Raw genomic sequence first — 230,686 nt, forward strand, 5'->3', positions numbered from 1 at the left:
GATGCGTATGGTTGACGCGTTGCAGTTCCATGAGGAACATGGTGAAGTGTGCCCGGCCCAATGGGAAAAAGGCCAGGAAGGGATGGGCGCGTCACCGGAAGGCGTGGCGAAGTATCTGTCGGAAAATGCCAGCCGTTTGTAATAGTCTGTTGATTTTGCCCGCTTAAAGCGCGCGCGATAAATACCGTCGGATAACCGGCGGTTTTTTTATGCCTGAATACAATTGATGTATCGGCACGCTCTGCTTTGGGTTCGGTGTTGGCGGGCATACCGCGCCATGGGGCGCTCGGTCGGGCGGGAACACCACGCCCGATTCGACCCCATTGGCACGGTCTCCCTTAACACGTCTGCTTTGAGCGCGGTGTTGGCGGGCATACCGCGCCATGGGGCGCTCGGTCGGGCGGGAACACCACGCCCGATTCGACCCCATTGGCACGGTCTCCCTTGAACACGTCTGCGTTGAGCTCGGTGTTGGCGGGCATACCATGCCATGGGGTGCTCGGTCGGGCGGGAATACCACGCCCGATTCGACCCCATTGGCACGGTCTCCCTTAACACGTCTGCTTTGAGCGCGGTGTTGGCGGGCATACCGTGCCATGGGGCGCTCGGTCGGGCGGGAACACCACGCCCGATTCGACCCCATTGGCACGGTCTCCCTTGAACACGTCTGCGTTGAGCTCGGTGTTGGCGGGCATACCATGCCATGGGGCGCTCGGTCGGGCGGGAATACCACGCCCGATTCGACCCCATTGGCACGGTCTCCCTTGAACACGTCTGCGTTGAGCGCGGTGTTGGCGGGCATACCATGCCATGGGGCGCTCGGTCGGGCGGGAATACCACGCCCGATTCGACCCCATTGGCACGGTCTCCCTTAACACGTCTGCTTTGAGCGCGGTGTTGGCGGGCATACCGTGCCATGGGGCGCTCGGTCGGGCGGGAACACCACGCCCGATTCGACCCCATTGGCACGCTCTCCCTTGAACACGACTGCTTTAAGCTCGGTGTTGGCGGGCATACCGTGCCATGGGGCGCTCGGTCGGGCGGGAACACCACGCCCGATTCGACCCCATCGGCACGGTCTCCCTTGAACACGCCTGCTTTAAGCTCGGTGTTGGCGGGCATACCGTGCCATGGGGCGCTCGTTCGGGCGGGCATACCGTGCCATGGGGCGCTCGGTCGGGCGGGAAAACCACGCCCGATTCGACCCCATTGGCACAGTCTCCCTTGAACACGTCTGCTTTAAGCTCGGTGTGGGCGGGCATACCATGCCATGGGGCGCTCGGTCGGGCGGGAATACCACGCCCGATTCGACCCCATTGGCACGGTCTCCCTTAACACGTCTGCGTTGAGATCGGTGTGGGCGGGCCTAGCGGGCGGTTGCCAGGCGGCGGTTTTTATGGCGTTGCATCAGGGCGTAGCTGGCAAGAAGCAGCACAATCCAAATCCCGCCGACATATAACGAAATACGCGTCACCGGGAAATAGCCGATCAAGCCGATGATAAACAGCAGGAACAATACACCCGCCGCCGAGGTCAGCGCGCCGCCCGGCAGGGGGAATGCCAGCGCCTTGGCCTGCTGTGCGCCGAGTCTGCGCCGAAAGCCGATTTGCGAGCACAGGATCATGATCCACACCCAGACGGTGGCAAAGGTGGCCAGCGACGCGATCACCAGGAAAATATTTTCCGGCATGATGTAATTCAGGTAAACCGCCAGCAGCAGCGCGAACATCATCACCAGCACCGTGACCCAGGGGATGCCGTTACGCGATACGCGGGCGAACATCTTGGGCGCGTGTCCCTGGCCGGCCATGCCGTGCAGCATGCGCCCGACGCCGAATACGTCGCTGTTAATGGCCGACAGCGAGGCGGTCAGCACCACAAAATTCAGAATGCCGGCGGCGGTATGGATCCCCAGCTTCTGGAAAGTGAGCACAAAGGGGCTGCCTTCGGTGCCCACCTGATCCCAGGGATAGATGGACATGATGACGAACAGCGTGCCGACATAAAAGACCAGGATGCGCCAGGGCACGGAGTTGATTGCCTTCGGGATCGATTTTTCCGGTTCATTGGCTTCGCCCGCCGTGATGCCGATAATTTCAATGCCGCCATAAGCGAACATCACCATTTGCAGCGACAGGATCATGCCCATTATCCCATGGCTGAAAAAACCGCCGTTGGACCAGAGATTGTGGATACCGGTGGGCTGTCCGCCGTTGCCCAGCCCCCAGATAATGATGGCGAACCCGGCCACGATCATCAGGATGATGGTGGCCACCTTGAAGAACGAGAACCAGAATTCCATTTCGCCGAAGGCCTTGACATTGAGCAGGTTGATGGCGCCGATTATCAGTACCACGCTCAGCACCCAGACCCAGTGCGGCACCGACGGAAACCAGACGCCCATATAGATGCCGAAGGCGGTGACGTCGGCGATGGCGACGATGAGGATTTCAAAGCAGTAGGTCCAGCCGGTAATATAGCCGGCAAGCCCGCCAAGGTTATCCTGGGCGTAACGGGAGAAGGACCCGGCATGGGGACTGTGTACCGACATTTCGCCAAGTGCGCGCATGATGATATACGCCACCACGCCGCCAATCATATACGCCAGCAGCACGCTGGGGCCGGCCATTTTAATGGCGTCGGCGGAGCCGTAAAACAGCCCGGTGCCGATGGCGGAACCTAAGGCCATAAATCGGATATGGCGGGTGGTAAGACCCCGTTTTAATGCGGAGGGTTGTTGTTGCATGACCCATTTACCCTGTTTTTTCAGTCAAAAATAGCCGCGGGACGACCCGCGGTGAATAATGCGCGCAAAGGTTATAACCGGATGGTGGCCTTATGATGCGCGGCGTATTTATCATAGAACGCGACCAGGATACCGATGGTAAGCGTGGGCGGCAGCCAGGCCAGGCCTTGGGCCGACAGCGGCAGGTGCTGTATCCACGCGGGCAGCCAGACCTGGAATGACGAGAGCTTGACGGCATCGACGCAGCCGAAGACCAGGCTTATCAGCATCGCCGGCGCGATAATCCGGGTGCTGCTGCGCCACCAGCGCAGCGTGAAGCTGAGCAGGATAAGCACGATGCACGGCGGATAAATCGCGGTCAGCACCGGAATGGAGAATTGGATCAGATGGCTCAGCCCGAGGTTGGACACCAGCATGGAAAACAGACCGAGTATAAACACCAGCGTGCGGTAGGAGAGCGGCAGATGTTCGCTGAAAAACTCGGCGCAGGCGCAGGTCAGCCCCACCGCCGTCACCATGCAGGCGACGAAAATCAGGATGGCGAGAAAGCCGCTGCCCGCATTGCCAAAGGTATACTGGACGTAGGCGTGCAGGATTTCGGCGCCGTTTTGCGCCGACGGCAGCAGCACGCTGCTGCCCGAACCCAGTTTAAACAGCGTGATATAGACCGCCGTCAGCCCGACGCCGGCTATCAGCCCGGCCAGTATGGTGTAGCGGGTCAGCAGCGCGGCGTCGTTCACGCCGCGCGAGCGGGCCGCATTGACAATCACGATGCCGAATACCATGGCGCCCAGGGTATCCATGGTCAGGTAGCCGTTGACAAAACCGTTGGAGAACGGCATATGGGCATAAGCGTCGGTCGCCGGGATGGGATTGCCCGCCGGCCACAGCAGCGCGGCGATGCCCAGGACCGCCAGGGCAATCATTTTCAGCGGCGCCAGGATGTGCCCGACCGTATCCAATAAGCGGCCGGGATAGAGCGAGATGGCGATGACCAGCGCAAAATAGACCAGGCTGTAAAGAAACAGCGGCAGATCCCCCTGGCCGGTAAACGGCGCCAGCCCCACGGCGAAGGATACCGTCGCGGTGCGCGGCGTGGCGAACAGCGGCCCCACCGCCAGATAACATACCACGGCCAGCAGCAGTCCCGCTTTTCTGCCGATGGGGGAACTGAGGGCGTCAATGCCGCCCCCCACCCGGGCCAGGGCAATCACCGTCAGTACCGGCAGCCCAACCGCGCTAATCAGGAACCCCGCCGCCGCCCACCAGACATAAGGGCCTGACTGCAATCCCACCATCGGCGGAAAAATGATATTGCCCGCGCCGACAAACAAGGCGAAGGTCATAAAACCCAGGGCGAGGATATCTCTGATGCTTAAACGCTGGCTCATGGAATAATGTAATGCCTGTCTGGATGCGAAAAATAAGTAAAACCTATGACGACTCATGCCGGTTATGACATCACCAACAGCAACGGGATATCTCGCGGGCCATGGCGTAATGGCCTGTTTGCCGGGACCGGAGCGCTAAAAGGGTGCAAAACGGCGTGAAACATGCAATAACCGGCGCAATTTAAACGTTTAAAGCGCGGTAAGGCAATAGTTGAAGATAAAAGCAGAATGATAAGCCAAAAAAATACCCTAAAAGCAGTGAATACTTTCATAGCCTGGGTAATTTCTGCTACAAGATAGTTGAAGGGACGCGCTTTTAACTATAACAGAACGGCATGGATACCGGTGGCACCCCCGGGCCGCCCCTTAACCCGCGGCGACCATGCCCGCCCGCGGTATTTTGCCGCGGGCGGGATAGCCGGGCGCTGGCGTTACCAGGCGCGGCCCGCAACATCCAGCACTAGCCGCAGTTTGTCCCATTGCTGGGCTTCGGTCAGGCTATTGCCTTCTTCCGTCGAGGCGAAGCCGCACTGCGGGCTCAGGCACAGCTGGTCCAGGCTGATATAACGGGTGGCCTCGCGCAAGCGCGCCAGCACCGCCTCAGGATCTTCCAATTCACCGGTTTTGGAGGTGATAAGGCCCAGCACCGCCTGCTGGCGGCCGGGCTTGATAAACCGCAGCGGTTCAAAACCGCCGGCGCGCTCGGTGTCATATTCCAGGAAAAAGGCGTCGACCTTGACCTCGCCGAACAGGATAGGCGCCACCGGCTCATAACCGCCCTCGGAAATCCAGGTGGAGCGGAAATTGCCGCGGCAAACATGCAGGCTAACCACCAGATCGTCCGGTTTGCCCGCCAGCGCTTGATTGAGCACATCCGCATAGATGCGCGCCAATTGCCGCGGATCCTCGCCGCGCTCGCGGATCTGGCGCTGCTGGTCCGTCGAACACAGATAAGCCCACACGGTATCGTCAAGCTGCAGGTAACGGCAGCCGGCATCGTAAAAGGCGCGGATAGCGTCATGCCAGGCCTGGGCCAGATCGGCGAAATACGCCGCCAGATCAGGATAGACGCCGGCGTCGATGGCGCCGCGCCCGCCGCGAAAATGCATCACGCTCGGGCTGGGTATGGTCATTTTAGCCACCGCGTCTCCGGCCACGCTGCGCAGATAGCGGAAATCCGCCAGCATCGGATGCTGGCGGAACGCCACCTTGCCGGTGACCTTAATGCTGCGCGCCTTGGTCTGCACCCCGGAAAACTGGATACCCTGGTCGACATCGTAGCCTTCCACCCCGTCCAGCCCCTCAAAAAAATCGAAATGCCACCAGGCGCGGCGAAACTCGCCGTCGGTGACCACCTGCAGCCCCAGACCGCGCTGCAGTTCCACCACCCGGCGGATCTCGGTATCCTCGACGGCACGCAGCTGCGCGGGAGTAATGGCCCCTTGCTGCAACTGCCTGCGGGCCTGTTTAATCGCCTCGGGGCGTAATAAACTGCCCACCACATCAGCGCGAAAGGGAGGCGTATTTCTTTGCATGTTTGAGCTCCGGCGTTATTTTGCCGGCCTGGACAAGGCCCGCAAGATAATAAGATTTAATGAATAGTTCAGGATGTAAACTTTCCCGGTGGGCAATAGTTTCCGTCGGTGACATATAGACATCCGGACGTCTATAATGCCCGCATCCATACTAGCACGCGGCGGCGCATCGCCATGGCGAAGAAAATTCACCCGTGTTGAACATTATTCATGATCACCCGCGGGCGACGGCCCACCCTGCCGACACACCTCATTGCAGCCCGATATCCCGGCGCGCCTGTAGCCTTATGGGTTCAGGCAAGGGCTGGTAGCCGCCCTGGCGGGCGAGGTTTTGGCCCTGGGGCGACAAAATACGGTCCATAAAGGCGGCGGTGACCGGCGCCAATGGGGTATCAGGGGGCTTATTCAGATAAATATAGAGATAGCGCACCAGCGGATAGTCGCCGTTAAGCAAGGCCGACTCGTCCGGCGTCACCTGGCGGCCGGCCTCGTCGGTTAACGGCAGGATCCGCACGCCGGCGGTATGAAACCCCATGCCGGCGTAACCAATGGCGTTGCGCGACGCGCTTACCGCCTGCGCCACCGAAGCCGACCCGGGCAGTTCATTGACTGATGCCAGCAGGTCACCGCCGCACAGCACGCGCTGGCGGAAAAAACCATAGGTACCGGAGGCGGAATTGCGGCCATAGCGCAGCAGGGCCATATCGGCCCACCGCCCGGTTAGGCCGAGTTCCCCCCAGCGGGTGACGGCAGGGGCGTCGCCGCAGCTGCGGGTGATGGAAAAAATGGCGTCCAACTGGCGCAGGCGCAACCTGGGCAGGGGGTTATCCTGGTTGACTATAATCACCAGCGCATCCAAGGCCACCGGCACCGCCAGGGGCGGGTAGCCGTAATGGCGCTGGAACGCGGCGATTTCAGTCGCGTTCATCATGCGGCTCATCGGCCCGATTTGCGCCGTGCCCGCGGCCAGCGCCGTCGCCGCCGTCGCCGATCCGCCCGCCTGGATCTGCACGCCGACATCCGGATAGTCATGTCTGAAATCCGCCGCCCACAGGGCCATCATATTCGCCAGCGTATCGGAACCGCTGCTGGTGAGGCTACCCGACAGCACCGACAGCGGCCGCGCCGCCGCCGGCAGGGTCAACAGCAGGCAGAGCAGCCAGCCCAGGGTTTTTACAGCTTTTATCATCGGGATTTGACACGTGAAGGAGAAGTGGGGTTATTTTCGGCCAGGACGGGGAGGACAATCAACCGGTTGGGCAAGGTAAAAAAGAAGCGGGTACCCGCGCCCGGCTCGCTGATAACATCAAGATGGGCGTCATGATTGCCGAGCGCGTGCTTAACGATGGCAAGCCCAAGGCCGCTGCCGCCGGTCTGGCGCGAACGGGCTTTGTCAACCCGGTAAAAACGCTCGGTCAGGCGCGGTAAATGCTCCGGGGCGATGCCCGGCCCGTTATCGCTGACCTGAAACTGCGCGCCCTCAGCGGTACGCTGCCAGCACACCTCGATGCGGGTGCCCGGCGGCGTATGGATGACCGCATTGTATATCAGGTTCGACATCGCGCTGCGCAGCTGATCCTCATTGCCGCGCACCAGCAACTGTTCATTAACCCGGAACACGATCTCATGCCGTTCCTGGCTGAGCGCCCCGGCGCTTTGCTGCAGGCGCTTGAGAATGGCCGGAATATCGACGCGTTCATTGACCTCGCCCTGCGGCGCGGCCTCGATACGGGATAACACCAGCAACTGCTTGACCAGGCGCTCCATGCGCTGCGTCTGATCCTGCATGGTGTGGATGGCCTTGGCGCGCATGGCTTCATCCATATCCTGGTCGTTCATCATTTCCAGATATCCCTGCAACACCGTCAGCGGCGTACGCAGTTCATGGCTGGCATTGGCGAAAAAGTTGCGCCTGGCGCCTTCCAGCTGGCGCATCTGGGTCACGTCGCGGGCCACCATTAACAGCTGGTCGTCGGTATAGGGCATCACGCGGAATTCAACGTAACGTTGCTTATTGAGCAGCAGGGTCAAGGGGCGCTCGAACGACTGGCCCTGGATATAGCTGTTGAATTCAGGATAGCGCAGCAGGTTAAGGATATGCTGGCCGTTGTCTTCCGGCCAGCGAAACCCGAGCAGCTGCTGCGCCAGGCCGTTGCACCAGAAAATATGGCCGTCGTCGGTCAACATCACCAGCGCATCAGGCAAGGTTTCCGCGCCGCTGCGAAAGCGTTTGAACAATGTCGCCAGTTCACGCCGCCGCCGCCGGTGGCGCAACTGCATCTGATGCAGGCCATAGAACAGCGGTTCCCAGCTTCCCCGCCCTTCCGGCGGCGTATGCCGGAGATCGACCCATAACCAGCGGGACAGCCGCAGTTGGTAATAATAGTTGCGCACCAGCGCGGCCAGCAGCGCCGCCACCAACAGCCAGGCCAGGTGGCCGACAAAAAGCGACAACAGCAGGGCCGGCAGGCAAAACAGCCCCAGTTCCAGCAAAATCTTACGCCAGGATAAACGTTCCAGCACCGGCAGAGCTCCCCTTATACCGCGCTAATAGCGCGCGGAAAAACGATAGCCGGTGCCGCGGACCGTCTGCACCATCCGATCGTGACCGCCGGTTTCCAGCGCTTTGCGCAGGCGGCGAATATGCACATCAACCGTCCGGTCCTCAACATACACATTAGTGCCCCAGACATGATTTAACAACTGTTCCCGGCTATATACCCGCTCGGGATGGGTCATGAAAAAGTGCAGCAGTTTAAATTCGGTCGGTCCCATCTCCAGGGCCAGTTCGTTGGAGGTTACCCGGTGCGACGACGGATCCAGGCTTAAGCCCTGCAGCTCAATCTTATCTTCCACCGCCATCGGCGAAATACGGCGCATCACCGCCTTGATCCTGGCCAGCAGCTCCTTGGGCGAGAACGGTTTGGTGATATAATCATCGGCGCCCACTTCCAGCCCCCGCACCCGGTCTTCCTCCTCGCCGCGCGCGGTCAGCATCATGACCGGAATATCGCGGGTCAATACCTCGCGTTTCATATGTTTGATAAATTGAATTCCCGAACCGCCTGGCAACATCCAGTCGAGCAATACCAGATCCGGATAAGGCTCCGCCATACGGCTGACCGCCGTGCCGTAGTCTTCGGCTTCGATGGGCTGGAAGCCATTCTGTTCAAGTACGAAGCACACCATTTCACGAATCGGCGCTTCGTCTTCCACGACTAATATGCGTTTTGCCATTTTTTCCTGCCATTAATCTCTGCGGTTAACGTGCCCGGGCATTATGCGTCACTTTTATGACAGATTTATTAAAATCAGCCCATCGTGCCAGAAGCATAGCGGATGGCGGTTTTTTTTCGTCCCGGGTTGCCAAATTAACAGCTTTACGTCGGCATCGCCCGGGGTAAGGTTTATACTCTCGCCCTGACTTTTACACTCTGGCTGGAGCGTCATGCGGATCATTCACACTTCTGACTGGCATCTGGGTCAGTCGTTTTTCACCAAAAACCGCGCCCGGGAGCACCGCGCCTTCCTGCAATGGCTGGTGGCGCAGGTGGCAGAACGGGATATCGACGCGGTGATCGTGGCCGGCGATATCTTTGATACCGGCACCCCGCCCAGCTATGCCCGCGAACTGTTCAATCGTTTCGTGGTGGCGTTGCAGCCGACCGGTTGCCAGCTGATCATACTGGCGGGCAATCATGACGCGGTGGCGACACTGAACGAATCCCGGGCGCTGCTGGCCTGCATGCATACCCGGGTTATCGCCGGCGGCGGGTTCGGCGCCCGGGACGATGACGACAACGCCGACGGCGACCGCGAAGACAGCGGCGGGCAACCGGTTTTTGTACTGAACGATCGTAGTGGAAAGCCGGGGGCGATACTGTGCGCCATCCCCTTTTTACGCCCGCGGGATGTGCTGACCAGCCGCGCCGGAGAATCGGGGGATGATAAACAGCGGGCGCTGATGGACGCCATCGCCGCATATTACCAGGCGCTATATGACCGGGCGCTGGCCCTGCGCGCCAAGTTGCCCGGCCGGCTGCCGATTATCGCCACCGGACACCTGACCACGGTGGGCGCCGCCACCACCGATTCGGTACGCGATATTTATATCGGCAGCCTGGACGCGTTTCCCGCCCAGCTGTTTCCTCCGGCGGATTATATCGCCCTCGGCCATATCCACCGCCCGCAGTGCGTGGGCGGACAGCAGCATATCCGCTATTGCGGTTCGCCCATCGCCTTGAGTTTTGATGAGACCGGGCAGCCCAAGCAGATCAATATAGTCAGTTTCGACGCCGGGGGCGTGGCGGACATTTCCCCGGTTTTGATCCCGGAAACCCAGGCCCTGCGCCTGATAAAAGGCGACCTGGCGGACATCGAGGCGCAGTTGCGCTCGTTTAGCGATTACCCGGGGTCCACGCCCGTCTGGCTGGATATCGAGGTGGTGACAGACGCCTGGCTGAATGATATCCAGCAGCGTATCCAGCAGTTGGCGGCCGATTTGCCGGTGGAAATCGTGCTGTTGCGCCGTAACCGCGAGCAGCGGCTGTCGGCACTGGCGCGCCGGCAACGGGAAACGCTGGTCGAACTGAGCGCCGGGGACGTGTTTGAGCGGCGCCTGGCGCTGATCCCCTCCCCCGCGCCGGAGAACCTGGACGCCATACGCTTGCTCTATCGCCAGGTAACGGCGGACGTACAGCAAGGCGCCGCGGCGGAAAACCCGCTAGCGCCGGATGCCGCAACCAAAGGAGACGCCCGGTGAAAATCCTGACGCTGCGGCTGAAAAACATCAATGCGCTCAGGGGCGAGTGGAAAATTGATTTTACCGCCGACCCCTTCGACCGCGCCAGCCTGTTTGCCATTACCGGTCCCACCGGCGCCGGCAAGACCACTATTCTTGACGCCATCTGCCTGGCGCTGTATCACCGCACGCCCCGCCTGGACGCGTTGCCCGGCCAGGAATTGATGACCCGGCTGACCGCCGAATCGCTGGCGGAAGTCGAGTTTTCGGTCAAGGGCGTGGGCTATCGCGCCTTCTGGAGCCAGCGCCGGGCGAAAAACAGCCCGCAGGGCAAACTGCAAAACGCCAGGGTCGAACTGGCGCGTTTGGCCGACGGCGCCATCCTGGCGGATAAAATCAGCGATAAGCTGCGCCTGACCACCGAACTGACCGGCCTGGATTTCGCGCGTTTTACCAAATCGGTGCTGCTGGCGCAGGGGGATTTCGCCGCATTTTTAAACGCCGATGCGAAAAATCGCGCCGAACTGCTGGAGGAACTGACCGGCACCGATATCTACGGCCGCATTTCCGCTGAAATTTTCGAACGCCATAAAACGGTGCGCGGGGAACTGGAGGCACTGCGTACGCGCGCCGCCGCCATCGAACTATTGAGCGAACCCCAACTGCGGGAACTTGACGCCGAGCTGGATAGCCTGCGCCTGGAGCAGGCCCGGCTGAACGCCGAACAATCGCAGTCGCAACGGCATCACGCCTGGCTGGAGCGGCAGCGCCAGTTGACCGGCGCCCTGGCGCAGGCACAGGCCCAGCGCCAGGCCGCGCAGGCGGCGGCGCAGGAAGCACAGGCGCCGCTGGCGCGACTGGCGCGCGGCGAACCGGCGGAATCCCTGCGCCCCCTGCTCGACGATCGGCAACGCAGCGCCGTGGACCTGGAACGGGCTGAGCAGGAGCTCGCCCGCGCGTGCGCGCTGGAGCTGCAAAGTCAGCAGGCGCTACAACCGCTGCGGGAACAGGCGGATACCGCCCGGCGGCGCTGGGAGCAGCACGCCCGGCATCAGTTGGCGCAACAGCAGTTGATAAACGACCATCTCGTGCCGCTGGACCAGAAAATCGCCGGGCTGGAACAACAGGCCGCGCAACAGGAGGAACAGCGGTTAGCCCAAACGGAACAGCAGCGGAAACGACAGGCGCTGCAGGCGCTGAAACAACAACAACATCATGAGGCCGGGCAACAGGCGCAGCTTGTCGCCCGCTATCTGCTTGAGCATGCCGCCTGCCGGCAATGGGGCGGGCAGCTCCCCCTCTGGCGCGAGCTGTTTGCCCGCCGCCGGCGCGAACAGCGCGACATCGACGAACTGGCCCGGCAAGGCGCGCAAATCACGCAGGAACTTGAACAACTCGATATTGCGCGCCAGAAGGAACTCAGCGCGTCGCAGGCCTGCCGGCAACGGGTAATGACCTTCACGGCGCAGTTGGCGGAACGTCAGGGCCTGCACGATGAGCAGGAATCCCGGTTCCCGTTGGCCGCGCTGCGCGCCGACTGGCAGCACAGCCAGCAGCAGCGCGGCCGGCGCGCCCTGATGTCGTCCCTGCTGCCGCAAATGGAGCGTGTAAGCCGCGATCTGGCGGCCAACCGCACGCGGGAAGATCAACTGCGGCGCGACTGCGACGATATTACCGCCGCGCTGGCGGCGCTGCGGCGCGCCGAGGCGGATAAGTCCGCCCTGCTGGACGAAATGACCGCGCGCCATCGCCTGGAAATGCATATCGTCTCGCTCGGGGAACTGCGCGGAGCGTTGCGACCGGGGGATCCCTGCCCCCTATGCGGCGCCACCGAGCATCCCGGCATCGCCCTATACCAGGACCTGCAGCCGCAACACACCGATCGGCGGCGGCAGGAACTGCTGCCGGAGGTGGAGCGGCTCAAGGCCGAAGTGGTGGCGGCGTTTACCCGTCTCGAGATGCTGCAGCAGGAGCAGCGCCAGGCGACGGCGCAACAGGTACGCCTGCAAGAGGAACTGGCGTTGCTGGACGACGCCTGGCGACAGGCCGCCGCCGGGCTGGATCTGGCGCCCGGCGAACACGCCGCCGCCTGGCTGGCTGAGCAGGACGCGCATGAGCAGGCATTGGCCCGGCAGTTGGAGGCGCGTGAACAGGACAACCAGGGGCTGCAGGCGGCCCGCGACGCCCTTGCCCAGGCCGACGGCGAATGGCAACGGCTCGACGCCCGTCTGGCGCTGAATGCCCAGCAGAAGGATGCGGTGACCCAACGTCTGCGGCAAACGCAGCAGCGCCGTCAGGAACAACAGCAACGGATGGACGAACTGGCGGCGCAAAGCAGCGAGGCTCTCGCCCAACTGGGACTGACCCTGCCGGCGGATTCCGCGGTTGACGCCTGGCTGGCCGAACGCCAGGAGGAGTGGCGGCAGTGGCAGTACCAGCAAGAGCGCGAACAGACGCTGAAAAACGACCTTATCGCGCTGGAAGGCGAACTGCGCGGCCACCGGGAAGCCCAGGCCGAACTGGCGCAACAGTTGGCCGACCTCGCGCAGCGGCAGCAGACAACCGGCAACGCGCTGCGCCTGGCGCGTGAAGAACGCCGCAAACTGGCCGGCGATGACAGCGTGGCGCAGCTCAACGCCCAACTGAGCACACGGGCCGGGGAAGTGGAGCGGGACCGGCGGCAGTCCGAACTCAGTGTACAGCAGGCGCAGGAAAAGCTGCATCTGCTGGCCGGTGAAATCCGCTCGCAGCGGCGGCGGCTTGAGGAACTGACTCAACAAGCGCAGCAGGCGGCGACGGCGCTGCGGCAGGCGCTGGCAAACAGCCCGTACGCCGGGCTGGCCGAGCTGCAGGCGGCCCTGTTGCCCGGGCAGGAGCGGGACCGGCTGCGTGAGCTGCGCGAGAAAATAAAGGAAGAGCGGCAGCGCGCGGAGGTGATGTGGCAGCAGGCGGAGCTGGCGCTGCGGCAACACCATGACGATCGTCCCGCCACCCTAGACGAGGCTGCCGACTCTGCCGCCGTGGAGCGAACGTTGGCCGATATTAAGGCATTATTATGGGAGCTGGCGCGGCGGCAAGGCCAGCTACAGCAGCAACTGGCAAGCCACCGCCAGCGCCAGCGCGATCAGCAGAGCCTGTTGGCGGAAATCAGCGCGGGCGAAGGCCGCTACGCCGACTGGAGCTATCTCAACGAGCTGATTGGCTCCAAAGAGGGCGACAAGTTCCGTAAGTTCGCCCAGGGTCTGACGCTTGAGCACCTGATTTATCTGGCGAACCAGCAGTTGTCCCGCCTGCACGGCCGCTATCAGCTGCAGCGCAAAACCGAGGCGGAGCTGGAGCTTGAAGTGGTGGATACCTGGCAGGCGGATGCCGTGCGCGACACCCGCACCCTTTCCGGGGGCGAAAGCTTTCTGGTGAGCCTGGCGCTGGCGCTGGCCCTGTCGGACCTGGTCAGCCACAAAACCCAGATTGATTCGCTGTTTCTCGACGAGGGCTTCGGCACGCTGGACGCCCAAACGCTGGATATTGCCCTGGATGCGCTCGATTCGCTTAACGCCACCGGCAAGATGATAGGCGTCATCAGCCATGTGGACGCCATGAAGGAACGCATCCCGGTGCAAATCAAAGTGAAAAAGATCAACGGCCTGGGCATCAGCAGGCTGGAGGCGCGTTATGCGGTGCGCCCGGAATAACGCGGCGCCGGCGGAATTCATCGAACAAGGCGTAGAACATCGCTTCGGTGTCGACAAAATCATGAAAACCGGAGCGGCGCGCCTTACTGCCGTCGGCAAACATATCGTAATCCCAGGAGAACACGAAATCGGCGAACGGCCAGCCCGACACCGCCTGATAATCCGGTGCGGATAAACGGTGCCGGCGGGTTAATTCCCGCCAGAGTTCCGTTTTATCCGCCATGACTTCCTTTAGCGGCATGGGCAATGGCGGCGCCAGATCCAATTCAAAATAGCCGGCAATTTTCGGCCACAGCTCACTCCAGCGGAACAGATCGCCGTTATTGATGTTAAACGCCTGGTTGCCCGCCCGGGGCTCGGTGGCGGCCCAGAGCGTGGCCCTCGCCAGCAGCCCCGCATCGGTCATTTCCATCAGCGCGTGGTAAGCGCCCGGTTTGCCGGGAAAACGCAGCGGCAACCCCAGCGCCTTGCAGATGGAGGCATAGACGGCAATGCTCATGGCCAGGTTCATCGGATTGCCCAGGGAAAAACCGCCCACCACCCCCGGCCGGATGGCGGACCAGGTCCAGCGTTTATTGCGCTGGCGTTGCTCCAGCCAGGTTTGTTGCGCCACGTTGAATTCCGGCGGCATATGTCCCGCATCGGTTTCCCGCGCCGGTGTCTTAAACGGCCCCAGGTGCGCGCCATAGACTTTATAGCCCTGCATCAGGCTGACATGCTCCAGTTTCCCGGCAACCGGCTCGATTGCCTCAACGACGTTTTTCAGCATCATCATATTGGGAACAACCAGTCCCGCCCAGTCGGACGCATCCTGGTAGGCGGCGTAGAAAATATGGGTAATGCCGGTCAGCGGGCGCAGCGCCCGGCCTGTCGCCTGCGCGTCCAGCAAATCCACCGCCAGGTAGCTGACGCCGGGCCGGTCGCGGCCGCCGCGGCGCGACAGGCCGATAACCTGCCACCGCCGGGATTCCAGTTCCGCGACGAGCCGGCCGCCGATAACGCCGTTGGCGCCCACCACCAGGGCAATCCGATTATTTTGCATGTGTTTTCTCCGCTGAAAAAAGACGATGCGTCACTATAATTGATAAGCAAAAAAGTGATAATAGGACCATAACCACTATCAGTTATAAGTAAAACTAATAAACGGAACACCATGGATAAACTCACCGCGATGCATACCTTCGCGCGCGTGGCCGAGCTGGGCAGCCTGTCCGCGGCAGCGCGCGATCTGGGCCTCACGCAGCCCGCCGTAAGCCAGCAGGTGGCCGCCCTGGAAAAACTGCTGGGCACATTATTGCTCTATCGCACTACCCGCTCCGTCACCCTGACGGAAAGCGGCAGCCGTTATTATCTGCAGGCCAGGCAGATCCTGGCGGCGGTAAATGAAACGGAAGAGACGCTGCGGGGGCTGAACCAGAGGCTGGAGGGTCATTTGCGCATCCATGCGCCGACGGGCCTCGGCCAGCAGTATATCGCCCGGCTGGCGCTTGATTTTCAGCAGCGCCATCCGGATATCGTTATCGAACTGCTGCTGGACGATCGGGTGGCGGATGTGATCAGCGAGGGAATTGATGTCGCGCTACGTCTCGGGGAACTGCGCACCGCCGGCACGGTGGCGCGCAGGCTCGGCACCCTGCAGCGTGTCCTGGCCGCGGCGCCCGGCTATCTTGCCAGGCAGGGCGCGCCGCAAACCCTGGCGGAATTAGCCGATCGTCCTTACATTCGCTACAGCGGCCGTGGCGACGGCGCCGGACTCACCCTGCTGGGCCCCAGGGGCGCGGAGATGTTGACCGTCCGGCCGGTGTTCCTGGCCAATAATACCTTTACGCTTATCCAGGCCATAGAAGCGGGACTCGGGATAGGCGGCGTCCAGTTACCGCTGATCCGCCGGCAGTTAACCGCCAAAACCCTCGTACGCGTATTGCCCGACTATTATTTTCCGCCGATGGCGGTACATGCGGTGTATCCCGCCGCGCGCTTTATTCCCGGCAAGGTACGGGCCTGGGTGGAGTATCTTGCCGCCGCCCTGGCGGACATTCTGTAGACGCCGCGGCCAGGTTGATTTTTGCCGATTTTAGCGCCGGGATGCGCTATCATGCGCGCTGCGTTTGATTAACCCGCACGCTTACCGACGTGCCGGATCAGGGATCTCACTTTATGTTTTGGTTTAAAAATATCATGATTTACCGCCTGAACCGCGATATTACGCTGTCGGCGCAAGAGATGGAAAAACAGTTGGCGGCCTCATCATTTACCCCCTGCGGCAGCCAGGATATGGCCAAGTCGGGTTGGGTATCTCCGCTGGGCGACAAAAGCGACGCGTTAACCCATGCCGTTAATGACCAGATATTGATTTGCGTGCGCAAAGAAGAAAAAATCCTGCCGTCTTCCGTGGTCAAGCAAGAGCTGAACGGCAAGATCGATAAGCTGGAAACCGAGCAAAGCCGTAAGCTGCGCAAAACGGAAAAAGACGCGCTGAAGGATGAGGTGTTATTCAGCCTGATGCCGCGCGCGTTCAGCCGCTTCAGCCAGACGTTCATCTGGCTGGACACCGTCAAAGGCCTGGTGATTGTCGACGCCGCCAGCGCCAAGAAAGCCGAGGATGCCCTGGCGCTGTTGCGTAAATCCCTCGGCTCGCTGCCGGTGGTGCCCCTGACACTGGAAAACCCCATTGAGCTGACCCTGACGCAGTGGGTGCGCGGCGGTGAACCGCCGGCCGGATTCCTGGTGCAGGACGAGGCCGAACTCAAGGCGCTGCTGGAGGACGGTGGCATCATTCGCTGTAAAAAGCAGGATTTGGCCAGCGACGAAATTGCCGCCCATATCGAGGCCGGCAAGGTGGTGACCAAACTGGCGCTGGACTGGCGGGAACGGGTGCAGTTTATCCTGGCCGACGACGCCACAATCAAGCGCCTTAAGTTTTCCGATACCTTACGCGAACAGAACGACGATATCGATCGCGAGGATTTTGCCCAGCGTTTTGACGCGGATTTTATCCTGATGACCGGCGAACTGGCGACGCTTATTGAAGAATTGACCGTTGCCCTGGGCGGCGAAGCCCAGCGCTGAAAAAGGTTGCTGGCGGGAGTGACGAGGCCAGGATCAGACGGGTAACAACACCGTGAAGCCGTGCCGTTTTTAGCGGGGCCGCGCCCGGACGCGCAGCGATGGCGCCCATCCGTGCGCGCCATTGTGCGGTCCAACACCTGTGGCCTTGGACCAGGACCACTACGCTACCGGCGGATGAGTCCATGACGCGTTATGCTTTCCGTTCTCCCTGCCCGGCGACTTATGCGCCGGTTTGCCGGCATTGCGGGGCAAACCATAGCCTGCCCGCGGTTTTGCCCCATTATTTGCTCATATATTTACATAAATACGCGCTGGCTTCCGCCACCTGGACAATAAATTCACTTTGCGCCGGAACAAAGAATTTTTCGCCGGGCATAAAGACCTGCCAATCGTGGGAGCCCGGTAACAATGCCCGCAACGCGCCGTTAATGACGGTCATTTCCTCGGGCTGTGCCGTGGTGAATGTGTATTCGCCGGTTTCCATCACCCCCACGCTGGCGCGGCCGATGCTGGCGGAATCAAAACCAATGGACTTTACCTTCCCGGCAAAATACTCATTTACATTCAGCATAGATCCATTCCTTTCGATAATATTTTCAGTACTTCATAGTAAAAGCACGATCGTTGATTTGTCACGCCTTATTACCGGGAAATGCCGGCCGGCGTGCAAAAAAATACCCGCGGATGAGCGCGGCGGATTCACCGGCGAGAAAAAAGAAAATAACCGTCTTAGGGGAAGATAATTAGCCGGACCGGGAAGCAGTGTTCCGATCCGGCTGGCAGGGAATTCAGGTCTTGTCTTCGCCCTGGTAGCGCTCTTTCGCGTCCAGCGCCTCGTGTTCGGAATCATGCTCGCTGATAAGCGTGTCGGGCTTGGGATGATCGGCCCGCAGCTCAAACACCGTCTTGGTTTTACCCGGCGGCCCCTTCTCTTTTTTAACGATATGGGCTTCGCGGGGATAAGGGGGTTTACTCGCCATAATCACTTCCTTATTTTATGATTTGGTCGGGTAAGTATAGGTCAATCCCCGGGGTTGCGCATGGCGCCGCGTTATCCGGCGGCGCAGGGGTGGAGCTGCTGCAATATCGCCGACACCACGGCTTCCGGGGAAGAGGACGCATCCAGCACATGGTGGGCCGCATCCTGGTATAACGCTTCCCGGGCCAGCAGGATTTCAGCGATCTCCTCGGCAATCGGCCGCCCGGTCAGGCTTGGCCGCTGGTCTTCCTCGGGAAACGCCTCCAGGCGCCGCGCCAGGACCTCAGGCCGGGCATGGAGGTAAATGACCGTGCCGTTCGCCCGCATAAACCGGCGATTGGCCTCCGCCAGCACAATGCCGCCGCCGGTGGCGATCACTTTGCGCCCGCCGGCAATCGCGCGCAGGATAGCGCTTTCCCTTGCCCTGAATCCCGCCCAGCCCTCGCTTTTGACGATCTGCGCCACGCTGCGGCCGGTGGTGCTCAGCAACAGCTGGTCGGTATCCATAAACTCAAATCCCAACACCCCGGCCAGCGCGAGGCCAACCGTGGTTTTACCGCATCCCCTAGCGCCAACCAAATAAATGGGCTGTGTCATTAACCGCATATCCTTTTATCCAACGACTTTTTCAGTCCAGCTGCGCATCATAGCATTGACTTCGCACGCGCACTAACCGGCGAACGGCCTTTGGGCGAAAAGTCGCGGGCCGGGCATGCGACGCCCCACGGCCGCCGCATGCCAGCTTATTACATACCATATTAATTACAGGATTGTCCCTTACGTCGGCCGGAACCGGCAAAAAAAGACCGGCGATCGCGCCCGCGCAACGGACAGTTTTTCAGGAAGGCCCTCCCAGACGGGCACGCCCGGGCCGGCGGCCTCGGTTAGCTTTCCGGCTCCACCACTTCCGCCACGATGCGTTTCGCCTGCTGCAGCGTCAGTTTCTCCCTCATTTTGATAAGCAAGGTACCCGTGGTGCGCATACGACCGGTGCCGACCACCGCCACCAGTTCATCGTGGAGGGCATACAGCGCCACAAAATCATCGTTATCGGGCGAGCCGGTCATATCGATGGTATCCCATTTCCCGGCATGGCCAAGATACTCATAGCGCACGCCATAATGCTGGGTCCAGAAAAACGGTACGGAATCATAGATCTCATCCTGACCCGCCATCACGCTTGCGGCCACGCGGCCATGCTGCTGGGCCACACGCCAATGTTCAATGCGCGTGGGTTTGCCGTTAAGCGGAAACGTGGCGATATCGCCGATGGCAAAAATATCCTGGCCCGCCGACATGGAGGCGTCCACATTAAGGCTACCGTCTTTATTCAGTGGCAGATCGTCAATAAACCCGGTCGCCGGCGCCACACCGGTGGCCAGTAGCACCAAATCGGCCTCGATGCGCGTACCGTCTTTCAACACTACCGCCTCCACCTGACGCTCGCCGGTAAACTCCGCGGGCAGGCCTTCGACAAATTTCACGCCTTTCTGCTCGTGACGCCGCCGGAAGAAACTCGCCAGCTCTTTGCCGAACTGTTTCTCGAACGGCAGCGGATGCTCGGCTATCACCGTCACATCCACATCCTGCTTACGGAACGCCGCGGCGACTTCCATGCCGATAAAGCTGTTGCCGATAATCACCAGGCGTTTTTCCTTCTCGACGGTGTCTACCAGCACGGCGGCCTGCTCCCAGCTTCGCAGGACCTGGATGCCGAACAGCGCCTTGCCGGGCAAATCGGGGCGCTGCGGGATGCCGCCGGTGGCCAGCAACAGCTGGCGATAAGGAATCATCGTGCCGTCTTCCAGCCGCAGCTGATGCTTGGCGGCGCTCAGTTTTTCGACGTTGCCGTTAATACGCTCGATTTTTTGCTGTTGATAAAAATCATCGTCCAGGAGCGACGGCACCTCGTCGATATCCATATCTCCCTGCGGAACAAATTTGGACAAGGTGGTGCGATCGTAAGGCGCTTGTTTTTCACGTTCGATAACCACCAGGCGACCGTGATAACCCTTTTCGCGCAGCGCCTTAATGGCGGCGCTACCGCCGGCGCCGACGCCCAGGACCACCAGCGCATCCTGGGTCGTCACCTTATCCAGCGGCCCCGCGCCCGGTTCCGCCTGCGGGTCGACCCAGAGCTTGCCCTGTTCAATCTTGACCGGATAACGCTTTAAATCGCGCAGGGAGGGAGGTTCGCACAGCGCGCCTTCCTCAATGGTGAATACCGACTTATGCCAGGGGCATATAATCTTGCCTTCGCAAAGCGCGCCTTTTTCCAGCGGAGCGCCGGAATGGGGACAGGTGGCTTCGAGGGCGAAAACCCGATCTCCTTTTTTTATCAACAGAATATCGGTATCGCCCAGGCTGATTTTTTTGGGTGCCAATTCCGGCAATGCGGTTAACGACATCACTTCTTGATAGGCCACGATAGGCTCCTTCTTGTTAAAGACCATACAGTCTGGAGTGCTATGATTAAGCCTAGCAGCTAAACGCCGGCTGTGAAGTCCGGCGAAGGGAGATGATGAAGCGGGTAAGCGCAGCGCCGCCGGCTAGTCGCTATTGAAGAGATCGCGCAGCCAGGCAATGATTTTTTTCAGCGCCCGGCCCAGGGCGCCGATATCACCGCCACCGTTTTGCCGCGCCATGCCGCCCAAGATGCCTCCACCGGCGGCGGGTTCTTTCATCATGGTTAATCCTTCCTTTGCCTATAAAGGGAATGGGAATTATCCTGTAACCTTTATTTCCAGCAAGGCGGTTGAGGATAATCATTCTTATTATTTGTTCACGCGCCGGTAATAATGAAAAAGGATTAAAACGTAATTTGATTTAGAATACTTTCAAAAAAAGCCGACAGACCGTGCCAGGCGGACTGTCGGCTTACAGATAATAGATAATTATTCCGGATATAGTTATTTACCCGTTACTTCATTCAGCCGTAAGCGTATTTTTTCACCGGGCTGATGCAAGGTTAAGGAGATGATAAGCGAAATAACCAGCAGCACCAGGATCAGTTGGAAGGTGACGATAAATCCCCCGAACAGCGAGGCCACGATTGAGCCGATAATACTGCCGATGCCGAAGCCCAGGTAAATCAAGCCATAGTTTTTGGTCAGATTGTTCAGGCCGAAGAAATCACTGACCAGCGACGGGTATACCGTAATGGTGCCGCCGAAGCTGAAGGCCACGCAGGCAATCGCCATAAAAAACAAGACCGGGCTGAGATGCACAAACAATAACAGCGCCATGCCGAGCAGTGAAATTCCCTGCGCCAGCGAGACGACCCGCATACGCGACATCCGGTCCGACAGCACGCCGAGCACCAGGCGTCCGCCCAGGTTGGCCGCTGCGATAATCGTCACGGCATTGGCCGCAACCGCCGGGGTTAAATGCACCAGATTCTCGCCAATATCTTTCGCCACGCCGATCACATACAGCCCGCTCATGCAGGCGGTTAAAAACATCAGGGCCAATAACCAGTATTGCGGGATGCGTACGCACTGCGCCAGGGAAAAATCGCGTGTTGCCCGGGTCTTGTTCACGCTTTGTTGCGGCGCATCCTTCATTAATAAGGCACCGGCGATGACCAGCAACATGGCAATCAGTCCCCAAAGCATAAAGGTGGTTTCCAGGCTGTATTGGGCCAGCAGGCGGCTGTTGATATATTTAAAGCCCAGGCTGCCCAAACCATAAGCGCCGATGGCGCAGGCGGAAATCACCCCTTTGCGCTCCGGAAACCATTTTACGCAATTGGACAACGTCATCAGATAACCGATGCCGTCGGCAAACCCCACCAGCAGACCGGCGGAAAGCCACAACATCGTCAGGTTGCCGGCATACGCGGTCAGGCAAAACCCCGCGCCCAGCAAAACACCAGCGCCCAGCGTAACGTTACGCACGCCAAAGCGGTCCTGAAACCTGCCGGCCACCGACGACGCCAGCGCCAGCGCCAGGCTGAGCAGTCCGAAAGCAAACGCCACCTGGCTGACAGGCTGATGCAGCTTATCGGCCAACGGACCGTTGAACAGGCTCCAGGTATAAACCGACCCCAGGGCGAACTGGGTCATAATGGTCCCGAACAATGTAAGCCACCGCAGGTGGGTCGCATATTGCGTATTCATATTCTGCCTCGCATTAACAATTCTTTTAGAATCGATGCCCGTAAAACGGGTTAACTGGCTTTACTATAAAGGCGCGGTTAACGAGACGGTCTAAATGCAGCATGAGATACCGTTAATAAGGAATGAAATGCACGCCTTGGGGTATGAACGGCATAATTACATGTTACGGCGGTGGCAAGCAGGGCAATATTGCTGTTTATCGGTTGCGAAAAATAGGCAATTATTAAACGCCATGGCCAATAACGATCCTTTAATTAACACATTTTACTCTATGGTAAATTTAACCCTGGAACGGCAACCAAAAAAAATAATAATATTATTCGCCGGCGCGCGCCGGCGGTATGGCGGGCGGCTATTCCTCCCCTGATTCGCTCTCCGGCGTTTGGTAATGATAATAGTTGACGCCAATACGGATAATATCGCGCCCCTGCGATTTGCGGTGCCGGTTACTGTCGCGCAGCGAATAAATGCACCCGCAGTACTCCTGCTGGTAAAACTGCTCGCGCTTGCTGATATCGATCATGCGCGCCGCCCCGCCCTGCTTGCGCCAGTTGTAATCCCAATAGCGCATGCCGGGGTAGTGGCTGGCGGCGCGCTGGCCGCAGTTATTGATCTGCTGCATATTCTTCCAGCGGGAAATGCCCAGCGAACTGGAGATGACGCTAAAACCCTGTTCATAGGCATACAGCGCGGTGCGTTCAAAACGCATATCAAAACACATGGTGCAGCGGATCCCGCGCTCCGGTTCCCGCTCCATACCCTTCGCCCGGGCGAACCAGTTGTCGGTATCATAATCGGCATCGATGAAGGGCACCTGGTGCTGGTCGGCAAAGCGGATATTTTCTTCCTTGCGGATCAGGTATTCACGCTGGGGATGGATATTGGGATTGTAAAAAAAGAGGGTGTAGTCGATACCGGAAGCGCTAAGCGCTTCCATCACTTCCCCCGAGCAGGGCGCGCAGCAGGAATGCAGCAGCAGTTTGTCGGCGCCCTGCGGCAGTTTCAGTAGCGGTCGGATGAAGTCGGCCATGGGCGCTTTCTCTAAGGTCAGATAAAGAGTCTGGCTGGCCAATATAGCACATATCCCGGGCGGGTTGGCGGCGCGGGGTTTAACAAGGAGTATCAAATAGTTATTAACCGCCGGTCTGTCGACCACAAAAAAACCGCGGCCGGCCCGGCACACTTTCCCGGCATCCCCCCGCCCGGTGTGTGGACTGGTAACACATTTCTAAAAACCTTTACGCATGGCGCCTTTATGATTCGCCAATATGAGACTAGATTTAAAGAAAGCGCAGCCCGTTGCGCATGTGAACAAGGTTATAGGGTCATTACCATGCAATCAGAAGAGCAACGTATTATCGAGGGTCTTTTTCAGCGTCTGAAACAGGCGGAGCAGAAAGCCGGCCCCCGCGACGCCGAAGCGGATCGGCAAATCCAGGAATTTATCCGCCAGCAGCCCGCAGCCCCTTATTATATGGCGCAGTCGATATTGATCCAGGAAGCCGCGCTTAAGCGCCTGCACCAGCAGGTACAGCAGCTGGAATCTGAGCTTACCGCCTTGAAAAACGCGCCGCAGCCAAGCCAGGGAGGATTTCTCAGCAACCTGTTTGGCGGCGGGGCGGCCCGGAACGCCCGTGCGCAGCAGCCCGCCCCCGCCTGGAATAACCAGCAGCAGCCACCGGCTCCCGGCTATGGCGGCCAGGCCGCGCCGCCGCCCGGATACAACGGTTATGCTCAGGGATATAACCAGCCGCAGGCGGCGCCGCGCGGAGGGGGCTTTCTGGCCGGCGCGCTGCAAACCGCCGCCGGGGTCGCCGGCGGTGTGGTGCTGGGCAACATGCTTACCGGCATGTTCCATAACAGCCAGCCGCAGGAGATAGTCAATGTTATCGATCAGCCCCTGGATGCCGCCACCGATCCCCTGACCAACCAGGATTTCTCCAGCGACAATCTCGATACCTTCAATGATGTCTCTGGCAACCCTTTCCCTGGCGCCAGCGGCACTGATGATACGTTCGCCAATAATGATTATGGCAACGATACCAATGCCGATAACGGTTTCGGCGCGGACAACGGCTTCGGTACAGATGACGGTTTTGGCACGGATGACAGCTTCGGCGTGGACGATGGCTTCAGCGACGACGATGATTTTGTCTGATCGCCGCCGACCGCGGGGAAGAGGCCGGCTGTAGCCTGGCCGATAAGCAGGGTGGCAGGGTCGCCGCGTTACGTTCCCTGCCCGGCATACCCGCGTTCAGGGTATGCGCATCGTTGTCAGCAGTCTGGGCCCACGCTTAGCGTGGGCTTCTTTATTGACAACGCGCAATCAAGACCGACATGGCATAGTACCGCGCTGGTAATCAACACTCACGCCGGTTATTTATGTTCATGCCACGGCAAATTATTCCGCCATATAAATTCTTGGAAAAAAAACCTCCAGCGCCTACACTAATTTTATCTATTTATATTTAACCCCTGAAAAATAATTCTAATTATTGAAACCATACTCTTTGGCTATTCTATTTCTTTCGGCCTGTCTCGTGTCAGTAATTTTACTTTATCGCAGGGATAGCAATCATAAGTGGATTTTATTTATTTAAATATATAATGCCGGATATTTACGCGCGCATTAGATGTTATTTGGTCGAGCGCACCGGCAGCCGGACGGGTCGTGAATTAAGCCAGAACACAGGGTCAAATATTTTCGCCTGGCGCACGAACCCTCTTTACCCTATCTCTGAAAGGACCGGTAATGATGCGCAAAACAACTGTAGCGATGCGATTTACCCGTGATGCTTTAGCTTTATTTATTACTATAACAAGACAATTTGAATTAAAAATAATAAATAAATTTAATATAATAATGATGGCCGCTATATGGTTTTTTTTTACCGCTCCGGGCAACACCTGGGCGGCGTGTACCCCCCCGCCGACGAATGGCAAAACCACCACCTGTACCAACTTGTCGGTACAAACCGACACCGTCGGCAACGGCCCGGGGATGAATGATGTGAATCTTCTGGTGCTGCCTGCCGCCAGGATTGAAACCGGTACAGTCACCGCCATCACGTTTGACACGGGCGCCACGATTGCCATTCAGGCACGCGCGACGGTGCAAAACGACACGGATGGCCTATCCGGCGCCGGTGCGTGGGGGCTGGGTCACAATACCATTGAGTTTAACAATAATAACAACTTAAACGTAGAAACCGGCGCCCAGGTCTTGGGCCTCGGGACGTCACCCACAAATGACGCAATTACTGTCATGGGCAGCGGAAATAGCATTACAAACCGCGGTTTAATTCAAGGCGCGGGCAGGTCGGCAATCTGGTTTGCATCCGCCGATCCCGACATCGGCAGCAATGTTATTGACAACTACGGTACCCTCAGAGCCATGGACCCGGCAAATACGGTTATCGGCAGCTCCGGCACCGCGGTGTCCTTGACCAACCATACCGGCGGGGTAATTATCGGCAATATCGCCTTCGGTCCCGGTAATGACCGTTTAACCCTTGAAGGAGGATCGACGCTTACAGGTAATATCAGCGGCGGCGAAGGCGCCAATGCCCTGGTGCTCAATAGCGTGGCCGGATCGCCGCCCGCCGCGGATCTGCTGTCGGGCGATATCACCGATTTTCAAACCCTGACCAAAAATGGCGATGGGGAGTGGCGGTTAACGGGCAATATTAAAAACACCGGGTCTGCGGCGCCGTTAATAGTCAATGTTAATAACGGCATATTGACTCTCACCGGCGAAAACACCTACACCGGCGATACCGTTATTCACGGCGCAACGTTAGTCGCCGGAGGCGCTAATGCCTTCAGCAGCCGGTCGGCCTATACCGTCGCCCCGGCCGGGACGATGAATTTACAGGGTTTTAATCAAACTATCGCCAGCATGAACAATGCGGGTACCATTAACCTTAACGGTGATGGCGGAACTGTACTTAACGTGACGGGTGATTATGTCGGCAATAACGGTCGTCTTAATTTTAATGCCCGGTTATCTGATGATGCGACAAAGACTGAAAGACTGATTATCGGCGGTAATACGTCCGGCACGACCCTGGTCAGCGTCAATAATGCCGGCGGCGGCGGCGGCGCCACCGTGGACGGTATTGAACTGATCTCGGTCAACGGCGTCTCGGACGGTGAATTCTTGCAATCAGGCCGTATTGTGGCGGGCGCCTATGATTACACCCTGACGCGCGGCGCCGGAACTGATGCCGCGAACTGGTATTTGCATAGCTCGGTCGAGGAACCGAATCCGGGGCCAGGCCCATCGCCAGAACCCGTCCCCACCCCAGAACCGGGACGGGTTGAACGTCCGGAGGCAGGGAGCTATACCGCCAATCTGGCCGCCGCCAATACCCTATTCGCCACCCGTTTGGATAATCGTCAGGGCATGGCTCACTATACCGACGCGCTGACGGGCGAGGACAAGTCCACCAGTCTGTGGCTAATCAATGAAGGCGGTCATAACCGTTCCCGTGATGACGGCGGCCAGCTCAGGACCCAGAGCAATCGTTATGTACTGCAACTGGGCGGCGATATCGGCCAGTGGAGCAGCAGCAGCCTCGATAGTATTCGATTAGGTGTTATGGCCGGCTACGGCAATGCTAAAAGTAATACCGGGTCACGCGTATCCGGCTACAGTGCAAACAGTGCTGTCGACGGGTATAGCCTGGGTATCTACGCGACCTGGTATGCCAATGCGATGGACAAAACGGGTTTATATATCGACGGCTGGACACAATATGGCTGGTTTAACAATAGGGTGTCGGGCCAGGATTTAAACGAGGAAGAGTATAAGTCCAAAGGAGCCAGCGCCTCGCTTGAAAGCGGTTATGCCGTTAAGTTCGGCGAAAACGCCGCTAAAAACACCACCTATTATGTCCAGCCCCAGGTCCAGGCCATCTGGATGGGCGTCAAAGCCGATGACCATACCGAAGCCAACGGCACCAGGGTATCGGGAGAAGGTGACGGCAATATCCAGACCCGTTTGGGCGTTAAAGCCTATATGCACACTTACAGTGAGCGGGACAACGACAAGGATCGGGCCTTTCAGCCCTATGTCGAGGCTAACTGGATCCACAATTCGGATGATTTTGGCGTCAGCATGGATGGGATAACGGTCAGCCAAGACGGCGCGGCCAATATCGCAGAACTTAAGCTCGGGGTTGAAGGACAAATTAACCGCAATGTTAATCTTTGGGGCAATGTCGCACAACAGGTTGGCAATAAAGGCTACAGCGACACCACCGGCATAGTGGGCGTGAAATACCGGTTCTGACACGAAACCCGGCTCAAGATAAGCACGGTATGCCCGCCAACCCCGATCTCAACGCAGTCGTGTCAAAGGGAGACCGTGCCAATGGGGTTGAATCGGGCGTGGTTTTCCCGCCCGACCGAGGCCCCATGGCGCGGTAGGCCCGCTAACACAAATCCTGCAACGAGCGTGTCAAAGGGAGAGCGTGCCGATGGGGTTGAATCGGGCGTGGTTTTCCCGCCCGACCGAGGCCCCATGGCGCGGTAGGCCCGCTAACACAAATCCTGCAACGAGCGTGTCAAGGGAGAGCGTGCCAATGGGGCCGAATTGGGCGTGGTGTTCCCGCCCGACCGAGGCCCCATGGCGCGGTAGGCCCGCTAACACAAATCCTGCAACGAGCGTGTCAAAGGGAGAGCGTGCCAATGGGGCCGAATCGGGCGTGCTTTTCCCGCCCGACCAAGGCCCCATGGCGCGGTAGGCCCGCTAACACAAATCCTGCAACGAGCGTGTCAAAGGGAGAGCGTGCCAATGGGGTTGAATCGGGCGTGGTGTTCCCGCCCGACCGAGGCCCCATGGCGCGGTAGGCCCGCTAACACAAATCCTGCAACGAGCGTGTCAAAGGGAGAGCGTGCCAATGGGGCCGAATCGGGCGTGCTTTTCCCGCCCGACCGGGCGCCCCATGGCACGGTATGCCCGCCAACATCGATCTCAACGCAGGCGTGTTAAAGGGAGAGCGTGCCAATGGGGCCGAATCGGGCGTGCTTTTCCCGCCCGACCGAGGCCCCATGGCACGGTATGCCCGCCAACCCCGATCTCAACGCAGTCGTGTCAAAGGGAGACCGTGCCAATGGGGCCGAATCGGGCGTGCTTTTCCCGCCCGACCGAGGCCCCATGGCGCGGTAGGCCCGCTAACACAAATCCTGCAACGAGCGTGTCAAAGGGAGAGCGTGCCAATGGGGCCGAATCGGGCGCGGTTTTCCCGCCCGACCGAGGCCCCATGGCGCGGTAGGCCCGCTAACACAAATCCTGCAACGAGCGTGTCAAAGGGAGAGCGTGCCGATGGGGTTGAATCGGGCGTGGTTTTCCCGCCCGACCGAGGCCCCATGGCACGATAAGCCCGCCATCACCGGGCATATATAGCGTTACTTACCGCGGGTTTTGATCACTGCCTCGGCCACCGCTTTCGGCGCTTCCGAATAGTGCTTAAACTCCATGGTATAAGTGGCGCGCCCCTGCGACATAGACCGCAGCGTGGTGGAATAACCGAACATTTCCGCCAACGGCACTTCGGCACGAATAAGCTTGCTGCCGAGAATATCTTCCATCCCCTGCACCATACCGCGCCGTGACGACAAATCACCCATCACGTTGCCCATGAAATCTTCCGGCGTTTCCACTTCCACCGCCATCATTGGCTCCAGCAGAATTGGCTGCGCCTGGCGCATCCCATCCTTAAACGCCATCGACGCCGCCATACGAAACGCATTTTCGTTGGAATCGACCTCATGATAGGAACCGAAAAACAGCGTAGCTTTCACATCCACCACCGGATAACCGCCCAAAACGCCGGAGGTCAAGGTATCCTGAATACCCTTATCGATAGAGGAAATATACTCGCGCGGCACCACCCCACCCTTGATGGCATCGACGAATTCATACCCTTTCCCCGCCGGCTGCGGTTCGATTTTCAACACCACATGCCCATACTGCCCACGGCCGCCGGTCTGCTTAACGTACTTGCCTTCCACTTCTTCCACGGTCTTTTTGATGGTTTCACGATAGGCCACCTGCGGTTTACCCACCGTCACCGCCACGCCGAACTCACGCCGCATACGCTCCATCAGGATTTCCAGATGCAGCTCGCCCATGCCGGAGATAATGGTCTGGCCGGACTCCTCGTCGGTCTTGACGCGAAACGACGGGTCTTCCTGCATCAAACGCCCCAGGGCAATACCCATTTTTTCCTGATCGACCTTGGTTTTAGGCTCGATGGCCTGTGAAATGACCGGATCGGGGAAAACCATACGTTCAAGGATAATCGGATGATCAGGATCGCACAGGGTATCGCCGGTGGTCACATCCTTCATGCCCACGGTGGCGGCGATATCGCCGGCATGCACTTCCTTAATGTCTTTACGTTCATTGGCATGCATTTGCAGCAGCCGGCCCAAACGCTCTTTCTTTACCTTGACCGGATTGTAAACCGAGTCGCCGGTGGCAATCACGCCGGAATAAACCCGGAAAAAAATCAGCTGGCCGACAAAGGGGTCGGTCATGATCTTAAACGCCAGCGCGGAGAACGGTTCGGTATCGCTGGAATGACGTTCCGCCTCCTTATCGTCCTCGTCATGCCCGCTTATTGCCGGCACATCAATGGGCGACGGCAGATAATCAACCACCGCATCCAGCAGCGCCTGAACGCCTTTATTTTTGAACGCACTGCCGCACAGCATCGGCACAATTTCATTGGCGATGGTCCGTTTACGAATGGCGCCCTTGATTTCGTCTTCGGTAAGCGTTTCGCCATTGAGGTATTTATTCAGCAGTTCCTCGCTGGCTTCCGCCGCCGCTTCCATCATATGGTTGCGCCATTCCTGGGCCGGGGCCAGCAGATCTTCAGGAATATCCTGATAGGTAAACTTAACCCCCTGGGTAGTATCGTCCCAGACAATGATTTTCATTTTGACCAGATCGACCACGCCCTGGAAACCCTCTTCCGCGCCCACGGGAATCTGGATCGGCACCGCCACGCCTTTCAGGCGTTTGGCAATCTGGGTCTGGACCCGGAAGAAATCCGCTCCGGTGCGATCCATTTTGTTGACGAACGCGATGCGCGGCACTTTATATTTATTGGCCTGGCGCCACACGGTTTCCGATTGCGGCTGCACCCCGCCCACCGAGTCGTAGACCATCACGGCGCCGTCGAGCACCCGCATCGAACGTTCCACTTCGATGGTAAAATCCACATGCCCGGGAGTATCGATGATATTAATGTGATGTTCCGGATAATTACCGGCCATCCCTTTCCAGAAGGTTGTCGTGGCAGCTGAGGTAATGGTAATGCCGCGCTCCTGTTCCTGCTCCATCCAATCCATCGTCGCGGCGCCATCATGCACTTCACCGATTTTATGGCTGACGCCCGTGTAAAACAAAATACGCTCGGTGGTGGTGGTCTTGCCGGCATCTATATGCGCACTGATGCCGATGTTGCGATATCGCTCTATGGGAGTTTTACGGACCATACAATTACCTTAAATGCCCTACAGGACAAAACCTGCTGTTTAACCGTCCCCGCCGGCCTATGGCGACGGGGCATATGTAATAAAAAGTCTTATTAACGCAATCCCAGGCTTTCCGGCAATAGGGTTAAAAAATGCCGGCGCGCTTTGCCAGAATGCTCCTTTTGCGCCCTGTCTTCAATGTCAGCCACGGCTTTATTGCCATTACCGTCGCCGCCCGCTCTGCGCGCAGGCTGCCGGACGGCCGTTAATCAAAATGCCGCGTCTAGCGGCAGACGCCAAAACCGCGCATGCCGAAATGGAAATGATTGGCGTGGGCGGCGTTGTAATCGGGACCGAGCGAATTGCCGAAAAAAGCGCAGCTTTGCATAAACACGTCACGTAAATAATCACCGGCCGGATCCTGGCGCCGCCACTGTTGCGACACCGTAATGCGCCGTCCGTCGGCGAGGATAAAGCCCGACACATCCAGCGCCTGCGCGCCGGCATGTTCGCTAAGCCGCCCCTCGCTGCGGTGATAGATGTTACGACACGCATAGCTGCCAAGATGATCAATCCGAGCTAAAGGAGACGCAAGACCTGCCGCCGCCAGGGGCGCCGCCGCCTGGCCGACAAACATGGCGCTGCTCAGCGCCAGCGGACAGCTGGCGAGAAAACTGGAGCTAAGCCCGACCGGGCCGAACCCGCGCACCCTCACGGGCGACAATAGCGGGCAAGGTCCGGTGGTATCGGCGACCTTGCTGAAAGAAAGGCGTCCGGCGGCGCTTGCCCTTTCAAGCGCCGCCAGGCAGGCCGGAGGATCGGCAGCCAGCCGTTTAAGTTTGTAGCGGGTGATAAACGTCGGCGGATCGCTGACCGACAAAGGCAAAAAAGGGTCATAGCCGGGCGGCAGCAGGGGCCGGATACGGGGGGCTAATGCCGTTAACAACACCACCAGAACCAACAGGCAGGTCAGCAGTCGCACCTTTACTTCACCCCTATAGCGTTAAAACCGGCCCATCGCCGACGTTGTTAATCAGTATAGACGTAGAAGTAATTAAGTTATTGCCACATGATTCAATTAGTAATTTTGAAAGTGGTTGTACTGATGTTTATTTGTACTGGCTATGATTAAAATGAAGGCGATACCCAGCTTTACGCCATCGAACTCATCCATCAACTAAGCTGTTTGATTTGCTGTGAAGTCTTTGCCCGCCCCTCTGTGCGGGCTTTTTTTACGCCCGCCGGCGGCCAGGCCCGCTCTTCATGTCCGTCATTACCGCCTGTATTGAACAGTTGCTGAGCAATCACCCGCCGGGATGCGAAAATTGTCGCTATGCGTATTTACGGATCCGGTATTTAGGTCCATACTTGCGTCGGTTTCATGTAGCAATGAGCTAGACTTTACGCCTCGAACTTCGGTTCGGGGCATCCTACCCGCTTCATCCTCCTGTTTTTCCCAACCCTTTTCCCGGCTTACTCCTCGCCACAGCATATTTTATCCAATGGTAAATCAACGCGCTGCAGACCATCCCGGCATCATTGCGGTGGATATCCCGCTCCGGCAATAAAAACGTCCTTTACAGGTTCCGGCATCCCGGAAAGCCTGGTGTCGCCCAACGATGACGGATGTACTTCGACCTCGGCCGGCCTGAAGGCGTACTCGCCCAGCCATTCAGCATAACCCTGCACGACAAAGCCGCCGTTGCGCCGTTGATAGGCGGCCCGATCGGCCAGATAGACCCGGCGCAGCGCATACCAGGGCACGGCGGGTAAATCATGATGGACTAAATGATAGTTCAGGTTAAGAAATAGCAACCGCCAGGGCCACGCCGCCTCGTTGATAACAGAGCGGGCCTGGGGATCGCGGGCGGCGCGATGCTCCATAAACGAGCGGATTTTGGTGATGGCCAGGGCCGGATAGCTTATGGCCAGCAGAAAATACCCTACCGGCAAACCCGATGACGCCACCCAGTGCAGCAGGGCCAGCAGCAGCAGGCCATGCATAAGCCACATCCCGACAGCGCGGCGATTGCCGCCGGCCACGGCCGCCACCATGCCGCGCAGCGCGCGGTAGATATCCAGCGCCGGCCCGATAAGCACACGTCCGGCCAAGGTGTTACGTACCCGGACCAGACGCCGCCGGAGCGCGGAAAATCCCTGCCAGCTCTCGCCGCTGAAATAATAGCCCTCGGGATCCTCCACCGGATCGGTCAAATGATCGTCGCGGTGATGGCGCAAATGTGAATCGCGGTACAGGCCATAGGGATACCATACCGCCAGCGGCAGCAGGCCAAACAGTTGGTTCAGCCACGGCAGGCGCGTAGGATGACCGTGAATCAGCTCATGTTGCAGCGACAGATACCAGGTAGTGAACCAGATAAGCAGCGGCGTGCCGACCCACGGCCCCAGCGCCGTCCAGTAATGCACCGTGCCGAACCACCCGGCATAAATAAGCGCGATCAGGCCCCAGGTCGGCAGTTCCCAGCGCCACAATCGGGTGGACGCCAGTTGCCTGATGCGATCGCGCTGGCCGTCATGCAAATAGTGCGCGGTTTTTCTTCCTGGCTCTGACATGGCGTCTACCCCGATGGTTTTTTTGTCAGTATTCATCACCCCGGCGGCGCAACCAACGAATTAAAACGGCAATAGAATGGCGGGAAATGAGATAAGGGGCCTCAGCAAGCACCACGACGAAAGATCAGGTTATAGTTGTACCGCCGGCGCTGGAGGCAGTAAAAAAATACCATCCTGATTTTATAAAAAATATAATAATCATCTATAATTCATTACGTAGGATGATCGTCCGCGCAATATTCTTGTCATTACCGGCGTTTACGAAGTTATTTCCCTCTGTTAATATCCCATGCAGGACCTGACAACAGGCATGGCAAAATACAATAACGGTTATTTTTAAACTACAATCATATTATTTTATTGATAGTGGTTCGCTTAAACGCCATCGGAGCATAATGGGTAACATTATTTCGCAAACGAGTATTGCCTGCACGTTTTCTTATGCCGCCAACCTGTGCGGCAGGGAAACACAGCCACGGCAGAATAACTATCGGAACGCGTTGGTCCTGGCAAGACCCGCTCCTGTTCCCCTTTTTACCCGCCACGTCACTATGGCCGGCGATGCATCGCGCGCTGATAGCGGCGCCGCACCAGTCGCCGCCGTTGATACACCGGGTGACCGCGGAACAAACGCGCCGCAAGGCGATGTCCGCGCCCTCCTTGCCGCCAAGGGAATGGGAACAGACAGTTTCGAGCAGGAATATTCGCAGCGCAGTCTAGCCCTTTTTTTTGCCCTGGCGGGAAAGTCGGCGCACAAGGTTAAAAACAAATACCATAACCGAAGGGATAAAAATTATTTATATTTTATTAAAAGTTATGCTGAATTACATTACCTGGTGCAAGATTACATTAAGAACAACCCTGAAAAAACCATAATAACCGCGCCTATTTATTTTAGTATCATGAAAGAAATGGGTGTTATCTTAGCAACGGACATCTATGATCAACGTTCGCATTTTAACACCGGGAAAACCGGCCGCCTGCAGGATAAACTGGAGAGCATCTCCGAACGTCTGCGGGAATGTCTAGACAAAATGTTTGCCAACGTATTTAGTCCAGGCAACCATCTGCTAAAATATCTCGTCGTGCCTTTTATGAGTAAATATCTGGCCCTGGCCCATAGCCTGTCGGAAGAGACATTTATTACGGATCTCCCAGCTGAAACAGCGCTTGGGCAATACTTGCATGAAAGATTGCTACAGGCACGCAATGAGCACATGTCAACGCCAAGAGAAACTAATAATATCAGTGCCATAATACAAATGGGAGAAGACATTAACCTTATTAGCCGCTCAGTAAAATTATTTCTTGCCTGAAGTTTTATATCTCGCCGTATTGATAAGCAAAAACCTCATGGCTCATGAGGGTCGGCGGGCTTTCGACCCGGCATTATCGAACCATTCCTGCCATACCCGGGCAACAGAAGGTTAAACATCAGGCAAGGTCTGCCGATAACCTTAGCGGGACTTAAGTATGTCATGGGAAATCATGAAGAATGAACAGGACTGAGCGCGATAATTTGCACTACTTATGCAAAGAAGATCCTGAATTTGCCATTTTTTATCGGGAATTTCGGACAAATCATGCTCGTCCGTTATCCGAACACCGTATCGCGCTGTGCGGTTTACGCGGTACGGGCAAACGCGTCCTGGAGAAGGTATTGCCTGCCGCCATCAGCGGTAATGCGCGCACGGCCCTGAGCGACCGCCATTCGCCAGAAAAAAGCGGCGTTGATCACCCCTCCCGCCGCTGTCTCTTTATCGACGATATCAACGACTCCCCCGCCGGCGCGCTGGCCGGCGCTATCGGCGCGGACTGGATCCTGTATGTCCACGGCGCGGGCCAGCCGGGGCTGGCTCAGCCGGAAATCCGTTTTCTGGCCGCCTTGCAGCACCGTTTTCCCGATCTCGGGCGACGGCTGATAATGATACTGCATGACGAGGAGGGGAAACCGCGCGAGACAACCCGTTGCGCATTGGAAAACAGCCTGGCGCCGCTGCTGCCCCATCCTCCCCGCCTTATTACGCTGTCCCTGGAGGATCATCTTATGGACGGCGACAGAAACAACGCGCTGCGCGGGGAAGTACGACGGCAGTTGGATGATTTGATCGCGTGCTATCCCGGGGGGCTCGCCGCCGCCCGCGCCCGCGCCGCCGCCGCCCTGCTGGATTCACTGGATTATTTTGTCGGCCGGGCGATAACAAGGCGCGAACAAAGGTTAACCGGCATTAATGATGACCTGGACCAGGCATGCGCGCTTTGGCGGCAGGACCTGCTTATCGTCGATGACCTGCTGCATCAGCGGATAACCCAGAACCAACCACTGTGACTCATTTCAGAGGAAGTTGATATGCGATGGTCAGATATTTCTTTTGTCAGTGCCGCCCTGGGCGTTTTCGCGGATATCGGCGCCGGGCGGCTAAGCGGCCTGCCGCCGGCCGCGGGAGTTCGGGCGAAGGACCGTCGTTTCAGGCCGGCGCAGGCGCCGGCCCGTGAAGGCACTTGCCGGGAAAATGAGATTGTCGCGGATGCGAAAATCCAGCTGTTGGGCTTCTACCGCCGTCATCCACGGATGATTGTGCATAATGAATCAGCTTATATTCCGCTGACTTATGTCGCGCTTAGCCATTTTGTCAGGCAGAACAAAAACCAGCCCCTGCCTGAGCTGCTGGCGGCGTTGGCCAGGCTGATTCCCGGTACCGACATAAGCCCGGTCCGGCGCGGGCAGACGGCGCGGGCAAACGCGCTGCGGCGAGAGATTAGCGCGCTGAATGATTTCAGGGCGCGGCTGGCGGCGGCGCGCGCGGGTCAAGACGCTGGCCATATACCTTAAATTAGCCGTTGTCAATACTTTATGTTGGCATGGGGAATTAACGCAACGGCAGAATGAGGCGAATTCCGCCGTCATCCAGCATAATAAAGGATGCTAATGTAAAAGAGATGAGATTAAGGATAATGAGTGGAACGTTTAAGTGATTTGCGACTTTTTATCGAAGCGGCGATGTTGGGCAGTTTTTCGGCGGCGGGACGTAAGCTCGGTTGTTCTCCGGCGGCGGCGAGCGCCTGCATCGTGCGTCTGGAGACCGGTCTCAAGGTGCGCCTGTTTGAACGGACCACCCGCCAGCTCAGGCTGACCGACGAGGGCAAGCTGTTCCTAAGCTATAGCCAGCGCGCCGTGGAACAGCTTAATGACGTCACCGAGCTGTTGCGTTCGGGCAAGGATGACATCAAAGGCGCGATACGCATTACCGCCCCCTCCGACGTTGGCCGCAATCGTCTGATCGGCTTATTGGAGCGCTTTCGCCAAGACTTTCCCGCCATTCACTTTATTCTCTCTCTGGCCGACGCCACGACCGCCCCGATCGGCGACGACATTGACATCGCCATCCGCTATGGACAGCACGACGACGCCGGCATGACGGCCTATAAACTGGCCGACAGTCATCGGGTGGTATGCGTTGCTCCGGCGCTGCTGGCGCAATTGGATCCACCGCTGGCGCCCCCCCATTTGCAGGCATTGCCGTCCATTGCCCTGATTAATACCTTGGGCAATCAGGAGCAATGGGTTTATCGCGATGAAGCAAAAATGCCGCGGCAGCTGACCATGACCCCCGCCTACACCACCAATGACGACGACATCAGCCGCAAATGGGCCGTCATGGGATACGGATTCGCTTATAAGTCGATCCTGGATATCAGTGAAGACCTGGCCGCGGGCCGGCTGGTGACGGTATTGGATCAGTATTTTATCGAACCGGCGCCCCTTTTCGCCTTGTATAACCGGAATAAATTCCAGCCGCCCCGCATCAAACGGCTACTGCACTTCCTGGCTGAAAACCTGGCATAACCGCAGGCCGACGGCAGTTTGCCTGCCCGATATCGCCGGCGCCGCGTGAGGACCGCGTCACAAAGACGCACGGGTTCGCCTTGCCCCGCTTAACGCCGCAACCATCATGACCTATCATTCATTCAGACGCACGCCTTCAGCATCATCAGAAGCGAACTTATTGTCGCGTCTTACGGCCGGCGGAGATAAGCTGGTGAACAGGTTGTCCCGCTCTATGTCCTCGCATTTTTTTCTGGAGATTATTATGCATATTGATTTATCGGGAAAACGCGCCATCGTCACCGCCTCCACCGGCGGCATCGGTTTTGCCATCGCCACTGGGCTGGCGCGCGCCGGCGCGTCAGTGGTGATTAACGGCCGCAGCCAGACCACGGTAGACAAGGCGCTGGGCCAGTTGCGACACACGGTGCCGCAGGCGGCGGTTGAAGGCGTGGCGGCTGATTTGTCCGATGCGGCGGGCGTGGCTACGCTTACCGGCGCCGTACCCGCCGCCGATATTATCGTCAATAACGCCGGCATTTACGGCCCTAAGCCTTTTTTCGACGTGGATGACGATGAGTGGGAGCGTTATTTCCAGACCAACGTTATGTCCGGCATACGACTGGCGCGTTTTTACCTGCAAGGCATGCTGGAACGCGACTGGGGGCGCATCGTGTTTATTTCATCGGAGTCGGCGCTTAATATCCCGCCGGAAATGATCCATTACGGGGTGACCAAAACGGCGCAGCTGGCCGTCGCGGGCGGGCTGGCCAAACTCGCCGCCGGCACCGGGGTCACGGTAAACTCGGTACTGCCCGGCCCAACGCTGTCCGAAGGCGTGCGCGAGATGCTGAAGGATTCCGCCCGGGATGCGGGCGTGAGTATTGAACAGGCGGGAACCGATTTTGTGCGCACCCACCGGTCAACCTCTATTATCCAACGGCTGGCGACCCCCGAGGAAGTGGCCAACCTGGTGGTATATACCTGCTCCCGGCAAGCATCGGCCACCACCGGCGCGGCGCTGCGGGTGGACGGCGGGGTTATCAACAGTATCGTCTAGCGGCGACCTGAACTCCGGCCCTGCCGCACCTCTGGGATGCGCGCGCGATATCAGGCATAATCACTTCACTAACTTGTTAAAAAGATGTGAAGGTATTGCTATGCACGATGAGTTAAGCGCAGAAATAAAGCAAAAAATCCTGCAATCCACCACCACCGTCGCCAAGGTGGTGTTTCCCACCACCATAAACCATCATTCGACCCTGTTCGGCGGCACCGCCCTGGCATGGATGGATGAGGTTTCCTTTATCACCGCCACCCGCTTCTGCCGCAAACGGCTGGTAACGGTATCCACGGAAAAAATCACCTTCAGCCGGCCCATTCCTTCCGGCACCATTATCGAGCTGGTGGGCAGGGTTAGCCGGGTGGGCAGGACCAGCATCACCGTGGATGTCGCCATTTTCCTTGAAGATATGTACGCGGCGGGCCGGGAGGAAGTGGTGCGGGGGCAGTTTAATTTTGTCGCGGTGGATGAAAATGACAAAGCGACCCCGCTGTTATAATCCCCGCCCCGGATTGGCGCGATGTGTTAAAACACGTCGCCGGCATTGTAAAAAAATGCTCTTTTTTATGTGATGCGCATCACAAATATTTGCATTTATGTGACGGAGGTCATATTATTACCTCATCAAACGCAAACACGTTACAGGCGAACAAACCTGGTGAGGGAAAGCATATGAAATTCCGTAAATTCCTGAAAAAAATTCTGCTGTCATACGTTAATACCGTGAAAGACGTACCGCCCGGTGCCATGTATTAATTTCCATGACGTCAAAAAAGCTGCCGCGGCAGCTTTTTTTTTTGGCAAAAAAACGCTGATGAAATCAGGCCTGGAGAAATTCAAGCAGCGCGGCGTTCACCTTATCGGCATCCACGGTACACATACCGTGGGACGCGCCGGCCAATACTTTTAACGTGGCGTCGGGAATGATCTTGGCTGATTTACGGCCCGAAACCTCTAGCGGCACGATTTGATCGTCATCGCCCTGCAGCACCAGGGTCGGCACGTCGAATTTTTTCAGATCCTCGGTGAAATCCGTCTGCGAGAACTGCTTGATGCAGGCATATTGCCCGGCGATGCCCCCCGCCATCCCCTGCAGCCAGAAAGCATCTATCACCCCCTGGGAGAGTTTGGCGCCGTCGCGGTTATAACCATAAAACGAGACCGCGAGATCTTGATAAAATTGCGATCGATCCGCCGACACGCCGGCCCGGATACCGTCGAAAACCGTTATCGGCACGCCCTCGGGATTCGCCGCCGTTTGCAGCATCAGCGGCGGCACTGCGCTTATCAGCACCGCTTTGGCCACGCGTCCGGTACCATGGCGACCGATATAGCGCGCCACTTCCCCGCCGCCGGTGGAATGGCCGATAAGGATGGCGTCCTGCAGATCCAGGCTGGCGATAAGGGCCGCGAGATCATCGGCATAGGTATCCATATCATTCCCGTCCCACGTCTGGGCCGACCGGCCATGGCTGCGCCGGTCATGGGCGATAACCCGATAGCCCTTGTCGGCAAGGAACATCATCTGGCTGTCCCAGGCATCGGCGGTCAGCGGCCAGCCGTGGGAAAAAACCACCGGCTGGCCGGTGCCCCAGTCCTTATAGAATATCTGCGTCCCGTCATCGGTTGTGATAGTGCTCATGTTGTCTGATCCTTTTTTCGGGTGAGTGGGGATAAGAGCCGCCGACGCTATCGTCGGCATTGCATACGGGGCATGAGAACGCCTGGCGGGCGCCATCAATTTCCGGGTCAACCTATCAAGATTAGGAACGAAAAGAGTAAGCCGCCATCCGCCGCCAAAAGATAATGGCGGCTTGATGCCGGCAAAAAGAATATGCAGGCCTAAGTCACGGGAAAATCAATGTGATTCCGCGCTGTCCCAATACTGGTATTGCGTGGCCGTGCTGCGGTGTCGTCTGATAATCGACTGCGGTAAAATTTCCGTGTCGCTGCCATAACTCAGGATGCAGTTGCCCACGTCGTCGTTGCGCTGGCACTGCTCCACTTTGGTGAGCTGGCTTACCGGCGTCCGTGACACCGAGAAAGAACCCGCCTCCCTGCCGTCGGCATCATACTGATAACGGGTTTGACCATGGTTCGAACGCATCGAGATGAAATAACCTTTTTTATCATAGGCGTAAATATATTCATCGTTGCTGAACGCGTCGGTGCCCCGCGCCGTGCTTTTGACCAGACGCAAATTATTATCGTAGTCATAGGTCCCGGTGGTAAATCCGGGCCGCTCGTTAAGGGTAAAGGCATCGGTCGAGGAGGTGATCACGCCGTTTTTACCGGTAAAAAAACGGCTTTTGCCCTGCTTATGGTTAACCAGCGTTGGCTTGCCGTCTCGATCGATAATGATGGCGATATCGTACTCGCTCTCCCAGCCATCAGCGGATTTTACCGTGTGATTGGACATGCGCAGGGTCATGCGGCCCTCCGTTTTGTGGTAATCGTACGCTTCCTCGATAAGGGCGCCGCAGGTGTCGAAACTGATGCTTGAACGGGCCTGTTCATCCAGATCTTTTCCCACCATCCCCGCCACCACCAGCCGGATGTCGCCTTTGGCGGTGCCGCTCAGCATGATGAGGTTATTACTGTCATTGATATTTTTTTTTGCCGCGGGGCATTCTTTTTCAGCCGCGGCCGCATTGACGGCCAGGCCGGCCAGCAGGAACAACACCGGCAATCGGTAAATTGGATTAATCATATGTTTTCCCAGGCATACCTGCGATTCGGTTACCATCAAAAATCAGGTAATTACAGCGGCGAACAGGATTTAGCGCACCGTAAAAGTATACCCCGCCAGGCAGGCCGGCGCCATGATTACGCCCGAACACGGCGGGTCAATGCCGCCCCGATCGACGCGGCGCCGTTTTTACCGCGAAAAACCGTCAAAGCAACTTGCATTCGCTCCGGAAAAAACTGTATATTTACCCAGTATAAATAAAAGGATAGATCATGCACGTTGAACTGATTTACGACAAAAGAAATTTTACCGCCTTGCCCGACGCCGGCGGTCTTATCCTGGCCGAGTTGACCAAACGCGTACAGCAGGTTTTCCCTGACGCCGAGGTCAACATCAAGCCGATGCAGCGCAACGGCCTGGATACGGATGCCAGCAAAAGCGATAAAGCCATCCTGGCCCGCATCGTTGAGGAAATGTTCGATGACTCGGCGGAATGGCTTACCCTCGCAGAATAACAGGAAGTCAACCGCATGCCCCGGCGCCCGCCGGGGCTACGTTATCATGTCCCCTCTCCGATGAAATCCCATAGGTCCAGCCCGGACAATGCGGGTAGTCCCGCGCCCTCCCCCGGTTAATCAAGCCTGGGTGCCGGCATCGCCCGGCGCCTCGGCGTTACGACGGCGGAATAAGGGTATTGCCTTTCTGCGCGGCCCGCTCAATGGCTTTGGTCTGCCGCCGCTGGAAATACAGATTGGTGAAATAAGTGGCTATGCCAATCACCACCCCGAGGATGATGGCGATTTTGTCCCAGTCCAGATGGCATAGCCAGGTACCGATGTTGCCGATAGCGATAAGAAAACCGGACATAGAATAGGCTCCTGCGGTAGTCAATTTCCCGGGCATACGCTGTTCTCCACCTGTCGCGCAGAGCTTGCCCCCCGTTAAGGGACAATCCCCGGCGGACGTTCATTGCTCAATGATCCTTGCCTCGCTGATGCCGCCGTAATCGCCGCAAAAACAGTTGCCGTTCGTAATGCATTTTTCCCTACGGGCGATAAATCCTTCGCGCAGGCGTTCATGCGTATCCGGCGTAATATCGATTACCGCCAGCCACTGGCGCGCGGCGCGCCGCCATAACCGGCGGCTCTCCAGCCGCTTGGCCAGGGTGATTGCTGTTATTAGTTCCGTCATCGTGGGTACCTCCTTCTCCAGCACCGCGCCGGGCGAGGGTTGCCGGGGTGCTTTTTTATGTCCGGAGGCCGCACCCCCGACATCATGCGTAGGATATGTTGTCTTTTTGCTTCATAAAGACCTTGATATCAGATATACTGACCTTTAAATAGTAGGATATCTGACATAAAAAAGTCAATAAAACTTACATCAGATAATGGTAGGATAACCGACATGGAAATGAGCAATCGCATTCGTGCCAGGCGCAAAGAGTTAAACATCACCCAGCAGGTCCTGGCCAACCTGGTGGGGGTCAGCCGCGTCACGGTGACGGGATGGGAGTCGGGAGATTACCAGCCCGGCGGCGCCAATCTCCAGGCGCTGGCCGCAGCCTTGCAGTGTCGCCCCGCCTGGCTTGTGGACGGTAAAGGGGAAGCCGGCGCCGGGCATCCGCCCCTGCCGCCAACCGCGCGTTTCGGCATTAAGGAAATCCCGTTGTTATCCTGGGTGCAGGCCGGTATTTGGACCGAATCGGAAAAACCCGTCACCCTCGATGATGCCAGGGATTGGATTTATACCACGGCCTCGGTGTCGGAGTTCGCTTTTGCCCTTAAGGTCAGGGGGGATTCCATGACCAATCCCCATGGCGCGCCCAGTATCCCCGACGGTTCGGTGGTCGTGGTCGATCCCGATTTTGGCGGCAGTGATGAAGCCAACGGTAAGATCGTGGTCGCCCAACTGGAAGGCAGCAACGAAGCCACCCTGAAAAAATTCACCACCGACGGCCCGTTTAAATATCTGGTACCGCTCAATCCCAACTATAAAATGCTCGAAGTAAACGGCAACTGCCGGATCATCGGCGTCGTCAAACAAATCATTATGGATTTGTAAGCCTTGCCGTATCACCGGCAGGTCGGTTTTCAAACCTGAACGGCTTTATCTGCCGGCGTCAGTTTTGCGACATCGCGCCGGCCTTCTTCCCTTTTGTTACATCGCGCTTTGGCCGCCATCCACCACCAGCGCCTGTCCCGTCACATAGGAGGCGCGATCCGATAGCAGGAACAACGCGACCTGCGCCATTTCTTCCGGTTCCGCCATGCGTCCCAGCGGGATGCCCACGGCATAGGGATGCGAGGCGTTGCCTTGTTCATCGGTGGTAATACGGCCCTGCGTCATCGGCGTGCGGGTGATGGACGGATTAATGGAATTCACCCGGATACCGGCCGGCCCAAACTCCACGGCCGCCGCGCGGGCGAGCGAGACTATGCCGCCTTTGCTGGCGCTGTAAACCGTCGTCCCGGGCTGGGCGATGTTCGCCAGTACCGAACCGTTAAAGACAATCGCGCCGCCGCCTCCCTGACGCTTCATCTGAGCGACTTCCGCCTGCAGGCAAAAGAACGCCGCTTTCAGGTTGGTGTCAAGAACGCGATCCCACAGCGCTTCGTCGAGAGAGTCTATCGGACCGCCGCCGGACACGCCGGCATTATTGAACGCGCAGTCCAGCCTGCCGTAATGCGCCGCCGCCTGCTCAATGACCGCGGCGATAGTCTCTGTGCGCGTCAGGTCCGCCGCAATAAATAATGCGCTGCCGCCCGCCTTGACAATCTCGGCCACCACGGCGCGCCCGGCGTCTTCCTGCCGCCCGGTTAACACCACCCGCGCGCCTTCGCGGGCGAACAGGATAGCGCTGGCCCTGCCGATGCCCGACGTGCCGCCGGTAACCAATGCCACCTTACCTTGCAGTAAACCCATGGTTGTTCCCCTGTCTCTGTTGTTATGATTTAGCGGAGCGGATAATGCGTTGCCACGTTATTTAGATGATGACTGACATCTAATTCCGATTATATGTTGATCGACATCTATTATGTCAACGACGGCCGGCGTTATTTTTGCGTGGTGAACAAAGAGGGGGAATGACGACAAATTAAGGACGCAAGGCATTGGCTACATCCGGGCGGATGCAGCATCCTGAGACAAGGCCACCGCCGGGCTAACCGAACAGGCGACGCTGATACGCGATCAGCTTATGGCCAGACGTGAATCCAGCAGATGCCCGCGGCCAGGATAAAAAAAGCCATAAAGCACAGCGTTGTTACCTGGGAGTAAGTTAATTCGCATTTATTTTCGGTCATATTTTTCCTCGCTAATAAAACATGCCCATACCATCGCCTTGACCACCGCCTTTCCACGGCCCTAAAAACCGGGACATGCGCACGACGGCCGCTGCACGACGTGTTATTGCCGCCGTTCGCATCCTATAAAGCTATACCAGCGTGCTAACATAATATCAATATCCTATTGGCAAAGCGTTGGATGAATACACGCCCCGACGCCGTGCCGGGGCTTATCCACCCTGATGAATCTCTTTGCCTGGCGCGCGGCGTGGTTCATTGCTCGTTGGCGCAAGCCCGCCACATGGCATCGAATCCTGCCGCCTTGTAGGCCGCGATTTCATCCGTTCCGCGCGCTGCAAATTCCATCGTGGTTTGCGCCAGCGCCATAAATATCGCCTCGGCAAAAGCCGACTGCCCTGTTATAAAAACATGATTGAAAAAACAGGCATCGGACAGCGCCTTTAAATCCGGAAACAGTTCGGCCACGCTGGCGAGAGTGGCGGGACTTATCTTTTCAGAAACGGCCAGCTGGCGCATCGCCTTATTAGCGGCTGGGTTAACCAAGCCCCACTCGATATAACTGTTCCATACAGCGCGCGCGCGCTCCTTAATCGGCCCGGCGCGGTTATAATCCAGCATCATCGCTCCGCACAGGTTTTGCTTGAGGTGCAGGTAGAGCGCATTCAGCAAGTCGTCTTTGGTGGCGAAATACCGGAACAGCGTGCCTTCGGCGACACCCGCCCTTACGGCTATGCGCGCGGTGGACGCGCCCAACCCAAACTCCGCGACCGTCACCGTCGCGGCCTCGAGCAGGGCAAGCCTTTTCTCTTCACTTTTCGGGCGAGCCACGCGGCACCCTCCTTTTTCGTCATCAAAAGATAGACCCCTGCCGCCTTATCGTCCGGCAATCAACGGTTTTTGCCGCAACGGGCAAGATCATATTGACGGTAAATCCGTTCCCCCTATAATGAGTATGTAATCACTCATATTCAAGCCATTTTACCATGCCCGCCCGTAGCGCCAAGGCATACTCCGCCAATAGAACGTTAGCCCAACGGTCGTGATCACCATGTTATCAGACAGATCCAGCGGTTTTTCCTCTTTTTTTTCTCTGCCGGCATTCGGTAAATTGCCCGCGGGAAAGCGTTTGGAGCGTATCAGCGCCTCCGTTAACTTCACCGGCGGCGAGTTTCGTAACCCACTGCCCACGCCCCAGCTGACAGAAGGCGCCGGATATGTGGCGCTGTTATGGGAATTTATTTTCGGTAGCCGTCAACGGGTGAAACCCGCGGGTGCCCTGCCGATGGTGAAAACAGACCTGAAAGCGCTTGATGCCGGCCAGGATACAGTGCTATGGCTGGGGCATTCGTCTTATTTTATGCAGCTTGGCGGCCACAGGATCCTGATAGACCCGGTATTCAGCGCCTACGCCGCGCCCTTTTCTGTTTTTAACCGGGCTTTTAAGGGCGACTATCCGTATTCCGCCGCGGATATGCCCGAGATCGATTACCTGATTATTTCCCACGATCATTGGGATCATCTGGATTATCCCACCCTGACCGCCCTGAGGACAAAAATAAAAACCATCCTTTGCCCGCTGGGCGTCGGCGCGCATTTGGAATATTGGGGATTCTCACCGGAGATTATCCATGAATCGGATTGGGACCAGGAATGGGTTTTTGCCGCCGATTTTACCGTCCATGTCCTGCCGGCCCGTCATTTTTCCGGCCGTGGCCTGGCCCGCAACAAAACGTTGTGGGCCAGCTTTATGCTGGAAACACCGGCCCGCAAGGTTTTTTACAGCGGCGACAGCGGCTACGGGCCGCATTTTGCCGCTATAGGCGACCGCTTTGGCGCGGTCGACCTGGCCATTATGGAGAATGGGCAATACGACAAGAGCTGGAAGTACATTCATATGATGCCTGAGCAAGTTGCCCTGGCGGCGACGGACGTGCGCGCCGGCGCGCTGTTGGCCGGCCACTCCGGGCGGTTTTGCATGTCCAACCATGCCTGGGACGATCCGTACATCCGCCTGTCCGCCGCCAGCCGGGATAAAACCTACAGACTCTTGACGCCGGCGATTGGCGAAGCCGTGTTGCTGGACCGCCCGGGGCAGGCATTCACCCGGTGGTGGGAAAAGACTGACGGTTAAGCGGGCTGCTTAAGCGCGGCGTTATGGAAGCCAATATAGCGGGCATAACGCGCGGGTTTGAGTTGGGTCAGGTCAACCAGCACCAGTCCGTCTATACAGTTGTTGAACGCGGGGTCGCTGCCGAAGTCGATAAATTGCACGCCGCCGGTGGCGCACAGTTCAGAATACTGCTTGTACAGCGGCGGGATACTGCAGCCAAAATGACTTAACAACTGCTTCAGCTTTTGCAAATCCGCCTGATAATCATCCCCGGTAAATTGCGCCAGCACCTCGGGCAGCGACGCCGGATAGGGCCGCCGCGATGTCGCCAGCGGCAGCGCCGGGGCAAAATAGAGTCGGTAAAACGCGACCAGTATATCCCGCGCCGCCAGCGGCAGGCCGCCGGAAATCGACACCGGGCCGAACAGATAGCGGTATTGCGGATAGGTAGCCAGATACGCGCCAATCCCCAGCCACAGGTAATCCAGGCCGCGCTTGCCCCAATACCGGGGCTGGATAAAACTCCGCCCCAGCTCGATACCCTGATCGAGAATGGGATCCATTTCATGGCCATAATGGAACAGGCTCTGGCTGTAGAGACCCGCAATGCCTTTTTGCTTAATGTGCCCGGCGGTGGGAATAAAGCGGTAGGCGCCGATGATCTCCAGCTCCTGCGGATCCCAGAGCACCAGGTGATAATAATCGTCGTCATAGCTATCGAGATCGCGGCGGCGGCCGCTGCCTTCCCCGACGGCGCGAAAGGCGATTTCCCGCAGACGGCCCAATTCGCGCAATATCGGCACGTACTCTTCGCCGGTGCGCCGGTATAAATAGATGATTTTGCCATCAGGCGTCCGGCCCAGCGTTTCGCTGGCGGACAGCGCGCGCTTCAGGACGGCGCGATCTTCGGCGCGGGCAATGGCCGACTCGGTGGCGAACAAACCGTCTTTACCCAGCCCGATGCGGTAAACATGACGGCGAAAGCGTCCGGCCAGGACATTGACGTCGGTATGGCCATCATGCCAGTTGGCGTAGGGTATGCGCGCGCCGATATGTAATTTAAGGCGGTTGCCGCGCTGGCGGAACATCTCCCGCACCAATAACAGCGAGGACAGCGGGCGGTAAAGCAGCGAACACAGATAAAACCACGCGCTGTTGCCGCCGCCGATATGCACCGGCACGACGGGCGCACGGCTTTTGGCGGCCAGACGGATAAAACCGGTGCGCCAGCGGCCGTCACGTACGCCTTTGCTGCCAAGACGCGAGACTTCTCCCGCCGGGAACACGATCAGCACGCCCTGGTTATCGAGGTGTTCCTGCATCAGCGCCACCTGCGTACGGCGCGTCCGGTTGCCCATATTATCCACCGGGATCATCAGGCTGCTTAACGATTCCACGCGCGACAGCAGCCGGTTCGCCACCACCTTGACATCGCTGCGCACCGACGCGACCGCGCACAGCAACACCAGCCCGTCGATGGTGCCGATCGGATGGTTGGCCACCACCACGACCGGACCGTAGCTGGGGATTTGCTCAAGATCGCGCTCGGTCAGTTCGCACTGGATATTTAAAAATTCAAGGATCTGCTCCACCATGTCCAGTCCCTTCAGATGCCGGTAATTATCGGCTAACTGATGAAACTCTTTTTCGCGAAATAGCCATTTCAGCAGCCTGAGTTGCCAGGGCGCGGTTTTATGCCGTGGGTTCAGATCCTGAAGCACCGTTTCCATGCTAAACATAGGAACACCTCCAAATGCGTTCCTCCGACCATAAACAGCATCGATGACAACGACATGGCGGGCAGATGACAGATTGGGTAATCCCTCATCTGCGGCTCAGGACCGCTGCTTCGCGAACGACACAGCCGCTCGCGGCCATGTCATGCTTAACAGGCAGCCAGGTGTCCGTTGCCGTAGTCGGTAAACTGCTGCGGCGGACTTTGCCAGCCGAGCGGCTTGATGGGGTCCGGGCGGGCCATATCGGTCAGCAGACTGTGGAAATCCCGTTTTTGCCTGACGTCCGGCATGGGCACCGCGCTCAGCAGCCGGCGGGTGTAGGGATGACGCGGATGATGCAATACCTGATCCCGTGGGCCAATCTCGACAATCCGGCCGGCGAACAGGACCGCGACCCGATGGCAAATGCGCTCCACCACCGCCATGTCATGGGAAATAAACACGTAGCTGAGCCGGTACTCCCCGCGCAACGCCTCCAGCAACGCCAGCACCTGCGCCTGCACCGACACGTCCAGCGCCGATACCGATTCATCGGCGATGATAAGCCGGGGGTTCAGCGCCAGCGCCCGGGCAATGCAAATACGCTGCCGCTGGCCGCCGGAGAACTGGTGCGGATAGCGATCCATGACACCGGCCGGCAACCCGACCTGTTCCAGCAGCTGGCCCACGCGCGCGCGTCTTTCCTCCCCGCGCATGCGCTGATGGATAAGCATCGGCTCCCCCACCAGTTCAAAAACCGATTGGCGTGGATTAAGCGCGGCGTACGGGTCCTGGAACACCATCTGGATCTCCTGGCGCACAGCGTTGAGCGCGTCCCCTCGCAGGCCGTTAAGTTCCTGCCCGGCCAGCCGCGCGCTGCCCTCGAACGGCACCATATTCATCAGCGCCTTGCCGAGGCTGGACTTACCGCAACCGCTTTCGCCCACAATGCCTAAGGTCTCTCCCGGCCAGAGATCAAACGTGACGTTATCCACCGCAAAGACCTGGCGGCGCGGGCTAAAGCCCTCCCGGCGCACCGGGAAACGTACCGTCAGGCGGTTTACCGACAGCAGCGGCTCGGCATGTTCCACCGGGGCAATCGGCGGCGCGCTGCCCAGCACCGGCACCGCCGCCAGCAGCTTGCGGGTATAGGCCGCCCGCGGCGCGTGGAACAGCTGCGCCGCCGGGGCGCGTTCCTCAATGCGTCCCTGGTTCATGACCACCACGTCATCCGCCATTTCCGCCACCACCCCCATATCATGGGTGATCATCAATACGCTGGTATTGAACTCCCGCTGCAGCTCGCGCATTAACTGCAGGATTTGCGCCTGGATGGTGACATCCAGCGCGGTGGTCGGCTCATCGGCAATCAGCACCCGGGGTTTGCACAGCATCGCCATGGCAATCATCACCCGCTGGCGCATCCCGCCGGACAGTTCGTGCGGGTACTGTTTAAGACGCTTTTCCACCTGGGTGAATTTTACCGCGTCCAGCATCTCCACGACCCGCATACGCCGGGCACGGCGATCGAAGGGTTCATGGCGTTGCAGCGTTTCCTCCAGTTGTTGCCCGACGGTCATCAGCGGGTTAAGGGAGGTCATCGGCTCCTGGAAAATCATGCCGATCTGCTTGCCGCGCAGCGGCTGCATCTCAGGATCCGACAGGCTCAGCAGATCGCGGCCGTCAAATACAATGGCCCCGCCGGGCACGCTCGCCTCATTGGGCAGCAGCCCCATAATGGCCAGGGACGCCAGGGATTTGCCGCTGCCCGATTCCCCGGCGATGCACAACGTTTTGCCCGGCAATAATGCAAAGCTGACATCATCCACCACCCGGCGGGAGCCGAATTCAATTGACAGACGCTCCACTGAAATCAGGGCTGGCTGCATCGCAAGTACCTCACTGTAAAACCAGTTTCGGAAAGTAGAACGACACCACCCAGTTCGGCATGTCGACAATTTCACTGATGCGGAGATCGCCGCAGACCGAGCACAGCATATAGGCATCCTCCGGGCTCATATGCTGCTCCCGGCACAGGGCGTCGATACAGTAGCGCAGCGCGTCACGGGCGGCGGTCATCAGATCCGGACCTACGCCGGTAAATACCTCGTATCCCGCCTTGTCGAGATGATCGGTCACCGGCCCTGGAGTGGAAAAACGCGGCGTGGCCAACGGCATGTTTTTTACCACCTCCAGTTTCACCACCGCGTCCATGGCGCTTTCAATCGCCGTGCCGCACACCTCGCCGTCGCCCTGCGCGGCATGGGTATCGCCGATCGAAAACAGCGCGCCCTCCACTTCCACCGGCAGGTAAAGGGTACAACCCGCGTTGAGATCGCGAATATCCAGGTTGCCGCCCACCCGCCTGGGCGGCACGATGGAATGCAGGCCCGCCTCGGCCGGCGCCACGCCGATGGTGCCGGCAAAAGGCTTCAGTGGCACCCGTCCATGGCGGCCAAACGCGCAGGGCGCCAGCGTGGTTTTATCGTAATGCCATAAGGCCAGCGCCGGCGTGGTGAACTGATCCGCCAGCAGCCCGAAGCCGGGGATATTGGCCGTCCAGCCGAAACCGGAGGGGCGGAAGGCGTCGATAGTCACTTTCAGCACATCACCAGGCAAGGCGCCTTCCACGTATACAGGACCGTTAACCGGATTGATTTTGTCAAACGGCATGGCGCCGACATCGGCGGCGGTGGATTGCGGCGTGAAAAAACCGTTGGACGAGTCAAGACAGTGAAACTCAAGCGTGGTGCCGGACGCGACGCGGGCCTCGGGGACAAGGCTGTTATCCCAGCCGAAATGGTGCTGCGCGTGATGAATGGTTTTAACCAGGCAGTTTTGACACATGCCATCTCTCCTTCAATAGCGGCGAACCGGTGCCGGCCGGCCCGCCAGGCGGATTATTTTTTCCAGATATAGTCATAGTTGACCGGAACATGCACCGGGTCGACGTACAGCGCGTCCTCCCCGCCCATATTGGCGGAACGTACCGTGAAACGTTTTTCGTTAAAAATGGGCACCCAGGGCGCATCATCCATGGCGCTGATGAAAATTTTGCGCCAGGCGGCGATACGCGCGTCCTGCTGATCGGGTTTGGCCATGCTGTCGGCTTTTTCGGCTTCGGCGTCCAGGGTTTTATTACAGTAGCGCGCCCAGTTCCAGCCGCCATCCACCGCGCCGCCGCAGCCGAGGATCGGTCCCCAGAAGTTGGATGGATCCGGGAAGTCGGCAATCCACGCCATGCCGCCGGACCAGACCATCGGCGCCTGATCGGCTGAACCGCCTGCGGCAATGACGTTGGCCTGGGCCAGAGATTTAATGCTGGCGCGAATACCCACCTTGGCCAGATCCTGCTGGATAGACTGGGCGATGCGCGGCTGCGGATCGGTATTCATCACATACAGTTCGGTGCTGAAACCATTGGCAAACCCTGCCTCGCCAAGCAGCTGTTTGGCCTTCGCCACGTCATAACCCAGCCCTTTATAGGCGGTGTCATAGCCGGGCATCGCCGGGGGTAGCGGCTGGTTGGCCGCAACGGCGCGGCCGTTGATAATGCGCACGATACGATCTTTGTTGATGGCCATATTGACCGCCTGACGCACCTTCAGGTTATCGAACGGCTTTAGGGTGGTTTTCATGGTCAGGTAACCGGTCTGGAGCTGATCGCCGGTCACCAGCAGCCCCTTATATTTGGGGTCTTGCTTAAATTGCAGGAACCGGGCCGGCGGCACGCCGTCACCGGCGATATCCACTTCCCCGCGCTCAAGGCGCAGCAGGGCCACCGAGGGATCCTGCCCCACTTCAAAGGTGATGGTATCAAGGTGCGGCAGACCACTGCGGAAGTAGTTGGGATTCTTCTTGAACACCAATTCCTGGCCAAGCTTCCATGTGCTCAACTCAAAAGCCCCGGTGCCAACCGGATGTTTGCCGAAATCCGCGCCCCATTGTTCCACCGCTTCATGGGGAACGACAGAAGCGAAATTCAGCGCCATCACATGCAGGAAGGTGGCATTCGGCGCCTTGAGGGTGATCTTGACGGTATAATCGTCCGGCGTTTCAATACCGGCAAGGTGTTCCGCTTTACCGGACGCCATATCATCGTAGCCGGCAATGGAGCTGAAGAACCCGGCCCCCGGGCTTTGGGTTTTCGGATTAACGGTGCGCTCCAGCGAGTATTTCACGTCGGCAGCCTTCATCTCGCGGCCGTTATGGAACTTCACGCCTTTGCGCAGCGTAAACGTATAGACCAGCCCGTCATCAGAGACGGTGTAATTTTCCGCCAGGTCGTTGACCAGGTCGGTGGTGCCCGGTTTATAATCCATCAGGCCGTCAAACAGGCTTTTGATCATCGACCAGTTCTGCCAGTCATAACCAATCGCCGGATCAAGCGTCGCCACGTCATTCTGATACGTGACCACCGCATTGCCGCCCTGCCTCGCCTCCTCCGCATGGGCCGCCCCGGCGAAACATGCCGCCACCGCCATCATCACTAAGCGCTTTTTCATGGTCTTCCCCTCGAGTTCTTGATATCAATGCGCGGATCCACCCATGGCAGCAGCAGATCCGCAATAAGGTTGCCGCCGACAATCGCCACCGCAGATACCGTGGTAACGCCGACAATTACCGGAATATCGACCTGCTGGATCGCCTGCCAGGCCAATTGCCCGATCCCCGGCCAGCCAAACACCGACTCCACCACCACCAGCCCGCCCAGGAAGATGCCGATATCAATGCCAATCATCGGGATCAGCGGCAATACGGCGTTGGGCAGCACATGACGGAACAGCACCCGCGCCCGGCTTAATCCTTTGGCCCGGGCGGTACGGACAAAATCCTCATGGAGGACGTCAATCATCATTGAGCGCAGCATGCGCGAATACCAGCCGCTGCCCAGCACGCCAAGCGTCAGCGCCGGTAGCGCCAGGTGACTAAAACCGCCGTAGCCACCCATCGGAAACCAGTCAAGCACCGCCGAAAACAGATACAGAAACAGCATCGCGGCGATAAATTGCGGTGCGGAAACGCCAATAAACGAGAAGGCCATCAGCAGTTTGTCGAGCAGGGTATTGCGTTTGACCGCCGCCAGGGTACCGAGGGTAATGCCAAGTAAAAGTTCGCACAGGATCCCCGCCGCCATCAGTTCCAGGGACGGGCCGATGCGCGCAGAAATCAGCGCGCTAACCTCGCTGCGCTGGATAAATGAACGGCCGAGATCGCCATGCAGCAACCGCAGCAGATAGTGGGTATATTGCTGCCAGAACGGCAGGTCCAGCTCCAGTTGATGGCGGATGCTGGCGATCACTTCCGGGGTGGCGCTGCGCCCGGCAATCTGGCGCACCGGGTCCGCGGGCAGTAAAAACAGCAGCATATAGCTGATAAAGGTCACACCTAATAAAATCAGGGCGGCGTGCAGCAAACGACGGCTTATAAACGGCATCACAGACCTCGTTTCAGGGTGGGATCCAGCGCATCGCGCAGGGCGTCGCCGACGATATTAAACGCCAGCGACAGCAATACGATTGCCGCGCCAGGCAGGAATACCAGCCAGGGCGCCGACGTAAAATAGGTCTGGCTTTCAAAAATGATATTGCCCCAGCTCGCCATCGGCGGTTGTACCCCGACCCCCAGGAAGGAGAGCGTGGCTTCCAGCAATACGGTGGTGGAGATACCGAGGGTGGCCCAGACCAGAATGGTGGGCACCAGGTGGGGAATCAGATGCACGATGAGGATTCGCCACGGTCCGGCGCCTATGGTGCGCTCCACGGCGACAAAATCACGCGCGCTGAGTGCGACGGTTTCGGCATAGATCACCCGCGCAATCTGGACCCAGTTCACCATGGCGATGACCAACGCGACGATCCACACGCTGGGCTGGAAAATCGCGGCGAGGGCGATAGCCAGCAGCAGCGCCGGAAACGCCATCATCAAATCGGTGATACGCATCAGCAGATTGCCGATGCGCCCCTGGATATAGCCGGCGCATAGACCGACCACCACGCCAATCAGCACCGCCATGCCATTGGCGACCACGCCCACCAGCAGGGAGGTACGCGCCCCCCAGATAAGCCTTGAGAGCAGATCTCGGCCCAGCAAATCAGTACCGAGCCAGAAGCCGCGATCCGGCGGCAGCGGCGCGCCGTCCAGGCTCAGGCCCTCGGCAAACTGCTCATCCGGGTCAAACGGGGCCAGCCAGGGGGCGAACAGCGCCGCCAGTATCACCAGCACAATAAACAGCACGGACAGCAACAGCATCGGACGGCGGTATAAACGCAATAACATGGTTAACCTTCTCCCAACCGTTGTTGTTGCCGGAAAGCGAGGTATTTTTCCGCCGCCTCTTCCATACGCAGGTTGTGGCGCATGGCTTCGCCGCGCAGCCCGGCCCATGCCTGCTGTTCATCGCAGTTACCGTCCACCATTAGCGCCGCGACGGCCCGGCTCACCACGGGCATGGCGCTGACGCGCAGGCGTAGCTGCATCAGTTGTTCCTCCTGCGTCGTAAGCTGGTGGCGCAGGCCGATAGCCATCATCAGGGTGGTATAGATGGCGCGTTGATTAATCGGTTTCGGCAGCAGCGCGGTCGCGCCGAGCAACAGCGCCCGTTGGATTTGCGATAAAGCCTCATGGGACGTCAGCACCACGATGGGCACCGCGCGCTGTCGCAGCATCTCCAGGGTCCTGGGACTGGCGAAATATTCCAGCTCCACCAGCGCGGCGCAAACAGGGCCAGGCGGCAGCGGGCCGTCGGCGCAAAGCGTAACCCAGCGCCCGCCCATGCGCGGCAGGCATTTTTCCAACGTCGCCAGCGTGCGGGGGTCGCAATCCACTAATAACAGCGGCCGCGTGTCAAAATCCGGAGGGGAGAGTGTCTTCATTTTACGATCCTCAATACGGGCCGCGTCGATGCCGGGGCAAAAGCCTGGAGATCCGTCGCCGTTAAATACGGGTCGGGCGCGACCGGGTGCGACTCGCTGTACAGCAGGTGAAACGCGCCGTGGCGCAGTTCCGCGATATGGCAGGGCAAAAACGTGTGGTTATTGCGTGACGAGACAGACAGGGCGCCGAGGGCAGTTTGTTGCCCGTTAAGATACAGCGCTCGGCGGATGGCGTCCGGATCGCTGTCCATGGACTGTTGCAGGGCGTTGGCGAACAGTTTTACCGCCAGCCAGGCCCCGGTGTAATAGTGGGAAAAACGGGTCCAGCCATGCAGCAATTGTTGCCGATGACAGAAGGCGGTATTGGTGGCGGCAAAAAACGGACCGCAGGAGAGCAGCCGCAGCGCGCGTATTTCCCCCAACTGGCTGGTTTCCGCTTCGGTCAGGTTGCAGCTTAATACCGGCAACATCCGGCCGGCCTGGGCGCAGAGCCGATCCAGCCGGCGTAAAAAGGCATAAGAAGACTCGCCAACCAGGTTATTGAGTACAAAATCCGGCGCGGCCCGCAGGGTCTGCTCCGCCAGTTCCTCCACCGCGGTATGACCGAGATGCAGGTATTTCTCCGCCAGCACCTCGCCGCCGGCAATCTCGATCGCTTCCCGGGCGATGCGGTTGCTTTCCCAGCCCCAGACATAGTTTGATCCCGTCAGCCAGGCGCGTTTGCCGAATTCCCCCAGCGCCAGGCGCAATAGCGGCAATAATGTCTGGTTGGGACAGCCGCCCAGATAGATAACCTGCTCGCTGCTCTCATATCCTTCATACGGACAGCCGTACCACAGCAGGGCATTATGTTGCTCCAGATCGGGAATGATTTCTTTACGGCTGGCGGACGTGATAGTGCCGAAGATATGCCGCGCGCCGGCGCTTATCAGCCGTTCGACCCCCGCGCTATAGGCGCTAAGATTACCCGCCGGGTTGATATGGGTGGCGTTCAGGATATACGGGAAACAGGGATCGGCATTGGTTTCCGCCAATGCGTGACGCATCCCGGCCAGCGCGCTTTCCGCCATATGGCGGTAGGTGCCTTCGGTGGAAAGTAAGATACCGACCTCAATCACTGCGCGCATCTGCTGCCTTCCTCGCAAAAAAAAAGCCTGACCACCCGCAAAGGGGATCAGGCTTCATTACCTGTAAAGGTTAAATTTTCACAAGACTTATGGGACCGTGCCCCGGCTTGACACGAAGGAATATGAAAGAAACGTGCCAATTTGCAATAAATAGCAATAACAAGGCGTTAATCAAATGTACCGGCGGACGATGCCCCATAACGGGGCAGTGATACACCATAATAGAACATTCAGCGCCGGCCGCGTGAGGCGCAATACCCCCTCTTATCGCCAAGGTTATCGGATACCGAAGGCCTTAGGTTTGGGCGTTTGCCCGAAGCTGTCTTTTTCCAGCGTGAACATAATCAATCACTCCGTCGTAAACAGTCATTGCCACTCTCACGATCACCCTAATCTGTTTATTGCCGGCACCAGCGTGATGCCCTCCACCTCCTGCATGAACCCCACGCTTACCGGCGCGGCATTAAGCCTGCGTTTGGCGGATCATCTGCTGAAGGTGGTAAAGGTATAAGTTAAGCGTTAAATTCTGCCGCGGCTTGCTTCCCGGCGAGCCGCGGTGTTATTTTTTAGCGTAAACCCGCCCGAAGGACCTTCACGGATGAGTACTTACCATTTAGTCGATCCCGAACTGCAGCCATTATTATCACAACTGGAACATCCCACGCTTGATGCCCAGGTCCTGCCGGCGATGCGCGCCCAACGGCAGGCGGCCGCGCTGAACAACGCCGCGCGCGACGATGGGCTGGCGCTGTCCATGACCGAACATTCAATCCCCGGGCAGGACGGCGCGCCGCCGGTGCGGGTGATGGTTATCGCTCCGCTCGCGGTGAAAAAAGGCCGGATGGGCATCCTGCATATCCACGGCGGCGGATTTCTGATGGGTAGCCCGGAACAATCGCTGCCGCTTACCCGCCTCACCGCAAGCCGGCAGGATTGCGTCGTTGTCTCGGTTGATTACCGGCTGTCGCCCGAGACGCGCTTCCCCGGTCCGCTGGAAGATTGTTTTACCGCGCTGGCCTGGATGGCGCAATACGCTGGTGAATTGGGCGTTGATCCCCGGCACATCGGCGTGATGGGCGACAGCGCCGGCGCGGGACTGGCCGCCGGGCTGGCGCTGCTCGCCAGGGACCGTGGCGCACCGGCGCTGGCTTTTCAGAACCTGATGTACCCGATGCTTGATGATCGCACGGTGGTGGAGACCGATCCTAATCCGATAACCGGCGAATTTATCTGGACGCGGGAAAGCAACCGTTTCGGCTGGCAGTCGTATTTGGGCGCCGAGCCGGGCGGCGAGGATATTTGCATGTATGCGGCGGCGGCGAGAGCGAATTACCTGGGCGGTTTGCCGCCAGCCTGGATTGGGGTGGGCACGCTGGATTTGTTTCTCGACGAAAATCTGGAGTATGCCCGCAGGTTAATCCGCGCGGGCGTGCCGGTAGCGTTGAACGTTTACCCCGGCGGGTTCCATGGTTTTAACGGCGATCCCAACGCGGATATCGCCCGCCGCGCCCGCAAAGACCGGCAGCTTTCTTTAAGCCGCTTTAACCCGGCACAACCGGGGGCCTAATGATACAGGCAATCCCAAACGCATGCCCATGCGACCGCTCTTGCCCTGGAGCCCCTTTTTTGACCAGAGGGAATGGCCCGGCATCGCTTATCTGAATCCGGCCCCCGGCTGACTCAAATCGTATCTTGATTACGACTGGCCCTCCGGCCGGTCCGGCATGCCCTCATGTGCGCCAAATTCCTGCTCTGGCGGTGACACCCAGCGGTCTTTGCGCGTCAATTCATATTGCTGGTTTTTTGGGTAATGGATCCTGTTATCGGGTTTGGACGCCTCGCCGACCACCAATAGCCGGACTTCTCGTTCGCTGTTATTGATAAAGGTATGGCAGATGCCTGTGCCGGCTGGGAATCCCACCGCTTCACCCGGCGAGAGCTGATGCATAACGCCGTTTATCCAGACATGCGGATGCCCTTCCAGCACATAGATAAACTCCTCCTCCGCGCTTTCAGCATGGGGATAGGTGGTCCGGCGCCCCGGCGGCAGCCGTTCATGATGAATACCAATCCGGCTAAGGCCAAGCCTTCGGCCCAACGGCGCGCCGATCGACATGCGCTCGCCGCTATCTTCATAGGCCGCCACGTCGTCACCCTCCAGCTCACGCCAATGCCTGATAAATTCCGGACGCATATTGTGATCCTCCCTTACGCTGATTGTATCGTTAGAAGCCATTATTCAAAAAAATAGCTCAGAATAGGTTTACTTGGGCGGCATATTTACAAAACGTCTCAGTTACGGATATTATATATCCGTAACTGTCGTTGTGTTGTAACGGATAAAATCATGATCCTCAAGAGTCAGGTCGAGTGGGCCCTCCATTGCTGCGCCCTGCTCGCCGGTATGCCGGCGGAACGCTATTTGTCCACGAAAACCCTGGCGGAATTTCACGGCCTGCCGAAGGAATATCTGTCGAAAGCGCTGCAAAGTCTCTCCCAAGCCGGCCTGGTCGCGACCACGCTCGGCCCGGGCGGCGGCTACCGGCTGGCCAGGGCGCCGGCTGAGATCACCTTCCTGGATATCGTCGAAGCCGTCGAGGGTAAACGCCAGACGTTTATTTGCAATGAAATACGGGGCAACAACCCCTGCCGGGCAAAGGGAACCTGCGACAGCAAACCCTGTCCGATAGCGCGCATCATGTGGGATGCCGATGCGGCCTGGCGCCATTCCCTCGCGGGCGTAAGCCTGGCTTCCCTCGCGTTAACCCTGGCCGAGGATGTCCCGGACGACCTGCTCAAACGCACCATGGACTGGCTGCTGGAACACTCCGGCTGACACCGCGTACGCCATATCCCGCGCCGCTGTCCTTTCACCCTGCTACCGGGACATCGCCGGATCGGCCCCTACCGCCGTCATCAGGAAATCCAGCACCGCCTTGACGCGCAGCGGGATATTGCGGCGCGAGAGATAGACCACATGCATAGGCAACCGGGACGGCGGAAAGCCTGGCATCACGGCGATAAGCCGGCCCGTCGCGATATCGGGGCCGGCAACGAGATGGGACAGGATCGCCAGCCCCGCACCCGAGAGCGCCGCGCGGTACACCGCAAGCGCATTATTGGAAATCAGCCTTGGCGCCACCCGCACGGCCGTCTCCGCCGAACCGTCGGAGAAAGACCAGGTCATGCCCTCCCCGCCGCGGTTGTAGTAAAGACACTCATGGTGTTGTAACTCCGCCGGCGCGCTTGGCGCGGCGCTCCGGGACAGATAGGATGGCGCCGCCACAAGAAACGCCGTAGTCCACCCGATATGCCGGCAGATCAGCCCATTCGCCAACACCGGCCCCAGCCGGACCTCGAGATCAATCCCCTCTTCCAGCAGGTCAGACGGGTTTTCCCGCAGCACCAGTTCAACGGACAAACCAGGATAGGCCGCCAGAAACGGCGCCAGCAGCCCGCCCAGATACATCCCCAGCGGCCCCGGCACGCTCAGGCGCACCTTGCCCGAGGCGGCGGCGCAGCCCAGGCCGGCCGCGTCGCCCAGTTCGTCGACGGCCGCCAGTACCCTTAGCGCAAAAGGAATAGCCCGTTCCCCCTCGGCCGTCAGCGCCAGACCGCTCGTGGTCCGGTGCAGCAGCCGGATCGTTAAATGGCTTTCAAGCGCCGAAACCTGCCGGGAAACGGCTGGCTGTGTGACGCCCAGATCGGCGGCGGCGGCGGAAAACGAGCCGGTTTCGGCGACGCGCAGAAAGCTGCGCAAGGCGGATACTATGTCCATAAGGTCGCTCCATACTTTTGGTTATAGCCCCTATGCCGCCGTCTCGCTGCGGCGCAGCTTTACAGGCGCTTAATTAAGGATATTATATATCCATAAGGATAACAAATATCCTTAATCACCCGGAGAAATGACAAATGACCCAACGCCTCAATTATGCCCAGTTGTCCCCCGAGCAGTATCAGCAACTGATCGCGTTCTCGGCCGCCGTGCGAAACGGCGTTATCGAGGAGGGAATTATCGATTTGATCGAGGTGCGCGCCTCCCAGCTTAACGGCTGCGGCTTCTGCCTCGATATGCATATCAAACAGGCGACCATCCGCGGAGAGTCCGCGCTGCGCCTGCATCACGTGGCAATCTGGCGCGAATCCCCCCTATTCCAACCGCGCGAGCGCGCGGCGTTGGCGTGGGCCGAATCCCTCACCAAACTGTCGGGCGATGTGCCGGATGAGCTCTATGAACACGTGCGCGGCCAATTTTCCGAAAAGGAAATTTCCGATCTGACTTTCGCCGTCATGGCGATTAACGCCTGGAATCGCGCCGGCGTGGCTTTCCGGGCCGTACCGGGTTCGGCCGACAAGGTATTCGGTCTCGACAAGGCGGGTTTGCGTTAAGGCGGCCGATTCGCGGCTTTCGTCCTATCACGACAAAGCGCCCCGTGGCCGGGGCGCGAGGTAGGCAATGATGAAAATCGTTATCAATGGCGGTACCGGCCAGATCGGCGCTCCCTGCGTCACCCTTTCCCGGGCACAATAAAAACGGTTTGCCCTCGTCCCAATGACACGCCAGTATTGCGCCCGGGTTATTCCAAACTCAGTCGCTCCTTGCGCCAATGCTATTATGTGACGCATCTCCTGATCTTGCCGTTTAAACGGTAATCGGAAAAAAATTTTCCCTTTTTTAGGCTTTTTTATGAGCTTTGCGTGATAAACACCGTTCCTCATTTCATATTATGGGTTCCGGGGTAAGACTTGATGAACAAAAGCGAAAGACAAAAAGCGATTCGAGTTAAGCTGGTGAGGGATAAAAATGTCTATGTCGCAGAGCTGGCGAAAGAGTTAAGCGTCACTACGCGCACCATTCGCAATGATCTGAAAGAATTGAGTTCACATGCCAACTGCATGCTATTTCACGGCGGCGCTAAGTTAGCTGAGGTCGCTGATGAATCACTCTTTGAGAAATCCGTCATCAATACCATTCTCAAAGGCCTGGGTGACAGCAGCATGGATTCTTATACGGAATCCGATCAACAAGAAAAGCTTCTCGACGACGGCATCTATATTCTCGGCTCGTTCAATGTCGATATAGTATCGGAAACAATGATGTTGCCGCAAATAGGTCAAACCATCCGGTCATCTTCCACTCATTTTTATGCCGGCGGCAAAGGAACCAATCAGGCGGTGGCGGCAGCGAAAATAAATAATAACGTTCATCTGGCAATAAAATTGGGAATGGATGAATTTTCAGAGAAAGCGAGAAAATACATTACCAATACTGAAATTTCCTCGTTCACTATTTTTGAAAATGAAATAGCTGCCACGGGGATCGCCATTGTCTGGGTTTCCAATACCACTGGCGATAACATGATCAGCATCGACCTTGGCGCCAACGAAACCTTTACACAAGAAGATATTTTATTCGATTTAAATATCATCCAGAGCTGTAAAGTATTTTTAACCCAGCTGGAGAATAATTTCCCCATCACCCGTTTTGCCATTATGCAAGCTAAATCATTTCAGTGCGTAATAGTAGTGAACCCTGCGCCCTATGTCTCGGAAGTGAAGGAGATATTGCATTTAATTGATATTATCACGCCGAATAAAATCGAGGCGGAAGCGCTGTCCGGCATCGCAATCACCGATATTCATTCAGCAAAAACCGCGGCGAAAAGCATCCATAACCAAGGGGCTAAATGTGTCATTATCACGCTCGGCGAGCGGGGTTGTTTATTATTTGACGGCGATATTTTTACCTATGTTCCCGCCTATAAATCAGCGGTAATGGATACCAGCGGCGCGGGAGATGCTTTTACCGGCGCATTGGCCGGATGCATAGCCAATGGTAAAAAATTAACCGATGCCGTGCGATATGCCTGCGCGTTCGCCTCCCTGAAAGTCGAGCGTAAAGGGGCATCAAATATGCCGAACAGCTCGCTGGTTTATCATCGAATGCAACAATAGATTCTTATTGGCTGTTTCACCGATAAAGGAGGTCTTTTCATTTATACCCACGTTTTGCGTACCGTTGCCGGCGGAACGGGGTATACGCACAACAGGGCTGTGGCAACCGCAACGCTGTTGTCTTTATAGTGTCTCTCTAGAAAGGATAATTTCATGAAAAATGTACCATTTTTTAAAGTCATAGGTGCCGTTGCGGTACTGGCGCTTTCCGCCGCCGCTGCGTTGCCGGTTTCCGCCGCTGACACGCAGCATCACAAACCCAAGATCGCGCTGGTCATGAAATCACTGGCAAATGAATTTTTCCTGACGATGGAAACGGGTGCGAAAGATTACCAGAAACAACATGCCGATAAATTCGATCTTATTTCCAACGGCATTAAAAATGAAACCGACACAGCTAATCAGATTCAAATTGTGGAACAGATGATTGTGTCAAAGGCGGACGCCATTATTATTGCCCCGTCGGACTCCAAAGCCCTGGTACCCGTGGTTAAAAAAGCGATTGATGCCGGCATTATTGTTATCAATATCGATAATCAGTTTGATGCCGCCGTTCTGAAGGACAAAGGCTTAAATGTGCCCTTTGTCGGCCCGGATAACCGTAAAGGCGCTAAAAGCATCGGGGATTATTTAGCAAAACATCTTAAGGCCGGCGATCAGGTGGGCATTATTGAAGGCATCCCTACCTCGACCAATTCCCAGCAGCGCACGCAGGGCTACCAGGATGCCATGGCGCAGGCAGGCATAAAAGTCGTGTCGGTACAGTCCGGACAGTGGGAGATTAATAATGCCAATGCCATTGCCGCGGCGATGTTAAGCGAATACCCCAATATCAAGGCGTTATTGGCGGATAACGACAATATGGCGCTGGGCGCGGTTTCCGCGGTTCGCGCCGCCGGGAAAAAGGGCCAGGTCCAGGTGGTGGGCTATGACAATATCGCGGCGATCAAACCGATGCTGGCCGATGGGCGGGTATTGGCGACCGCCGATCAGTTTGCCTCTCAGCAGGCGGTTTTTGGTATCAATGCCGCGTTAACCGCCCTGGAAAACGGGAAAAAGCAAAGCGAACTGGCCAGCAGCGTAGAAACGCCGGTCAAACTGATCGTCAAGCAATAAACACCCGGGCCGCTGAGCGGTGCTGATGCCTGGGACCGGAATATCCCTGTGGTTTAACGTTGCCGCTCACGCCGCGGCAGCGTTAAACGCCAAGGGTTAGCGCCAAACAAAGCGCACCTGTTCCCGGTATTTTGACCCGCCCGTTAACGCAGTTATGCTGCCATCACCGGATAACCCTGAATATGACAGACCGGCATGAAATTCTAGCAATAAAGGGTATCGGCAAAACCTATAGCGAGCCGGTGCTGACGGATGTGAACCTGAAATTATACCCGGGAAAAGTCCTGGCGCTGACGGGTGAAAACGGCGCGGGTAAAAGCACGTTATCCAAAATAATCGGCGGCCTGGTCATACCCACCACGGGCACTATGCTGTACCAGGGCCAGCCTTATACGCCGGCGAGCAGAAAAGACGCGGAAAAAAGAGGTATCCGCATGGTGATGCAAGAGCTCAACCTGCTGCCAACCCTTTCGGTGGCGGAAAACTTATTTATCGATCAATTACCTCACCGCGCGGGCTGGATCAATCGCAAACGCCTGCGCGACATGGCCCGGCCGGTAATGGCGCTGGTGGGCCTGCAAATGATTGACCCGGATACGCTGGTCGGTGAACTTGGCCTGGGCCATCAGCAAATGATTGAGATTGCCCGTAACTTAATCGGTGAAAGCCGCATCCTTATTTTAGACGAACCGACAGCGATGCTGACCAGTCGCGAAGTCGAATTATTGTTCAGCCAAATTAAGCGCTTTAAGCAGCGCGGCGTCTCGCTTATCTATATTTCCCATCGTCTGGATGAACTGGCGATGATTGCCGACGATGTTACCGTCTTACGGGATGGCCATGTCGTGTGCACAGACGATATCAGACGCTACAGCAGCGACCAACTGGTGTCGTTAATGGTGGGTCGCGATCTGGAAAGTACCCTGGATATCAGCGCGCGCCGGCAGGGCGCGCCCATTTTAAAAGTAGAGCACTTCAGGCGGGGTCATATTATCCAGGACGTTTCATTGACCCTGCATCGTGGCGAAGTCCTGGGGATCGGTGGATTGGTTGGCGCGGGACGGACCGAATTATTGCGCGCCATATTTGGTGCGGACCCGGTGGAGCACGGGCAATTATCCGTGGGCGATCCGCTGCTGCCGGTCACCCTTCGCTCCCCCGCCGACGCGATCCGCCACCGGATTGCGCTGGTTACCGAAGATCGCAAAGGCGAGGGGTTGCTATTGCCGCAGTCTATCGCCGCCAATATCTCCCTGGGAAACCGCGATAAAATAAGCCGCTTCTCCGTGGTCAACGCGCGCCATGAACAGCGTTTGGCGCAAAAACACATCGACAGCCTGGGCATTCGCGCCACGGGCAGCGGCCAGCCGGTCGAAAGCTTGTCCGGAGGCAACCAGCAGAAGGTGCTGATCAGCCGCTGGCTGGAGCGCAACTGCGACGTCATTTTATTTGACGAACCAACGCGCGGGATAGACGTGGGGGCCAAACGGGATATCTATTTACTCATGAATGAGCTAACCCAGGACGGCAAAGGCCTGATCGTCGTGTCCAGCGACCTGCGCGAATTAATGCTGATTTGCGACCGTATCGCCGTCCTTTCCGCCGGGAAATTAGCAGGCCTGTTTACACGCGGCGCCTGGACGCAGGACGGTATTCTGGCCGCGGCATTTTCCGGCTATCAACAAACAGAAAAGGTTGCCGCCACCCAGGCCGGCCCAGGGAAACCACTCGATGCGTAAAACACCATTATCTCGTCACACCGGGCCGCACAATAGGGAATCATTACAGGCGGAAAAAAGGTTATCGCCTTCTTCCTGGCGGGGCCTGAGCAGTTATCTGGGACTGATCGGCGCGCTGCTGGCGATGATCGTGCTTTTTTCCTTTCTCAGCGATCATTTTTTAAGCATGAATACCTTCAGCACCATTGCCAATCAGATTCCGGATTTAATGGTGATGTCGGTAGGGATGACCTTTGTGTTGATCATCGCGGGCATCGATCTTTCCGTGGGCTCGCTGCTGGCATTAGCCGCCGCCGTTGTCAGCGTCACCTACCTCAATCTGCACTGGAATCCCTGGCTTGCCGCACTGTCGGGCGTGGCGCTGGCGACGCTCGTGGGCTCGCTTACCGGATTTATCACGGTCTTCTGGCGTATCCCTTCGTTTATCGTGTCGTTGGGCATGCTGGAAATGGCGCGGGGAGCGGCCTATCAATTAACCGATTCCCGGACGGCCTATATCGGTTCAATTTTTGATTATCTGGCCGATCCGATTGTCCTTGGGATCTCGCCATCGTTTGTGATCGCCGCCCTGGTGATTTTATTAGGGCACCTGGCATTAACCCGTACCATTTTCGGCCGCCATCTTATTGGCATCGGCACCAATGAGGAAGCGGTACGCCTGGCGGGAATCAATCCCGGTCCCTATAAAATCGCGGTATTTGCCCTGATGGGGGGATTATCCGGCCTGGCGTCGCTGTTCCAGGTCGCCCGTCTCGAAGCGGCGGACCCCAACGGCGGCGTGGGTATGGAACTGCAGGTGATAGCCGCCGTCGTCATCGGCGGCACCAGCCTGATGGGCGGACGCGGTTCCGTCATTTGCACCTTCCTGGGCGCTTTGATTATTTCAGTGCTGGCGGCGGGACTGGCGCAAATAGGCGCAAGCGAACCGACGAAACGGGTCATTACCGGCGCGGTCATCATTGTGGCCGTGGTGCTGGACACCTACCGCAGCCAGCGGCAAAAAAAATAACGCCCCGACCCGGTGCCGCGCACAGCGCATCCGAGGGCATAGACATCGGCTCTGTTGAGCTATGCCCTGATGAAAACAGCGGCCCCCCCCTCTTTAACCTAGCGCCAGGAGCCGGCGACAGGTGATTTTAACGCGGCGTCAGTTGGCTGATAAACAACCCCGCCGCGCTGACCGCATCAATGGCTATCTTGCCTAAATGACGGCGGATGCTGTCGGCCAGGGCGATGGTGGAAAACCCCGTACAGGAAAAAGCAATGACTTCCGCGCCCTGGCGATAAAGCGTATCGGCGCAAGCCAGCGCGCTTTCCCGCCCCTGCGCGCTGAGAAGATCCGTCGTGTTGAAAACCCCTTCCGGCCGCGCATAAACCACCGCTTCGCCAAGCAGTTGTTTAAACGGCGCCGGCGCGCCGGCCCCTATCCCCATCACCGCCACAGGACGTTTAAGCATGGCGGCCACGCTTGCGGACGCGCTGCCGGCGCCGATGACGGGAATGGTCACCGCCCGGCGCAGTTCCGCCAGTCCCGGATCGGCCGCACAGCTCAGGAATAAGGCATTACAGCCTTCCGCCTGCAGCGCCTGTCCCAGCGCGATAATTTTCGGTATTGCCAGGGACTGGCTGGCATCGTCATAAATACCTTGGCGTTGGTCGGGGATGCAACGACTCAGGGAGATCGTCCCATACTGCTGTTGGATCAGACGGCCATGCTCTTCCACAAAGGCCCGATCGTCATGGGTTAAGACTCTGATAATGCCCAGCATAAAAAACTCCTGTTAAACATCACAATAGCCCGCGGCCAGAACGTCAGCATACGGGGTAGCGCCCGTAAACGATAACGCCGGCCGGCAGTGATCTGTTTAACCTTAGCATCATCCGTTCCTAGGATCCCGCTCCCTGCCGATAGGCACGGCTTTTCACTTTTTCAGCCGCTGTTTTCCCGGCGATGAAAGCATGGTCGGAATTATAATACTCCCATTCACTGTAGCGCCCTGACAGCACGATATCGTGAAGCAATAGCCACTGACGCACCGTGGCAATATTCTGTTCACGGGCATGATCGTAAATCACGTAGGCATAAGGAATGTCAATTTGGTTAGCCGTGATAACAGTATCCTCCGCGCTAAACATCCCCACGGCAATACACTCGGCGATGCACCTGTCGATAAGCTGTTTTCCTTCTGCGGGGAGCGGTTTAAGCGGTGAATAGCTTATTTCGCAGGTCAATCCGCACCCGCCGGGAGGGTTGCATAAGGGGCTGGCGTTGCCCTGGACGAAAATCCGATGAAAAACGGTATTGCCGGCAAAATAAATCCAATGTTTATCGGTCAAATTGGCGCGACCGATACCCAGGTTAACGCAGCGGACCGACACATGGCGTAACCCGGCCGCCGCAGCCCTGACGTCTACAGGAACCTCGTCTCCGATGATGCGTATCAATTCCGGCAGCGGCATGGTGCTGATCAACTGCTCATAACTGTATTGCCTGCCGTCGGCCAGGACGGCGATATGCTGGTGCGCCAGGATTTGCTTCACCTCGGCGCCGGTTTCAACCGTACCGCCGATATGCGGCAGGAAACCCGACATCAACGCCTGAAAGCCGCCACGCAGCGGATACCCGAAGCGGGCATTAGGTCCCATGGGCTTGGCTGTCCACCCCAGGGCGCCTTCAATGATTTGCGCCAGGTCAGGCAGCGGCACACGCCCGCCCAGCCAGGAGGTTTCCATATCCGCGAGCGGAACCGTCCATAATTTCTTATTGTAAGGAATGGCGAAATGCCTGGCGATGCCCGCACCCCAGGTCCGGTAGATAAACTGCTCAAAATCTTCTTTCCGTCCATGCCGGTCGGTGGCGCGGCCAAGAACAAAATCCGGTACCGCGCCATCGGCGCAGCAGTCCGTATGCGTGCCATGCTCCTCCACGCCATGGGTAACGCAGCGTTCTGTTAGCATCGGCGCGCCGGCGGCGCCGGGCGGTTCATAACGCGCCGCTATCGCCCCAAGGATACATTCCTTTATGATAGCGGCCGGCAGTCCATGCAACGCGCCCTGAAAAGGATAACGGGTGTAAATACCGTCGGTGTAAATCCATGCCTCACGCTCTTGCCAATGGATATTATCGCCCAACAGCATGTCATACATGGCGAGGACATAGGGATCATTGGAAAACATGATATGTCCTGCATAATCAAAGGTGAAGCCGCGATCTTCGACGGAGCGGCACCATCCGCCTACCGTCTTGTTGCGTTCAAGCAGCAGTGCGCCCGAACCATAATGATATGCAGCGCTCAGCCCCGTCGGCCCCGCGCCGAGGATAAGACAGCGGACGGGCGATGCGCTTGCCGGGTGGGGCGGCGTCAGCCGTAAAGCCGGCTTTACAGGCGATCCTTGCTCCGCCTGCGCGACAGGCGTGTCCGCTGTAGGACGAGATGGCGAAACGGTCAGCTCATTTTCTATTAACTCATGCATCGCCTGCGCTGTTTTGTCCCAGGAGGTCGCATCAACAATGGCTTTCATTTGCTGCTGTTGCCTTGCCCGGGATGCCGGCGGTATCGCCAGCGCGTCTTCACAAGCGCGAATAAAGCCTGCGTGATCCTGTCCAATAGCGACGACATGACCATAAGGTTCCTCAACATCGGTAATGGCGCTGCTCACCACCGGCAATAACGCCGCCATATATTCAAGCACCTTGGTCGGGCTGATAAAACGCGTTGATGCGTTCAGGGCAAAAGGCATTAAGCAGACATCCCACCCGGCAAGAAACTGGGGCAATGCCTGATAAGGCTGCATGCCAAAGTAATGAATATTGGGCCGCTGGGGAAGGAAAGCAGGATCTATTTTGACTACCGGCCCAACCATTATCAACTGCCATTGCGGATGCGCGTCCGCCAGGGCCGCAAGCAAAGCCAGATCCATGCGTTCATCAATCACGCCGAAATACCCCAGCCGCGGATGGGGCAGGTGATCCTGGAGCGGATGATGATTTGTCCTGTCCCGGGCTTGTTCAAAATGAATGGTATCCACGCTGCTGGCAAAACAGTGCACATTAGGGTGTCGCCCCGCCTTGGCGGCATATAAACTGGGCCCGCCGGTAAAAACGATATCGGCACGCGCCAGCAAGGCGGATTCGCGTTGCATAAGTTGTCTGGGCGCTTTTTCAAATGCAGACAGCTCATCCATGCAATCATAAATAACCAGCGCAGGAGTAAAGACAGCCAGTAACGGCAACGCCATAGGCGTATAAAACCAGACGATGGGCATCTCGTTTTCTGGCATTAACTCAGCAAGAAGCTGTTGAATATAGGGAATCTGGCTATCATGGAAACCTGCGGCCTGTATAGGCGTATGCGGCTGGACAACAGTGATATTCGGCGCCGGGGTCGTTATATTCAGGCCAGGTTCCAGCAGAGAGAAAATAGGTTCTTCTATAAAAAAGATTCGATAATGTTGCGCCAGGCGCGTCATGAGATGCTGAGGGCGCTGAAAAACGAAATTCCACCGCAGATGGCTAAAAACGTATATATTTTTCATAATATAAGTATTTTCTCCGGCGCTTGCTAATACGCCTAATTGTCTTTGGAAAAGCGCCAGCATATGCTGGGCTCGCAGGAGAGCAGAGGCATAAACAGCATCCAGTATCCGAGCCAGCGGGTCCGGCCCCTCACGGTCGAGGTCCCATAATCCGCTATGGTGCCAGACGTTTTTATTTTCCCAGTCAGGTCGGTCGATAATGGGATAAAGACAAATGCCCAGCAGCTCGACTCCCGCTATTTGCGCCTGGGCGATATCGGCGGCAATCTGGCCTATCCAGGCTCCGCGTCCGCTGCCCACGTGACTGGTTTCCGCCAGGAGTAGGGGTCGTTTGTAGCGATGGTAGAGCTCTTGTAACATATCGTGCAGGGGACGGCGCCGCGGGTCGCCCAAATGCCAGAAGAGCCGTTGGTTATTTTCGCTTTCCCATTGGTTATCATGATAATAATTGGCTCCAATGATATCCAGATAGCGCGGCGCGCCGCCCAGTTCAGGCGCGCTAACGCCTGACAGCATGTCCCAGGATTCAAACTGGGCGGCTTGCCAATCAGCGGCCTGCCGCATCCCCTCAGGCCGGCTATCCGAAGCCACGGTAAAAATAATCGGGTCACAATGTAGAATCCGCGCCCGCGGATCCGCTGCCCAAATAGCATCACATGCGGCAAGACATGCCCGAACCAATTGGCGTTTACTTGATTTTCCTATCTCCACCCCGGGCGGCGCTGAACATGAAAATAACCCCACCGAAATTCCCCAACTGGTAAAAGAGATTTCATTTATCGGCGAATAGACGGGGGCATGGGAATAATAGGGCCGTAGAAACGCGGCCACGGCGCCGCATAAACGGGCGAAGCGGGAAACAAAGTCTGGCGAAAACACATCAATATCTTCCGGCCAACCGTAATGGCATATCGTCCAGCATAGTTGCATGCCTGATTTATTTGCCGCCGCCATCCGGACCGCCAGGGAAGAAAAATCATAACCCTCCTTACTTTCAACCAGGCGCCAGCCGACACTTTCTCGAACCGTGGTGATATTAAATGCCTTTAACGCGTTATAATCCTGCAGAACGCGTTCTATATGCCCGGTTGCCTCGTTTAATGCAAGTATTTCACCCAGCCGGTTACGATGATCCGCAGCTTCAAATCCCGCCTGCCAAAAACTGCTGAAAATAGTCATGCCGCCGCCTCTAGATTTTAAAACTTTATCTCTTTGTTAATCGGCCGTGGAAATTATGCGTTCTAACTAATATTCAGGCATGGGGCATGAAGACCCCGCTGACTTGCCGGATAACAAAATTCAAATAATTGATATTTTTTATTTAAAACAGAAATACAGACGCCGAATGCCTGTCACTAACAAAGCATATCCATGAATAACGCGTCTCGCGGCAAAATGGCGGGAGAGACTTAAACAAAGCTTACCTTTCTTTTACCATACTATAGAACATGGCGAAATTTTCGCTAACCCGTCATGTATTATTTTTTACAATTATTATCTAGCTATCTGTTTTTAATAAAAATTAAATATTACCGCTGCGCTTAAATAAGATTAACACCTTAGAAGATATAACTATTTATCTTAAGTGGCGTTAAACAGTACCAGAGTATTGTTCGCGATAGTGCATTGCGATAGTGCATTATAGATGCACCGCGGTGGATTATATTAATTTTTACAGCAGCTTATCGATGCCGTTAAGGATAAGGCATTATCCGCTGAATACCGCCATGATCAGCGTTTTCGCAGATCCCCCTGGCGATGACCCCAGTCGCCTGACGCTGCGCAGGCGCAAAGCGGTGGCCGGTTATTGCCTTAGTAACGCCAGTTACGCCACCGTGGAATCGTCAGCAGAACCCGCCATCCGGCCAGGGACAAGCCTGGGCTATCGCCCACATTTCTTTTGCCCGTTTCCAGCCGCGGTTCTGACTGCCGGTATGCTCGCCTGGACAAGGCCTTTTCAGCGTAGCGGCCATGCCGCCGACCCGGGATGGGCTTTGCAATATTCCAATAGTCCGAAAGCTGGCCTGCGATTATGTCTATTAGCAAAACTTAACTACGCTTATTCTTGTCGATAATTAAAGGAGGGAAAGTTATGTCTGAGATCACAAAAACCAATAATGATACCATCGGTGATGTTGCCGACAAGGCAAAGAACAAAGCAGAACAATTCGCTGGGGCTGCCCAGAAAAAATTCGGCGAGGCCGTAGATTCCCCCGAACAAGAAGCTAAAGGCGCCGCCAGGCAGGCCACGGCGAAAGTCTCCGAAGCATTAAACGATGCGGCTGCCGGTGTTAGGGAACATGTCCGTGAAAACCCGCTGGTGGGACTTGCCGCCATCGGCACCATCGGACTGCTGCTCGGCTTTATCCTGGGCCGCAGCAAATAAGATCATGGGGCGTGTCCAGCGCCCCTTTCCTTCCTGGATTCACCCACACTGCCCGTGACGATCGTTGCCGGGCCCGCTCCAAGCAGCCTTGGTAATCATTACCGCTGTTTCTCCGCCGGCAATGCCCTGTCGCGTCGATGCGTTGGTGCGCGGACATCCCTGAAAATGCCATTCACGGCGCCTGTAATCTATTCGTCAAGGAACCAATAACCCTGATTAACCAGCGCGGTTAACGCCGTAACGAAAGCCGGGTTGTCCAGCGCCTTGCCCAGCGCTTCCTTACCGATAAGGGTGTGGCGGCACAGGGCGTCGGCGCCTGCGGGATCGGCCGTTTCCAGCCGTTCGCTGTTGACGAAAAAGCTCTCGCCGACTTGCAGGACCCGCAAGCCGCCCAAGCGCGTCAGAACCTTGCCCGCCATAAGGGCGCCGACAATCTCATCTTCCTTGTAGAGCGGCTGTGCGGGCGCGATATCCAGCTCGTGGCGCGGGGTCGTCGCGAAGCGGCCAAACCACTGGGCAAAATCTTCCGGCTGATTGATCATCTCGATCATCATCGCGCGCAGACGGTCCAATTCAGCATTTTCGACACGGCCCGGATGTTCCCGGCACGTTAAATCAGGATCGCTGTAGTGCTCGCCGCCCAGATCGTTTTCCAGCGCATAGTCGGCGAAGCTGCTGATTAAATCCCTGCCGTTTGGTCCGCGAAAGCCTACGGAATAGTTAAGGGCGGTTTCGTGAGTGAAACCGTCGTGCGGAAAACCGGGCGGAATGTATAAAATATCGCCGGGCGCAAGGTCTTCATCAATGATGGGCATAAACGGCTCGACGTGCAGCAGCGCCGGATGCGGGCAAAACTGCTTCAGGGGCAGTTTAGCGCCGACACGCCAGCGGCGGCGTCCCATCCCCTGGATGATAAAGACATCGTACTGATCGATATGCGGTCCGACGCCGCCGCCCGGCACGGAAAAAGAAATCATCAGGTCGTCTAAACGCCAGTCCGGCAGCACGCGAAACGGACGCACCAGCTCGGCAGACGGGGCATGCCAGTGGTTAACGGCTTGGGCCAAAAGCGACCAACCGGTTTCTCCCAGATTATCAAAATGCTCGAACGGCCCATTGCTGGCCTGCCACTGGCCATTTGCATGGCTGACCAGCCGGCTGTCAACCTCTGCCTCCATCGCCAGGCCGGCCAATTCGTCCGGCGTAATGGGATCGACAAAATCCGGGAAGGCGTTTTTTAATATAACGGGTTGTTTTTGCCAATATTTCTCTAAAAACTCGGGCCAATTGAGATTAAGTTGATAAGCCATGCTTGCACGCCAATAAGAAAACAAACGGGCCTGATTATAAAGGGCCGCACGCGGGTGCCGCCTTGTCATGGGTCAACCTGGGCGTTCAGCAAAGCAAAATAACCGCCGCCGTCAAAAGATGTCCTGCGCGTTTTCCCACGCTAGTAATGCGTGACGCCATCTGGAGTAATTGACTGATATTTTACCATATTTATTCAAGACATCAGTGAGGTAAAGCTGAACGACTGACGCTTGCAGGCCCGGAGGAGGATGCCGGGCCTGCGACAATAGGTGCAGTGATTGAGAACCCCGTTGATAAGCGCGCTATGGTACAGCCTCATCGTCCCTGATAGCGCCGGGGTCCCAGGCAATAATGATTAAGACTGAGCGCCGGTTTATCCGCGCCCGACAAAGGGCATATTGCTGGCCATTACCGTCATAGTGAGAATATTTGCAGATAAAGGTAACGCCGCCATGTGGCGCACCGCGTCAGCAATATATTTAACGTCGACCATCGGTTCCGCCGCCGTGCGTCCATCCGCTTGCAAAACGCCTCTGGTCATCCGTTCCGACAACGTGGTCAACGCGTTGCCGATATCAATCTGGCCGCAAACGATATTAAACGCGCGCCCGTCCAGAGCAATGCTTTTCGTCAAACCCGAGACGGCATGTTTACTGGCAGTATAGGGCGCGGTGAAGGGCCGGGGAGTATGTGCGGAGATCGAACCGTTGTTGATGATACGTCCGCCCTGGGGCGTTTGTTTCCTCATTAAACCGAAGGCCGCGCGGGCGCAAAGAAATACACCGGTGACATTGGTATTGATGGCATTGAGCCATTTGTCCAAGGGCAATTCATCCATTGGAACGGCGGGCGCATTGACGCCCGCGTTATTAAACAACACATCAAGGCGGCCATACCGTGCCGCGATTTGGGCAAATAACGCTTCCACGCTTTCAGGGTCGCGAACATCTGCGGTTATGGCAATCGCCTGCTGTCCCGCCGCCTTTGCCGCATCCTGGACTTCAAGCAGGGGCTCAATGCGCCGCCCGGTGAGAACAACGGTAAATCCGTCCTGGAGCAATCCCAAAGCAACGGCTCGGCCTATACCGCTACCGGCGCCCGTGACGAGCGCTATCCTGGCGTTTTCTACTTGCTGTATTGACTCGGACATACCTATCTCCTGTAAATTGCATTACCTGAATTATACCAACATGCTCAAGTGGATTTTGAAAACCGCTTTTAGTATGGATGTATCATTACCGCTACGGCCTCGAGTCCGATGGATATCATCAGGAAAAAAAATACCAAACTCCCCCGGCCCTATGGTTAAAACATCTTGCCGAGTGTTGAGATCGTAATAAATCATATCGCTACCTGGCGTTTTGTCTTCTGTTATCTTTACGCCATCATCCACGCGAGAAAAGCCAATCTTTTCCTCCCCAGACAACAAATACTGAAAGTCAACATATTCCACATGGGATTCCGGTTTACATTCACTCAGGTCAATGGTGTCGTACGATTGCATAAAAAAGAAGAGCTTATCAGGAATTATGATGTGTTTACCCACCATAAGACCGGCTAAATCATTGTTGCGTATATAATCTATTATTGTATTGAACACCGGATGAAATGCGCTTTGTTCTTTATTCCAGTCGGCCAGTTTACTGAATATCATTGCGTATCCCTTCAGAATGAATCATGACGTCGTCATCAACCGGCAGTAAGTATAAACAATCCGTAAGACATAACAGATGTTATTACACCCACAACCCTCGTTTGTGCCATAGCGTTAAACCACTGCCAAGCAAATGCAACATTACATTTACACTAAGACGTTTTTTGCTGCGGCATCCCATATAAATCGCACCTAAAACGGAAGATCGTCAGAAAAAACCTCCGCAGGAGATTATTCCCTCTGCCGGGTATTTACCGTGCACTTTTTTTGCCAATGTTACTGCGATAATGCTGAAGTATATTAAGTATAAATCAAATTGCTGGCCCAACGGTTATGCAAATGCACATTTTTAAAAATTGATCAGCGCGACAATCTAGGCAATTGACCGCTTATCAGTGACCGATATCACGAAAACAAACCCATTGCGACTCTCTATTACACTTTGAGCGAAACAGCCCGCCGCGGGTTGACTGTTAAAATCCGTTAACGTCGCGCAGGCACCCTCATTGGCCCCGCGCAGACTTTATCATTGCGCTTGAGCAAGGCATCAGCACTATTTCTTTTTAACCAGGGTAACGCGATACGGTTATAACAAAATGAGACGGTAAACACATGGACACAAGTAAACCATAAATCAATTAACATTTATATGTGATGACTATCATATAATTGATATAAATTTTCAAAATATCATTTATTTTAAAAATGATGCGACATATTACGCATATTTTTCCAATATAACTTAAATTCAAATTTATTGTTCAAATTTGGGATTTGCATCAAATTATCTTGGCTTATGTACCAATTTTATAATTTATCTTTGAGCTTTTGCCCAATGCTGTTGTTTACATATCTTTGCATAGTGACTGCAATTAAATAATGAAAAGATAATATGGATGCTGATCGATTATAAACAACGGCTGTTTCTGGTATCAAAATGTCGATGTTACCCATCCGTATGTTAATTGCTTGGGGTGTTATTAGTCACATTGCCTGCAAATGTTAATTTATATCATCATGGGATTAGGATAATTCGCTGCGCCGGATTAGCCGTCACGTTATGTCGCTTTAAACTTTAAACGGGATATGTTATGGACACTAAAAAAATAGAAGTAATGGTTATTTCGCCTCTTCCCCCGGTTATGCTGGACGAACTGGCAGAGACATTTACCATACATAATTATTGGTTGACGGAAGACAAAGAAGAATTATTAAGCCAAACCGCCACGCGGATACGCGGGGTGGTGACCCGATCCCATCTTGGAATAAATAGAAGAATTATCAATGCCTTGCCTCAGCTGGAGATGGTGTCGATTTTTGGCGTTGGCCTGGATGCCGTCGATCTGGATGCGGCGCGTGCCCGTAATCTGGTGGTGACGAATACACCTAAGGTCCTCAGTGAATGTGTGGCGGATACCGGTTTGGCGCTGATGTTAAGCGTCTCTCGCCGTATTTGCGAGGCCGATCGTTTTTCCCGTTCTAAATCCTGGTTAAATGGACAATTTCCTTCCGCCTCACGGATGCACGGCAAAATATGCGGGATTGCGGGCCTGGGCAATGTCGGGCAGGCGGTAGCAACCAGGGCGCAGGGTTTTGGCATGCCAATACATTTTTATGACCCCTATTCCAAAGAACAAAACTTCAAACGTTTCGATACCCTGGTGGCGCTGGCGGAATCCTGTGATTTTTTAGTATTGACCCTACCGGGTGGTGCTGAAACTTTCCATGCGATAAACAAAGAGGTATTACAAGCCTTGGGTAAATCCGGGATCTTGGTAAATATCGCCCGCGGCACTGTTGTCGACACTACGGCATTGATCGAGGCATTAAATAATAAGGACATCTTGGGTGCGGGGCTAGACGTATTTGAAGACGAGCCCGTTATCCCGCGTGAGCTGTTCCAATTTGACAACGTTGTCCTTACCCCCCACCTGGCAAGCAACACCGTTGAGACCCGTACTGATATGGCAAACTTAGCGGTGCGTAATATCAGAAGCTATTTCGAAGAAGGGCAGGCTATTACGCCGGTAAAATAATTCATCTCCATGGTGACTGTTATTTTCGCCTAAAGCTTCTCATGTCTATTTGCTTTTATATTATTCATTTTTTATGAAGGGATATTTTTGCACATAGATATACTTACAAGGAACTCTCTATGAGCGCTGTCATGCTTGAAAAAATGCCTGACCATTCTGCCCTTAAGAAAAAATGGGCTAGGATCGGCATTTGCGTTTTGTTTGGCGCCATCATTTGGAATATTCCCATCCCAATTGGGTTTACGCCTCAAAATTGGCATTTATTTGCAATATTTTTTTCCACCGCTTTCGGTTTTATGCTGCAGCCCCTGACGTTGGGGGTTATTACCATTGCATCCCTGGTCGTCGCGGCGATGTTTGGCGTTTTGGATGTCAAAGGGGTGCTGGTCGGCTACAGTGCCGATGTGGTGTGGCTTATCGTCGCTGCGTTTCTCTTTTCACGCGGCTTGATTAAAACCGGCCTGGGCAACCGGATTGCTTATGCCTTGTTGCAGCGCTTTGGCAGCAGTTCCCTGAAGCTTGGCTATACCCTGGCTTTCAGCGATGTCCTGATAAGCTTTTGTGTTCCCTCGGCGACCGCGCGCTGTGGGGGCATCATGTTTCCCATTGTCCGAAGCGTAGCGGAGGTCAGCGGCTCTAAACCCGGCAGCTCCGCCAGGAAACTGGGGGCGTACCTCGTGCAGACGGTGGTACAAGTCGACAGCGTTGCCGCCTGCCTGACCCTAACGGGGCAAGCCGGCAATCTGTTAATGGTGGCGTTTGCTTCCAAAATCGCGGGCATAGAAATTTCCTGGAGCATATGGGCAATGGCGGCGTTTGTGCCGGCGCTGTTTTGTCTGTTGATCATGCCGTATTTGCTGCACAAGATTTACCCACCTGAATCGAACCAGACTCCGGAAACCAAACAGATTGCCAAATCGTCGCTTCAGGCCATGGGCAAAATGTCTTTTAAAGAAATTTTACTTTGCGTAATCCTGGTATTGACCATTATCGGTTGGGGCACCAGCGGAATGACTAAAATCTCCGCGACCGTTATTGCCCTGGCCGGCGTCTGTCTTATGTTGCTGGCGGAAGTCATCGACTGGAAGGACGTGATTAATGAAAGTGGCGCTTGGGACACGCTGGTGTGGTTGGGCGGTATGTACGGCTTGGCGGAAAATTTATCAAAATCAGGTTTCTTTAAGGTATTTGCGGATTGGGTACAGGTCAGCTTATCGGGTATGCCGGTTCTGCCCGTATTGATCATACTGGTTAGCATCTATGTTTTTTCTGCGTATTTCTTTGCGGGGGGGATCCCGCATATTCTCGTCATGTATCCAGCATTTATAACCGTAGGCATTGCTGTGGGCGCACCGCCGATGCTGGTATGCTTATTATTAGCCTTTTGCTCTTCTTTATATCAGGCCATTACGCATTATTCGTCTGGCCCGGCGGCAATATTTTTTGCTGGAGGATATATAGGACAAAGGGAGTGGTGGAAGTTAGGTTTTATCGTGACCTTATTTAATGTGTTGGTATGGTCAATACTGGGCGCTTTCTGGTGGAAGATCATCGGACTTTGGTAACATGGCAATATTGAGCATCAGGCCCAGCCGTCATGCTGGGCTTTTTTTATCGGTAATTATCCACGGAGTTGCATGAGGCAGGGTTCTGAATCCCGCTGCCTCACCTTGACTTTTTTACGCGGGTTAGAAACTTTGCCAGCCTTCTTCCATCTCCGCTGTCTTTTTCTTCGTTGTCAGTCCATAAGGTGACGATTTCGCCACTCCTGCCGGGCTTAGCGCGGAGGGGGATTTTCCCGTTGACGGTGATTCGATAACAAACGTGGCTACCAGCTGATTGAGGACGGTGGCCTGCTCCATTAGCGAGTGCGAGGCGGCCGAGGCTTCCTGTACGAGTGCCGCATTCTGCTGCGTCACGTCGTCCATCTGGTTAACCGCCTGGTGGACCTGGCCAATACCCAGCATCTGCTCTTTAGCGGCGGCCGCGATTTCATTCACCAGGTCTGCGACCTGACTGATTGCGTCCTTCATACCGGCCATATTCTGCCCGACTTCTTCCGCCTGACCCGCCCCTTTCTCCACGAAACTCATGGAAGACTCAATCAGCACTTTGATCTCACGGGCTGAAGACGATGAGCGCTGTGCCAGACTACGGACTTCACCGGCAACGACTGCAAATCCGCGCCCCTGCTCCCCGGCCCGCGCCGCTTCAACTGCGGCATTCAGCGCCAGAATATTGGTCTGGAAAGCAATACCTTCAATAAGCGAGATGATATCGGTAATTTTTGCAGAACTGCTCCTGATATCGGACATTGTGCCCAGCATGGTGCTGACCTTAGCTGTGCTGTCTTCCGAGAGCCGGCGGGCATTCTGTGAAAGCTGGCTTGCCATACCGGTATTTTCGGCAGTCTGCCGTACCGTTTCACTCAACTCTGACATGCTGGCCGCCGTCTGCTCCAGGGAGGCAGCCTGCTCTTCGGTGCGGGACGAAAGGTTCTCGTTGCCTGCCGATATCTGCGTCGAGGCCGTAGTGACGGATTGGGAGGACGCGCTCACGGACAACAGCGAGGCGGCAACATTTTCCACCAGGGCATTGAATGCTTTTGCCGTCAGGCCAATTTCGTCTTTACGTGAATCATCCGCCCGCAGGGTCAGGTCCAAGCGGGAACTGGCATTCTCCATGGTGGAACGCATGGCGTTAAGGTTTCTGCGGATACCGGTTATCGTCTTCACACTGAATAAGCCGAGGATAAGGATCACCAGCGCCGACCCGCCAATCATGCCCCGTAACGTCAACTGATAAATATGGATATTCTGATTGTTAAGCGCTTCACCGACGTCTACGTTCAACTGCAACTGCTTCATGTAGCCGGCGATGAGGCCGCGGGTGGCTTCACCCACACCAGCGTCGCCCTGGAGCTCACCGAGGGAGACCGCGTTATTCTGTTCACGGGAGCCTTTCAGGAAGGCGGGCAGTTTGTTCTGGATATCTTGTATGCTGGCCAGGCCTGCCTCCGTCATCTGCCGGTCGCTGTCGTTGGAAATATCGTGATCCAGATAGAATTGATTGAGAGATTTCAGATTACTTACCAGCTCGCTGAGTTTTTTCTCAACTTTGGTTTGTCTGGCCGGGTCGGTTACGCTCTGATGCCGGTACATCCAGATAATCAGCTGGTTGCCGCCATCCACCATTTTGCTTAAGTCGATAATGGAAGGAACAGTATTGCTCTGGACATACTGAAAACGTGCCTGAAACCCTGTTACTACCAGAACGGCCACAATCACCAGGGCAATAAGTGAGGCTGACAGCAGAGAAAAGACCAGGAACAGACGCTGTGTAATTGTCATATTTATTTTCACCTGAGATGTGCCGGATAGAAGGGCTGCATGTCGTAAACCATTCAGCAGCCCTTAACTATCGGCGTCAGACAGAAAATAGTTAATTAAACTTGCCCTTATCCCGAGATTGACCCAAGACCGATTTTTTCTCCCGTTAAAAGCAGAATTCCGGCAGGCTAAACCCTCCCCGAAGAAGAGGTAATGATTGAAGACGGGCACAGACATTCTAATCAATCCAGCCAGATACGGCCCCTGGACTGTCAGCGTCATAGATAGCATTGAGCGTAGGCTTTGACATTTGACATTGCCCGCATAAAAAAGCCCACCAGATGGCGGGCGAAAACGAAATGGGGCAATTAAATAATGACAGGGTGAGAATAGGTGAGGAAGGTGACGGCTGGATGACAGGCATAAAATAGCCCGCGCGAGGGCCGGTTTCAGCCTGCTTCAGGGCAAAAGCAATGTGCTCTTCGGTACAGCGGATCTTTTTCATGTCTGGATTGTTTTTTTTAAAGAAAAGGGGGACAGAAAATTCCCGTTTAGCCTGGTCCTGATTACTGCGGGGAAGATCAGTCTGGTAGATAATGGGAGATAAGAAACGGGCTACACTGCGTAGTATACGGGCTGTTAATTTATTTCGGTAGACTTGGGAAGAGTTTGAAATGGTGCCGATAATAGGAGTCGAACCTACGACCTTCGCATTACGAATGCGCTGCTCTACCAACTGAGCTATATCGGCATGATGAAGCTGTGTCATGCGGGATGAATCTCGGTGGGACACGTTATGCAAAAGCGGTGAAAGAGTCAATAGGCGGGCGCGCGTATGCCGATAAAAACAGCAAATAGCCGTTTAAGATCAACCCGCGCCTACATTATCGCCACTTATCCTGCCATACCGCGCCGCGTCATCGCTGACAGGATGCTCTATAGTAAGTACTAACTATTATTTTCCCATAAGTCTGATGGACTCTGTCAGCGCTGCCCGGAGGAATCAATGCAACTGCAAGGCATCCATCATGCCGCACTGGCGGTGAGCGATATGGATCTTATGCTGGCATATTATCGCGACGCGCTCGGCATGCGGCCTCACCCCATTAAACGTAACTGGCTTAACGCCGGCCGGGGCTTTTGCCTGCACCTGATGCCGTCGAACGGCACGCTGGCGCCACGCGATCCGTCTCGGCATATCGCCTTCCAGGTGGGTGACCTTAACCGCTGCGCCGGCTTTCTGCTTGCACAAGGACTCCAGCCATACCAGATGTCCGTCACCATGGAAGTGTGTTTGATAACCGACGGCACCGGCCCGCTGGATAACGGTATCGGCACGCTTTTCCTGGATGATCCGGAGGGCAATACCCTGGAGTTTATAGAACGGGGCCGGGGAATATTCAGCAAGTATGATGATGGGTTGGAATAAAAGAACGGCCGCGATGGCGTTGCCAAACAACAGGCCCGGCCGGATGCGTTTTAGGCCACCTGAGCATCGCCAGGCGCCACCGGTAATAGCCGCGGCGCCTGGCGGTAATAATAGAAGTAAGCGCCTGCTATCACGATAAGCGTCTTAACGCACTAGGGGCCTGACAGGTATCCGCGCCACAGGAGCGATTGCCGTAACCGTCGCCCGTCCGGTCCCGGCGGGCGCTGAGGTCATCCACACCTGAGCGCTGTCACGCCCTGCTGATATTATCCCCATACCCAATCCATTTATAGGTGGTTAGCGCTTCCAAACCCATCGGGCCGCGCGCATGGAGCTTTTGGGTGCTTACCGCCACTTCCGCGCCCAGGCCGAACTGGCCGCCGTCGGTGAAGCGAGTGCTCGCATTGACATATACCGCCGACGAATCCACCTCGCGCACAAAGCGCTCCGCGTTAGCAAGCGACTGGGTGAGAATGGCATCCGAATGCTGGGTGCCGTATCTGCGGATATGATCGACCGCCTCGTCAAAGCCTTTCACCACCTTGACGTTCAAATCCAGAGACAGCCATTCATCCTGATAATTGGCCTCCTCCACCGGCACGCAGGCCGCCGGCCCGTCGGCCAGGAACGGCCGCGCGCCGTGGTCGGCATGCAGCGTCACGCCAAGGCTGTGCATATGCCGGCTTAAATGGCTCAGGAAGGCCGGCGCGACAGCCTCGTGCACCAGCAGGGTCTCCAGGGAGTTGCAGGCGCTGGGACGCTGGATTTTGGCGTTCTCGATTACCTTGAGCGCCGGCTCGATATCGACGGTCTCATCGGCATAGATATGACAGACACCGATACCGCCGGTAATCACCGGGATCGTGGAATTTTCGCGACATAACTTATGCAGCCCCGCCCCGCCGCGCGGGATCAGCATATCCACGTAGCGATCAAGCCTCAGCAGTTCGTTCACCAGGGCGCGATCGGGATTATCGATGGCCTGTACCGCGCCAGGCGGCAACTGGCAGTCCACCAGCGCCTGCTGAATAGCCTTGACGGTGGCGGCATTGGTGCGGTGGGTCTCTTTGCCGCCGCGCAGGATCACCGCGTTGCCGGTTTTCAGGCATAAAGCCGCCACGTCCACCGTGACGTTGGGGCGCGCTTCATAAATCACAGCCACCACGCCCAAAGGTACGCGGCGTCGTTCCAGCTTCAGGCCGTTGTCCAGTTGGCGGCCGTCGATCACCTGGCCGACCGGATCCGTCAGGCGGCAAACCTGGCGCACGTCGGCGGCGATGGCGGATAAACGCGCCGGGGTAAGCAGCAGACGGTCCAGCAAGGCATCGCTCAGGCCGTTTTGCCGCGCGTCGGCCATATCCAGCGCATTGGCCGCCAGGATATCCCCGCTTTGCGCTTCCAGGCGATCGGCGATGGCCAGCAGGGCCCGGTCTTTGTCGGCGCTGCTCAGCACGGCCAGTTGCCAGGATGCCGCTTTGGCGTCTTTGCCCATTTGCTCAAGCATAGCTACTCCTTAATAAATAATCATATCGTCGCGATGGATGGCGACCGGCCCGTACTCGTAGCCGAGGATGGCGCTGATGTCCTGCGAATGGCGGCCGGCGATCATGCGCAGCGCGTCGCTGTTATAACGGCTGACGCCATGGGCCAGATCCTGGCCGTCAAGACCGCGGATACGCACCACCACGCCGCGGGAGAAATCGCCGTCCACCGAGCGGATACCCTTGGGCAATAATGAGCTGCCCCGCTCGCGAATCGCCGCCAGCGCGCCGTTATCGACGGTGATATCCCCTGCCGGCGGCGGCCCGAACAGCCAGCGCTTGCGCGTTTCCAGCGGCATTTGCTGCGCATGGAAACGGGTGCCCACCGGCCGATCCGCCATCATATCGCCAATCACGCCCGGCTTGCTGCCGGCGGCGATGACCACATCGACGCCGGCCCGGCTGGCGACGTCCGCCGCCTGGATTTTGGTCGCCATGCCGCCGGTGCCCAGGCCCGAGACGCTGTCGCCGGCAATGGCGCGCAGGGCGTCGTTAATGGCCGTGACCTCGGTGATAAGCGTAGCGTCGGGGTTGGTGCGCGGGTCGGCGGTATACAGCCCGGCCTGGTCGGTCAGCAGCAGCAGTTTATCGGCGTCGGCCAGAATGGCCACCAACGCCGAGAGATTATCGTTATCGCCCACCTTTATTTCAGCGGTGGCCACCGCGTCGTTTTCATTGATCACCGGCACGATGCGGTTATCCAGCAGCGCGCGCAGCGTGTCGCGGGCGTTGAGGAAACGCTCGCGATCTTCCATATCCGCGCGGGTGAGCAGCATCTGGCCGATATGGATGCCGTAAATGGAAAACAGCTGTTCCCAGAGCTGGATCAGGCTGCTTTGGCCGACGGCGGCCAACAGCTGTTTTGACGCAATGGTCGCGGGCAATTCCGGATAGCCCAGGTGCTCGCGACCGGCGGCAATGGCGCCGGAAGTGACAATCACAATCCTGTGGCCGGCGGCGTGCAACTGCGCGCACTGGCGCACCAGCTCGACGATATGGGCGCGGTTAAGCCGGCGCGATCCGCCGGTCAAAACGCTGGTGCCCAACTTCACAACCAATGTCTGGCTGCCATCCATAACATATCTACCGTAATAAAGTTAAAAAGGCGTGCCTGGTCTTTATAAAAAGAAAAAGCGTTATGCCCGCCAGCATAACGCGAAATAAGATAAAAAGCAGGTGCGTGATGGTGTTAGTCTTTCAGGACAAAGGGCTCTTCTTTGAAGTTATCCGCCGGTTCCAGCGTCATCTCAAGCGACAGGATATAAGCGCGCAGGCGGGTATGAAAAGCGCGCAGCGAACTTTCCAGCTTATCGATTACCGCCGGATCGCTGATTTTTTCCTCATTCCAGCGGCCCGCTTTATCGAACATGCCCAGATGATAGGCATAGGTATAACGGTTCTCTTCAGCTTCCAGATCGATCCACCATCCCCAGAATTCACGTTTTTCCGGCGAGGGCTGCATATTGATGCATACCGCCAGGCAATCGAAGAAAAAATGATTGTCGCTGCACTGCCCTTCGCGGATATAGGGGCCGAGCGCGGTAAATCCTTTCATCAACCTGCTTTTCGGATGTCCACTTACTAACGCCATGCTGATAACCTCAAATGCCTCAAAATGAATACTGACTTCTTTATGTAGCAAATCTATAGGATTAAGCAAACTTACTTAGTCACATTTTGCCAGCCAGTCGCGGATTTCGAGCAGCGCCCGATGAAAATTCTGATACACCGGCGCCGATTTTATGCGGAATAAGGTGCCGGACAACGATGAAGACGCGATAAGCGCCGCCTCTTCCTTCGGACTAAAGGGATCGTTATCCCAAAAGCCGGACAGCATCGGCGTTGGGCAGCGCCTGCCCAGCAGTCCCTGGGTCTTGAGCGAGTAACGGCTCAGCTCGATTTTCAGCGCCGCATCCGAGGCATGGGCCATGCCCATGCGGCTGGCCAGCACGTCCATATACATATCCGGCGCCTGATCCTGGCGCGCCGGATCGGTAAGCAGCGCGTGCACCACCGGTCCGAGGCAGGCGACGCCGCGCAGGCGCCGGGACTCCAGATACGCCAGCCGGACGGCGATATTGGCGCCGAAACGAAACCCGAAAGCCATGACGCGCCTGGGGTCGACCCACGGAATATCCGCCAGGCCTTTTAACACCTGCTGGTGGAGAAAGCTGGAATCCTGGTTCAGGGTCCATTTCGACGAAAAACCGATGGACGGCATATCAATGGTCAACATTGCCAGGCCCGCCGGGGCAAAATAGTCATGGAACAGGCGGTAGGTGTCGTTTTGCAGCATATCCAGGCCACCGCACACCAGTACGGTGGGAAACGGGCCTTTTCCCTGCGCCGGCAAATGCAAAAATCCCGTCACGCTGCCGCCGCCGGCAACGGGGAAGGTCAGCGCTTTCAGCTCATAGCTGAGCCGGGAGGCGGCTTCCTCCCAGGCGCGGTTGGCCAGGGTTTGCGCCTGTTCCGCCAACAGGTCGCCGCACAAATGGGGATACGCGGCCACGCTGTAGAAATTGGCCGCCTGCAGCCAATGCCGCCCGGCAAGCGCGGCATCCGGCTCATCCATGCCGCGCTGTTGCCACGCCATGCCCTGATGGGACCACTCATAAATCCAGTTGCCGGGCCGGTAGCCGATCACGGTATCCAGCAGGCGATCGTCGGTCCTTTCGCTTTTGCTGGCGGCGATACGGGCCAGCACCTCTTCAATCTCCCAGGGATCGATACCGCGCCAAATCCACAGCAGGCGGTTGATCATGCGATACCAATTACCGGGGTTGGTGCCCTCGAGGGCGGCGAGGATGGCGGCTTGCCTGCCGATATGGCGCGGCCGGGTGACCAGTGTCGAGGTTTCCTGTTGCTTGAACGTGGGTTTAAACAGTACTTCGCTCAGATTGGTGCCGCTCATTGAGCTATTGCCTCCATCAGCCAAAATCTATGAATGAGGGGTTATATTAGCAAGATTGCTCATTGCGCGACAAATAAACCAACGCCCGGCATGGTGCCGGGCGTGCGGTCGGGAATCATCCCCGGATTAACGGCCGTGAAGCCAACCCGGGGCGAGGGTGCGACGGACTATTTCCCCGCTGTTTATTTACCGACTAACGGGGGAATAAACACCACGCCCATATCCCATGGCTGTTCGATCCAGGTGTCCTGAGGAATATCGACCATATAGTCATCCACCAGCGGCCGGCCGGCGGGCTTAGCGAAAATCGTCACGAAATGGGCTTTGGGGTACATATCGCGGATGGCTTTGGCGGTGCCGCCGGTATCCACCAGGTCGTCAATGACGATAAAGCCTTCGCCGTCGCCCTCGGCGCGTTTAAGCACCTTGAGTTCGCGCTGGTTGTTATGGTCATAGCTGGAGATGCAAACGGTGTCCACGTGGCGGATATTCAGCTCGCGCGCCAGCAGCGATCCCGGGACCAGGCCGCCGCGGCTGACCGCGATAATGCCCTTCCACTGTTCTGCGGGGAGTAGCCGTTGGGCCAGTTTCCGCGCCTGAATTTGCAACATGTCCCAGGTTACGACGTATTTTTCGCTCATAAATGCTGTCCCAGCCGGATTGGGTCGGCTTAAAAGTACAGGGAAAAAAGGTTGCGCGAGATTATAAAGACGCCACCGCCGAAATACCAGCGCTACCTCCCTTTTTAACCGCGGTTTCCCACCCGGGCAAAGTAAAGTGGTATTCTTTATTTCTCTTTGGTAACCATCCGACCGTCTGCGGGCTGTTTATTAATGACCAGACCGGGTCTTACGTTGTAACAGGAGTTTTTATCGTGTCTGAACTGACTCAACTTTCACCTCAGCCGTTATGGCAGATATTCGCCAAGATCTGCTCGATTCCCCATCCCTCTTATCATGAAGAAGCGCTGGCTACCCATATCCTGCGCTGGGCGCAGGAAAAAGGCTTGCATGGGGAGCGCGACGCGGTCGGCAATGTCCTGCTGCGCAAGCCCGCCACGCCGGGGTATGAGAAACGCCAGCCGGTGGTGCTGCAGGCGCATCTGGATATGGTGCCGCAGAAAAACAGCGATACCATCCATGATTTTACCACCGATCCCATCCAGCCTTATGTCGACGGCGACTGGGTCAAGGCGCGCGGCACCACGCTCGGCGCCGATAACGGTATCGGCATGGCCTCCGCGCTGGCGGTGCTGGCCGACGACAGTGTGCAGCACGGCCCGCTGGAAGTGTTGCTGACCATGACCGAGGAAACCGGCATGGCGGGCGCCTTTGGTTTACAGCCGGGCTGGCTGCAGGCCGAGATCCTGATCAATACCGATTCCGAGGAAGAAGGCGAAATCTATATGGGCTGCGCCGGCGGGGTTGATTTTAAAACCGTCCTGCCCCTTGAGCGCGAGGCGGTGCCGGCCGGCTACCAGATCCTCAAGCTGACCGTTAAAGGACTGAAAGGCGGCCATTCCGGCGGCGATATCCACCTGGGACTGGGCAACGCCAATAAACTGCTGGCCCGTTTCCTGTCCCGGCACGCGCAAAAGCTGGATATCCGCCTGCTGGATCTTAACGGCGGCACGCTGCGTAACGCCATTCCGCGCGAGGCCTTTGCCACCCTCGCCCTGCCGCAGGAAAACGCCGAGAGCCTGAACGCCCTGGCGCAGGAATACCTTGCGGTCATCAAGGCCGAACTGGCGGCGGTTGAAAAGAAACTGGCGATTGAGATTGAGCCGGCGACGTCGGACGCGCAGGCGCTGACCAAAGCCTGCGGCGATCGGTTTATCGCCCTGCTTAACGCCACGCCCAACGGCGTGATCCGCATGAGCGACGACGTCAAAGGCGTGGTGGAAACCTCGCTGAACGTCGGCGTGGTCTCGATGGCGACGGATCAAGCGATGATTCGCTGCCTGATCCGCTCGCTTATCGACAGCGGCAAGGAAGAGGTGGTGGGCACGCTCACCGCCCTGGGCCAGTTGGCCGGCGCCGAAACAGCCGCCAAGGGCAGCTACCCGGGCTGGAAACCGGACGCCAATTCGCCGGTGATGCATCTGGTGCGCGAGACCTACCAGAAGCTGTTTAACAAAACCCCCAATATCCAGGTGATCCACGCCGGTCTTGAATGCGGTCTGTTTAAAAAACCCTATCCGCGCATGGATATGGTGTCCATCGGGCCGACCATTACAGGACCGCACTCCCCGGATGAACAGGTGCATATTAAAAGCGTCGGCCAATACTGGATATTGCTTACCGCGCTGCTGAAAGCCATTCCTGAAAAGCACTAAAGCGTAACGCCCCCGCGCCTCAGGAAAGAGGCCGGTGGCGCAAATCGTCTTCCCAATTAAGCATGAGCTGACGCTCGATTTGCGGATCCAATAACGTCACATGCAGCCCCACCAGCCGCACGCCGCGATCGCCGCGCCGCTGCTCCCAGGCCTGCCGCGCAATATGCAGCAAATCCTCTTTGTTCAGCTTCGGCCAGACATGCTCCTGGGTGGTCTGCTGGAAATCGGCGAACTTCAGCTTAATGCCCTGCCGGGCGATATGCAGATCCGGCCTGACCCGGCCAAGGCGTCGCTCCAGTTCCGGATAAAGCTGTTCGATAATGGCCTCGCACTCCACCCAGGCGACGATATCTTCCGCCAGCGTGCGCTCGACGCCGACGGATTTGCGCAGGCGATCGGACGAGACCTCCCGTTCGTCGATACCCTGTGAACGCTCCCAGATCACCCGGCCGAATTTACCAAACTGCCGCAGCAGCGTCGCCAGGTCACAGCGTTGTACATCCAGGCAGGTCGTTAAGCCCATGTCGGCGAGTTTTTTGGCGGTGACTTTACCCACGCCGGGTATTTTGCCTAACGGCAACTGCGCCAGAAAAGCCGGCACGTCCCCGGGAGTAATCACATACTGTCCGTTGGGCTTATTCAGGTCCGAAGCAATCTTGGCTAAGAATTTTACCGGCGCCACGCCCGCCGAGGCGGTAAGGTTCAGCTCGTCGGCAATCTGGCGGCGGATGGCCTGGGCCATCAGCGTAGCCGACCCGCTGTGATGATGGCTGTCCGTCACATCCAGGAAAGCTTCGTCCAGCGACAGCGGTTCAATCAGCGGCGTATACTGGCTGAATATATGCCGGATATGTTCCGAGGCTTCTTTGTAGGCCGCCATGCGCCCGGGCAGCAGTTTTAAATGCGGGCAGAGTTTCAGCGCCATGGCGGTCGACATGGCGCTATGCACGCCGAATACCCGGGCCGGATAATTAGCGGTGCTGATGACCCCGCGCCGGTCCGCCCGGCCGCCGATGGCGATGGGGATATCGCGTAAAGTCGGATCGTCGCGCATTTCCACCGCCGCGAAGAAGCAATCCATATCGACATGTATGATTTTACGCATTTATCCCCCTTAACTGTACAAGTATACAGTAAGGCGACGAATTTATACAAAACGTATCTTGATAAATATACAGGCAGTGATATCTTGTCGCTGTTTTAGTTGTTTTACTTGCCGTTTTTTAAAGGGTCCGCCGACAACGCCCCGTTGCCCGGCATCTTTATTATTTTGACTACGCAGGAATGATAATGGGCAAAATCGCGCTGTTGTTTGCGATATTGTTTTGTATACCGGCCATGACGTCCGTCAGTTATGCCAGTGAGCAGGCGCAGACGCAGGTATCGAAAGAATTAAAAGCACAACTATTAGGCTCACCGGTTTTTATTCAGATCTTCAAAGAAGAACGAACGCTTGAACTGTATGCCAAAATGGGTAATGAATACCGCATGCTGGGCAGCTACCGCATTTGTAATTTCTCCGGCGGCCTGGGTCCGAAACGCCGGGAAGGGGATTTTAAAAGCCCGGAAGGGTTTTATTCAATTACCAACCGTAACCTAAATCCGAACAGTCATTATTATCGGGCGATAAATATCGGTTTTCCCAACGCCTACGATCAATCGCAAGGCTATTCCGGCGCGATGCTAATGATCCATGGCGACTGCCGTTCTATTGGCTGTTATGCCATGACCGATGGATATATCGCCGAAATTTATCATTATGTGGAAGCCGCGTTGCAAAACGGACAGGCCCAGGTCAATATCCATATTTTCCCGTTCCGGATGACCGAGGCAAACCTGCAGCGCCACCGTTTTTCGACGTATTATCCTTTCTGGCGTTCACTTGAACCGGGTTATGCCTATTTTGCCCGCTACCACCAGCCGCCGGCGGTGGCGGTCGTCAACGGTCAATACACCATCAACGCGCCGCTGCAGTTAAACAGCGGCACCCCGGTGATTTCACAGTTCGCGCTCTCCGAAACGAAATAATACGCTCTCCCCTGGCGCAATCTTGTGCCAGGTTTCATTCCCCGTCAGCGGCTGCGTGGCGATAACGGTGACCACGTCGTTTGGCGTGGTCTGCTGCTGGAAATCGATCTCCACATCCTGGTCAAGCAATGTCGCCTTGCCAAACGGCGCCCGCCGGGTGATCCAATACAGATTGGTGGAACAATACCCCATCACAAAACGGCCGTCCGACAGCAACATATTGAAGATGCCCTTTTGCCGCAGCTCGCCGGCAAGCACCGCAATATAGCGAAATACCGCCGGCCAGTTAGCCGGGGTGCGCGGATAGCGCGCCGCCAGCCGGGCCAGCAGCCAGCAAAAGGCATATTCGCTGTCGGTTTTCCCCACCGGGCGATAACAGCCGGTATCCAACTGGCGAAACCCCCGCAGCTGGCCGTTATGGGCGAAGGTCCAGTTGCGTCCCCACAGCTCGCGGGTAAACGGATGGGTATTTTCCAACGACACCTTACCGCGGTTGGCCTGGCGGATATGCGACACCACCGCGCAGGATTTAATCGGATAATCCTGCACCAGCCGGGCGATAGGCGAATTGAAACTCGGCAACGGATCCTTGAAGGTCCGGCAGCCCATGCCCTCGTAAAAGGTGATACCCCAGCCATCCTTGTGCGGCCCCGTACGGCCGCCGCGTTGTACTAACCCGGTAAAGCTGAAGCAAATGTCCGTCGGTACATTGGCACTCATCCCGAGCAGTTCGCACATGACCCGTCTCCTATGCCAGGGCGTCTGAACGCCGTAATTACGCGCCCGCCGCCATCTCTTTTTCAATCAGTTGGATCAGGATATGGATCGCCTTGATATGGATTTCCTGAATACGATCGGCATAACCGAAATGCGGCACACGGATTTCCACGTCGGCGGTGCCGGCCATCTTGCCGCCGTCCTTGCCGGTGAGCACGATGACTTTCATGCCTTTGGCGCGGGCCGCCGCCACGGCGCGGATGATATTGGCCGAATTGCCGGACGTGGAGATGCCCAGCAGGACATCGCCTTTATTACCCAGCGCTTCCACGTAACGTGAAAAGACAAAGTCGTAGCCAAAATCATTGCTGACGCAGGACAGGTGGCTGGGATCGGAAATGGCGATGGCCGGATACGCCGGGCGGTTATCGCGATAACGGCCGGTCAGTTCCTCGGCGAAATGCATGGCGTCGCAATGGGAACCGCCGTTGCCGCAGGAGAGCACCTTGCCGCCGGCTTTAAAAGAATCGGCAATCATGATGGCGGCGTCTTCTATCGACTGCAGATGGCGATCGTCGCTGAGAAATTTGGCAAGCGTTGCCGCCGCTTCGTTAAGTTCACTACGAATCAAGTCCTGATACATGGTTCCCTCGGTATAGGCTGGCTAATTTAATCGTTATCCCAGCCATCAGTTTACCGGATCGGCTAAACCACGAGAAGCGAAGTTAATCCCGTGCCCTTGCGTTACCACATGGAATTTGCAGTTTAGAGCCAGGATGGAATGGTGATGCCGCAAAAAGCAACGGCGGCGGAGACGCCGACCGGCGGGCCTGGCGCCGGCCGGTGGGGTTGCATTCACGCCATGACCGTTACTTCACCAGGGCCTCGGTGGAAATGCTGATAGCCACGGCGTCGCTGACCATAGGCACATATTTGTCCATGGCAAAATCAGAGCGCTTGATGGTGGTGGTGGCATTAAACCCGACCGCTTGTTTTTTCGCCATCGGATGCTCGCCTTTTTTGTTCAGCACCGCGTCCAGGATCACCGGTTTGGTGATATTTTTAATTTTCAGTTCACCGTAAACTTTATATTTATTGCCGCCCTCGCTGACGATTTTTGTGCTGCGGAACGTGGCCAGGGGGTAAGCGGCCAGATCGAAATAGTCCTTACCCTTGAAATCGTCCGTCAGCGCCTTGACGTGGGTATCCACCGTGGCAACCGGAATAGATACATCCACCGTCGAACGGGCGATGTCGGCATCATCGAGATGAATATTACCGGTAACGTTTGAAAAATCAGCGGTCGGATTGGAAAAGCCAAAATGGTTCCAGGAGAACACCACTGAGGTGTGCGCGGGATCCATGGCATAGGTCTGGGTCGCCGCCTGGGCAAAACCGGAAAGCAGCCCAAAGCCGATAACCAGGGGTGCTGCGATTCTTTTTGCGTTAATCATCTGTCTCTCATTCCGTTGCGGTTCAAAGAAGCAATTATAGTGGCCTTTTTAAGCACCGCATGCTGCCGAAAAAATTTGTCCTATTAATTCAGTCGTTTTGACCGACTGAAATGTCATCGGGCCAAAAACAGAAGAGTGAGAGTATGTTATCGCTTTTGCGCCGTTTAGGTGCTGCGATATAAAACTCGCCCAACGGCGGATTTAGCCGTTTAACCATCTAAACGTCCCGATTGTTAATTATGCTGAGCGTGTTATATTGAGGTAAAAACCGGCTTTTAAGAGTGGTAATTAGCCATGAGCAGCATCTACGTTCCGCAAAGCAAACTCCCCGCCTTGGGCACCACTATTTTCACCCAGATGAGCGCGCTGGCGCAGCAGCACCAGGCCATCAACCTCTCGCAGGGGTTTCCGGATTTTGACGGCCCGGAACATCTTAAGGCGCGGCTGGCGTACCATGTGGCCCAAGGGTCTAATCAATATGCGCCGATGACCGGCGTGCCTGCGCTGCGTGCGGCGATTGCCGATAAAACCGAACAACTGTACGGCTGGCGGCCAGACCAGGATCAGGAGGTTACGGTCACCGCCGGGGCCACGGAAGCCCTGTTCGCCGCCATCAGCGCCCTGGTGCGCGCCGGTGATGAAGTGATCTGCTTTGATCCCAGCTATGACAGCTACGCCCCGGCGGTCACCCTGGCCGGCGGCGTGACCCGGCACATTGCGCTTACGCCGCCGTCGTTTCGCGTCGACTGGGCGGCGTTTGGCGCGCAGCTTAACGATCGCACCCGCCTGGTGATCCTGAATACGCCGCATAATCCCTCCGCCACTGTATGGCGGGACGACGATTTCACCGCGCTTTGGCAGGCCATCGCCGGGCGGGAAATCTATGTGCTCAGCGACGAGGTGTATGAACATATCTGTTTTGCCGCCGGCGGCCATGCCAGCGTGCTGACGCACCCCGAGCTGCGCCAGCGCGCCATTGCCGTCTCGTCATTCGGTAAAACCTACCATATGACCGGCTGGAAGGTGGGTTATTGCGTGGCTCCGGCGGCGCTCAGCGCCGAAGTACGTAAGATTCATCAGTACCTGACCTTTGCCGTCAATACCCCGGCGCAGCTGGCGCTGGCCGATATGCTGCGCGACGAGCCGCAACATTGGCGACAGTTGCCCGCGTTTTACCGCGACCGGCGCGATCACCTGGTGCAGGCGCTGGCGCCGAGCCGGCTGGAGTTGTTGCCCTGCGAGGGCACCTATTTCCTGCTGGCCGACTATAGCGCGGTCTCGGATATGGATGATGTGGCGTTCTGCCGGTGGCTCACCGTGAACGTCGGCGTTGCCGCCATTCCCTTGTCGGTGTTCTGCGCCGAACCCTTTGCCCACAAACTGATCCGGCTGTGTTTTGCCAAACAGGATGCCACCCTTGATGCCGCCGCGGAGCGTTTATGTCAACTTTGAATATCAGCCTGTTGCAACAGCCTCTGGCCTGGATGGACGGCGAGGCTAACCTGGCTCATTTCGACGGCCTGCTGGCCGAAGCCCAGGGACGCGATCTGATTATCCTGCCGGAAATGTTCACCACCGGCTTCGCCATGGAAGCGGCCGGCCGCGCGCTGCCGCAGGGCCGGGTGGTGGCGTGGCTGCAACAATGGGCCGACGCCACCGGCGCCATGATCGGCGGCAGCGCGGCCATCGGCACGCCGGAGGGCGCGGTGAACCGCTTTTTGCTGGTGGAACCGCAGGGTCGGGTTCATCTTTATGATAAACGCCATCTGTTTCGCATGGCGGATGAGCATCATCACTACCAGGCCGGGCAAAAGCGGGTGGTGGTGGACTGGCGCGGCTGGCGCATCCTGCCGCAGGTTTGTTATGACCTGCGCTTTCCGGCATGGTCGCGCAACCGCCAGGATTACGATCTGGCGCTGTATGTCGCCAACTGGCCGGCGCCGCGCGCGTCTCACTGGCAAACCCTGCTGGCGGCCCGCGCCATCGAGAACCAGGCCTATGTCGCGGGCTGCAACCGCGTCGGCACCGACGGCAACGGTCATCAGTACAGCGGCGACAGCATGATTATTGACCCGGCGGGTAACGTGCTGGCCCAGGGCGGGCCGGGGCGGGCCGAGCGCCTGGATGCCACTCTATCCCTCGCCAGCCTGCGCGAGTATCGCGCGGCGTTTCCCGCCTGGCTCGACGCCGATAGCTTTACGCTTGATGCGCCCGCGCCCGGTGCCGCCGGCCTGGCTTAACTGCCCTGGTAGGTGGACCAGCCGTAGGGATTGATCAGCAGGGGTAAATGCAGATGGTCCTGCTCTTCGCGCACAAAAAAATCGATTATTGCCGAGCCGTATAAGGCGCTAATGCCCTGTTGGGCAAACCAGGCGCCGAATGCCGCGCTAAGCCGGTAATGTCCCGGCGGTATGCCGTCGGGCGTTAGCGTGGTGAGCCGGCCGTCGCTGTCGGTTAATCCCCGCGCGATCGCCTCCCATGTGAAATACTTTTCCCTTTCCAGCTTCACCTTCACCTGTACCGCCGGCGTGCCCCGTGAGGTATCCAGGATATGGGTGGTAATCTTGCAACCGGTCATCAACATTCCTCCAGCTCCTTGCGCAAACGTAGCAGGGCGATTTCCCTTAACTGCAGCGCGGTTTCGCGCGTTTCCTCTTCGGGGCTATTATCCAGGCGGCGGCGCAGGTTCGCCAGGATTTCATGACCGCTGCGCCCGGCGGCGCGGATCAGGAACACCTGCCCGAAGCGTTGTTCGTAGCGCCGGTTGCCCTCCCGCAAATCGGCGGCCAGACGCGCGTCGGCAGGATCGACCCCCGCCTGCTCGCGCAGGGAATGTCCGGCGCCGGCACTATCGCCGCCGGGGCGTTCACCGATACGGGGATGATGCGCCTGGGCAAGGTCCACCTGTTCCGCGCGCCAGGCCAGCGCCAGCTCACCGGCAAACGCCAGCAGCTGATCCACGCAGGTAAACGGCCTGGCCGCCACGATTTTCCCGGCCCAGGCGGGGATAGCCGCGCAGGCGAGCAGGAGCTCCGCCGCCGCCGACTGCGGGGCCTGATTAAATTCATCAAGCGTCATAGGCCGTCTCCTCTGCCGGTTGTCAGTCCCACGCTGGGCCGCGACCCTGTATCGACGCGGAACAATAAAGAGATGATCGCCGTCCGGCACAGCCCGCCGCTTCGCAGGCCGGCGCACCGCGCCGGGGCGGATGAGCGGCATAAAGAATGCGCCTGAACCGTAACGCTTGCCTGGATGGCGATAACTACTGCAACTGCCTTATGCAACTGCCCTGTGCAACTGCCGTGCCATGGTGCGGCCACGGTGGATTGCCGGCATTTGCGCGCCATAGCCTGCATAATGCGCCGGGCACGATGCGCGAAATATAAAGGGGTGGCGACGCAACGGCATTCTCTCCGGCAGGCAACGCACCATTACAGCGCAACATCACTCACCCGCGCACCAAAAAACCTCATTCACCGGCGCACCATTGGCGTGCGTCTGCGCCCGCCCGGGCCGTGCCCCGCCGTTATATTGGAACGTCTCTTGCTTAATCCAGCATTGAGTAAAGATAATGATACCGGCGGACCCCGGCAATGTTACTCTAGCCGCTACCCCTGGGCACCGGAGCAGCGCGGCATTGTCAACGTGACCATAGCAAGAGTAAACGCAGCATGAAAAGTGAATATATCGATCGTCCGGCCATCCTGGCGGAAGTTAACGCCGCCTTTTACCAATATGAACAAGCGCTGATCACGAATGATGTCGCCACGCTCGACGAGCTGTTCTGGCACGATCCCCGCACCGTCAGGTACGGCGCCGGTGAAAACCTTTACGGTATCGAGGCCATCCAGGCTTTCCGGGCGGCGCGGTCGCCGGCGGGCCTGGATCGGGTGTTGCAAAATACGGCCATCACCACCTTTGGCGATGATTTGGCGGTGGCCTGCACCGAATTTACCCGCTCTGGCAACGATAAGATCGGTCGTCAAACCCAGACCTGGGTCAAACTGGCCTGCGGCTGGCGCATTGTCGCCGCGCATATCAGCCAGATGAGCTGAAACGGCCCTCCCCGCGCTTGGCCGGTCGAGAGCGCGCGGGAGGGATTTCAGGCCGGTTTATCTTCCGGCGCGGCATGCCCGGCCGCGAAAGGATGATGGGTTATCCAGTGATCGGCGATGTCCTGCCGGCGGCAAATCCAGACCCGCTCATGCTGCTGCACATAATCCAGGAAACGCTGCAGGGCGCGGAAACGTCCTGGCCGCCCGAGTATCCGGCAATGCATCCCCACCGACATCATTTTCGGCGACGTTTCCCCTTCCGCGTACAACACGTCAAAGCTGTCTTTAAGATAAGTGAAAAATTGCTCGCCGCTGTTAAATCCCTGCGGCGTGTTAAACCGCATATCGTTCGCCTCGAGGGTATAAGGGATGATCAGATGCGGTTTTACCGAGCCGTCCGTACAGGCCACCTGAGTCCAAAAGGGCAAGTCGTCGCCATAATAATCGCTGTCGTAGAGAATGCCGCCATGTTCCACCACCAGCCTGCGGGTATTGGGACTATCGCGACCGGTATACCAGCCCAGCGGCGTCTTGCCGAACAGTTCGGTTAACGTGTCTATCGCCTGCTGCATATGCTGGCGCTCGGTTTTGGCGTCCATCCCCTGATAATGCAGCCAGCGCCAGCCATGGCTGACCACATCGTAACCCGCGCCTTTGATGGCCTCGACCACCGCGGGATTACGCGCCAACGCCATAGCTACGCCGAACACGGTCAGCGGCAACCCGCGCCGTTCAAACTCCTGCTGGATGCGCCAGAAACCGGCACGGGATCCGTACTCATATAAAGATTCCATGGACATATGGCGCTCGGGGTAGCTTGCCGCGCCGATAATATCCGACAGAAACTGCTCGGATCCCGTATCGCCATGCAATACGCTGTTTTCGGAACCTTCTTCGTAATTCAGCACGAACTGCACTGCTATGCGGGCCTGTTCCGGCCAGGCGGCGTGAGGAGGCTTGCCGGCATAACCGATCAGGTCGCGCGGATAGTTTTTATTAAACGAAAAACTTTTTTTGTCGGTCGCTTCACTCATGATCAGTTCCTTTTAAAGATCCGGTGTCTAAGTTTAGTCTGCAAAAAGGCGCGGATAGTTCTCTCACCAGCAGAAATACCACCGCCTGCCCACCCGCCATCCGCTACGGCACTGCCGGTATACCCTCCGGGGAACGTGCTCTTGCATGGCGTGGGGTCATACCCTACTATTGCTGCATTCGCGGCCATGGATAATCGGATGGCCGGATATTCTTCAATTTTGCCGTGGAGTGAACGTTATGCCGCTGGTTCGTATCGATATCAAGAAAAATCCCGACCCGACCTATATTGGCCGGGTGGGTAAAGTCGTTTATCAGGCGATGAAAAGCGCCATCAATGTGCCCGAACATGATAATTTCCAGATTCTCGGCGAGCACGACGGCGATCATTTTATTTATGATGCCGGTTACCTCGGCATTAACCGTACGGATAAGCTGGTCATCATCCAGATTACCCTGAATGAGGGCCGCAGCATCGAGCAGAAAAAATCGCTCTACAAAACCATTGCCGGTGGACTGCGCGAGGCGCTGGGCGTATCGCCCGAGGATGTGTTTATTAATCTTATCGAAGTAAAGAAAGAGAATTGGTCGTTTGGCAACGGCATTGCCCAATACGCAGGCTGACGGGCGCCTGGACTATTATCGTGACATCGCGCGGCGCCTGAAACACGCCGCGCTATCGCAAAAGAGGTTAACCAGAAACACGCCGCGCGCTCGCCAAGGGTGTTAAAAAACAACATGGGCCGCAGCGTAAACGCAGCAGCCCATTGGGAATTAGTTGGCGGTGTGGACGGGACTCGAACCCGCGACCCCCGGCGTGACAGGCCGGTATTCTAACCGACTGAACTACCACACCGCACATGTGCTTTGTCGGGAAAGCGAGGCGAATAGTACGGTCAGCGCCGGTCGCCGTCAATGCTTTTCACCCGGCAATATGTTGTTTGGCGATTATTTGGACATAACGTTGTTTATTCAGCCGGAATAGGGGATATCAGTGTGTTTGCTCTTCGCTTTCCGGTCGCCACAAACAGCTGCCGCCCTTTTTCTTCACCAGGTCGAGCCGTGATTCATGGGCTGCCATTTCTTCCTCGCTGGCATAAATAACCTTTAGCTGCGACTGCGCGCGCACCACCCGCTGAATATTCTCGCCGCCGTCAGCGTTGCGTCGCCCGCTCTCCCCTTCCATGGAAAAACGCATCGACGTCTGCCCACCGGTCATGGCCAGGTACACTTCCGCCAGGATTTCGGCGTCAAGCAAGGCGCCGTGCAGGGTACGCTTGGTATTATCGATCAAATAACGATCGCAAAGCGCATCCAGGCTGTTGCGTTTGCCCGGGAAGAGTTTACGCGCCAGGAACAGGCTATCGGTGACTTTACAGAAGGTATCGGTTTTGCCAATGCCGCGGTTAAGCTTGCCGAACTCGTAATCCATAAAGCCGATATCGAAGGGCGCGTTATGGATGACCAGCTCGCCGCCGCGGATAAACTCGATAAATTCGTCCGCCACCTGCGCAAACGTGGGTTTATCCGCCAGGAATTCATCGCTGATGCCATGGATATTATAGGCTTCCGGGTCGACCAGCCGATCCGGCTTCAGGTAAACATGGAAGTGCCTGCCGGTAAGCCGACGGTTGATGACCTCGACCGCGCCGATCTCGATGATCTTATGACCTTCGTAATGAACCCCCAGTTTGTTCATACCGGTGGTTTCAGTATCCAGAACAATCTGGCGCGTAATTCCAGTGCCCGTTGCGTTCATTTATGTCAGACTTGGTTTTTTTAACATGAAGGTAGTCTACCAGAGATGCAGAAACAGGTAGAAATTTTCACCGATGGATCTTGTCTGGGCAATCCCGGCCCGGGCGGATACGGTGCCATACTGCGCTATAAGCAGCATGAAAAAATATTCAGCGCCGGTTACCGGCTTACCACCAACAACCGCATGGAACTCATGGCGGCCATTGTCGCGCTGGAGGCGCTTAAAGACCCCTGCGAAGTGGTTATCAGCACCGATAGCCAGTATGTACGCCAGGGCATTACCCAATGGATTCATAACTGGAAAAAGCGCGGCTGGAAAACTGCCGAAAAGAAACCGGTCAAAAATGTTGATCTGTGGCAGCGGCTGGATTTAGCTATCCAAACCCATGTCCTGCGCTGGGATTGGGTAAAGGGCCATGCCGGCCATCCGGAAAACGAACGCTGCGACGAGCTTGCCCGCAGCGCGGCGTGCAATCCGGCGTTCGACGATATCGGTTACCAGCCGGAAAAATAGCGGGCGCATCAGTTGCTCCGGCTGGCGGCGCCTACCGTGCGCCGGAGCGACGCCTTGAGGGTTTTGCTTTTCAGGGGATTGAGCGTGAGCGGGAAGGTACGTTTGCGCGCGACAATCATGCTCAGGCATCCAATAGCGGGCAGATGCTCGCTCAACAGACGCCCGCCCCGGCGACGCCACGGCAGCACCTGGAAACGCGAACGGTGCATCACTTCAAAATTCAGCACGCTAAGCCAGTCCAGTAACCGCATCTGGGTATACATCCGGCTGCGATAGGGCTGCCGGCGCTGCACGATTGGGCAGAGTTTGCCGATGCCCAGCAGACTCACCGGGTTGAACGTGGTAATGATCAGCCAGCCGTCATCAATCAACACCCGGTCGATTTCCCGCAGCAGACGGTGCGGATCCGAGGTGTAGGACAGCGTGTGGGCCAGCAGGCAGGCGTCGGTGGATTTGTTGGCGAACGGCAATTGAAAGGGATCGGCGATGACGTCCAGGTTATCACCTTTGATGCCGACATTGACCTGATGTGAAATAGCGCATTCACTGGTATCGATGTCCCCGCTGAGCGCGCCTATTTTAATGAGATGAAAACCGAATAATTTGGGCCACCAGGGCAACAGGCTGGTCTCCAGCGCCCGACGGTAGTTAGCTCCGTATGGGAGGTCATCCCATGAGGTTGGCGCGATGATAGGCTGCGTAATTTGCGCTGGTTTCATGTTTGACTATCTTCTAAGTGCCATAAGAAAAAATGAACAGAGGTGATCAATGAATCTTATCAGTATTCCCGCGTTTGCGGATAATTACATTTGGCTTTTGCATAACGACGCCCAGGAATGCATTATCGTCGACCCCGGCGAGTCGGCGCAGGTCATCGCTGAACTGACCGCCAGGCGCCTGACGCTGAAAGCTATCTTTTTAACCCATCACCACCAGGATCATGTGGGCGGCGTGCCGGAGCTGCGCCGGCATTTCGATGTCCCGGTCTATGGACCGCAGGAGACCGCCGCCAAGGGCGCCGACCATATTGTCGGGGAAAACGATCGGGTGGAAGCGCTTAATATGTCCTTTTCCGTGCTGGCCTTGCCCGGCCACACATTAGGACATATCGGATTTTATAGCGCGCCCTATTTATTTTGTGGCGACACGGTATTTTCCGCCGGCTGCGGGCGTTTATTCGAAGGCACGCCAAAGCAAATGTATGAGTCTTTTCAAAAAGTTAAACAACTACCACCCGAGACATTGCTCTGCGCCGCGCATGAGTATACTTTAGCCAATCTGGCCTTTGCGCGGTCGATATTACCCGAAGATACAACGATCGCCGCTTATGAGCGTGAAATTAAGCAGTTACGGGCAAAAAACCAAGCCAGCCTGCCCTCAAAACTACATTTAGAGGGTAAAATTAACCTATTCTTACGTTGCCATGACATTGATTTACAAAGAAAGTTAGACCCACATCATGCACTGCACGAGGAATGGCGTATTTTTGCCTTATTACGGGAGAAGAAGGATCATTTCTGAAGGTTTAGGTTGTAATGTCTGAATGTTCAAAGTATTATTGCTTGTCTTTTAAGCAACTATTGACATACAGAATGAAGACTCATGCGATCTTAATCGCCTCGGTCTTGCTCGTGGGTTGTCAGTCGTCCAGGTCGGCCGACTCACCTCCCGAACAGCATGCACAGAGTGTTTCTTCGGCAGGTCAAGGTGAAGCAGGAAAGTACACAGACGGCCGAGCGATCTCGGCGCGATGGCTTGGAGATTCAAGCCTCGCGCAGCCTGATTTGTGGAACTTCATTAGCGACGAGCTGAAGATGCAGATACCGGAAAACGCCCGGATCCGCGAGCAAAAAAAGCGTTATTTAAGTAATAAGAGCTATCTCCACGATGTAACATTACGGGCAGAGCCGTACATGTACTGGATTGTCGAGCAGATTAAGCAACGAAAAATGCCGATGGAACTGGTACTGCTACCCATAGTGGAGAGCGCTTTTGACCCTAAGGCAACATCCGCCTCAAACGCGGCTGGCCTTTGGCAGATTGTGCCCACAACTGGCAGGAATTATGGCCTAAAGCAAAACCAATGGTATGACGGTCGTCGCGATGTCGTCGCGTCCACCACCGCTGCACTTGATATGATGCAACGTCTCAATCGCATGTTCGACGGCGATTGGTTGTTGACGATTGCTGCTTATAACAGCGGTGAAGGACGGGTCATTCAGGCGATGAAATCCAATAAAGCGAAGGGGAAACCCACCGATTTTTGGGCACTGTCATTGCCGCGCGAGACCACTATCTATGTGCCGAAAATGCTTGCGCTTAGTAATATTATTAAGAATAGCAAACAATACGGCGTTGTCCTGCCGAAAAGCAATGACGACCGCGCTTTAGCGCGCGTAGAAGTGGGTCAGCAAATAGGTTTGAGCCAGGCGGCGGAAATGTCGGGTTTGTCGTTAACGAAGCTGAAAAGCTTCAATACCGGCTACAAGCGTAACGTAACCGCGCCAAACGGCCCGCATTACATTATGTTGCCCAAAGCCCACGCCACACAGCTGAGGGATTCGCTGGCGGTAGGCGACATCGCAGCGGTGCAGCAATCCACCCAGTTGGCGGATACGGCAGTCAGCGGCGCGAAATACCAGGTACGTTCCGGAGATACCTTGTCGGGCATTGCCAAACGTCTGAATGTGAAGGCGAGCGACTTGTTGAAATGGAACAACCTGCGTACCAGCAGCAGCCTGAAAGTCGGGCAAACGTTGCAGGTGGCGGACAATAGCCTCGGCGGCAAAGCCGGACAGGCGCTGCCGGTGGCCAATAACGGCGGCAGCATCACCTACCGGGTACGTAAGGGTGATTCCTTGTCCAGCATTGCCAAACGGCACGGTGTCGATATACAGGACGTCAAGCGCTGGAACGGCGCGCTGGATAATGCCGGCACCTTGCAGCCAGGCCTGAAGCTGACGTTGTTTGTCAACGGCAAAGCCACCGACTCCTGACGGGTTACGGCACATAAAAAAACAAGCACCGCGGTGCTTGTTTTTTTTATGCCTGGATCATGCCCCGCTCACCTAACCGGCATTCGGTATTCCGACGATTTTGGTTTCCGGCACCAATTTATCGGTGCGCTTATGGGGTTCAAACTCAACCAGCAGCGGATTATGATCCGAGGCCTGCGTGACCAGTACCGATGCCTCGGTGACTTTCAGCCCCCGGTAAAACACAAAATCCAGCGGACGGCCAAAAGCGCGGCGGCGCTGATCGTCGATAAACTTCACTTCGCGCAACGTCATCCGATCGGCAAAACGGTATAAAGCCGTAATCCGCTGCCGGCTCCAGGCATTAAAATCACCCGCCATGATCACCGGTCCCTGATGATTCAGGATTTGCTCGCCAATCGGCCCCAGCTGCTTGCTGTAGACGTCCACGCCCAGGCTGAAGTTAACCGCATGGATATTGACCACCATCATCAGTTGCCCGTCATACAGGGGATAAACGGTGACCAGGGCGGATTTCGCCAAACGCAGCAGCGGTTCCCGCTCGCGCAGCGGGCAACAATAAACCGGATGTGCCGCGGACAATGTCATGACACCCGACGGATGCTGCGGAAATATCAGTGCCGGCACCTGGTCGGTCGCCAGATAATTTGATGTAGCAAACCTCACCAGCTCCGGCGTGGTTTGTGCCTCCTGCAATAATACCAGTTGGGCATCCTTGCCGAACCCTTGCAGCACGGAGAGCCAATCAGCACGCTGCTGTTTGTAGATGTTCCAGACCATTACCCGCAATAGCTTGGATCCCGGCAACGGCTCGCCGGGAGGCAACGCTTGACCAAGGCGACTGAAGGCAAGTGGGGGGAAAATACGCTCAACCGGCTGTCCCGCAACATACCTGACTGAATATGTTTTTTTTGCCACGGTTACCGCCTATTTAACTGTTTCTTTTGCGTCTGTGTCATGATTAATGGATTCATTTGGACAGCTATTTTTTATCCACAGACATTGTTACGATCATGATCTTTTATAGAATGTTTAATTTTTAAATTCAACGCCGAAGCACAATACGGCATCGGTTTCACTCATTGTACCATAAAATTTGTTTTAACCGGGGCCATGCGCCTGTTTGCCCCGCCGCCTAACGATTTGCCTGTTATTAATGGGCCGCATTAATTAGTCAAAGATCTATGATAAATAATGATTTTACCCTGGAGTTTGCCCAGCGGGGATGGTGCGTGAGGAAGGGAAAATATTTGTCGTGAGATAGCAGGGGTAACATCAGGCATAAAAAAAACCCTGAACATATGTTCAGGGCCTTATTTAGGGTGGCGGTGCGGACGGGACTCGAACCCGCGACCCCCGGCGTGACAGGCCGGTATTCTAACCGACTGAACTACCGCACCACGATTCGGTACTACACCCAAACATAACATTTGCGGGGTCAACGCCTGTTAAAACCGTTTGCGGTGCTTGACCAACGCCTTTCGCTTCGCTCAAGGTATTGGTCTTAATGGATGCCTGGCAGTTGATGCCTGACTGCGTCAGGCCCCCTTCGGGCCGCCGCAAGCGGCGTTCAACAGGCTCCGCCTGTTGTCCTGCTCTCTGACTCGAGTAGCGAACTGCCAGGGTTACTTCACAACGCCTCTCGCTTCGCTCAAGGTATTGGTCTTAATGGATGCCTGGCAGTTCCCTACTCTCGCATGGGGAGACCCCACACTACCATCGGCGCTACGGCGTTTCACTACTGAGTTCGGCATGGGGTCAGGTGGGACCACCGCGCTAGTGCCGCCAGGCAAATTTCTCGTCTCATCCTGAGACTCGCCCTGCGGGCCAGCGCTGTGCGCTGTACAAAATCGCTCCCGGCGATTTTGTCATTTCCCCTGTGCAAGGCCAACGCTCCGCGTTGTTGACAACCCGTCAATATCTCGACCGGTTGTGTTTAATACTTTCCGTTACAAGCTGAAAATTCTCTCGCCGCCCCTTGGGGCGACGCTCTCTTCGCGTCAAACACTTTAGGTGTTGTAAGGTTAAGCCTCACGGGTCATTAGTATCGGTTAGCTCAACGCATCGCTGCGCTTACACACCCGACCTATCAACGTCATCGTCTTTAACGTCCCTTCAGGTGGCTTAAAGCCACAGGGAAGACTCATCTCGAGGCAAGTTTCCCGCTTAGATGCTTTCAGCGGTTATCTCTTCCGCACGTAGCTACCGGGCAATGCCATTGGCATGACAACCCGAACACCAGTGGTGCGTCCACTCCGGTCCTCTCGTACTAGGAGCAGCCCCTCTCAATCTTCCAACGCCCACGGCAGATAGGGACCGAACTGTCTCACGACGTTCTAAACCCAGCTCGCGTACCACTTTAAATGGCGAACAGCCATACCCTTGGGACCTACTTCAGCCCCAGGATGTGATGAGCCGACATCGAGGTGCCAAACACCGCCGTCGATATGAACTCTTGGGCGGTATCAGCCTGTTATCCCCGGAGTACCTTTTATCCGTTGAGCGATGGCCCTTCCATTCAGAACCACCGGATCACTAAGACCTGCTTTCGCACCTGCTCGAGCCGTCACTCTCGCAGTCAAGCTAGCTTATGCCTTTGCACTAACCTCACGATGTCCGACCGTGATTAGCTAACCTTCGTGCTCCTCCGTTACTCTTTAGGAGGAGACCGCCCCAGTCAAACTACCCACCAGACACTGTCCTCGACCCGGATTACGGGCCGGAGTTAGAACATCAAACATTAAAGGGTGGTATTTCAAGGTTGGCTCCATGCAGACTGGCGTCCACACTTCAAAGCCTCCCACCTATCCTACACATCAAGGCTCAATGTTCAGTGTCAAGCTATAGTAAAGGTTCACGGGGTCTTTCCGTCTTGCCGCGGGTACACTGCATCTTCACAGCGAGTTCAATTTCACTGAGTCTCGGGTGGAGACAGCCTGGCCATCATTACGCCATTCGTGCAGGTCGGAACTTACCCGACAAGGAATTTCGCTACCTTAGGACCGTTATAGTTACGGCCGCCGTTTACCGGGGCTTCGATCAAGAGCTTCTCCTTACGGATAACCCCATCAATTAACCTTCCGGCACCGGGCAGGCGTCACACCGTATACGTCCACTTTCGTGTTTGCACAGTGCTGTGTTTTTAATAAACAGTTGCAGCCAGCTGGTATCTGCGACTGGCTTCAGCTCGGGGAGCAAGTCCCTCCACCTAATGCCAGCGTGCCTTCTCCCGAAGTTACGGCACCATTTTGCCTAGTTCCTTCACCCGAGTTCTCTCAAGCGCCTTGGTATTCTCTACCTGACCACCTGTGTCGGTTTGGGGTACGATTCGATGTGACCTGGAGCTTAGAGGCTTTTCCTGGAAGCGTAGCATCAATTCCTTCACCACCGTAGTGGCTCGTTATCACGCCTCAGTGTTGAATGAAAAAGCGGATTTACCTGCTCTTTCCACCTTCACGCTTAAACCGGGACAACCGTCGCCCGGCGAACCTAGCTTTCTCCGTCCCCCCTTCGCAGTCACACCCAGTACAGGAATATTAACCTGTTTCCCATCGACTACGCCTTTCGGCCTCGCCTTAGGGGTCGACTCACCCTGCCCCGATTAACGTTGGACAGGAACCCTTGGTCTTCCGGCGAGCGGGCTTTTCACCCGCTTTATCGTTACTTATGTCAGCATTCGCACTTCTGATACCTCCAGCAGCCCTCACAGGCCACCTTCGCAGGCTTACAGAACGCTCCCCTACCCAACGGACATATCCTTAAGCCAACTCGACGTGATGAACGCATTGACGTCGCTGCGCTCCGTCAATCGTTTTCCGTACAATTGTCTTAAGTGATATGTCCGCTGCCGCAGCTTCGGTGCATGGTTTAGCCCCGTTACATCTTCCGCGCAGGCCGACTCGACCAGTGAGCTATTACGCTTTCTTTAAATGATGGCTGCTTCTAAGCCAACATCCTGGCTGTCTATGCCTTCCCACATCGTTTCCCACTTAACCATGACTTTGGGACCTTAGCTGGCGGTCTGGGTTGTTTCCCTCTTCACGACGGACGTTAGCACCCGCCGTGTGTCTCCCGTGGTAACATTCTTCGGTATTCGCAGTTTGCATCGGGTTGGTAATCCGGGGTGGACCCCTAGCCGAAACAGTGCTCTACCCCCGAAGATGAATTCACGAGGCGCTACCTAAATAGCTTTCGGGGAGAACCAGCTATCTCCCGGTTTGATTGGCCTTTCACCCCCAGCCACAAGTCATCCGCTAATTTTTCAACATTAGTCGGTTCGGTCCTCCAGTTAGTGTTACCCAACCTTCAACCTGCCCATGGCTAGATCACCGGGTTTCGGGTCTATACCCTGCAACTTAACGCCCAGTTAAGACTCGGTTTCCCTACGGCTCCCCTATTCGGTTAACCTTGCTACAGAATATAAGTCGCTGACCCATTATACAAAAGGTACGCAGTCACCCTGATAAATCAAGGCTCCCACTGCTTGTACGTACACGGTTTCAGGTTCTATTTCACTCCCCTCGCCGGGGTTCTTTTCGCCTTTCCCTCACGGTACTGGTTCACTATCGGTCAGTCAGGAGTATTTAGCCTTGGAGGATGGTCCCCCCATCTTCAGACAGGATATCACGTGTCCCGCCCTACTCATCGAGCTCACAGCACTTGCACCTTCGGATACGGGGCTATCACCCTGTGTTGCCGGACTTTCCAGACCGTTCTCCTGATGCAAATGCTGATGGTGACTCTGGGCTGTTCCCCGTTCGCTCGCCGCTACTAGGGGAATCTCGGTTGATTTCTTTTCCTCGGGGTACTGAGATGTTTCAGTTCCCCCGGTTCGCCTCAATACGCTATGGATTCACGTAATGATAGTGCAACGAATTGCACTGGGTTTCCCCATTCGGACATCGCCGGCTGATAGCGCTTCATATCAGCTCACCGGCGCATTTCGCGGATTAGCACGTCCTTCATCGCCTCTGACTGCCTAGGCATCCACCGTGTACGCTTATTCACTTAACCTCACAACCCTAAAGTGTCTTCGGAATGGCTGCGAAAGGCCCCTGCCGGTGTTGCGCGGTGCTCGCCATGCTCATGGACATACAGTCCACTCCGCTGGCTGCGCGCCGTGCGCCTTGGCCGGGACTTTCTCGCTCATCCCTCAACAAGGGCGCCATCGACACGGCGACCTTATTAGGTTTGCTTGCTTTGAGAGAATCGCATACTGATTTTGCTCAGCATGTTTTTTTCAAATTTTCAGCTTGTTCCGGATTGTTAAAGAGCATGTATTTCGCAGCATACTCATAAGAGTGTGCTCTGAAATAGACAGCGGGATATGGCGTCCCCTAGGGGGTTCGAACCCCTGTTACCGCCGTGAAAGGGCAGTGTCCTAGGCCACTAGACGAAGGGGACAAAGATAGGATCACGAAGCAGTGCTGCTTCGCAAAAAAAACCATACGAGCTGTTTGCTCATTACAGTTATCAGACAATCTGTGTGGACACTACACAATTAGTATCTATTTCGGTAAGGAGGTGATCCAACCGCAGGTTCCCCTACGGTTACCTTGTTACGACTTCACCCCAGTCATGAATCACAAAGTGGTAAGCGCCCTCCCGAAGGTTAAGCTACCTACTTCTTTTGCAACCCACTCCCATGGTGTGACGGGCGGTGTGTACAAGGCCCGGGAACGTATTCACCGTGGCATTCTGATCCACGATTACTAGCGATTCCGACTTCATGGAGTCGAGTTGCAGACTCCAATCCGGACTACGACGCACTTTGTGAGGTCCGCTTACTCTCGCGAGTTCGCTTCTCTTTGTATGCGCCATTGTAGCACGTGTGTAGCCCTACTCGTAAGGGCCATGATGACTTGACGTCATCCCCACCTTCCTCCGGTTTGTCACCGGCAGTCTCCTTTGAGTTCCCACCATTACGTGCTGGCAACAAAGGATAAGGGTTGCGCTCGTTGCGGGACTTAACCCAACATTTCACAACACGAGCTGACGACAGCCATGCAGCACCTGTCTCAGAGTTCCCGAAGGCACAACCTCATCTCTGAAGTCTTCTCTGGATGTCAAGAGTAGGTAAGGTTCTTCGCGTTGCATCGAATTAAACCACATGCTCCACCGCTTGTGCGGGCCCCCGTCAATTCATTTGAGTTTTAACCTTGCGGCCGTACTCCCCAGGCGGTCGATTTAACGCGTTAGCTCCGAAAGCCACGGCTCAAGGCCACAACCTTCAAATCGACATCGTTTACAGCGTGGACTACCAGGGTATCTAATCCTGTTTGCTCCCCACGCTTTCGTACCTGAGCGTCAGTCTTCGTCCAGGGGGCCGCCTTCGCCACCGGTATTCCTCCAGATCTCTACGCATTTCACCGCTACACCTGGAATTCTACCCCCCTCTACGAGACTCTAGCCTGCCAGTTTCAAATGCAGTTCCCGGGTTAAGCCCGGGGATTTCACATCTGACTTAACAGACCGCCTGCGTACGCTTTACGCCCAGTAATTCCGATTAACGCTCGCACCCTCCGTATTACCGCGGCTGCTGGCACGGAGTTAGCCGGTGCTTCTTCTGCGGGTAACGTCAATCAACAAGGTTATTAACCTTGTCGCCTTCCTCCCCGCTGAAAGTGCTTTACAACCCGAAGGCCTTCTTCACACACGCGGCATGGCTGCATCAGGCTTGCGCCCATTGTGCAATATTCCCCACTGCTGCCTCCCGTAGGAGTCTGGACCGTGTCTCAGTTCCAGTGTGGCTGGTCATCCTCTCAGACCAGCTAGGGATCGTCGCCTAGGTGAGCCATTACCTCACCTACTAGCTAATCCCATCTGGGTTCATCCGATGGCGTGAGGCCCGAAGGTCCCCCACTTTGGTCTTGCGACGTTATGCGGTATTAGCTACCGTTTCCAGTAGTTATCCCCCACCATCAGGCAGATCCCCAGACATTACTCACCCGTCCGCCGCTCGCCGGCAAAGTAGCAAGCTACTTCCCGCTGCCGCTCGACTTGCATGTGTTAGGCCTGCCGCCAGCGTTCAATCTGAGCCATGATCAAACTCTTCAATTAAAAGCTTGATGCTCAAAGATTGTCATACTGTTAATCTTATGAATTAACTGTTTGTTCACTCTTCAAGACTTGGTATTTTTGTGTTTCGATACGGTCTTGTGAGTGCCCACACAGATTGTCTGATAAATTGTTAAAGAGCATGGCCAGCGTGCATTAATCTCACCTGGCGCGGGTTGCGTATATTACGTTTTCCCGCTGAAGAGTCAAGCTTTTATTTGCCCGTACCGGGCGCTTTTCCCTTCCCGACCCGGCATCGCGTTAGCGTTTGTTCCCGGTCAGTGGAGGCGCATTATAGGGACTTTCTCGCAGGTGACAAGGGCTATTTCGAAAAAAAATTTCAAGTGCTCATTATTAGCGCAAAACGTGGGTAAACGGCGTTTTATCCAGCCCGCAGAAGGCGCGGTCAAGCGGCCGGGGCCAAGCCAAGCATCACGGGGACGGTGGCGATCGATACGGATATGAATGCCCGGTGCGACCAAACAGCAGGCCGGACATAGTAAAAAAGCCCCGCCGTGAACACGGCGGGGCTTTTTTGCCAGGTTATTGTGATATGCGGTTATTGCCTGGCCACGATATGGCCGTTTTCCACTTCCAGCCGGATGGGGACGCCCGGGATAAGCGTACCTGACAACATCTGCTGCGACAGCGGGTTTTCTATTTCCTGCTGGATAGCGCGTTTCAGCGGCCGCGCGCCGTATACCGGATCGAACCCCTCCTCGCTGAGCAGCGCCAGCGCCTCGGCGCTCAGCGTCATGCTGTAGCCGCGATCCTCCAGCCGTTTGTACAGACGCTGCAACTGGATTTGCGCGATTTCAGCGATATGCTCGCGACCCAGGGGATGGAAGACCACCACTTCATCGACCCGGTTAATGAATTCCGGACGGAAATGATGGCTGACCACACCCAGCACCATATCTTTCATTTCCTGATAGTTCATCTGGCCAAACCGCTCCTGGATAATATCGGACCCCAGGTTGGAGGTCATGATCACCACCGTATTGCGGAAATCCACCGTACGCCCCTGACCGTCGGTTAAGCGCCCGTCGTCCAGCACCTGCAGCAGGATATTGAACACATCGGGATGCGCCTTTTCGATTTCATCAAGCAGGATAACCGAATAAGGGCGGCGGCGAACGGCTTCCGTCAGATAACCGCCTTCCTCATAACCGACATATCCCGGAGGCGCGCCCACCAGCCGCGAAACAGAGTGCTTCTCCATAAATTCCGACATGTCGATACGTACCATGGCGTCGTCGCTGCTAAACAAGAAGGTCGCCAACGCTTTGCACAGCTCGGTTTTACCCACCCCGGTCGGACCGAGGAACATAAACGAACCGATGGGCCGGTTGGGGTCCGCCAATCCGGCGCGGCTGCGCCTGATGGCGTTGGACACGGCCTCCACCGCCTCGTTCTGGCCGATGACCCGATGGTGCAGTTCCTGTTCCATGCGCACCAGTTTGTCACGTTCGCTTTCCAGCATGCGCGAGACCGGAATACCGGTCCAGCGCGCCAGGACTTCGGCAATCTCAACATCTGTGACCCGGTTGCGCAGCAGGCGCATGGTTTTGCCTTCCGCCTGGGCCGCCGCCGCCAACTGTTTTTCCAGTTCGGGGATCTTACCGTACTGTAATTCGGACATGCGCGCCAAATCCCCTACCCGCCTGGCCTGCTCAATGGAAAGCTTCGCCTGCTCCAGCTCCGCTTTCAGGGACTGGGTACCGGAAAGCGAGGCTTTTTCGGCTTTCCACTCTTCTTCCAGTTCGGAATACTCCCGTTCCTTCTGCGACAGTTCGGCTTCCAGCATCTCCAGCCGTTTGATGCTGGCGTCGTCGGATTCCTTCTTCAGCGCCTGTTGCTCAAGCTTAAGCTGGATAATACGCCGTTCAAGACGGTCCAGCGCCTCCGGTTTGGAATCCATTTGAATACGGATGCTGGAGGCCGCTTCGTCTATCAGGTCGATAGCCTTATCCGGCAGCTGCCGATCGGAAATATAGCGATGGGACAGCGTCGCCGCGGCCACGATGGCCGGGTCGGTGATCTGCACATGGTGATGCAGCTCATAGCGTTCTTTCAGGCCGCGCAGGATGGCGATGGTATCCTCCACGCTCGGTTCGGCGACAAATACTTTCTGGAACCGGCGCTCCAGCGCGGCGTCCTTCTCGATATACTGCCGGTACTCATTGAGCGTAGTGGCGCCGACGCAATGCAGCTCGCCGCGCGCCAGCGCGGGTTTAAGCATATTGCCGGCATCCATCGCCCCGTCGGCTTTACCGGCGCCGACCATGGTATGCAGCTCATCGATAAACAGGATAATGTGGCCTTCCTGTTTCGACAGATCGCTCAGCACCCCTTTCAGGCGTTCCTCGAACTCCCCGCGATATTTTGCCCCGGCCACCAGCGAGCCCATATCCAATGACAGCACCCGGCTGTTTTTCATGCCTTCGGGCACTTCGCCGTTAATGATACGCTGCGCCAGTCCTTCGACGATGGCGGTTTTACCCACCCCCGGCTCGCCGATTAACACCGGATTATTCTTGGTGCGGCGCTGCAGGACCTGGATCGTGCGCCGGATTTCCTCGTCACGGCCGATAACCGGGTCCAGTTTGCCGAGCTCCGCCCGCTCGGTCAGATCGATGGTATATTTTTTTAATGCCTGCCGTTGATCTTCGGCACCTTGATCGTTCACGTTGTCCCCGCCCCGCATTTGCTCGATAGCCTGGGTGATTTTTTCCGTGCTCGCGCCGGCTGATTTGAGCAAATCCGCCAGGGTCCCGCGCGAATCAAGCGCCGCCAGCACGAACAGTTCGGACGAAATAAAACTATCGGCGCGTTTTTGCGCCAGTTTGTCGCACAGGTTCAGTACCCGCACCAGATCCTGGGAAGGCTGCACGTCGCCGCCGGTGCCTTCCACCTGGGGCAGGCGCTCGATGGCTTTTTCAATCTCGGTGCGCAACGGCCCGGGGTTGATGCCCGCGGATTGCAGCAACGGACGCACCGTGCCGCCCTCCTGGTTAAGCAAGGCCTGCATGACGTGAAGCGGTTCGATAAATTGATTGTCGCGCCCAAGCGCTAGTGATTGAGCGTCGGCGAGGGCAAGCTGGAATTTATTGGTAAGACGATCCAAGCGCATAACTCCTCCCATATTGGTCAAAATTGCTACTGGAGATTAAATAAGGTCGTTTATTTAAAATTCAAGGATATTTCGCCAAATAAGTGGGAGATACCGCTTATCCGCCATGGACCGTCTTGGTGAAAGAGATTATATCAGCCAGACCAAAGTTGCCATACGTCCAGTGACACCATCGCGCCGATAGGAGAAATATGATGCTGCCTGGGTCACAGTACAGCGATCCCCGCCATAGATCTGGCCAACGCCGGCGGCGCGCAGCCGCAATCGGGCCAGGTGATAGATATCGGCGAGATATTTATCGCCATGGGGAAGAAAAGCGTCCGCGGCCTGCGGATCCCGGTCAACAAACGCCGCCTTAACCTCAGCGCCGACCTCAAACGAGGCCGGGCCGATGGCTGGTCCAAGCCAGGCCATGATCGAACCGGCGTCGGCATGGAATCCCGCCAGCGTATTTTCCAGGATGCCGGCGCATAAACCCCGCCAGCCCGCATGGGCGGCCGCCACCTCCGTGCCGGCGCGATCGCAGAACAGCACCGGCAGACAATCGGCGGTCATGATCGCACAGACCTGCCCGATCTCGCGGGTATAGGCCGCATCGGCCTGGTTAAGCGCCGGCGCGTCCCCGGTCAGCGTAGCGACGTCGGTGCCATGGACCTGTTGCAGCCAGCGCGGCGCGGCGGGCAGTCCCGCCAGCGCAATCAGCCGTTGCCGGTTTTCCGCCACCGCGTCCGCATCGTCGCCGACATGATCGCCCAGGTTAAGCGAGTCGTAGGGCGGATGGCTTACCCCGCCACGGCGGGTGGTGGAACAGGCGCGCACGTTGGCGGGCGCGGGCCAGTCGGGGACGATCGGCCGGCTCATGGTTATTCCATCTGCTCGTTGGCCATCGCGACGTCCGCCTGCATCGCGGCGATCAAATCCACCATATCCTGCGGCAGCGGCGCATGCCATTCCATTTCAATGGAGGTGATGGGATGATACAGGCGCAACATGGTGGCATGGAGCGCCTGGCGATCGAAGCCGCGCAACAGTGCGACAAAGGCGTCGGAGGCGCCTTTGGGCGGACGCGGCCGGCCGCCGTATAAAGGGTCGCCCACCAGAGGATGGTTGATATGCGCCATATGCACCCGGATCTGATGGGTGCGGCCGGTTTCCAGCCGCAGCCGCAGACGGGTATGCACACGGAAATGCTCCATGATGCGATAATGGGTGACCGCGGGTTTGCCCATCGGGCTCACCGCCATATGGGTACGCTTGCTGGGATGGCGGGAAATCGGCTGCTCCACCGTGCCGCCGGCGGTCATATTGCCGATGGCCACCGCTTCATATTCACGGGTAATTTCCCGCGCCTGCAGGGATTCCACCAGCCGGGTCTGCGCCGGAACCGTCTTGGCGACCACCATCAGCCCGGTGGTATCCTTATCCAGGCGATGGACGATGCCGGCCCGGGGAACTTCGGCAATCGGCGGAAAATAATGCAGCAACGCGTTCAGGATAGTGCCGTCGGCATTGCCGGCGCCGGGATGCACCACCAAATCGCGGGGTTTATTCAGCACCATGATATCGTCGTCTTCATAGACGATATTCAGGGCGATATCCTGGGCCGCCCAGCGCGTGTCCTCTTCAAGAACCGCATTGATTTCAATGTTTTCTCCTCCCAGCACCTTTTCTTTCGGCGTTGGGAGCACGATCCCGTTAACCTGGACCAGTCCATCCAGAATCCAGACTTTTATGCGCGATCGGGAATAATCAGGGAACATTTCGGCCAAAGCCTGATCTAATCGTTGCCCGAGTTGTGATTCATTCACCACACCGGTGAGTAGTAGTTGTTGTGCCATATGCAGCTTCTTCGTTATCAAAGGGTTTTCACGGCAATGCCGTTTAGAATAATATGCTATTGTAGCTGGTCTCATTCGGGAGCTTAACGGACAGTCTCCCGGAATAACACTCGAGGATAAGCAAAACGTCATGATGCGTATGAAATATCTGGTGGCAGCAGCCACATTGAGCCTGATGCTGGTCGGTTGCTCCAGTTCCAAGGATCCCGTTCCGGATAATCCGCCCGCCGAGATTTATGCTTCCGCACAGCTCAAATTGCAGGACGGCAACTATAAGGGAGCCATCAGGGAACTGGAAGCACTGGATAACCGCTATCCGTTCGGTCCCTATGCGCAGCAGGTTCAGCTTGACTTGATTTATGCCTATTATAAATCGGCGGATCTCACTTTAGCCCAAGCCTCGATCGATCGCTTTCTGCGCCTGAATCCGACGCATCCAAACGTCGACTATGTCCTCTACATGCGTGGCCTGACAGATATGGCGCTGGACGACAGCGCATTGCAAGGGTTCTTCGGCGTGGATCGTTCCGACCGCGACCCGGAGCATGCCCGCGCGGCCTATCGTGATTTTACGCAACTGGTTCGCGGCTATCCGAACAGTCAGTATGCCACGGATGCCGGCAAACGTCTGGTTTATCTGAAGGATCGCCTGGCCAAGTATGAGCTGGCCGTCGTACAGTTTTACACCAAACGCGGCGCCTATGTCGCGGTGGTCAACCGGGTCGAGCAGATGCTGCGTGATTTCCCCGACGCCCAGGCCACACGCGACGCGCTGCCTTTGATGCAAAATGCTTACCGGCAGTTGCAGCTTCAGGGACAGGCCGACAAAGTGGCAAAAGTCATCAGCGCCAATCCAGCCTGATTACCGGCGCGCGCCGACAACGAAATCCCGGTAGCTTCGGCTACCGTTTTTTTTGGTCAGGACGGGGCATTAAAAAGGAAATTGGGGAGGGCTTGGGCGGGATAAATCGACAGGACGCCACCTGACTTATCCATTCGATAATGCCCCATTCATCCGCAACACTCAAGCCTCGCGCCCGCTTTAGCGCGAGGGTGTCACAAAACCTGTGATCGCCCGCTCAACCCCGAAAAATAAGTGACATAAATCACACTTTCCCGTCATTCTGGGGGTATGCTTAAATTACGTAGACGGAAATAGGTAGAGAGGTAGTGATATGATTATCAATATTACCAGTAAGCAAATGGATATTACTCCGGCCATTCGTCAACATGCGGAAGAACGCCTGGCTAAACTGGCTAAATGGCAGACCCAACTGATAAATCCTCATATAATCCTCTCCAAGCAACCTCAGGGATTTGTGGCCGATGCCACCCTCAATACGCCTAACGGGCAATTAGTCGCCAGCGCCAGCAACCAGGACATGTATGCTGCCATCAACGAACTGATTACCAAGCTGGAACGCCAGCTCAATAAGGTACAGCATAAGGGCGAAGCCCGCCGCGCCGCGGAATGCGTCAAGACCGCCGCGACAAACATTGTCGAAGAATAACCGCATGCCGGCCAGGCGATGATCCCATCCCGGCAGCGGGCAGGCCTGGATAGCCGATACAACGATCATAACGCGCCTTAATGGCGCGTTTTATATTGACAGAATGAAAAGCCAGCGGTTACTGTAAGCCTCCGGATAACTACAAAGTCGATACCATGCATACCACACCGTTTTTCTTCGCCTTCTTTTTTATCTTCCCCTGAACGGGAGGCCGTCGTCCTATGAGAAAGAATACGAAGACGAACAAAAAAGCCTCCTGAAAACAGGAGGCTTTTTTTATGACCGATTGAAAGGTAGCTAACAACATGAGCGACAACCCATTATTGGCACTGCGCGAACGCATCAGCGCACTGGATTTAAAGCTGTTATCACTGCTGGCGGAAAGACGCGGGCTGGCGCTCGACGTGGCGCGCAGCAAATTAACCACCCACCGTCCCATCCGCGATAAGGAACGTGAACGGATGCTGCTGGAACACCTGGTCACGGAAGGCAAAAAACTCAATCTCGACGGATTTTATATTACGCGGCTGTTTCAGCTGATTATCGAAGATTCCGTGCTGACCCAGCAGGCACTGTTGCAATCCAACCTGAACCAAACCCTGGAGCGCTCGGCACGCGTCGCTTTTTTGGGGCCGAAAGGCTCTTATTCACATCTGGCCGCGCGGCAATACGGCGCACGCTATTTTGATCAGGTGGTGGAATGCGGTTGCCAGAAGTTTCCCGACATCATCCAGATGGTGGAGACCGGCCAGGCCGATTATGGCGTGCTGCCCATTGAAAACAGCAGCTCAGGATCCATTAACGACGTCTACGACCTGCTGCAACATACCCATCTCTCCTTGGTGGGGGAACTGACCAATCCCATCGATCACTGTATGCTGGTCACCGGCGAGAGCAGTCTCGACCAAATAGAGGTGGTGTATAGCCATCCGCAGCCGTTCCAGCAGTGCAGCCAGTTTATCAGCCGCTATCCGCAGTGGAAGATTGAGTATTGCGAAAGCACCGCCGCCGCCATGGAAAAAGTGGCGGCGCTGCGCTCCCCGCATGCGGCGGCGCTCGGCAGCGGCCCTGGCGGCGCGTTGTACGGCCTGCAGGTGCTGGAACACAATCTGGCCAATCAACAGCAAAATTTCACCCGCTTTATTGTGCTGGCGCGCAAGGCCATTGACGTGTCCGAGCAGGTACCGGCCAAGACCACCCTGATTATGGCCACCGGCCAGCAGTCCGGCGCGCTGGTGGAGGCGCTGCTGGTGCTGCGCGATCAGGGTATTGTGATGACGCGGCTGGAGTCGCGGCCCATTCACGGCAATCCGCGCGAAGAGATGTTTTATATCGACGTACAGGCTAATTTACGCGGCGCGGCGATGCAAAAGGCGTTGATCGGGCTACAGGCCATCACCCGGTCGCTGAAAGTGCTGGGTTGCTACCCGTCGGAAAACGTGGTGCCGGTCGATCCACAATAAATCGCGCGCTCACTGGCGCTGACATGAAACGGGCCATATCAAATGGCCCTGCGTTGGTTGAACCTGACTATTTGCGGATATCATTGGCCTGGCGCAGCAGCAAGCGACTTTCCTCCAGAAAGCTTTGGGCGTAGCGGCCGAACCAATGCTCTATCTTTTTAAAGCGGGCGATAAACGCCTGTTTATCCCCTTGCTCCAGCAAGGAAATGGCCTCGCCGAAGCGCTGGTAATAACGCTTAATCAGCGCCAGGTTACTTTCCGAGGACATAATAATGTCCGCATACAATTGCGGATCCTGGGCAAATAAGCGTCCGATCATCGCAAGCTCCAGGCGGTATATCGGCGACGACAAGGCCAGCAGCTGTTCCAGCTCGACATTCTCTTCCGCCAGGTGCATGCCATAAGCAAAGGTGGCGAAATGGCGCAGCGCCTGGATAAACGCCATATTCTGGTCGTGCTCCACGGCGCTGGTGCGGTGCAGCCGGGCGCCCCATACCTGGATTTGTTCCAGCAGCCATTGATAGGCCTCAGGCTGCCGGCCATCGCAATAGACTACCACCTGCTTGGCCAGGCTGCCGCTGTCGGGACCGAACATCGGATGCAGTCCCAAAACCGGCCCGTTATGGGCGGCCAGCATCGCTTGTAGCGGTGCGTTTTTTATCGACGCCAGATCCAGCAGGATACAGTCCTCCGGCAACGGCGGCAGGCGCTCAATGACCTCGACCGTCAGGTGGATTGGCACACTGACGATCACCATGCCCGCGTCCGCCAACAGTTCCGATGCCCGCGCCCAGTCATCCTGTTCCAGTATCCTGACCTGGTAACCGGAGAGCTGCAGCATTTTTTTAAACAGCCCGCCCATCTGGCCGCCGCCGCCGACAATCACCACCGGTCGCAGCTGCGGACAAAGCGATTTGAAACCCTTATCGTTTTCGCTGGAATAGGATTCGCGCATCACGCGTCTTAGCACATCCTCGATCAAATCAGGTGGCACACCCTGCGCCGCCGCCTCTTGCCGGCGCGACGCCAGCATGGCCGCCTCGCGATCGGGGGCATAAATCGGCAGACCGTAACGGCTTTTCACCTCGCCCACCTCGGCCACCAACTGCAGCCGCCGGGCCAGCAAAGCTAATAAGGACTTATCCACTTCATCAATCTGATCCCGTAACGCGTTAAGCTCCGCTACCATACGCTCTTATTCTCCCGCCAGCCGTCCCGCCAGGACGCCGCGCAGTTCATTGTGCAGTTGTCGTAACAGTGTATCGGTACTTTGCCAATTGATACAGGCGTCCGTTACCGATACGCCATAGCGCATAGCGGCTCGGGGCTGCTCGGAGGACTGGTTGCCTTCGTGTATATGGCTTTCCAGCATCAGGCCGATAATGGAACGGTTTCCCGCCTTGATTTGCGCCAGCGCCGATTGCGCCACCTCGCCCTGGCGACGATAATCTTTATTGGAATTGCCATGGCTGCAATCAATCATCAGCGCCGCGTTAAGACCGGCCTTGGCCATCTGCTGTTCACAGTCGGCAATGTCGGCGGCATGGTAATTGGGCTGCTTGCCGCCGCGTAAAATGACGTGCCCGTCAGGATTACCGCGGGTTTGCAGTAGCGCTACCTGCCCCGCCTGGTTGATGCCCACAAAGCGGTGCGGCATGGCGGCGGCGCGCATGGCATTGATGGCGGTCGCCAGGCTGCCGTCGGTGCCGTTTTTGAAACCGACCGGCATCGACAGGCCGGAGGCCATTTCACGATGGGTCTGGGACTCGGTGGTGCGCGCGCCGATGGCGGACCAGCTGAACAGATCGCCAAGATACTGCGGGCTGTTCGGATCCAGCGCCTCGGTGGCCAGCGGCAGGCCCATGCGCACCAAATCCAGCAGCAGGCCGCGGGCAATTTTCAGGCCGGCCTCCACGTCGAAGGAGTTGTCCATGTACGGGTCGTTAATCAGGCCCTTCCAGCCCACGGTGGTGCGGGGTTTTTCAAAATAGACGCGCATAACGATATACAGCTGATCGCTCAGCTCCGCCGACAGTTCCGTCAGCCGCCGGGCATAGTCCAGCGCCGAATCCAGGTCATGGATGGAACAGGGGCCGCATACCACCAGCAGCCGGGGATCGCGGCCGTGGATAATATCGGCAATGGTTTGCCGCGCCGCGGCGATAGCCTGCTGCTCGGCATCGGTTAAAGGGAACTGCCGTTTTAGTTCTTCCGGCGTTATCATCACTTGTTCATCAAGGATATGAACATTATTGAGCGCGTCTTTTTGCATGAGAGAAGTCCTGACCAGAGGTTATTGCCGCGGGTCGCAAAAGCGTATTCCCGCTGCGTATGGGCTATACCATACCATGCTCCGTAAAGTTTTCAATCCATATGTGTAAATATTATGGTACCAATCGTATTCCTTTTTAGCATCCGCGTAAACGGGGCGATACCGCGCGAACACCGCCCTACTCCATCAAACAAAAAACCTTTATTTACAATATATTATAACAAATTTACCGCATAGAGTGATTTTACCCATCCTGTATGTGGACGTAAACTTCAGGCTAAAATCATTTTACTGTAAATATATATTTACGATAAACCCATTGAACAACGTGCCGCCGCGCACGCCGCAAAGTCAGATCGGAATCGGTGATCACCTTCGGCCACTCCCTTTAATCAGCTTTCGCCATCCGCTGCAAAACAGGAGTATTCCCGATAGCGCCGAAGGAATGTCTATCGTGCGCTAACGATATGGCGGGGTGAGGGTCCGGCAGCGCGCAAATCGACCCTGTCGATTGCCTGAGAGGCCTTAGCGCGGGACAGTGAAAACAGCGCAGACGAGGATTACAGGTCGCTGGATCACGTAATGAACCAATACAGAAATTTTTTGCAGGGTAAGGTAAAAAAGAGAAAAAAGGCCGGCCTACCGGCCGGCCTTTGATAACTAAATGCTTTCGGATGTTGCGAAAGCGTACTAGGCGTTAAGACGTTCTTTGATACGCGCAGACTTACCAGTACGTTCACGCAGGTAATACAGTTTGGCCTGACGCACGGCGCCACGGCGTTTAACCGTGATGCTGTCGATAACCGGTGAATGAGTCTGGAACACACGCTCAACACCTTCGCCATTGGAAATTTTGCGAACAGTGAATGCAGAATGCAGACCGCGGTTACGAATAGCGATAACCACGCCCTCGAATGCCTGCAGACGTTTTTTGCTGCCTTCAACAACCCATACCTTCACTTCCACGGAATCACCCGGACGGAATGCAGGTACGTCCTGCTTCATCTGTTCTTCTTCAATCTGTTTAATAATGTTGCTCATAATAGGTCTCTTACCCTAGGTAAACTGAGTGTTCGGGCTGTCAGCAACAAGGCTGGCATACCCCTATTAGTTTTGTCGCTCGGGCTGATATTCCCGTTGGAACTCAGCCAGCAACTTTGCTTGCTCGTCAGTCAGAGCTAGGCTTTCCAGAAGTTCAGGTCTTCTAAGCCAGGTACGGCCCAGTGACTGTTTCAAACGCCAGCGGCGTATCTGCGCATGGTTGCCCGACAGTAACACCGGCGGAACCTCCATGCCTGCCAACTCTTCGGGACGGGTATAGTGCGGACAGTCCAGCAAGCCCTCGGCGAAGGAGTCCTCCGCCGCCGAGGCCTCATGACCCAATACCCCCGGAATAAACCGGGAGACGGAATCAATCAGCGCCATGGCCGCCAATTCACCGCCGCTGAGCACATAATCACCGATTGACCATTCTTCATCAATTTCGGTGGCTATCAGCCGCTCGTCTATACCTTCATAACGGCCGCACACCAGAATCATCTTCGGGTTGGCGGCCAGCTCGCTCACACCTTGCTGATCGAGCTTACGTCCCTGCGGGGAAAGATAAATAACCTTCGCCCCGGCGCCTGCTTGTTTTTTTGCCTCGTGAATCGCGTCCCGCAAGGGCTGCACCATCATCAGCATGCCCGGTCCGCCGCCATACGGGCGTTCGTCCACGGTACGATGCCTGTCGTGCGTGAAATCACGCGGACTCCAGCACTGCATACTCAGCAGGCCGTTTTTCACTGCCCGGCCAGTTACCCCGTAATCAGTGATGGCGCGAAACATTTCGGGAAACAGGCTGATAACACCAATCCACATAACGCCGTTCCACCCATTATCACTGTTTTACCACCGGGGCTCAAAAACTTGGATCCCAATCGACCTCAATCACATGAGCGCCGAGATCCACCTTTTTGATAACCTGTCCGTCGAGGAACGGAATCAACCGCTCCTGGATACCGAAGGCATCTTTCAGGTTGGCTTTTACCACCATGACATCGTTAGAGCCGGTTTCCATCATATCAATGACGCCGCCCAGCTCGTAGCCCGCAGTGGTTACTACCCGGCAACCCGTAAGGTCTTTCCAGTAATAATCACCCGCGTCCAGAGCCGGCAGCTGCGTTGAATCCACGACGATTTCACAGTTCGTCAGCAGAGACGCCGCTTCCCGGTCTTCCATGCCTTTGACCTTGATGATCAAATCCTGACTGTGGCGCTTCCAGCCTTCCAGCTCGATACACTGCCACTCACCCGCCCGTTTGATAAACCAGGGCTGGTAATCAAAAATGCTTTCGGATTCTTCAGTGGAAGAAAACACTCTGAGCCAACCGCGAATGCCATACGTCGATCCCATTTTGCCCACGATAATGGGGTTGGTGGGAATTGCGGTACGGATTTGTTTGCTCATAGCCGCCACCGAGATCCTTTAAGCCGCTTTCTTCGCGTCTTTGATAAGACCAGAAACGCGTTCTGAAACGGTGGCGCCCTGGCCGACCCAATGCTCGATGCGATCCAGGTCTAAACGCAGGCCTTCAGCCTGACCGGAAGCGATCGGGTTGTAGAAGCCAATACGTTCAATAAAGCGACCATCACGCGCATTGCGGCTGTCAGTCACGACGATTTGATAAAACGGGCGTTTTTTTGCGCCGCCACGTGCCAAACGAATTGTTACCATAACATCCTCTTTAGTTAATAAAACAACCGGGCCCCATCGAGGAACGGGGCCCAGTTGCCATTTAAAGCAGTAGTATAAAAAGCTCCGAAATTCTACGCGTTTTGGGGCAAAAAGCAATCGATAGTTAACGCCCGGTGAATCCGGGCGGCATCATGCCTTTCATGCCGCGCAGCATTTTCGCCATTCCGCCCTTCTTCATCTTTTTCATCATACGCTGCATATCGTCGAACTGCTTGAGCATACGGTTTACGTCCTGCACCTGCAAACCACAGCCGGTGGCGATACGGCGTTTACGCGACCCTTTGATAATCTCAGGCTGCGCGCGCTCCTTGAACGTCATGGAATTGATGATAGCCTCCATGCGCACCAGGACGCTGTCGTCCATTTGCGATTTAACATTGGCCGGCAGTTGGCCGGCGCCGGGCAGCTTGCTCATCATGCTGGCCATGCCGCCCATACTACGCATTTGCTTAAGCTGGTCGAGAAAATCGGTTAAATCGAAACCATCGCCCTTTTTCAGCTTATTAGCCAGCTTTTCAGCCTGGACGCGGTCGACCTTGCTTTCGATATCCTCGATTAACGACAGTACGTCGCCCATGCCCAGGATCCGTCCGGCGATGCGTTCCGGGTAGAATGGCTCCAGGGCGTCGGTTTTTTCCCCCACGCCCATGAATTTAATCGGTTTGCCGGTGATATGGCGAATGGACAACGCCGCCCCGCCGCGCGCGTCGCCGTCGACCTTGGTCAGAATCACGCCGGTGAGGGGCAGCGCCTCGTTAAACGCCTTGGCGGTATTGGCGGCGTCCTGGCCGGTCATGGCGTCGACGACGAACAGCGTCTCCACCGGCACCACGGCCGCGTGGATCTGCTTGATCTCGTCCATCATGGCTTCATCGACGTGCAAACGGCCGGCGGTATCCACCAGCAACACGTCGTAGAATTTCAGCTTTGCCTGCTGCAACGCCTGCTTGACGATATCAATGGGCCGTTGGCCGGCATCGGACGGGAAAAAATCCACGCCCACCGTCTCAGCCAGGGTTTCCAGCTGTTTGATGGCCGCCGGCCGATAAACGTCGGCGGACACCACCAGCACTTTTTTCTTATGCTTTTCGCGCAGGTATTTGCCAAGCTTGGCGACGCTTGTGGTTTTACCGGCCCCTTGCAGGCCCGCCATCAGCACCACCGCCGGCGGTTGAGCCGCCAGGTTGAGTTCGCTGTTTTCCTCGCCCATCGCGCTGACCAGCTCGGTACGCACGATTTTGACGAATTCCTGGCCCGGCGTCAGGCTTTTATTGACTTCCTGCCCGACCGCGCGCTCTTTTACCCGATTGATAAAATCACGCACCACGGGCAGAGCCACGTCGGCTTCGAGCAGCGCCAGGCGCACCTCGCGCAGGGTGTCTTTAATGTTCTCTTCTGTCAGGCGGCCCCGGCCGCTGATATTGCGCAACGAGCGCGATAATCTGTCGGATAAATTTTCAAACATCGTTCTTTACTCAACCTGGAGTCCGGCCGCTTGTGCGACATTATTGCCGGCAAGTATAACACGAAGCAGCGGCAGATCGCTGCCCCGCGACGAGAACGTTTGGTGCGGGACGCCGCTGAGGCTATACTGGTCGCCTCTTTATTCCTTGCCAAAGCCTATTTGCGATATGTCCTGGATTGCCCTACTGGCTTTTGTTGCCTACGCCGTAAGTCTCGGCCTGATCCTGCCCACCGTTTTGCGCAGGAACGACGCCTATCGCCGCCTGGCGCTGCTGTCCGCCGCGGTGGCGCTGATTTGCCACGCCTGCACGTTGTATTTGCGTATATTCGGCGTTCATGCCGGCCAGAACCTGAGCCTGCTGAATATCGGCTCCCTGGTGAGCCTGCTGATAGCCATTGTCATGACCATCGTCGCCGCGCGTAACCGCGGCTGGTTTCTGCTGCCGGTGGTGTATATTTTCGCCATGATTCATTTGGCCGCCTCCACCCTGATGCCCGGCGAATTTATCACCCACCTCGAGGCCACCCCGGGGCTGCTGATCCATATCGGCCTGGCGCTGTTTTCTTATGCGGTGCTGATCATCGCCGCTTTATACGCCTTCCAACTGGCCTGGCTGGATCATCTGCTCAAGACAAAACGGCTGACATTCAGCGCCGATATGCCGCCGCTGATGGGCATTGAGCGCAAGATGTTCCATATTACCCAGGTCGGGGTGGTGCTGCTTACGCTGACCCTGAGCACCGGCCTGCTGTATATGCAAAATATGTTCAGCGGTGAGAATCTGCATAAAGCAGTGCTCTCCTTCGTCGCCTGGTTGGTCTATATTGTTTTATTGTGGGGCCATTATCGTAAAGGCTGGCGCGGGCGCCGCGTGGTATGGCTGAGTTTGGTCGGCGTGCTGTTGCTGACCCTGGCCTATTTCGGCAGCCGCATTTGGCAGAATATTCTGGCCGGCTAGCGAGAAGTCAACGACCACCCGTTACGGCTGGTCGTTAACCGCTTTATTCACCCCTACAAGGAATGCCCACGTTGGAACATGTTTCAACCAGTACGCTGATAATTATCCTGGTGATTATGGTACTGGTGTCCGCCTATTTTTCGGCCTCTGAAACCGGCATGATGACGCTCAACCGTTACCGCCTGCGACACCTGGCCAAACAGGGCAACCGCGCCGCCCGGCGCGTCGAGAAGTTACTGCGCCGTACCGACCGACTGTTGAGCCTGGTATTGATTGGCAATAACCTGGTGAATATCCTGGCCTCGGCGCTGGCCACCATCGTCGGCATGCGCCTGTACGGCGATATCGGCGTGGCGATCGCCACCGGCATCCTGACTTTTGTCATCCTGCTGTTCGCCGAAGTGCTGCCAAAAACGGTGGCGGCGCTGTACCCAGAGCATATTGCCCTGCCCAGCAGCCTGCTGCTGGCGCCGCTGCAAAAAATCATGATGCCGCTGGTCTGGCTGCTGAATATCATTACCCGCCTCCTGATGCGCATCATGGGCATTAAAGTCCCGTCTAATCTGAACGACGCCCTGAGCAAGGATGAACTGCGATCCATCTTCAATGAGTCCCGCTCGCTGATTTCGCGGCGCAACCAGGACATGCTGCTCTCGGTACTGGATTTGGAAAAGGTGAGCGTCGGCGACATTATGGTGCCGCGCAATGAAATTGTCGGTATCAACGTCAACGATGAATGGCGCAATATCATCCGCCAGCTGACCCACTCGCCCCACGGACGCATCGTGCTGTACCGCGATAATCTCGACGATGCCATCGGCATGCTGCGGGTGCGCGAAGCCTACCGCCTGATGACGGAGAAGCAGGAATTCACCAAGGAAAACCTGCTGCGCGCCGCCGATGAGATCTACTACATTCCCGAGGGCACGCCGCTGAATATCCAGTTGGTGAAATTCCAGCGGAACAAGGAAAAGGTCGGTCTTATCGTCGATGAATACGGGGATATCCAGGGACTGGTGACGGTCGAGGACATACTGGAGGAGATTGTCGGCGACTTTACCACGTCCATGTCCCCCACCCTGGCGGAGGAAGTGATACCGCAAAGCGACGGGTCGGTCTTGATCGACGGCGGCGCCAATATCCGCGAACTGAATAAAGCCTTTAACTGGACGCTGCCGGAAGCCGAGGCGCGTACGGTTAACGGCATGCTGCTCGAAGCGCTGCAGGATATCCCGCCGGTGGGCACGCATACCCAGATAGATAGCTACAAGATTGAAATCATGGCGGTGCAGGACAATATGATCAAGCAGGTGCGCATTACGCCGCTGAAGGCCTTTAAAAAGGGCGTGGACGAAGCCTAGCTTAAACCGGCCCACAGGCCGGGGGCGGGTATCATGGGCAAGGAGGGTGAAGCGTAGCTGTCTTGCCCATCACACCCGCGGGCACTGCTCGGGTTTAGATATGCAGCTCTGCCAGCTTTTCTTTCGGCAGCGCCAGTTCCTCGTTATGGTTCACCCGGATATCGTTGTCCAGAATATGCTGGGCAATCTCCTGCGCTTCCGGTAGGGAATGCATATGATAGGTGCCGCATTGATATTCATTCAACTCGGGGATTTTGTTCTGGTCGGTGACTTTCAGCACATCGGCCATGGCGGCTTTCCACGCGTTGGCGACACGCACTTCATCCGGCGCGCCGATAAGGCTCATATAAAAGCCGGTACGGCAGCCCATGGGGGAAATATCGACGATTTCCACACCGTCGCCATTCAGGTGATTACGCATAAAACCGGCGAATAAATGTTCCAGGGTGTGAATGCCGCGCTCAGGCATCACTTCCAGGTTAGGCCGGCAAAAACGCAAATCAAAGACGGTGATGGTATCGCCATGGGGAGTTTTCATGGTCTTCGCAACACGAACCGCTGGGGCTGCCATGCGGGTGTGGTCTACGGTAAAGCTATCCAGTAGTGGCATACGTCACCTCCTCTTAGAAAAAATTAATTTTTTTTACCATTGTAAGGAAACTTTTTTCCTTGGCGCGAGTCTGAATTAGTGAAAGACGCGCATTTGTTATCATCATCCCTGTATTCAGAGATGTTTATTTGGCCACAGTCCTCTGTGGCCTTTTCTTTTTCAGCCGGCGTTATGCTGCGCAACAAACTGCTCAAAACTTACGCTATCACCCGCTTCAATCTCGCGCTGCCGTTGCCAGGAACGCGCCTGCTCCTTTGCCAACAGCTCTTCATTCAGTATTTCCAACGGCTCATCGCACAGGGTCTGACGATAATTATTCGCCAGAATCAAGCCCAGGCCGCCAATGCCATGTTCCTTCATCGCCTCAAGAATGCGCGCCGAGAAGGTCAGGGCCGGATCGTCAAAGCCGGCCACCAGGTTATCGCAGGCCTGGCGGTAGTGATAATTATGGTTATTGCCATCAAGAATGACCGCCACACGGCGCAAATCACGGAACAGCGCCTTGCCGATCTCGGCCAGCGGCTCCTGCTGTGAACCACAGTCTACCCCCAGGGTCAGGCCGGGTTTGCGTCCTTCCAGAATGACTTTATTCCAGTTGGTGCGGGTGCACAGCACCTCCTCCGCGCTCATTTCCGGGGCCTCAGCCAGCGTACACCAAATCAGGAAAAGATCCAGAAAGCGCGCCTGTTGTTCGTCAATGCCGATCGGCGAGAAGGGATTGATATCAAGCGACCGCACTTCGATATATTCGATGCCTCCGCGCTCTAACGCGTCGGAAGGTGATTCGCCTTTTTGGGTCACACGCTTGGGGCGTACCGGCGCATAGAGTTCGTTTTCGATCTGCAGTACGTTGGTGTTGATTTGCAGCCGCTTGCCGTTCTTTTCCAACCCGATACGCTGGTAATCGGCCGAGGGCGTCTTAATGGCCCGCTTCAGGGCGGCGATATACTCGTCAATCCGGTTGAAGGTAATCCCCAGCTGGCTTTGGGACTTATTGGTATAACCCAGATCGCTCAGTCGCAGCGACGTTGCGAACGGCAGGTAAATCATGCCGGATGTCGAGCGTTCAAACGGCAAATCGGTTTCGCGGCCGTCAAGGAATGAAGAACAGACCGCCGGCGACGCCCCGAACAGATAGGGTATTATCCAGCCGAAGCGATAATAATTGCGGATAAGGCGTAGATACCCGTCGGAAATCGCCGCTTTGCCGCTGAGCTCATCCGTGACGCCCAGCCGTGCCTGCCAGAACGCCAGGGGGAGCGAAAAATTATAATGTACCCCGGAGATGATCTGCATCAGCGCGCCATAACGGTTCTTCAGGCCTTCGCGGTACAGGGTCTTGAAACACCCGATATTGGACGAGCCGTATTGAGCCAGTTCGATCGGCTGGCTATGATCGATAAAACACGGCATGCTCATCGGCCACATGCGTTCTTCGCCAAGATTGCGCGCCACATGACGATGGATGTCGCGCAAGAAGGCCAGCAGGTGATCGATATCTTCGTCCACCGGCGTGATAAATTCGAGCAATGCTTCGGCAAAATCCGTCGTAATCCATTTATGCGTCAACGCCGCGCCCAGTGATTCCGGATGCGGGGTTTGCGCCAAACGGCCATTGGCGGTGATGCGCAAGGTTTCGCGCTCCACACCCCGGCGAATCCCCTCCAACGCATGAGGATTGGCTTCCAGCCATGAAAGTGCTTCAGATACGTCCGGGATCAAATTGACCTCCCGCAGTTAATTTTGTATTGGGTAAGCATAATTGAATCTGCTCGTTTATCGCTATCTATCGTTATCATTTACGCATTCATCATCAGGTGAGTCCCGGAAATGTTAACCGGATTGATAGGTCCTAATGTAATGCTTTTCCCAACTATAAAGAGATCATTACGGGCTTTGCGCTTAACCGGACGCCAAGCCGCCACGGCGGCGGCGATAAGAAGGCAGCAGCATGGTTTATGCCGGCGCCGCACGCCAGGCGATGACAATGGCAAGCCGGCCACCATGGCGTCAAGGTTTTTTTATGGCATCCGCACATCGACAAATGCCATGCCGGCCGCGCGGGCAGCCTGAATGCCAAAATCGGCGTCTTCGAAGACGACGCATTTTCCTGGCGCCACGCCCATCAGCTCGGCGCAACGCAAAAAAGTATCAGGAAAGGGTTTATGCCGGGTCACATCATCGGCACCGACGATGGCGTCGAAATAGTGTAATAGCCCGAGGTGTTCCAGCAGCGACACGGCCATGCGATGCTCGCTGCCCGTGCCCACCGCCATGGGACGCTTGCCATGGTAGGCTTTCACCACCTCGATTAACGGCAACGGCCGGACATTGTCCAGCAGCATCAATTCCACCGCCGCGGTTTTTTCAAGCGCCAGCAGGTAAGGATCCATACTGGATCCATGGTTGTCGATAATGGTTTTGGCAATACGCCAGGTTGGCGATCCATTTAAGCCGGCCATGGCTGCACCATCATAATGCATATCGTGTTTACCAAGCACCTGGTGCCAGGCTTTATGATGGGTCGGCTCAGTATCGAGCAACGTGCCGTCCATATCGAAGATCAACCCTGCGTACCGATCGTACATCGTCGTTTCCTGATGCTAAAAATAAGCCTTTACTGTAACGCAAAGTCATAAAATTGTCGCTTTTTCTGTATTGCGGCGAGCCGGACCGGGGGCGAATGCCGTAGGGGGAAAGAGTGGCACGCGTTAAATTAGGAATATCACCGGTACGCCGCAGGGAAAGCAGGCCAGGCAAATAACAAAGAGAGGGGGAAAACGTCGAGGCCGTAGACAATGCGCGAGCAGCGCTGGCAACAACAGAAGCACCGACATGGTGCATCCAGGAGGATTCGAACCTCCGACCGCTCGGTTCGTAGCCGAGTACTCTATCCAGCTGAGCTATGGATGCAAATAAGATAAGCCGTAAAGCAGAGGGTCTAAATATAAAAAATGGTGCATCCAGGAGGATTCGAACCTCCGACCGCTCGGTTCGTAGCCGAGTACTCTATCCAGCTGAGCTATGGATGCATTGTAGTAACAAAACTGATTTTTCCTGACCGTGCAACAGGTCAATTAATGGTGCATCCAGGAGGATTCGAACCTCCGACCGCTCGGTTCGTAGCCGAGTACTCTATCCAGCTGAGCTATGGATGCATTCTTAAATAATGGCGGTGAGGGAGGGATTCGAACCCTCGATACAGCTTTTGACCGTATACTCCCTTAGCAGGGGAGCGCCTTCAGCCTCTCGGCCACCTCACCTACGCGCCGATGTTAAAGCTCATCGGCACTGCGTGGCGCACATATTACTTTCCCGGCCTGATAAGTCAAACAATTTTTCCCGTCTGGCGAGCGTTTGCGCAAAAGCCATGCAACTTGACCAGATTGACAGCACAATAACGCCCGGCACCGCCCTTATCCGGGAAAATGCAAGCTGTTGGTAAAGATTTTATGTAGAAATAATCAGTAAAAATTAAATGATTTTACAGCAGGAAAGGAGAGATTAGCGCCCCGCGCAAGCAAGGCGCCTGAAAAGATCAGAAGGGATTCTGTTGTGATTTTTCAGCCTGGATACGCTGGTATATTTCTTCACGGTGAACAGAGACTTCTTTAGGCGCATTGACACCGATACGTACCTGGTTGCCCTTGACTCCTAAAACCGTAACCGTTACCTCATCGCCAATCATGAGGGTTTCACCAACTCGACGAGTCAGAATAAGCATTCTTTGCTCCTTGAAAGATTAAAAGAGTCGGGTCTCTCAGTTTCCCGCCATTATCCATCATATACCGTGAAAACGTAAGTCATGTAAGCGACATAAAATGCCAGCAGGCTGACGACTTTCAACATCTGGTATAAGTTTAGTCGATATGACCAGCTTCGCGCCTAACTTTTGACTCAGCGGATAATACGAATCCAAACGCCATAACTTAACAGAAAGCTATGGCGTTTATCATAACGTATTCTTATCCGCTTTAGATTTTAGTCGCCAGCCAGGCCTCTACGCCGGCCAATGCCGCGGGCAGCGCCTGGACGTCGGTACCGCCGGCCTGGGCCATATCAGGCCGGCCGCCGCCTTTGCCGCCCACCTGCTGGGCCAGCTGGCCGATAAGGTCGCCGGCCTTAACGCGGTCGGTTAAGTCTTTGGTGACGCCCGCGATCAGGCTGACTTTATCATCGGCGACGGTCGCCAGCACAATCACCGCCGACCCCAGCTGGTTTTTCAGATCATCCACCATGGTGCGCAGCATCTTGGGTTCAACGTTATCCAGTTTGCTGACCAGCAGCTTCACGCCGTTAACCAGCTTAACGTTGCCGGACAGCGCCGAACTTTCCTGCGCCGCCTGCTGGCTTTTGAGCTGCTGGATCTCTTTCTCCAACTGCCGGGAGCGCTCGATCAGGGCTTTTACCTTATCCGCCAGACTTTGGTTATCCCCTTTGACCAACTGGGCGATGCCATGAATCAAATCGCTTTGCTGATGCAGGCTGGCTAAAGCCCCTTCGCCGGTCACGGCTTCAATGCGGCGGATGCCGGCCGCGGTGCCGGATTCGGAGATGATGCGGAACAGGCCGATATCCCCGGTGCGGCTGGCATGGATACCGCCGCACAGTTCGGTGGAGAAATCACCCATGCGCAGCACCCGTACCTTGGCGTCGTACTTCTCGCCGAAAAGCGCCATGGCCCCGGTGCCGCGCGCGGCCTCCAGATCCATGATCTCGGTCTCGATGGGCAGGTTCCGGCGGATTTGCTGGTTGACGATATCCTCCACGGCACGGATCTGCTGGGGTTTCATCGCTTCAAAGTGGGAGAAATCGAAACGCAGGTATTGATCGTTGACCAGAGAGCCTTTTTGCGCCACATGGGAGCCCAGCACCTGCCGTAGCGCCGCGTGCAACAAGTGGGTGGCGGAATGGTTAAGGCGAATACGGGAGCGGCGCGCTTCGTCCACGCTGGCGCTCACCGCATCCCCGACCTTGAGTTCGCCCATGGCCAGCCGGCCGACGTGCCCGAACGCCTGGCCGTACTTTTGCGTATCGTCGACCGTAAACAGCCCCTGCGTGGCCTTCAGCTCGCCCTTGTCGCCCACCTGGCCGCCGGATTCGCCATAAAACGGCGTTTCGTCCAGGACCACGACGGCGTCGTCACCCTGGCGAATGGACTGCACCGGCTCACCGTTGCGAAACAACGCGACCACGGTGCCGGTATGCTGCGCTTCGTCATAACCGAAGAACCGGGTGGCTTTATCCACGCGCAGCATGCTGTTGTAGTCGGCGCCGAAACCGCTGGACTCGCGGGCGCGGCGGCGCTGCGCATCCATAGCCCGCTCAAAACCCTCTTCGTCCACCTTCAGTTGCCGCTCACGACAGACATCGGCGGTCAGGTCCAGCGGGAAACCATAGGTATCATACAGGCGAAAGGCGGTTTCACCGTCCAGGGTATCGCCCTTAAGCTTGCCCAGTTCCTCGTCCAGCAAGGCCAGGCCGCGCTCCAGCGTACGGGCGAATTGTTCTTCCTCGGTTTGCAGCACCTGCTCAACCCTTGCCTGCTGCTGTTTCAACTCCGCGGCGGCCGGACCCATCACGTCAATCAGCGGCGCAACCAGCCGATGGAAGAAGGCATCCCCGGCGCCCAGCATGTTGCCATGCCGTACGGCGCGGCGGATGATGCGCCGCAGGACATAGCCGCGGCCTTCGTTGGACGGCACCACGCCGTCAGCAATCAGGAAGGCGCAGGAGCGGATATGGTCGGCGATCACGCGTAACGATTTGCTGCCCAGGTCGGCGCAACCGGTCACCTGCGCCACCGCCTCGATAAGCGTACGGAACAGGTCGATGTCATAATTCGAGTTAACGTGTTGCAGCACCGCGGATATGCGCTCCAGTCCCATGCCGGTATCCACCGAGGGCTTGGGCAGCGGCAGCATGGTACCGTCTGATTGACGGTTAAACTGCATAAACACTAAATTCCAGATTTCAATGTACCGATCGCCGTCTTCCTCCGGGCTTCCCGGAGGACCGCCCCAGATATGATCGCCATGATCGTAGAAAATTTCCGAGCACGGGCCGCAGGGACCGGTATCGCCCATCTGCCAGAAGTTATCCGACGCATAGGCGCCGCCTTTATTGTCGCCAATGCGGATAATGCGTTCTTCTGGCACGCCGACGTCCCGCGCCCAAATGTTATAGGCCTCGTCGTCGGTGGCATAGACGGTCACCCAGAGCTTTTCCTTCGGCAGGTTGAACCAGGCGGCGCCGGTAAGGAGTTCCCACGCAAAGTTGATGGCGTCCTGCTTGAAGTAGTCGCCGAAGCTGAAATTACCCAGCATCTCAAAAAAGGTATGGTGGCGCGCGGTATACCCGACATTTTCCAGGTCGTTATGTTTACCGCCCGCGCGCACGCAGCGCTGGGATGTGGTGGCACGCCGGTATTGGCGTTTATCCAGCCCGAGGAAAACATCCTTGAATTGGTTCATGCCGGCATTGGTAAAAAGCAATGTCGGATCGTTATCTGGCACCAGGGAGCTACTTGCAACTACCTGGTGGCCTTTGCTATGGAAAAAATCGAGAAACGCTTGACGGATCTCAGCGGTGCTCTTGCTCATAGTTGTCCTGGAATCAAGCTAAACGAACGGATCGGAAACAGAATAGCGCAGTATTGGGGCGCTACAGTAGCGTTCACGAACTCAAAAGTGGGAATAAGATAAATTTTCTTGGAGGGGAAGTAAAATCCCACAGGCCATCAAATTAAAAATTTATATAAATTGATCGAATCTCATCGTAGGAAAAACCGCGGGAAAGAAGGTAACGCTGCACTTTGGCCCGGGCCTCCCGATCGGGGGGAAGCGGTTGGCCGAATTTTTTCCAGGCAACATCCTGCGCCTGCGCCGACCGATCGATTTGTGCTTCGGTAAAGGCGTTATCTATGATTTCCCTGTCTATTCCCTTTTGCAACAGTTCCATGCGGATCTTTTGTTCGCCATAGCCTCTTTTGCTGCGACTGTTCACATAACGCAGGGCGAAACGGGCATCGTCCAGCCAGTCATTTTGCAGGCAATAGTCAATAACTTCCTGAATATCGTCTTCTGTGATCTCCAGCGCATCCGCCGCCTTAACGACCGCTCTTGCTTTGAATCTCTGCCTGGCGGCCGGCTGCGTCGCCAGTTTACGACGCAGCTCCGCTTCGCTGTGATCGCGCAGCGTGAGCAAACGTAAGGCGCGATCGAGCAATGTGCTCATAGGCCGGCGACCCAGGGGACAAACCGCCCCCGGTCCCCTGCCCGGGCGGTATTATGCCTCTTCACTGCTCTCACGGGCCGCGCTTTCATCAATATCGTCGCTTTCGCCGGCAAAACTGGTCGTTTCAGGGCTGTTTAACAGCATATCACGCAGTTTTTTATCCAGCTCCGCCGCAATTTCCGGGCGCTCCTTCAGGAACACGCAGGCATTGGCCTTGCCCTGACCGATTTTTTCACCGTTGTAGCTATACCATGCCCCGGCTTTTTCGATGAGTTTGTGCTTAACGCCCAAGTCCACCAGTTCACCGCGGATATTGATACCCTCGCCATAGAGGATTTGGAATTCAGCCTGCTTAAACGGCGCGGCGACTTTGTTCTTCACCACTTTAACGCGTGTTTCGCTGCCCACCACCACTTCGCCTTCTTTGACGGAGCCGATGCGGCGTATGTCTAGACGTACCGAAGCGTAGAATTTCAGCGCGTTACCGCCGGTGGTGGTTTCCGGGTTACCGAACATGACGCCGATCTTCATGCGAATCTGGTTGATAAATATCAACAGCGTATTGGCGTTTTTCAGGTTACCCGCCAGTTTACGCATGGCCTGGCTCATCATACGTGCCGCAAGCCCCATGTGCGAGTCGCCGATTTCGCCTTCGATTTCAGCTTTCGGGGTCAGCGCCGCCACGGAGTCGACGATGATAACGTCAACCGCGCCGGAACGGGTCAGGGCGTCGCAGATTTCCAGGGCCTGTTCGCCGGTGTCGGGCTGCGAACACAGCAGGTTGTCGATATCCACGCCAAGTTTTTTTGCGTAGATAGGATCAAGGGCGTGCTCGGCATCGATAAACGCGCAGGTTTTACCTTCACGCTGCGCGGAGGCAATCACCTGCAGGGTCAGGGTGGTTTTACCCGACGATTCCGGCCCATAGATTTCAACGATGCGTCCCATGGGCAAGCCGCCGGCGCCCAGTGCAATATCAAGGGAAAGAGAACCAGTGGAGATTGTTTCAACATCCATTGAACGATCTTCACCCAGGCGCATGATAGAGCCCTTGCCAAACTGTTTTTCAATCTGGCTTAACGCTGCTGCTAACGCCTTTTGTTTATTCTCATCAATAGCCATTTCAACTCCTATCAAGCAGGGAGCTACATCGCTACCCTCTTTTCGCCAAACATCTATGCCGATACTGATGCCAATTATACTGTACAATCATACAGTATCAAGTACATTTTCAGAGAAATGTGTCTATGACGGTTTTTAACGCGAAATGTACCGCCTGACGCCGCACCGCATCCCGATCACCGTCAAAATGCATCAACTGCGAGAACACCGTCCGGTGCCGGCCGGCAAAACCAAACCACACGGTGCCGACCGGCTTCTCCAGCGTTCCTCCGTCCGGCCCCGCGATACCGCTAATGGCTACGGCGTAATCCGCCCCCGCCGCCGCCAGCGCGCCACGGGCCATTTCCAATACCACCGGATCGCTGACCGCGCCATGCTGTTCGAGGGTACTGACCTTGACGCCCAGCATCTCGGATTTGGCCTGGTTACTGTAAGTGACAAACCCGCGCTCGAACCAGCCTGAACTGCCGGCGACGTCGGTGAGGACCTTGGCCACCCACCCGCCGGTGCAGGACTCGGCGCAGGTGATAACACTGCCGGTCTGTTTCAGCGCCGCCCCAATCCGGGTGCTGAGCATTAAAAGATCGCTGTCGTTCATGATACTCCCATCCTGATAACAGAGGTGTCAAACGGGAAAAGGTCCGCCGTCGCGGCTATCGTTGCCATTGAGTATAACCTGAACCGGCCGGGTTACGGAGGCCGCATTTTTCGCTTGTAACCACTGTATTGATGCACTAAAGTTCTTATTAAACTATCTGTTATAATTTTATGTACTTTCTAATTACTTAATAACATTTATTGGAAGATCCAAAGTGGATTAGCATTCCCGACATCTTCAGGCATGCGCGCGTTGCGCGCCCTTAACCTTGTCACTTCAGGAATAACGATGAAAAAAACGACATTAGCACTTTTAGTCGGTTCGCTGCTTGTCACCGCAGTACAGGCGCAGGCGGAAGACGGCCTCGCGGCGATTAAAGCCGCCGGCACCATCACCTTCGGCACCGAAGGCACCTACGCGCCTTATACCTACCATGATAGCAGCGATAAGCTGGTGGGATTTGACGTTGATCTCGGCCGGGCGGTCGCCGCGAAACTCGGCGTTAAGGCGAAGTTTATCGAAGGACGCTGGGACGGCCTGATCGCCGGCCTGGACGCCAAGCGTTATGACGCCGTGATAAACCAGGTGGGCATTACGCCTGAACGCCAGGCGAAATATGATTTTTCCAAGCCCTACATCGACTCGAAAGTCGTGCTGATCGTGCGTGACGACAATACGACCATCAAGAGTTTCGACGACCTCAAAGGCCAGAAAGCCGCCCAAAGCCTGACCAGTAATTATTCCCAGGTGGCCACCAAGTACGGTGCCGAGCTGGTGCCCACCGACGGTTTTAACCAGTCGCTGGATTTGGTATTGAGCCGCCGCGCGACCGCAACGCTTAACGATAACCTGTCCTTCCTGGACTTCAAAAAACACAAACCGGACGCGCCGCTGAAAATCGTCGCCACCCAGGACGCCAACGCCCCTTCAGGCATCCTGATCCGCAAAAATCAGCCCGATCTGGTGAAAGCGCTGAATACCGCGCTGGATGAAGTCAAAGCGGACGGCACCTATAAAACCATCGCCATTCGTTACTTCGGTCAGGACATTTCTCAATAATGTTTTTGCAGCAGGAGTTCTAGCAGATGCCGCCGTGGCTACAACTGATGTTGGACTCCTTCTGGCGATTGTTCGCCGCTGGAGTCATGTTTACCTTGCCGCTGGCGATACTTTCCTTTATCGGCGGGCTGGCGGTGGGTTTCGTGGTGGCGCTGATCCGCCTGTACGGTCCGCAGCCGCTAAAAGGGATAATGGACTTTTATGTCTGGGTGATACGCGGTACGCCGCTGTTGGTGCAGTTATTCCTGATTTTTTATGGTTTGCCCAGCGCCGGCATCACCCTGGACGCTTTTCCGGCTGCGCTGATAGGGTTTATCCTCAGCGTCGGCGCCTATAGCTCGGAAATTATCCGCGGCGCCATACTGTCGGTCCCCAAGGTACAATGGGAAGCGGCCTACGCCATCGGCATGAGCAGCAACCAGGCCATGCGCCGCGTAATCTTGCCGCAGTCGGTATTTGTGTCGCTGCCGCCGCTGGCCAACTCCTTTATTTCGCTGATCAAGGATACTTCATTGGCGGCGGTGATCACCGTGCCGGAAATGTTCCTGGCGGCGCAGCGTATCGTGTCCGTCACTTATGAACCCCTGATACTGTATATTGAGGCAGCATTTATTTACCTCATGTTCAGCACCGTGCTCAGCAAACTACAGGCCAGGCTGGAAGTCTATTTCCGACGTTACGAATAAAGTTGTTGTGTATTGACGCCGTCACTGGCGTCAATATTTTTAAGCTGGAATACGCAACGCCGCGATAGCCTCAATCGACATCCTCCATGATAAAGTTGGAAAAGCGATATTCCGGCAATCTGGCTTCCTCAATACGGCCGATTCTTACCGGCCGCTCGCTATTGGAATCACACAATGATTTTATGTAGCGCCAATACATTTTTTCTGCTTCGATATGGTCGATCAGCGGATCCAGCACGCCTTCCGCAATAGAGATGGCTATTTTTTTATCGGTATAGACGTTGTCAGTATTATCTGAATTCTCATCGGCATGTTCTTCCAGGCCATCGGGTTCGTTACTGTCCAGCATTTCCGCCATTTTTTTTATCATCGCCAGATTAGCATTTGCGGCCTGCGGGGATGAATAGAATAGTCCATCACTGAATAATGCTTCCATCACCTCATAAAAACAAAAATTCATTTCTCCCTGGATATATCTTATTTTATTATTAACCGACACTCCTGCATATTCCCGATTCATGAGATTGTCATTTTCATAACCATAGCTGGCCAAGACTTGTCTGTCGCTTACCACCACAGGTACGTTTTTGATGGTATGGATATCGCCGCTGATACTATAATGCTCTTTATCATTATTTTTATAACCATTGGCGCTGTAGTTGACTTCAATATCAAACCGCTTGGTGGGAATGCGTTCGCGGTTTGAATAGGTTGGAAAAACGTCACCGGGCTTACTGTCTTGGTGCTGATAAGCGCGATGAATCGATGTCACTTTTTGCAGGCCGATCCAGTCAAATATGGATTGCGCCTGGGAGGGTTTTCTCACTTCATCAATATAGGCCATAACGTCTATATCAAGATAGATGCCTAACATTATCGCCCAAGGCTCAATAGCCAGCATCATATGGGATAAAGTGGTATCTTGCTCAATGATAACCGGATGACGAAAAAATTTTAGCAAGAAAAAGGGATCATTTTCCTCCAGGCACGACTGTAAAGACAACAATGGGATAGCCGTCAAATCATCATAATCCGAACGAAATCTCAAAATAGCGTCTTGACAGAAAATCAATGATCCGTCCATGCCCCACCCCAGCAACAGTTAATAAATAGCCATGACCGATCATCCCTTTCTGATGATAAATCAACAATATTTATAGGTTGTATTATAGTCTTCGCGTGCCTGTCAAATGCGTATTTTGCCAAATCAGAAAATATATAACAAAGGGCGCATCAATTTTTACTCGCACTACTTTCGCCATGGGCATATCGACTCCACCGGGCGGCAAAACGTCTGTTCACATCACATTTCCGCGATCGATATTATCCGATGGCACAGGTGTGACCGGCAAAAAATCCAGGGATGATTGCCTCTCACGCTGCTGCGACATATTTTGGTGTATCAATTAATGCAACTTGCTTTTGTGGCTAATCAGCGCGCCGCATCAAGCTGGATGCCTGTATCTGTATTAATATTACCCCATGGCATTCTCCAGCGGACAGTGAATATCAAAAAATAGGGCCGGTCATTATTTTCCGGAGGTTGTCAGATAACCATAAACGGACCATTCAAACTTTTCCATCAAAAAAATGATGAATAAATTTAATCAAATGGCTATGCAAGTAACTTACATTAAGTCTTTTAATATCAGTTTATTGAAAAAAATTATAGTATTTTAACCAAGCGGCGCCAGGTCGAAGGGGAACGGACTGTTCATTTACCATAGCAGCCCGTCCTGTACCGGCAGAGACGTTATAACTGTTAAGATTTATGCTTTTTTTTTTAACCATTAGCGCTATCGTCGCTGAAAGCCAGCGCGTCGCAACAGCGGGAGAAAGCCGATTGGCCGGTGCCAGCGGATGGGCAGACATCGACGTCTTTCAAAAGAACACATTAGCCTTGCTCACACCTTCGCGGCGGCAGGTGTTGCCTCTGGCTTATCATGGGCCGCGATAAAAGCCGGATAGCCCACCATCACCACGGCGGCGATAAGCGTATTGACCACCAAAAGCTGATCGGTATTGGTCAAACGGGTGGTACCCAATACCGAGGCCGCCGTCAGGGCGATGCTGGTCACTGCGGTAAAGAAGGAGGTACGCATGGCATTGGTGGTGAGAAATTGTTCTGCGGCCTGCCCGGCGGTCGGCCAGTGGCCGTTGCCGATGCGCGGCCGGCTTAGCCCGATGCGTACCCCTTCTAGGCGCGACGTCGGTGTATTGGGGGCGCAAGAATGGCCGGTGCGACGACGAAGCAGTGGCGTTGCCGGCGTAGCGGCGAACCAGCGCATCAGCGCCGGGCGCTGCAGATCGTCAAATACCTCGGTTAGGGCATTCAACGCGCCGCGCAGGAGGTCATGGACAATATTCGGCTGTATAACCACCGCGGCCGCACTGGCGGCGGAAGCCCAATCCATCATCTGTTTGGTGATCCGTTCGGCTTCATCCATGACATAGCCGGCGCCCGAATGCGGTGCGAGCCCCGTCATGGCGACGCCCAGCCCCCCCTGCGCCAGGCCGTAAAACAGGCTGGAACAGATAAGGCCGCCGGCATTCAGACCGCCATTATCGTGCAAGGGAAAAAACAGTTGAAGCAGATCCCGCATCAAGGTATAGGTCAGCGTCTGCGCCCCCACGGATCCCATCAGCGTTCCAAGAGTAAAACCTGGCCGGTTGCTTGCCACCAGCATCAGCGCGCCGGAGCTTAATAATCCCATGGCAATACGGGAGGCGCGCGAGACGATGGTGGCGGTGCCGTTCCTTTCATCACGCACCGCGCCGGCCAGGTTAAGCGCGGGTCCCAACAACATCGAGACAATGCCCGCGACCAGGCGTGGCGGTAACGAGGCTGTCGCGCCCAGCAAGAAGAAATTCTTTTCCACAGCAAAACCGACCATTTGCCGCAGCAGGGTAGTAAAAGCAACAATAGTGCCGGTGCGCGTCGCCACGGTAATAACATTAGCGATGCGACGCGCACCGGTACCGGTCACAATGGTATAATCATTGCTCATGACGGCGCCGATAAAATCAATCATTACACGCCCGCGGTCATAAAACGTCGCCCCGGGATGCTGACGCAGCTCATGGCGAAGATGCAGCGCCAGTTGATGCTCCGCCGTGCCCGGGCAGGTGGATAACGTAATGTCTCCTCCCTTTTCAAGCAGAGTCGTTACGCTATCCAGCATACGTTCCGCGTCCGGTAATTCATCGGCCTTCAGCGTCGCTAATAAATCGCCCGCCAATGCATCCAGCTGGCGGCAAATACTGGTTGCATGTTTTATCAATGGTTCGGTGGCAACCTCTATACCGGCGAGGTCTTGCTGTAACTTTAGGGATTGTTCTAGCGCATGTGACGCATGGGAATTGTCCTGAAACCGGCTATCAACCTTATCCTCATCCGTGTCTTCTTTTATAGGCAGTGCGCCATAACCTGCTGTATTTATCTGATAGCAAGGTAACATACTATTTTATTCCACATATCATGTCCGCAAAAGGCAGATCCTGAAATTATATATCGGCCATGCCCGTCTGGGCGATGCGTATCATGGCGTGGGATTTAATTTTTGTCATGCAATTAAACTTTTTTGCCTTGAAATAACTTATGTACCTGAACAGAGATATATATTTCAGTTGGTATGAATGTAATTTAAAATAAATAATAATTAATCTTAAGATATAGCATGCACTGCACAGGGGACATGCAGGCGATTTTTACCCGCGATGTGAGGTCACGGGCAACAACCCGAGCCGCCGCCCCAGGTATCGTCTCGTTTACCATCAAAGTCCCGTCCATCCCTGATACTGGCGCAAACCAGGGATAACCGCCGGTTGCCGTTCAGCTTTTTTTGACAAATTCCGATTTCAGCTTCATCGCACCGAAGCCGTCGATTTTGCAATCAATATTATGATCGCCTTCAACCAGTCGAATGCCTTTTACTTTTGTGCCGATTTTCAGCGACGAGGCGCTGCCTTTCACCTTTAAATCTTTTATAACGGTAACCGTGTCGCCGTCCGCCAGCAGGTTGCCGTTGGCATCCTTAACGATCAACCCTTCCCGGGCGGCAGTCGCATCCGCCGTTGCCGACCATTCATGCCCGCATTCCGGACAGTTGTAGTGCTCCGCGTCCTGCCAGGTGAAGGCGGATCCGCATTGGGGGCAATGGGGTAATTGATTCACTTTAACTCCTTAATAAGAACAATAACGAGATAAACTCTGGCTGATTAGCCGTCACCATGACGGCACGCGGGGATTCTACCTTGTTTACCGGGCCGGAGAACAGCATGGCCTGGCGGATGGCGACGGTGGTTATCCGTGTTGCCTTGGCATTTCACTCAGTGGGGTTGAAGCCATTTCCCGTTTACCGCCGGGATAATGGCTTGGATTTGCGGTGACGTTATCGGTCGGCGTTACTCGGACAGGCTTTGCGCGGCCTTCTCAATCAGCGCCGCGACCTGCCGCGGCTGTGAGGCGAAGACCGCATGGCTGGCCTTAACTTCAACGACATGGCTTTGCGCGCGTTTGGCCATGAACCGTTCCAGATCCGGATTAATGGCCCGGTCCTGCGTCGCGACCAACGCCCAGCTGGGTTTGGTTTTCCAGGCCGGTTCCGCCGCAGGCGTGGTGAAAATAGCGGCGGCGGGCATGACCTGGGAGCGTGCCATAAAGCTGGCCTGGCCCACCGGCAGATCGGCTGCGAAATCGGCGTGATAAAGCTCGGGTTTCAGGTAGAGGAAATGGTCGGCGGTTTCGGCGATGCCTTTCGTGGCCGGAGGGATTTTGCCTGACAGACCGGCAAGCGTTTCCCCTTTTTCAGGCTGTAGAGCGGCAATGTACACCAGACCGGCAACGGAAGGATCCTGGCCGGCTTCGCTGATAATAAAGCCGCCATAGCTGTGCCCGACCAGCAGCGATTTGCCCTGTTGCTGGCCGAGAATCCGGCGGGTGGCCGCGACGTCGTCGGCCAAAGACGTTTGCGGCTCCTGCACAATGGCAACATGATAGCCGGCCTTGTCCAGGATGCGGGTCACCTCTTGCCAACCGGAACCATCGGCAAAAGCGCCATGGACCAGGACAATATTTTTAACGGGACTTGCCAGCGCGGTGCCCAGGGCGGCGAAAGACAATGCCATGACGGCGGCCAGACGTGTCAGCGTTTTCTTCAGCATAAAGTTTTCCTCGTTGATAGTTGGTGTGGATATTAATTATCTCAATAACAATTATCGCGATAAGTAATATGCTATTAACATTAGCAGCACACCCTTTGATGTCAAGCTATTTGTTATCGCGATAGCTAATAAGCGATTAACGGTGGTATGATACTGTTCAGACTGGTGCTTAAGGAGCATGCCGTGGTACATCGTCCCCGTCTGGCGGAGCAGCTTTGCTATGCCATTTACTCCACCTCCATCGCCATCAAGCGGCTTTATAAACCGATGCTTGACGCCATGGGCGTGACCTATCCGCAGTATCTGGTGCTGAATGTCTTGTGGGAACAGGGCAAACAATCCATCGGCAGCATTGGCGACGCGCTGGGGCTGGAAACCAGTACACTGACGCCACTGCTAAAACGGCTGGAAACGGAGGGATTTATCGAACGCGTGCGCAATCCCGAGGACGAGCGGCAGGTCATGATCTCCATCACCGACAAAGGACAACGGCTGGAAGAGGCGTCATCGTGCCTGTCCGAGGCGCTGTTTTGCAACGCCGATATGGAGCTTGCCCAGTTGCAGAGGCTCAATCAGGAAATTAATAGGCTGCGGGAAAATATCGTCAGCCGGCACGGCGCGAAAAAACCGGCCTGAACGGCGCGCTATCCGGTGTAGGGGGTGCCATCGCCTCCCTGGGACGCCGTCGCTTAAAGCACGGGCTTTTTACCTGGGCTATTTTTCGGTTTCAGCCCGGCGGCGGCACAGAGCCCCTGCCGGCGACGCTGCCGCAACTCACCGGGCTGGATGCACACCACGGTCGGGTGACGTGCGGGACGTTGCCGGTTTTGACGATAGGGCATTCCCGCTGGTTTCCCTGCCATGGAGACTCCGTTATCATGGGCGCTGCACCTGAATGTAAGATGTAGCGATTTTCCTTGGGATAGAGTGATAATTCATGAGAACAACCATGGTAATCCCCCCGAAAAACCAGTGCATGCATAAGTAGAATTTTCTCCTAATCTGAATACAGAGGGGATTTCTATGTGTCGCTACCGATGTAATTATGACCACCGGGAGTGCGGACGAAAACTTGGACTGCTTTGGAGGTAGTCCATGTATTCGTTCGAAGAGCGTATCCGTGCTGTTGAACTCTATGTCAAATATGGCAGAAAAGCGTCGCCGGTTGTTCGCGAGCTGGGGTATCCGTCTCGTAAAAACCTTATTCGCTGGGTTCGTGCATGGGAATTCTCAGGAGAATTAACTGGAAAAAGTGGCGGGTGCCCCGCTATACGACCGAGCAAAAACAGGCTGCAGTAGAGCACTATCTGACCCACGGTTGTTGTTTAGCATTTACTTGCAGGACACTGGGATACCCTTGCAGTGAGCTTCTGGTGCGCTGGATTGACGAGTTGCATCCCGGCAGGCTCCGGATGATTACGAGTACCAAAAGCATAACATTACTTTTGAGCCCGAACAGAGGCGGCAGGCCGTCAGGGACCGGTGCATGCGCCGCATCCCGGCGCGGGTCATCACACAGAAGCTTGGCGTCAGCCGGCAGGTATTGTACAAATGGAAGGATGAAATGCTTGGTGACGAGGCATATCAATCCATGCGCAAACGTAACGTGGCTTCGCCTGAGGATACGCGCGATGCTCTGTTCGATGAAATTACTCAGCTTAAACAGCAAGTACAGCGGTTACAGCTGGAACGGGATATCCTCACGAAGGCGATAGGCTGATAATCTGGCCCAACGGTGGAGTTGGGCCAGAAAAGCGCGATCAATAGAGACGAAGCGTTAATTACATTTTCCTGTCGGGGCTTTCAGCGGACCGCATTCACCGTAGTCAAGCAATATGTAACCTTTTCTCTGCATACAACTTTCTATTTTCCCGATACGATTTTTATGCTGCTCAAGACTTTCTCCAGGATGAACATAATTCCGGCTAAAATAATCCGGCGCAATATTTTTATCCAGCCCGCAGCTGTAGAGATCCCGTGTACGCTGCGCAACGTCTGTATGCCCGAGCTGGCCCGGTTTCTGAATGGTATGTGCATACGGGAAATAGGTGTAATTGCTGGAATCCATATCGGCGACCACGCAACCAGTGAGCAGAGCGCAGAAAAACAGTACGGCTTTATTCAGCATGGTTAATTACATTTTCCTGTCGGGGCCTTTAGCGGACCGCACTCTGAAAATTCAAGCGTGTCATACCCTTTATCGCGCATACATTGTTCAAGTTTATGCGCTCGGGCTAATGCCTGATCCACGGTTTGCCCCGGCGCGACGCCAACACGTTGCCAGCGAGGCGAGTCAGGGTTTTCGTTTTCAGGCACGCCACAGGCATGAAGATCCCGAGTTCGCTGCGCACGATCGGTATGACCGTGCTGCCCTTTTTTCTGAAAGATCTGCACATAAGGGACGCTTGTATAATTGCTGGAATCCATATCGGCGACCACACAACCCGTTAAGCTAAACATGCAGACGATAACCGCGAGTTTCTTGAGCATGACAATTCCTTATGTGCTTGTCGCAAAAATGAGTTCCAGTAATTCTGATCCTACCCAGCAATAACGGACACAGCCCTAAGCGAGATTCTTTCGTTCATATTGTTCCGGGCTTAGCCCACCATTGGCACTGTGCCGACGGTAGCGGTTATAGTCAATTTCAATGTAACTGAACACCGCGTCTTTCATTTCCTGTCTGCTGGCAAAATATTCTCCGTGGCTCAGCTCAACCTTCAGGCTATGGAAAAAGCTTTCAGCGCAGGCATTATCATAACAACAACCTTTAGCGCTCACACTTGGATTTAACTTATTGTCTTTTAAGATATTACTGTAATCTCGGGAACAATGCTGGCTGCCTCTGTCAGTGTGGACAATGATACCACGAGGTTTTTTTCTTCTCTGTAACGCCATTTTCAGTGCATCGCAGGCCAGTTTTGCGGTCATCCGTTCAGACTTGGACCAACCCACTACCGCGCGCGAATAAAGATCTATAATAACAGAAAGATATAACCAACCTTCTTCTGTCCACAAGTACGTAATGTCACCCACCCATTTCTGATTCGGAATGTCAGCGTTAAGGCATTGATTCAACAGGTGGGGGGCCACCGGCAGACTTTGATTGCTATTCGTCGTGGCTTTAAAACGCCGTGCTGCACGCGCCTTCAGCCCCTGGCGACGCAGACTGTCCGCCACTGTTTTGCGATTCCAGCCAAAACCGGCTTCGCGTAAGTCCAGGGTGAGTCTCGGTGCGCCATAACGCTGTTTGGCTTGATTAAATGCAGCAAGGACTCGGGTATCGCGGGTTTGCCTGGCCTGCTGGCGAGATGACGGTACTCTTTGACGAGCCAGCCAAGCATAGAAACCACTGCGAGAAGCATGCAACACACGCGCCATGCTTTTTACCCTAAATATTGCCTGATGATTTTTCATAAACACATACTTCATTTCAGGCGATTGGCGAAGTATATGGTCGCCTTTTGGAATATAGCCAATTCCTCATCTTTCTCGGCGAGTTGGCGCTTAAGGCGGGCGATCACGGCGAGTTGCTGTTGTTCCCGCTCACCGTTGTTGTTCTGCCGGCGGGTTTTAGAACGCCACGTATAAAGTTGTGATTCATAGAGATTAAGTTCTCGGGCACCATGAGCCACACCGACGGTGTCGGCCAGTGCCAACGCTTGCTCGCGAAACTCGGGCGTGTATTGATTGCGCAGCTTATTTTTAACAGCATGTCCGTCAAATCTGGGTAGGATCACTTAACCCCGGTTGCACCACAGGAGACACGTAAACCACGATTTTCGCCAATATCAGCTTTATCTTTGTCACCTGGCTTCATCATTTCTATCGCTTTAAACGACAGTGGCTTTGCCTCTTGTTTTCCTGCCCTAAAGACTCCGTTATCATGCTCCCTACGCATTTATGAAACGAAATGTAGGATTTCATGAGATCCAATGAGACAAAGTGAAACTCAATGAGAACAACAAATATCACTAACTCTTTAAAATTTAATAAAATGGACATCATAAACTGATGAGTACACTAGAGAATTTCGACGCACACACCCCAATGATGCAGCAGTACCTGCGCCTCAAGGCGCAGCATCCTGACATCTTGCTGTTTTATCGGATGGGCGATTTCTACGAGCTGTTCTTTGACGACGCCCGGCGCGCCTCGCAGCTGATGGATATTTCGCTGACCCGGCGCGGCCAATCCGCCGGCGAACCGATCCCCATGGCCGGGGTGCCTTACCATGCGGTGGAGACCTACCTGGCCAAGCTGGTACAGCTGGGCGAGTCGGTGGCCATTTGCGAGCAAATCGGCGATCCGGCCACCACCAAAGGCCCCGTGGAGCGGAGGGTGGTGCGCATCGTCACGCCGGGAACCCTGAGCGATGAAGCGCTGTTAAACGAACGCCAGGATAATCTGCTGGCGGCCGTGTGGCAGGAAGCGTCCGGGTTCGGTTATGCCACCCTTGATCTCAGCTCCGGGCGTTTTCTGGTGTGCGAACCGGCCGATCGCGAGGCCATGGCCGCTGAATTGCAGCGCACCAACCCCGCTGAACTGCTGTTTCCCGAGACATTGCAGGAAATGGGGCTGATTGAGCATCGCCGTGGACTGCGCCGCCGGCCGATCTGGGAGTTTGAGCTCGATACCGCCCGCCAGCAGCTTAATCTGCAGTTCGGCACCCGGGATTTGCATGGCTTCGGCATCGAGCGCGCCAGCGCCGCGCTGCGCGCCGCCGGCTGCCTGCTGCAGTATGTCAAGGACACCCAGCGCACCTCGCTGCCCCATATCCGCGCCATCACGCTTGAACGCCAGCAGGACGGCATCGTGATGGACGCCGCCACGCGCCGCAATCTGGAGTTAACGCAAAACCTTAGCGGCGGGTTTGACAATACCCTGGCGGAAATACTGGATCATACCGTGACGGCGATGGGCAGCCGGATGCTGAAACGCTGGCTGCATATGCCTACCCGCGATACCGCCGTACTGACCCATCGCCAGCAGGCCATCAGCAGCCTGCAGGAGACCTGCGCCGAGCTGCAGCCGCTGCTGCGTCAGGTTGGGGACCTGGAGCGTATCCTGGCGCGCCTGGCGCTGCGCTCGGCACGTCCGCGCGATCTGGCGCGCATGCGCCATGCCTTCCAGCAGTTTCCGGCTATCCATGCGTTGCTGGCGCCGCAGCCGACGGAGCACATTCGCCACCTGCTCGCGCAGGTGGGACTGTTTGACGAATTAAGGGCCTTGCTCGAGCGGGCGGTAGTCGATGCGCCGCCGGTACTGGTGCGCGACGGCGGCGTGATTGCGCCGGGTTATCATGAGGAACTGGATGAATGGCGGGCGCTGGCCGACGGCGCCACCGATTATCTCGACCGCCTGGAAATCCGCGAACGCGAAAAAACCGGCCTTGAGACCCTGAAAGTCGGCTTTAACGCAGTGCACGGCTATTATATCCAGCTCAGCCGGGGACAAAGCCATCAGGCGCCGATGCACTATGTCCGCCGCCAGACGCTGAAAAACGCCGAACGCTATATTATTCCGGAACTCAAAGAGTACGAGGACAAGGTGCTGACCTCCAAAGGTAAAGCGCTGGCGTTGGAAAAGGCGCTCTATGATCAGTTATTTGATCTGCTATTGCCCCATCTCGGCCCCTTGCAGCAATGCGCGGCGGCGCTGTCCGAGCTGGACGTGCTCAGCAACCTGGCCGAACGGGCCGAAACGCTGAATTATGTGTGTCCGACGCTCACCGACCAGCCGGGGATCCGGATTTCGGCGGGACGCCACCCGGTGGTGGAGCGGGTGTTAAGCGAGCCGTTTATCGCCAATCCGCTCGCGCTGTCCGCCCAGCGGCGCATGCTGATCATTACCGGCCCGAACATGGGCGGCAAAAGCACCTATATGCGGCAAAATGCGCTGATCGTGCTGATGGCTTATATCGGCAGCTTTGTCCCCGCCGCACAGGCGGTAATAGGACCGGTGGATCGTATTTTTACCCGGGTGGGAGCGGCGGACGATCTGGCCTCCGGACGATCCACTTTTATGGTGGAAATGACCGAGACGGCCAATATCCTGCACAACGCCACGCCGCAAAGCCTGGTGCTGATGGACGAAATAGGCCGCGGCACCTCCACCTATGACGGTTTATCGCTGGCCTGGGCCTGCGCTGAGAGCCTGGCCGGGCGGATTAAAGCCATGACCTTGTTCGCCACCCACTATTTTGAACTGACCACCCTGCCGGAAAAGATGGAGGGGGTGGTGAATGTCCACCTGGACGCGCTTGAACAAGGCGAGACCATTGCTTTTATGCATACCGTGCAGGATGGCGCCGCCAGCAAGAGCTATGGACTGTCGGTGGCGGCGCTGGCCGGAGTGCCGCGCGAGGTGATTAAACGGGCGCGGCAAAAACTGAAGGAACTGGAAAGCCTGTCCACCAGCGCCACGGCCAGCAAGGTGGACGGTTCGCAGCTGTCGCTGCTGGCGCCGGTGGAGGAAGAAACGCCGCCGGCGGTTGCCGCGCTTGAGGGGATTGATCCGGATACGCTGACGCCCAGGGCGGCGCTGGAGTGGATTTATCGCCTGAAGGGAATGCTTTAGGTCCACCGCGGTCCGCAGGGGTTACCATAAAACAAAAAAAAACGGTGAAGGTTTACCCTTCACCGTTTTTTATTTCCGGGCGGTTATTCCCGGAACAGAGCCTCAAGGTTCAGCCCCTGCCCTTGCAGGATTTCACGCAGGCGGCGCAGACCTTCAACCTGGATCTGGCGGACGCGTTCACGCGTCAATCCGATCTCACGGCCTACATCCTCAAGCGTGGCGGCTTCATACCCTAACAAGCCAAAACGCCGGGCCAGCACTTCACGCTGCTTGGCGTTCAGTTCAAATAACCACTTAACGATACTTTGCTTCATATCATCGTCTTGCGTGGTATCTTCCGGCCCGCTGTCTTTGTCATCGGACAAAATGTCCAACAGGGCTTTTTCAGAATCCCCGCCGAGCGGAGTATCCACTGAAGTAATACGTTCGTTAAGGCGCAGCATACGGCTGACGTCATCGACCGGTTTATCAAGCTGCTCGGCAATTTCCTCCGCGCTTGGCTCATGGTCGAGCTTGTGGGACAACTCCCTGGCGGTGCGTAAATAAACATTCAGTTCTTTTACGATATGGATCGGCAGACGTATGGTACGGGTTTGATTCATGATCGCCCGTTCAATGGTCTGGCGGATCCACCAGGTAGCGTATGTGGAGAAACGGAACCCTCTTTCCGGGTCAAATTTCTCTACCGCGCGGATAAGACCCAGGTTACCTTCCTCGATCAAATCCAGCAGCGCCAGTCCGCGGTTGCCATAACGGCGGGCGATTTTAACCACCAGCCGCAGGTTGCTTTCAATCATACGGCGTCGTGAGGCAACATCACCCCGAAGCGCACGCCGGGCAAAATACACTTCTTCTTCAGCTGTAAGCAATGGGGAGTATCCGATCTCACCCAAATAGAGTTGCGTGGCATCCAGCACACGTTGGCTGGCCGCCTGAGACAGCAACTCTTCTTCCGCCAAATCATTATCAGCGGGCTCATCGATTAACGCTTTCTCGTCAAATGTTTCGGCTCCGTTCTCGTCGAATTCGGCTTCTTCATGTAACTCGGTTACTTTCAGCGTGTTTTCGCTCATTCTATGGCTCCTACCCGTGATCCCAGGACAGAATATCTGGATATTCCGACCAATTTATCGCTGCGGGAGATAACGCAGCGGGTTTACGGATTTCCCCTTGTAACGAATTTCAAAATGCAATCTAACCGAGCTGGTACCCGTGCTACCCATGGTAGCGATTTTCTGCCCGGCGCTCACTTCTTGTTGTTCCCGTACCAGCATCGTGTCGTTATGGGCATAGGCGCTCAGGTAATCATCATTATGTTTGATGATTATCAGATTACCGTACCCTCGCAAAGCGTTACCGGCATAGACGACTCGTCCGCCGGAGGTGGCCAGGATGGATTGTCCGCGTGAACCGGAAATATCGATACCCTTATTGCCGCCTTCCGCAGCGGAGAAGTTATCAATAATCTTTCCGTCCGTCGGCCAACGCCAACCGGTTATCGCCGTACTGCCGCCCGACATCATAGTGCCGGACGTTGAAGCGGGTGCGGTAACAGGGGCGGTTGTTGCAACAACTGCTCCCGATGTGGGTAACATTTTGCCGCCGTTAGATGGCAACATTTTCCCTACATTCTGTTTACCTGAATTTTCAGAATACTCATTGTTTGCTTGAGAATCAATACCCGAGCTCATCATTTTCGTATTCGTAGCGGCATTTGGAGCGACAGTGGCGCCTGAAGCCACGGTAGCGCTGCTATGATTTGCCAGCATGCCTCCGCCGCTTACTTCGCCGCCTGCCACGGTTCCGCTCCCGGTTAGGGGTGCCGTTCCGTTACCCACTTGTAAGGTTTGACCTACATTCAATCCATAAGGTTCCGGAATATTATTCCTTTTTGCCAAATCACGATAGTCATTCCCGGTAATCCAGGCGATATAAAACAATGTATCACCGCGCTTGACCTGATAGGTAGTACCGCCATAGGAACCTTTTGGAATAGAGGTGTAGCTGCGGTTATAAACAATATTACCTTCAGACGATTGGTTAACGGCACTTACGCTTCCAACCACGTTCGGCTGGGCTGGCTGTACCGGCTGTACCGGCTGTACCGGCTGTACCGGTTGCAGCTGCCGCGTCGGCAGCGATTGCTGCTGTTGCAGCCGTGGTCTCTGGACGGGGGCGGAGGTCGTCATACCGCTGTTATTATCGCCGCCCACGCTACTGATTGGTGCCGCTGTCTCATCACTGGCGCAACCCGCCAACCATAAACTTGCCATTGAACATACCGCAACGCGGCGCCAATAGCATTTCGGGCTTCCCATGCTCATCTCTCCCCTATGGCAGCAAAGCCAATCATCGTTCCAAACATGCCAGACATTATCGTTATACATCCTATTTTCTCTCATTACTTCATGAATGAGAGTATTTTCAGCTATTTCCGAAAAGTTAATTTTATGCTGTTAATGCTAGCAACATCCGGGGGAAGGCGCCATAAAACAGTTGTATAGAAATATCAGGTGGCATCGCGCGGGCGTATGGGAGTGATGAAGGGGTAAAAAACATGCTGCCGATTATGCCAGTTCTCCCCTGATCAGGGGTACAAAACGCACCGCTTCGACGGTTTCCACCCTAAACTCGCCATCCTGGCGCGTGACGGTGGTCAAATCCTGCGTATCCTCGCCGACCGGCAATACCATAATGCCGCCTTCATCCAATTGGGCCATCAGCGCCGAGGGTATCTCCGGCGGCGCGGCGGTGACGATAATGGCATCGAAAGGACCGCGCGACGGCCAGCCCAGCCAACCGTCGCCATGGCGGGTGGACACGTTATGCAAATCCAGCTGCTTCAGGCGGCGTTTGGCCTGCCACTGCAGTTTCTTGATGCGCTCGACCGAACAGACATGCTGCACCAGGTGCGCGAGAATCGCCGTCTGGTAGCCGGAGCCGGTGCCGATTTCCAGCACGCGCGATGTCGGCTGGAGCCTGAGCAGCTCCGTCATGCGCGCCACGATATAGGGTTGGGAAATGGTCTGGCCCGAGCCGATGGGCAAGGCGGTATTGTCGTATGCCTTATGTTCGAAAGCTTCGTCGATAAATCGCTCGCGCGGTACCGATTCGATGGCTTGCAACAGCCGTTCATCTCTTATTCCCTGCTGGCGAAGCTGTTCGAGCAGGGCCTGGGTGCGACGGTTTACCATGTCCAACTGACCTCCGCATTGGCCAACCACGACGTGAGTACCGATTGAGCGGAATAGGCGGTTAAATCCACCTGCAATGGCGTAATGGAAACATACCCCTGCTCAATGGCGGCAAAATCAGTATCGGGCCCTTTGTCGAACGTTTCACCGGGCGGGCCGATCCAGAATATTTCACGGCCGCGCGGGTCCAGCTGCCGGATGGCATGGGCGGCGGGATGCCGGCTGCCGCAACGGGTGACCTTGATACCCTTGATGGCAGACATTGGCAGGTCGGGGACATTGACGTTCAGGATCCTGCCGGTACGCAGCGGCTCAAGGGTCAACGCCCGGATAAGCCTGCAGGCAATGACCGCGGCGGTATCATAAAAGGTATCGCCGTTCAGTGAAATAGCCAGCGCCGGGAAGCCGAGGTGCCGTCCTTCCATGGCCGCGGCCACCGTGCCGGAATAAATAACGTCGTCCCCCAGGTTGGGACCGGTGTTAATGCCGGACACCACGATATCGGGACCGGGGCGCATCAGGGCGGTGACGCCGAGATAGACGCAGTCGGTGGGCGTGCCGGATTGCACCGCGATATCACCGTTGCCCTCTTTCAGCGCCCGCAGCGGCCGGTCGAGGGTCAGCGAGTTCGACGCTCCGCTGCGGTTGCGATCGGGCGCCACGATTTGCACGCTGTCCACATCGGCAGACTGGCGCAGGGCGGCCGCCAGCGCTTGGATGCCGGGCGCATGAATGCCATCATCATTACTTAATAGTATGCGCATATCATTATTAGCTTTATTAATTATTGATTGTTTTTAACGCGCCGCCCACCCATTGGGCAAAATCGGCCTGCGCATCAAAACGAACGGCAGCGATGCAGGCCGGGAATAACCGTAATAATGGCATGAAACGCTACGGCGGTGAAGTCTGCCGTGCCGGCCGGTCCGCAAAATACCCGTGGCCGGGATGGCCCCGGGCAACGGGGGTTTACAGGACAACGTCCGCCGGCGCGTCGAGCAGTTCGCGGATAACGCTGGTGGCGAAGCTGCCCGCCGGCAGGGCGAACGACAACGCAAGCGTGGCGTCGTCGCGCCAGTGCCAACGCATATCGGCGGGCCTGAGCATCAGGGCGCGGCGCGCCGGTTCCAGCCGTTCCCGGGCCAATAATCCGAGTAATTCCGGTTGGCCGGACAGGCACTGCTGTTCAAACGCCAGCGCCTCGCGCTCGCTGCCCGGCAAACCGTCCCCGGGCAGCGGCGCGGTCAGGCTCAGTTCGCCGCTGGCCACGCGCGCGGGGGCGTCCGGCATATCCTCATCGGTGGCGACAAACCAACTGCCCCGGCCGGTAAGCTGCAGGGCGTCGCCGGCCAGCACCTGCCGGCGGCCAAGACGCTCGAGACGCTGGCTGGCCACCAGATTGAACAGCGCGCTGCGGGCGCTTGAGAGGTAGAAACTGCGTTTGCCGCGTTCCTTGACCTTGATTTCGCCACGCGCCCAGCGCAGCGCCCGATCGAGATTGTTGCCCTGATGGCCGAAACGCTGGCTGCCGAAATAGTTGGGCACGCCTTCGCGGGCAATGATATTCAGGCGATCTTCCACGGCGTCCCGATCGCTTATCTCACGCAATACCAAGTCAAAGGCATTACCTTTCAATGTGCCGATGCGCAGCTTGCGGCCATGGCGCGTACTGCGCACCACCTCACACCCCTCAAGACTGAAGGCGGAGAAATCCGGGGTTTCCTTGCCCGGCAGATGGAGGCAGAACCACTGTTCGGTCACCGCATGGCGATCCTTGAGCCCGGCATAACTTACCGACCGGGCGGGGATGGCGGCGAATTTGGCCAGCTCTTCGGCGACGAATACCGTATTGGCGCCGCTTTTACGCAACCGTACCAGCACGTGCTCGCCCGCGCCGTCAGGCTCGAACCCGAGATCTTCCAGCACCTGGAAATCCGCGGGCTGCGCCTTGATGATACCGGTAGCTTCGGGCTTGCCGTGCAGCCAGAATAAATTCAGGGGGTTGAGGTCGGCGATCATGCGTCTTTTAGCAGCAACGCCACCGCCTCGCAGGCGATGCCTTCGCCGCGCCCGGTAAAACCCAACTGTTCGGTGGTGGTGGCCTTGACGTTGACATCATCCATATGGCACGCCAGATCTTCCGCCAGATGAATCCGCATTTGCGGAATATGCGGGGCCATCTTCGGCGCCTGGGCGATAATGGTGATATCGATATTGCCCAAGAGGTAGCCTTTTTCCCGTATGCGCCGCCAGGCTTCGCGCAGCAGCGCGCGGCTGTCCGCGCCCTTGTAAGCCGCATCGGTATCCGGAAACAGCTTGCCGATATCGCCGAGCGCGGCGGCGCCGAGCAGCGCGTCGGTCACCGCATGCAGCGCCACGTCGCCGTCGGAGTGGGCGAGCAGTCCCTGGGTGTAGGGAATACGCACGCCGCCGATAATCAACGGGCCTTCGCCGCCGAACTTGTGGACATCAAAACCATGACCGATACGGATACGTTTCACCGGCTCTCCTTATTATTATGCTTATGCAATGGCGCTGTTTTGCAATTGGGTCAAATAGAATGCTGCCAGGGCTAAATCCTCCGGGCAGGTGACTTTAATATTATCCGCGCGGCCCGCCACCAGCAGCGGCCGGTAGCCGCAGTGCTCCAGCGCCGAGGCTTCGTCGGTAACGCGCGCGCCGTCCGCCAGCGCCCGGGCCAGGCAGGATTCCAGCAGGGCCAGGGGGAAAAGTTGGGGGGTCATGGCATGCCAGAGATGGTTGCGATCCACCGTATGGTCGATGGCATCGCCGCCGGCCCGCTTCATGGTATCGCGCACCGGCGTCGCCAGGATGCCGCCGATGGCGGTATGGGCGGTGATCGCCAGCAGGCGGGCCAGGTCGTCCTGATGCAGGCAGGGACGCGCGGCGTCATGCACCAGTACCCATTTTTCGTCGCCCGCCCGCCCGCGCGCCGCGCGCAGGCCCGCCATCACTGAATCGGCGCGCTCCCGCCCGCCGATAACATGACTGACGCGCGCGTCGCGGCCGATGGGCAGGGAGGCGAAATAAGGGTCATCCGCACTGATGGCGACAATAACATGGCGCACGCAGGACTGGCGCAGCAGCGCGTCGATGGCATGCTCCAGCAGGGTTTTACCACCAATGGCGAGGTATTGCTTGGGACAATCCGTGCCCATGCGGCTGCCGATGCCGGCGGCCGGCAGAATAGCAATGGTTGCGGGGAATGCCCCGGCCGACGTGGTCATTATTGATTGTCTTGTGAAGCAGGCGCCGCCGTCCGACGTTTAGACTGATCCGGCACCAGGCGATAGAAACTCTCTCCCGGCTTAATCATGCCGAGTTCATTGCGTGATCGTTCCTCGATGGCTTCTTGTCCATCGTTGAGATCATCGATTTCCGCGAATAATTGATCGTTGCGCGCTTTAAGCTTTGCATTACCGGCCTGTTGGACCGACACGTCGTCCTCGACCCGGACTAAATCGTGCACGCCATTTTTACCCAGCCACAAGGAATATTGCAGCCAGCCAAGCAATACCAGTAATAACAGCGTAAGTTTTCCCATCCCCGCCCCCTAAAAGACAGCCCAATCATCCCATAACTTGGGCCAGGACTCCACACCGGGCGCCAAAATGACGGGGAAAAGACGCTGAAGCTGCTTTTTTACGCGCATTTCCAATGCTTTTTTACGGTTTGTTACCCGTCGTAACCCCATTCTTACGCTTTACCAGCCGGTGAGCGAGGCGAACACCAGCCAGAACAGGCAAAAAACCGCCAGGCCGGTGCAGGCGATCATCAGGATCAGCCGGCCGGTCAGCAGAACGCTGAACACCAGGCCGATCAGCACCGATACCGGGATTAACGCCAGGAAAAAAGGCCAGGTATAGAGCAGGAAGAATAGCGCATTGGCGCCATAGGTAAGAATGGGAATGGCAAAGGCCAGCCAGTAGAAGATAAACCCCGCCATCGCCCCCCAAAAGCCATAAGCGGGCTCTTCGGCGGCGCGTTCGGCTACCGGGGCGGGGATAACCTTGGCCGGCATGACGCGCTTGGTCTGGGTGACGTTCAGCATACCTCTCACTTCCTGGGCTGGTGGTAACGCGGCCGGACGGCCGGTATACCGATGCGGCTTCTCAGGAACTGATGATAACGCGGCCACGCAGCAGGTCTAACAATTGCCCGGTCAAATGTGTTACCAATTGTTGGCCGTCAAGATGAATTTCCGCCTGCTCGGGAGCCTCGTAAACCGCGTCGATGCCGGTAAAATTAGGCAACCGCCCCGCGCGGGCTTTTTTATACAGGCCTTTGGGATCGCGAGCTTCACAAATGTCCAGCGGCGTGTCCACATACACTTCGATAAAGCGTCCGGCGGGCAGCAGATCGCGCACCATCCGGCGCTCTGCGCGATGCGGGGAAATAAAGGCGGTCAGCACCACCAGTCCGGCATCCACCATCAGGCGGGCGACTTCACCCACCCGGCGGATATTTTCCCGGCGATCCGTTTCGCTGAACCCCAAATCGCTGCATAAACCATGGCGCACGTTATCGCCGTCCAGCAGGTAGGTGCTGATGCCCAGCGGATGCAGGGCCTGTTCAAGGGCGCCCGCCAGGGTGGATTTGCCCGAGCCGGAAAGGCCGGTAAACCAGACCACCGTTCCCTGATGCCGGTGCAACTGTTCGCGATCCTCCCGGGTTATCGGGTGTTCGTGCCAGACAATATTGCTGTCGGGCGCCGCGGGGGATGGGGTATGCCGATCGGCCATGGTTATTTACCACCCAGCAAATCACGCGCGCCCCAGTGCGGGAAGTGGCGGCGCACCAGCGCGTTCAATTCCAGCTCGAATTCGCTGTGGCGCCGGGGCTCGGTAAAGACCTCCGCCAAGGGTTCGCGCACCATGCCCGCGCCGACGGTCACGTTGCTCAGGCGGTCGATAAAAATCATGCCGCCGGTCACGGCGTTATGCGGGTATTTATCCACCGCCATCGGCTCGTCGAACGCCAGCTCCACCAGACCGATGCCATTGAGCGGCAGGCTGTCGACCACGCGCTGGGTCAGGCTGTTGATCTCCACCTGATACTGGATATTTTCTATCCGGGCGCGGGTCTTTTTACCGCCGATTTTAATGTCGAAGCTTTGGCCGGCCACCAGCGGGTTGTCGGTCATCCAGACCACATCCACCAGGGCGTTGCGCACCGGGCGCAGCGTTTCAGCGCCATCCACCACCAGATCGCCCCGGCTGATATCGATTTCATCCGTCAGGACCAGCGTCACCGCCTCGCCTGCCCAGGCTTCGGCCACGTCGCCGTCGAAGGTCACGATACGGGCGATGGAGGACGTGACGCCCGAAGGCAGCACTTTTATCTGCTGTCCCACCCGCAGCACGCCCGCCGCCACGGTACCGGCGTAACCACGGAAATCCAGGTTGGGCCGGTTAACGTACTGCACGGGAAAACGCATCGGCTGCTGTTCATTAAGATTGATGACTTCGACCGTTTCCAGCACCTGCAGCAGCGTCGGGCCGTTATACCAGGGCATGGCGACGCTGGGCGTGACGACGTTATCGCCGTCAAGGGCGGAAATCGGCACAAACGTAATGCTCAGATCCACCGGCAGTTCCTCGGCGAAGTGCAGGTAATCCTGCTTGAACTGTTCAAAGACAGTCTGCCGGTAGTCCACCAAATCCATCTTGTTGACCGCCACCACCAGATGACGAATGCCCAGCAGCGTGCTGATAAAACTATGGCGGCGGGTCTGGTCCAGCACGCCTTTGCGCGCGTCGATTAACAGGATCGCCAGATCGCAGGTGGACGCGCCGGTGGCCATGTTGCGCGTGTACTGTTCATGCCCCGGCGTATCGGCAATAATGAATTTACGCTTTTCCGTGGAGAAATAGCGGTAAGCCACGTCAATGGTGATGCCCTGCTCCCGCTCCGCCTGCAGGCCGTCCACCAGCAGCGCGAGGTCCAGCTTCTCGCCCTGGGTGCCCAGGCGCTTGCTGTCGGAGTGCAGCGTGGTCAGCTGATCTTCATAAATTTGACGGGTATCGTGCAGCAGGCGGCCAATCAGGGTGCTTTTGCCGTCGTCCACGCTGCCGCAGGTGAGAAAGCGCAGCAGGCTTTTATACTGTTGCGCATGCAGGTAGGCTTCCACGCCGCCCTGTTCGGCGATCTGTTTAGCTATGGTCGTGTTCATGTCGATCGCTCCTTAAAAATAACCCTGACGCTTTTTCAGTTCCATCGATCCGGACTGATCGCGGTCGATAACCCGGCCCTGCCTTTCGCTGGTGGTGGACACCAGCATTTCCTCGATAATCTCGGGCAGGGTCTGCGCCGTGGAATCCACCGCGCCGGTAAGCGGCCAGCAGCCAAGGGTGCGAAACCGCACCATGCGCTGGCTGATCACTTCTCCCGGCTGCAGATCGATACGGTCGTCATCCACCATCAGCAGCATGCCGTCACGCTCCAGCACCGGGCGCGGTTTGGCGAGGTAAAGCGGCACAATTTCTATGTTTTCCAGGTAGATATATTGCCAGATATCCAGCTCGGTCCAGTTGGACAACGGGAAGACGCGGATGCTTTCGCCTTTGTTGATCTGGCCGTTATAGTTATGCCACAGCTCCGGCCGCTGGTTTTTCGGGTCCCAGCGGTGCAACCGATCGCGAAAGGAGTAGATGCGCTCCTTGGCGCGGGACTTTTCCTCGTCGCGCCGGGCGCCGCCGAACGCGGCGTCGAAACCGTATTTATTCAGCGCCTGCTTAAGGCCTTCGGTTTTCATGATATCGGTATGTTTGGCGCTGCCGTGGATAAAGGGATTAATGCCCATCGCCACCCCGTCCGGATTACGGTGCACCAGCAGCTCGAAGCCATAGGCCTTGGCGGTGCGATCGCGAAATTCATACATTTCGCGGAATTTCCAGCCGGTATCCACATGCAGCAGCGGAAACGGCAGCGTGCCCGGGAAAAACGCCTTGCGGGCCAGATGCAGCATCACCGAGGAATCCTTGCCGATGGAGTACATCATGACCGGATTGGCGAATTCGGCCGCCACCTCGCGGATAATATGGATGCTTTCCGCCTCCAGTTGCCGCAAATGAGTATGTCGTTGTTGATCCATTTTTACATCCTTAAGCCAGGTTAACCAACGTCGCGCGCTGTTGCGCCGCCGATTGTTGGACGCCAAACCAGGCAATTTCATCATGAAGGGTGACAACTTCGCCGATGACCAGCAAAGCCGGGGTGGACGCCTGTTGCGCCAGGGTGTCGAGTTGTCCCAGGGTACCGGTCAGCACCTGCTGGGAGGCCAGGGTGCCGTGGCTTATCACCGCCACCGGCGTCAAGGGCGAACGGCCGTGCAGGATAAGCTGCCGGCTGATGTCCCCTGCTTTCATCAATCCCATATAGATAGCCAGGGTCTGGCGGCCCGCCGCCAGCGCCGGCCAATCGAGATCGCCGCCGCCGCGGCGCGCGTGGCCGGTAATAAAGGTCACGCTTTGCGCATGGTCGCGGTGGGTGAGAGGAATGCCGGCGTAGGCGGTGGCGCCCGCGGCGGCGGTGACCCCCGGCACCACCTGGAAAGGGATGCCGGCGGCGGCCACCGCCTGTAGCTCTTCGCCGCCGCGCCCGAAGATAAACGGATCCCCGCCTTTCAGGCGTACCACGCGTTTGCCCTGCCGCGCGTGTTCGACCAGTTGCCGGTTAATCTCTTCCTGCGGCATGCAAAAGTCGCCGGCGCGTTTACCGACGCAAATCAGCTCGGCATCCCGCCGCACCAGTTCCAGCACCTCGGCGCTGACCAGGTAATCGTGGAGCACCACGTCCGCCTGCTGCATCAGTTGCAGGGCGCGCAGCGTCAACAGGCCCGCGTCGCCCGGGCCGGCGCCCACCAGTGCCACGTCGCCGGCCTGTCCGGCCGGCGCGTCAAGCTCCCGCTCCAGCGCCGCCTGGGCGTCGTCATGCCGCCCCTGCGCCGCCAGGCCGGCGAAACGCCCGTTAAACGCCCGCTCCCAAAAACGCCGCCGCGCGTCCATGACCGGAAAATGCTGTTTTACCCGCTCGCGAAAAGCGCCGGCCATCTCCGCCATCGGGCCAAGAAAGGCCGGCAGCAGGGATTCCAGTTTTTCGCGCAGTATGCGCGCCAGCACCGGCGCCTTTCCCCCGGAGGAAATCGCCACCATGATGGGCGAACGATCGACGATGGAGGGGAAGATAAACGAACACTGGGGCTGATCGTCCACCACATTGACCAGGATATGCCGCTGGTCGGCGGCGGCATAAACCTCGGCGTTCAGCGCCCGATCGTTGGTGGCGGCGATCACCAGGAACACGCCGTCCAGCATGTCGGCGGCAAAACTCTCCCCGAGCCATTGGAGATAGCCCGCTTGCGCCTGACGACCGAGATCGGGGGAAAGCCGGCGCGCAACCACCCTGACCTGTGCGCCGGCGCGCTGCAGTAGCAGGATCTTGCGTGCGGCAACCTCGCCCCCGCCGACCACCAGTACCGGACGCTGCCTGAGATCGGCAAAAAGAGGTAAATAATCCACAGCTACCTTTTATGATTTGGCTTAGCAATAATGTGACTATACGTCTTGCGATTAGGTTCTATGAAATAGTTAATTGGAATTACAATTGCTTTAATGGAATAACGGCGCCTTTCATGCGCGCGCGCCAAGAGGATTGCGGGCAACGAATCGTGCGATCAGCCGGTCGCGGCCATGGGTACAAATTGTATTGCCCGCGGGGCGGTACCATACTATAGCGCTGGGTTGAGCGGCGAAAACCGATGCCGTTCCCGTCTATTAAGGATACTGTTTTATGTTTCACCCCGGTCGCAGCAAGCGCGCCCGTTTAACGCTGTGCCTCGGCGCCCTGCTGGCGTTTTCCGCCCCCGCCGCCGCCTTCACTCCAAGCCAATACGCGCAAGAGCAGATTCGTTATATCGCTACCTATTTTCCCGGCCGCATGGCGGGCAGCCCGGCGGAACTGATGGCGGCGGATTATCTTCAGCGTCGGTTCACCGAGCTGGGCTTCCACAGCGATCTGCGCGCCTTCAATACCCGTTATCTGTTCCACGGCAGCGCCGGCAAAGCCGACTGGCGCAGAATTACCGCCACCTCGGTTATCGCCGCCCGTGCCGGCGCGGCGCCCGGCGAAGTGCTGATAGTGGCCCACGCCGATACCTTTATGCCGCGCAGCGATAAGGACCTGAATGACAATTTGGGCGGCCTGACGCTACAGGGGGTAGACGATAACGCGTCCGGCCTCGGCGTGATGCTGGGTCTGGCGCAGCAGTTGGGGCGCGGCACGTTGGCGGTGGGCGTGCGTTTTGTGGCGCTCAGCGCCGGGGAGCCGGAAACCCTGGGCGTGGATGATTATCTGCAACGCATGTCCGCGCAGGAAAAACGCAATACGCTGCTGGTGATCAACCTCGACAGCCTGGTGGCCGGCGAAAAGCTGCGGGTCAATTACAGCCCGGACAGCGGCGACGCCCGCCTGCAGGAACTGGTTAAAAACCTGGGCGCCCAGGCGCGCCAGGCGGGTATCCCGCTGCTCTTAAGCCCCGGCATCAGGACCTCGGCCGCTTGCGCCAGCGACGCGCTGCCGTTTGCCAAGGCGGGATTCGCGGTGCTGGATGTGGGTTCGGGCACAAACGGCGACAGTTGCCTGCAGCGCAAGCCCAGTCGTAACTTTCCCCAGGGCATGGCGCGTTACCAGAGCCAGCGCGATAATATCCAGTATCTTGATACCCACCTGACCGGACAAATCGGTAAACGCGCGCGCGACAGCATGAAACTGTTGTGGCCGCTGTTGCAAGGACTGACGCAGGGGGCTAAATCCTAGCCCGATGGAAATAAGGAGCATGCGGTAAGAAAACCGCATGCCGGTATCACAGCGAGGTGAGGCCCATACCCGGGCCGCCATAATTCAATACAGTTCTATGGCGGGAATTACAGCGAAAGCAAATTATAATTAATGACAGTAACCAACCATAAGAATAGGTTCAATTACCCTAAAGCGCATAATAATAAAGTAAAACGGCTGATTTTAAACAGTTACCCTTTGCATATATCAGATCTGAGTGGCAACGGAGATAATCGGTATCAATACTGTCCGCAAATTAATAATAAAATGAAACCATGCTTTTTATTAAAGCGTGGGCTGTATTGTCGCGGTACTGCTTTTCTCCTCAGAATAGACCATGATAGTGGAACCTGTAATGGCTAGGATAATGCCTATCAATGCATAAGCGGTTGGCAGGGTTTGGTACAATAATAATGATATTACCGCCGTAAGGACCGGGGCCAGCGCATTGGTGCAAGGCGCCACGATGATAGCCTTCCCCCTGGACAATGCCATCACCAGGAATAAGGCGCCGACGGCATTCAATACCTGGGTGGCGGCGGTAATAAGATAGGCGGCCGCCGGATAACTGCCGCTTTTATCAGGAATCATGGCATAGGCGATGGGCGCCAGGATCAGGCCCGTTAGCGTCATATAAAAGAAGATAGCGCTATCCTCAATGTGATTGTTGGACGCCCTTTTCATAAAAAACGCTTGCAACCCCCACGCCAGGCAAATAATAACTGAAAACACCAGCCACAATGAGCCGCTTACTGTCGTACCATCGCCCTGGCTTATGCTGAAGGCGAGTATCGACAATAGCGCCAGGATAATACCGATAGTACCGAGAAAATTAATTCTTTCTTTCAACAGCACCAGCGACATTATCACCGTGATTGCGGGTGAAATCGAGATAATGGGGAATACCAGATAAGCCGGAGCACCCATGCCGAGGGTTTTAAACAGCAATAACTGCCCGCCCGCACCGGTAAACCCGATCGCCAGCCCATAAAGTACCGCCTGCGGGGAAAAATCAATCTTTTTTCCTTTTAGCGTAAAGTAGCAGGGGATAAGCATGGTAATTGACCATATGATATAAACCCACTGATCAGGAAAACTGTATTTTTGGGTCGGATATGCGCTCACACCGCCCCACACACCCCAGGTTAATACCACCATCAAGGTATAGATTATCCACGAGTTGCTTTTCATTTTATTCTCCAATTTTAAGCTTATTGAGAACAGCGTTCGCCAGGGGATTACCGCTTATCTTTGCGGCATAAATAGCGGCCCCCATTGAGGGATTATATTTTGGTTGGCATACTAAATAGCTACCGCTGAGATTTGCCAGCTCATGCATAAAAGGATCAAGGATGATATCCCCGCAGTTAAAAACACCGCCGGTAAACGAAACCAGGGTGGTCTCATCGGGTGAGTACGCCAGATCTTTGCGCACCGAATCCACCATCATGGCGAGTTCACGGGCTGCGGTACAAAAAAGTTTATAGCTTTCTTTATCGCCCTCGACCGCCGCTTCATAGGCGACCCTGGCAACCGACGCGATTTTTGTCCGGTCTCCTTGCCATTTATTAAACACCAGATCATTGATATCAAGATCAACATCAATGTGGTATTTGCTTTTAATCAGATCATAGAGAATATCCATTTTCAGCCGATGATCGGACATTTTTGAAAACAAATTGAGGGCATTACAGCCGATCCAATAGGCGCTGCCCTCATCGCTGAACAGCTCCCCCCAACCGCCGCAGCGGGAGGTTTTTCCATTATGCTCGCCATAGGCGATCGAGCCCGTGCCGGAAACGATATTGATGCCGTCCCGGCAGCCAAGGCTTGCCGCCCAGCCGCAAACCATATCGTTATCGCAGCGATATTTTTCCGGGCTAAGCAACACGGCGGGAATCTGATCCAGAAAAGGCACATCCGCCGAGACTTCGCCGTAGGCCGGCAGGCCGAAAAAAGAATAATCAATCATGTCCGGCGCGATCTCGGCGCGCCGGCAGACTTCCGCGATACCGTTGACGATAATGGTTTTGCTGTTTTCGCGGCCGACGTTTAAATAGTAGCAAGTGGAAGCTTCATGCTGCGCCAATATCTCGCCATCCGAGTTTATCAGCACGAAGGCTGTTTTGGTGCCTCCCCCATCAACCCCGAGAAAGATCATGATTCACTCCCGATAGCCAATTTTCCGGCAGAACCGCAAATGCGGATTTTACTGTAAACCACCTCTTTCATGGCATCCATGCCTTCCCGCATGTAAAAGCGGGGATCGTTCGCCTGCGGATTCGCGGCGAAGTATTTTTTTACCGCGCCGGCAAAGGCAATTTTCAATTCAGTCCCGACATTCACTTTGCAGATACCCAGCTTGACGGCGCGGATAATATAGTCATCGGGCACATCGCTGCCGCCGTGTAATACCAGCGGGATGTCAATCCTGCCGTTGATGATGGCCAGCCGCTCAAAATCTATTTTCGGCGTGTCTTTATACAGACCGTGCGCCGTGCCGATAGCGATGGCCAGGCTGTCGATACCGGTAAGATTAACAAAGTCCACCGCCTCATCCGGGTCGGTAAGAAAGCTCGCGCCGGCGCTGACATTTTTATCATCTTCAATGCCGCCCAGCCTGCCCAGCTCCGCTTCCACGCTACAGTCATATTTATGGCAAAACGTCGTCACCTCCTGCACCAAGGCGACATTGTCGGCAAAATTCAAATGACTGGCGTCAATCATTGCGCTGCGGGCGCCGGCAAAAACTTTATCGCGGATATCGCTAAGGGCCTCATGATGATCCAGATGCAGCGCAATGGGGATATCAAAGGTACCGGCAAAGGATTGGCAAAGGGCGTGCAAATCCTTAAAAGAGATATGTCTGAAAGTACTGGGCGTGCCGGCCAGGATCACCGGCGATTGACGTTCGTGACAGGCTTCGAGCACCGCCTGTATCGTTTCGGCATTATGGATATTAAACGCGGGCACGGCAAAATTCTCAGTTTTTGCCCGTGCCAATAAATATTTTGTGGATACCATACGCATGATTTATACCCTGATTAACGACATTATCTGTCATGTGCTGTATTATTCGGTCACCGCGGCAGCGGGTTAGCTTATTTCTCTATTTCCAGCCTATGAATAACCACACCTTCGACGACTCTGTTTACCACGCCGCTGGGAGAAGGATTATCCGGCGAGGCGCCTGATTGCAGCGATGTCAAATAGGCATATATTTGCGCATAGAGTAAATAACAAAACCCAATATGGGCGTCATCGGCATGAGTGGTCTTTGGCAAATACAGATATTCGCCCTTGCCTATTCCCGGGACAGGACTGTCGGCGATGGCAACCACCCGGCGCGCCACGTTGTCATTCCTTAATTCGGCTAACAGATCCAGATCGTATTTTCTGGTGTAGGGCGAGTTAGAAATAAACACCACGACCAGGGTATTTCCGTCCACGATAGATTTCGGTCCATGGCGGAAACCGGTGGGACTATCAAAAAAGGTGCTGATCTTTCCGGCGGTAAGCTCAAGAATCTTGAGCGCCGATTCCTGCGCGATACCTTGCAATCCACCGCTGCCGAGGTATACCACGCGATGATATTCATCTTGGCCAAATAATGAGGTCGGCCGTTGCAGATATTGCTCAATAATATTTTGGCTATTTTCGATAATGGGCAAAAAGCTGGCAAGGTTATACTGCCTGGGCGCAAATACCGCCAGGCAGGCCAGCATCATGTTACTGACGCTGCTGGTCATGGCAAAGCCGCGATCGTGCGTTTCGGGCGGCGTCAGTAATGACAAGGTATTAGCGCTTTGAGCAAAATTCTGGTGTAACCGGCCGCGTTCATTACAGGTGATGATGAGATGGAAACATTGCCCCAGCATCTGGTTAGCAAGCTCTATTGCCGCCACGCTTTCCGGGCTGTTGCCCGAGCGCCCGAAGGAGACCAGCAGCGTGGGGCAGTGAGCGGACAGGTATTCACGGGGATTACTGACCAGGTCGGTGGTGGCGATGGCCTCTACGCGCAGGTTTAATTTTGGCAGCAGCGCCGGTACCAGGATTTTACCGATAAAAGCCGAAGTTCCGGCGCCGGTGAGGATAATCCGCAGATCCGTACGGGCCAATAAGGGCGTTAAAAAGGTATTGATGCGGTCCCGTTGCTGTTCAATCAGTAATAGGGTTTTGCGCCAGGTCGCCGGCTGCTGCATAATTTCCTGCGCCGTGGCGTGCTCCGGGTGATAAGGTGCTTTTACAGAATCAGTCATTTTTTCGTGCCTTTGATTATTCATGACAGGCTGATGAATATGCTTTAATCACATCGATAATTTTATCGATAATAATATCTTTCGGATTGAGAACTAATTTCCCATCCCTTACTTTGGCGTATTGTTCCGGCAAATACTGATTTAACAACGGCAGCGGAATGACCTGATTCCCCAAGTTTTGCATGAGCTTTTGGCAACTGCGCTGCACCCTGTCATGCGGCCAGTAGTACCTGATGCGATCCGAATAACTATACCGGCGCGATAATCGCTTAGCCTCTTCATCGCCGTGATAATGTTGCTGCCAATACCCGGGCTGCTCTTGCATCACCTGTTCAAGGGTGGCGCGTAATTCAGAGCGGTCCTGGCTGATAATTTCTTCCTCGATGCACTCCAGGGCAAACAACGCTTCGCGCAAAGCGAAGGTTAGCGCGGGGCCCACCTTAAGAATGGCGAAATGATCCCGCACCAGTTGCCGGTAAGCCTGGGGCCGTTGGTAATCGGTGGAATGGGCTTCATAGACCAGATAGGGATAGTCATCAATCATCCGGCTTAACGCGGCGGCAGGCCCGGGTTGGTAATCGATCACCTGGGTATGATCAAATTCCACGCCGGGCTGCACCACCAGCCCTATGACCCGGGGCCAGATGTCCGCCAGACCCTGCCGCGCAAAGGCGTCGCGATGGGCGGTAATTGTGCGCGCCGCGGCCTGCGGCGCAGTGACGTCCAGCTGCCGCAGATTCTCCTGGGCGCCGCCCGGAATCGGCACTTCCGTGCCGATAATGTAGACAATATCCTGGCAGCCGAAGGTGTCATGGCAGGTGATTTCAGCCACTTGCGCTAATTGCGCCGAACGCGTTGCGACAATCTCATCGCTCAGGGGTACGGCGTCATCCTGACAGGCCATGCTGCAATCAAGATGGATTTTTTTAAATCCCGCCGCCACATAGGCGGCGATCAGCACTTCCGCTTTGCTCATGGCCTGCGCGGCCGGCAGTCCCTGCCAACGGTTGGGTCCCAGATGATCGCCGCCCAGAATCAGCCGGCCGGCGTCAAAACCTATCGCCGCGGCCTGGTCCATGATGGCGTGATAAAAATCGGCCGGCGTCATGCCGGTATAACCGCCATATTGGTCGACCTGGTTGGACGTCGCTTCCACCAGCAGCAGCGTATTTTCCGCCTGCGCATGCCGCAGGGCGGCTTCAATCACCAGGGGATGCGCCGAACAAACCGCATAGATCCCGACCGGATGGCCTGCTTTATGCCGGGCCAGCAGCGTTTGCAGCGCCGCGCTTTGTGTTTCCATGAGTATTGCCTTTTATATCTTTCGTTGTGTTGTAAAAAGATTACATCATGACCATAAAGAAAGAAAATGAAAGATCAATCTCTGTGATAAAGATCAAAAAATAAGAAAACGAAATGGATAGCTTTACCCTCCCTTTCCTGGAGGTAACGTGCCGCCGGATGGATAAGGCCGGCGTCGGGTCTGGATTCCGTCGTTTCACCGCGGGGATGAAGAAAGGTTAAACAGTCGACATCATCTTGGGGGGTGGCTACAATAGCGTTAATAAGAAAGACATAAGGGAATGAAAGGTTTGGCGGTGATGAAATTAGGCGGATTCCTTTGCGGTTCTATAGCGCAACGGGGCAAATTTCGGCAGTGGAGGTGGTGATGAGGGATGCGATGTGATGAGCCCTGGCAATAGAACGATGACGACCAGCGCGCGGCGCGAGCGGATTGTCAGTCAACTTAAGGCGCAGGGAAGCGTGCAGGTGAATGTGTTGGCGGCGGATTTTAATGTGTCGACGGTGACCATCCGTAACGATCTGTCTTTTCTCGAAAAACAGGGCGTCGCCACCCGCGCTTATGGCGGGGCGATGCTGTCTCCCGCGTCCCCGGCGGAAGCGGAGCGGTCAATCGAAGCCAAGCGTTCGGAAAATGCCACCATCAAGGAGCGCATCGGCAAACTGGCCGCGTCGCTCATCACGCCGGGAAGCACCATTATCCTGGACTCCGGCACCACCACGTATGAAATTGCGCGGCAACTGCATAATCATGAGGAGGTCATCGTGATGACCAACGGCATGAATGTGGCGGAAGCGTTGATTGATGCCCCCGGGGTGGATTTATTAGTGACCGGCGGGCGGCTCAGGCGGCACTCCTTATCATTTTTTGGCGGCCAGGCCGAAATCGCGTTGCAAAACTATCATTTCGATATGCTGTTTTTAGGCGTGGATGGGCTGGACCCCCTGATGGGAGTGACAACGCATAATGAAGACGAAGCCAGGCTGAACCGCTGTATGTGCGATGCCTCGAAAAAAATCATCGTCGTTACCGACTCTTCGAAATTCCATCGCATTAGCCTGCATAAGATTATCAGTATCGAACGGGTGGATAAAATCATCACCGACAATAACATTCCGTCCTCCCTGCTGGATTTTTTCGCCGATAAAGGTATTGACGTCCTCCTCGTCGATGCCGAATAGCCAACGCCGCCGGAAACGTTAAGCCTCCGGCGGCGTTGTTGGTTATCGGCGAAGCCGCTGTTAACCTTCGTGCAGCCCGCACTCGCGCTTGAGGCCGAAAAAGCGCGTTTCTTCCTCGCTCATGCCCGGTTCCCATTTGCGGGTGGTGTGGGTGTCGCCCACCGACAGGTAGCCCTGCTCCCACAAGGGATGGTAGCCAAGATCGTGGGCTTTGAGATACTGGTACACCTGCTTATTGTCCCAATCGATGATCGGCAGCAGTTTAAATACCCCGCGCTGGATGGCCAGCACCGGCAGATGGGCGCGGCTGCCGGACTGCTCGCGGCGCAGCCCCGCCAGCCAGCTTTGCGCTTTCAGCGTGCTTAAAGCGCGGTTCATCGGTTCGACTTTATTGATCTGGTTGTATTTTTCGATCCCCTCCACCCCTTGCTCCCACAGTTTGCCGTAACGGGCCTCCTGCCAGGCGGGGGAAAGTTCCGCGCGGAATACCCGCAGATTGAGGCCCAGCTTGTCGGTCAGCTCATCAATAAACTGATAGGTTTCCGGGAACAGATAGCCGGTATCGGTCAGGATCACCGGGATATCCGGCCGCTGGCGGGTCACCAGATGCAGGCATAACGCGGCCTGGATGCCGAAGCTTGATGACAATACCGTTTCGCCGGGCAGGTTTGCCAGCGCCCAGCCCACCCGCTCTTGCGCTGTCAGGGTTTCAAGCTGACGGTTCGTATCAGCGAGCGCCGCCGTTTGTTCTTCTTTCGGCAACAGGTTCAGTTCGGTCAGGTTCAGGCTGCTCATAGGTGGCCCCTCGGGTTAGTCATAAAAATCCTGGGCTGAGTTAACCACCGGCTTGACGATACCGGCGCGGATAACAAAATCACCATAGGCTTCCTGCGGATGGCGTTCGGCCGCCCAGCGTCCGGCAGTCTGGTCGATAATGGCCAGGATCTCGTCTTCGGTGATGTTTTCCCGGTACATGCGCGGAATACGCTCACCGGCGCGATCGCCGCCCAGATACAGGTTGTAGCGGCCGATGGCTTTGCCGACCAGGCCGATTTCCGCCAGCATCGCGCGGCCGCAGCCGTTTGGACAACCGGTCACCCGCAGGATGATTTCGTCGTTGCCCAGGCCGTGGGCGGACATGATATCCTCCACCTTGGTGACAAACTGCGGTAGGAAGCGCTCGGCCTCGGCCATCGCCAGCGGGCAGGTGGGAAACGCCACGCAGGCCATGGACGCTTTACGCTGCGGGGTGACGCTGTCGTTAATCAGGCCGTACTTGCGCGCCAGGGCTTCGATTTTGGCCTTGTCCCGCGCGGGCACGCCGGCCACGATCAGGTTCTGGTTGGCGGTGAGCCGGAAATCCCCTTTATGGATGCGGGCAATCTCCGCCATGCCGGTTTTAAGCAGCCGATCCGGATAATCCAGGATACGGCCGTTTTCGATAAACAGGGTTAAATGCCAGAGGTTTTCCACGCCTTTCACCCAGCCGAAACGATCGCCTCGCTCGGTAAAGTGATAAGGCCGGATCGGCGCGAAGGATATGCCGGCGCGCCGTTCCACCTCCGCTTTGAAGGTGTCGACCCCGACCCGCTCCAGGGTGTATTTGGTCTTGGCGTTTTTACGGTTGGAACGATTACCCCAGTCGCGCTGGGTGCCCACCACCGCCTCGGCGATGGTCAGGGTATGTTCAAGCGCGATATAACCAAATTCGCTGGCCTTGCGCGGATAGGTGGTATTATCACCGTGAGTCATCGCCAGGCCGCCGCCCACCAGCACGTTAAACCCGACCAGTTGTCCGTTGTCGCTGACGGCGACGAAGTTCAGATCGTTGGCATGCACGTCGACGTCGTTTAGCGGCGGCACCACAACCGTGGTCTTGAACTTACGCGGCAGATAGGTAGGCCCCAGGATCGGCTCCTGGTCGGTGGTTTCGCTTTTCTCGCCGTCCAGCCAGATCTCGGCGTAGGCGCGGGTCTTGGGAAGTAAATGTTCGGAGATTTTTTTCGCCCACTCATAGGCCTGCTGATGCAACACCGATTCCACCGGATTGGCGCTGCACAGCACGTTACGATTGACATCCCCCGCCGTGGCGATGGAGTCCAGCCCCAGGCTGTGCAGCAGTTGATGCATTTGCTTCAGGTCGGGTTTGAGCACGCCGTGGAACTGAAAAGTCTGGCGGGTGGTCAGGCGCACGCTGCCGTACAGGGTATGCTCGGCGGCAAACGCCTCGATGCCCAGCCACTGCCGCGGCGTTATGATCCCCCCCGGCAGGCGGCAGCGCAGCATCATATTAATCAGCGGCTCCAGCTTTTGTTCCGTGCGTTCGGCGCGCAAATCGCGATCGTCTTGCTGATACATGCCGTGAAAACGGATCAGCTGGAAATTATCGCCGTTAAAGCCGCCGGTCAGCCCGTCGTGCAAATCTTCGGCGATGGTGCCGCGCAGAAAATTGCTTGCCCCTTTCAGCCGTTCATTATCGGATAAGGGGGGAGTAGGTTGTTTTTCACTCATCAGTAGACGTCCCGCTGATAGCGGCGCTCGATGCGCAGCTCGCTTAAAAATTCATCGGCCTGCTCGGTGTCCATGCCACCGTGCTCGGCTACCACGTCCAGTAATGCCTGCTCTACGTCTTTGGCCATATGGTTGGCATCGCCGCAAACATAAATATGCGCCCCCTGCTCGATCCAGCGCCAGACTTCAGCGCCTTTTTGCCGCAGCCGGTCCTGTACATAGATTTTCTCCGGCTGATCCCGCGACCAGGCTAAATCAATCGCGGTCAGCAGGCCCTCTTTTTTGTAGCGCTGCCATTCCACCTGGTAGAGAAAATCGTCGGTAAAATGCGGATTGCCGAAAAACAGCCAGTTCTTGCCAGCGGCGCCATCCGCTTCCCGCTGTTGCATAAACGCGCGGAACGGCGCGATGCCGGTTCCGGGTCCAATCATGATGACCGGCGCGTCGGTATCGGCCGGCAGGCGGAAATTGTTATTGTGCTCGATAAAAATGCGTACCCGATCGTCCTCGGCCAGCCGGTCGGCCAGATAGCCGGTGGCGCCGCCGGTGCGCGGCCTGCCATCCACCTCATAACGCACCACGCCCACCGTGATATGCACCTCGTCGCTGACCTCCGCCTGCGACGAGGCGATGGAATACAGCCGCGGCGTTAGCGGACGCAACAGCGCCAGCAGCTGATCCGCGCCCAGTTCCACCGGCGCCTGGCGCACCATATCCACGATCGGCGTCGATTGGGCGTACCGCTGCAGGCGTTCCTTGTCCGCCGTCAGCGCCAGCAGCGCCTCGTCGCGGGCCATGGCGGCATACTCCCCGACGATAAGGGTAGTGTTCTGGGTCAGTTCGTAATGAGCGCGCAGCGCATCGGCGAGGGATAAGGTTTGTCCTTCCACCGTCACCGTTTGTCCGCCGTCCAGCCATAGCAGCGTCAAGAGTTCGTCCACCAGCGCCGGGTCGTTTTCATACCAGACGCCCAGGGCGTCTCCCGGCTGGTAACGCAGGCCGGAGTCGCCGAGATCGATTTCGATATGGCGCACGTCTTTCAGCGAGCTGCGGCTGGTAATTTTTTGCGACGCCGCAATGGCGGCCACCAGCGGCTGTTCTTTGGTATAAGGCGTGGAATCGACTTCATCTACCGCGCCGCTGAGGGTTATCTCGTGCCGGGCCGCGCTTTCCTGCGGCACCCGCGCTTGCAATAGCGCCACGATATCCCGGCGCCAGGCTTGCGCCACCGGCTGATATTCAACATCGGCGTCAACCCTGTCCAGCAGCCGCTGGGCGCCGAGCTCGGCCAGACGCGCGTCAAAATCCTTGCCTATCTTGGCAAAGTGCTCATAGGACGTATCGCCGAGGCCCAATACCGCAAAGCGCGTATCGGCAAGCCGGGGGGCTTTTTTCGAAAACAAGTATTTATACAGCGCCACCGCCTCTTCCGGCGGATCGCCCTCGCCCTGGGTGGAGGCGACGATCACCAGCAGCTTTTCCTGGGCGATGTGTTTAAATTTATAATCGCCGGCGTTTACCAGGGTGACATCCAGTTTGGCGGCGATCAAATCGTCGCGCAGCTGTTCCGCCACCCGCCGGGCGTTGCCGGTTTGCGACGCGGACAGCAGCGTAATGGCGTGCGCCTGCGTCGGCGCGGGCGCCGGAGGGGTACCGGCGACGGGCGTCTGGTTGACCTGCCCCCAAAAATAACCGGATACCCAGGCCATCTGCAGCGGCGAAAAATCACCGGTTGCAGCCTGCAGGCGGGCGAGTTGTTCCGGATTCAGCGGGAGCAAAGAAGTTGGTGGGGCCTGAGTCGTCATTGCTGTTCGAATTTCCTTGTGCGTACCAGTAGGGCCGGGCGTGTATTAAGGGATCACCAGAGTTTGTAAGGTTACTCAGTGCGACGCAATCAATAAAGGATGCGATGGCAATAATAAATAACTAAATAGCCTAAAGAGTTATTTCGGTAAAACTTATCACTTAAACTGGTTAAGAAAGCGGGCCGCCTCATCCACCAGCAGCGGACTTTGATGCCCGGCGCCGGATACGCTGATAAATTGCCAGTGAAACGGCATCTTCTGCTGTTCCGCCAGGGATTGCGCACGCCGGAAATACCAGCCGGCGCGTTCAAGCCGGTTCTTTCCCTGCGCCTGGGCCTGCGGGGTGCTGCGCATCGCGGTGCGCCGGGTGCGCCTATCCTGCTCTCCGACCATGATAAGCGTCGGCCGGGCAAAGAAGCGGGCTTCCTGGGCGGCATCCAGGGTAAAAGGCGCGCGCGCCAGCCCGTAGGGCCAGGACCGGCGCGGATCCGGCGGCGTCCACCAGCCGGCCGAGGCGCAGACCACCGCCCTGGCCGGCATATCCGGCAGCGCCATCAGCATCCGGTGGACAAACTGGCAGCCGGCGCTATGGCCGTACAACAGATAGTCGCTGCGGCGCGTAATGCCCTCGCGCCGCAGCGCGTTGAAAACATCGCCAATACGGGAATAGGACCATTGCGCTGCCGGGAGGACCGCAGGACCCGCCGCGGTATTGCCCAACATATAGCCCCGCGCGCCGGGATAACGCGTGCCGGGGAATTCGGGCGCTATAATCAGGAAATGGTAATGATTGGCCGCGGCGATCCATTGATCCCGCGCCTGGGCGCCGTCGCGTTTGACCCCGTGCAGCACCATGACCACCGGCATATCGCGCGCATCGGCCATCGGACGATAGAGATAGACCCTCATCGCGCCGTCGGCCGTGGGTATGGCGAGCGTTTCTCCCCCGGCGGCGCTGACGCGGCACGCGCACGCCGTCAGGGCGCATAACAGCCACAGCCCGGCGGTTCGCCGCGGCGAGAGGAATAAAAGCAAGGATTGGACCGCGTTCATGGTGTTTTGATGGCCCCTTAGCCAACTTATTACGGGTTGGCGGCACATAACATAGAATCATAAGCCGCATTTCGGTACCATGCAGCGTTTGTTTTGACAAGAGGCCCTATAGTGGTAACCACGTTATTTAAAGAATTTACTTTTGAGGCGGCGCACCGTTTGCCGCATGTGCCCGACGGTCATAAATGCGGGCGTTTGCACGGCCATTCGTTTATGGTGCGCGTGGAAATCACCGGTGAAGTGGATCCGTTCACCGGCTGGGTGATCGACTTCGCCGAGCTCAAGGCGCTGTTTCGGCCGATCCTCGACCAGCTTGACCATTATTATCTTAATGATATCCCCGGCCTGGAAAACCCCACCAGCGAAGTACTGGCCCACTGGATTTGGCAACAGCTTAAACCCCGCCTGCCCCTGCTGAGCGGCATCATGGTGAAAGAAACCTGTACCGCCGGCTGCATCTATCGCGGCGATCAATAACAGGCTCCGGCATCCGCCTGGCAAAGTCGCGCTATCGGCGGCGCGCCGGATAACGGCTTAGCCCCCGGCGGTGCCGGCCCGGGCCTGTCGTTTCGCCGGATCAGGCGATATTCAGGTATTTGTGGGTTTGCATGGACAGGCGCCAGTTGCGGGCGATGCAGGTGGCGATGCACAATTTCGTGGCGGCGTCCTGCCGGCTGACAGGCTGCAGGGCGATAATACGCGGTTTATCGTCTTCAAGTGTGGCCAGCAGCGCATCAAGCTGTTCGATATCCCGCTCCCGCGCCACCGGATGTTTAATCTCATCGGCGCGTTCCAGCGCCTGGGGCAGAATCGCCATACCGCCGCGCATGCCCACTTTAGGCGACACCGTTACCCAGGTCTGGCTGGTGCAACGCACCTCGTGGGTACCGCTGGTTTCAATCTGGCAGCTGAACCCCTGCTGTTCCAGCACCTGCGTCAGCGTATACAGGTCGTGGATGCACGGCTCGCCGCCGGTAATCACCACATGCCGCGCGGTATAGCCCTGTTGTTCAATCATCGCCAGCAGTTCCTCCGGCGTAACCGTGGCCCAGCGGTCGCTGTCGGCGGTTTTTAACGTAATGTCCCCCAGAGGGGCCTCCCGAAGCGGGTCCATTTCCCAGGTATGTTTGGTATCGCACCAGCTGCAGCCCACAGGGCAACCCTGCAGGCGGATAAATATCGCCGGCACGCCGGTAAAATAGCCTTCGCCCTGAAGCGTCTGGAAAATCTCGTTAAGCGGGTACTGCATGATGTTCTCGATTAATTGCCTAGCTATAAGGGCGGTGATTATTACATTTTAGCTGAAGCAGACCAAATTTCTCTTGCCGGCGGCACAATACCTAATGTTTCCTCACTGCCGCGTTACCCCCACAAAAGGCAACTGGCAATAAAAACCATTCCCCGGCGTCATCACACCCCGCTCGCGCGCGTTCAACGATACTGCCCTGTATCAGAGGTAAGTCCGCGGATGCCATTCCGCTTTTCTTTTTGAGACCTAACAGGAGCCAGATATGGGCACTTATGATAACGAAAGACCAGATAATTATCCTGATCAACGCGAGCATGAGAATGACTACGCCAATTACCCTCGGAATGAGGACGGTTACCGGGATCCCCATCATTATGGGCACGGCGGCCACGTCCCTCACCGGGGAGGAAGCGGCTGTCATGACTATCCGCCTCCGCTTTGCCAGCAGGATTTCCCGCGCGATAACTGTTACAGCTACATTGATAAAAACTATTACCGGGAAGTCGAGGCGCGCCACGGACGCGTGATAAACCCGCCATCACGCGCCCAGTTTCTGGTCAATGAGGGTTTGTTGGCGGCCTGGGAAGCCAATGAAATGGAAGGGGGCAAAAACTTTCCCGCCACCACAGGCGGAACACCTCCCCCACCGTTTCAAACCGATGCCTGGGGCGCCGCGCCGCCGCCTGATGGCTTTATCATCAGCGGCGGCAGGACCGGTAACCGTAATAGGGTCAATTTTACCGATGCCGAGCTAAACCAACTGGCGCCCCGGTTTGCCGGCTGGCCCAGGCTACGGGTAGCGCCGGGCCAGCGATTTAATGTGGAATGGTTTTATCAACAGGCGCATGTCACCCGGGGCTATCGCTGGTTTATCACCCGTGACGGCTGGAACCCCAATCAGCGTATTACCCGCGAGCAGCTCGAATCAAGACCCTTCTATGAGGATATCAGTCCGCTGGTTCCCTTCAATAATTTTCGTGACCAGTTGATCCCGCGGGTTTTTCATAGCGCCCCGATACCGTTTAACAAAAGAGGTCATCACATTATTGTCATGGTGTGGGTAACTGCCGATTCGCCGAACGGATTCTATCAGGGTTTTGATGTGGATATAGGTTAAGCCAAATAAACACTCCGCCGCTGGCCGATGGCGCTGCGGCGGCATATTAATATTACCAATCAGATCAGCACCAGGATCGCAGCAACTCTGCAATTAATTATACAGGCTATAATCCCAAACCGACCGCGTATGGATATTGATAATGGCTTTTATCAGGCCTTTGATGTGGATATTAATCAAATTAAATGCGCAACGAAATTATGTCCTGCCGCCGTCTATATCAACCGGGCGCGGGATTAACGTTATTTACGCTCATTCCAATGTTGAGCCGAGAGGGTTATCAAGCATAAAAGGCATTTGGCAACAAAAAACATTCATGATTGCAATCACATATTAATCATGAACCGTCAATCACAATGACCGTGTAATAATTTTGAAAATGGTACGGCCCTACTATTTCTAAATATATTACTTTTCATTTCAGGAGTGAACTATGAGCCATGTAGATTATAATCAAGATCCCAATCGCCCTGATGCCTATCGCAACGCCGATCACAATTCGGTTGAAAATTACCGCCCTGACTGTCCGCAACAGCCGCCTCATCCTTATCCCGTCAAACCGCCCTGTGGCGGTATTTATCCGGAGCCCTACCCTTTTTACCAGCCGCTCGACCCGCTAACCGGTCGCGTAGTGTCGCCGGCTTCACGCGCCCAAATTCTTCTGAATGTGAACGGCTTGGAATTCTTTACGGTAAATCAAACCACCGGTGGCAAAAATTTTCCCAACTTATTTGGTGGGCAAGTACCCTTTCCGTTTCAGGAGGATGTTGAAAGCGCAACGCCTCCCCCGGATAATTTTATACTTAGTGGCGGTCATCTTGATCAGCGCGGTAGAATTAATTTCACCGATGCGGAATTTGCTAATTTTCGCCCTCAGTTTACGGAATGGCCAAGACTGCGGGTAAATCCCGCTGAGGTATTGCGCATCCAATGGCTGATAGATGCCCCTCGAATTACTCGTGGTTACCGTGCTTTTATTACCAGAGATAACTGGGTGCAAAATGTACGCTTAACGCGAGCGCAGATTGAACCCGCCCCATTCTTTGATGAAATAAATCAGGCGAGCCCCTGGTTCGCTCATCAGGGTAGTCTACCGCCACGTTTAACATTTGATATGTCGTTACCTTTTAACAAACGAGGCCATCACGTCATCCTATTGCTTTGGCTCGTTGCCGATCAACCCTTTGCCTTTTATCAGGCATTTGATGTTGATTTTGGCTAATGTAACCGGCTTATTACATTTTCCCCCAATTACCTGATAACAAGGAACCCATCATGAGTTATATAGACAATAATCAACTTCCCTACCGGCCTGATCACTGTCAGGGTGGAGATTACCGGCAGAATTATGGCTATCCTCCTCCCTACCCTTTTTACGAGCCAATCGATCCGCAAAGCGGTCGTGTGGTATCACCGGCTTCGCGCGCGGTGATTATGCTCAATAATGGGTATTTACCACCGTTCCTGGTTGATGAAATGACCGGGGGCAAAAATTTCCCTGACTTATTTGCCGGCCCGGTACTTTTCCCTTTCCACACAGATATAGAAAGTTCAAATCCCCCGCCTGATGGACGGATCGTCAGCGGCGGTAATGGGGACGCACGCGATATCGTCAATGCCACAGATGAGGAATTACGTGTCCTGACTGGCGGCAATTTCAACCAATGGCCCAGATTACGGGTTAACCCGGCGCAATCCTTGACCATTCAGTGGGTGAACACCATACCCAGAGTCACCAGGGGGTATCGCGCGTTTATCACACGTGATAATTGGGATTCCAGAGTTCGCATTGCGCGTAATCAGCTGGAGCCCGTTCCGTTCTTCAATACGCTCAATCAGGGAGTTCCCTGGCAGGAGCACCTAGGCGATTTACAACCTCGAATAACGTTGCCTTTAGTGCTCCCCTTTAACAAAAGGGGTCATCATGTCATTATTTTACTCTGGCTGGTAGCCAATCAGCCTATTGCTATCTATCAGGCGTTTGACGTCGATTTCGGTTAGGTTATCCATTACTGGAACAAAGGTCCAGCTGCGGACATATCTGCCTATAGCTGGGCCGGAACTATTGCTCATTGACCCTATTATATCCCATATTTTTAAAAGATTTTGTTCACTGTCTATTCGATGATATTTAAACTGGCAGCAAAATTCTTAAATATCAAAACAACATATATTTATACCGGTTCCGCTTTATCAGGAGTAAATCATGAATAAAAATTATACCCTTAAAGATCATTTATCGAAAGTTAATCCTAACGACAATTACTCAAGGGACTATCGCAACAGTTGTAACTGGCGCGATGGTTATTCTTTATCACCTTATTGGGATCAGTCCAATAATATTCGCTATAACAACAGAGGCTGTTGTATAAACTCGACCGTCGACGATACGCCAGTGCCACCTTTGCCTATCGTTACTCCGGCTTCGCGTGCGCAAACCCTGGTCGATTTAGGCAGGCTTAGCCCCCTGCAAGTCAATACAGCAACCGGCGGAAAAAATTTCCCAGATCTCAATGGCGGAGCTGTTTTTTGGCCTTTCCAGGATGATGTCTGGAGTGCAACTCCGCCCGAGGATGGCTTTATTCTCAGTGGCGGCCAAAGTGGGGAGATTAGTGCAGTTAATTTTACCGATAATCAAATCGCCATCTTCACCTTGTTCGCTATTCGTCAATGGCCCAGGATACGGTTGAGCGCCGGTCAGATATTAAACATAGAATGGCTTTACGATAGGCGACGGCTCACCAGAGGCTATCGGGCGTTTATTACCCGCGACGACTGGAATCCCAATGCCCGTATTACGCGAGCTCAGTTGGAGCTGCGTCCGTTTTGGGAGAATATCAACCAAGAGTTCCCCTTTTGGCAGTTCCCGGCGCAGTTACAACCAAGAACGCATCATTCAATTCCCATTCCCTTCAATAAAAGAGGGCATCATGTCATCGTCTTATTATGGCTTATAGCTGATTTTGAAGATGCCGTTTATCAGGCTTTCGATATTGATATTGATTCAAACACTGTATATTAACATGGAAATAAGCCCTGCAATTTAAAAACAATTACCGGGTTTAATCATACATATAAAAGTAAATTAATTATACAGATAACTATAGAAATTTTTGCTATCAGGTTTTTCAACTTAATGTAAAAGATCATTCATTTCGCTGACGCTTACACTAATAATAAGATTTTCCGTTGCGAGTAAATCTGGAGACGCTTATGTACCATAAAGCAAAAACAGTTGACCCACCTAAAAAAAATTCAAATATTAAATGTTTTTATAGGGTGAATCATATCGGTAATGGCCATCGTCTCTTTAACCCACCCTATGCCCATTGTCAGCGAGATAAAATCCAGCGCGCCGAGTGCCCGCTATGTTCCGGCGAATCAAACGTTGATTATGGGGCCCGCCTTGGCCGCTTGACGGTCCCACCCTCACGTGCCCAGTTTCTTGCCAATCAGGGATATCTTGAAGTCTGGTTTGCCGAAGCCATAACCGGGGGCAAAAATTTTCCCGACCGGTTCCCGGGGCCTGTTCGCCAACCATTTCAGGATGATGTAGAAAGCTCAACGCCACCCTCTGACTTTTACATCCTTAGCGGTGGTCACCAGGATAGGCGGGGCCTGGTGTCTTTGGACGACCAGGATATGACTTTCTATTTAGGCATTCCCTTTACCTGGCCCAGGATCAGGGTAAACCGCGGTCAGGAATTATATGTAGAATGGTTATATTACGTCCTGCGCGCCACCAGGGGCTATCGGGCGTTTATCACCAAGGATGATTGGTCGCAACGATGGCCTTATTCTCGCGACCAGTTTGAACCGGTGCCGTTCTGGGAAATGCTGAACCCGCAAACCCCCTACTGGCAGCACGCGGCGGCATTAAAACCAAGAGATAACATGCTTATTCCACTGCCATGGAATAAAAGCGGTTACCATGTCATTCTTTTATTATGGCTAACTACTGACACATACTATGCCGTCTATCAGGCGCTAGATGTGGATTTCGGCTGAATCCCTATTAAACGACAAGAAAAAGCCCCATCTTTACGATGGGGCTTTTGAAGATGCGAAAAGTGATAAAAACATCATCCGCATTTCCTGTCAGCATGCCGGCAAACGACGCACTGAGTCGGGAATGGGCAATTATGCCTGGCCTTTCACTTCTTTCAGACCGTTGAACGGTGCGCGTGCGCCCAGGGCTTCTTCGATGCGAATCAGCTGGTTGTACTTGGCAACGCGGTCGGAACGGCTCATGGAACCGGTCTTGATTTGACCCGCGGCGGTGCCCACGGCCAGATCGGCAATGGTGGCGTCTTCGGTTTCGCCGGAACGGTGAGAGATGATGGTGGTGTAACCGGCATCTTTCGCCATTTTGATCGCCGCCAGGGTTTCGGTCAACGAACCGATCTGGTTGAATTTGATCAGGATGGAGTTGGCGATGCCTTTATCGATACCTTCTTTCAGGATCTTGGTATTGGTCACGAACAGGTCATCACCGACCAGCTGGATTTTGTCGCCCAGCACTTTGGTCTGGTAGGCAAAGCCGTCCCAATCCGATTCGTCCAGGCCATCTTCGATGGAGACGATCGGGTAGGTCTTGGTCAGGCCTTCCAGGTAGTGGGTGAACTCTTCGGAGGTGAAGGATTTGCCTTCGCCTTTCAGTTCGTATTTACCGGTTTCCTTGCTGTAGAATTCAGACGCGGCGCAGTCCATGGCCAGGGTGATATCTTTACCCAGCACATAACCGGCTTTTTCCACGGCTTCCTTGATGGCGGCCAGGGCGGCGGAGTTGGATTCCAGGTTCGGCGCGTAGCCGCCTTCGTCGCCAACGGCGGTATTCAGGCCCTTGGCCTTCAGCACTTTCGCCAGGTTATGGAACACTTCAGAACCCATGCGAATCGCTTCCTTGACGGTTTTAGCGCCAACCGGCTGGATCATGAATTCCTGGATGTCGACGTTGTTGTCGGCATGTTCGCCGCCGTTGATGATGTTCATCATCGGCAACGGCATGGAGAACTTGCCGGCGGTGCCGTTCAGTTCAGCGATGTGTTCGTACAAAGGCATGCCTTTGGACGCGGCGGCGGCTTTCGCTGCGGCCAGGGAAACGGCCAGGATGGCGTTGGCGCCAAATTTGGATTTGTTTTCCGTGCCGTCCAGATCGATCATGATCTTGTCGATATTGGCCTGGTCTTTCGCGTCTTTGCCCAGCACCGCTTCAGCGATGGGACCGTTAACCGCGGCAACCGCCTTGGTCACGCCTTTACCCAGAAAACGCGATTTGTCGCCGTCACGCAGTTCAAGCGCTTCGCGCGAACCGGTGGAAGCACCTGACGGCGCAGCGGCCAAACCTACAAAACCACCTTCCAGATGCACTTCTGCTTCTACAGTCGGATTGCCGCGTGAATCGATGATTTCACGGCCGATGACTTTAACAATTTTGGACATTTAGTATTTCCTCAGTACAAGTTAAAACAAAATTCCTGACGACCCGCCCGCGATACCCTGACCGCGCGCCGCCCGCCTGTTCAAATTTATTTCAGCTGACGCTTCTGGTACTCGCCGGCCGCCTTGACGAAGCCGGTGAACAACGGATGGCCGTCACGGGGCGTCGAGGTAAACTCGGGATGGAACTGGCACGCCACGAACCACGGATGATCCGGGTATTCAATAATCTCCACCAGGCGGTTATCCCCCGACAGCCCCGCAACGCGCAGGCCGGCGGCTTCGATCGGCTTTAACAGCATATTGTTGACTTCATAGCGGTGGCGGTGACGCTCGACGATGGTCTGCTCGCCGTACATGCTGCGCACCAGGCTGCCGTCGGTTAACTGGCAAGCCTGGCTGCCCAGGCGCATGGTGCCGCCCAGATCGCTTTGCTCGGTGCGCGTTTCCACGACGCCGTTTTCGTCGCGCCACTCGGTAATCAACGCGACCACCGGATACTTACAGTCTGGCACAAATTCGGTGGAGTTTGCGTTTTCCATGCCCGCCACGTGCCGGGCAAATTCGATTAACGCCACCTGCAACCCCAGGCAGATGCCCAGGTAGGGAATTTTCTTTTCACGCGCGTACTGCGCGGTCAGGATCTTGCCTTCGACGCCGCGATAACCGAAACCGCCGGGAATCAGGATGGCATCGAGGTTTTTCAGGATCTCCACGCCGCGGGTTTCCACATCCTGCGAATCGATAAGCTTGATATTCACCGTCAGGCGGTTTTTCAGCCCGGCGTGCTTCAGCGCCTCGATAACCGATTTATACGCGTCCGGCAGTTCGACATATTTACCGACCATGCCGATGGTGACTTCGCCGCCCGGATTGGCTTCCTCGTACACCACCTGTTCCCATTCAGACAGGTTAGCCTCGGGACAGTTCAGGCTGAATCGTTTACAAATATAATCGTCCAGGCATTGGGATTTCAAGAGAGCCGGGATTTTATAAATGGAATCAACATCTTTCAGGGAAATTACCGCTTTTTCCGGCACATTGCAGAATAAAGCGATTTTAGCCCGCTCGTTGTTGGGCACCGAGCGATCGGAGCGGCAAATCAGCACGTCCGGCTGGATGCCGATGGAAAGCAGTTCCTTGACCGAATGTTGGGTCGGCTTGGTTTTCACCTCGCCCGACGCGGCCATATAGGGCACCAGGGTAAGGTGCATGTAGATGGTGTGTTCGCGGCCCACGTCCACCGCCATCTGGCGGATGGCCTCGAGGAACGGCAGGGATTCGATATCGCCCACGGTGCCGCCGATTTCCACCAGCACCACGTCGTGGCCTTCGCCGCCTTCAAGGATGCGTTCCTTGATGTTGTTGGTGATATGCGGAATGACCTGGATGGTAGCGCCGAGATAATCGCCACGGCGCTCTTTGCGCAGCACGTCGGAGTATATGCGGCCGGTGGTGAAATTATTACGACGCGACATTTTGGTGCGGATAAAGCGCTCGTAGTGACCCAGATCCAGATCGGTTTCCGCTCCGTCCTCGGTGACAAACACTTCGCCGTGCTGGATAGGGCTCATGGTGCCCGGATCCACATTGATGTAGGGGTCCAGCTTCATGATGGTAACGTTGAGTCCCCGGGCTTCGAGAATAGCCGCCAGGGAGGCCGCGGCAATGCCTTTACCCAATGAGGAAACGACCCCGCCGGTTACAAAAATATAATTTGTTGTCATGCTGAACCTGAGAATTTAGGTGTAAAGACGGAATAACCAAGACGGGAAAACAGTATACCTGAAGCGCGAATCGGCCACAAACGTTCGTTTTGCAAATCGCGCAGGCGGCATAACGGCCGCATCAGCGGGCCCAGTCGATGACCGCTTGCCATAAATACCTTATTTTATAGTATATTAGCTACGAAAACGGCGTTATCGTTAACATAGCGGCAATGATGAGTTTACCCGGCGATTTCCCGTTTTTTTATTTGCCGCCAGGCGGCTTCCATCTGCTCGAGACTGGCCTGGGGCAGGGTTTGCCCCTGGGCCTGGATAATCTCTTCCACCTGGCGAAACCGGCGCTCGAATTTACGGTTGGCTTTTTGCAAAGCGGTTTCCGCTTTCTTGCCCAAATGGCGGGTCAGGTTGACGGTGGCGAACAGCAGATCGCCCAGTTCTTCCTCAAGCTTATCTTCATCCACCACCGCCTGGCGGGCTTCGTGCATCACCTCGTTGATTTCTTCGTAGACCTTGTCCACCACCGGGCCGAGCGTGGTCCAGTCAAAACCCACCGTGGCGCAGCGCTGCTGGATTTTCTGCGCCTTCATCAACGCCGGCAGGGCGTCGGGAATATCGTCGAGCGGCGACAGGCGTTCTTTTTCCGCCCGTTCCCGCGCCTTGAGCTGTTCCCACTGGCCGGGAGGCGCCGCGCCGTCCTCGCCGGGCTGCCGGGCAAAAATATGCGGATGGCGGCGCTCGAGTTTATCGCTGATGGCGTCGCAGACGCCGGCAAAATCGAACAGTCCCTGCTCGCGCGCTATTTCAGCGTAAAACACCACCTGGAACAGCAAATCGCCCAATTCGTCGCGCAAATCGTCATAATCGCGCCGGGCAATGGCGTCCAGCACCTCGTAGGTCTCCTCCAGGGTGTAGGGGACGATGGTGTCGAACGTCTGGCGCTTGTCCCACGGACAGCCCGTGCGCGGGTCGCGCAGGCGGGTCATGATGGCCAGCAACCTGGCCTGGGCGGCGGCCGAGGCATCGATGGCGTTCGCGGTCATATTATTCTCCGTGCAGCCGGCGCGCGTCGATCACGTCCGGCAGTTGATTAAGTTTGGACAATACCCGGCCAAGTACCTGCAGGTTATAGATTTCAATATCCATATCGATGGTCGCCAGCTGCTGTTTGATGTCGCTGCGGCTGGCCACGCCCAGCACGTTGACCTTTTCATTGGCCAGGATAGTGGTGATATCGCGCAGCAGGCCGCTGCGATCGTTGGCCACCACCCGCACCACCAGCGAGTAGCCGCTGGAATAACTCTCGCCCCAGACGGCGTCGACAATGCGTTCGGGGGCGTTGGCCTGTAAATCCGCCAATTGCTCGCAGTCCGCGCGGTGAATGGAGATGCCGCGGCCGCGGGTAATGAAACCGGTAATCTCATCGCCGGGGATCGGCTGGCAGCAGCGGGCGATATGGTGCATCAGGTTGCCGACCCCTTCCACCACCACCCGGCCGTTATCCTTCGAGCGCGGCACCGCGGACGGCTTTTGCGTCAGTTGCTTGAGCGCCGCGCGATCCTGCTCTTCCGGGCTGGGCTTGTTCAGCTTGCCCTGCAGGAAGTTAATCATCTGGTTGATGCGCACGTCGCCGCCGCCGATGGACGCCAGCAGCTCGTCGAGGGTATTGACGTTATAGCGCGGCAGCAGCAGCTTTTCGGCTTCCTTGATGCTCAGGCCCAAATGCTCCAGTTCATCGTCCAGCAGCTGGCGGCCGGCCAGGATATTCTTGTCCCGGTCCTGTTTACGGAACCAGTTATGGATCTTCGAGCGCCCGCGGCTGGTGGTGACATATCCCAGGTTGGGATTCAGCCAGTCGCGGCTGGGGTTCGGCTGCTTCTGGGTGATGATCTCCACCTGGTCGCCCATGCGCAGCTGGTAGGTAAAGGGCACGATGCGCCCGCTTATCTTGGCGCCGATGCAGCGGTGTCCGACATCGCTGTGGATATGGTAGGCGAAATCCAGCGGCGTGGAGCCGGCGGGCAAATCGATCACGTCGCCTTTCGGGGTAAAGACATAGACCCGATCGTCGAACACCTGGCTGCGCACTTCGTCGAGGATTTCCCCCGAATCCGCCATTTCTTCCTGCCAGGCCAGCAGCTTGCGCAGCCAGGCGATGCGTTCTTCGTAACCGGAGCGCACGCCGCCGGTGGCGGTGGCGCCTTCCTTGTACTTCCAGTGCGCCGCCACGCCCAGTTCGGCGTCTTCATGCATCTGTCGGGTACGGATCTGGATTTCCAACGTTTTGCCGCGCGGCCCCAGCACCACGGTGTGAATGGACTGGTAGCCGTTGGGTTTGGGGTTGGCGACGTAATCGTCGAACTCATCGGGCAAATGGCGAAAATGCGTATGGACGATGCCGAGCGCGGCATAACAATCCTGCAGCCGCTCCACCACCACCCGCACGGCGCGCACGTCAAACAGCTCGTCGAACTCCAGCGATTTTTTCTGCATCTTGCGCCAGATGCTGTAGATATGCTTGGGCCGCCCGTAGATATCCGCTTTCAGCCCTTCCTCTTTCATCGCATCGCGCAGCGAGGCGACAAAATCATCGATATACTGCTCACGATCGATGCGCCGCTCATGCAGCAGCTGCGCAATGCGCTTGTACTCGTCCGGATGCAGGTAACGGAAGCAGAAATCCTCCAGTTCCCACTTGAGCTGGCCGATCCCCAGCCGGTTTGCCAGCGGCGCGTAGATATTGGAACTTTCTTTCGCCGCCAGCACCCGCTCGTCCTCAGGGGCGTCCTTCAGTTCGCGCAAATGGGCGATACGCTCGGCAAGCTTGATGACCACGCAGCGGAAATCTTCGACGATGGCCAGCAGCATGCGCCGGACGTTATCCACCTGCTCCGGCGCCATGGAGTCGTTAGTGGTGGCTTTTAACTGGCGGATGGCGTCCATATCGCGCACGCCGTGCACCAGATCGACGATTTTCTTGCCGAACTGCGTCTCGAGCACCGATTCTTCGACCACCTCGCTGTCGGCAAGGGGGAACAGCAGCGCCGCGCACAGGCTGTCGCTGTCCATGCTGAGCATGGACAGGATCTCCACCATCTCGATGCCGCGCCAGAGGATCAGCGCCGCCTCGGGGTGCTCTTTACATTGCTGCTCGCAATAACGCCAGGTTTCGGCCAGCCGCTCACTTGACTGCGGGTTGGAAAGACCCAGACTGGCAACCCAGTCTTCGGGGACAAACTCGCCCGCTGTATTCAAATGCGCACTTCTTACCGCAACCATATCCACTCCCTACTTTGCACAGACGCCGGCATCTTTTACAAACAACGTCATCGATTCAAGATGTCCGCTATGCGGAAACATATCCAGCATAGCCACGCGCGCCGGGACATACCCCGACGCCATCAACACAGTGCTATCCCGCGCAAGTGTTGTGGGGTTACAAGACACATAGACGATACGCCGGGGCGCCCAGGCGGCAATATGGGACATGACGCCCAGGGCGCCGGCACGTGCCGGGTCGAGCAATATTTTATCAAATCCCCGGTTGGCCCAGGGCCGTGTGGTCACGTCCTCTTCCAGATTGTCATGAAAGAAGGTGACGTTATTCAATAAATTCTGTTGTGCATTATATTGCCCATTCGCCACTAGCGCCGCAACCCCTTCCACGCCGATAACCTCGGCGCAGCGTTTGGCCAGCGGCAGGGTAAAGTTGCCCATGCCGCAGAACAAATCCAGCACCCGCTCATCCGCCCCGGGCGCCAGCCATTCCAGCGCCAGCGCCACCATGCGGCGGTTAACCTCGGCGTTGACCTGAATGAAATCCCTTGGGCTGAACTGTAGACGCAAATCGTCAATGTGGTATATCGGCGGCTCGCCATGCAGGCATTCCAGCGACTCGCTGTCCGCTGCCAGCCACATCATCACCTGATGGCGCGCGGCGAAGTCCAGCAGCCGCCGCCGGTCGCCGTCGTCAAGCACATCAAGATGGCGCAACACCACCAGCGGCCCGTTGTCCGCCATCACCAGTTCCACATGCCCCAGGCGCCTGGCCGCCTTTAGCTGCGCCAGCGCCGCTTTCAACGGCGCCAGCAGTTGCTCCAGGCCCGGGATCAGGATGGGGCAATGGGTAATGTCCACCACATCACTGGACTTCGCCTGGCGATAGCCCATGGCCAGGGAGCGGGACTTTTGGCGGTATTCCAGCCCCAGGCGCGCGCGCCGCCGGTAGCCGTAGGCGTCCGCGCCCACGCGAATGATAGCGCCCGGAATCGCGCCGATTTCCCGCGTCAGCAGCGTGCGCAGCGTGGCGGCCTTGCTTTGCTGTTGCAACGCCTGGCTGATGTGCTGCTGCTGGCATCCGCCGCAAACGCCGAAATGCGGGCAGCGCGGCGCGACCCGCTCCGGGCTGTCGTTTAACCTTTTGGTCACCCGGCCCCGGCTAAACTGGCGTTTGTCCTCGGTGATGCGCACCTCGGCCTGCTCACCCGGCAACAGACCGGGGATAAAAATCGTTTTCCCCTGGAGGCGCGCCACGCCCTGGCCGAAACCATCCAGATCGTGACAGGTCACGGTCAGGGTTTGCTGTGTCGCCACGCGACGGTTTGCAGAGTAGAATTGCGCCATAATTGCTTGTTACAGGTTTCCTGAATAGCCGGGTTATCATTCTCCCATATTGGAACGCTATGACCAAATACAGCTTGCGCGCGCGGATGATGATACTGATTCTGGCGCCGACGTTATTGATCGGTTTGCTGCTAAGCGCATTTTTTGTCGTTCATCGTTATAACGAATTGCAGAATCAGCTGGTGGCTGCCGGCACGAGCATTATCGAACCGCTGGCGGTATCAACCGTCTACGGCATGACCCTTCATGACCGCGACTCGGTGCGCCATCTCGTCAACCTGCTGCATCGCCATCACTCCGATATTGTACGCTCGATAAGCGTGTTCGATGCCAATAATAAACTTTTCGCCACCTCCAACTACCACCAGAATATCAACCAACAGCAGTTGCCGCCGGGCAGTCCGCCGCCCGGCGAACTGACCCTGGCGCGCCTGGGCGGTACGCTTATCATGCGCGCGCCCATCTGGTCGGAGGATGATTTGCCCGACCCGGCAAACCAGGCCGACGCCCGCATCGCGCCGCTGGGCTATATTACCATTGAGCTGGACCTGGATTCGGTACGGTTGCAGCAATATAAAGAAGCCTTTGTCTCGACGCTGCTGCTGCTGCTGTGTCTGTGTATCGCCATGCTGTTCGCCTATCGCCTGATGCGCGATGTTACCGGCCCCATCCGCAATATGGTCAGCACGGTCGATCGCATCCGGCGCGGCCAGCTCGACAGCCGGGTAGAGGGGTATATGCTCGGTGAGCTGGATATGCTGAAAAACGGCATCAACTCAATGGCCATGTCGCTGACGGCATATCATGAGGAAATGCAGCAGAATATCGATCAGGCCACCTCGGACCTGCGCGAAACCCTGGAGCAGATGGAGATCCAGAACGTCGAGCTGGATCTGGCTAAAAAACGCGCCCAGGAGGCGGTGCGCATCAAATCGGAATTCCTGGCCAATATGTCCCACGAACTGCGCACCCCGCTTAACGGCGTCATCGGTTTTACCCGGCAGACGTTAAAAACGCCGCTGTCGCCGACGCAGCGGGATTACCTGCAGACCATAGAACGTTCGGGCAATAACCTGCTTAGCATTATTAACGATGTGCTGGATTTTTCCAAACTGGAAGCCGGCAAGCTGCTGCTGGAGGCCATTCCGTTCGCGCTGCGCGCCACCCTGGATGAGGTGATTGTCCTGCTGGCGCAGACCGCCCATGAGAAGGGACTGGAGATTACTCTGAACGTGCAGCAGGATGTGCCGGACGGCGTGGTGGGCGATCCCCTGCGCCTGCAGCAGGTCATTACCAACCTGTTGGGCAACGCCATCAAGTTTACCGAACAGGGCAATATCGATATCCGCATTGAAAAACACGGCACCGGGAACCATCAAATGGAACTGGAGGTGCAGATCCACGATACCGGGATCGGCATCGCCGAACGTCAGCAGTCGCAGCTGTTCCAGGCGTTTCGCCAGGCGGACGCCAGCATTACCCGCCGCCACGGCGGCACCGGCCTGGGGCTGGTGATTACCCAGAAACTGATCAAGGAAATGGGCGGCGATATCAATTTCCACAGCCAGGTCGACCGCGGCTCGTCCTTTTGGTTTCATATCCCCCTGCAGTTGAGCGGGGCCGACGGCGCGCCGGATTATGCCCATCTGCGCGATAAAAGCCTGGCGTTTGTCGAAGCCAACCCCGCCGCCGCCCAGGCGACGCTGGATATGCTGCGCGCCACGCCGCTGACGGTCAGTTTCAGTCCGACGCTTACGCAACTGCCGGCGGGGCACTATGATATTTTGCTTATCGGCAAACCGGTGACGCAGCGCCTCTCGTTAATCGATATCAAGCGCGAGCTGGCTGAAGCCGCCGGGATTGCCGGCTGCGTGATCCTGGCCTTGCCCAGCCCCGCCATGGTGGAGGCTGAGCAGATCAAACGCATGGGCGCCTGTGCCTGCCTGGCGAAGCCGGTCTCCGCCAACCGGTTTTTACCCTTGCTGCGCGCGCGGCCGCGGCCCGTGGTAAGCCAAGTCACGCCGCCCCGCGCCGCGCGCCTGCCGCTGACCGTCATGGCGGTGGATGACAATCCGGCCAACCTGAAGCTTATCGGCGCGCTGCTGCAAGAGCAGGTGGAACACACCATTTTATGCCAAAACGCCCGCGAAGCGCTGGCCTACGCCGACGGGCATCCGCTGGATCTGATCCTGATGGATATCCAGATGCCGGAAATTGACGGCCTGCGCGCGGCCGAGCTGATGCGGCAGTTGCCGCGCCACGCGCAAACGCCCATCGTGGCGGTTACCGCCCATACGCTGGGCAATGAGCGGGAAAAACTGCTTGAGGCCGGCATGGATGATTACCTGGCCAAACCCATCGACGAAAACAGATTGCAGCGGCTGCTGGCGCGTTATGGCGCCGAAGAGGTACGCCGCTCGCCGCACGCGCAAACGGCGGACGCGACCGCGGAGCAGGACAATCAGGACGCCACCCTGGATTGGCAGTTGGCGCTGCGCCAGGCCGCCGACAAACCGGATTTGGCCCAAGACCTGCTGGGGATGCTGGTCAGCTTTTTAATCGAGGTAAAACAACGGGTGACCGCCGTGGTAAACGGCGTCGAGGACCCGCATATCGGTGAGCTGGTGCACAAACTGCACGGCAGTTGCAGCTACAGCGGCGTGCCCAGGCTCAGGCGGCTCTGCGCCGATATCGAACGCCAACTGCGCGCGGGCGCGCCGCTGGCGGCGCTGGAGCCGGAGTGGCTGGAAATGCTGGATGAAATTGAAAATGTCACCCTGGCGTCCGCGCCTTTTCTTACGGCTTAGGCGTCGCCGGCCAGGCCGCGCAAAAAAAAAAGAGTGGCCGCCGTGAAGCTGCGCCACCCTTTACCCCGGCGTTTAGCCGGCGTCTTGTAAATCAGGCCATCTCGCGGGCCAGCTTGATGGTAGCCGCGATATTGCGCGCGGTCATGCGCACATTGGCGGCGGCGTTTTCCAGCGCGTCCTCCAGCGTGCAGATTTCATATAACACGCTGAACACCGCGTCCAGGCCGTGCTGATGCACCACCCCCACGTCGGCGGTCAGGCTGCCGGCGATGCCGATCACCGGCTTGTTATAGCGTTTGGCGACCAGCGCCACCCCGATCGGCACTTTACCGTGGATGGTCTGGCTGTCGATGCGCCCTTCCCCGGTGATCACCAGGGTAGCGTCCCTGACCAGGGCATCCAGTCCCAGCGCCTCGGTAACGATTTCGATACCTTTGCGCAGCTCCGCGCCGCAAAACGCCTGTAAACCGGCGCCCATGCCGCCGGCCGCGCCCGCGCCGGGGATATGTTCGACATCTTTATCCAAATCGCGTTTGATAATGGCGGCATAATGCCCAAGCGAGGCATCAAGTTGCCGGATCATGGCAGGCGTCGCGCCTTTCTGCGGGCCGAATATCGCCGTGGCGCCCTCATCGCCGGTCAGGGGATTGGTGACGTCGCAGGCCACCTCGAAACGGCATTCCCTGATGCGCGGATCCAGATGGGTAATATCGATACGCGCCAGCTTATCCAGCTCGCCGCCGCCGTAACCGATCTGTTGACCCTGCGCGTCGAGCAGCCCGCCGCCCAGCGCCTGCACCATGCCGGCGCCGCCGTCGTTGGTGGCGCTGCCGCCGATGCCGATAATGCAATGTTTAACGCCGTGATCCAGCGCGCAGCGGATCAGCTCGCCGGTGCCGAAAGAGGTGGTTAACAGCGGATTGCGGTCGCAGGCGCGCACCAATTCCAGCCCGCTGGCGGCGGCCATTTCGATAAACGCGGTTTGTTTATCGCCGGACAGGCCGAAAAAGCCGTCCACCTGGTCGCCAAGGGGGCCGGTGACCCTGACCTTGACGATTTCACCCCCGGTGGCCGCCACCATGGCCTCCACGGTGCCCTCACCGCCATCCGCCACCGGCAATTTGACGTAATGGGCATCGGGAAACACGTCACGAAATCCCTGTTCGATCTGCGTTGCGACCTCCAAGGCAGACAAACTTTCTTTGTAAGAATCCGGTGCGATTACTATCTTCATAGACTACCTGCGCCTGTTGAGCTGAAGCCGGCAAAATAGCTATTTTGCCGCCTCGCAGGGCGCCGGTCCGGCGCCCGACCAATTTATTGCCGCTTAACTTCAATCTTGGCCAATTTTTCATAATAACAAGCCAGGGCGCTGTGATCCGCATTGCCCAAATCGTCTTGCTTCAGGGCCTGCATCATTTCCATTACCACCGCGGTTAACGGCAGTTGCGCGCCGACGCCATGCGACGTATCCAGGGCATTGGCCAGATCCTTGATATGCAAGTCAATGCGGAAACCCGGCTTGAAGTTGCGATCCAATACCATCGGCGCCTTGGCTTCCAGCACCGTGCTGCCCGCCAGTCCGCCGCGAATGGCCTGGAATACTTTTTCCGGGTCGACGCCGGCCTTGGTTGCCAGCACCAGCGCTTCCGACATGGCGGCGATATTCAGCGCCACGATCACCTGGTTGGCCAGTTTGGTGACGTTACCGGCGCCGATATCACCGGTATGCACCACGGAAGCCGCCATGGCCTTCAGCAGTTCAAAGCTCTTGTCGAATAAAGCCTTATCACCGCCGACCATCACGGACAGGGTGCCTTCGATGGCTTTGGGCTCGCCGCCGCTGACCGGGGCATCAAGCATGTCGATGCCTTTTTCCGCCAGGGCGGCGGCGATTTCGCGGCTGGCCAACGGCGCGATGGAGCTCATATCAATGACCAGGGTACCGGCTTTGGCGCCTTCTACCACGCCGTTTTCACCCAGCACCACTTCTTTAACATGCGGAGAGTTCGGCAGCATGGTGATAATGATATCGGTTTGTTCGGCCACGGCCTTCGCCGTGTCGGCTGAGGTGGCTCCGGCCGCAACCACTTCCGCTACCGCTTCGGTATTGCGATCCAGTACCACTAATGAGTAACCCGCTTTCAGCAGGTTTTTGCTCATTGGTTTTCCCATGATGCCCAAGCCAATAAATCCAATTTTCATTACTATTACCTCTTAACGCTTGCTATAAAAAGTGTAGGGCGCGTCAGACGCGCCATGTCGGTTATTTTTTAAATTTGTCGGCCAGCGCCTGGGTGCCGCCGCGGAATACGCCGAGATCGCTGCCGACCGCAACGAAGGTGGCGCCCCACTCCAGATAACGGCGGGCGTCGGCTTCCACCGGCGCCAGGATGCCGCTCGGCTTGCCATGGGCCTTGGCGCGGGCAAAAATATGGCGGATGACGCTTTGCACCGCTTCATGGCCCGGCTGTCCCAGGTAACCCAGCGCCGCGGACAAATCGCCCGGGCCGACAAAGATACCGTCGACGCCGTCAACCGCGGCGATGGCGTCGATATTGTCCACGCCTTCCTGGCTTTCGATCTGCACCAGCACGGTGATATTGTCATTGATGGTGGCGTTATAGTCCGGCACGGTGCCAAACATATTGGAACGATGGGAAACCGACACGCCGCGGATGCCGGCGGGAGGATACCGGGTGGAGGATACCGCGCGCAGGGCCTGCTCTTCGGTTTCGACAAACGGGATCAGGAAATTATAAAAACCAATATCCAGCAGGCGTTTGATAATCACCGGCTCATTGGTTGGCGGACGCACCACCGGCGCGCTGTGGCTGCCCTTAAGCGCCATCAGCTGCGGAACAAAAGTGCCGACATCATTAGGCGCGTGCTCACCGTCCAGTACCAGCCAGTCGAATCCCGCCAGGCCCAACACTTCCGTGGTAATGGGATTTGCCAGCGCGCACCAGCACCCAATCTGGGTTTCCCCCTGAAGTAACCCCTGGCGAAAACGGTTAGGCAGTAGTGGAGTGTTCATAATTTACCTCTATGCAATGAAACAGAAAGTAGCGGGCCCCAAAACGCCGGGCCCGCGATATCAGGATTTAACCAGCACCAGTCGCTTGATTTCGCCGACCACCACCAGGTAGCACAGCATGGCCGCCAGGGCGGAACAGCCGACAAAGATCAGCGCGGCGTTGAATGAATGCAATTCCTTGACCATATAACCGATAGCCAGCGGCGTAACGATGGAAGCCACGTTGCCGAACACATTGAATATGCCGCCGCACAGGCCGATCACTTCTTTTGGCGCGGTATCGGAAATCACCGGCCAGCCCAGGGCGCCGAATCCTTTGCCGAAGAACGCCAGCGCCATCAGCGCCACCACGATGACCGTATTGTTGGTGTAGTTGCACAGGATAATGCTGGTGGCCAGCAGCATGCCCACGACGATCGGTATCTTACGCGCCACGGTCAGCGAGTGGCCGCGCTTGATCAGAATATCGGAAACCACGCCGCCCAGGACGCCGCCGGCAAAACCGAACAACGCCGGGATCGAGGCAATCAGGCCCACTTTCAGGATGGACATGCCCTTATCCTGCACCAGGTAAATCGGGAACCAGGTCAGGAAGAACCAAGTAATACTGTTGATGAAATACTGGCCGAAAAATACGCCGAGCATCATGCGGTTGGTCAGCATCTGTTTGACATAATCCCAGCGCGGGCCGTCTTTTTTACCGTCTCTCGGCGTGTCCATATCGACCATGGCGCCGCCGGCGGCGATGTAATCCAGCTCCTGCTGCGAAACGCGGGGGTGTTTATTCGGGTTTTGAATATATTTGATCCACACCATCGTCATGATGAAACCCAGCACGCCCATGACGGTGAAGACATGTTCCCATCCCCAGGCATAGGTCAGCCAGCCCAGGATGGGAGAAAATATCGCCAGGGCGAAATACTGCGCCGAGTTAAAAATCGCCGACGCGGTGCCGCGTTCAATGGTGGGGAACCAGGCGGCGACGATGCGCGCATTGGCCGGGAAAGACGGCGCCTCGGAGAAACCCAGCATAAACCGCAGGATAAACAGCGTCATCGCCGCGTAAGCCACCGGGAAAAAGCCGACGAATCCCTGCAGCAGCGTAAACAGCGACCAGAAAAACAGGCTGTAGGTATAAACACGTTTGGACCCGAAACGGTCCAGCAGCCAGCCGCCGGGAATTTGCATAATAAGGTAAGCCCAGCCAAACGCGGCGAATATCTGCCCCATTTGCCCGGCGTCCAGCCCCAGCGTCTTGGCGACATCGGAACCGGCAATGGACAGGGTTGCCCGATCGGCGTAGTTAACCGCGGTGACCAGGAAGATAATTAATAAAATCACATAACGAACATGTGTTTTTGTTCTACTTGAAACCAGAGGTGTCGTGCTCATTGAATACGCTCTAATCAGGCGATAAACTTCGGGAACACAAAAAATCATTACCACACTATTTTTTGCGTTGCGCTTTTTTATCGTGAGTTAATATTTTCTCGTAAGAGTCTTTTTATTTCACCGGTAGGCCGGTTGGTGTCTTATTTAACTGACCTGCATAGTATAAAAACCATCGTGAAAAATGGCACTGTGCATAAGCACAACAATTAAGCCTAAAATAACCGATTTTTTGGACATGAGCACGTGAAAGCACGACGGTCGTCACGTTATTTTTTGGCGTGGATTCTGCCGCGAATGAAGGGTGACCTTTATCACATTATACTGAACATATGACAAATAAATCCCGGGTATAGCCGCTATAAAATCGTGCATTTGCACAATGAGAAGTGCCCCTATTCCGCATATAATATCCTCATCACCCGTATTGTTATCCTGGCTGAACGCTGGTTCGGGTTATAACAACAGATTAGTATTTGCGGAGACGTTTATGTCATCAACAATAATGACCAATGCGGAAAAGGCATTGTATATCAAAGTTCACGTCGACGATAACGTCGCGATTATCGTGAACAATAATGGTTTGCCGGCCGGCACTCAATTCGCGGACGGCTTGAAATTAATCGAGCATGTTCCGCAAGGGCATAAAGTCGCCCTGCGCGATATCGCCATCGGCGGCGATATCGTCCGTTATGGCGAAGTGATTGGCTATGCCTTGCGTGAAATCAAACAGGGCAGCTGGATTGATGAATCGCTGGTCGAGATGCCCAAGGCCCCGGCGCTGGAAACCCTGCCTCTGGCCACCAAGGTCCCGCCGACGTTGCCGCCGCTGGAGGGCTATACCTTCGAAGGGTACCGGAATGCCGATGGCAGCGTCGGCACTAAAAACCTGCTGGGCATTACCACCAGCGTACAATGCGTGGCCGGCGTGGTTGAATACGTGGTGAAACTGATTGAACGCGATCTGTTGCCAAAATACCCCAACGTCGACGGCGTGGTCGGGCTAAGCCATCTGTACGGCTGCGGCGTGGCCATTAATGCGCCCGCCGCGGTGGTGCCGATTCGCACCATCCATAATATCTCCCTCAACCCGAATTTCGGCGGCGAAATCATGGTGATTGGCCTGGGCTGCGAAAAATTGCCGCCCGAACGCCTGCTGGCCGGCACCGAGGATCAAATTCCCATCGCGGTGGAACGCCCGGGGGTGAGCATCACCCGTCTCCAGGACGAAAAACACGTGGGCTTCAAGTCCATGGTGGATGATATTCTGCAGGTAGCGGAAGATCATCTGCAGCGTCTGAACACCCGCCAGCGCCAAACCTGCCCGGTATCCGATCTGGTGGTGGGCACGCAGTGCGGCGGCAGCGATGCGTTCTCCGGCGTAACCGCCAATCCAGCGGTGGGCTTTGCCTCCGATCTGCTGGTGCGCTGCGGCGCGACGGTGATGTTTTCGGAAGTGACCGAAGTGCGCGACGCCATCCACCTGCTGACGCCGCGGGCGGCTGACGAACAGGTGGGACGCCGGTTGTTGGAGGAAATGGCCTGGTATGATAATTATCTTGACGATGGTAAAAGCGATCGCAGCGCCAATACCACCCCGGGCAATAAAAAAGGCGGTTTGGCCAATATTGTTGAGAAATCGCTCGGTTCCATCGCCAAATCAGGCACCAGCGCCATTGTGGAGGTGCTCTCCCCCGGCCAGCGTCCGACGAAAAAGGGGCTGATTTTCGCCGCCACCCCCGCCAGTGATTTTATTTGCGGTACCCAGCAGCTTGCCTCCGGCATCACCATACAGGTATTTACCACCGGGCGCGGCACGCCCTATGGTTTGGTGGCCGTGCCGGTGATCAAGATGGCGACGCGCGACGCGCTGGCCGACCGCTGGTTTGATTTGATGGATATCAGCGCCGGTTCCATCGCCACCGGCAGGGCAACCATTGAAGACGTGGGCTGGCAATTGTTTGAACTGATCCTGGATATCGCCAGCGGCCGCAAAAAAACCTGGTCCGATCAATGGGGCATTCATAACGCCCTGTCGGTATTCAACCCGGCGCCGGTGACCTGATTACCCTTACCACCACTGAACCACCCTTTGCTATGTGTGAATGAACTTTGATAGGTTGGCCGGGAATCGCTCCCGGCCTTTTTTTTTACCCCAGGATTAGCCTGCGGCTGTCGCCACGGCGCCCACGCCCAAGGCGGACCGGGGCGCCGCCCAGCGCTAGCGCACCAGCGCCGGACGTTTATTATCGAAGCGCCAATTGGGGATCAGGTATTGCATGGCGATGCCGTCGTCACGCGCGCCAAGGCCATGTTGCTGATAGAGCGCATTGCCCTTCATCAGCTGATCCCTATCCAGTTCAATACCGAGCCCCGGTTTTTCCGGCACCTTGACTTTACCGCCGACGATTTGCAGCGGCTCCCTGGTCAGGCGCTGGTCCCCTTCCTGCCAGATCCAGTGGGTATCGATGGCGGTGATGTTTCCCGGCGCGGCGGCCGCCACGTGGGTGAACATCGCCAGCGAAATATCGAAATGATTGTTGGAATGAGAGCCCCAGGTCAGGCCCCATTCGTGGCACAGCTGCGCCACCCGTACCGACCCCTGCATTGTCCAGAAGTGCGGATCGGCTAAGGGAATGTCCACCGATTGCAGCGCCAGGGTATGCCCCATCTGCCGCCAGTCGGTGGCGATCATATTGGTGGCGGTGGGCAGGCCGGTGGCGCGCTTGAACTCCGCCATCACCTCGCGGCCGGAAAAGCCCTGCTCGGCGCCGCAGGGATCCTCGGCATAGGCCAGCACCCCGCGCAGCTGTTTGCCCAGGGCGATGGCCTCGGCGAGCGACCAGGCGCCGTTGGGGTCCAGGGTGATGCGCGCCTGGGGAAAACGCGCCGCAAGGGCGGTAACCGCCGCGGCTTCCTCCTGCCCGGCCAGCACCCCGCCCTTGAGCTTGAAATCATTAAAACCGTATTTTTCATAGGCGGATTCGGCCAGCCGCACCACCGCCGCCGGCGTCAGCGCCTGTTCATGCCGCAGCCGATACCAATCACAGGTCTCATCCGCCTGGCTGCGGTAAGGTAAATCGGTACGCAGGCGATCGCCGATATAAAACAGGTAGCCGAGCATTTCCACCTCGTCGCGCTGTTGCCCCTCGCCCAGCAGCGCCGCCACCGGCACTTCCAGGAACTGGCCCAGCAGGTCAAGCATCGCCGCCTCGATGCCGGTGACGACATGAATGGTAATGCGCAAATCGAACGTCTGCTGGCCCCGGCCGGCGACATCCCGATCGGCGTATTGCCGGCGCACGGCGCTCATGACATTTTTATATTCGCCCAGGGGCTGGCCGACCACCAGCGCGGCGGCGTCCTCCAGGGTCTGGCGTATTTTTTCTCCGCCTGGGATTTCACCCACGCCGGTATGCCCGGCGTTGTCGGTAAGAATAACGATATTGCGGGTGAAAAACGGGCCATGGGCGCCGCTGAGGTTAAGCAACATGCTGTCATGGCCGGCAACCGGGATGACTTGCATCGTGGTGATAACAGGAGTCATATTTTTTCCTTGGCAAAGGGCACAATACGGAGACGGAAAACCGTCGCAAACGGAAACGCTGGCATGACTATAACGTCATGGCAAGCCCCTGACATTATGCAGATGCATAAGCCTTGACGAAGAATCTGGACTAAAACTGCCATTTTAATGACCTGCCGTGAGCCATCTCCCGAATCGGGATTATTTTATGTGACCCCGATCCTGAAACGGCAAAAATAATAACTTCTTGAAATGAAACACCATTTTAAAAAATGACCGACAGTCGATTGCACTGATATGTTATACCGATCACAAGTTTCCCTGGATCTTCGACCCAGGTCACACCACCCTGTTCGTTCGCCTTAAAACCCCTTGTTTTGCCACTTTTCATTCAGTCATCAGCACAATGTACGGCCAAACCCTTCCCCTTATACTCAGCTCTTGCTTACCCGTGCCGGAAGTCATCGGCCATAAAAATGTCAGCGCTACCATAAGACGATAATAGCTATAAAGCAACGCGGGACGCCCTACCCACGTACCCGATATCCCGATCACATTCCCCTACCGGGAAGAGGAATCATGGCCGAAAACTCAATTTCCGTCGCCACCCACAAAACCCGCTCCAGGTTTTGGATCCTGGCAATCCTGTTTATCATCAGTACGGTTAATTACGCCGACCGTTCCACCCTGTCCATTGCCGGTCCACACGTCGCCGCCGACCTGGGGCTCGACCCGCTGCAAATGGGCTATATCTTCTCGGCGTTCGGCTGGGCTTATACCCTGGCGCAGCTGCCGGGCGGCTGGCTGCTGGATCGGTTTGGTTCAAAAATCATCTATGGCGCCGCCATTCTGATCTGGTCGATATTTACCTTTATGCAGGGGTTTGTGCACTTCTTCGCCTCCGCGGCGATGATGCTGTTTATCCTGCGCTTTATGGTCGGGTTCGCCGAGGCGCCGGTGATGCCGGCCAACAGCCGCATCGTCTCCGCCTGGTTCCCGGTCAGGGAACGCGGCACCGCCTCGGCGATATTTAATATTTCCCAGTATGCCGCGCTGGTGATCTTCAATCCGCTGTTGGGATGGATTACCCAGGAAGTAAGCTGGGAATACGTATTTATCGTCATGGGCGTGGTGGGCGTGGTGCTGTCCCTGGTCTGGTTCAAGACCATGTACAGCCCGCTCGACCACCCGAAGGTCAGCAAGCAGGAGCTGGAGTATATCCGCGCCGGCGGCGGCCTGGTGGATATGGATAACGCGGCGGCCCACCAGAAAACCGAGGCCGGACCGCAGATGGGGTATATCAAGCAGCTGCTTTCCAGCCGGATGCTGCTGGGTATTTACCTGGCCAACTATTGCGTTAACGCCATCACCTGGTTCTTCTTGTCCTGGTTCCCCATCTATCTGGTGAAGGGACGCGGCATGTCCATCCTGCAGGCCGGTTTTGTCGCCGCGCTGCCAGCGATCTGCGGCTGTATCGGCGGCGTGCTCGGCGGTATTTTCTCCGATTATCTGCTTAACAAAGGATTTTCGCTGTCGGTGGCGCGCAAGACGCCGATCATTATCGGCATGCTGATGTGCACCAGTATGGTGATTTGCAACTACACCACTTCCGACGTGGTGGTGGTGGCGGCCATGTCGCTGGCGTTCTTCGGCAAAGGCATCGGCGCGCTGGGCTGGACGGTCAACGCGGACACCGCGCCGAAAGAAATCGTCGGCCTGAGCGGCGGCGTACTGAACTTGGTGACGCAAATCGGCGCCATCACCACGCCGATTGTCATCGGTTATATCCTGAATAAAACCGGATCCTTTGACGGCGCCCTGATTTATGTCGCCGCCAACGGCCTGGTGGTGATTTTGAGTTATCTGTTTATCGTGGGCAAGATTCAACGCCTGGTGCTTAAGCCGCTGACGGCGTAAGGTTTTTTTTGACATAGCAGTTTGCAACCGCAGGAGTAGGGAATGGATCACAGCGATTTTAACGGTGCGCCGACGGTGACCGCCATGCAGGTTATCCCGGTCGCGGGCCATGACAGCATGCTGATGAATATCGGCGGCGCCCACGGCGCTTATTTTACCCGCAATATTGTCATCCTTACCGACAATGCCGGGCATACCGGCGTCGGCGAGGCCCCGGGCGGCGAGGTGATTTTAAACACGCTGCTGGCCGCCCGGCAACGGGTGGTGGGCCAGCCGCTGGCGACGCTTAACCGCATCGTGCACGACGTGCACCAGGGGCATGTCAGCAACGATTTTGATTCTTTCGCCCAGGGCGCCTGGACCTTTGAACTGCGGGTAAACGCGGTGGCCGCTCTCGAGGCCGCGCTGCTGGATCTAATGGGCCAACATCTCGGCGTGCCGGTGGCGGAGCTGCTCGGTCCTGGTAAGCAGCGCGACAGCGTGCCTGTGCTGGGGTATTTGTTTTATGTCGGCGACAGGAGCCTGACCGACCTGCCCTATCAGGCCGGGCCCAGCCGGCCGTCCCATGACTGGTACCGGCTGCGCCGCGAGACGGCCATGACCACCGACGCCCTGGTGCGCCAGGCGGAAGCCGCGCAGGATCGTTATGGCTTCAAGGATTTCAAACTCAAGGGCGGCGTGCTGGCCGGCGCCAGCGAAATAGAGACCGTGACGGCGCTGGCCAGGCGGTTTCCGGACGCGCGTATTACCATCGACCCCAACGGCGCCTGGTCGCTTAGGGAAGCCATCGATTTGTGCCAGGATATGCGCGGCGTGCTGGCCTATGCCGAGGACCCCTGCGGCGCCGAGCAGGGCTTTTCCGGGCGCGAGGTGATGGCGGAATTCAAACGGGCCACCGGGCTGCCGGTGGCGACCAATATGATTGCCACCAACTGGCGCGAGCTAAACCACGCGGTACAGCTTAACGCCATCGACATTCCGCTGGCCGACCCGCATTTCTGGACCCTGCAGGGCGCGATACGCGTGGCGCAGCTGTGCGATGAATGGGGCCTGACCTGGGGCTGTCATTCCAATAACCATTTTGATATTTCGCTGGCGATGTTTATCCATGTCGGCGCGGCCGCGCCCGGTAAGCCCACCGCGCTGGATACCCACTGGATTTGGCAGGAAGGCGAGCATCTGACCAAAGAACCGCTGCAAATCGTCGACGGCGCGATCACACTCAACGGGAAACCGGGGCTCGGCGTGGAAATCGATATGGCGCAAATCGAACGGCAGCATGAGCTTTACAAGCGCATGCCGTCCGGCGCGCGCAATGACGCGCAGGCGATGCAGTATCTGATTCCCGGCTGGACCTTTGACCGGAAACGGCCGGCGATGCTGCGTTAACACATCAAGGGTACGGCCGGCCGTACCCTGAGTTTGCCGGCAACATGGGGTGGGCCGCGGACGATGGGATCAGGCTTCGTCATCCAGCTGCAGCGCCACGTAGAGCAGCAGCCGATCGTCAAAATTGGCCAGATCCAGGCCGGTCATTTCCGAAATGCGGTTGAGGCGGTACTCCAGGGTGTTGCGGTGGATAAACAGCGCCTTGGAGGTAGGCGTGGGCTGAACGTTATGGCGAAACCAGGCAATCAGCGTGCGGCGCAGCAGGCCGTTGTTATCCATGGCCTTGAGTTTTGCCAGCGGGCGCACCAGCTCGCTGGCCTGCCAGCCGCCGCGCAGGCTGTCGAGCAGTACCGGCAGCATCAGATCGGGATAAAAATAACGGCGCTGCTCGGGCAGCCGCTGCTTGCCCACCGACATGGTGGTGCGCGCGGTACGCCAGGAGCGCGCAATACCGCCGGCGCCGGGGAAAAAATTGCCCAGGGCGATACGTACCCGCAGGCGGCTGCTTTCGGTCATGCGCGAAAACAGCGTATCCACCCGCCGGCGATGCTCTTCGGCATCCCAGCGCCCGTGGCTGTTCAGCGCGGGTTTCAGCACCACCATTTCCGTCAGCGATACGATGGCGATCAAATTATCGCGCTCCGGCGTGGTGAGCAGCGTTTGCAACTGCTGCAGCTCCGCCATGGCGCTGTCGACGCCGAACTGCCCGCTGTCCACCTCCACCACCGCCGCCACCCTGGGCTGGTTGATATCAATTCCCAGCCGCTGGGCCCATTCGATCAGCGCCGGCGTGACTTCCTCGGCGCGGATTAAATTCAGCACCAGTTCCTCGCGCAGCCGGCTGTCCTGCGCCAGCATATGCAGCAAGCGCGCCTGCTCCAGCATCATTTCCGCCGTCATGCAGACCAGCTCGCCATACTGCCGCAGTTGACTGGGATTGCCGGTCAGGCCGATAACGCCGACGATATTGCCGTCGATTTTCAGCGGGAGGTTGATACCGGGCCGTACCCCGTGCAAATGCCGGGCCACGCCGTCGTCGATATCCACGACCCGGGCCTGCGACAGGGCCAATAACGCGCCTTCGTGCAGTTCACCGACCCGCTCTTCATCGCCGCTGCCGATAATGCGGCCGCGCGCATCCATCACGTTGATATTGCTGTCGATAATCTGCATCGTTCTTGCCACAATTTCTTGCGCCAATTTCGCATCAAGATGATACGTTGCCATCCCCGCCTCGGTTCTGTTAAGCCCTTTGCCCTATTATACCCGGGTGTTGGCGCTCATACATTGTGCAGAAGCACAAAGCGTGATCTTGCTCGCTTATTTTGTGCGGGATATCACATTCTTTCGGGCAAAAAAAGACGGCGTCGTGATGACGCCGTCTTGGTGGCGAGAGCCGGACGCGGGGAATTACTGCGCCAGCAGGTAAAGCGTGGTATCGCCGCGTTTGACGTTTAACGCCAGTATCGGCGGCTTGGCATCCAGGATTTTACGCAGTTCGCCAATATTCTGCACCGGCTGCTGGTTGACGCCCAGGATGATATCGCCCTTCTTCAGGCCGACTTTCGCCGCGGTGCTGCCCGCCTTGACATTGTCCACCTTGACGCCCTGCTGATCGCCGGTATCCATGTTGCTCAATTCCGCGCCTTCGATGCCGGTAAAGACATTGCCCGAATCAAGCTGCGGCTGGGTGCTCTGCTCCAGGATCACATCGACGGTTACCGGCTTGCCGTCGCGCAGCAGGCCGAGCTGGACCTTGGTGCCGACCGGCTGCGAGCTGACATCCGCCCGGAACGCGGCAAAGCTGTTGATGGGCCGGCCGTTCATGGTGACGATGACATCGCCGGCTTTCACCCCGGCCTTTTCGGCGGCGGATTTAGGCATCACCTGGCTGACAAACGCGCCGCGCTGGGCGTCGACTTTCATCGCCTTGGCCAGCTCCGGATTGAGCTCGGTGCCGAGAATGCCGATTTCGCCGCGCCTGACCTGGCCATAGGCCACCAGCTGCGCCGTCAGGTTTTTCACCATGTTGCTGGGAATGGCGAAGCCGATACCGATATTGCCGCCGTCCGGCGCCAGTATGGCGGTATTGATGCCGATAAGCTCACCGTTGAGGTTAACCAGCGCCCCGCCCGAGTTGCCCCGGTTGATGGCGGCATCGGTCTGGATAAAGTTTTCATAGTTTTCAATATTCAGCCCGCTGCGCCCCAGCGCGGACACAATACCCGAGGTGGCGGTTTCCCCCAGGCCGTAAGGGTTGCCGATGGCCACGGTATAATCGCCGACCCGCAGCTGGTCCGAATCGGCCATCTTGATGGCGGTGAGGTTTTTAAAGTCGATCAGCTGCACCAGCGCCAGATCGGAACGGGGATCGCGGCCGATGATCTTGGCGTCGAATCGGCGGCCGTCATACAGCTGCACCTGGATTTTAGTGGCGTCGTTGACCACATGATTGTTGGTCACCACGTAGCCTTTCTGGGCATCGATAATCACACCCGCGCCCAGCGCCATGAATTTTTCCTTGGCCGGCGGGGTATTGCCCTCGCCGTCGCCGCCGCCGTCCTCATCGCCGCCCTGGCACAGGGGCGACGCCTGGAAAGGCGACCCTTCCTGGCACAGCGGGGAATCCTGGCCAAAGAACTGCTGGAACTGCTCGGGCACGCGCGCCGAACTGACGGCGGTGCTGCCTTCGACGCTGATGCTGACCACCGATGGCATGACTTTTTCCAGCATCGGCGCCAGGCTTGGGAGCTGCTGATTGGTCGAGGCGGTTTCCGCCGCATACAATGAAACAGGCGCCAGCGCCACACCCAGACACAATGCCAGCGCACTCAGGACCAAAGAAGTTTTTTTCATTTAACATTGTCTCAACTGTAAGTATCAGGTAATGATGCGGACCCATTGCTGTGGTCGTATCTGTGAGATTAATCAAATAACCCGAAGTTCAGTAGCAAAAAAACCATAATGGTAAAAAAGTATTGGGCGTATTTACAAATACTGCGCTAACCCTGACTTACTCCGCGGCCATTAAGCGGCGGTATTCATCCCAGGCATAAAGATCGGTCATGCCGCTAATATAGTCCTGAATTAAACGCGCCCGATAATAAAATTCCATCATGGGCTGCTGGCGCGACGGGTAGCGATTTAACCCGGCTACCGCTTCACCATAAGCCAGACGATGTTTGGTGGATAATTTATGAAACAGGCGGGTGGGGATCATGTAGTCCCGGTGGTCATCCTGCGCCGCCAGCTCGCGAAACGCCGCCAGCGGCATATCCAGCAGGGGGTTGTAGATTTCCAGCAGGCCGCTGATAACCCGGTAGCCCTGTAATTCCAGCTGTTCTACTTCCGGATGGTTGAACACATGTTTGAAGGCCACGCCTTTGAATATTTTCAATAAGCGGTAAGCTGGACTGGAATCTTCCAGCAGCGCCTGGTTAAAGCATCCGTCGAATATCGGCGACAGATTATCGAGAAACCGTTTTGCCGCATGGGGCACCAGCCGTGCCACGGTATTTACCCGCAAATACATAAAAAACTGATCGCCGCTGCGCAGCCCCTGGTTGCGCATTATCTTATCGAATGCCTGGCCGACCACCTTTTCAAATAAATCGCCTTTTTCCACGCCGCCCCATTCTTGTTGCAGGTAGTTATAAAGCTGTTCGACGGTAAAGATCTTTTTTTCCACCGCATCTTCGAGATCGGCGATGCAATAAGAAATATCGTCGGCGGCTTCCATGATATACGTCAGCGGGAAGCGATGAAATTCCCCCAGCCCCAGCTGTTCGCGCAACGCTTTGACATACTCTTCCTCGGCAAGATAGTAGCCCGGTTTTTTCATCAGATAGCTGAATTCGGCCGGTATCGCGCCGCGCCAATAGGCCGGACGGGTATATTTTAAAATACAGCCCACCTGGGCATAGGTCAGGTTCAGCTTCAGCAGGCTGTGCACCATGCGGATGGCCTGGGCATTGCCTTCGAAATGACACAAATCGAGCCGGATACGGCTGCGCAGCGCGTTGTCGTCATCCTCGCCGGCGCGCAGGCGCAATACCTCGACCCGGCAACGATCGTTACCCTGGGCCTCGTTGCCCAGGCCGGCGATGTCCAGGCGCTGGCTGAACCAGTCGTTGATGGCCGCCTCGCCGAAATGACCGAACGGGGGATTGCCGATATCATGCATCAGGCACGCCATTTCCACGATGCTTTCAAACGGCGCCTCCAACTGCTCCAGCCCCAGCGGCGCGATGCGCCGCTCGCGTTTGAGCTGGTGGAAGATTTCTTTGACGATATGCCGTCCGACCTGTTGCACCTCCATGGAGTGGGTCAGCCGGGAGCGCACCGCCGCGTTGCGTTCCAGGGGAAAGACCTGGGTTTTCTGCTGCAGGCGGCGAATGGCGGCGGAATTGATAATCCGCCCCCGATCGCTTTCAAACTGGCGGATGACGCTATATTCATCCTCGGCGACGATGGGATGGCTGAACGGGCGCTGAAAACTGAGTTTCTTGCTAAAGTCGATTGCGGACATCATGTTCCCCGGGATGATTTCTTATACCGTGATACCCATACCCGCCGCTAAATGCAACAGCGGCGACAATTATTTCCCGGCCGCGGCCGTGATAGAATGGCGGCGCCGATTAAACGGTTACATTACTATTCACTATTTATTATCCACTGTTTCTTAACCAGAAGGACAACCAGATGAGAGTAGGCATTATCGGCGCGATGGAACAGGAAGTGGCCCTGCTGCGCGATCAGATGGAAGGCCGCACCACCTGGCAGCAGGCGGGATGCGATATTTACAGCGGCCGGCTCCATGGCGTCGACGTGGCCTTGGTGAAATCCGGTATCGGCAAGGTCTCGGCCGCGCTCGGCACCACGCTGCTGCTGGATCATTTCCAGCCGGATTATGTTATCAACACCGGTTCCGCCGGCGGTCTGGACGCATCCCTGAATGTCGGGGACATCGTCGTGTCCGACGAGGTGCGTTATCACGATGTGGATGTCACCGCCTTTGGTTACGCACCGGGGCAAATGGCGCAATGCCCGGCGGCCTTCGCCGCGGACGCGTCGCTGATCGCGCTGGCGGAGAGCTGCATTGCCCGGCTGGATCAGCACGCCGTGCGCGGCCTGGTGGTCAGCGGCGACGCGTTTATCAACGGCGCCGAGCCCCTGAGCCGTATCCGCGCCACCTTTCCCCAGGCTATCGCGGTGGAAATGGAAGCCACGGCCATTGCCCACGTATGCCACCAGTTCGCGGTGCCGTTCGTGGTGGTGCGCGCCATTTCCGATGTGGCGGACAAGGCGTCCCACCTGAGCTTTGACGAATTCCTGGCGGTGGCGGCCAAACAGTCCAGCCGCCTGGTGGCGGCCATGCTGCAGACCCTGGCCGGACAGCGGCAGTAATGTCGCCCATCCGGGTGACGCGCCCTGCTATCCCTCCGCGCGCCCTGGCCATGCCGGCGCCGACTTGGTTTATTATCCGCAGGCATGCGCTGGCCATGCTGCTGCCGGCCTGGTTTGCTATCCGTAAGCACGCATCGGCCCTGGGATCGCGGGCCCGGCGCGATAGCCGCGCGCGCGGCCTGGCCGCGTTGCTGCTGGCGCTGTTGGCCGCCCCGCCGGCCTGGGCGGCGCATCGGGTCGTCAGCCTGGCGCCCCACGCCACCGAAATGGCGTATGCCGCCGGCATGGGAGAAGTCCTGGTGGCGGTAAGCAGTTGGTCCGATTATCCTCCCGCCGCGCAAAAGCTCGAGCAGGTCGCCTCCTGGCAGGGCATCAACGTGGAGCGGGTGCTGGCGCTAAAGCCGGATCTTATCCTGGCCTGGCGCGGCGGCAATCCGCAGCGTGAACTGGATCAATTGGCCGCCTTCGGTATCCCGATTGTCTATCTCGATCCGCTGAGCGTGGAAGATATGGCGCGCGCGCTTGATGGCCTGGCGCGCTACAGCCCCCATCCCGAACAGGCTCACCAGGCCGCCCGCGCCGTGCGCCAGCAGGCGGCGGACCTGAAACGCCGCTACGCCGGCAATCCGCCGGCGCGGGTGTTCATGCAGTTCGGCACCCAGCCGTTGTTTACCGCCGGCAAGCAGACGCTGCAAAGCCAGATTCTGGCGCTGTGCGGCGCGCGCAATATCTTTGCCGACAGCCCGGTTCCCTGGCCGCAGGTGGGCCGCGAACAGGTCTTGGGCCGTAAACCGCAGGTGATTGTCGTCGCCGGCGGCGAGGAGCGCGTCACCGCCATCAGGAACTTTTGGCAGCCGCAGCTGGACGTGCCGGTGATAGCGCTGAACGAGGATTGGTTTAACCGCAGCGGGCCGCGCATTTTGCTGGCGGCGCAGGCGCTGTGCCGGCAACTGGCGGATGCCGCCGCCACGGGAGCGCGCTGATGCTCGGTTTTCTTGATGTGCTCGGCACGGCGGTATTCGCCGTGTCCGGGGTGCTGCTGGCCGGCAAATTACGCATGGACCCGTTCGGGGTGCTGGTGCTGGGGGTGGTCACCGCGGTGGGCGGCGGCACCATCCGGGATATGGCGCTGAATAATGGCCCGGTGTTCTGGGTGCGGGATCCCACCGATCTGGTGGTGGCGATGGTTACCTGTTTTGTCGCCATACTGGTGATAAGGCAACCCCGCCAACTGCCGACATGGATCCTGCCGGTGCTGGACGCCATCGGCCTGGCGGTATTTGTCGGCATCGGCGTCAACAAGGCGTTCGCCAGCGGCACCGGCCCGCTGATCGCGGTATGCATGGGCGTTATCACCGGCGTGGGCGGCGGCATTATCCGGGATGTGCTGGCGCGGGAAATCCCGATGATACTGCGTACCGAGGTTTACGCCACCGCCTGCATTATCGGCGGCATCGCCCACACCACCGCTTTCCATGTTTTCCACCTCAGCGCCCAGCACGCGTCGGTATTGGGCATGGCGATAACGCTCGGCATCCGGCTGGCGGCAATCCGCTGGCATCTGAAGCTGCCGACCTTTGCGCTTGAGGACCGGAAATAAACGGCCCGACCCGCGCGCTCGAAACGCGGACATAAAAAAACCGGTGCGGCGCGCCGTACCGGTATCATCGAACGCGTGCCGACGGGGGTTCAGATACTGAACGACGATCCGCAGCCGCAGGTGGTCTTGGCGTTCGGGTTGGTCACGATAAAACGTGATCCTTCCAGCCCTTCGGTATAATCCACCGAACCGCCGATCAGGTATTGCAGGCTCATGGGGTCTACCACCAGCGCAACGCCTTGTTTTTCAATGGTCAAATCGTCTTCGTTGATTTTATCGTCAAAAGTAAAACCATACTGGAAGCCGCTACAGCCACCGCCGGTGATATAAACCCGCAATTTCAGGTTCGGGTTCTCTTCATCCGCTATCAGATGCTTCACTTTTTTCGCCGCTGAATCGGTAAATTGTAAAGGCAGTACCGCAGTTTCACTCATTACTCTACTCCCAACGCGCCAACCAGAATCATCAGGCTGAAGGCATAACAACCCGATGTGGATGTTCATTATCCGCTACCTGTCAATTACGTTCAAGTATTGCGCGTTCAGGATATTTTGTTTATCGCTGCGTGCGATCGCGCATCCGCCGGCAGCGGGGGCGTTTGTCGTTGCAAGGTACGGGCAAGGATTGCTGAATAGAGCGGTTTGCCGCCTAAAAACTGAGCCAGCAGCGTTGCGCCCAGACAGGTGATAATCATCGGCAATATTAATTGATAATTGTCGGTCATTTCCAGCACCAGCACGATCCCGGTCAAGGGCGCGCGCACCGAGGCGGCAAATAAGGCTCCCATGCCCGCAATCGCAAAAGTGCCGGGCTGCAAGGCATACTCAGGAAATAATTGGCAGCCGGTCATGCCGAAAGCCGTGCCCAATAAGGTTCCCAGCGCCAGCTTGGGCGCAAAAATGCCGCCCGGCGCACCGGAACCGAAACACAGCAGGGTCGTCAACATACGGGCCAGAAAGATAAACAACAAGGTGCCGGCGGTAAAATGCCCCGCCGCTGCCAGGGGAATCAGGGCAAAACCACCGCCGGCGGCCTCGGGATGCATCAGACCCAAAATACCGCACAGGCCGCCGAGTATGCCGCCGATGATCACAAATCTGGCGCATTTGCCGCCATGCAGGCGTAAAAACATATCTTGCGCGCGGAATATCAATGTATTGAATACCACGCCCACCACGCCGAACAGCATTCCCAGCACCAGGTAAAGCCAGAGAGTACCGACCGGCGCGCCGGCCAGCCTGCCGACGTCGATGACCGAACGATCGCCGTTGCACAGGCGAAATACGATGCTCGACATGATAACGCCGATAAATACCGCCTTGACTGAAATCAGGTTATAGCGAAACTGCGGCCGCATCTCTTCCAGGATAAACAGGATCCCCGCCAGGGGCGCGTTAAACGCCGCCGTTAATCCCGCCGCCGCGCCGGCTGCCAGCAGGGAATGCCGGGCCTCGGCGCTGCGCATGCCAACCATATCCAGCACCATGCGACCGATATTTCCCCCCAATTGGACCGTCGGTCCCTCGCGCCCCAGCACCATGCCCGCGCCGAGCGTACCCATGCCGCCGAAAAACTTAACCGGGATCACCCGCCACCACCGCACCGGACGCAGTTCCTCCAGCGCGCCTTCAATTTCCGGAATACCTGAGCCTCCCGCCTCGGGCGCATATTTACGCACCAGGTAATAGCCGATCATGGCCAACGCCCCTGAGGCAAAAAACGCAGCCGGCACCAGCACCAGCCAGCGCTGCGGCAAGTCGGCCAGGGCGGCGATACGGCAGGCAAGCATCCAGTCAACCGTTTTTTCAAATGCCACGCCCACCCCGCCCACCAGGGTACCGACGAGAGCGGCCATGGCGAGTACGGTTACCGGGGTTTTATCTTGATACAGGAGCCGGCTGAACATCTGGACGCGGGCAAGGCGTCCGGCCGGCACTGAGGTCGCGGCAGGAAAGGGTTCTGGCATCGGAGCAATCTACCTTATTTGGCATAGTATTCGACGGACTTTACGCTATCACACTGTCTGTCAGGCATAATTGTATTACAAAAATGCTTGTCAATCCGTGCTGACAAGGCCGCTGGCGGTTTTGCGTTTTTGCACCCAACAAAGATGTCTTATTGCCTGCCAGTTTATTACACTATCGGGGTTAACGTTTTATTCTTTCTTCAGGAGCCGTTTCATGAGCCATTCCGAAAATCTGTACGCCCGGGCGCAAAAGCTTATCCCCGGCGGGGTTAATTCACCGGTGCGCGCGTTTAACGGCGTCGGCGGCACGCCGCTGTTCATCGCGCGGGCGGACGGCGCCAGGCTGTATGACGTGGACGGAAAGGACTATATCGATTATGTCGGTTCCTGGGGGCCGATGGTATTGGGCCATAACCATCCGGCGATACGCGAGGCGGTTATCGAGGCGGCCGGGCGCGGCCTGAGCTTCGGCGCGCCCACCGAAATCGAGGTCAAAATGGCCGCCCTGGTGACCGAACTGGTGCCGTCCATGGATATGGTGCGCATGGTGAACTCCGGCACCGAGGCCACCATGAGCGCCATTCGCCTGGCGCGCGGCTATACCGGCCGCGATAAAATCATCAAATTCGAAGGCTGTTATCACGGCCATGCCGACGGCCTGCTGGTCAAGGCCGGCTCCGGCGCGCTGACCCTCGGCCAGCCCAGTTCTCCCGGCGTGCCGGCGGATTTCGCCAAACACACCCTCACCTGCGCCTTTAACGATCTGGATTCGGTGCGGCAGGTATTTGAACTCTATCCGCGCGAGATCGCCTGCATTATCGTCGAGCCGGTGGCCGGCAATATGAACTGCGTACCGCCGCTGCCGGCGTTCCTGCCCGGCCTGCGCGCCCTGTGCGATGAATTCGGCGCGCTGCTGATTATCGACGAGGTCATGACCGGTTTTCGGGTGGCCCTGGCGGGCGCGCAGTCCTATTACGGCGTGGTGCCGGACCTGACCTGCCTGGGTAAAATCATCGGCGGCGGCATGCCGGTGGGGGCGTTTGGCGGCCGGCGCGAGGTGATGCAGGCGCTGGCGCCCACCGGCCCGGTTTACCAGGCCGGCACGCTGTCGGGCAATCCGATTGCCATGGCCGCGGGCTATGCCTGCCTGACCGAGATTTCACGCCCCGGCATTTATCCGGCGCTGACCGATCTGACCGATCGCCTGGCGCGGGGATTGCTGGAGGCGGCGCGGGCGGAAAACATTCCCCTGGTGGTAAACCACGTCGGCGGCATGTTCGGTATCTTCTTTACCGACGCGCCCGCGGTGACCGGCTATCAGGATGTCATGGCCTGCGATGTGGAACGGTTTAAACGCTTTTTCCATATGATGCTGGAGGAAGGGGTTTACCTGGCGCCGTCGGCGTTTGAAGCCGGTTTTATGTCGCTGGCGCACAGCGACGAGGATCTGACGCAGACCATCGGCGCCGCCCGCCGCAGTTTTGCCCGGCTGTAAGCCCCCTCCCATCAGCGACCCTGGCGGCGCAGCAGAAAGATAAAATACGGCGCGCCGATAAAGGTCGCCAGCAGGCCCGCCGGGATCTGGTCGGGAAACATCGCCATGCGCCCGGCCCAGTCGGCCAGCAGCATCAGCATCGCGCCCAGCAGCGCAGCCATAACCAGCTGCGGCATCGCCCGGCGAAAGCCGAGTATCCGCGCCATATGCGGCGCCATCAAACCGATAAAACTCAAGGGACCGACGGTCAGCGTGGCGCCGGCGGTCAGCACCGCCGCCAGCAACAGGATAGCCAGCCTGGCGCGTGCCAGCGGCAGGCCCAGGGCCCGGGCGGTTGCGCCGCCCAGCGGCAGCACGTTAAGCCAGCGGCGGCAGCAGGGCGCCAGCAGCAACAGTACCAGCGCCGTCACCGCGCTGGTTACCGCCTGCGGCGCCTGCACGCCATAGGTCGATCCGGAAATCCAGGTCAGCAGGCCGCCGAGGCGGGGATCGCCGCTGGCCAGCAGCAGGGTCACCAGCGTGGTGAACGCAGTACCCAGGGCTATGCCCGCCAGCAGCATGCGCTGGGTGGAAAAATGCCGCCGTCCCGCCACCAGCAAAATGGCCGCCAACGTCAGCGCGGCGCCCAGGCTACCCGCAGGCAATAACCAAATAAAGACATCGCCGGGCAGCCAAAACATCATCAACACCACCGCCGACGCGGCGCCGGCGCTGATACCCAGTACTTCCGGGCTGCCCATGGGATTGGCGGTCAGTTTCTGGATCAGGGTGCCGGCGGCGGCCAGCATCACACCGGCGCTTAATGCCGCCAGCGTACGCGGCCAGCGCCAGGGCAGCAGGCGCAGCAGCTCGTCGCCGCCGGCCCAGTTCCATCCCAGGCTGTTACGGCCCAGCATCAGCGCCACGCACACCAGCGCCAGCAGCAGCGCCAATCCGCCCGCGGCCCACAGCGCGGGATTGGCGCGCTCCGGGCGGGGCGCGTCGTCATGCCCCGGCTGCGCCGGCGCCACGGCATGGCGCAGCCGGGGCAGCAGCCAGAGCAGGATCGGCGCGCCAATCAGCGCGGTGGCCGCGCCGGTGGGCACGTCACGCCACGCGCGCGCCAGCCAGACCATGACCTGATCGGTAAACCACAGCAGCAGCGCGCCGATAAGCGGCGCCAGCAGCAGGCGCGGCAGCAGGCGCCGGGCGCCGAGCAGCTTCGCCAGCAGCGGCGCGAACAGGCCGATAAACCCCACCACGCCCACCGCGTTCACCAACAACGCGCTAAGCACGATAGCCAGTACCAGCGCCGCCAGCCGGGCGGTTGACAGCCCCAGGCCGAGATTGCGCGCCACGGCGTCGTCCACGCCCAGCAAGGTCATGGGGCGAATCAGCAGCAGGGCCAGCAGCAGCCCCAGCCCCAGACGCGGCAGCAGAAACCTTACCTGGTGCCAGTCCTGCTGGTTAAGCGCCCCGCTGCTCCATAAAAACAGGTTTTCCAACTGCTGGTAATGGAAGATGGCCAGCAGACTGTTAACGGCGCTGCAGTACAGGCTCAGCACCAGGCCCGCCAGGATCAGGGTCACCGGCGACATGCGTTTCCCCCAGGCCACGCCGAAGACCAACGCGCCGATGACCAGCGCGCCCAGCAGGGCCGCCAACTGCTGGGTCAGCGCTCCGCCTGGCAGCAGCCACAGCGTGGTGACGGTGACCCCCAATTGCGCGCCGCTGGCGACGCCCAGGGTCGAGGGTTCGGCCAGCGGATTGCGCAGCACCTGCTGGAACAGCACGCCGGCCAGCGCCAGGCCGGCGCCCACCAGCGGCGCTATCGCCAGGCGCGGCAAGGTGCTGTAGTGGAAGATAACCTGGCGGATATCCAGCATATCGGGCCGCCACAGCGCCCCCGCCCATAGCTGGCCCGGCAGCACCTGCTGGGCGTTATAGGCGCTGAGCGCCAGCGCGCCCAGGGCCAGCAGCGTCAGCAGACTAAACGGGAAAAGCCCGCTACGACTGTTCATGGCCTCACCATTGTTTTTCCATCTGCTGCAGCATGCGGCAAAAACGCAGGGCCGCAAGAGTGGCGCCATAAATCCAGATGGCCGGCACGGTGCGCAACATATTCCGGCGCACAAAGGGCATGGCCTGCCACAGCGGCGTGGCGGCCACGCGCGCCGTCAGCGCGGCGTCGCCGTGATCCAGGCATATGGCCCGCGCCAGGGGCAGCGTCGCCAGTTGTTCAATTCCCACCACCGCCGTGCCCCAGAAATTATTTTCTCCCTGCCAGACGTTGGCCAGCGCCAGTTGGTCCATGACCTGGCCGAATAAACTGGTGCCGCCGATGATCAGGGCGTGACGATCGTCCATCAGGGAAAATATCAGCAGGGGCTGGCGGCGATATGACGCCAGCTGCGGCCAGGCTTCGGCCAGTTCGCGGTCGAAAGACGCCAGATGGGCCAGGGCGGCGGGCATCCTGTCCAGGCGCTGCGCCAGGGCCAGCAGCCCGGCGCGCGCGGTGGTCAGCGGCCGCCCCTGCCCGTCGGTGAAACTAAACCCCATGGCGGGGGCAATGGCGCGCAATTGTTCCGGGCGCGGCCCGTAGCCCTGGGAATACAGGATCAAGTCCGGCTTGAGCGCGGTGATCAGTTCGAAATTAGGTTCGGTGCGCTGGCCGACATCGACAATCGAGGCCGGAAGCACCGGCTCCTGTACCCATAAGCGGTAATCCCGGGTGCCGGCGACGGCCAGCGGCGTAACGCCGAGGGCGAACAGCAGCTCCACCGGCAGCCATTCAAGGGCGATAATGCGCTGATAGGGCAGCGACGGGACGGATCCGCCCGTTGCCGTCCGATCGGTCGCACCCCGGGCCGCGGTCCCCCAGGACGCGAGACCGCAGCACAAGGGCGACAGCAGCAGGGCGGCCAGCAGCCGTCGGCGGCCGCCGTCAATACCCGGACTCTCATCCGTCGCAATGGCGCCGGGCGCGCGCTGGGGGCGCAGACGTCCCAGGGTCTGATCACGCCGGCGCATTAAAACACGAAACTCACCGGCGCGCCGCCGCCCGGATGTGGCAGGATGCCCATAGGAATACCGTAAATGGTTTCCAGCACGTCGCCGCGCATCAGCTCCAGCGGCGATCCCTGGGCAATCATTGCGCCGCCGCGCAGCGCCGTCAGGTAATCGCAGTAGCGCGCCGCCATATTGATATCATGCAATACCGCGATAACCGTCAGGCCGCGCTCCTGGCTCATGCGCTTAATCAAGGCCAGTACGTCCACCTGATGGGCGATATCCAGGGCCGAGGTGGGTTCATCCAGCAGCAGGCAGCGGCTATCCTGCGCCAGGGTCATCGCCAGCCAGGCGCGCTGACGCTCGCCGCCGGAAAGGCTGTCCACCAGACGGTGGGCAAGCGAGGGCAGGCCGACCACCTCGATGGCGTCCTCCACATGCCGGCGATCGGCGCTGCCGAAGCGGCCGAGCGCGCCGTGCCAGGGATAACGCCCCAGGGCCACCAGCTCGCGCACCGTCATGCCTTCCGCCGCCGGCAGTTGCTGCGGCAGATACGCCACCTGCCGGGCGAAAGCCTTGCTTTCCCAGTCCGCCAGCGGTTTATCATTCAGGCGCGCCACGCCGCCGCTGGCCTCATGATGACGGCCCAGGATCTTCAGCAGGGTGGATTTTCCGGAGCCGTTATGACCTATCAGGCCACAGACCTTGCCCTGGGGAAAAGTGAACGACAGCGGCTGGAGTAATACCCGTCCGGGTACCGAGAAACTCACCTGATCCAGGGCAAAAGTAGCGTTCCTGGCGGCGGCGTTGGCTAGAGGTGTGGCGATATCTTGCATAAGCCCAATAAAGCAAATGATAATTATTCAAAGAAGCAATAATAGCAGTTTCCTTCAATAATTAGCAGTATCGCAACTGATTTTTCCTCGCAGGTCGCCGCCAGGCATCGCGCGGCGACAGAATGCCTATCGCCGGCGTTCCTTCGCCTGGTCAACAAACCCACCCCGGCAAGCCGGGGTGGCGAGCTATTTGCCGAACATATCCTTGATCCAGCCGGCGACGCCGTCGCTGCCCTCCTGCTGCTCCTGTTGCGGCGGCTGCTGGCCCGACTGCTGCTGGTCAGGGGGCGTTTGCGCCGGCTGCTGGGCCACCGCCTGGCTGGCCTGGCACAGCGCCTGCGGACTGTCGGTCCAGACCGGGATCACGCGCATGCTGCTGTCGCTGTTGCAGACGAAATTGCCGGCATAGTCGATGGACATCTGGTTGATCTCCTCGGGCGGTATCACGTTAAGCGTCAGCGGCGGCTGGTTTTCCAGGTAACGGCGGTAAATCGTCAGCGCGCCGTTGGCGCCGGTCAGCTTGGCCGGGCCGTTGTTGTCGCGCCCTACCCAGCTGATGGTCACCTCTTTACCGTCCACGCCGGCAAACCAGCTATCGCGCAAATCATTGGTGGTACCGGTTTTCCCGGCCAGATGGAAATTGGGGAATTTCACCGCCAGCGAACGCGACGTGCCGCGCGCCACCACCTGCTGCATACCGTATAACGTCAGATACGCCGCCTGGGCCGGCACCACGCGCTCCGCCTGCGGGAAGCTCTGGTAAAGCACCTTGCCGTCCTCGCTTATCACCGAGCGCACCGCCGACAGCGGCGCACGATTGCCGCCGCTGGCAATGGTCTGGTATTCCTGCGCCACTTCCATCGGCGTGAGGCTGATGGCCCCCAGCAGCATGGCCGGCACCGGGTTAATCACCTCTTTCGGGATGCCCAGTTTTTGCAGGGTGGCGACGATATCCGGCAGGCCCACCGCCAGCCCCAGGTTGACCGTCGGCACGTTAAGCGAATTGGCCAGCGCGTCTACCAGCATCACCTTGCCGCGAAACTGGCGATCGTAGTTTTTCGGCGCCCACAGCTGCCCGTTCGGCTGCTTGAGTGAAATGGGCTCATCGGCGATCCAGGTGTTCAGGCGGTACTTATCCGGCTGGCTCAGCGCGGTCAGGTAGGTGGCCGGTTTTGCCAGCGACCCTACCGGACGCCGTGCCTGCATGGCGCGGTTAAATCCGGCGAATTGCGGCTGGGAACCGCCGACCATGGCGCGCACTTCGCCGCTAAAGCGGTCCACCACCACCATAGCGCTCTCAAGGTCGCTGACGCCGCGCCCGGCGCGCAGGGCCGGCACACCGGCCTCCACCGCTCTTTCCGCCGCGTCCTGCGAAATCGGATCCAGGGTGGTGAATATTTTCACGCCGGACAAATCGTTAATCTTGTCGCCCAGCTTCGCCTGCAGCTCCTGACGCACCATTTGCATAAAGGCCGGCTGCGGCGTAATCACCCCGCCGCGCGGCTGCACCCCCAGCGGACGCGCGCTCAGCATATTATACAAATCCTCGTCGATAACCTGCTGGTTTTGCAACAGCTTCAGCACCAGGTTACGCCGCTCCAGCGCCATTTGCGGATTACGCCAGGGATTGTACAGTGATGCGCCCTTGACCATGCCCACCAGCATGGCCTGCTGATCCAGGCTGAGTTCATCCACCGGCCGGCCGAAATAATAGAGGCTTGCCAACGGGAATCCGCGGATCTGTTCGCTGCCGCTCTGGCCGAGGTAGACTTCGTTCAGATACAGCTCAAGGATGCGATCCTTGCTGTAGCGGTAATCGAGGATCACGGCCATATAGGCTTCGTTGATCTTGCGCCACAGGGAACGCTCATTGGTCAGGAACAAATTCTTGACCAACTGCTGGGTCAGCGTACTGCCCCCCTGCACCGCGCGCCCGGCGGTAATATTCGCCAGGAAGGCGCGGCCGATGGAGCTGATGCTGATGCCGTCATGCTGGTAAAAATGACGATCTTCGGTGGCTATCAGGGTATCCACCAGCAGATCGGGGAATCCGGCGCGGGGCACAAACAACCGCTGCTCGCCGTTGGGCGACTGCAGCATGGTGATCAGGCGCGGATCGAGGCGGAAAAAGCCGAAGTTCCGCTGCGTATCCTGGTTTTGAATTTGCAGCAGATGATCGCGATCAAACGTCAGCACCGCATGGATCTGCCCTTCCTTGCTGTCGGGGAAATCAAAGGGACGGCGCAGCATATCGATGCTGTTGGCGCGCACGCTGAATTCGCCCGGGCGGGTTATGCGGGTCACCTGGCGGTACTGCATCCCTTCCAGCAGGTTGACCATCTCGCTTTTGCTGTAGGGCATGCCCGGCTCCAGGTTCACCATGCGGCCATAGACCGCCGCCGGCAGTTGCCAGACCTTGCCGTCGATGCGGCTGCGGATCTGCGCATCCAGGTAGACGCCGTAGATCACCAGTAAAATCACCACCACCAGGAAAATCTTGATAAGCAATCCCAGCAGGCGCCGCTTGCCGCTTTTGCGCGGCGGGCGCGCTTTGCCTTTCGCAGGCGGCTTGCGCGGCGGCATTACGTATTCCTCTTGATCGTCATAGTCGTCCTGAGCATCGTCATTTTCTTCGTAGTCGTCGTCCCGGTGACGTCGCACTGGCGGTTTATTTGTCACTTTACGGCCGGACGGTCTTCCATGACGTCCAATAGGTTCGCGATCATCCCCAGACATCGTTATGATTCTCCATACTTCCGACGGATTCCCCGCCTACTCTGTTCCTCCACCATCTTATCCGGAAGAGGAAACCTCTGAAATCAACCCTGCTGATACTTTTTGGTGCGCCGGGTGGGTACCGCAATGGCCGGATTATCCGGCCAGACATGCTTGGGGTAACGCCCCTTCATTTCTTTTTGCACCTCGCGGTAGGCCCCCTGCCAGAACGCCGCCAGATCGCGGGTAATCTGCAACGGATGCCCGGCGGGCGATAACAACTCCAGCACCAGCGCCACGCGGCCTTCGGCCAGCAGCGGACTGGCCTGCTCGCCGAACATTTCCTGCATCCTTACGGCCAGCACCGGCGGCTCGCCGTGCTGGTAACGCACCGGCAGCCGGCTGCCGGTGGGCACAGTGTAGTGGCTGGGCAGCGCAGTATCCAGTCGTTGACGCAATCGCCAGTCCAGCAGGCGCAATAACGCCTCGCCGAGATTCACCTGGCGCAGGGCGCGCACGTCATGCACGCCCTCCAGGGACGGCTGCAGCCATAGCGGCAGGGCCGCCAGCAGCGCGTCGTCGTCCACCACAGGCCAGTCCGCCTCCGGCAACCAGTCGCGGGCGCACAGCAGGCGCTGGCGCAGCTGCTGCGCCGGGCCGTCCCAGTTGAGCACCGACAGGCCCTGCTCGCCAATCCAGTTGAGCAGCGCCTGCCGCATCACCTCGCCGGAAGGCCTGGCCTGCGGCTGCTCGCGTAACATCAATTGTCCGATCTGTTCACGCCTGAGCACGCGCAGGCTGCCCTTTTCCTCATCCCAGCGCATGGCGGTGGTGACCGTCAGCCAGTCGGGACGGGCGGCCACCAGCGCGGCGATATCCACCGGCAGCGCCAGCCGGATGGCCGCGTCGGCATTTTGCCCCAGTTGCATCAGCCCCGGCACGATCAGCCATTCAATCGCCGACAGCGCCTCGTCGGGAGCCAGCGCCGCGCCCAGGCCGTTGGCCAGTTGATACCGGCCGGTGGCGTCGCGCCGGCGGGCGATGCGATCGCGAAATCCCCAGGCCAGCAGCGCGGGCGCCAGCGCCGCGTCCGGCCGGCCCCAGCGGGGCGACAGCCGTTTGGCCAGTTGCCTGGCGCGTCGCAGCCAGTGGGACTGCGGGCGCGCGAGCGCATCGCGCATATCGGGCGACCCCGCGCGCGGCGGTTCCTCGATAATGGCCGCCAGCAGCGCGGCCGTCGCCAGGCTATCGTCATCGTCGCGCGCATGGCACAGCATGGCCGCCAGGCGCGGTTCGCAGCCTGCTTGCGCCATTTTGCGCCCCAGGGACGTCAGGCGTTCCGCCCCATCGACGGCATCCAACTGGCGCAGGGTGCGGCGGGCCGCGGCCAGGTTGGGTTCTGGCGGCAGGTCGAGCCAGCAGAGCGTCAGCAGGTCGGTACAGCCCCATTGCAGTAATTCGAGATAAAAACCGCTGAGATCGCTTTGCAGAATTTCCGGCCGGCCGTGTTCCGGCGCGCGTTCCGCCTGCGATTGACTAAAGAGGTGCCAGCACACGCCGGGGGACAGGCGGCCGGCACGGCCGGCGCGCTGCACCATGGACGCCTGGCTGACGCGCTGGGTGACCAGGCGGCTGAGCCCGTTCCTGGCATCGAATTCGCTTACCCGCTCCAGCCCGCTGTCCACCACCAGGCGAATGCCCTCGATCGTCAGGCTGGTCTCGGCGATATTGGTGGCCAGCACCACCTTGCGCCGCCCCGCCGGGGCCGGCCGGATGGCCCGCTGCTGTTCGTCCAGGGTCAGGGCGCCATACAGCGGGCAAAGATCGACCTCCGCCCCGATCCGGGGAGACAGCAAAGCCTGCACGCGGTTGATCTCCCCCACGCCGGGTAAAAACAACAGCAGCGAGCCGGTATGGGATGACAGCATCTCGCTGACCGCCGCGGCAATCGCCTGGACGGGGACGGACTGTGAGGGCAGCGGATGAAAAACCCGCTCCACCGGAAAACTGCGGCCGACGGAACGGATAACCGGCGCGGCGGGCAGAAGCGCCAGCAGGCGCCGGTCGTCCAGGGTGGCGGACATGATAAGCAGCCGCAGATCGGCGCGCAGTCCCTGCTGCACATCCAGCAGCAGCGCCAGCGCCAGATCGGCCTGCAGGCTGCGTTCATGGAATTCATCCAGGATAACCAGGGCGACGCCGGACAGCTCCGGATCCTGCTGCAACATGCGCGTCAGAATGCCTTCGGTCACCACCTCCAGCCGGGTGTGCGGCCCCACGCGGCTTTCGGCGCGCATGCGGTAGCCGACGGTCTGGCCGGGCGTTTCGCCCAGTTGTTCGGCCAGGCGCAGCGCCACGTTTTTGGCGGCCAGCCGCCGTGGCTCCAGCATCAGGATACGCCCGGGCAGGCCGGCGCGCCGCAGGATTTCCAGCGGCAGCCAGGTGGATTTGCCGGCGCCGGTGGGCGCGTGCAGCAGAACCTGCGCGGCGCCTTGCAACGCTTGCAGCAACTCATCGACTACGGCGGCGACCGGTAATGACGTCACGACATCTCCGTTAAAGATTAACATTCAGGGCCGGGCATTGTAGCATCGCTTGATTGAAGAACAGAATCTTCGCCGCGTTTCCCTGGTATCGGCGACCGAGGCCGGCCAGGGGAAACGGTCAATCATCCACGACACCAGCCGGGACCGCCATGACCTCCACCCGTCGCCTGTTTTTTGCCATTGCCCTGCCCGATAGCGTCCGCCAGGCGGTTATCGACTGGCGCGCCGCCCGTTTTCCCTATGAGGCCGGCAGGCCGGTGGCGGCGGCCAACCTGCATATCACCCTGGCGTTCCTGGGCGAGGTGGGCGCCGGCAAAGAACAGGCCCTGCGCGCCGCCGCCATGAGATTGCAACAAAAGCCCTTTACCCTGACCCTGGACGATTGCGGACACTGGCCCGGCTCCGGCGTGGTGTGGCTCGGCATGAAGCGCGCGCCGCGCGGGTTATTGCAGTTGGCGCAGTGGCTGCGCGCGCAGGCGGCCCGCAACGGCTGCTATCAAAGCCCGCTGCCGTACCATCCACATGTCACGCTGCTGCGCCAGGCCCATCAGGCGGTGGCGCTGCCGTCCGGCACGCCGGGATGGGAAATGGCGGTCGGGAGTTTCGGCCTGTACGCCTCGCTATTTGACAACGGGCGCGCCCGCTATATGCTGCTCGATAGCTGGCCGCTCGCCTGACCTGGCGAGAGGGGGAGACGGCAAAACTCTTATACGGAAATGTCATGCGATTCAGTCCAGAATTAAAATCCGCCCGCCTGGTGCGGCGCTATAAACGTTTCCTGGCGGATGTGGTCACCCCGGAGGGCGAGGAGCTGACTATCCATTGCGCCAACACCGGCGCCATGACCGGCTGCGCCGTGCCCGGGGATACAGTGTGGTATTCGACTTCAGACAACCGTAAACGTCAATATCCGCATAGCTGGGAACTAACTGAAACCGCCGGTGGTCAATGGATAGGAGTGAATACTCTGCGCGCCAACGCCCTGCTGGCGGAGGCGGTGCGCGCCGACGCCGTTCCCGAATTGTCGGGCTATACTACACTTACTGCCGAAGTGCGTTATGGCGTAGAAAATAGTCGGATTGATTGGTTATTAGCAGCGGAAAATCGCGCAAACTGCTATATTGAGGTGAAATCCGTCACATTACTGCAACAGGAGTGGGGGTATTTTCCCGATGCGGTAACGATACGCGGACAAAAACATTTACGAGAACTACAAGCAATGGCAGAAATGGGTCACCGTGCCGTACTGTTTTTTGCGGTGTTGCACTCCGGAATCACCCGGGTGGCGCCCGCCCGGCACATCGACCCCCATTATGCCGATTTAGTATTGCAGGCGCAGCAACATGGCGTGGAAGTATTTTGCTATGGCGCGCAGTTATCCCCGGACGGTATTGTGCTGAAAAATGCTTTACCGTTATTTATTTCGTAGGCGGCTTTTCTGGAAAAAAAGGATAAATCATCCCGTTTTTCCTTAGTTTAACCGCCCGCCAGATACGCCTTTCTTCACACTCTTGTCAAGTAGGCGTCAGGAATAATTGCCAACCTCAACGTCATCTGTTATTTATAGCGGCCTGTTTTTTTCCCCACGTTGGGGATCGATAGTGCGTGTTATGAAGGAGAAGCAACATGCAAGAAGGGCAAGACCGTAAGACATCCTCCTTGAGCATTCTCGCCATCGCCGGGGTGGAACCGTACCAGCAGAAACCGGGCGAGGAGTATATGAATGCGGCCCAGTTGCTGCATTTCAAGCGCATCCTCGACGCATGGCGCAACCAGCTCAGAGATGAAGTGGGTCGTACCGTTTCGCATATGCAGGATGAAGCGGCCAACTTTCCGGATCCTGTGGACCGGGCCGCGCAGGAAGAGGAATTCAGCCTTGAACTGCGTAACCGCGATCGGGAACGAAAATTGATCAAGAAGATCGAAAAAACGCTGAAGAAAGTAGAAGACAAAGATTTCGGCTTCTGCGACTCATGCGGCGTGGAAATCGGCATTCGCCGCCTGGAAGCGCGGCCGACCGCTGATTTATGCATTGATTGCAAGACCTTGGCTGAAATCCGCGAAAAGCAGATGGCAGGGTAAAATCAATCCAGATTGCCGCGATGTCGCCCATGGAACGGACCACGGCATCGCGGTAACTGTACGGATTCGCCTTTCCTGAGTTATGGCTGCGCACAGCACCTACATGGGGCGTTTTGCCCCCTCGCCTTCAGGCGCCTTGCATTTTGGCTCGCTTGTCGCGGCCCTGGGGAGTTTTCTCCAGGCCCGCGCCTCGCATGGGCAGTGGCGAGTGCGTATCGAAGATATCGATCCTCCCCGCGAAGTCCCCGGCGCCGCCGATACCATTTTACGCCAGTTGGCCCATTACGGCCTGCACTGGGACGGCCCCGTATGCTTCCAATCCCAACGCCACGCGGCTTACCTTGACGTCCTGGCGGATTTGCGCGCGCGCGGGCTAAGCTATCATTGCCGCTGCACCCGCGCCCGCATTCAGGAACTGGGCGGCATTTACGACGGTCATTGCCGCACGCTCGGCCTGCCGGCGCAAAATGCCGCCATCCGCCTGCGCCAGATAGCCCCCGTGTCACATTTCCATGACCGTTTGCGCGGTGATATCTACGCCGACCCCGATCTGGCCCGGGAAGATTTTATTATCCGCCGCCGCGACGGTCTGTTTGCCTACAATCTGGCGGTCGTGGTGGACGACGCGGCGCTCGGCGTGACCGAAATCGTGCGCGGGGCCGATTTAATCGAGCCTACCGTGCGGCAATTGGCACTCTACCGTCAATTAGGTTATAAAGAACCGGAATATATTCATTTACCGCTGGCGTTGACGCCCACGGGCGCCAAATTATCCAAGCAGAATCATGCGCCGCCGTTGCCGCAGGGGGACCCCCGGCCAACGCTTGCCGACGCATTAGTTTTTTTAAATCAACCGGTAGCGCAAGGGTGGCGGGATTTGACCCTTGAGAGTATGTTAGACTGGGCTATTATGCATTGGTCCCTGGCATCCATACCGATTTCGCCATCGGGCACGACATGCGCCCCAGACGTTCTCAAAACACCCGGGGTGAGCTATGATTAGCCGCTGTTTTTTGTTGCTCCCGTTTATTTGTTACTATTGAGGTGTACTATTTTTACCCGAGTAGCCAACTTCTGCCGTAAGGTGCTGAGCCGGGAAACCGTGGCGGCGGCACCAGAGGATAGACGCCCTTTGACGATTATCCCGCGCGACCAGCACACCATCTCCCGTAAAGAGATCAGTGAAAATGCACTGAAAGTGCTTTACCGCTTGAATAAAGCGGGATACGAGGCCTATCTGGTCGGCGGCGGCGTGCGCGACCTGCTGTTGGGTAGAAAACCGAAGGATTTCGACATTACCACCGATGCCACCCCCGAACAGATGCGCAAGTTATTTCGCAACTGCCGTCTGGTGGGCCGGCGTTTTCGCCTCGCCCATGTCATGTTCGGACCGGAAATCATCGAAGTGGCGACCTTTCGCGGCCATCATCTGACCCACGTGCCCGATGACGTTGATGCCGGGTCGGCGGTGCAGGCCCCCGCCGCCGCGCTGCAAGGACAAAACGGCATGCTGCTGCGCGACAATATCTTCGGCTCCATCGAGGAAGACGCCCAGCGCCGCGATTTCACCATCAACAGCCTCTATTACAGCGTGGCCGACTTTACGCTGCGCGACTATACCGGCGGCCTGCGCGATTTGCAGGAAGGCGTGGTGCGCCTGATTGGCGATCCGGAAACCCGCTACCGCGAGGATCCGGTGCGCATGCTGCGGGCGGTGCGTTTTGCCGCCAAGCTGAACATGACCGTCGATGCGGCCACCGCCGAGCCGATCCCGCGCCTGGCGTCGTTGCTGCGCGATATCCCGGCGGCCAGGCTGTTCGAGGAATCGCTTAAACTGCTGCAGGCCGGTTACGGCGAACCGACCTACCGCCTGCTGTGCGAATATCAGCTGTTCCAGCCCATGTTTCCGCTCATCAGCCGCAACTTCACCGAACAGGGTGACAGTTTTATGGAGCAGATGGTCACCCAGGTACTGAAAAACACCGATCATCGCATCCAGAACGACATGCGGGTCAATCCGGCATTCCTGTTCTCCGCCATGCTGTGGTACCCCCTGCTCGAACAGGCGCAGAAGCTGACGCAGGAAGGCGGCCTGGCCTATTTCGACGCGTTTTCGCTGGCGCTGAACGATATTCTTGACGAACAGTGCCGCTCGCTCGCCATTCCCAAACGCCTGACCACGCTGATGCGCGATATCTGGCAGCTGCAGCTGCGCCTGTCGCGCCGCCAGGGCAAACGCGCCTTCAAGCTGATGGAGCATCCAAAATTCCGCGCGGCTTTCGATCTGCTGGCGCTGCGCGCCGACGTCGAAAACAGCGCCGAATTGCAACGGCTGACCCAATGGTGGCGCGAGTTCCAGGAAGCCGCGCCGCCGCGGCAGAAGTCCCTGCTCACCACCCTTGACGACGACGCCACCGCCCGTCCGCGTCCGCGCCGTCCGCGCCGCCGTACGCCGCATCGCGATCCGGCTTAACCATGGCTGGCGCAGCGCCGCTGTCCGGCGTGCCGATGACGCGAGTCTGGCTGGCTATCGGCAGCAACCTGGCGGATCCGCTTGACCAGGTTAACGCCGCGCTGGACGCCCTCGCCCAATTGCCGCAAACCCGGCTGAACGCCTGCTCCTCTTTTTACCGCAGCCGGCCTCTGGGACCGCAGGACCAGCCCGATTACCTCAACGCCGTCGTCGCCCTTGACACCGCGCTCACGCCGGAACAGCTGCTCGATCACACCCAGCACATCGAGCGGCGGCAGGGGCGGGTGCGCAAAGCCGACCGCTGGGGGCCGCGCACGCTCGATCTCGATATCCTGCTGTTCGGCGGCCTGCGGCTTCATACCGCCCGGCTGACGGTGCCGCACTATGATATGAAGCACCGTGAATTCGTGCTTTATCCCCTGGCGGAGCTCGCCCCCGACCTGGTATTGCCCGACGGCGAGGCGCTGGCGGACCTGCTGGTGCGCACCGGGCGCAACGGCCTGGAATTCTGGGATAATGAACACCGGGCGCGCCGCTGGTAAGCTCCCCTTCTCCGCGCATCCCCTCCATTGCCGCACGTTTTGCTCAGACAATACTATCTCCTGTCCCCGCCTTCATTTAGAATAACGCGCCACTTCATTTCAATTATGCGTTACCGGCCTGACCGAGGTTATGATGAAACCGACCACCATTTCGCATCTGCGCGCCTGGAAACAGCAGCAACGCAAGTTCGCCACCCTGACCGCCTATGACGCCAGCTTTGCCCGCCTGTTTGAGCAAGAAGGCATTCAGGTAATGCTGGTGGGCGACTCTCTGGGCATGACCATGCAGGGCCAGACTTCCACGCTGCCGGTGACGGTGGAAGAGATTGCCTACCATACCCGGTGCGTGCGCCGCGGCGCGCCCCAGTGCCTGCTGCTCGCGGATTTGCCGTTCATGTCCTATGCGACGGCGGCGCAGGCCTTTGACAGCGCCGCCGTGCTGATGCGTGCCGGCGCCAATATGGTCAAGCTGGAGGGCGGCGGCTGGCTGGCCGACGCCGTGCGCGGTTTGACCGAACGGGCGGTGCCGGTGTGCGGCCACCTGGGACTGACGCCGCAATCGGTGAATATCTTCGGCGGGTATAAAGTGCAGGGCCGCGACAGCGACAGCGCGGAACGGTTATTACAGGACGCGCTGACGCTTGAGCAGGCCGGCGCGCAGCTGCTGGTGCTGGAATGCGTGCCCGTGGCGCTCGCGCAGCGGGTCACCGAGGCGCTGGCCATACCGGTGATCGGCATCGGCGCGGGCAATGTCACCGACGGGCAAATCCTGGTGATGCAGGACGCGTTGGGCATTACCGGCCAAGGGACGCCAAAATTCGTCAAGAATTTCCTGGCTCAGGCAGGTGATATCCGCCCGGCGGTGCGTTTATATATCGAAGAGGTCGAGCAGGGTATTTTCCCCGGCCTGGAACACAGTTTTCAATAACGACAGGAGATAGGCGTGTTGATTATCGAAACCCCGCCGAAACTGCGTCAGGCTGTTAAGCAGTGGCGGCAGGAAGGTAAACGTATTGCGTTGGTGCCGACCATGGGGAATCTGCACGATGGGCATATGTCCCTGGTGGATGAAGCCCGCGCCCGTGCCGATATTGTTATCGTCAGTATCTTCGTCAACCCGATGCAATTCGATCGCCCCGAAGATCTCACGGCGTACCCGCGCACGCTGCAGGAAGATTGCGAAAAGCTGACCCGGCGCGGCGTTGATACGGTGTTTGCGCCGGCAGCGGCGGTTATATATCCGGACGGACTCGCCAGCCAGACGTTTGTGGATGTGCCGCGTTTTTCCGCTATTCTGGAAGGCGCCATCCGCCCGGGCCATTTCCGCGGCGTAGCCACCATTGTCAGTAAGCTGTTTAACCTGGTGCAGCCGGATATCGCCTGTTTCGGCCAGAAGGATTACCAGCAGCTGGCGCTGATACGCCAAATGGTGAAGGATATGGGCTATGACATCGAGATAGTCGGCGTACCGACGGTGCGCGCCGCCGACGGCCTGGCGCTAAGCTCGCGCAACGGCTATCTCACCGCCGGGGAGCGCCAGATAGCGCCCCGGTTGCACAGCGTGCTGGAACAGCTTATCGGGCAGATGAAAAACGGCGAACGCCAAACCGATACCCTGCTGCAACAGGCGGCGGAACGGCTGCGCCAGGCCGGCCTGCAGCCGGATGCCCTGGATATTCGCGACGCCGATACCTTGCAGCCGCTCACGGTGGACAGCGCGCGCGCGGTGGTGCTGTTTTCCGCCTGGCTGGGCAAGGCGCGTTTAATTGACAACGCCCAGGTGGATTTAACGTTGTAATGGGGCAGCACTCAGGCCTGTGGACAGCCGGGAGGCTATCGTCAATACTGGCGTGGATGTCCCAAGGCGATTTTGCGTTTTCACTCCCCGGCGGGGAAAGTACAAAGGTTTAACGTTATGCAACGCACCATGCTAAGAGGTAAGCTGCACCGGGTCCACGTGACCCAGGCGGATTTGCACTATGAAGGCTCCTGCGCCATCGATCAGGACTTTCTGGAAGCGGCGGGTATCCTGGAGTATGAGGCTATCGATATCTACAACGTCGACAACGGCCAGCGGTTTTCCACCTACGCCATCGCCGCCGAGCGCGGCTCGCGCATTATTTCCGTCAACGGCGCGGCCGCCCGCTGCGCCTGCGTCGGCGATTTGCTGATCATTTGCGCCTACGTGCAGATGCCGGATGAAGAGGCGCGCGGCCATCGGCCTCTGGTGGCCTATTTCGACGACCATAACCAGCTGAAACGCACCGCCAAGGCGGTACCGGTACAGGTGGCCTGACGCCGCCCGGCGGCGCATCCTCTGGCATAAATGCGCCGCCGTCCTTTACCTAATACCTAAGTCCGCAGCCCGCTGCCGCGCTGGATCAAATACCAGCACCAGGCATAAAACACCACGATAAACACCACCAGCACCGACAGCGTAAACGCCAGCGGCACGTCGCTGATGCCCAGAAAACCGAAACGAAAGCCGCTTATCATATAGACGACGGGGTTGAGCTTGGATATGGCCTGCCATATGGGCGGCAACAGCGTCAGGGAATAAAACACCCCGCCCAGGTAGGTCAGCGGCGTCAGCACAAAGGTCGGGATCAGGCTGATATCGTCAAAGCTTTTGGCAAACACCGCGTTCAGCAGGCCGGCCAGCGAGAACAGCACCGCCGTCAAAATAAGCGTCACCGCCACCACCCACCATGAATGCACATGGAAAGGCACGAAAAACAACGAAATCGCGGTAACCAAAATGCCGACGCAAATACCGCGCGCCACCCCGCCGCCCACGTAACCTGCGATGATGATGTGGGTGGGCACCGGCGCCACCAGCAGTTCCTCGATATTGCGCTGGAACTTGGCGCTGAAGAACGAGGAGGCGACATTGGTATAGGCATTGGTAATCACCGCCATCATAATCAGG

At 57.1% G+C, this 230,686-nt stretch carries 196 protein-coding genes, 8 tRNA genes, 3 rRNA genes, 4 pseudogenes and 1 other annotated feature (2 of these 212 cut by a window edge); of the genes and pseudogenes, 75 read left to right on the forward strand and 136 right to left on the reverse strand.

The genetic code is table 11. The features are described from left to right. On the forward strand, positions 1-142 hold the final stretch of the coding sequence (locus ACL2XM_RS15715) for a peroxiredoxin C (RefSeq protein ID WP_331122721.1). The gene continues 461 nt to the left of window position 1, outside the view; 142 of the gene's 603 nt are visible here — the last part of the coding sequence; its start codon lies beyond the left edge, outside the window; it ends in the stop codon at positions 140-142. Positions 143-1,366: 1,224 nt separating this feature from the next. Here the strand turns inward: ACL2XM_RS15715 and proY are convergent. From proY to phoB, 6 genes are all read right to left on the reverse strand, one after another. Next, positions 1,367-2,746, reverse strand: a complete 1,380-nt coding sequence (gene proY, locus ACL2XM_RS15720; protein WP_410016218.1) for a proline-specific permease ProY — start codon at positions 2,744-2,746, stop codon at positions 1,367-1,369. A 71-nt stretch (positions 2,747-2,817) separates the two neighbouring features. Beyond that, positions 2,818-4,137 carry a branched-chain amino acid transport system II carrier protein gene (gene brnQ, locus ACL2XM_RS15725; protein WP_410016219.1) on the reverse strand — a complete coding sequence of 440 codons (1,320 nt, stop codon included), beginning with the start codon at positions 4,135-4,137 and terminating at the stop codon, positions 2,818-2,820. A gap of 431 nt (positions 4,138-4,568) precedes the next feature. After that, positions 4,569-5,672 carry a cobalamin-independent methionine synthase II family protein gene (locus ACL2XM_RS15730; RefSeq protein WP_410016220.1) on the reverse strand — a complete coding sequence of 368 codons (1,104 nt, stop codon included), beginning with the start codon at positions 5,670-5,672 and terminating at the stop codon, positions 4,569-4,571. A 250-nt stretch (positions 5,673-5,922) separates the two neighbouring features. Further along, a complete protein-coding gene (locus ACL2XM_RS15735; protein WP_413730867.1) occupies positions 5,923-6,861 on the reverse strand; it encodes a PstS family phosphate ABC transporter substrate-binding protein in 939 nt (312 codons plus the stop codon). Next, entirely contained in the window at positions 6,858-8,195 is a 1,338-nt protein-coding gene (gene phoR, locus ACL2XM_RS15740) for a phosphate regulon sensor histidine kinase PhoR (protein WP_410016222.1), read from the reverse strand. Before phoR ends, ACL2XM_RS15735 begins: the two co-directional genes overlap by 4 nt. Before the next feature lie 24 nt (positions 8,196-8,219). Beyond that, the gene (phoB, locus tag ACL2XM_RS15745) at positions 8,220-8,909 is read right to left on the reverse strand and encodes a phosphate response regulator transcription factor PhoB (RefSeq protein ID WP_162367673.1); all 690 of its coding nucleotides are present in this window, start codon (positions 8,907-8,909) and stop codon (positions 8,220-8,222) included. A gap of 211 nt (positions 8,910-9,120) precedes the next feature. On the opposite strand from phoB, the gene sbcD reads away from it, so the two are divergent. Together sbcD and ACL2XM_RS15755 are read left to right on the forward strand one after the other, a co-directional pair. After that, positions 9,121-10,434, forward strand: coding sequence for an exonuclease subunit SbcD (gene sbcD / locus ACL2XM_RS15750; protein ID WP_413731201.1), 1,314 nt, complete (start codon positions 9,121-9,123; stop codon positions 10,432-10,434). Then, the gene (locus ACL2XM_RS15755; RefSeq protein WP_413731202.1) at positions 10,431-14,105 is read left to right on the forward strand and encodes an AAA family ATPase; all 3,675 of its coding nucleotides are present in this window, start codon (positions 10,431-10,433) and stop codon (positions 14,103-14,105) included. The genes sbcD and ACL2XM_RS15755 overlap by 4 nt, the downstream gene beginning before the upstream one ends. On the opposite strand, the gene ACL2XM_RS15760 is transcribed toward ACL2XM_RS15755, so the two are convergent. Then, on the reverse strand, positions 14,065-15,147 hold the full coding sequence (locus ACL2XM_RS15760; RefSeq protein WP_413731203.1) for an SDR family oxidoreductase: 1,083 nt from the start codon (positions 15,145-15,147) through the stop codon (positions 14,065-14,067). The genes ACL2XM_RS15755 and ACL2XM_RS15760 overlap by 41 nt on opposite strands. A gap of 111 nt (positions 15,148-15,258) precedes the next feature. Here ACL2XM_RS15760 and ACL2XM_RS15765 point away from each other — a divergent pair, with 111 nt between their 5' ends. Then, a complete protein-coding gene (locus ACL2XM_RS15765) occupies positions 15,259-16,149 on the forward strand; it encodes a LysR substrate-binding domain-containing protein (RefSeq protein WP_413727077.1) in 891 nt (296 codons plus the stop codon). 113 nt (positions 16,150-16,262) lie between these two features. After that, entirely contained in the window at positions 16,263-17,174 is a 912-nt protein-coding gene (rdgC, locus tag ACL2XM_RS15770; RefSeq protein ID WP_413722239.1) for a recombination-associated protein RdgC, read from the forward strand. Between the two features lie 280 nt (positions 17,175-17,454). Here the strand turns inward: rdgC and ppnP are convergent, their stop codons facing one another. From ppnP to ACL2XM_RS15805, 7 genes are all read right to left on the reverse strand, one after another. Beyond that, positions 17,455-17,745 (reverse strand): pyrimidine/purine nucleoside phosphorylase, encoded by a 291-nt coding sequence (ppnP, locus tag ACL2XM_RS15775; RefSeq protein ID WP_410016228.1) that lies wholly within the window; start codon positions 17,743-17,745, stop codon positions 17,455-17,457. 217 nt (positions 17,746-17,962) lie between these two features. Next, entirely contained in the window at positions 17,963-18,154 is a 192-nt protein-coding gene (locus ACL2XM_RS15780) for a hypothetical protein (RefSeq protein ID WP_413722238.1), read from the reverse strand. 71 nt (positions 18,155-18,225) lie between these two features. Continuing rightward, positions 18,226-18,750 carry a shikimate kinase AroL gene (gene aroL, locus ACL2XM_RS15785; protein ID WP_410016230.1) on the reverse strand — a complete coding sequence of 175 codons (525 nt, stop codon included), beginning with the start codon at positions 18,748-18,750 and terminating at the stop codon, positions 18,226-18,228. Positions 18,751-19,037: 287 nt separating this feature from the next. Continuing rightward, positions 19,038-20,579 (reverse strand): FAD-dependent oxidoreductase, encoded by a 1,542-nt coding sequence (locus tag ACL2XM_RS15790; protein ID WP_413731205.1) that lies wholly within the window; start codon positions 20,577-20,579, stop codon positions 19,038-19,040. A 123-nt stretch (positions 20,580-20,702) separates the two neighbouring features. After that, complete coding sequence (locus ACL2XM_RS15795) at positions 20,703-20,840, reverse strand: hypothetical protein (protein ID WP_410016232.1); 138 nt, start codon at positions 20,838-20,840, stop codon at positions 20,703-20,705. A gap of 222 nt (positions 20,841-21,062) precedes the next feature. Beyond that, positions 21,063-22,271 (reverse strand): OFA family MFS transporter, encoded by a 1,209-nt coding sequence (locus ACL2XM_RS15800; protein WP_413730872.1) that lies wholly within the window; start codon positions 22,269-22,271, stop codon positions 21,063-21,065. Between the two features lie 352 nt (positions 22,272-22,623). Next, positions 22,624-23,301, reverse strand: coding sequence for an epoxyqueuosine reductase QueH (locus ACL2XM_RS15805; RefSeq protein ID WP_413722237.1), 678 nt, complete (start codon positions 23,299-23,301; stop codon positions 22,624-22,626). 303 nt (positions 23,302-23,604) lie between these two features. Between ACL2XM_RS15805 and ACL2XM_RS15810 the strand changes: the two genes are divergently transcribed. Beyond that, positions 23,605-24,429 carry a DUF2076 domain-containing protein gene (locus tag ACL2XM_RS15810; RefSeq protein ID WP_410016235.1) on the forward strand — a complete coding sequence of 275 codons (825 nt, stop codon included), beginning with the start codon at positions 23,605-23,607 and terminating at the stop codon, positions 24,427-24,429. Positions 24,430-24,965: 536 nt separating this feature from the next. Here ACL2XM_RS15810 and ACL2XM_RS15815 read toward each other — a convergent pair. After that, positions 24,966-25,367, reverse strand: coding sequence for a hypothetical protein (locus ACL2XM_RS15815; RefSeq protein ID WP_413722236.1), 402 nt, complete (start codon positions 25,365-25,367; stop codon positions 24,966-24,968). A gap of 298 nt (positions 25,368-25,665) precedes the next feature. Here ACL2XM_RS15815 and ACL2XM_RS15820 point away from each other — a divergent pair, with 298 nt between their 5' ends. Next, positions 25,666-27,564, forward strand: a complete 1,899-nt coding sequence (locus ACL2XM_RS15820) for an autotransporter outer membrane beta-barrel domain-containing protein (protein WP_413731207.1) — start codon at positions 25,666-25,668, stop codon at positions 27,562-27,564. A 1,118-nt stretch (positions 27,565-28,682) separates the two neighbouring features. Here ACL2XM_RS15820 and fusA read toward each other — a convergent pair. From fusA to ACL2XM_RS15835, 3 genes are all read right to left on the reverse strand, one after another. Then, the gene (gene fusA, locus ACL2XM_RS15825) at positions 28,683-30,782 is read right to left on the reverse strand and encodes an elongation factor G (RefSeq protein ID WP_413731209.1); all 2,100 of its coding nucleotides are present in this window, start codon (positions 30,780-30,782) and stop codon (positions 28,683-28,685) included. A gap of 262 nt (positions 30,783-31,044) precedes the next feature. Further along, positions 31,045-31,743 carry an extensin family protein gene (locus ACL2XM_RS15830; RefSeq protein ID WP_410016239.1) on the reverse strand — a complete coding sequence of 233 codons (699 nt, stop codon included), beginning with the start codon at positions 31,741-31,743 and terminating at the stop codon, positions 31,045-31,047. Between the two features lie 554 nt (positions 31,744-32,297). After that, positions 32,298-33,371, reverse strand: a complete 1,074-nt coding sequence (locus ACL2XM_RS15835) for a fatty acid desaturase (protein WP_413731210.1) — start codon at positions 33,369-33,371, stop codon at positions 32,298-32,300. Positions 33,372-33,730: 359 nt separating this feature from the next. Here ACL2XM_RS15835 and ACL2XM_RS15840 point away from each other — a divergent pair, with 359 nt between their 5' ends. The 7 genes from ACL2XM_RS15840 (at position 33,731) to azuC (ending at position 38,980) form a co-directional block, all read left to right on the forward strand. After that, positions 33,731-34,651, forward strand: coding sequence for a hypothetical protein (locus ACL2XM_RS15840; RefSeq protein WP_413731212.1), 921 nt, complete (start codon positions 33,731-33,733; stop codon positions 34,649-34,651). Positions 34,652-34,830: 179 nt separating this feature from the next. Then, entirely contained in the window at positions 34,831-35,664 is an 834-nt protein-coding gene (locus ACL2XM_RS15845) for a hypothetical protein (protein WP_410016242.1), read from the forward strand. 21 nt (positions 35,665-35,685) lie between these two features. After that, complete coding sequence (locus tag ACL2XM_RS15850) at positions 35,686-36,168, forward strand: hypothetical protein (protein ID WP_410016243.1); 483 nt, start codon at positions 35,686-35,688, stop codon at positions 36,166-36,168. Positions 36,169-36,294: 126 nt separating this feature from the next. After that, positions 36,295-37,182, forward strand: coding sequence for a LysR family transcriptional regulator (locus ACL2XM_RS15855; protein ID WP_410016244.1), 888 nt, complete (start codon positions 36,295-36,297; stop codon positions 37,180-37,182). Positions 37,183-37,426: 244 nt separating this feature from the next. After that, complete coding sequence (locus ACL2XM_RS15860) at positions 37,427-38,221, forward strand: SDR family NAD(P)-dependent oxidoreductase (RefSeq protein WP_410016245.1); 795 nt, start codon at positions 37,427-37,429, stop codon at positions 38,219-38,221. A 100-nt stretch (positions 38,222-38,321) separates the two neighbouring features. Then, positions 38,322-38,723, forward strand: coding sequence for an acyl-CoA thioesterase (locus ACL2XM_RS15865; RefSeq protein ID WP_410016246.1), 402 nt, complete (start codon positions 38,322-38,324; stop codon positions 38,721-38,723). 173 nt (positions 38,724-38,896) lie between these two features. Beyond that, a complete protein-coding gene (gene azuC, locus ACL2XM_RS15870; RefSeq protein ID WP_162367771.1) occupies positions 38,897-38,980 on the forward strand; it encodes a stress response protein AzuC in 84 nt (27 codons plus the stop codon). 64 nt (positions 38,981-39,044) lie between these two features. Here the strand turns inward: azuC and ACL2XM_RS15875 are convergent, their stop codons facing one another. Both ACL2XM_RS15875 and ACL2XM_RS15880 read right to left on the reverse strand, forming a co-directional pair. Beyond that, positions 39,045-39,866, reverse strand: coding sequence for an alpha/beta fold hydrolase (locus ACL2XM_RS15875; RefSeq protein ID WP_410016247.1), 822 nt, complete (start codon positions 39,864-39,866; stop codon positions 39,045-39,047). Positions 39,867-40,082: 216 nt separating this feature from the next. Further along, complete coding sequence (locus tag ACL2XM_RS15880; RefSeq protein WP_413731214.1) at positions 40,083-40,934, reverse strand: hypothetical protein; 852 nt, start codon at positions 40,932-40,934, stop codon at positions 40,083-40,085. Between the two features lie 251 nt (positions 40,935-41,185). On the opposite strand from ACL2XM_RS15880, the gene ACL2XM_RS15885 reads away from it, so the two are divergent. Continuing rightward, positions 41,186-41,428, forward strand: coding sequence for a DinI-like family protein (locus ACL2XM_RS15885; protein ID WP_410016249.1), 243 nt, complete (start codon positions 41,186-41,188; stop codon positions 41,426-41,428). 157 nt (positions 41,429-41,585) lie between these two features. On the opposite strand, the gene ACL2XM_RS15890 is transcribed toward ACL2XM_RS15885, so the two are convergent. Both ACL2XM_RS15890 and ACL2XM_RS15895 read right to left on the reverse strand, forming a co-directional pair. Then, the gene (locus ACL2XM_RS15890; RefSeq protein ID WP_410016250.1) at positions 41,586-41,816 is read right to left on the reverse strand and encodes a phage holin; all 231 of its coding nucleotides are present in this window, start codon (positions 41,814-41,816) and stop codon (positions 41,586-41,588) included. 63 nt (positions 41,817-41,879) lie between these two features. Next, a complete protein-coding gene (locus ACL2XM_RS15895; RefSeq protein ID WP_410016251.1) occupies positions 41,880-42,104 on the reverse strand; it encodes a PerC family transcriptional regulator in 225 nt (74 codons plus the stop codon). Positions 42,105-42,317: 213 nt separating this feature from the next. On the opposite strand from ACL2XM_RS15895, the gene ACL2XM_RS15900 reads away from it, so the two are divergent. Next, positions 42,318-42,974 (forward strand): LexA family protein, encoded by a 657-nt coding sequence (locus ACL2XM_RS15900; RefSeq protein WP_410016252.1) that lies wholly within the window; start codon positions 42,318-42,320, stop codon positions 42,972-42,974. Between the two features lie 96 nt (positions 42,975-43,070). Here ACL2XM_RS15900 and ACL2XM_RS15905 read toward each other — a convergent pair whose 3' ends face one another. Together ACL2XM_RS15905 and ACL2XM_RS15910 are read right to left on the reverse strand one after the other, a co-directional pair. Continuing rightward, on the reverse strand, positions 43,071-43,835 hold the full coding sequence (locus tag ACL2XM_RS15905; RefSeq protein ID WP_410016253.1) for an SDR family NAD(P)-dependent oxidoreductase: 765 nt from the start codon (positions 43,833-43,835) through the stop codon (positions 43,071-43,073). Between the two features lie 635 nt (positions 43,836-44,470). Further along, entirely contained in the window at positions 44,471-45,046 is a 576-nt protein-coding gene (locus ACL2XM_RS15910; protein ID WP_413722227.1) for a TetR/AcrR family transcriptional regulator, read from the reverse strand. Positions 45,047-45,266: 220 nt separating this feature from the next. Here ACL2XM_RS15910 and ACL2XM_RS15915 point away from each other — a divergent pair, with 220 nt between their 5' ends. Continuing rightward, positions 45,267-46,349 (forward strand): MBL fold metallo-hydrolase, encoded by a 1,083-nt coding sequence (locus ACL2XM_RS15915; RefSeq protein ID WP_413731216.1) that lies wholly within the window; start codon positions 45,267-45,269, stop codon positions 46,347-46,349. Here the strand turns inward: ACL2XM_RS15915 and ACL2XM_RS15920 are convergent. The 8 genes from ACL2XM_RS15920 to ACL2XM_RS15955 form a co-directional block, all read right to left on the reverse strand. Then, positions 46,346-48,067: a lysophospholipid acyltransferase family protein gene (locus ACL2XM_RS15920; RefSeq protein ID WP_413730883.1), complete on the reverse strand. Its 1,722-nt coding sequence runs from the start codon at positions 48,065-48,067 to the stop codon at positions 46,346-46,348. The genes ACL2XM_RS15915 and ACL2XM_RS15920 overlap by 4 nt on opposite strands. Before the next feature lie 146 nt (positions 48,068-48,213). Further along, the gene (locus tag ACL2XM_RS15925) at positions 48,214-49,932 is read right to left on the reverse strand and encodes an ABC transporter ATP-binding protein (RefSeq protein WP_413731218.1); all 1,719 of its coding nucleotides are present in this window, start codon (positions 49,930-49,932) and stop codon (positions 48,214-48,216) included. A gap of 10 nt (positions 49,933-49,942) precedes the next feature. Continuing rightward, on the reverse strand, positions 49,943-50,890 hold the full coding sequence (locus ACL2XM_RS15930) for an acetamidase/formamidase family protein (RefSeq protein ID WP_413727089.1): 948 nt from the start codon (positions 50,888-50,890) through the stop codon (positions 49,943-49,945). A gap of 53 nt (positions 50,891-50,943) precedes the next feature. Further along, positions 50,944-52,548 carry an ABC transporter substrate-binding protein gene (locus ACL2XM_RS15935; protein ID WP_413731220.1) on the reverse strand — a complete coding sequence of 535 codons (1,605 nt, stop codon included), beginning with the start codon at positions 52,546-52,548 and terminating at the stop codon, positions 50,944-50,946. Then, positions 52,545-53,480 carry an ABC transporter permease gene (locus ACL2XM_RS15940; protein WP_413727090.1) on the reverse strand — a complete coding sequence of 312 codons (936 nt, stop codon included), beginning with the start codon at positions 53,478-53,480 and terminating at the stop codon, positions 52,545-52,547. Before ACL2XM_RS15940 ends, ACL2XM_RS15935 begins: the two co-directional genes overlap by 4 nt. Continuing rightward, positions 53,480-54,322, reverse strand: a complete 843-nt coding sequence (locus ACL2XM_RS15945) for an ABC transporter permease (protein ID WP_413731223.1) — start codon at positions 54,320-54,322, stop codon at positions 53,480-53,482. Before ACL2XM_RS15945 ends, ACL2XM_RS15940 begins: the two co-directional genes overlap by 1 nt. Positions 54,323-54,324: 2 nt before the next feature. Beyond that, positions 54,325-54,918: an ANTAR domain-containing response regulator gene (locus ACL2XM_RS15950; RefSeq protein WP_413722219.1), complete on the reverse strand. Its 594-nt coding sequence runs from the start codon at positions 54,916-54,918 to the stop codon at positions 54,325-54,327. Beyond that, positions 54,915-56,045 carry a transporter substrate-binding protein gene (locus tag ACL2XM_RS15955; protein WP_413731224.1) on the reverse strand — a complete coding sequence of 377 codons (1,131 nt, stop codon included), beginning with the start codon at positions 56,043-56,045 and terminating at the stop codon, positions 54,915-54,917. Before ACL2XM_RS15955 ends, ACL2XM_RS15950 begins: the two co-directional genes overlap by 4 nt. 352 nt (positions 56,046-56,397) lie before the next feature. Between ACL2XM_RS15955 and ACL2XM_RS15960 the strand changes: the two are divergent. Both ACL2XM_RS15960 and ACL2XM_RS15965 read left to right on the forward strand, forming a co-directional pair. Then, positions 56,398-56,556: pseudogene (locus ACL2XM_RS15960) on the forward strand (GMC oxidoreductase); the annotation flags it as partial. An 87-nt stretch (positions 56,557-56,643) separates the two neighbouring features. Beyond that, positions 56,644-57,612 carry an alpha/beta hydrolase gene (locus ACL2XM_RS15965; protein WP_413731225.1) on the forward strand — a complete coding sequence of 323 codons (969 nt, stop codon included), beginning with the start codon at positions 56,644-56,646 and terminating at the stop codon, positions 57,610-57,612. 129 nt (positions 57,613-57,741) lie between these two features. On the opposite strand, the gene ACL2XM_RS15970 is transcribed toward ACL2XM_RS15965, so the two are convergent. After that, positions 57,742-58,239 carry a cupin domain-containing protein gene (locus ACL2XM_RS15970; protein ID WP_413731227.1) on the reverse strand — a complete coding sequence of 166 codons (498 nt, stop codon included), beginning with the start codon at positions 58,237-58,239 and terminating at the stop codon, positions 57,742-57,744. A gap of 153 nt (positions 58,240-58,392) precedes the next feature. On the opposite strand from ACL2XM_RS15970, the gene ACL2XM_RS15975 reads away from it, so the two are divergent. Next, a complete protein-coding gene (locus ACL2XM_RS15975; protein WP_413731229.1) occupies positions 58,393-58,881 on the forward strand; it encodes an RrF2 family transcriptional regulator in 489 nt (162 codons plus the stop codon). Positions 58,882-58,923: 42 nt separating this feature from the next. On the opposite strand, the gene ACL2XM_RS15980 is transcribed toward ACL2XM_RS15975, so the two are convergent. Beyond that, a complete protein-coding gene (locus ACL2XM_RS15980; protein ID WP_410016262.1) occupies positions 58,924-59,823 on the reverse strand; it encodes a LysR family transcriptional regulator in 900 nt (299 codons plus the stop codon). 134 nt (positions 59,824-59,957) lie between these two features. On the opposite strand from ACL2XM_RS15980, the gene ACL2XM_RS15985 reads away from it, so the two are divergent. From ACL2XM_RS15985 to ACL2XM_RS16005, 5 genes are all read left to right on the forward strand, one after another. Continuing rightward, entirely contained in the window at positions 59,958-60,434 is a 477-nt protein-coding gene (locus ACL2XM_RS15985) for a carboxymuconolactone decarboxylase family protein (protein ID WP_410016263.1), read from the forward strand. Between the two features lie 360 nt (positions 60,435-60,794). After that, on the forward strand, positions 60,795-62,000 hold the full coding sequence (locus ACL2XM_RS15990) for a PfkB family carbohydrate kinase (protein WP_413722214.1): 1,206 nt from the start codon (positions 60,795-60,797) through the stop codon (positions 61,998-62,000). A 153-nt stretch (positions 62,001-62,153) separates the two neighbouring features. Next, a complete protein-coding gene (locus ACL2XM_RS15995) occupies positions 62,154-63,116 on the forward strand; it encodes a sugar ABC transporter substrate-binding protein (protein WP_413731231.1) in 963 nt (320 codons plus the stop codon). 182 nt (positions 63,117-63,298) lie between these two features. Next, positions 63,299-64,855, forward strand: coding sequence for a sugar ABC transporter ATP-binding protein (locus ACL2XM_RS16000; RefSeq protein WP_410016266.1), 1,557 nt, complete (start codon positions 63,299-63,301; stop codon positions 64,853-64,855). After that, entirely contained in the window at positions 64,848-65,864 is a 1,017-nt protein-coding gene (locus tag ACL2XM_RS16005; RefSeq protein ID WP_413731232.1) for an ABC transporter permease, read from the forward strand. The genes ACL2XM_RS16000 and ACL2XM_RS16005 overlap by 8 nt, the downstream gene beginning before the upstream one ends. Positions 65,865-65,991: 127 nt before the next feature. Here ACL2XM_RS16005 and ACL2XM_RS16010 read toward each other — a convergent pair whose 3' ends face one another. Both ACL2XM_RS16010 and ACL2XM_RS16015 read right to left on the reverse strand, forming a co-directional pair. Further along, on the reverse strand, positions 65,992-66,624 hold the full coding sequence (locus tag ACL2XM_RS16010; RefSeq protein ID WP_413722210.1) for an aspartate/glutamate racemase family protein: 633 nt from the start codon (positions 66,622-66,624) through the stop codon (positions 65,992-65,994). Positions 66,625-66,742: 118 nt separating this feature from the next. Continuing rightward, positions 66,743-70,570: an NAD(P)-binding protein gene (locus ACL2XM_RS16015; protein WP_413722209.1), complete on the reverse strand. Its 3,828-nt coding sequence runs from the start codon at positions 70,568-70,570 to the stop codon at positions 66,743-66,745. Positions 70,571-71,483: 913 nt separating this feature from the next. On the opposite strand from ACL2XM_RS16015, the gene ACL2XM_RS16020 reads away from it, so the two are divergent. After that, positions 71,484-71,777 (forward strand): CsbD family protein, encoded by a 294-nt coding sequence (locus ACL2XM_RS16020; RefSeq protein ID WP_410016270.1) that lies wholly within the window; start codon positions 71,484-71,486, stop codon positions 71,775-71,777. A 188-nt stretch (positions 71,778-71,965) separates the two neighbouring features. On the opposite strand, the gene ACL2XM_RS16025 is transcribed toward ACL2XM_RS16020, so the two are convergent. The 3 genes from ACL2XM_RS16025 to ACL2XM_RS16035 form a co-directional block, all read right to left on the reverse strand. Continuing rightward, complete coding sequence (locus ACL2XM_RS16025; protein WP_413722208.1) at positions 71,966-73,087, reverse strand: JmjC domain-containing protein; 1,122 nt, start codon at positions 73,085-73,087, stop codon at positions 71,966-71,968. A gap of 374 nt (positions 73,088-73,461) precedes the next feature. Beyond that, positions 73,462-74,238, reverse strand: coding sequence for an SDR family oxidoreductase (locus tag ACL2XM_RS16030; RefSeq protein ID WP_413722207.1), 777 nt, complete (start codon positions 74,236-74,238; stop codon positions 73,462-73,464). Between the two features lie 30 nt (positions 74,239-74,268). Further along, positions 74,269-74,742, reverse strand: a complete 474-nt coding sequence (locus ACL2XM_RS16035) for a YhcH/YjgK/YiaL family protein (protein WP_413722206.1) — start codon at positions 74,740-74,742, stop codon at positions 74,269-74,271. 1,091 nt (positions 74,743-75,833) lie between these two features. On the opposite strand from ACL2XM_RS16035, the gene ACL2XM_RS16040 reads away from it, so the two are divergent. Next, complete coding sequence (locus ACL2XM_RS16040) at positions 75,834-76,778, forward strand: 2-hydroxyacid dehydrogenase (RefSeq protein WP_413731233.1); 945 nt, start codon at positions 75,834-75,836, stop codon at positions 76,776-76,778. A gap of 119 nt (positions 76,779-76,897) precedes the next feature. Continuing rightward, positions 76,898-78,343: a DASS family sodium-coupled anion symporter gene (locus ACL2XM_RS16045; RefSeq protein ID WP_410016275.1), complete on the forward strand. Its 1,446-nt coding sequence runs from the start codon at positions 76,898-76,900 to the stop codon at positions 78,341-78,343. A 123-nt stretch (positions 78,344-78,466) separates the two neighbouring features. On the opposite strand, the gene ACL2XM_RS16050 is transcribed toward ACL2XM_RS16045, so the two are convergent. Both ACL2XM_RS16050 and ACL2XM_RS16055 read right to left on the reverse strand, forming a co-directional pair. Beyond that, positions 78,467-80,128, reverse strand: coding sequence for a methyl-accepting chemotaxis protein (locus ACL2XM_RS16050; RefSeq protein ID WP_413731235.1), 1,662 nt, complete (start codon positions 80,126-80,128; stop codon positions 78,467-78,469). Between the two features lie 654 nt (positions 80,129-80,782). Beyond that, positions 80,783-80,858, reverse strand: a tRNA-Thr gene (locus tag ACL2XM_RS16055). A gap of 255 nt (positions 80,859-81,113) precedes the next feature. On the opposite strand from ACL2XM_RS16055, the gene ACL2XM_RS16060 reads away from it, so the two are divergent. Continuing rightward, positions 81,114-81,536: a VOC family protein gene (locus ACL2XM_RS16060; protein WP_410016278.1), complete on the forward strand. Its 423-nt coding sequence runs from the start codon at positions 81,114-81,116 to the stop codon at positions 81,534-81,536. Between the two features lie 250 nt (positions 81,537-81,786). Here the strand turns inward: ACL2XM_RS16060 and proA are convergent, their stop codons facing one another. From proA to gpt, 5 genes are all read right to left on the reverse strand, one after another. Beyond that, a complete protein-coding gene (proA, locus tag ACL2XM_RS16065) occupies positions 81,787-83,040 on the reverse strand; it encodes a glutamate-5-semialdehyde dehydrogenase (RefSeq protein ID WP_413731236.1) in 1,254 nt (417 codons plus the stop codon). 9 nt (positions 83,041-83,049) lie between these two features. Continuing rightward, positions 83,050-84,153, reverse strand: a complete 1,104-nt coding sequence (gene proB, locus ACL2XM_RS16070) for a glutamate 5-kinase (RefSeq protein WP_410016280.1) — start codon at positions 84,151-84,153, stop codon at positions 83,050-83,052. A 113-nt stretch (positions 84,154-84,266) separates the two neighbouring features. Then, the gene (crl, locus tag ACL2XM_RS16075) at positions 84,267-84,668 is read right to left on the reverse strand and encodes a sigma factor-binding protein Crl (protein ID WP_410016281.1); all 402 of its coding nucleotides are present in this window, start codon (positions 84,666-84,668) and stop codon (positions 84,267-84,269) included. A 75-nt stretch (positions 84,669-84,743) separates the two neighbouring features. Then, positions 84,744-85,991, reverse strand: a complete 1,248-nt coding sequence (frsA, locus tag ACL2XM_RS16080; protein ID WP_413731238.1) for an esterase FrsA — start codon at positions 85,989-85,991, stop codon at positions 84,744-84,746. Positions 85,992-86,173: 182 nt separating this feature from the next. Beyond that, positions 86,174-86,632 (reverse strand): xanthine phosphoribosyltransferase, encoded by a 459-nt coding sequence (gpt, locus tag ACL2XM_RS16085; protein ID WP_162367625.1) that lies wholly within the window; start codon positions 86,630-86,632, stop codon positions 86,174-86,176. A gap of 233 nt (positions 86,633-86,865) precedes the next feature. Between gpt and pepD the strand changes: the two genes are divergently transcribed. Beyond that, the gene (gene pepD, locus ACL2XM_RS16090) at positions 86,866-88,326 is read left to right on the forward strand and encodes a beta-Ala-His dipeptidase (protein WP_410016283.1); all 1,461 of its coding nucleotides are present in this window, start codon (positions 86,866-86,868) and stop codon (positions 88,324-88,326) included. Between the two features lie 19 nt (positions 88,327-88,345). On the opposite strand, the gene dinB is transcribed toward pepD, so the two are convergent. Beyond that, a complete protein-coding gene (gene dinB / locus ACL2XM_RS16095; RefSeq protein WP_410016284.1) occupies positions 88,346-89,431 on the reverse strand; it encodes a DNA polymerase IV in 1,086 nt (361 codons plus the stop codon). A 185-nt stretch (positions 89,432-89,616) separates the two neighbouring features. On the opposite strand from dinB, the gene dpaA reads away from it, so the two are divergent. Next, complete coding sequence (gene dpaA / locus ACL2XM_RS16100; protein ID WP_410016285.1) at positions 89,617-90,354, forward strand: peptidoglycan meso-diaminopimelic acid protein amidase; 738 nt, start codon at positions 89,617-89,619, stop codon at positions 90,352-90,354. Here dpaA and ACL2XM_RS16105 read toward each other — a convergent pair. The 3 genes from ACL2XM_RS16105 to ACL2XM_RS16115 form a co-directional block, all read right to left on the reverse strand. Further along, positions 90,325-91,092 (reverse strand): class II glutamine amidotransferase, encoded by a 768-nt coding sequence (locus ACL2XM_RS16105; RefSeq protein WP_410016286.1) that lies wholly within the window; start codon positions 91,090-91,092, stop codon positions 90,325-90,327. The genes dpaA and ACL2XM_RS16105 overlap by 30 nt on opposite strands. Positions 91,093-91,129: 37 nt before the next feature. Next, on the reverse strand, positions 91,130-91,714 hold the full coding sequence (lpcA, locus tag ACL2XM_RS16110) for a D-sedoheptulose 7-phosphate isomerase (RefSeq protein ID WP_413722197.1): 585 nt from the start codon (positions 91,712-91,714) through the stop codon (positions 91,130-91,132). A gap of 226 nt (positions 91,715-91,940) precedes the next feature. Further along, positions 91,941-92,525, reverse strand: a complete 585-nt coding sequence (locus tag ACL2XM_RS16115) for a YceI family protein (protein ID WP_410016288.1) — start codon at positions 92,523-92,525, stop codon at positions 91,941-91,943. A gap of 294 nt (positions 92,526-92,819) precedes the next feature. Here ACL2XM_RS16115 and ACL2XM_RS16120 point away from each other — a divergent pair, with 294 nt between their 5' ends. Then, positions 92,820-93,977 (forward strand): pyridoxal phosphate-dependent aminotransferase, encoded by a 1,158-nt coding sequence (locus ACL2XM_RS16120; RefSeq protein WP_413731239.1) that lies wholly within the window; start codon positions 92,820-92,822, stop codon positions 93,975-93,977. Continuing rightward, entirely contained in the window at positions 93,965-94,765 is an 801-nt protein-coding gene (locus ACL2XM_RS16125; protein ID WP_410016290.1) for an amidohydrolase, read from the forward strand. The genes ACL2XM_RS16120 and ACL2XM_RS16125 overlap by 13 nt, the downstream gene beginning before the upstream one ends. Here the strand turns inward: ACL2XM_RS16125 and uraH are convergent. Both uraH and uraD read right to left on the reverse strand, forming a co-directional pair. Further along, the gene (gene uraH, locus ACL2XM_RS16130; protein ID WP_413722194.1) at positions 94,762-95,103 is read right to left on the reverse strand and encodes a hydroxyisourate hydrolase; all 342 of its coding nucleotides are present in this window, start codon (positions 95,101-95,103) and stop codon (positions 94,762-94,764) included. The genes ACL2XM_RS16125 and uraH overlap by 4 nt on opposite strands. Next, a complete protein-coding gene (gene uraD / locus ACL2XM_RS16135) occupies positions 95,103-95,603 on the reverse strand; it encodes a 2-oxo-4-hydroxy-4-carboxy-5-ureidoimidazoline decarboxylase (RefSeq protein WP_413731240.1) in 501 nt (166 codons plus the stop codon). The genes uraH and uraD overlap by 1 nt, the downstream gene beginning before the upstream one ends. Positions 95,604-96,196: 593 nt before the next feature. Between uraD and hpxZ the strand changes: the two genes are divergently transcribed. Beyond that, complete coding sequence (hpxZ, locus tag ACL2XM_RS16140) at positions 96,197-96,580, forward strand: oxalurate catabolism protein HpxZ (protein WP_410016293.1); 384 nt, start codon at positions 96,197-96,199, stop codon at positions 96,578-96,580. A 47-nt stretch (positions 96,581-96,627) separates the two neighbouring features. Here hpxZ and puuE read toward each other — a convergent pair whose 3' ends face one another. Further along, positions 96,628-97,614 (reverse strand): allantoinase PuuE, encoded by a 987-nt coding sequence (gene puuE / locus ACL2XM_RS16145; protein WP_413731243.1) that lies wholly within the window; start codon positions 97,612-97,614, stop codon positions 96,628-96,630. Between the two features lie 238 nt (positions 97,615-97,852). Here puuE and ACL2XM_RS16150 point away from each other — a divergent pair, with 238 nt between their 5' ends. Beyond that, complete coding sequence (locus ACL2XM_RS16150; protein WP_410016295.1) at positions 97,853-98,236, forward strand: tautomerase family protein; 384 nt, start codon at positions 97,853-97,855, stop codon at positions 98,234-98,236. Positions 98,237-98,391: 155 nt separating this feature from the next. On the opposite strand, the gene ACL2XM_RS16155 is transcribed toward ACL2XM_RS16150, so the two are convergent. Together ACL2XM_RS16155 and dnaQ are read right to left on the reverse strand one after the other, a co-directional pair. Continuing rightward, a tRNA-Asp gene (locus ACL2XM_RS16155) sits at positions 98,392-98,468 on the reverse strand. 135 nt (positions 98,469-98,603) lie between these two features. Further along, positions 98,604-99,371, reverse strand: a complete 768-nt coding sequence (gene dnaQ / locus ACL2XM_RS16160) for a DNA polymerase III subunit epsilon (RefSeq protein WP_413727108.1) — start codon at positions 99,369-99,371, stop codon at positions 98,604-98,606. Between dnaQ and rnhA the strand changes: the two are divergent. Continuing rightward, positions 99,316-99,884 (forward strand): annotated as a pseudogene (rnhA, locus tag ACL2XM_RS16165) (ribonuclease HI). The gene dnaQ and the pseudogene rnhA overlap by 56 nt on opposite strands. Positions 99,885-99,892: 8 nt before the next feature. On the opposite strand, the gene ACL2XM_RS16170 reads toward rnhA, so the two are convergent. Then, positions 99,893-100,603, reverse strand: a complete 711-nt coding sequence (locus ACL2XM_RS16170) for a class I SAM-dependent methyltransferase (protein ID WP_410016297.1) — start codon at positions 100,601-100,603, stop codon at positions 99,893-99,895. Positions 100,604-100,652: 49 nt separating this feature from the next. Here ACL2XM_RS16170 and gloB point away from each other — a divergent pair, with 49 nt between their 5' ends. Together gloB and mltD are read left to right on the forward strand one after the other, a co-directional pair. After that, on the forward strand, positions 100,653-101,405 hold the full coding sequence (gloB, locus tag ACL2XM_RS16175) for a hydroxyacylglutathione hydrolase (protein WP_410016298.1): 753 nt from the start codon (positions 100,653-100,655) through the stop codon (positions 101,403-101,405). 71 nt (positions 101,406-101,476) lie between these two features. Further along, on the forward strand, positions 101,477-102,880 hold the full coding sequence (mltD, locus tag ACL2XM_RS16180) for a murein transglycosylase D (protein ID WP_413731244.1): 1,404 nt from the start codon (positions 101,477-101,479) through the stop codon (positions 102,878-102,880). Between the two features lie 72 nt (positions 102,881-102,952). Here the strand turns inward: mltD and ACL2XM_RS16185 are convergent, their stop codons facing one another. The 4 genes from ACL2XM_RS16185 to ACL2XM_RS16200 all read right to left on the reverse strand — a co-directional run bounded on the left by ACL2XM_RS16185 (position 102,953) and on the right by ACL2XM_RS16200 (position 107,893). Continuing rightward, positions 102,953-103,798 (reverse strand): endonuclease/exonuclease/phosphatase family protein, encoded by an 846-nt coding sequence (locus tag ACL2XM_RS16185; RefSeq protein WP_413731245.1) that lies wholly within the window; start codon positions 103,796-103,798, stop codon positions 102,953-102,955. 405 nt (positions 103,799-104,203) lie between these two features. Beyond that, positions 104,204-104,280: transfer RNA gene (locus tag ACL2XM_RS16190), tRNA-Asp, on the reverse strand. A 274-nt stretch (positions 104,281-104,554) separates the two neighbouring features. Next, positions 104,555-104,670, reverse strand: a 5S ribosomal RNA gene (gene rrf / locus ACL2XM_RS16195). 230 nt (positions 104,671-104,900) lie between these two features. Next, positions 104,901-107,893, reverse strand: a 23S ribosomal RNA gene (locus ACL2XM_RS16200). A gap of 66 nt (positions 107,894-107,959) precedes the next feature. On the opposite strand from ACL2XM_RS16200, the gene ACL2XM_RS16205 reads away from it, so the two are divergent. Then, complete coding sequence (locus tag ACL2XM_RS16205) at positions 107,960-108,178, forward strand: hypothetical protein (RefSeq protein ID WP_413731247.1); 219 nt, start codon at positions 107,960-107,962, stop codon at positions 108,176-108,178. A gap of 29 nt (positions 108,179-108,207) precedes the next feature. Here ACL2XM_RS16205 and ACL2XM_RS16210 read toward each other — a convergent pair. The 5 genes from ACL2XM_RS16210 to rluD all read right to left on the reverse strand — a co-directional run bounded on the left by ACL2XM_RS16210 (position 108,208) and on the right by rluD (position 114,907). Continuing rightward, positions 108,208-108,283, reverse strand: a tRNA-Glu gene (locus ACL2XM_RS16210). Between the two features lie 113 nt (positions 108,284-108,396). Next, positions 108,397-109,939, reverse strand: a 16S ribosomal RNA gene (locus ACL2XM_RS16215). Together the 16S, 23S and 5S rRNA genes with 2 tRNA genes alongside form the textbook arrangement of a ribosomal RNA operon. Positions 109,940-110,495: 556 nt before the next feature. Beyond that, entirely contained in the window at positions 110,496-113,069 is a 2,574-nt protein-coding gene (gene clpB / locus ACL2XM_RS16220; protein ID WP_410016301.1) for an ATP-dependent chaperone ClpB, read from the reverse strand. 129 nt (positions 113,070-113,198) lie between these two features. Continuing rightward, on the reverse strand, positions 113,199-113,930 hold the full coding sequence (gene yfiH, locus ACL2XM_RS16225) for a purine nucleoside phosphorylase YfiH (protein ID WP_413722189.1): 732 nt from the start codon (positions 113,928-113,930) through the stop codon (positions 113,199-113,201). 2 nt (positions 113,931-113,932) lie between these two features. Further along, positions 113,933-114,907 carry a 23S rRNA pseudouridine(1911/1915/1917) synthase RluD gene (rluD, locus tag ACL2XM_RS16230; protein WP_410016303.1) on the reverse strand — a complete coding sequence of 325 codons (975 nt, stop codon included), beginning with the start codon at positions 114,905-114,907 and terminating at the stop codon, positions 113,933-113,935. A gap of 130 nt (positions 114,908-115,037) precedes the next feature. Between rluD and bamD the strand changes: the two genes are divergently transcribed. The 4 genes from bamD to pheA all read left to right on the forward strand — a co-directional run bounded on the left by bamD (position 115,038) and on the right by pheA (position 117,881). Continuing rightward, a complete protein-coding gene (bamD, locus tag ACL2XM_RS16235; RefSeq protein WP_410016304.1) occupies positions 115,038-115,769 on the forward strand; it encodes an outer membrane protein assembly factor BamD in 732 nt (243 codons plus the stop codon). Between the two features lie 313 nt (positions 115,770-116,082). Next, positions 116,083-116,418, forward strand: a complete 336-nt coding sequence (gene raiA / locus ACL2XM_RS16240) for a ribosome-associated translation inhibitor RaiA (protein ID WP_410016305.1) — start codon at positions 116,083-116,085, stop codon at positions 116,416-116,418. A gap of 154 nt (positions 116,419-116,572) precedes the next feature. Then, positions 116,573-116,698, forward strand: a sequence feature (Phe leader region). Continuing rightward, entirely contained in the window at positions 116,574-116,621 is a 48-nt protein-coding gene (locus tag ACL2XM_RS16245) for a hypothetical protein (RefSeq protein WP_218586196.1), read from the forward strand. (Overlaps the previous feature by 48 nt.) A gap of 25 nt (positions 116,699-116,723) precedes the next feature. Then, the gene (gene pheA / locus ACL2XM_RS16250; RefSeq protein WP_410016306.1) at positions 116,724-117,881 is read left to right on the forward strand and encodes a bifunctional chorismate mutase/prephenate dehydratase; all 1,158 of its coding nucleotides are present in this window, start codon (positions 116,724-116,726) and stop codon (positions 117,879-117,881) included. A gap of 67 nt (positions 117,882-117,948) precedes the next feature. On the opposite strand, the gene tyrA is transcribed toward pheA, so the two are convergent. From tyrA to ffh, 7 genes are all read right to left on the reverse strand, one after another. After that, on the reverse strand, positions 117,949-119,070 hold the full coding sequence (gene tyrA / locus ACL2XM_RS16255) for a bifunctional chorismate mutase/prephenate dehydrogenase (RefSeq protein ID WP_410016307.1): 1,122 nt from the start codon (positions 119,068-119,070) through the stop codon (positions 117,949-117,951). A 6-nt stretch (positions 119,071-119,076) separates the two neighbouring features. Then, positions 119,077-120,153: a 3-deoxy-7-phosphoheptulonate synthase gene (locus ACL2XM_RS16260; protein WP_410016308.1), complete on the reverse strand. Its 1,077-nt coding sequence runs from the start codon at positions 120,151-120,153 to the stop codon at positions 119,077-119,079. A gap of 690 nt (positions 120,154-120,843) precedes the next feature. Continuing rightward, positions 120,844-121,194: a 50S ribosomal protein L19 gene (rplS, locus tag ACL2XM_RS16265; RefSeq protein WP_331123114.1), complete on the reverse strand. Its 351-nt coding sequence runs from the start codon at positions 121,192-121,194 to the stop codon at positions 120,844-120,846. Positions 121,195-121,260: 66 nt separating this feature from the next. Next, positions 121,261-122,013: a tRNA (guanosine(37)-N1)-methyltransferase TrmD gene (trmD, locus tag ACL2XM_RS16270; RefSeq protein ID WP_410016309.1), complete on the reverse strand. Its 753-nt coding sequence runs from the start codon at positions 122,011-122,013 to the stop codon at positions 121,261-121,263. Positions 122,014-122,053: 40 nt separating this feature from the next. After that, positions 122,054-122,602 (reverse strand): ribosome maturation factor RimM, encoded by a 549-nt coding sequence (rimM, locus tag ACL2XM_RS16275; protein ID WP_410016310.1) that lies wholly within the window; start codon positions 122,600-122,602, stop codon positions 122,054-122,056. Between the two features lie 18 nt (positions 122,603-122,620). Beyond that, the gene (gene rpsP, locus ACL2XM_RS16280; protein ID WP_162363866.1) at positions 122,621-122,869 is read right to left on the reverse strand and encodes a 30S ribosomal protein S16; all 249 of its coding nucleotides are present in this window, start codon (positions 122,867-122,869) and stop codon (positions 122,621-122,623) included. A gap of 124 nt (positions 122,870-122,993) precedes the next feature. Continuing rightward, positions 122,994-124,355: a signal recognition particle protein gene (gene ffh, locus ACL2XM_RS16285; protein ID WP_410016311.1), complete on the reverse strand. Its 1,362-nt coding sequence runs from the start codon at positions 124,353-124,355 to the stop codon at positions 122,994-122,996. Positions 124,356-124,521: 166 nt separating this feature from the next. Between ffh and ACL2XM_RS16290 the strand changes: the two genes are divergently transcribed. Together ACL2XM_RS16290 and ACL2XM_RS16295 are read left to right on the forward strand one after the other, a co-directional pair. After that, the gene (locus ACL2XM_RS16290) at positions 124,522-125,313 is read left to right on the forward strand and encodes an inner membrane protein YpjD (protein ID WP_410016312.1); all 792 of its coding nucleotides are present in this window, start codon (positions 124,522-124,524) and stop codon (positions 125,311-125,313) included. Between the two features lie 71 nt (positions 125,314-125,384). Further along, positions 125,385-126,674: an HlyC/CorC family transporter gene (locus ACL2XM_RS16295; RefSeq protein ID WP_410016313.1), complete on the forward strand. Its 1,290-nt coding sequence runs from the start codon at positions 125,385-125,387 to the stop codon at positions 126,672-126,674. Positions 126,675-126,768: 94 nt separating this feature from the next. Here the strand turns inward: ACL2XM_RS16295 and luxS are convergent, their stop codons facing one another. The 12 genes from luxS to pncC form a co-directional block, all read right to left on the reverse strand. Beyond that, a complete protein-coding gene (luxS, locus tag ACL2XM_RS16300; RefSeq protein ID WP_410016314.1) occupies positions 126,769-127,284 on the reverse strand; it encodes an S-ribosylhomocysteine lyase in 516 nt (171 codons plus the stop codon). 159 nt (positions 127,285-127,443) lie between these two features. Next, positions 127,444-129,006, reverse strand: a complete 1,563-nt coding sequence (gshA, locus tag ACL2XM_RS16305; protein WP_413722186.1) for a glutamate--cysteine ligase — start codon at positions 129,004-129,006, stop codon at positions 127,444-127,446. A gap of 299 nt (positions 129,007-129,305) precedes the next feature. After that, positions 129,306-129,872, reverse strand: a complete 567-nt coding sequence (yqaB, locus tag ACL2XM_RS16310; protein ID WP_410016316.1) for a fructose-1-phosphate/6-phosphogluconate phosphatase — start codon at positions 129,870-129,872, stop codon at positions 129,306-129,308. A gap of 248 nt (positions 129,873-130,120) precedes the next feature. After that, positions 130,121-130,197: transfer RNA gene (locus tag ACL2XM_RS16315), tRNA-Arg, on the reverse strand. 42 nt (positions 130,198-130,239) lie between these two features. Next, positions 130,240-130,316, reverse strand: a tRNA-Arg gene (locus tag ACL2XM_RS16320). Positions 130,317-130,365: 49 nt separating this feature from the next. Continuing rightward, a tRNA-Arg gene (locus ACL2XM_RS16325) sits at positions 130,366-130,442 on the reverse strand. 12 nt (positions 130,443-130,454) lie between these two features. Next, a tRNA-Ser gene (locus ACL2XM_RS16330) sits at positions 130,455-130,547 on the reverse strand. A gap of 275 nt (positions 130,548-130,822) precedes the next feature. Next, a complete protein-coding gene (csrA, locus tag ACL2XM_RS16335; RefSeq protein ID WP_132926210.1) occupies positions 130,823-131,008 on the reverse strand; it encodes a carbon storage regulator CsrA in 186 nt (61 codons plus the stop codon). 250 nt (positions 131,009-131,258) lie between these two features. After that, entirely contained in the window at positions 131,259-133,886 is a 2,628-nt protein-coding gene (alaS, locus tag ACL2XM_RS16340) for an alanine--tRNA ligase (protein ID WP_410016317.1), read from the reverse strand. Positions 133,887-134,028: 142 nt separating this feature from the next. Beyond that, positions 134,029-134,520: a regulatory protein RecX gene (locus ACL2XM_RS16345; RefSeq protein WP_410016318.1), complete on the reverse strand. Its 492-nt coding sequence runs from the start codon at positions 134,518-134,520 to the stop codon at positions 134,029-134,031. A gap of 51 nt (positions 134,521-134,571) precedes the next feature. Then, positions 134,572-135,642, reverse strand: coding sequence for a recombinase RecA (recA, locus tag ACL2XM_RS16350; protein ID WP_410016319.1), 1,071 nt, complete (start codon positions 135,640-135,642; stop codon positions 134,572-134,574). Between the two features lie 109 nt (positions 135,643-135,751). Beyond that, complete coding sequence (gene pncC, locus ACL2XM_RS16355) at positions 135,752-136,240, reverse strand: nicotinamide-nucleotide amidase (protein ID WP_413722184.1); 489 nt, start codon at positions 136,238-136,240, stop codon at positions 135,752-135,754. Positions 136,241-136,528: 288 nt separating this feature from the next. Here pncC and ACL2XM_RS16360 point away from each other — a divergent pair, with 288 nt between their 5' ends. Then, a complete protein-coding gene (locus ACL2XM_RS16360) occupies positions 136,529-137,299 on the forward strand; it encodes an amino acid ABC transporter substrate-binding protein (RefSeq protein WP_413722183.1) in 771 nt (256 codons plus the stop codon). A 26-nt stretch (positions 137,300-137,325) separates the two neighbouring features. Next, positions 137,326-137,985, forward strand: coding sequence for an amino acid ABC transporter permease (locus ACL2XM_RS16365; RefSeq protein WP_410016322.1), 660 nt, complete (start codon positions 137,326-137,328; stop codon positions 137,983-137,985). Positions 137,986-138,055: 70 nt separating this feature from the next. On the opposite strand, the gene ACL2XM_RS16370 is transcribed toward ACL2XM_RS16365, so the two are convergent. The 4 genes from ACL2XM_RS16370 to ACL2XM_RS16385 form a co-directional block, all read right to left on the reverse strand. Then, the gene (locus ACL2XM_RS16370) at positions 138,056-139,069 is read right to left on the reverse strand and encodes a hypothetical protein (RefSeq protein ID WP_413722182.1); all 1,014 of its coding nucleotides are present in this window, start codon (positions 139,067-139,069) and stop codon (positions 138,056-138,058) included. A gap of 820 nt (positions 139,070-139,889) precedes the next feature. Next, positions 139,890-141,266: a hypothetical protein gene (locus tag ACL2XM_RS16375; RefSeq protein WP_413730897.1), complete on the reverse strand. Its 1,377-nt coding sequence runs from the start codon at positions 141,264-141,266 to the stop codon at positions 139,890-139,892. Between the two features lie 551 nt (positions 141,267-141,817). Continuing rightward, positions 141,818-142,159, reverse strand: coding sequence for a zinc ribbon domain-containing protein YjdM (locus ACL2XM_RS16380; protein WP_413730898.1), 342 nt, complete (start codon positions 142,157-142,159; stop codon positions 141,818-141,820). A 230-nt stretch (positions 142,160-142,389) separates the two neighbouring features. Continuing rightward, positions 142,390-143,148 (reverse strand): alpha/beta hydrolase, encoded by a 759-nt coding sequence (locus ACL2XM_RS16385; protein WP_413730899.1) that lies wholly within the window; start codon positions 143,146-143,148, stop codon positions 142,390-142,392. A 147-nt stretch (positions 143,149-143,295) separates the two neighbouring features. On the opposite strand from ACL2XM_RS16385, the gene ACL2XM_RS16390 reads away from it, so the two are divergent. Then, positions 143,296-143,784, forward strand: a complete 489-nt coding sequence (locus tag ACL2XM_RS16390) for a MarR family winged helix-turn-helix transcriptional regulator (RefSeq protein WP_413731250.1) — start codon at positions 143,296-143,298, stop codon at positions 143,782-143,784. A 459-nt stretch (positions 143,785-144,243) separates the two neighbouring features. Then, positions 144,244-144,859, forward strand: a pseudogene (locus ACL2XM_RS16395) (transposase); the annotation flags it as partial. A gap of 66 nt (positions 144,860-144,925) precedes the next feature. On the opposite strand, the gene ACL2XM_RS16400 reads toward ACL2XM_RS16395, so the two are convergent. From ACL2XM_RS16400 to ACL2XM_RS16415, 4 genes and pseudogenes are all read right to left on the reverse strand, one after another. Further along, positions 144,926-145,276: a hypothetical protein gene (locus tag ACL2XM_RS16400; RefSeq protein WP_413731252.1), complete on the reverse strand. Its 351-nt coding sequence runs from the start codon at positions 145,274-145,276 to the stop codon at positions 144,926-144,928. A 2-nt stretch (positions 145,277-145,278) separates the two neighbouring features. After that, positions 145,279-145,638, reverse strand: a complete 360-nt coding sequence (locus ACL2XM_RS16405; protein ID WP_413722178.1) for a hypothetical protein — start codon at positions 145,636-145,638, stop codon at positions 145,279-145,281. Between the two features lie 75 nt (positions 145,639-145,713). Then, positions 145,714-146,885, reverse strand: a protein-coding gene (locus ACL2XM_RS16410) for an IS3 family transposase (RefSeq protein ID WP_413733228.1) whose coding sequence is annotated in 2 segments (ribosomal slippage) — positions 145,714-146,606 and positions 146,606-146,885 — 1,173 coding nt in all. Because the reading frame shifts where the segments join, the coding sequence is not laid out codon by codon here. 2 nt (positions 146,886-146,887) lie between these two features. Beyond that, a pseudogene (locus tag ACL2XM_RS16415) lies at positions 146,888-147,049 on the reverse strand (integrase); the annotation flags it as partial. 113 nt (positions 147,050-147,162) lie between these two features. Between ACL2XM_RS16415 and mutS the strand changes: the two are divergent. Then, positions 147,163-149,727, forward strand: a complete 2,565-nt coding sequence (gene mutS / locus ACL2XM_RS16420) for a DNA mismatch repair protein MutS (protein WP_413731253.1) — start codon at positions 147,163-147,165, stop codon at positions 149,725-149,727. A gap of 83 nt (positions 149,728-149,810) precedes the next feature. On the opposite strand, the gene rpoS is transcribed toward mutS, so the two are convergent. From rpoS to cysG, 13 genes are all read right to left on the reverse strand, one after another. After that, positions 149,811-150,800, reverse strand: coding sequence for an RNA polymerase sigma factor RpoS (rpoS, locus tag ACL2XM_RS16425; RefSeq protein ID WP_410016329.1), 990 nt, complete (start codon positions 150,798-150,800; stop codon positions 149,811-149,813). 54 nt (positions 150,801-150,854) lie between these two features. Continuing rightward, complete coding sequence (gene nlpD / locus ACL2XM_RS16430; protein ID WP_413723548.1) at positions 150,855-152,051, reverse strand: murein hydrolase activator NlpD; 1,197 nt, start codon at positions 152,049-152,051, stop codon at positions 150,855-150,857. Between the two features lie 243 nt (positions 152,052-152,294). Next, a complete protein-coding gene (locus tag ACL2XM_RS16435) occupies positions 152,295-152,921 on the reverse strand; it encodes a protein-L-isoaspartate(D-aspartate) O-methyltransferase (protein WP_410016330.1) in 627 nt (208 codons plus the stop codon). Continuing rightward, the gene (surE, locus tag ACL2XM_RS16440; protein WP_410016331.1) at positions 152,915-153,685 is read right to left on the reverse strand and encodes a 5'/3'-nucleotidase SurE; all 771 of its coding nucleotides are present in this window, start codon (positions 153,683-153,685) and stop codon (positions 152,915-152,917) included. The genes ACL2XM_RS16435 and surE overlap by 7 nt, the downstream gene beginning before the upstream one ends. 205 nt (positions 153,686-153,890) lie before the next feature. Continuing rightward, on the reverse strand, positions 153,891-154,940 hold the full coding sequence (gene truD, locus ACL2XM_RS16445) for a tRNA pseudouridine(13) synthase TruD (RefSeq protein WP_413722176.1): 1,050 nt from the start codon (positions 154,938-154,940) through the stop codon (positions 153,891-153,893). Then, positions 154,937-155,413 (reverse strand): 2-C-methyl-D-erythritol 2,4-cyclodiphosphate synthase, encoded by a 477-nt coding sequence (gene ispF / locus ACL2XM_RS16450; RefSeq protein ID WP_410016612.1) that lies wholly within the window; start codon positions 155,411-155,413, stop codon positions 154,937-154,939. The genes truD and ispF overlap by 4 nt, the downstream gene beginning before the upstream one ends. A 30-nt stretch (positions 155,414-155,443) precedes the next feature. After that, positions 155,444-156,169: a 2-C-methyl-D-erythritol 4-phosphate cytidylyltransferase gene (gene ispD / locus ACL2XM_RS16455; RefSeq protein ID WP_413722175.1), complete on the reverse strand. Its 726-nt coding sequence runs from the start codon at positions 156,167-156,169 to the stop codon at positions 155,444-155,446. Further along, a complete protein-coding gene (ftsB, locus tag ACL2XM_RS16460; protein ID WP_331122399.1) occupies positions 156,169-156,486 on the reverse strand; it encodes a cell division protein FtsB in 318 nt (105 codons plus the stop codon). Before ftsB ends, ispD begins: the two co-directional genes overlap by 1 nt. Before the next feature lie 159 nt (positions 156,487-156,645). After that, positions 156,646-156,963 (reverse strand): DUF3561 family protein, encoded by a 318-nt coding sequence (locus ACL2XM_RS16465; RefSeq protein WP_413733229.1) that lies wholly within the window; start codon positions 156,961-156,963, stop codon positions 156,646-156,648. A gap of 91 nt (positions 156,964-157,054) precedes the next feature. After that, positions 157,055-157,684, reverse strand: coding sequence for an adenylyl-sulfate kinase (gene cysC / locus ACL2XM_RS16470; protein WP_410016334.1), 630 nt, complete (start codon positions 157,682-157,684; stop codon positions 157,055-157,057). Between the two features lie 2 nt (positions 157,685-157,686). Continuing rightward, positions 157,687-159,114: a sulfate adenylyltransferase subunit CysN gene (cysN, locus tag ACL2XM_RS16475; RefSeq protein WP_413731254.1), complete on the reverse strand. Its 1,428-nt coding sequence runs from the start codon at positions 159,112-159,114 to the stop codon at positions 157,687-157,689. A 12-nt stretch (positions 159,115-159,126) separates the two neighbouring features. Then, the gene (cysD, locus tag ACL2XM_RS16480) at positions 159,127-160,035 is read right to left on the reverse strand and encodes a sulfate adenylyltransferase subunit CysD (protein WP_410016336.1); all 909 of its coding nucleotides are present in this window, start codon (positions 160,033-160,035) and stop codon (positions 159,127-159,129) included. 10 nt (positions 160,036-160,045) lie between these two features. After that, on the reverse strand, positions 160,046-161,461 hold the full coding sequence (cysG, locus tag ACL2XM_RS16485) for a siroheme synthase CysG (RefSeq protein WP_410016337.1): 1,416 nt from the start codon (positions 161,459-161,461) through the stop codon (positions 160,046-160,048). Positions 161,462-161,732: 271 nt separating this feature from the next. On the opposite strand from cysG, the gene ACL2XM_RS16490 reads away from it, so the two are divergent. Then, on the forward strand, positions 161,733-162,758 hold the full coding sequence (locus ACL2XM_RS16490) for an aminopeptidase (RefSeq protein WP_413722174.1): 1,026 nt from the start codon (positions 161,733-161,735) through the stop codon (positions 162,756-162,758). Positions 162,759-163,064: 306 nt separating this feature from the next. Here ACL2XM_RS16490 and ACL2XM_RS16495 read toward each other — a convergent pair whose 3' ends face one another. From ACL2XM_RS16495 to kbaZ, 5 genes are all read right to left on the reverse strand, one after another. After that, on the reverse strand, positions 163,065-163,970 hold the full coding sequence (locus ACL2XM_RS16495) for a DMT family transporter (RefSeq protein ID WP_410016339.1): 906 nt from the start codon (positions 163,968-163,970) through the stop codon (positions 163,065-163,067). A gap of 1 nt (position 163,971) precedes the next feature. Continuing rightward, positions 163,972-164,940, reverse strand: coding sequence for an N-acetylglucosamine kinase (locus ACL2XM_RS16500; RefSeq protein WP_410016340.1), 969 nt, complete (start codon positions 164,938-164,940; stop codon positions 163,972-163,974). Next, complete coding sequence (locus ACL2XM_RS16505) at positions 164,937-165,809, reverse strand: tagatose bisphosphate family class II aldolase (RefSeq protein WP_410016341.1); 873 nt, start codon at positions 165,807-165,809, stop codon at positions 164,937-164,939. Before ACL2XM_RS16505 ends, ACL2XM_RS16500 begins: the two co-directional genes overlap by 4 nt. A gap of 71 nt (positions 165,810-165,880) precedes the next feature. Next, on the reverse strand, positions 165,881-167,038 hold the full coding sequence (locus tag ACL2XM_RS16510) for an SIS domain-containing protein (protein WP_413722172.1): 1,158 nt from the start codon (positions 167,036-167,038) through the stop codon (positions 165,881-165,883). Positions 167,039-167,054: 16 nt separating this feature from the next. After that, entirely contained in the window at positions 167,055-168,341 is a 1,287-nt protein-coding gene (gene kbaZ / locus ACL2XM_RS16515) for a tagatose-bisphosphate aldolase subunit KbaZ (RefSeq protein WP_413722171.1), read from the reverse strand. A 383-nt stretch (positions 168,342-168,724) separates the two neighbouring features. On the opposite strand from kbaZ, the gene agaR reads away from it, so the two are divergent. Beyond that, positions 168,725-169,522, forward strand: a complete 798-nt coding sequence (gene agaR, locus ACL2XM_RS16520) for a transcriptional repressor AgaR (RefSeq protein WP_410016344.1) — start codon at positions 168,725-168,727, stop codon at positions 169,520-169,522. Positions 169,523-169,582: 60 nt separating this feature from the next. Here the strand turns inward: agaR and ACL2XM_RS16525 are convergent, their stop codons facing one another. The 4 genes from ACL2XM_RS16525 to ACL2XM_RS16540 all read right to left on the reverse strand — a co-directional run bounded on the left by ACL2XM_RS16525 (position 169,583) and on the right by ACL2XM_RS16540 (position 174,891). Beyond that, positions 169,583-170,317 carry a phosphoadenylyl-sulfate reductase gene (locus tag ACL2XM_RS16525; protein WP_410016345.1) on the reverse strand — a complete coding sequence of 245 codons (735 nt, stop codon included), beginning with the start codon at positions 170,315-170,317 and terminating at the stop codon, positions 169,583-169,585. Between the two features lie 15 nt (positions 170,318-170,332). Next, positions 170,333-172,033 (reverse strand): assimilatory sulfite reductase (NADPH) hemoprotein subunit, encoded by a 1,701-nt coding sequence (gene cysI / locus ACL2XM_RS16530; RefSeq protein WP_410016346.1) that lies wholly within the window; start codon positions 172,031-172,033, stop codon positions 170,333-170,335. After that, a complete protein-coding gene (gene cysJ / locus ACL2XM_RS16535) occupies positions 172,033-173,838 on the reverse strand; it encodes an NADPH-dependent assimilatory sulfite reductase flavoprotein subunit (RefSeq protein WP_413722170.1) in 1,806 nt (601 codons plus the stop codon). The genes cysI and cysJ overlap by 1 nt, the downstream gene beginning before the upstream one ends. A gap of 156 nt (positions 173,839-173,994) precedes the next feature. Continuing rightward, the gene (locus ACL2XM_RS16540) at positions 173,995-174,891 is read right to left on the reverse strand and encodes a hypothetical protein (RefSeq protein ID WP_410016348.1); all 897 of its coding nucleotides are present in this window, start codon (positions 174,889-174,891) and stop codon (positions 173,995-173,997) included. A gap of 108 nt (positions 174,892-174,999) precedes the next feature. Between ACL2XM_RS16540 and queD the strand changes: the two genes are divergently transcribed. Beyond that, entirely contained in the window at positions 175,000-175,368 is a 369-nt protein-coding gene (queD, locus tag ACL2XM_RS16545) for a 6-carboxytetrahydropterin synthase QueD (protein WP_410016614.1), read from the forward strand. Positions 175,369-175,468: 100 nt separating this feature from the next. Here queD and queE read toward each other — a convergent pair whose 3' ends face one another. Beyond that, positions 175,469-176,140, reverse strand: coding sequence for a 7-carboxy-7-deazaguanine synthase QueE (gene queE / locus ACL2XM_RS16550; protein WP_410016349.1), 672 nt, complete (start codon positions 176,138-176,140; stop codon positions 175,469-175,471). Positions 176,141-176,402: 262 nt separating this feature from the next. On the opposite strand from queE, the gene ACL2XM_RS16555 reads away from it, so the two are divergent. The 5 genes from ACL2XM_RS16555 (at position 176,403) to ACL2XM_RS16575 (ending at position 181,265) form a co-directional block, all read left to right on the forward strand. After that, a complete protein-coding gene (locus ACL2XM_RS16555) occupies positions 176,403-177,257 on the forward strand; it encodes a lytic polysaccharide monooxygenase auxiliary activity family 9 protein (protein ID WP_410016350.1) in 855 nt (284 codons plus the stop codon). 433 nt (positions 177,258-177,690) lie between these two features. After that, the gene (locus tag ACL2XM_RS16560; protein ID WP_410016351.1) at positions 177,691-178,479 is read left to right on the forward strand and encodes a lytic polysaccharide monooxygenase auxiliary activity family 9 protein; all 789 of its coding nucleotides are present in this window, start codon (positions 177,691-177,693) and stop codon (positions 178,477-178,479) included. Positions 178,480-178,532: 53 nt separating this feature from the next. After that, the gene (locus ACL2XM_RS16565; RefSeq protein ID WP_410016352.1) at positions 178,533-179,258 is read left to right on the forward strand and encodes a lytic polysaccharide monooxygenase auxiliary activity family 9 protein; all 726 of its coding nucleotides are present in this window, start codon (positions 178,533-178,535) and stop codon (positions 179,256-179,258) included. 205 nt (positions 179,259-179,463) lie between these two features. Further along, the gene (locus ACL2XM_RS16570; protein WP_410016353.1) at positions 179,464-180,279 is read left to right on the forward strand and encodes a lytic polysaccharide monooxygenase; all 816 of its coding nucleotides are present in this window, start codon (positions 179,464-179,466) and stop codon (positions 180,277-180,279) included. 191 nt (positions 180,280-180,470) lie between these two features. Beyond that, positions 180,471-181,265, forward strand: a complete 795-nt coding sequence (locus ACL2XM_RS16575) for a lytic polysaccharide monooxygenase (RefSeq protein ID WP_410016354.1) — start codon at positions 180,471-180,473, stop codon at positions 181,263-181,265. 132 nt (positions 181,266-181,397) lie between these two features. Here ACL2XM_RS16575 and eno read toward each other — a convergent pair whose 3' ends face one another. From eno to rlmD, 5 genes are all read right to left on the reverse strand, one after another. Further along, on the reverse strand, positions 181,398-182,699 hold the full coding sequence (gene eno / locus ACL2XM_RS16580; RefSeq protein ID WP_410016355.1) for a phosphopyruvate hydratase: 1,302 nt from the start codon (positions 182,697-182,699) through the stop codon (positions 181,398-181,400). Positions 182,700-182,785: 86 nt separating this feature from the next. Continuing rightward, entirely contained in the window at positions 182,786-184,423 is a 1,638-nt protein-coding gene (pyrG, locus tag ACL2XM_RS16585; RefSeq protein ID WP_413731257.1) for a glutamine hydrolyzing CTP synthase, read from the reverse strand. A gap of 221 nt (positions 184,424-184,644) precedes the next feature. Then, on the reverse strand, positions 184,645-185,463 hold the full coding sequence (gene mazG, locus ACL2XM_RS16590; RefSeq protein WP_410016357.1) for a nucleoside triphosphate pyrophosphohydrolase: 819 nt from the start codon (positions 185,461-185,463) through the stop codon (positions 184,645-184,647). Position 185,464: 1 nt separating this feature from the next. Next, on the reverse strand, positions 185,465-187,699 hold the full coding sequence (gene relA, locus ACL2XM_RS16595; RefSeq protein WP_410016358.1) for a GTP diphosphokinase: 2,235 nt from the start codon (positions 187,697-187,699) through the stop codon (positions 185,465-185,467). A 9-nt stretch (positions 187,700-187,708) separates the two neighbouring features. Beyond that, positions 187,709-189,043: a 23S rRNA (uracil(1939)-C(5))-methyltransferase RlmD gene (gene rlmD, locus ACL2XM_RS16600; protein ID WP_413731259.1), complete on the reverse strand. Its 1,335-nt coding sequence runs from the start codon at positions 189,041-189,043 to the stop codon at positions 187,709-187,711. Between the two features lie 59 nt (positions 189,044-189,102). On the opposite strand from rlmD, the gene barA reads away from it, so the two are divergent. Next, positions 189,103-191,850 (forward strand): two-component sensor histidine kinase BarA, encoded by a 2,748-nt coding sequence (gene barA, locus ACL2XM_RS16605; RefSeq protein ID WP_413727128.1) that lies wholly within the window; start codon positions 189,103-189,105, stop codon positions 191,848-191,850. A 91-nt stretch (positions 191,851-191,941) separates the two neighbouring features. Here barA and ACL2XM_RS16610 read toward each other — a convergent pair whose 3' ends face one another. The 4 genes from ACL2XM_RS16610 to ACL2XM_RS16625 all read right to left on the reverse strand — a co-directional run bounded on the left by ACL2XM_RS16610 (position 191,942) and on the right by ACL2XM_RS16625 (position 196,279). After that, positions 191,942-193,084, reverse strand: coding sequence for a glycerate kinase (locus ACL2XM_RS16610; RefSeq protein WP_410016361.1), 1,143 nt, complete (start codon positions 193,082-193,084; stop codon positions 191,942-191,944). 83 nt (positions 193,085-193,167) lie between these two features. Beyond that, a complete protein-coding gene (gene garR / locus ACL2XM_RS16615) occupies positions 193,168-194,061 on the reverse strand; it encodes a 2-hydroxy-3-oxopropionate reductase (protein WP_410016615.1) in 894 nt (297 codons plus the stop codon). Positions 194,062-194,116: 55 nt separating this feature from the next. Beyond that, on the reverse strand, positions 194,117-194,887 hold the full coding sequence (gene garL / locus ACL2XM_RS16620; RefSeq protein WP_410016362.1) for a 2-dehydro-3-deoxyglucarate aldolase: 771 nt from the start codon (positions 194,885-194,887) through the stop codon (positions 194,117-194,119). Positions 194,888-194,947: 60 nt separating this feature from the next. Then, positions 194,948-196,279, reverse strand: a complete 1,332-nt coding sequence (locus ACL2XM_RS16625) for an MFS transporter (protein ID WP_410016363.1) — start codon at positions 196,277-196,279, stop codon at positions 194,948-194,950. A gap of 487 nt (positions 196,280-196,766) precedes the next feature. On the opposite strand from ACL2XM_RS16625, the gene garD reads away from it, so the two are divergent. Continuing rightward, positions 196,767-198,341 carry a galactarate dehydratase gene (gene garD, locus ACL2XM_RS16630; RefSeq protein ID WP_410016364.1) on the forward strand — a complete coding sequence of 525 codons (1,575 nt, stop codon included), beginning with the start codon at positions 196,767-196,769 and terminating at the stop codon, positions 198,339-198,341. A 156-nt stretch (positions 198,342-198,497) separates the two neighbouring features. Here garD and gudD read toward each other — a convergent pair whose 3' ends face one another. Beyond that, positions 198,498-199,823 (reverse strand): glucarate dehydratase, encoded by a 1,326-nt coding sequence (gene gudD / locus ACL2XM_RS16635; RefSeq protein ID WP_413730917.1) that lies wholly within the window; start codon positions 199,821-199,823, stop codon positions 198,498-198,500. Positions 199,824-200,381: 558 nt separating this feature from the next. On the opposite strand from gudD, the gene ACL2XM_RS16640 reads away from it, so the two are divergent. Both ACL2XM_RS16640 and ACL2XM_RS16645 read left to right on the forward strand, forming a co-directional pair. Next, positions 200,382-201,719: an MFS transporter gene (locus ACL2XM_RS16640; protein WP_410016366.1), complete on the forward strand. Its 1,338-nt coding sequence runs from the start codon at positions 200,382-200,384 to the stop codon at positions 201,717-201,719. Between the two features lie 42 nt (positions 201,720-201,761). Further along, the gene (locus tag ACL2XM_RS16645; RefSeq protein ID WP_410016367.1) at positions 201,762-203,108 is read left to right on the forward strand and encodes an enolase C-terminal domain-like protein; all 1,347 of its coding nucleotides are present in this window, start codon (positions 201,762-201,764) and stop codon (positions 203,106-203,108) included. Positions 203,109-203,177: 69 nt separating this feature from the next. Here ACL2XM_RS16645 and ACL2XM_RS16650 read toward each other — a convergent pair whose 3' ends face one another. From ACL2XM_RS16650 to dgt, 3 genes are all read right to left on the reverse strand, one after another. Beyond that, positions 203,178-204,335, reverse strand: a complete 1,158-nt coding sequence (locus tag ACL2XM_RS16650; protein WP_410016368.1) for a CdaR family transcriptional regulator — start codon at positions 204,333-204,335, stop codon at positions 203,178-203,180. A 183-nt stretch (positions 204,336-204,518) separates the two neighbouring features. Beyond that, on the reverse strand, positions 204,519-205,964 hold the full coding sequence (degP, locus tag ACL2XM_RS16655; RefSeq protein ID WP_410016369.1) for a serine endoprotease DegP: 1,446 nt from the start codon (positions 205,962-205,964) through the stop codon (positions 204,519-204,521). Positions 205,965-206,121: 157 nt separating this feature from the next. Then, the gene (gene dgt / locus ACL2XM_RS16660; protein WP_413723547.1) at positions 206,122-207,636 is read right to left on the reverse strand and encodes a dGTPase; all 1,515 of its coding nucleotides are present in this window, start codon (positions 207,634-207,636) and stop codon (positions 206,122-206,124) included. A gap of 173 nt (positions 207,637-207,809) precedes the next feature. On the opposite strand from dgt, the gene mtnN reads away from it, so the two are divergent. The 3 genes from mtnN to ACL2XM_RS16675 are packed head-to-tail and all read left to right on the forward strand — an operon-like array spanning position 207,810 to position 210,114. Next, on the forward strand, positions 207,810-208,514 hold the full coding sequence (gene mtnN / locus ACL2XM_RS16665) for a 5'-methylthioadenosine/S-adenosylhomocysteine nucleosidase (RefSeq protein WP_413722161.1): 705 nt from the start codon (positions 207,810-207,812) through the stop codon (positions 208,512-208,514). After that, entirely contained in the window at positions 208,514-209,497 is a 984-nt protein-coding gene (btuF, locus tag ACL2XM_RS16670) for a vitamin B12 ABC transporter substrate-binding protein BtuF (RefSeq protein WP_413731260.1), read from the forward strand. The genes mtnN and btuF overlap by 1 nt, the downstream gene beginning before the upstream one ends. Beyond that, positions 209,497-210,114 carry a TRIC cation channel family protein gene (locus ACL2XM_RS16675; RefSeq protein WP_410016372.1) on the forward strand — a complete coding sequence of 206 codons (618 nt, stop codon included), beginning with the start codon at positions 209,497-209,499 and terminating at the stop codon, positions 210,112-210,114. Before btuF ends, ACL2XM_RS16675 begins: the two co-directional genes overlap by 1 nt. Before the next feature lie 89 nt (positions 210,115-210,203). Here the strand turns inward: ACL2XM_RS16675 and erpA are convergent, their stop codons facing one another. Further along, positions 210,204-210,548: an iron-sulfur cluster insertion protein ErpA gene (gene erpA / locus ACL2XM_RS16680; protein WP_162363924.1), complete on the reverse strand. Its 345-nt coding sequence runs from the start codon at positions 210,546-210,548 to the stop codon at positions 210,204-210,206. Between the two features lie 107 nt (positions 210,549-210,655). Continuing rightward, positions 210,656-212,020: a H(+)/Cl(-) exchange transporter ClcA gene (clcA, locus tag ACL2XM_RS16685; RefSeq protein ID WP_413733230.1), complete on the reverse strand. Its 1,365-nt coding sequence runs from the start codon at positions 212,018-212,020 to the stop codon at positions 210,656-210,658. 274 nt (positions 212,021-212,294) lie between these two features. Between clcA and hemL the strand changes: the two genes are divergently transcribed. After that, positions 212,295-213,575, forward strand: a complete 1,281-nt coding sequence (hemL, locus tag ACL2XM_RS16690) for a glutamate-1-semialdehyde 2,1-aminomutase (RefSeq protein ID WP_413731262.1) — start codon at positions 212,295-212,297, stop codon at positions 213,573-213,575. Between the two features lie 11 nt (positions 213,576-213,586). Here hemL and fhuB read toward each other — a convergent pair whose 3' ends face one another. From fhuB to hrpB, 5 genes are all read right to left on the reverse strand, one after another. Then, complete coding sequence (gene fhuB, locus ACL2XM_RS16695; RefSeq protein WP_413731264.1) at positions 213,587-215,575, reverse strand: Fe(3+)-hydroxamate ABC transporter permease FhuB; 1,989 nt, start codon at positions 215,573-215,575, stop codon at positions 213,587-213,589. 4 nt (positions 215,576-215,579) lie between these two features. Next, complete coding sequence (gene fhuD / locus ACL2XM_RS16700) at positions 215,580-216,584, reverse strand: Fe(3+)-hydroxamate ABC transporter substrate-binding protein FhuD (protein ID WP_413722158.1); 1,005 nt, start codon at positions 216,582-216,584, stop codon at positions 215,580-215,582. Next, a complete protein-coding gene (gene fhuC, locus ACL2XM_RS16705; RefSeq protein WP_413722157.1) occupies positions 216,584-217,399 on the reverse strand; it encodes a Fe3+-hydroxamate ABC transporter ATP-binding protein FhuC in 816 nt (271 codons plus the stop codon). The genes fhuD and fhuC overlap by 1 nt, the downstream gene beginning before the upstream one ends. Before the next feature lie 186 nt (positions 217,400-217,585). Next, positions 217,586-220,135 carry a bifunctional glycosyl transferase/transpeptidase gene (mrcB, locus tag ACL2XM_RS16710; RefSeq protein WP_410016377.1) on the reverse strand — a complete coding sequence of 850 codons (2,550 nt, stop codon included), beginning with the start codon at positions 220,133-220,135 and terminating at the stop codon, positions 217,586-217,588. An 83-nt stretch (positions 220,136-220,218) separates the two neighbouring features. Beyond that, positions 220,219-222,684: an ATP-dependent helicase HrpB gene (gene hrpB, locus ACL2XM_RS16715; protein WP_413731265.1), complete on the reverse strand. Its 2,466-nt coding sequence runs from the start codon at positions 222,682-222,684 to the stop codon at positions 220,219-220,221. A gap of 125 nt (positions 222,685-222,809) precedes the next feature. Between hrpB and thpR the strand changes: the two genes are divergently transcribed. The 9 genes from thpR to panD all read left to right on the forward strand — a co-directional run bounded on the left by thpR (position 222,810) and on the right by panD (position 230,053). Next, complete coding sequence (thpR, locus tag ACL2XM_RS16720; protein WP_413730922.1) at positions 222,810-223,337, forward strand: RNA 2',3'-cyclic phosphodiesterase; 528 nt, start codon at positions 222,810-222,812, stop codon at positions 223,335-223,337. Between the two features lie 44 nt (positions 223,338-223,381). After that, positions 223,382-224,089, forward strand: coding sequence for a DNA/RNA nuclease SfsA (gene sfsA, locus ACL2XM_RS16725; protein ID WP_410016380.1), 708 nt, complete (start codon positions 223,382-223,384; stop codon positions 224,087-224,089). A gap of 197 nt (positions 224,090-224,286) precedes the next feature. Then, positions 224,287-224,742 carry an RNA polymerase-binding protein DksA gene (dksA, locus tag ACL2XM_RS16730; RefSeq protein WP_162363932.1) on the forward strand — a complete coding sequence of 152 codons (456 nt, stop codon included), beginning with the start codon at positions 224,287-224,289 and terminating at the stop codon, positions 224,740-224,742. An 82-nt stretch (positions 224,743-224,824) separates the two neighbouring features. Continuing rightward, the gene (gene gluQRS / locus ACL2XM_RS16735; protein ID WP_413727140.1) at positions 224,825-225,745 is read left to right on the forward strand and encodes a tRNA glutamyl-Q(34) synthetase GluQRS; all 921 of its coding nucleotides are present in this window, start codon (positions 224,825-224,827) and stop codon (positions 225,743-225,745) included. Between the two features lie 48 nt (positions 225,746-225,793). After that, positions 225,794-227,215, forward strand: a complete 1,422-nt coding sequence (gene pcnB / locus ACL2XM_RS16740; protein ID WP_410016618.1) for a polynucleotide adenylyltransferase PcnB — start codon at positions 225,794-225,796, stop codon at positions 227,213-227,215. Between the two features lie 35 nt (positions 227,216-227,250). After that, a complete protein-coding gene (gene folK / locus ACL2XM_RS16745) occupies positions 227,251-227,757 on the forward strand; it encodes a 2-amino-4-hydroxy-6-hydroxymethyldihydropteridine diphosphokinase (protein WP_413733231.1) in 507 nt (168 codons plus the stop codon). A gap of 133 nt (positions 227,758-227,890) precedes the next feature. After that, positions 227,891-228,685 (forward strand): 3-methyl-2-oxobutanoate hydroxymethyltransferase, encoded by a 795-nt coding sequence (panB, locus tag ACL2XM_RS16750; protein WP_410016620.1) that lies wholly within the window; start codon positions 227,891-227,893, stop codon positions 228,683-228,685. Positions 228,686-228,700: 15 nt separating this feature from the next. Then, positions 228,701-229,555, forward strand: a complete 855-nt coding sequence (panC, locus tag ACL2XM_RS16755; protein ID WP_410016382.1) for a pantoate--beta-alanine ligase — start codon at positions 228,701-228,703, stop codon at positions 229,553-229,555. A 117-nt stretch (positions 229,556-229,672) separates the two neighbouring features. Further along, positions 229,673-230,053: an aspartate 1-decarboxylase gene (gene panD, locus ACL2XM_RS16760; RefSeq protein ID WP_413731266.1), complete on the forward strand. Its 381-nt coding sequence runs from the start codon at positions 229,673-229,675 to the stop codon at positions 230,051-230,053. 56 nt (positions 230,054-230,109) lie between these two features. Here the strand turns inward: panD and ACL2XM_RS16765 are convergent, their stop codons facing one another. After that, positions 230,110-230,686, reverse strand: the 3' portion of a protein-coding gene (locus tag ACL2XM_RS16765) for an ABC transporter permease (protein WP_410016621.1). Its footprint extends 191 nt past the window's final position; only the last 577 of its 768 coding nucleotides appear in the window; the start codon falls outside the window, past its right edge — the gene reads right to left on this strand; the stop codon is at positions 230,110-230,112.

The organism is Sodalis sp. RH20 (assembly GCF_047324205.1).
In the GTDB taxonomy this organism is placed as follows: Bacteria; Pseudomonadota; Gammaproteobacteria; order Enterobacterales; family Enterobacteriaceae; genus Acerihabitans.

What these genes read in the sequence shown, in the direction of transcription:
- ACL2XM_RS15965 (WP_413731225.1), top strand. Translation starts at nt 56,644, where the DNA reads ATGAGTACTTACCATTTAGTCGATCCCGAACTGCAGCCATTATTATCA.
- ACL2XM_RS16385 (WP_413730899.1), bottom strand. Translation starts at nt 143,148, where the DNA reads ATGCTGAAGAAAACGCTGACACGTCTGGCCGCCGTCATGGCATTGTCT.
- ACL2XM_RS15760 (WP_413731203.1), bottom strand. Translation starts at nt 15,147, where the DNA reads ATGCAAAATAATCGGATTGCCCTGGTGGTGGGCGCCAACGGCGTTATC.
- ACL2XM_RS16405 (WP_413722178.1), bottom strand. Translation starts at nt 145,638, where the DNA reads ATGCTCAAGAAACTCGCGGTTATCGTCTGCATGTTTAGCTTAACGGGT.
- ppnP (WP_410016228.1), bottom strand. Translation starts at nt 17,745, where the DNA reads ATGCTGAATGTAAATGAGTATTTTGCCGGGAAGGTAAAGTCCATTGGT.
- ACL2XM_RS16640 (WP_410016366.1), top strand. Translation starts at nt 200,382, where the DNA reads ATGGCCGAAAACTCAATTTCCGTCGCCACCCACAAAACCCGCTCCAGG.
- rdgC (WP_413722239.1), top strand. Translation starts at nt 16,263, where the DNA reads ATGTTTTGGTTTAAAAATATCATGATTTACCGCCTGAACCGCGATATT.
- ACL2XM_RS16010 (WP_413722210.1), bottom strand. Translation starts at nt 66,624, where the DNA reads ATGCTGGGCATTATCAGAGTCTTAACCCATGACGATCGGGCCTTTGTG.
- ACL2XM_RS16020 (WP_410016270.1), top strand. Translation starts at nt 71,484, where the DNA reads ATGTCTGAGATCACAAAAACCAATAATGATACCATCGGTGATGTTGCC.
- cysC (WP_410016334.1), bottom strand. Translation starts at nt 157,684, where the DNA reads ATGGCCGATCGGCATACCCCATCCCCCGCGGCGCCCGACAGCAATATT.
- pyrG (WP_413731257.1), bottom strand. Translation starts at nt 184,423, where the DNA reads ATGACAACAAATTATATTTTTGTAACCGGCGGGGTCGTTTCCTCATTG.
- ACL2XM_RS15795 (WP_410016232.1), bottom strand. Translation starts at nt 20,840, where the DNA reads ATGATGAAAGAACCCGCCGCCGGTGGAGGCATCTTGGGCGGCATGGCG.
- pncC (WP_413722184.1), bottom strand. Translation starts at nt 136,240, where the DNA reads ATGAACGACAGCGATCTTTTAATGCTCAGCACCCGGATTGGGGCGGCG.
- folK (WP_413733231.1), top strand. Translation starts at nt 227,251, where the DNA reads ATGACGCGAGTCTGGCTGGCTATCGGCAGCAACCTGGCGGATCCGCTT.
- cysD (WP_410016336.1), bottom strand. Translation starts at nt 160,035, where the DNA reads ATGGATCAACAACGACATACTCATTTGCGGCAACTGGAGGCGGAAAGC.
- clpB (WP_410016301.1), bottom strand. Translation starts at nt 113,069, where the DNA reads ATGCGCTTGGATCGTCTTACCAATAAATTCCAGCTTGCCCTCGCCGAC.
- ACL2XM_RS16000 (WP_410016266.1), top strand. Translation starts at nt 63,299, where the DNA reads ATGACAGACCGGCATGAAATTCTAGCAATAAAGGGTATCGGCAAAACC.
- ACL2XM_RS15980 (WP_410016262.1), bottom strand. Translation starts at nt 59,823, where the DNA reads ATGGACATAGTATCCGCCTTGCGCAGCTTTCTGCGCGTCGCCGAAACC.
- proB (WP_410016280.1), bottom strand. Translation starts at nt 84,153, where the DNA reads ATGGATGGCAGCCAGACATTGGTTGTGAAGTTGGGCACCAGCGTTTTG.
- gluQRS (WP_413727140.1), top strand. Translation starts at nt 224,825, where the DNA reads ATGGCTGCGCACAGCACCTACATGGGGCGTTTTGCCCCCTCGCCTTCA.
- barA (WP_413727128.1), top strand. Translation starts at nt 189,103, where the DNA reads ATGACCAAATACAGCTTGCGCGCGCGGATGATGATACTGATTCTGGCG.
- ACL2XM_RS16495 (WP_410016339.1), bottom strand. Translation starts at nt 163,970, where the DNA reads ATGAAAAGCAACTCGTGGATAATCTATACCTTGATGGTGGTATTAACC.
- csrA (WP_132926210.1), bottom strand. Translation starts at nt 131,008, where the DNA reads ATGCTTATTCTGACTCGTCGAGTTGGTGAAACCCTCATGATTGGCGAT.
- ACL2XM_RS15925 (WP_413731218.1), bottom strand. Translation starts at nt 49,932, where the DNA reads ATGCAGCCAGCCCTGATTTCAGTGGAGCGTCTGTCAATTGAATTCGGC.
- mltD (WP_413731244.1), top strand. Translation starts at nt 101,477, where the DNA reads ATGAAGACTCATGCGATCTTAATCGCCTCGGTCTTGCTCGTGGGTTGT.
- ACL2XM_RS15875 (WP_410016247.1), bottom strand. Translation starts at nt 39,866, where the DNA reads ATGAGCACTATCACAACCGATGACGGGACGCAGATATTCTATAAGGAC.
- btuF (WP_413731260.1), top strand. Translation starts at nt 208,514, where the DNA reads ATGTCGCCCATCCGGGTGACGCGCCCTGCTATCCCTCCGCGCGCCCTG.
- ACL2XM_RS15900 (WP_410016252.1), top strand. Translation starts at nt 42,318, where the DNA reads ATGGAAATGAGCAATCGCATTCGTGCCAGGCGCAAAGAGTTAAACATC.
- ACL2XM_RS16105 (WP_410016286.1), bottom strand. Translation starts at nt 91,092, where the DNA reads ATGTGCGAACTGCTCGGGATGAGTGCCAATGTACCGACGGACATTTGC.
- rpsP (WP_162363866.1), bottom strand. Translation starts at nt 122,869, where the DNA reads ATGGTAACAATTCGTTTGGCACGTGGCGGCGCAAAAAAACGCCCGTTT.
- ACL2XM_RS16650 (WP_410016368.1), bottom strand. Translation starts at nt 204,335, where the DNA reads ATGGCAACGTATCATCTTGATGCGAAATTGGCGCAAGAAATTGTGGCA.
- gudD (WP_413730917.1), bottom strand. Translation starts at nt 199,823, where the DNA reads ATGACTCCTGTTATCACCACGATGCAAGTCATCCCGGTTGCCGGCCAT.
- truD (WP_413722176.1), bottom strand. Translation starts at nt 154,940, where the DNA reads ATGATCGCCGACCTCAACCCCCTGAATTTATTCTGGCTGCACGGCAAG.
- kbaZ (WP_413722171.1), bottom strand. Translation starts at nt 168,341, where the DNA reads ATGGAAACACAAAGCGCGGCGCTGCAAACGCTGCTGGCCCGGCATAAA.
- ACL2XM_RS15990 (WP_413722214.1), top strand. Translation starts at nt 60,795, where the DNA reads ATGAACAAAAGCGAAAGACAAAAAGCGATTCGAGTTAAGCTGGTGAGG.
- ACL2XM_RS16260 (WP_410016308.1), bottom strand. Translation starts at nt 120,153, where the DNA reads ATGCAAAAAGACGCGCTCAATAATGTTCATATCCTTGATGAACAAGTG.
- ACL2XM_RS15970 (WP_413731227.1), bottom strand. Translation starts at nt 58,239, where the DNA reads ATGCGTCCGGAATTTATCAGGCATTGGCGTGAGCTGGAGGGTGACGAC.
- mazG (WP_410016357.1), bottom strand. Translation starts at nt 185,463, where the DNA reads ATGACCGCGAACGCCATCGATGCCTCGGCCGCCGCCCAGGCCAGGTTG.
- ACL2XM_RS15935 (WP_413731220.1), bottom strand. Translation starts at nt 52,548, where the DNA reads ATGAAAAAGCGCTTAGTGATGATGGCGGTGGCGGCATGTTTCGCCGGG.
- garD (WP_410016364.1), top strand. Translation starts at nt 196,767, where the DNA reads ATGTCATCAACAATAATGACCAATGCGGAAAAGGCATTGTATATCAAA.
- ACL2XM_RS16565 (WP_410016352.1), top strand. Translation starts at nt 178,533, where the DNA reads ATGAGTTATATAGACAATAATCAACTTCCCTACCGGCCTGATCACTGT.
- fhuC (WP_413722157.1), bottom strand. Translation starts at nt 217,399, where the DNA reads ATGCAAGATATCGCCACACCTCTAGCCAACGCCGCCGCCAGGAACGCT.
- panB (WP_410016620.1), top strand. Translation starts at nt 227,891, where the DNA reads ATGAAACCGACCACCATTTCGCATCTGCGCGCCTGGAAACAGCAGCAA.
- fhuD (WP_413722158.1), bottom strand. Translation starts at nt 216,584, where the DNA reads ATGCGCCGGCGTGATCAGACCCTGGGACGTCTGCGCCCCCAGCGCGCG.
- ACL2XM_RS15850 (WP_410016243.1), top strand. Translation starts at nt 35,686, where the DNA reads ATGCGATGGTCAGATATTTCTTTTGTCAGTGCCGCCCTGGGCGTTTTC.
- ACL2XM_RS16005 (WP_413731232.1), top strand. Translation starts at nt 64,848, where the DNA reads ATGCGTAAAACACCATTATCTCGTCACACCGGGCCGCACAATAGGGAA.
- fhuB (WP_413731264.1), bottom strand. Translation starts at nt 215,575, where the DNA reads ATGAACAGTCGTAGCGGGCTTTTCCCGTTTAGTCTGCTGACGCTGCTG.
- uraD (WP_413731240.1), bottom strand. Translation starts at nt 95,603, where the DNA reads ATGACGCTTGATGAATTTAATCAGGCCCCGCAGTCGGCGGCGGCGGAG.
- brnQ (WP_410016219.1), bottom strand. Translation starts at nt 4,137, where the DNA reads ATGAGCCAGCGTTTAAGCATCAGAGATATCCTCGCCCTGGGTTTTATG.
- ACL2XM_RS16525 (WP_410016345.1), bottom strand. Translation starts at nt 170,317, where the DNA reads ATGAGCAGCCTGAACCTGACCGAACTGAACCTGTTGCCGAAAGAAGAA.
- cysN (WP_413731254.1), bottom strand. Translation starts at nt 159,114, where the DNA reads ATGAACACGACCATAGCTAAACAGATCGCCGAACAGGGCGGCGTGGAA.
- surE (WP_410016331.1), bottom strand. Translation starts at nt 153,685, where the DNA reads ATGCGCATACTATTAAGTAATGATGATGGCATTCATGCGCCCGGCATC.
- ACL2XM_RS16345 (WP_410016318.1), bottom strand. Translation starts at nt 134,520, where the DNA reads ATGAGCACATTGCTCGATCGCGCCTTACGTTTGCTCACGCTGCGCGAT.
- erpA (WP_162363924.1), bottom strand. Translation starts at nt 210,548, where the DNA reads ATGAGTGAAACTGCGGTACTGCCTTTACAATTTACCGATTCAGCGGCG.
- ACL2XM_RS16555 (WP_410016350.1), top strand. Translation starts at nt 176,403, where the DNA reads ATGGGCACTTATGATAACGAAAGACCAGATAATTATCCTGATCAACGC.
- ACL2XM_RS16365 (WP_410016322.1), top strand. Translation starts at nt 137,326, where the DNA reads ATGCCGCCGTGGCTACAACTGATGTTGGACTCCTTCTGGCGATTGTTC.
- ACL2XM_RS15950 (WP_413722219.1), bottom strand. Translation starts at nt 54,918, where the DNA reads ATGAAGACACTCTCCCCTCCGGATTTTGACACGCGGCCGCTGTTATTA.
- ACL2XM_RS15995 (WP_413731231.1), top strand. Translation starts at nt 62,154, where the DNA reads ATGAAAAATGTACCATTTTTTAAAGTCATAGGTGCCGTTGCGGTACTG.
- ACL2XM_RS16645 (WP_410016367.1), top strand. Translation starts at nt 201,762, where the DNA reads ATGGATCACAGCGATTTTAACGGTGCGCCGACGGTGACCGCCATGCAG.
- proY (WP_410016218.1), bottom strand. Translation starts at nt 2,746, where the DNA reads ATGCAACAACAACCCTCCGCATTAAAACGGGGTCTTACCACCCGCCAT.
- dksA (WP_162363932.1), top strand. Translation starts at nt 224,287, where the DNA reads ATGCAAGAAGGGCAAGACCGTAAGACATCCTCCTTGAGCATTCTCGCC.
- mtnN (WP_413722161.1), top strand. Translation starts at nt 207,810, where the DNA reads ATGAGAGTAGGCATTATCGGCGCGATGGAACAGGAAGTGGCCCTGCTG.
- lpcA (WP_413722197.1), bottom strand. Translation starts at nt 91,714, where the DNA reads ATGTATCAGGACTTGATTCGTAGTGAACTTAACGAAGCGGCGGCAACG.
- panD (WP_413731266.1), top strand. Translation starts at nt 229,673, where the DNA reads ATGCAACGCACCATGCTAAGAGGTAAGCTGCACCGGGTCCACGTGACC.
- eno (WP_410016355.1), bottom strand. Translation starts at nt 182,699, where the DNA reads ATGTCCAAAATTGTTAAAGTCATCGGCCGTGAAATCATCGATTCACGC.
- azuC (WP_162367771.1), top strand. Translation starts at nt 38,897, where the DNA reads ATGAAATTCCGTAAATTCCTGAAAAAAATTCTGCTGTCATACGTTAAT.
- rimM (WP_410016310.1), bottom strand. Translation starts at nt 122,602, where the DNA reads ATGAGCAAACAAATCCGTACCGCAATTCCCACCAACCCCATTATCGTG.
- ACL2XM_RS16030 (WP_413722207.1), bottom strand. Translation starts at nt 74,238, where the DNA reads ATGTCCGAGTCAATACAGCAAGTAGAAAACGCCAGGATAGCGCTCGTC.
- ACL2XM_RS16575 (WP_410016354.1), top strand. Translation starts at nt 180,471, where the DNA reads ATGTACCATAAAGCAAAAACAGTTGACCCACCTAAAAAAAATTCAAAT.
- gloB (WP_410016298.1), top strand. Translation starts at nt 100,653, where the DNA reads ATGAATCTTATCAGTATTCCCGCGTTTGCGGATAATTACATTTGGCTT.
- ACL2XM_RS15780 (WP_413722238.1), bottom strand. Translation starts at nt 18,154, where the DNA reads ATGGCGAGTAAACCCCCTTATCCCCGCGAAGCCCATATCGTTAAAAAA.
- dpaA (WP_410016285.1), top strand. Translation starts at nt 89,617, where the DNA reads ATGGGCAAAATCGCGCTGTTGTTTGCGATATTGTTTTGTATACCGGCC.
- relA (WP_410016358.1), bottom strand. Translation starts at nt 187,699, where the DNA reads ATGGTTGCGGTAAGAAGTGCGCATTTGAATACAGCGGGCGAGTTTGTC.
- ACL2XM_RS16125 (WP_410016290.1), top strand. Translation starts at nt 93,965, where the DNA reads ATGTCAACTTTGAATATCAGCCTGTTGCAACAGCCTCTGGCCTGGATG.
- ACL2XM_RS16360 (WP_413722183.1), top strand. Translation starts at nt 136,529, where the DNA reads ATGAAAAAAACGACATTAGCACTTTTAGTCGGTTCGCTGCTTGTCACC.
- thpR (WP_413730922.1), top strand. Translation starts at nt 222,810, where the DNA reads ATGACCTCCACCCGTCGCCTGTTTTTTGCCATTGCCCTGCCCGATAGC.
- ACL2XM_RS15810 (WP_410016235.1), top strand. Translation starts at nt 23,605, where the DNA reads ATGCAATCAGAAGAGCAACGTATTATCGAGGGTCTTTTTCAGCGTCTG.
- ACL2XM_RS15805 (WP_413722237.1), bottom strand. Translation starts at nt 23,301, where the DNA reads ATGGCCGACTTCATCCGACCGCTACTGAAACTGCCGCAGGGCGCCGAC.
- dinB (WP_410016284.1), bottom strand. Translation starts at nt 89,431, where the DNA reads ATGCGTAAAATCATACATGTCGATATGGATTGCTTCTTCGCGGCGGTG.
- hemL (WP_413731262.1), top strand. Translation starts at nt 212,295, where the DNA reads ATGAGCCATTCCGAAAATCTGTACGCCCGGGCGCAAAAGCTTATCCCC.
- ACL2XM_RS16505 (WP_410016341.1), bottom strand. Translation starts at nt 165,809, where the DNA reads ATGCGTATGGTATCCACAAAATATTTATTGGCACGGGCAAAAACTGAG.
- cysI (WP_410016346.1), bottom strand. Translation starts at nt 172,033, where the DNA reads ATGAGTGAAAAACAACCTACTCCCCCCTTATCCGATAATGAACGGCTG.
- puuE (WP_413731243.1), bottom strand. Translation starts at nt 97,614, where the DNA reads ATGAGTGAAGCGACCGACAAAAAAAGTTTTTCGTTTAATAAAAACTAT.
- ACL2XM_RS16040 (WP_413731233.1), top strand. Translation starts at nt 75,834, where the DNA reads ATGGACACTAAAAAAATAGAAGTAATGGTTATTTCGCCTCTTCCCCCG.
- ACL2XM_RS16025 (WP_413722208.1), bottom strand. Translation starts at nt 73,087, where the DNA reads ATGGCTTATCAACTTAATCTCAATTGGCCCGAGTTTTTAGAGAAATAT.
- ACL2XM_RS15815 (WP_413722236.1), bottom strand. Translation starts at nt 25,367, where the DNA reads ATGGCAATCGTGGCGCCCGTGTCAAACGTGATGGCGGTGACTGTACCG.
- ACL2XM_RS16570 (WP_410016353.1), top strand. Translation starts at nt 179,464, where the DNA reads ATGAATAAAAATTATACCCTTAAAGATCATTTATCGAAAGTTAATCCT.
- ACL2XM_RS16390 (WP_413731250.1), top strand. Translation starts at nt 143,296, where the DNA reads ATGATACTGTTCAGACTGGTGCTTAAGGAGCATGCCGTGGTACATCGT.
- rpoS (WP_410016329.1), bottom strand. Translation starts at nt 150,800, where the DNA reads ATGAGCGAAAACACGCTGAAAGTAACCGAGTTACATGAAGAAGCCGAA.
- ACL2XM_RS15735 (WP_413730867.1), bottom strand. Translation starts at nt 6,861, where the DNA reads ATGATAAAAGCTGTAAAAACCCTGGGCTGGCTGCTCTGCCTGCTGTTG.
- ACL2XM_RS16435 (WP_410016330.1), bottom strand. Translation starts at nt 152,921, where the DNA reads ATGGTAAACCGTCGCACCCAGGCCCTGCTCGAACAGCTTCGCCAGCAG.
- yfiH (WP_413722189.1), bottom strand. Translation starts at nt 113,930, where the DNA reads ATGAGCCGGCCGATCGTCCCCGACTGGCCCGCGCCCGCCAACGTGCGC.
- ACL2XM_RS15885 (WP_410016249.1), top strand. Translation starts at nt 41,186, where the DNA reads ATGCACGTTGAACTGATTTACGACAAAAGAAATTTTACCGCCTTGCCC.
- agaR (WP_410016344.1), top strand. Translation starts at nt 168,725, where the DNA reads ATGAGCCCTGGCAATAGAACGATGACGACCAGCGCGCGGCGCGAGCGG.
- ispD (WP_413722175.1), bottom strand. Translation starts at nt 156,169, where the DNA reads ATGACCACGTCGGCCGGGGCATTCCCCGCAACCATTGCTATTCTGCCG.
- gpt (WP_162367625.1), bottom strand. Translation starts at nt 86,632, where the DNA reads ATGAGCGAAAAATACGTCGTAACCTGGGACATGTTGCAAATTCAGGCG.
- ACL2XM_RS16115 (WP_410016288.1), bottom strand. Translation starts at nt 92,525, where the DNA reads ATGATTAACGCAAAAAGAATCGCAGCACCCCTGGTTATCGGCTTTGGG.
- ACL2XM_RS15945 (WP_413731223.1), bottom strand. Translation starts at nt 54,322, where the DNA reads ATGTTATTGCGTTTATACCGCCGTCCGATGCTGTTGCTGTCCGTGCTG.
- ACL2XM_RS16610 (WP_410016361.1), bottom strand. Translation starts at nt 193,084, where the DNA reads ATGAAGATAGTAATCGCACCGGATTCTTACAAAGAAAGTTTGTCTGCC.
- proA (WP_413731236.1), bottom strand. Translation starts at nt 83,040, where the DNA reads ATGCTTGAGCAAATGGGCAAAGACGCCAAAGCGGCATCCTGGCAACTG.
- ACL2XM_RS16400 (WP_413731252.1), bottom strand. Translation starts at nt 145,276, where the DNA reads ATGCTGAATAAAGCCGTACTGTTTTTCTGCGCTCTGCTCACTGGTTGC.
- ACL2XM_RS16060 (WP_410016278.1), top strand. Translation starts at nt 81,114, where the DNA reads ATGCAACTGCAAGGCATCCATCATGCCGCACTGGCGGTGAGCGATATG.
- ACL2XM_RS15865 (WP_410016246.1), top strand. Translation starts at nt 38,322, where the DNA reads ATGCACGATGAGTTAAGCGCAGAAATAAAGCAAAAAATCCTGCAATCC.
- ACL2XM_RS16050 (WP_413731235.1), bottom strand. Translation starts at nt 80,128, where the DNA reads ATGACAATTACACAGCGTCTGTTCCTGGTCTTTTCTCTGCTGTCAGCC.
- ACL2XM_RS16150 (WP_410016295.1), top strand. Translation starts at nt 97,853, where the DNA reads ATGCCGCTGGTTCGTATCGATATCAAGAAAAATCCCGACCCGACCTAT.
- sfsA (WP_410016380.1), top strand. Translation starts at nt 223,382, where the DNA reads ATGCGATTCAGTCCAGAATTAAAATCCGCCCGCCTGGTGCGGCGCTAT.
- garL (WP_410016362.1), bottom strand. Translation starts at nt 194,887, where the DNA reads ATGAACACTCCACTACTGCCTAACCGTTTTCGCCAGGGGTTACTTCAG.
- ACL2XM_RS15985 (WP_410016263.1), top strand. Translation starts at nt 59,958, where the DNA reads ATGACCCAACGCCTCAATTATGCCCAGTTGTCCCCCGAGCAGTATCAG.
- ACL2XM_RS16540 (WP_410016348.1), bottom strand. Translation starts at nt 174,891, where the DNA reads ATGAACGCGGTCCAATCCTTGCTTTTATTCCTCTCGCCGCGGCGAACC.
- ACL2XM_RS16675 (WP_410016372.1), top strand. Translation starts at nt 209,497, where the DNA reads ATGCTCGGTTTTCTTGATGTGCTCGGCACGGCGGTATTCGCCGTGTCC.
- queE (WP_410016349.1), bottom strand. Translation starts at nt 176,140, where the DNA reads ATGCAGTACCCGCTTAACGAGATTTTCCAGACGCTTCAGGGCGAAGGC.
- ACL2XM_RS15895 (WP_410016251.1), bottom strand. Translation starts at nt 42,104, where the DNA reads ATGACGGAACTAATAACAGCAATCACCCTGGCCAAGCGGCTGGAGAGC.
- ACL2XM_RS16465 (WP_413733229.1), bottom strand. Translation starts at nt 156,963, where the DNA reads ATGCCGGCCAAGGTTATCCCCGCCCCGGTAGCCGAACGCGCCGCCGAA.
- ACL2XM_RS16015 (WP_413722209.1), bottom strand. Translation starts at nt 70,570, where the DNA reads ATGACTATTTTCAGCAGTTTTTGGCAGGCGGGATTTGAAGCTGCGGAT.
- ACL2XM_RS15730 (WP_410016220.1), bottom strand. Translation starts at nt 5,672, where the DNA reads ATGCAAAGAAATACGCCTCCCTTTCGCGCTGATGTGGTGGGCAGTTTA.
- ACL2XM_RS15975 (WP_413731229.1), top strand. Translation starts at nt 58,393, where the DNA reads ATGATCCTCAAGAGTCAGGTCGAGTGGGCCCTCCATTGCTGCGCCCTG.
- raiA (WP_410016305.1), top strand. Translation starts at nt 116,083, where the DNA reads ATGATTATCAATATTACCAGTAAGCAAATGGATATTACTCCGGCCATT.
- uraH (WP_413722194.1), bottom strand. Translation starts at nt 95,103, where the DNA reads ATGACCGGTTGCAAGATTACCACCCATATCCTGGATACCTCACGGGGC.
- yqaB (WP_410016316.1), bottom strand. Translation starts at nt 129,872, where the DNA reads ATGTACGATCGGTACGCAGGGTTGATCTTCGATATGGACGGCACGTTG.
- alaS (WP_410016317.1), bottom strand. Translation starts at nt 133,886, where the DNA reads ATGAGCAAGAGCACCGCTGAGATCCGTCAAGCGTTTCTCGATTTTTTC.
- ACL2XM_RS16120 (WP_413731239.1), top strand. Translation starts at nt 92,820, where the DNA reads ATGAGCAGCATCTACGTTCCGCAAAGCAAACTCCCCGCCTTGGGCACC.
- ACL2XM_RS16625 (WP_410016363.1), bottom strand. Translation starts at nt 196,279, where the DNA reads ATGAGCACGACACCTCTGGTTTCAAGTAGAACAAAAACACATGTTCGT.
- trmD (WP_410016309.1), bottom strand. Translation starts at nt 122,013, where the DNA reads ATGTGGATTGGTGTTATCAGCCTGTTTCCCGAAATGTTTCGCGCCATC.
- ACL2XM_RS15880 (WP_413731214.1), bottom strand. Translation starts at nt 40,934, where the DNA reads ATGATTAATCCAATTTACCGATTGCCGGTGTTGTTCCTGCTGGCCGGC.
- aroL (WP_410016230.1), bottom strand. Translation starts at nt 18,750, where the DNA reads ATGACACAGCCCATTTATTTGGTTGGCGCTAGGGGATGCGGTAAAACC.
- ACL2XM_RS16170 (WP_410016297.1), bottom strand. Translation starts at nt 100,603, where the DNA reads ATGAAACCAGCGCAAATTACGCAGCCTATCATCGCGCCAACCTCATGG.
- hrpB (WP_413731265.1), bottom strand. Translation starts at nt 222,684, where the DNA reads ATGTTAATCTTTAACGGAGATGTCGTGACGTCATTACCGGTCGCCGCC.
- ACL2XM_RS16205 (WP_413731247.1), top strand. Translation starts at nt 107,960, where the DNA reads ATGCTCATGGACATACAGTCCACTCCGCTGGCTGCGCGCCGTGCGCCT.
- mutS (WP_413731253.1), top strand. Translation starts at nt 147,163, where the DNA reads ATGAGTACACTAGAGAATTTCGACGCACACACCCCAATGATGCAGCAG.
- ACL2XM_RS15955 (WP_413731224.1), bottom strand. Translation starts at nt 56,045, where the DNA reads ATGCGCGCAGTGATTGAGGTCGGTATCTTACTTTCCACCGAAGGCACC.
- dnaQ (WP_413727108.1), bottom strand. Translation starts at nt 99,371, where the DNA reads ATGAACGCAACGGGCACTGGAATTACGCGCCAGATTGTTCTGGATACT.
- ACL2XM_RS15915 (WP_413731216.1), top strand. Translation starts at nt 45,267, where the DNA reads ATGTTATCAGACAGATCCAGCGGTTTTTCCTCTTTTTTTTCTCTGCCG.
- ACL2XM_RS15765 (WP_413727077.1), top strand. Translation starts at nt 15,259, where the DNA reads ATGGATAAACTCACCGCGATGCATACCTTCGCGCGCGTGGCCGAGCTG.
- ACL2XM_RS15820 (WP_413731207.1), top strand. Translation starts at nt 25,666, where the DNA reads ATGGACCCGGCAAATACGGTTATCGGCAGCTCCGGCACCGCGGTGTCC.
- ACL2XM_RS16560 (WP_410016351.1), top strand. Translation starts at nt 177,691, where the DNA reads ATGAGCCATGTAGATTATAATCAAGATCCCAATCGCCCTGATGCCTAT.
- crl (WP_410016281.1), bottom strand. Translation starts at nt 84,668, where the DNA reads ATGGCGTTAGTAAGTGGACATCCGAAAAGCAGGTTGATGAAAGGATTT.
- ACL2XM_RS15920 (WP_413730883.1), bottom strand. Translation starts at nt 48,067, where the DNA reads ATGTTTAGCATGGAAACGGTGCTTCAGGATCTGAACCCACGGCATAAA.
- luxS (WP_410016314.1), bottom strand. Translation starts at nt 127,284, where the DNA reads ATGCCACTACTGGATAGCTTTACCGTAGACCACACCCGCATGGCAGCC.
- ACL2XM_RS15845 (WP_410016242.1), top strand. Translation starts at nt 34,831, where the DNA reads ATGAACAGGACTGAGCGCGATAATTTGCACTACTTATGCAAAGAAGAT.
- ACL2XM_RS16510 (WP_413722172.1), bottom strand. Translation starts at nt 167,038, where the DNA reads ATGACTGATTCTGTAAAAGCACCTTATCACCCGGAGCACGCCACGGCG.
- rluD (WP_410016303.1), bottom strand. Translation starts at nt 114,907, where the DNA reads ATGGCACAACAACTACTACTCACCGGTGTGGTGAATGAATCACAACTC.
- pheA (WP_410016306.1), top strand. Translation starts at nt 116,724, where the DNA reads ATGAGCGACAACCCATTATTGGCACTGCGCGAACGCATCAGCGCACTG.
- degP (WP_410016369.1), bottom strand. Translation starts at nt 205,964, where the DNA reads ATGAAAAAAACTTCTTTGGTCCTGAGTGCGCTGGCATTGTGTCTGGGT.
- ACL2XM_RS15930 (WP_413727089.1), bottom strand. Translation starts at nt 50,890, where the DNA reads ATGTGTCAAAACTGCCTGGTTAAAACCATTCATCACGCGCAGCACCAT.
- rplS (WP_331123114.1), bottom strand. Translation starts at nt 121,194, where the DNA reads ATGAGCAACATTATTAAACAGATTGAAGAAGAACAGATGAAGCAGGAC.
- ACL2XM_RS15940 (WP_413727090.1), bottom strand. Translation starts at nt 53,480, where the DNA reads ATGCCGTTTATAAGCCGTCGTTTGCTGCACGCCGCCCTGATTTTATTA.
- ACL2XM_RS16045 (WP_410016275.1), top strand. Translation starts at nt 76,898, where the DNA reads ATGAGCGCTGTCATGCTTGAAAAAATGCCTGACCATTCTGCCCTTAAG.
- sbcD (WP_413731201.1), top strand. Translation starts at nt 9,121, where the DNA reads ATGCGGATCATTCACACTTCTGACTGGCATCTGGGTCAGTCGTTTTTC.
- bamD (WP_410016304.1), top strand. Translation starts at nt 115,038, where the DNA reads ATGATGCGTATGAAATATCTGGTGGCAGCAGCCACATTGAGCCTGATG.
- ACL2XM_RS16290 (WP_410016312.1), top strand. Translation starts at nt 124,522, where the DNA reads ATGTCCTGGATTGCCCTACTGGCTTTTGTTGCCTACGCCGTAAGTCTC.
- ACL2XM_RS15840 (WP_413731212.1), top strand. Translation starts at nt 33,731, where the DNA reads ATGGGTAACATTATTTCGCAAACGAGTATTGCCTGCACGTTTTCTTAT.
- mrcB (WP_410016377.1), bottom strand. Translation starts at nt 220,135, where the DNA reads ATGTCTGGGGATGATCGCGAACCTATTGGACGTCATGGAAGACCGTCC.
- hpxZ (WP_410016293.1), top strand. Translation starts at nt 96,197, where the DNA reads ATGAAAAGTGAATATATCGATCGTCCGGCCATCCTGGCGGAAGTTAAC.
- rlmD (WP_413731259.1), bottom strand. Translation starts at nt 189,043, where the DNA reads ATGGCGCAATTCTACTCTGCAAACCGTCGCGTGGCGACACAGCAAACC.
- ACL2XM_RS15860 (WP_410016245.1), top strand. Translation starts at nt 37,427, where the DNA reads ATGCATATTGATTTATCGGGAAAACGCGCCATCGTCACCGCCTCCACC.
- cysJ (WP_413722170.1), bottom strand. Translation starts at nt 173,838, where the DNA reads ATGACGACTCAGGCCCCACCAACTTCTTTGCTCCCGCTGAATCCGGAA.
- frsA (WP_413731238.1), bottom strand. Translation starts at nt 85,991, where the DNA reads ATGAGCGGCACCAATCTGAGCGAAGTACTGTTTAAACCCACGTTCAAG.
- ACL2XM_RS16370 (WP_413722182.1), bottom strand. Translation starts at nt 139,069, where the DNA reads ATGGACGGATCATTGATTTTCTGTCAAGACGCTATTTTGAGATTTCGT.
- ACL2XM_RS15905 (WP_410016253.1), bottom strand. Translation starts at nt 43,835, where the DNA reads ATGGGTTTACTGCAAGGTAAGGTGGCATTGGTTACCGGCGGCACGTCG.
- ACL2XM_RS15890 (WP_410016250.1), bottom strand. Translation starts at nt 41,816, where the DNA reads ATGCCCGGGAAATTGACTACCGCAGGAGCCTATTCTATGTCCGGTTTT.
- ACL2XM_RS15835 (WP_413731210.1), bottom strand. Translation starts at nt 33,371, where the DNA reads ATGAATACTGACAAAAAAACCATCGGGGTAGACGCCATGTCAGAGCCA.
- clcA (WP_413733230.1), bottom strand. Translation starts at nt 212,020, where the DNA reads ATGTTCAGCCGGCTCCTGTATCAAGATAAAACCCCGGTAACCGTACTC.
- nlpD (WP_413723548.1), bottom strand. Translation starts at nt 152,051, where the DNA reads ATGAGCATGGGAAGCCCGAAATGCTATTGGCGCCGCGTTGCGGTATGT.
- ACL2XM_RS16490 (WP_413722174.1), top strand. Translation starts at nt 161,733, where the DNA reads ATGTTTCACCCCGGTCGCAGCAAGCGCGCCCGTTTAACGCTGTGCCTC.
- ACL2XM_RS16500 (WP_410016340.1), bottom strand. Translation starts at nt 164,940, where the DNA reads ATGATCTTTCTCGGGGTTGATGGGGGAGGCACCAAAACAGCCTTCGTG.
- fusA (WP_413731209.1), bottom strand. Translation starts at nt 30,782, where the DNA reads ATGGTCCGTAAAACTCCCATAGAGCGATATCGCAACATCGGCATCAGT.
- ACL2XM_RS16035 (WP_413722206.1), bottom strand. Translation starts at nt 74,742, where the DNA reads ATGATATTCAGTAAACTGGCCGACTGGAATAAAGAACAAAGCGCATTT.
- ffh (WP_410016311.1), bottom strand. Translation starts at nt 124,355, where the DNA reads ATGTTTGAAAATTTATCCGACAGATTATCGCGCTCGTTGCGCAATATC.
- ACL2XM_RS15800 (WP_413730872.1), bottom strand. Translation starts at nt 22,271, where the DNA reads ATGAATACGCAATATGCGACCCACCTGCGGTGGCTTACATTGTTCGGG.
- recA (WP_410016319.1), bottom strand. Translation starts at nt 135,642, where the DNA reads ATGGCTATTGATGAGAATAAACAAAAGGCGTTAGCAGCAGCGTTAAGC.
- dgt (WP_413723547.1), bottom strand. Translation starts at nt 207,636, where the DNA reads ATGTCCGCAATCGACTTTAGCAAGAAACTCAGTTTTCAGCGCCCGTTC.
- ftsB (WP_331122399.1), bottom strand. Translation starts at nt 156,486, where the DNA reads ATGGGAAAACTTACGCTGTTATTACTGGTATTGCTTGGCTGGCTGCAA.
- phoB (WP_162367673.1), bottom strand. Translation starts at nt 8,909, where the DNA reads ATGGCAAAACGCATATTAGTCGTGGAAGACGAAGCGCCGATTCGTGAA.
- tyrA (WP_410016307.1), bottom strand. Translation starts at nt 119,070, where the DNA reads ATGGTAGCGGAGCTTAACGCGTTACGGGATCAGATTGATGAAGTGGAT.